The sequence below is a fragment of the Salinimonas sediminis genome (assembly GCF_003429285.1).
GTDB lineage: Bacteria > Pseudomonadota > Gammaproteobacteria > Enterobacterales > Alteromonadaceae > Alteromonas > Alteromonas indica.
Genome location: NZ_CP031769.1, coordinates 2,927,672 through 3,158,357 on the forward strand (window position 1 = coordinate 2,927,672; position 230,686 = coordinate 3,158,357).

The following is a 230,686-nucleotide window of genomic DNA, read 5'->3' on the forward strand; positions in this document are numbered from 1 at the left end:
AACAATGACATCAGGTCAGCAAAGGTGCCCATCCAGGCGGGTAGCCCTTCGGGAGGACATTTAGGGCATTCTTCTTGCTGTGCCATATCGCTTACTCCTCGTCGGTGCCGCCACGTTTACTGGCCGCCAGGTAATTTTTCAATATACCTTCGATAACCCGCGGGTTCTGCCCATCAGCAATGCCTACTATGCCATCTAAAATCAGCTTTTGGTTAAGCTTTTCTTCTTCTACCCGGTTGGTTAGCTTTGAAGCAATTGGCAGACAGATAACATTCGCTAAGAAGGCTCCGTAAAGTGTGGTGAGCAAGGCTACTGCCATGGCCGGTCCTATGGCCTTAGGGTCGTCCATGTTGGACAACATAGCCACCAAGCCAATCAGCGTACCTATCATGCCCATAGCTGGCGCAACATCGCCCATGCCTTTAAAGATAGAAGCGCCAAACTCGTGGCGTTCGGTGGTCATAGAAATATCTTTGGCCAGTGTTTCACGCACCACTTCTATATCATGGCCATCCACCAGCATGTCTACCCCTTTTTGCATGAACGGGTTGCTTATTTCGGCCTCTTCCAAAGCCAGAAAGCCGCCTTTTCGTGCGGCATCCGCCATTTCTACAATTTTTTCAATTAAGTCATCTGGGGTATCAATTTTGAACATGAATGCTTTGCCCGCCACTTTCCCGGCCCCAAAAAACTGGCCCAGAGTATATTGGGATAGCACCACGAACAGTGTTCCACCGAATACAATCAGTACTGATGGGACGTCGAAGAACATGCCAAGTTCACCACCCAGTATCATGGCCATGACTATGAACCCGATACCACCTAACATGCCTATGACGGTTGCTAAATCCACACGTAAATCCTCGTTATACGAAATCGTTGCTGGCGTTCAGTCTTTGATTATTATGCTTTGAAAAAGAACTGCTTAACTCGCAGCTTATTGGACGCCATCTATACTATCGGCTTCGTATTAAAATTCTATAACCAATTAGGCTATTCGCCAGTTTGTTTTTCTATAGTCAGGTATTTATGCACAAACGTTTGCATATTGCCGGCACCAGGTAGAATTGACTGGACAAACCATTTGACCGGCCCAGTGCTGTCGGTTAATGTGCGCCTATCTGAAACAACCGTGGAATTACTATCGTGACTGACACCAAAGCAGCCCCTTCATTTGAAGCAAGCCTGTCAGAACTCGAAGCCATTGTCACCCAAATGGAAAGCGGCGACCTGCCTTTGGCTGAAGCCCTGCAGAAATTTGAACGTGGTATTGCGCTGTCCCGGGCCAGTCAGCAGGCACTTGAGCAAGCTGAGCAAAAAGTAAAGATACTGCTGGCAGAGCAAGGTACTGAGAAGCTGACCGATTTACCGGATAATACGGCCTCCTGATACCTTCTACCCTTTCCCTGCCCCCGTGGCAATATAGTATTGACAGGCAACCCTATGAATTTTGATGTGCTCCGTCAGCAGATTAAACAACAGACGGATGAGCAGCTTTTGCGGCTAATTTCACAGTTACCGGATCATGCGCCCCGGTTGAAAGCTGCGATGCAACATGCTCTGCTGGTAGGCGGCAAACGAATGCGCCCGGTGCTTACCCACCTGGTGGGCAATACCCTGGATATCCCACGTCAGGACCAGCTTACTATTAGTATGGCTATAGAGTGTGTGCATGCTTATTCGCTGGTACATGATGATTTGCCGGCAATGGATGATGATGATTTGCGGCGCGGTCAGCCCACCTGTCATGTGGCCTTTGACGAAGCCACTGCTATTTTAGCCGGTGATGCATTGCAAACGCTGGGCTTTAGTATTCTGGCAGACCAACCGATGTCTGACTATGGTAGCTCGCAACGGGCCAAACTGGTATCAATATTAGCCAGTGCCGCAGGTTATCAGGGAATGTGTGGCGGCCAGGCAATTGATCTGCAGAGCACGGGCAACGCTATAGATATTGAGGCGCTAACCCGTTTGCATCGGTTAAAAACCGGCGCCTTGTTATGTGCCTGTGTGAAAATGATCACCCTGACCAGCGCTACCGTCAGCGAGCAAGAGCGCGAGCAATTTGTCCGGTTTGCCGATATCATCGGGCTGGCATTCCAGGTTCAGGATGACATTCTGGACATTGAAGGCGATGCCAGTGAAATAGGTAAGCCTCAGGGTTCTGACGTAGCCCAGGGCAAAAATACCTTTCCGGTCTTACTCGGTATGGCCAACGCTAAGCAGGAATTAACCCGGCTGCATGATGAGGCGCTTCAAGCCATAGCCGGTTTACCCTACAATACACAATATTTAACGGCGTTCACAGACTTAATGGTTAATCGTAATCATTAAGTCTGACGCCCTTATAAAAGACATAGAATAATAACCAATGAGTTTAGAGCTAACCCATTACCCAACACTGGCCAAAGGCCTGACTCCTGATCAGTTGCGTAAGCTGCCGCAGGACAAACTAAAGACACTGTCGGACGAGCTTCGCCAGTATCTGCTGACCTGCGTCAGCCAGACCAGTGGTCACTTTGCCTCGGGTTTGGGGACGGTGGAACTGACGGTGGCCTTACACTATGTGTATAACACCCCATTTGATCGGGTAATTTGGGATGTAGGGCACCAAGCCTATCCACATAAAATTATCACTGGCCGGGCTGATAAAATGCAGACCATTCGCCAGAAGAACGGCTTACACCCCTTTCCCTGGCCGGGCGAAAGTGAATACGACACCTTCGCAGTAGGTCATTCCTCTACCTCTATCAGCGCCGCGCTGGGCATGGCCGTGGCCGCCGAAAAAGAAGGATTGGGTCGTAAAGTTGTCTCGGTTATCGGTGATGGCGCAATGACCGCCGGGATGGCCTTTGAAGCAATGAACCATGCTGGTGATATCAAAAAAGACATGGTCGTGGTGTTAAACGATAATGAAATGTCGATATCTGAAAACGTCGGGGCATTAAACTCGCATCTGGCCCGTTTGCTCACCGGTAATTTCTTCAATAAAATGCGCGACGGCGGTAAAAAGCTATTAAGTAATGTTCCGCCTATAAAAGAATTTGCCAGCCGGGCGGAAGAGCATCTTAAAGGTATGGTGGTCCCGGGTACTATATTTGAGGAACTCGGGTTTAATTATATTGGCCCTATCGACGGTCACGATGTAAATACGGTGGTAGATACCCTGCGCAATATGCGTAACTTCAGTGGCCCACAGTTGTTGCACGTGGTTACCCGAAAAGGTAAAGGCTATCCCCAGGCCGAGAAAGATCCGATAAAATTTCATGCGGTGCCAAAGTTCAATCCGGCTGATGATGCACTGCCTGCCTCTAAAGCTACATCGCCAACCTTTTCCGCTATTTTCGGGCAATGGCTTTGTGATATGGCTGAACAGGATCCTAAGCTGATGGCAATCACGCCTGCAATGCGTGAGGGCTCCGGCATGGTAGCGTTTTCTCAGCAATATCCTGCGCAATATAGCGATGTGGCGATTGCCGAGCAGCACGCGGTTACCTATGCCGCTGGGTTGGCTAAAGAAGGTATCAACGCGGTGGTAGCGATTTATTCGACCTTCTTGCAGCGCGCCTACGACCAGCTGATTCATGATGTAGCCTTACAGGAATTACCCGTCCTGTTTGCGGTTGATCGCGCCGGCATTGTAGGCGCCGATGGCCAAACCCACCAGGGGGCGTTTGACCTGGCCTTCTTACGCTGTATACCCAACATGATTATTATGGCGCCGGCTGATGAGGATGAGTGTCGGCAAATGCTGTACACCGGCCATAAAGCGAAGATGCCGGCAGCGGTGCGCTACCCTCGCGGGGCCGGTAAAGGTATTATACCGACTACCGAGATGCATGAACTGGAATTAGGTAAAGCGCGCAAGTTACGTGATGGCCAGAAAGTCGCTATTTTAAGCTTTGGCACGCTTTTGCCTTATGCAGAACAGGCCGCTGAACAACTTAATGCCACGTTAGTTGATATGCGTTTTGTGAAGCCACTTGATGGCGAAATGATTGATACGCTGTGTACTGACCATGCGCTGTTAGTCACATTGGAAGACGGCTGTATTGCAGGCGGCGCCGGTGCCGGGGTGGTAGAGTATCTGCAGCAGCAGAAGCGACTGGTGCATACATTGCAACTAGGCTTGCCGGACCGATTTATAGAGCAAGGCACACAGGAACAGATGTATACCCAGCTGGAACTTGATGGCAACGGCATTGTGCGTCAAATAGAGGCTTATCTGGCACGCTGAACCTGCCGCCGGTCAATCTTCTGGCCGCGTAAAATCCTGCTAGCGTGAAAACTATCCCCTGGCGCGTTACGCGCCGGGCGTTTCGTAACTCTTAACCGGTGATCTAAGCCGGTACAATATTGTTCCTCTTATATTGTTACAAACCGATGGCTGCAAGCCCCCCTCAGCGATAGTTATCATCGCGCTTAGGCCTGCCTATTTATGTTGATACCCTGTAATACGTTGAACAAGCATAGCGGTGAACACCCGACCAGCGGAAGCTCGACTTACCTGCAAATGGAGCCTGGTTTGACTGCGGATAATGTTTTTATTCTTGTCGTCACCCTGCGCTCTACATCAAAAGCATTCCGTTGAGAATCAATCCATAAGTAGCGCGCAGCGAAAAACGAGAAAGCTTATTGCTGGCATCAGGAACCGGGCAGAAGATTAATTCAATGCCCGGCATGCTTATGCATGAACAATGCGTAGGGCTACATGGCGATGCGCCTTGAAGTAAACCTGCAAAGGTTACGTAACTCCGTAACGGCAAGAGGATCTTTAGAGGGCAGACGTAATAAGTAGTGCACAGTACGAGCCTGACATCGCCCTTTGCTTATGACTGATACGGCAGGCGGCTATGCAATATATAATGGGTATGCGAAATAGGAGAACATGAACCCGCGCCTTCGTCGGCAAAGCGCAGGGTAGTCTTCGCTTAAAACGGCCAGATGAATAAAATGGCGTGCAAGCTAATACAGGCCATAAATCCCGCCAACAGATCATCAAGCATAATCCCGGTGCCGCCATGTAATCGTTTATCAATGATAAAAATAGGCCAGGGCTTCAGAATATCGAAAATACGAAATAACACGAATCCGGCCAGTAAATGTATTGGGGTAAGCGGTACCAGGATGAAAGTACAGAACATTCCTGCTACCTCGTCCCACACAATAGAACCATGATCATGCACTTGCATGTCTGTGGCAGTTTTTCCACACACATAAATACCCAACACCGCTATAACTGCCGTAATCGCGATATACAGCCATACAGGCAGCGAGAGCGTGAGTAGGAGCAATGGAATAGCGGCAAGTGAACCAAAGGTACCGGGCATTACAGGAATCAGCCCGCTGCCAAACCCTAATGCACAAAAGTGAGCCGGGTTTTTCAGCGATACACGCTCACGGTATTGCTTTTGCATCAGAACTGATGCTCATAGCCGGTGCCTTCAACGGTGTAAGGCACATTTTTACATTTTAAATCGAGCTTATCGGTATGGCCGGTCACCTGCCCTACGCAGGTAACTTTTACCCCGGTGCTGGCCAACGCCGTTTCCAGGTTGCCCTTTTGCTCTTCATTTACTGTGAAAATTAATTCATAGTCATCGCCACCGGTCAGGGCATAGCGATATGCCTCATCTTCATCAACCGTATCGTTCAATTGACTGGAGATAGGTAAACGGTCTACCTGTACATTCGCCCCGCATCCGGAATTTCGCAGGATATGCCCCAGATCGGATAAAAAACCATCGGATACATCAATACAGGCGCTCGCCAGTCGGCGTAACGCCGTGCCGGTAGCCACCCGAGGAGTGGGATATAAATGCCGGTCGATCAGATAATCACGGATACCGTCAGCGACATCCAGCTTGCGGGTCAGAATATCCAGCCCCGCGGCTGCATCACCTAACGTGCCGGTAACGAATATCCAGTCGCCAGGCCGGGCCGTAGAGCGTTTCAGTTCATTACCTGGGGGGATAAAACCCTGCGCGGTAATGGTCATCGACAGCGGCCCCTTTACGGTGTCTCCGCCAATCAGTTGTACTGAATAATAGCGCGTAAGATCGTACATACCTTCGGCAAAGTCCGCCAACCAGGCTTCGTCCACTTCAGACATGGCCAGGGATAGGCTTATCCAGGCAGGTTCTGCACCCATGGCAGCAAGATCACTAAGGTTTACCGCGACGGCTTTGTAAGCCACGGAACGGGCGGGCGCATCAGTTAAAAAATGGACGCCGCCCACCAGCGTATCGGTGGTTATCGCCAATTGCTGATTGGGCGATACCGTGGTGACTGCACAGTCATCACCGATACCCACTACAACGTCCTTGCGCTGGTAACCGCCATCGACAAAATAGCGGCCAATTAAATCAAACTCTTTCACAGTATTCTACAATGTTGAGAATGTTGAGCCTGGCAGAGCTAGACGCTCTGCCGCGAGCGCTACCGTTCGTTTTCACGAAACTTACGAACCGCTTTATCGAGCGCGCCATTAATAAACTTATGGCTTTCTTCAGCGCCGAATATTTTCGCCAGTTCGATGGCTTCGTTAATTATCACGCGGTACGGCACATCCATGCGATCAACCAGCTCATAGGTGGCGACCCGCAAAATAGCCTTTTCAATGGGGTCAAGCTCTTCAGGCAAGCGTCCAAGGTAAGGTTTCATTGCGGCGTCCAGCCTGGAAGCATCCTTGGCAACGCCACGCAGTAGCGCCTGGAAATACACCATGTCTACTTTATGCATATTGTTGCTGGTCGCCAATGCAAGCTCGACCTGAGCGATATCATTTTTGCTCATTTGCCAGGAGTAGACTCCTTGCACGGCGAGTTCACGGGCTTTGCGTCTTGCTGAAACTTTCACAAAAAATCCTTACTTAAAGGCTATCCAGAGCACTAACAACATTTACCATTTCCAGCGCACCAAGGGCAGCTTCTGCACCTTTGTTACCGGCTTTAGTACCTGAGCGCTCTATAGCCTGTTCTATAGAATCGGTGGTGATAACACCAAAGGAAACAGGGATACCATATTCAAGCGATACCTGAGCCAGACCTTTATTGCATTCACCAGCGACAAAATCAAAATGCGGCGTACCGCCCCGGATCACAGCGCCCAATGCAATAATTGCGTCGAACTGGCCTTTTTCAGCAATTTTCTTCGCTGCCACAGGTAGCTCATAGGCACCAGGCACACGTACTAAAGTAATATCGCCGTCGCTTACCTCACCATGACGTTCCAACGTGTCTAGCGCGCCTTCCAGCAGGCTTTCGACTACAAAACTGTTAAACCGGGAAACGATAATGGCAAATTTTTTGCCTGTGGCTCTGATATTACCTTCAATAACCTGCATGGACTTTACCCCTGAGAAAAAACGGCGCGCAGTATAGCATAACTACGCACAAACAAAATGGATTGATTATTCTTCACGCCCACGGCAATTTTGCTGCCAGGGTAGAATATTAAGGATGAACGTATTCCACCACTTCCAGGCCATAGCCTGACAGCGCATGATATTTTATCGGCTTGCTGAGCAGACGCATTTTTTGTACCCCCAGCGAGGCCAGAATCTGACTACCCACTCCGATAGTCCGTGAAGAGCCCTGCCATTCTTTACCCGCAGGCTGCTGCCCCTGGTCTTCCGCTTCAAAGCGTTCTACCTGGCTTATCAGATCTTCTTCTTTGCCCAGCACCACCAGCACGCCGCCATGTTCGGCAATTTGCTGCATTCCTTCGGGCAAGGTAAGTGACCGGTTTATCGAGCGTGTCGAACCCAATAAATCACTTAATGTATTATGCAAATGGACCCGTACCAGGGTGGGCGTGTGGGCGTCCACCTCACCCTTTTTAAGCGCAAAGTGCACCTGGTTATCAATGACATCTTTAAAGGTATGTAGTTCAAATTCGCCATATTCGGTAGGCAGTTTGCACTGGGCCACTTTCTTAATAGTCGTTTCGTTTAAGTTACGATACTCAATAAGATCGGCGATGGTACCAATTTTAAGGTTATGTTTTTGGGCGAACGTTTCCAGCTGTGGCCGCCTGGCCATGGTGCCGTCTTCGTTTAAGACTTCCACAATTACAGAGGCCGGTTCGCACCCCGCTAAGCGCGCCAAATCGACGCCGGCTTCGGTGTGGCCAGCACGGTTAAGAACACCGCCATCTTTGGCGATAAGTGGAAATATATGACCAGGTTGAACAATATCTTTGGCCTGCGCCTGCGGGTTAACGGCGGCCAGAATAGTAGTCGCACGGTCGGCCGCAGAGATGCCCGTAGTCACCCCCTGCGCCGCTTCTATAGACACCGTAAAGTTGGTAGTAAACTGCGCGCCGTTTTTATCTACCATTAACGGCAGGTTCAAGCGCTGGCAACGTTCCTGTGTCATAGGTAAGCACACCAGGCCGCGTGCATGGGTTACCATAAAATTGATAGCTTCGGGGGTTACATGTTCGGCGGCCATAATAATGTCGCCTTCATTTTCCCGGTCTTCGTCATCCATCAGGATTACCATTTTACCCTGACGGATATCATCGATGATGTCTTTTATATTATTTAAGGCCATAACTGTTCTTTTATAGGGTAAATTATTTTCGTAGAAAGCCGTTTTCTGCTAAAAACGCCATGTCGATACCAGAGGCTTTGGGCTGGGCTGCTTTATCGCCTAACATCAAGCGTTCCAGATAGCGGGCAACCACGTCAACTTCCAGGTTTATACTGCTACCTGCACGATAAGTACCGATAACGGTTTCCTGTAACGTGTGCGGAATAATCCATAGCATAAAGTCCGCGCCATTAACCTCATTTACCGTCAGGCTAACACCATCTACCGTAATACTGCCTTTATGGGCTATGTATTTGGCCAGTTGCGCAGGCGCAGTTACCCATACTTCGACATAATTAGCGTGCCGGATAATGTTGGCTACCGTACCCACCCCATCCACATGCCCTGAAACGATGTGTCCGCCGAACCTATCGGTTGGCCGCATGGCCTTTTCCAGGTTCACCGTGGAGCCTGCTTTGTAATGCGCAAACCCGGTATACTTAATGGTTTCCGCCGAGACATCCGCGCAATAATATGTGTCGCCAAACTCCACTACGGTAAGGCACACCCCATTAGTCGAGATACTGTCGCCTAACGCCACATCCGACATATCCAACTGGCCGGTATTAACTGTTAAGCGGATGTCTTCGCCGCGTCGGTCCAGCTTACTGATGGTGCCTAATGCCTGCACAATGCCTGTAAACATAGGTGATTTATTTTCCGTTGGTTAGCGTGATTTTACCTGATACGTTTGTTTCAGATCCTGGCCCAGTTGGACCTGTTCTACCGGCATCAGCTCAATCGTCTGCGCCAGATTATCAAATCCCGGTAGCGTCACCATACTTTGTGCCTGATCACCCAACAGCTTGGGCGCCTGGTACACAATAAGCTCATCGACTTCGCCAGCCATAAGTAATGCACCAGCCAGGGTTGGACCCCCTTCAACCCATACTTCGTTCAGGTTTCGCGCTGCCAGCATATGCATTAACTGGGTAAGATCAATGTGTTCACCGCAGGTGGCGACCGGCAATTGGTTTGCCTGTGCCGGCAGATCGTCTGCTACCACCTGAACAGTGGGATAGCCGTCATTAAATAATTGCAGGCCTGCTGAAAGACGCGCTTTGCTATCAATTACTACCCGCAACGGCTGTCTGATATGCGCCTGTGGGTAATGCTCAAATCCCGCCTGTAAGGGCCGCACTAATAAGCTGGGATTATCAATAGCAGCAGTTCCACTGCCGGTCAGTATTGCGCAACTTGCAGCGCGGTGGCGCTGTACATCTTTACGCGCTTGCGGGCCGGTTATCCACTGACTCTGGCCGTTAGCCAGCGCGATTTTGCCATCCAGGCTTATCGCCAGTTTTAACGTCACAAACGGCTTTTGGGTGACCATCCTTTTTATAAAACCGCGATTTAGTGCGCCAGCTTCGGCGGCCATAATATCACAGCTAACCTGGATACCGGCCTGTTGAAGTTTTTCAATACCACGGCCACTCACCTGGGGGTTAGGGTCGGTCATTGCCACAACTACCCGCGCAACGCCTGCTCGAATCAGTGCTTCGGCACACGGCGGGGTTCGCCCAAAGTGGCTACATGGCTCTAGGGTAACATAGGCCGTACCATGGCGAGCCTGCTCTGCAGCTTGCGCTAATGCGTGTACTTCAGCATGCGGCGTGCCGGCGGCGATATGGTAGCCCTCTCCTACTTTATCGCCGTGTTGATTTAGCACAACACAGCCTACGCGAGGGTTAGGAGAAGTCGTATACAGGCCCTGACGAGCCAATTGAATGGCTTGTGCCATCCAGTAGTAATCTTGTGCTACGGCGTGCTTGAGGGCGCTAGAATTGGTCATACTAGTCAATCACCCAACCGGGCAATTTCTTCACCGAATTCGCGAATATCTTCGAACGAGCGATACACAGAGGCAAAGCGCACATAAGCGACTTTATCGAGTTCGCGCAACGCATTCATGATTAAGTTACCCAATAATTCACTGGAAACTTCTCGCTCACCCGTTGCCCGTAACTGTGATTTTAGCGATAAAATACACTGCTCCACTTTTTCGGTGCTAACCGGCCGCTTTTCTAAGGCGCGCTGCAAACCTGCGCGAAGCTTATCTTCGTTAAATGGTTCGCGGGAGCCGTCACGTTTAATAACCCGCGGCATCACCAGTTCTGCACTTTCAAAGGTGGTAAAACGCTCGTGACATACCATACACTCACGGCGTCGACGCACCTGTTGCCCTTCTGTCACCAGCCGAGAATCAATAACCTTGGTTTCCTGCTCGCAGCAAAATGGGCAAAACATGCTAAATCCTTGTGGTCGGGGGCGTTGCCCCGACGATTAAGGAGTACAACGCCAAAATACGGCTTATGCGTAAACCGGAAATTGTTTACATAAGTCAGTGACTTCCTGCTTAACCCGGGCTATAACGCTCTCGTCACCCATGTTATCAAGAATGTCACACATCCAGGTAGCGACCTGCTCGGCCTGTTCCTGTTTAAAGCCGCGCCGCGTAATAGCAGGGCTACCGATACGCAGGCCACTGGTTACAAATGGCGAACGAGGATCTTTTGGTACAGAATTTTTATTCACCGTAATGTTTGCCTGACCCAGCGCGGCGTCCGCATCTTTACCGGTAATATCTTTGTCTATCAGATCCAGTAAAAATAAATGGTTGTCAGTGCCGCCGGATACAATCTTGTAGCCGCGTTCCTGCATCACCGTTACCATGGCCTTGGCGTTAGTCACTACCTGTTGCTGATAGGTTTTAAACTCTGGCTCTAAAGCTTCTTTGAAAGCGACGGCTTTAGCGGCAATAACATGGCACAAAGGGCCGCCCTGGTTGCCCGGGAATACCGAGCTGTTCAGCTTTTTATAAATAGTTTCATCACCGCATGACGACACAATTAAACCACTGCGTGGGCCAGCCAGTGTTTTATGGGTGGTAGTGGTAACCACGTGAGCGTGGGGTAATGGATTAGGATAAACCCCCGCCGCCACCAAACCGGCTACGTGCGCCATATCTACCAGCAGGTAGGCGCCTACTTTGTCGGCGATTTCACGAAAGCGAGCCCAGTCCACAATACCTGAATAAGCAGAAAATCCGCCGATGATCATTTTTGGCTTGTGTTCCAGCGCCAGGGCTTCAACCTGAGCGTAGTCAATCTCGCCGGTTTCATCATTTAACCCATACTGCACGGCATTATAGGTTTTACCGGAAAAGTTAACATGAGAACCATGGGTTAAGTGGCCACCTTCTGACAGGCTCATACCGAGTACCGTATCGCCCGCGTCAAGCAACGCCATGAAAGCGGCTGCATTAGCTTGTGAGCCAGAATGTGGCTGAACGTTGGCATAGTCTGCACCGAACAGCTGTTTAGCCCGATCGATAGCCAATTGCTCTACGACATCTACATGCTCACATCCGCCGTAATAACGTTTGCCAGGATACCCTTCTGCATATTTGTTAGTCAGCTGCGAGCCCTGTGCTTCCATTACGCGGGGACTACAGTAATTTTCAGAAGCAATCAGCTCAATATGATGTTCCTGACGGGTTGTTTCCTTGGCTATGGCATCCGCCAGCTCTGGATCAAAATCCGCAATCGTCATTTCACGAGGTAACATGTAGGCTCCTTAACAGCGTTCGATATGGCAACAAAATGAACGCATATTCTAGTCATTTTAGGCAGCATGTATACTGCTTTATGGCCGATTCACCGGAATCGGCCGTGGTAAGATGTGTTGACAGCAATAAGATCAATCGCGATTGGCTTTTTCCAATGCTTTCACCCGTTCAACTAAACTTCCTATCTGATTCAGGCGAACCGTGTTCTTGCGCCAATCCAGATTCTTCATGGCGGGTTGGCCAGAAGAATACAAGCCAGGTTCCGTAATATCCTGCACGATCATGGTATAGCCGGTTACCTGAACATTATCACAAATGCTGATATGGCCATTAATGCCCACGCCACCACCGATAATAACGTATTTGCCAATATTCACTGACCCGGCAATACCGGTAGCACCGCAAATGCACGAATGGTCATCAATAATACAGTTGTGTCCCACCTGGACCTGATTATCAATAATCACATTCTTACCAATTATAGTATCTTCCATTGCCCCGCGATCGATGCTGCTGGACGCACCAATCTGGCTGTCATCGCCAATTTCCACTGAGCCGGTTTGCGGGATAGGTATCCACGTGCCTTTATCATTGGCATAACCAAACCCAGAGGCTCCGATCACGGTCTGGCTATGAATGGTGACACGTTTGCCAATTTTTACCCCATGATAAAGCGTAACATTCGGGTAAATGGTCGTGTCCTGGCCAATCTGCGCCCCTTTGCCAACCACCGTATTGGCACCTACCACAACGTTGTCGCCCAATACCACGTTATCTTCAATCACTACATTGTGGCCCAGCGCCACATTTGCCCCTAGCGTAGCTGAAGGCGCAATCACTGCATCAGTGGCAATCCCGGAGGCCACCTGTGGTGTGGTATCAAACAACTGGGCGATACGTGCAAACGCAGCATGGGGATTTTCATGAATCAATGCAGGCACAGGACATGCACCACTGGCCTTTTCATGGAGGATAACCGCGCCAGCGCGCGTGCTGGCAAGCTGCGGTTTATATTTTATGTTGGTCAGAAAAGAGACCTGATGCGCATTGGCCCCAGCCAGCGTACCAACGCCACGAATAGAGGTTTGCCCGTCACCTTGCACCTGGGCGCCGACATGCTCGGCCAACTCGGCCAGCGTAAAGCGTTTTTTTCCTGCTGAGGTCATAGATTCCTCTGATTGATAATTCTCGCCAGTAGGCAATATGCTACTGCAAAATGCCCTTGCCGTCCTGTCACCAGAGCACAAAAAATCCGGCAATTAGCCAATCCGGCTAATTTTTATGCAGACGGCGCGTCTTTATACGGACTTAACTGGTGAAACCTGTGCCAAAAGCATTACAATAGTGGCCTTTAATCAGGGCAAGGACCAAGCATGTCACAGTACGTTTATTCCATGCATCGGGTAGGTAAAATTGTTCCGCCTAACCGTCAGATTCTTAAAAATATTTCATTAAGTTTTTTTCCGGGCGCCAAAATTGGTGTGCTGGGTTTAAATGGCGCCGGTAAATCTACCCTGCTGCGTATTATGGCGGGTTTGGATACCGAAATAGAAGGTGAGGCGCGCCCGCAGCCAGGTATCAATATCGGCTATTTGCCTCAAGAACCGCAACTTGATGAATCAAAAGATGTTCGTGGCAATATTGAAGAAGCCGTAGCCGATGTGGCGCACGCCCTGACTCGGCTGGACGAAGTGTATGCTGCCTATGCCGAAGCCGACGCAGACTTTGACGCGTTAGCCAAAGAACAAGGTGAACTGGAAGCCATTATTCAGGCAAAAGACGGCCATAACCTGGAAAATGCATTAGAGCGCGCCGCAGATGCGCTGCGTTTGCCGCCGTGGGATGCCGATGTCAGTACGCTGTCGGGTGGTGAACGTCGCCGGGTTGCCTTATGCCGCCTGCTGCTTGAAAAGCCCGATATGCTATTGCTGGATGAACCTACCAACCATTTGGATGCTGAATCTGTCGCGTGGTTAGAACGCTTCCTGCACGACTATGAAGGCACCGTAGTGGCGATTACCCACGATAGATATTTCCTGGATAACGTGGCGGGTTGGATTCTGGAGCTTGACCGGGGTGAAGGGATCCCCTGGGAAGGTAACTACTCTTCCTGGCTGGAACAAAAAGAACAACGTCTGGAACAGGAAGAGCGTACTGAGAACGCCCGCCAGAAATCTATCAAGCAAGAACTCGAATGGGTACGTTCTAACCCCAAAGGCCGCCACGCCAAATCCAAAGCGCGCATGAACCGGTTTGAAGAAATGTCGACCTCTGACTACCAAAAACGTAATGAAACCAATGAGCTGTTCATCCCACCTGGGGAGCGTTTAGGGGATAAAGTTATTGAGGTGTCCGGACTAAGTAAGTCTTACGGTGAACGGGTATTAATTGACAACCTGGACTTCAAGGTGCCCAAAGGCGCCATTGTAGGCATTATTGGCCCTAACGGGGCGGGTAAGTCTACTTTGTTTAAAATGTTAACCGGCGCAGAACAACCGGATAGCGGCAACATCGATATTGGTGAAACCGTCCAGATTGCCAGTGTTGAACAGTTTCGCGACCACATGAATGAAAACAATACAGTGTGGAAAGAAATCTCGGATGACCAGGATGTTATTCGAATCGGCACATTTGAAATAAATAGTCGCGCCTATTGCAGCCGCTTTAATTTCAAAGGCAATACGCAGCAAAAATTCATCAAAGATTTGTCGGGCGGTGAACGTAACCGTGTGCATTTAGCCAAGCTATTAAAAGCTGGCGGTAATGTGCTGCTGTTAGATGAACCTACAAACGATCTGGATGTGGAAACCCTGCGGGCGCTGGAAAATGCGTTACTTGAGTTTCCAGGCTGCGCCCTGGTGATATCGCATGACCGCTGGTTTTTGGACCGTGTGGCGACGCACATTCTGGATTACCGTGATGAAGGTAGTATCAACTTCTTTGAAGGAAACTATACTGATTACGAAAGCTGGATGAAAGAAACCTATGGTCATGAGGTAGTTGAACCTCATCGACTCAAATATAAGCGCATGACGAAAAAATAAATAGCGCCGCCCGGCGCGTAAAATACCTCCTTCTCAGGGGGTATTTTTTTACCTGCCGAACGCGGCTTCAGTGGTACCGACTTGCTCTGCTATGCAAAAGCTATATAGGGTTTGTCATGGCGCAACAATAGGGAATACCCGGGATTGCGCAGCATCGTGAACGTTTTATAGCAAAATAGGCAATAGCTGATTGACCTTGGCATACACAATAGCTTACAAAGAACCTTACACCAACGGAGGTCCGCAATGAGCGACAAACGACACTTTCAGCGGGTAGTGCTAAATATACCTGGCACCCTGTCACATGGAGACACCAGCATTGCCGTAACAGTAGAAGATGTTTCACTGCAAGGCTTACGGCTGATTGCCGACGAACATGCGCTGGCGTCTTTACCCTTTGATTCCCATGACCCTTACCATATCAGGTTTTTAGATGACACAGGCCCGGCTCGGATTGAAGCTTGGCTGGAACAGCTTTATCGACATACTGACCAGCGCAGGCCCACCGTCGCGATGGGCTGCAAGGTAGATCATATTGCCGTAGAAAGCCTGGCAGCATTACGTCAGTTGATTGAATTAAACAGCGGCGACGCTCAGCTTTCTCAACAGGATCTGGATGCCCTGACGGATGCCATTTACGACAACGCTTCGAGCGCCTCCGAAAGCTGAGAGACCGGCACCACTTCAATTCCTGGTAACGTGTGTTTGGGCGCGTTAGCTTTGGGGACGATGGCCCGTTTAAAACCATGTTTTGCCGCCTCGGTAATGCGCTCCGAACCGTTCGGTACCGGGCGAATCTCCCCTGCCAGGCCGACCTCGCCAAACACAATAAGCTCCCGCGGTAAGGCATTGTTCCGGAAGCTTGAGACAATCGCCAGCAGCAATGCTAAGTCGGCAGCGGTTTCACCCACCTTTACGCCGCCCACCACATTGACAAAGACATCCTGATCGTTCATTTGCACATTACCGTGGCGATGTAATACCGCTAACAACATCGCCAGCCGGTTTTGTTCCAGTCCCACAGCCACCCGCCGCGGATTAGCCATTTGCGAGTAATCTACCAACGCCTGTATTTCTACCAGCAACGGTCGCGTGCCTTCCCATATCACCATTACACTTGAGCCCGGCGCCTGATTGTCGCCCCGGCTTAAAAAAATGGCTGAGGGGTTGTTAACCTCTTTTAGCCCTTTTTCTGTCATACCGAACACGCCAAGCTCATTCACCGCCCCAAACCGGTTTTTATTACTGCGCAGCGTTCGAAAACGGCCATCGCTTTCCCCTTCAAGCATCATTGAGCAATCGATACAGTGCTCAAGTACTTTCGGCCCGGCCAAATTACCGTCTTTGGTGACATGCCCGACAATAAACATCGCAATATGATGCTGTTTAGCAAATCGGGTAAGGTAAGCTGCGCTTTCGCGTACCTGGGAAACACTGCCCGGGGCCGACTGCACATCAGCCACATGCATTACCTGAATTGAGTCAATCACCATAATTTTGGGCGTATGCTGTAAGGCCAACTCGCAAATGGTTTCAACATTGGTTTCGGCCAGCATCATCAGCTTGTCGTCTGGCAAACCCAGCCGGCGGGCCCGCATGGCAACCTGTTGTAACGACTCCTCCCCGGTGACATACAGGGCATTGTGTTGACTGGCCATATTGCACATAACCTGCAACAACAACGTACTTTTACCCGCGCCAGGCGAGCCGCCAATCAGAATCGCTGAGCCGGGTACAATTCCCGAACCCAACACCCGATCGAGTTCTTTAAAACCCGACGAAAAACGAGGCAACGCCTCCAAATCAATAGCATTGAGGGTTTCAATTTTTGCCTGCGTTTGCCCGGCGTAACCACTGGTTGCCTGCCGCGGTGAACTGGTCGCCGGGGCCACCACAAACTCGGTAATGGTATTCCATTCTTTACATTCGCCACACTGACCTTGCCAGCGGGGAAACTGCGCGCCGCAATCTGCGCATACGTAAGCGGTTTTGCGTTTTGCCATAAAGTATTTTCACATCAAACATTTCAGAGTATTCTACACTGTTAACTGTATAGCTGCATGCTGGACTCATGTATCAGATGTACAACTAATTTCAGAGAATGTTCGCACTGCCGATAAAGGTGAATAGCAAGCTCTCTTCATATAATTATAAAGCTGCCTATGAATGACGATTTACGCCAATACGCTGGAATTATTGAACAACTTAAGCCCCATGTGGCAAGCCCGGACTTTTCTAAAAGAATCAGTGACCTGACCCCTGGCCTACCCAATGAGCGACGCTTTTTAATTAAAATGGAAGTCAAACGGCTGGCCCGCCCTTGCGTGCGTTCAATCGATTTGCGTGGCCACGTGCAAGGTGAATGTCGCCTGTACGAATTTGGCGGAATTAAACACTATCTCGACGACATTGCCATAAAAGCATTTGAAAAGCAGGTAGCGTTATACGGTACGTTTACCTTTGGGGTATACGAAGCAGTAATGGAAACCGAAAATAATTATCGGGTAATGCGCGATAAAGCCGGTGAAGCGGCTGCGGCTAAGCCAACTGCAAATCAGGCCATGCCAATTGAAAAATACTCAGTGCCGGTGGTTAACCTACTGTCCTATGCCCGGCGCCAACATGAGCGAATGAATTTTGCCGTCACGGTGGAAGTTATTACTTATCACCAGCAAAGCTGGCGCGGCAATAGTGTGGATATTTCCGCCGAAGGCTTACAGATAAAACTGTCCCCGGATGCCAGAATCAGCACTGGCGAAGTTATTGAAATCTTCTTTCGTGGGCTGGAAGAAGAATTTTCCATGGACAAAAAACAGGGTATTGTTTACGAAGTTCTCAAGACGGTATTTAAAAACGATCATCAGTATTTAATGCTTAAACGCCATAGCGAAAATACTGACACGCCGTTTGATGCGTTTCTGGAAAACTTTATTCACGGTAATAAGCGTCGCTACAAAGTCAATATGAGCAATACCATCGACGCTATTTTTAATAAAACCGTAGAACAGTTTTTATCCCCCCGAAGCCCTTCGGTGCCGGTGTTTATCGGTATTGAAGAAGGTAAGCTAGTCCCCCGTTACGCGATGACCAACGAGGTCAACACCGATATACTCGATTACTGGACTAATGAAGCCGATACCCTGCAACTGGGGTATCTGGTAAATCAACAGCGCTTGAACAAGTTGGTGAAGTTACCAAAAGGTGATCGCGAGCTCTACGTATTTTCCTTTACCCATTTACAAAATGACAAAGTCTACTTTTATTCGGCTTCAACCATAGAGCTGGATGAAAAAGATTTGCTCAAACGAGTATTTCTTGGCTTTGGGTCGCGTAAAGCCAGTTGGCGGGTGTTCAAACTGACTATGACAGACATGTCGCCCGAACAGGCGCATTCGCCCTTATCCATACCCGATAGCGTTAGCAGCAAAATTAAAAAGCAGAACCAAGCCCCTTCAGCCCGCTTAATGGCCAGACTCAAAAGCCTGCGGTTTATTGTTCATATTACCGATATTACTTCTGATAGCGGCCAGCGCCATTACAGTGAATACACCTATGATCGTAGTAACCTGTCGCATCTGAAAATTTTTGGGCATGCGCGTAATCGCCCGCCTGCCAGCATTACAACCTACCGCTATCGTTACCATGATCAGCGTATGGAAAAACGCTATTTATTGCGTAGTCAGTTAGTTATGACGTCGTTAAATGGAGAACACAGTTGGCAAGGGGTAAGTGAAGATATCTCGGTCAGAGGGTTACGTATTGAGCTTACCCGCGAATTCGACCGGGAAACCGACACCATTGTAGAAGTCGGTTTTCCCAAACTTCAGGAGCTCACTGAGCAGTATGATGTAATGAAGCTCCGCTACCGGGTCGTGTACTATAACGAAGACAAAAATATACTCCATTTGAAAGCCTGTGATGGTGAAACCGGTAAGGTCGCCAGACAGTTCTTTGATAACCTGATTAAGCAGAATAAAGACGCCTTAAAAGCCTACCCTGAAGAAGAAGACATCGCCGGTATAGGCCATGCCCTACGTTGCATTAACGCGCGAAATATCCCCTCTCTGGCATTTGTTATGGGTAAGGAAGGCATACGTTATCTGCCGCAGTCAGCTGTTATCAGCCAACGTGACGAAAGTATCAATCAGGTGGCAGCCCATTTTGCGCCGCGCCATCAGCTTAATTTTGAATTCATGTTCCGTGACCGTAATTTAGAAGCGCCATTCATCCAGCATGGCATTAAGCAAATAAAGCTCGAGCAATTGCCTTTGCGACAGGAGCTTTACATTGCGTATGACCCGGCCAAAAAACAAAGCAAAATGGCTGTGATGCCGCGCTTTGATACGCGTTTTAGCACTGATGAAGCCCGCTTGAATTTTATTAATGACGCCATGGGAAGAGGACAGTTTATTGCGCTACATGTATTGCTTACCACTACCGGCAAGCCAGATATGGATATGCTACAGGCAGAAATGAACTATGTAAGCATGTACGCCATCCACCGGGCACGCGAATTGGAAGCGCGGATCTGGAATATTGTAGCATGTGCACATTTAGTGGATATTACAGATGAAGTACTCGGCCGGTATAATATTGAGCCTGCGCAAGTAAAAGCCAACCGAAGGTTTGGCCGCCCCGCGCAACCCGGTAATAACGCCCCTGCATAGGGGCTGTAGAGGCGTACGGTCATATAGCCGATAGATATAGTGCGGCTTACATACTGCCTATTCGTTATATTCTTGGTACTACAACACTACAACGAGGGGCATAACGGCAATAGCGGCAGCACGTCTTTGGCGGCTTAGAGGCCCTGCCACGAGTAAGCGCCCTTTCCCATGCAACTCAGTAAGTTACCGGATAAAGTAAAAAACCACATAGGCGCCGGCAAAGCGAGCTAAGCAACTGACGCTGACCAAGACAATGAATTTATACCTCTAAAAAATACAGTAATGAGTGCAGACCGGTATGCCGGATAGCCACATCGGCTTTGTCATTCACCACTGGCTTGGCATGACAAGCAACGCCCAAGGCGGCGGCGTCCATCATCAGCAAATCATTGGCCCCATCGCCCGCTGCTATAGTTTGGGCCGGCTCAATAGCGTATTGTTCAGCCAACTCTGTTATCGCCTGCGCTTTCACCTGCGCATTGACGATAGCTTCACCGACATGGCCTGTTAGCACACCGTTTTCCACCGCTAGGGTATTTGATATAGCATCATCCAGGCCCAACCGTTGGCACAAATAATCAGCAAAAAAAGTAAATCCGCCGGACGCAATAGCCAAACGCCAATTACGCATTTTCAGCTCTTTTACTAATAGCTGAATGCCCGGTGTAAGCGGTAAACTATCCCGTATCTGCTCGAGCTTGGCGAGTTCCACCCCTTTCAGGCAGGCCACCCGGGTTATCAGGCTTTGATTAAAGTCGAGCTCCCCGCGCATTGCTTTGGCGGTAACCTTGGCTACTTCGTCGCCACGTCCGGCCAACACGGCAATTTCGTCTATACATTCAATTTGAATAACAGTACTGTCCATATCCATTACCAGCAACCCTGGCTCTGCTAACTTGGGCTGATGATGCTGAACGCCTACTTCGATATGAAAAGCCTGACTGACTGCCACCAACCGTTCCTTCAGTCTGTCCGCATCATTTACCTCAACATGGGCGCGAAGCACGGTATCGCCGTAGATGTTACACAATGGATGGCGAGAGAAACTTCCCAACGTTACTGTATCGGCTAAGCCGGTAATCATTCCTTCAAGCTGATGAAAGTTAAGTGACTGGGCAAACACAGTAAGTACTGTCCCAGATTCCTCAACATCTAATGCGGATTGTTTTTCCCACTGCCCGGCTTTAAAGACAAGCGCACTACGGGTTTGAAAACTTTCCAACAGAAACTGATGGGCGAAACGCTGAAACTGGGAAATCGGTAAGGCGGCCACAATGCTTCCTGTAACTGTCAACATAAAGCCACATATCCTACATCAAGCCAGCAGACAGCGAAATATTGGCCGCAAGATAATTTTTACGGATTACCAGATTACTTGCTACTATCACTGTATGAGACTGAATCTTATTTTTGCTATTGTGCAATGAACATTGCTCGCAGCCGTCGTAACTGGACGCCACCGCCCACACGCTATTTCGCCATAAAACGCTTGTTTCATCTGGTGATGTTTTTTGCCGCCTGCGCTATGGCGGGCTTTGCCTGGTACACTTATGAGAAACAACAGGCCGCCTGGCTAACACATGAAGTTAACCAACCTGCAGAGGTGCTCGCCAAGCATTATGCGCGCCTGATGGGCGCTTCATTGGAAAATCAAGATGCGCAGGCTTTGGCCCCTTCTCTGGCGCTGATTGCACAGGAAGCCGGCGTCATCAGTGCTACCGTATACGACGCCCAGGGCACAGTATTACTAACCCAGCCTAACCAACCGACAGCATCCACTGCTAACTGGCCCGCGGTGGTCCATATTGCCGACATAACCAACCAAACAGGCTCGGTAATTGGCTATATTCAAATTAAAAGTGATGCGGCGAGACAACTGGAAATACCCTATGAGTTGGCCGCCATGCGGTTTCAAAGTGCTGGCCTGGTTGCCATTCTGGTGTTTCTTACCGGCGTCTATTCTACGCGCTGGTATTATCGCCTACGGCCGGCCATTAAGCGCCGAATAACGCGCCAAAAGAGCTCAGCAATCGCGCCGGAATAATTGCTGCTTAATATAACGATGAGTCTCCGGTATAAAGCCAGTATATATCGGTGCTGTATAGGTAACACATCACCTACACAAGGTTTTTGGAACAGTCAGTTACGTTGGCCCGAATATCCATTATCAGCCATGCCAAGGTCACAAAGGATGCCCAGCTAAATTACCCGCCTAATATCCTATTGGCGCTGAAAGCGTTGCCGGTAATGGTGACGGATTTGCCCAATCACCTGCGATGGAGCCGCCACGCAACGTGGCAAGTTTATGCGCAATGTGTGGTAATTGTTGGGGGCGTATTTTACTGGCCTCGAAAGAGCGCTATCGATTTTACCGGAGCCATGCTGGGGCTTGGGCCAGAGCCATTCCAGAGCAACGCTTGATGCCCTACTAAATTACCCGCCCAGTATTCTATTGACGCTGAAAGTATTGCCGGTAATGGTGACGGATTTGTCCAATCACCTGCGGTGGAGTCGCCACGCAGCGTGGCAAGTTCATGCGCAATGTGTGGTAATTGTTGGGGGCGTATTTAACTGGCCTCGAAAGAGCGCTATCGGTTTTACCGGAGCCATGCTGGGGCTTGGGCCAGAGCCATTCCAGAGCAACGCCTGATGCCCTGCTAAATTACCTGTCCAATATCCTATTGGCGTTGGAAGAGTTGCCGGTAGTTGCGGCTGGTTTGCTCAATTACCTGTTCGATAGGGCATCCACGCAGCGTGGCAAGTTCATGTGCTATGCGCGGTAATTGTTGCGGCGTATTTCGCTGCCCCTGAAAACCAGCAAGCGGCATATCTGGCGAGTCAGTTTCCAGTAGTAATGCTTCAATAGGCGCTTGGGCCAGCGTAGCGCGGGTCTTGTTAGCTCTATCGTAGGTAATAGTGCCGCCAACACCTAACTTGAACCCCTCGTCAATATACGTATTTGCCACCTGTTTACTGCCAGAAAAAGCGTGAATCACCCCACCCTGGCTAAATCGGGTATGTTTAATCATCTCAATTAACAAGTGATGAGTTTTACGATGATGCAAAATTATGGGTAAATGATATTCAGCAGCCAACGTAAGTTGTTGTTCAAGCCTATCTTGCTGGGTTTTCATTGGCGTCTCGACAGTAGCGTCCAGTCCTGCTTCGCCTATTGCCACTAATTGCCGGTGATGTTTGGCTACATAGTGCGACAGCGTATCGAAAGCTGAAGCTGTCATAGTTTGCGCAAAATAAGGATGCAAACCAAATGCGATATCAACATCAGGCAAGTCTTTGTGAAGTTGTAGCTGGCGCTGCCACCCTTGTTCGGTGGTGCCGGGAATCAGAAAATGTTTTACCCCTTGCTCCCGACTACGCTGTAACACAGAGGCTAGATCGTCAGCAAAGGTGGTGAAGTCTAAATGGCAGTGGCTATCAATCATGTGCATGGTTAGGCGCCAGCGCCATTAGGGCATTAAGCGTTGGGTAGACCAGTTGCCCTGTGCATCCTTATTGTATTCGAACCTGTCATGTAAACGGTCTTCACCGCCCTGCCAAAATTCTATTTGATGCGGCGCGACTAAAAAACCACCCCAAAAGTCCGGAACCGGAAGTGTTCTGTCAGCAAACTTCTGTTTTAATTGAGCGAACTGGGTAAGCAACAATTGACGGCTGGAAATAGGCTGACTTTGCCGCGAGGCAAAAGCTGCCAACTGGCTATCTTTGGGACGGGAAAAAAAATACTCCGCGTTTTGCTTCAGGCTTAGTTTGCTGGCGGTACCGCAAATTCGAACCTGCCGCTCCATAAAAAACCATGGGAAATGCAGCGACACTTTTGGGTTACTGCTAAGCTCTCGGGCTTTGCGACTTCCCAGGTTAGTGTAAAAAACAAACCCCTGCTCGCCAACATCTTTTAATAAAACAATACGTTGCGAAGGCTGCCCAGTGGCATCTACACTGGCTACGGTCATCGCAGTAGGATCCGGGATCCCCGCGGCAATCGCTTCATCTAACCAACGACTAAACAACGTGATCGGGTGAGCGGTAAGAGAGGCCTCTTCCAATGTTCCCATTGCATACTGCCGTCGCATATCAGAAATTGCCATTACCCGAAGCCTCCTACTGTATTGAGATGCTGTGCTTAGTCTTCGCCGTAGCCTAACGAACGCAGTGCTCGCTCGTCATCTGCCCAGCCCTGTTTAACCTTTACCCAAAGCTCTAAAAACACTTTGGTATCAAACAAATGTTCCATATCTATACGAGCCTGCTCACCGATAGTTTTAATATGGCCACCACCTTTACCAATCACCATACGTTTTTGGCTTTCCCGCTCAACCAGAATAAGACCATTGATTCGAAATACGCCATTCTCAGCCATTTTAAATTGCTCTATTTCAACAGTGGTGGAATAGGGCAACTCATCGCCGGTATAACGCATGAGTTTTTCGCGAATAATTTCGGCAGCCATAAACCGACTTGAGCGGTCGGTAATATAATCTTCAGGAAAGAAAAACACGTTTTGCGGCAGACTTTGTTGAACCAACTCACGCAAAGCATCAACCTGTTTACCCTGCTTCGCGCTCACCGGCACAATATGCTCAAACTCAAACTTACCAGACAGCATTTTCAGCTGTTGCATCAGTTCTTCTTTGTCTTGCACTTTATCGACTTTGTTAACCACCAAATACACTGGCAAGCCGGTCTGCCGTACTTTGTGCAAGACCATTTCATCATCGTCGGTCCAGCGGGTGCCTTCAACCACCATCAGCACTAATCCTACTTCAGCCAGTGAGCTGGAGGCCGCACGGTTCATATAGCGGTTAATCGCCCGTTTTTCTTCTTTGTGCAGCCCGGGAGTGTCAACATAAATAGTTTGGCTATCGCCGTCAGTGTCTATGCCTAGAATGCGGTGGCGAGTAGTTTGTGGCTTGCGTGAGGTAATACTGACTTTTTGGCCGAGTAAACGATTAAGCAGCGTCGACTTACCAACATTCGGCCGCCCCACAATAGCTATCAGGCCACAACGTGTTTGTATATCATCCGGCTGCATTTTCGAGTTTCTCCAGCATTAATTTGGCGGCTTGTTGTTCAGCTTTGCGGCGGCTATTGCCGGAAGCAACCACTGGCGTATCTACTTGACTGACGGTACAACTGACATCGAAGGTTTGGGCATGATCTTTACCCGAAATATTAACAACATCGTACACCGGTAAAGGCTGGCGGCGCGACTGTAAAAATTCCTGCAAGCGGGTTTTGTTATCTTTTGGATGCTCATTGGGGTTAAGGGCGTTAATTCGCTCATCCCATAGGTTAAGAATAACCCCCCGGACGGTTTCAAGCCCGGCGTCCAGGTAGATAGCACCTAATACCGCTTCCATTGCATCAGCCAGGATTGAGCTGCGGCGATGGCCTCCGCTTTTAAGCTCGCCCTGCCCCAGTTTTACCAGCTCGCCAACGTTGGCTTCTCTGGCCAGCTCAGCAAGGGTCTCACCCTTAACTAAGGTAGAACGCATACGGGTTAATTTACCTTCCGGTACCTCGGGAAAGGCCTGATAAAGTGCATCCGCCACCACCATGCCCAGTACTGCATCGCCTAAAAATTCTAAACGCTCATTGTGCAGTTTTGCCGCGCTACGGTGGGTTAGTGCCTGCTCTAACAGATCAACATTCTTAAACCGGTAATCCAGCACCCGGGACAGATGCACATATTTATCTATTCCCAGCATTACTCAATGCCACCAATACGGTTAAAGCGCACGCCGGTAGGTATCCATGCCGGAATCAGGTCTTCTGCGCTACGTTCAAACTCAAAGCTAATCCAGATAGCGACGGCCTTACCCACCAGGTTCGCATCGGGCACAAAGCCCCAGTAACGACTATCGCGGCTATTATCGCGGTTGTCGCCCATTACAAAGTATTCCCCTTCTGGTACCAGCCACTCATCAGAGCGCGTGCCTGGCTGAGTATAAAAGCGTGCTGGCATATCTTTGCGGGTAGGATGACGTAAAACATCGTGTTCCACCTCCCCCAATTGTTCGGTGTAGCGCAGCAGCGGAGCCATGTTTTGTACAAATTCGCCCCGGCTTTTAAAGGTAACCGGTACGGGCTGGAGTTTTTTACACTCTGCGCTATTTTCACCGGTACATTTGGGCCGAATGAACACCTGTTTATTTTGGTAAATCACCGTATCACCTGGCATGCCCACTACACGTTTAATATAGTCGATATTCGGATCTTCGGGATATTTGAACACCACAATATCGCCGCGTTCAGGCGTGCCGGTTTCCAGAAACTTATGCCGAACAACCGGGTCTTTAAGGCCATAGGCGTATTTTTCTACGAGGATAAAATCGCCCACCAGCAAAGTGGGCATCATAGAGCCTGAAGGAATCTGAAAGGGTTCATATAAAAACGAACGCAATACCAACACAAAGGCAATAACTGGAAAAATCTGCTGCGAGGTGTCTACCCAATAGGGCAGCTTTTCGCCCTCTGCACTGCCCGCGCTGGCGGCTTTACGTTTTGGCGCCCAAAACAGCGCGTCCACCAACCATACCAAGCCGGTAACTACCGTAAGGATAACCAGTAGAATAGAAAAATAATTGGCCATTATTTACCTACCTTGAGTATGGCAAGGAATGCATCCTGCGGTAATTCAACATTACCCACCTGCTTCATCCGCTTCTTCCCTTCTTTTTGCTTTTGTAGCAGCTTTTTCTTACGACTGACATCCCCGCCGTAACATTTAGCAATAACGTTCTTACGCAGTTGTTTTACCGTACTACGGGCAATAATATGATTGCCAATGGCCGCCTGAATAGCGATATCAAACATTTGTCTGGGGATAAGCTCACGTAATTTATCTACCAGATCGCGGCCTCTCGACTGACTGTTTTCCCGGTGCGTAATCAGTGCCAGAGCATCAACCCGCTCGCTATTGATCATGATATCGACCCGTACCATATCCGAGGCCGAGAACTTAATAAAATTATAGTCCAGGGAAGCAAAGCCACGACTGGTGGATTTTAATCTGTCGAAAAAGTCCAGCACCACTTCAGCCATAGGTATTTCGTAGGTTAAAGCTACCTGATTACCGTGGTAGGTCATATTGGTTTGCATGCCACGCTTTTCTACGCAAAGGGTCATGACATTGCCAAGGTAATCCTGTGGCACCAGAATATTCGCCTCTACGATAGGCTCGCGAATCTCTTCAATATCGTTGACTGCCGGTAACTTCGAAGGACTGTCGACCACCACGGTTTCGCCTTTGGTAGTCAATACTTCATAAATAACCGTAGGTGCGGTGGTAATAAGGTCTAAATCGTACTCACGCTCGAGCCGCTCTTGCACAATCTCCATGTGTAGCATGCCCAAAAAGCCTATCCGAAAACCGAAGCCCAGTGCAGCGGAGCTTTCAGGTTCAAAGAATAATGAGGCATCATTTAGGCTAAGCTTGCTAAGCGCGTCACGAAAGTCTTCGTAATCGTCTGAGCTAACCGGGAACACCCCTGCATACACCTGAGGCTTAACTTTTTTAAAGCCTGGTAACATTTGTTGTGCCGGGTTTTTCGCTACAGTGATGGTATCGCCTACCGGCGCGCCAAGAATCTCCTTGATACCAGCAATCACATAGCCCACTTCACCGGCGCGTAAAATTCCCGTATCTTTCTGCTTAGGGGTAAAGATACCTACTTTATCGGCCTGGTGCACCTGGCCATTCGACATGATCTGAATCTTATCTTTTACGCTCAACTCACCTTCAACAATTTTTACCAGGGATACCACACCTTGATAATTATCGAACCATGAGTCAACGATAAGAGCGCGTAGCGGCTTGTCGCGGTCGCCTACAGGTGGTGGAATACGCTTAACTATTTCCTCAAGCACCTCATCCACGCCGACCCCTGTTTTGGCCGAACAGCGCACGGCGTCCAGCGCATCAATACCGACGATGTCTTCAATTTCTTCGGCTACCCGTTCAGGTTCGGCTTGAGGCAGGTCTATTTTGTTAAGAATAGGCACAACTTCTAAGTCCATTTCCATCGCCGTATAACAGTTCGCCAGCGTTTGAGCTTCAACTCCCTGTCCCGCGTCTACTACCAGCAACGCACCTTCACAGGCCGCCAATGAGCGGGATACTTCATAAGAAAAGTCCACGTGTCCGGGGGTATCGATAAAGTTTAGCTGATACGTTTCACCGTCTTTGGCAGTGTAATTAAGCGTAACGCTTTGTGCTTTGATGGTTATTCCACGCTCGCGCTCAAGGTCCATGGAGTCCAGCACCTGCTCGGCCATTTCGCGTTCGGTTAGCCCGCCACACACCTGTATAAGCCGGTCAGAAAGCGTTGATTTACCATGGTCAATATGAGCGATAATACTAAAGTTACGTATGTGCGAATGTTGCATAATGCTGGAGGTTACCTGCAATAAGTCTAATCGTTATAAATACTTTGCCAATGCAAAGACTGAACAGGCGCTATTAGTGAACAAAGCCATTGTTTGAACTAAGGACAGCGCAGAGCGTGCGGATTTTACCTATTTCTGCGCATAAAAGCGAATAAGTTGGATAGCCTGACGTGAATATACGGCAGGCGGGGACGTAGATAGACTTAAACTGCCGGGTGAGCTTGCGCCGCGGGCGAGAGTACCGCAAGAATAACCGGTTTGAAGCGGCTTTTATCAACTTTTTTCAGATGGCCAGAAATACCCACAAACCCGGCCAGTGTGATAAGCCCCGCCCCCGCCACTACCATAAGTTCATGGCCCCAGCTTAACCACTGCACCGCCTCGGTTAACAGTCCCGCTGACACAACAAATAATATAAGCGGCGCTAAATATAACCACATTGAGGCGCTAAGCAATCCGGCTTCGGGTATTCCCACAGAAACGGTATCACCGACTTTTACAGACATTGGTGTAGCGATATCTAATTGCTGCACTTTTGGCGCTATCGCCCTGGAGATTACCCCAGAGCCGCAATCCTGCTGGGCCTGACAGGTTGAGCAGGTCGATTTTATAGCAGCTTCAACCGTTACAATATCGTTGTTAACGGCTATCACTGTTGCAGTTTCCGTAATCATTAACGTGCTTCTTTCATAGATAACGAATGGGCCATAGCATTGGCTGTTTGCAGGGGAATCTCGCCTACCACAGTAACCTGCGCGGATCCGTTGGTAAAGGTCAGGAAAGTGTTAAGTTCATGCCGCAGCGCTAAATCAGCGCCAATAGCCTGTTTGGCAGGCTGCACATAGACCGACACATCCACCAACCCATCACTGAACATCTTATACTCTACCATTTGCCCGGTGAGCGATAGGCGCCGTACATCCTGGCTTACCTCCACCATGCCTTTAGGTAAATAAGTGACCTGCCAGCTATGCGGAGCCGGCGTACTCTGGCCGCTCGCCATAGGTTGAGGTAACGATGCCTGATTGACTTTTGAAAAATATGGATGGGGCTGTGCGGTCATCGCCATTGAGGTGACCTGAATTTGTTCCAATACATTACCCTGTAAATCCAGGGTATTAAATTTAAGCAACATGCCGGATATTTCATCTAGCCACAACTGATAAGAAAACCGACTGTTATCGCGGCTGATAATACGTAATTGCTGCGCGGTTCTGCCCGATACCCGAGCGCGCCCCACCAACACAAACTCATAGGCTTCACGCAATTGCGTGGGCTGATGCAACAGCTGAGCTGGAATAGGACCATGTATAACGCCTGAACGAACACTATAAGGTGGTACATCCGGTTCAAACACGCTAACGATATTGCCCACTCTGATTTGCTCCTGGCCGGGCCCATTTTGCAAATTTAGCTGCTCCATACTCGTACCGTCCGCCATCACGCCATGGCGCCACAAATAAGGGACAGTTTCCTGGCCGGTACGGGCCTGAACAAACGATACCTGAAAATTCTTGCTGCTTACTACGGTGGCCAGTTTATTCAACCAGTCATTAGCGCTTAGCGCGCTATAATTAGCGACATCAGCTTCATCGGTGCCCGCATCATCAGCATTAGCGGCTGCTGGCCGGTCAGAGGGCGAAATAGTACCAGCTGTGGCATCTTTCTCTACGTTTGTTTGGGTTTGGGTTTGGGTTTGGGTTTGGGTTTGGGTGGATAGTGGTGAAACTGAAGATATTTCGGTAGCAGATGCCACCATAATCGAAGAGGAAAAAACAACACTAAGACACAGGTAAGCCGGTTTCAAAAGGCATAAATCAGACGTCCGGGTTACCCGCCCGGACCTCTTGTTATTATATGATACTTTCATTCAGTCTCTATTGCGCTTCAGGCTGACTGCCCTGCTCCTGTTCAGCTTCGACCGCCGACTGCTTAAGTTTAACCTGCTGCTCATGATCTGAAATCAACGCATTAATTTTGCGCTTTTTCTCCATCATCGTCGCCATATCATTTCTTGATACCGGCCGGGTTTGCTCAAGACTAACCGGCGCAAGCCCTCCTGGGGTACCAATTAACGGGGTTGCTGAACCCATCGGGGCATCTACCGGCGCAGGCGGATTAAATTGTTGCACACCCAAAATAACCGCTACCGCTACAGACGCAGCGACAGCAAGTTGACCTGTTTGCCGGGCAAACGGGGCAACATCGCCAATCACGGGTAAATGTTTCCGGCGTGATTTTTTCGGTGCCATTATCGTCGGCTCGTCAGCCAGTGCCGCGGCTACTTGCGCTGTTATGTCCAGCTCAGGCGACACACTGGCTTCTTGACGAAGGCCACTACGAATAACATGGTACCGGCGCCATTTAGCCTGCAACTCAGGATCCTGCTTAATTGATTGCAGGATGTCATTGCTATTTAGTTCGCCATCCATAAAGGCTGACAATTTTTCTTGCTGTTGCGTCATATAAACAAATCCTGATCAATTCTGATCGAACACCACCTTATCACAGCAGGTTAGTCCGACACATTACAGAAAAGTTCAATTTTCTAACAAGGGTTGCAGAACTTTATCTATTGCTTCCCTGGCCCGAAAAATTCGTGAACGTACCGTCCCTACCGGACAGCCCATCACGTTCGCTATTTCTTCATAACTTAACCCTTCTATTTCACGCAGGGTTATCGCCATGCGCAAATCATCGGGCAGTTTTTCAACAACCCGGAATAAGGTAGTTTCAATCTCACTGGATAACAGACTGCGTTCCGGTGTGGATTGCTCTTTGAGCGCATCACTGCCTTCGTAGTAGTCAGCCTCCTCTGCATCAACATCGCTGGCAGGTGGCTTGCGGCCTTGAGCAACCAAATAATTTTTGGCACTGTTTACCGCGATCCGATAAAGCCAGGTATAAAACGCGCTGTCGCCACGAAAATTGGGCAACGCACGATAGGCTTTAATAAATGCTTCCTGGGTTACATCCGCTACATCGCCAGAATTTTTGACGTAACGTGATACCAAATGCATAACCTTGTGCTGATAACGAGTAACTAGCAGATTGAACGCGTTTTTATCGCCGCTTTGTACTTTTTCAACAATCTGTTGATCGGTCATCTGCTCGCTCATCCGAGCCATATCTCCTGTACTTCCACTTCTCAATAGCTCACATAAGCATTGAAGTAGACTGTGCTTAATTCAAAAAGTTCGGATTATTTCTCGATAAATAACAGTATTCATCGGTTCAATACACACAAGCCCATTGAGTTTTACTGCTCATCCATTAGACTTGCCGAACCTTAGCTTAATGATTATCCGCTAAAATACATGAATTCAGTGTCATCTTCACTATCTTCTGCGCACACCCAGTCTATTGAACATAGCTGTGATGTACTTATTATAGGCAGCGGCGCTGCAGGTTTGAGTCTGGCGCTGAAGCTGGCCGACCATTGTAAAGTTATTGTCCTGAGCAAAAGCGATCGCAACGAAGGCTCTACCCGCTATGCCCAGGGCGGTATTGCCGCTGTTTTTGACGAAACCGACTCGGTCGATGCACACGTCGAAGATACGTTGCAGGCCGGCGCCGGTTTATGCGATGAAGCAGCGGTGCGATTTACCGCCCAGCAAGCTAAATCAGCCCTGACCTGGCTTATTGGGTATGGCGTGCCTTTTGACAAAGAACAAAATGCCCAGGGCGAAGAACGCTATCATCTTACCCGCGAAGGCGGCCATAGCCATCGCCGCATTTTACATGCAGCAGATGCTACCGGCGAAGCGCTACAAATAACGTTGAATGATGCGGTGGCCAACCATCCCAACATTCATTTTTTTGAGCGCTACAACGCCATTGACCTGATACAGTCGCGCCAACGGCCGGGCAGCTGTACGGGGGTTTACGTGTGGAACCGCCAGCGTGAACACGTTGAGGTCATTCGTTCTCGTTTTATCACGCTGGCCACCGGCGGCGGCAGTAAAGTCTATCAGTATACTTCAAACCCGGATGTGTCGAGTGGCGATGGTATTGCCATGGCCTGGCGGGCCGGCTGCCGGGTAGCCAATATGGAATTTAATCAGTTCCACCCTACCTGTTTATACCATCCCGAAGCGCGAAACTTTCTGATTACAGAGGCATTGCGGGGCGAAGGCGCACAATTGTGCCACGCCGATGGTACCCGTTTTATGACAAACTTTGACCCTCGCGGCGATTTAGCCCCGCGGGATATCGTGGCCCGGGCGATTGACTACGAAATGAAGCGGTTGGGGGCAGATTGTATGTATCTGGATATCAGCCACAAACCTGCTGATTTCATCGTTAAGCATTTTCCTAATATTTACCGGCGGTGCCGGGCGTTGGGTATAGATATTACCCGCCAGCCCATTCCGGTGGTGCCCGCCGCGCACTATAGTTGCGGCGGGGTCATGACCGATACCCATGCGCGCACCGACTTAGACAATGTTTACGCCATAGGCGAGGTCGCCTACACAGGCTTACATGGCGCTAACCGTATGGCTTCAAATTCACTGCTGGAATGTGTGGTGTATGCCGCTAGTGCCGCAGAACATATTTTAAGACGGTTAGATATTCATCACGAGATAGAAGATATCGCACCATGGGATGAAAGCCAGGTAACCAATTCTGATGAAGAAGTCATTATTCAACACAATTGGCATGAACTTCGTTTATTCATGTGGGATTACGTGGGAATTGTACGCACCAATAAGCGTTTAGAGCGGGCCTTGCGGCGAATTAATCTGCTAGAACAAGAGATTCAGGAATATTATGCACATTTCAGAGTTTCCAATAACTTACTTGAATTGCGTAACCTGGTGACGGTGGCTGAATTAATTGTGCGTTGTGCAATGGATCGTAAAGAAAGTCGCGGGCTCCACTTTAATCTTGATTATCCAGAAGCAATGGACAACCCGCTGCCCACCATATTAAAACCCTCAGCCAGCCGGACGCAAAACACCCCCGGCGTACTAGGCACCTAGAACGTTACGCTCCAGTTTGAATGACGCCGCTGATATGCGGCGCACTTAGCTTGTTATCAGTAAGCCAGAATTGCTGCTGGCCTGCTTGAGCCTGCGAAAAGCAGCGCGCCGTGCCCGGCAACCGGAGGGGTTTGATAAACTCACACTGTATAGCCGTGCCAGCGGCATGCTGCCAATCTGGCAGATGGCTTAACATGCTGGCAAGCGACCACATTCCATGCGCAATCGCCCGTGAAAAGCCAAACGCAGAAGCGCTAACCCGGCTAAGGTGAATGGGGTTATAGTCGCCCGATACTCGCGCATACTGGCGTCCAATATTGCGCGTAGCGACGATAGCGGCATGCTCGGTGGCTTGCGCTGGAAGCGCCCATTGATACGTCTGCTTAGGCGGTTTTGCCGGGGCGACATGGGGCGCCTTTACCCGTACCAAATAGCGTGAAACCGCTTCATATACCACTCGCTTATCCTGTTTAGCTTTAACTTTTAAATCCACTTCCCAGCCTCTTTTATGCGGCCTTACATCAGCATAGCTGGCTAACAGCTGAATCTCAGCATGATTATCGATGGTATCAACAAGGGTTATCTGATTGGCTCGATGCACCAGGCCCAGTACCGGAAACGGGCTGGTCGCTGTGGTCAGGCATTTAAGTTGTAGCGGCAAACTTACCATTTGCAGATAACACGGATGTAATGCCTGTTCTGCTGGCCAGTTAATTAATCGACAATAACGCTGGTAATGCTGCGGTGCTATCAATAGGGTTCGGTGATACTCACAGCTAGGTAATGCGGGTGACTTAAACTGGCTTAACCGGGCCTTATCCGCTTTTTGGGTCAAGGCAGAAAAATAAAGAGGGAGTAAGTTCATAATGGGTTATTCAAATTGAAGAATTGAGAGAACAAGGCTTGCTGCTAAGGTGAATGATAGTGCGGGCCAAACGCCGATAATTCGTTTGGGTGCATTCACCACGTAATATCCAGCAGTAGTGACTGCGGCCAGCAACCACCTCGTCAGCGCCCGTAGAAAAGTGCAAATACATGCCTATAGGGGTTAAACGCGAAGCGGGAGTAAGCAACCAGACCGGCGCGTCGCTCAGGTGATCTACCTGTCGCGCTTGTTGCCAGTGGCCCCTATCGTCCGCCAATACAAAAGTCTGAATAGGACAAGGTTGGGCTCGATGCCACCGAGTATATAACCCTGCCCCGATCAATAATATTACCAGCGTATGCCAGGTTTGCAGGTAACTCCACACCGCCTCGTGTAGCGCCAGTATACACAGTACCAGCGCACCGGCAGGCAGCAGCCAACACCAGCGGCGCAGCGGGTGCGGGGTAAGAATAAACCTAAACTTTGACACGGCCCAGGATGTGCTGAACCATTGCCGCCAGCTCAGGATCTTCACACTTTTGATGGCCCATAAACCACGCAAACAAGTCAGGATCATCGCTGGTTAACAAACGTTCAAAGGTCTCCTGTTCGGCAAAACTCAGCTGGTCAAAGCCGGTTTCCACGAAAGGCAGAAATAACACATCAAGTTCAAGCATGCCACGTCGGCACGCCCATTTTAACCGCGCACGTCTTTTGGGTGAAAACATAAACCACAACACCTTGCATAAATTATGACGGCTACTATAACACGTTGAAACAAACCGAATCACTGACCTTTTTACCGATTTTTGCGCGCTTTCCCTTGGTTCTTGCAGGTTCACCCCAACACTTAGCATATCGAAAAAGTTAAAGGTGGTTTTGTATATGAATTTGCCAGCCAGACTCAGCGAACTTGCTGATAGTTTTGTTATTCCTTTGGAACACTATGGGTTAATTAGTGTGACCGGGGAGGAAAAGGAAAGCTATTTGCATGGCCAGCTCACCGTAGACATTAATAAATTGTCTGCCGGGCAGGCACGCCGTTCTGCGCATTGTGATTTCAAAGGCAAAACCTGGTCTTTACAGAATGTGGTGCGGTATGACCAGCAAATATTGTTGAGTCTGCCGAAAGAGGTGTTGGATATCAGCCTGGCCCAGTTGAATAAGTACGGGGTGTTTTCTAAAGTTGATATTGTCGATGCCAGCGACTCGTTACATCAAGTAGCGTTTCGTGGTACATCCGCCTGCCAGTGGTTCACTGACGCCGGTATTGCTATGCCGGCAGAGCCACTGGGGGTAACCGCTTATGACAACGGCGTGGTTATCCGGCTGGATCGCCCAGATGATGTATTTATGGCTATCTTACCTGCCAAAGATGCAGCGGCGCTGGCAACCTTTGCCCAACAACATGATGCTATCGCTGTGTATGCTGCAGGTGTATTTGAGGCGCTGTCGATTGAGCAAGGCATACCGCAATTTGGCGCGGCTCACAGCAATGAATATGTGCCGCAAATGATGAACGTGCAGGCGTTGCAGGGTATTGATTTTAGTAAAGGGTGTTACATGGGCCAGGAGGTTGTAGCCCGCACCCGCTATTTAGGCAGAAACAAACGTGCAGCTTATGTATTTAAGCTGGAGGCTGGTGTTTCAATTAAGCCAGATGCTATCGTAGAAAAACAGCTCGGGGAAAACTGGCGCCGGGGTGGAGCCATTATACGTCAGGCAACACTGGGCCAAGAGACCTGGTTACTGGCGGTACTTAATAATGATACCACCCAGGACGATGTGTTCCGTTTGGCTGATGCTCCGGAGCATCTGTTTAGTGTGCAACCACTACCCTATTCTATCGATGAACCAAAAGGTAACGAGCGTGTTCGGCCGGGTTAGCGGCCGTATCGCAAAATTCACGGCAGGAAGACTGCCAGTAAAAATTCAGGAATCATTATGACTATAACTTCAGACAGTGTAGTAACGCTTCATTATACCGTATCTGCTCAAGACGGTACCCAACTGGACTCATCCGTCGGCAAAGAGCCACTCACTGTTCTGCTGGGTAAGCGTTTTTTGATTGAAGGTCTTGAAGACGCGCTTGAAGGTAAAGATAAAGGCGACCAGTTCAAGGTTTCAGTAGAGCCCGATAAAGCCTACGGCCAACGGGTAGACGAACTGGTACAGCAGGTACCACGTAGTATGTTCGATGGTATGGACGTTGAAGTTGGTATGTCGTTCAGAGCAACGACTGACCAGGGCGAGCAATCTGTGATGGTTATCGATACCTCAGAAGAACATGTGGTTATTGATGGCAACCATCCATTAGCGGGTGTTCCTCTTTCATTTGAAGTGGAAGTTGTAGATGTACGCGAACCCACCCAGGAAGAGCTGGACCATGGTCATGCCCACGGTCCGGGTTCTGGTCATGACCACGGCCATGACCAAGGTCAGGAACAGCAGCAATAAAAAAAGAAGGGCCGTAAACGGCCCTTTTTCTTGTTAATATATTAGCCTTCGCGTTAATTTACAGCGCTTCTTCGTTGGTCTCGCCTGTACGAATACGCAGTGCGCTTTCGACGTTATAGACAAACACCTTGCCGTCACCTATCTTGCCGGTGTTCGCAGCCTGTTGAATCGCTTCTACAGCCTGTTCCACCAGTTCATCGCCAATAATAATTTCCAGCTTAATTTTGGGCAGAAAGTCCACCTGATATTCGGCGCCCCGGTATAATTCCGTGTGGCCTTTTTGCCGACCAAATCCCTTAACCTCAGTTACGGTCATACCCGCTATACCGACATCGGCTAGCGCTTCACGCACATCGTCCATTTTGAACGGTTTAATTATTGCTTCTATCTTTTTCATCTGGCCATCACTCTTCATCATAAATTGTGGGTATCGGCACACGTTTATGTTGCGTACGCTGATATATTGTCAGTAACTTCTCGGCAACGTGGTCTGCCACATCCTTACCCTCAAGAAAATCGTCTATCTGGTCGTAGCTCAGTCCTAAAGCGTCTTCATCGGCCTTTTGTGGGCTAAGGGTTTCCAGGTCAGCTGTAGGCGCTTTACTCACTACGCCTGGGGGCGCCCCTAGATAGCTGGCTAACTGGCGAACCTGACGCTTATTCAGGCCGAACAAAGGAGCTAAGTCGCAAGCGCCATCCCCAAATTTTGTATAAAAACCGGTGATATTTTCCGCTGAGTGGTCGGTCCCTAACACTAACCCGTTCGTCATACCTGCAATTTCATATTGAATGATCATACGGGTACGGGCTTTTACATTACCTTTCACAAAATCCTGGGTAGCAGGATCCTCAGGCAGCAAGTCTGCGCTGGATAATGCCGCGGCGGTAGCCTCATGAATACTATCAGTGCCGGGCTGGACATTCACACTAACGTGCTTGGTTGGCTGAATAAAATCAATCGATAACATCGCATCAGCTTCGTCGGCCTGGGTATTGTATGGCAAGCGTACTGCAATAAACTGATACCGTTGATCAGTCTGTTCTGCATTGAGCTCATCCACAGCCAGTTGGGCTAAACGGCCCAGAGTACAAGAATCGATACCACCTGAAATACCCAGTACTAAGGAGGACAGGCCAGCCTGAGTGAGCTGTTGTTTAATGAAGCCCACGCGCCGCGCTACCTCGTGTGCGCAATCAATCTGCGGCAGTACTTTCATTTCATCAATAACGGCTTGTTTTTGCATTTTTTATCCAATTTGTCTAACGACGTCCTGAAGGTGAGTTTACTGTATAGGAAAAGCGCTGTCAGCTTGGCTCAGCGCGTCTTCGCAGCTGACTATCCGCATTGCCTGTACTGTTGTTTATTGTGTTGGTTATTAATTACTAGATTGGGGCAAATAAAAACATACCCAAGCCTATCTGAAATTTGTTTACGCTAACAGTATGATAAACGATGAATATAAGCTTCTGTTATGGCCAAAACAATAAATAAACAACGTGGCTTGACGCTGGTGGAACTAATGATAACCATCGCTATTGCAGCGATTCTTATGACTATAGGCGCCCCGGGTATTTCATCTATGCTACAACAAAACAGAATTATCGCTGATATAAATAATTTAAGTGCTGTAGCCAGAGCAGCGCGCTTTTCCGCGGTAGACGAAGGCTCTAATGTTGTACTGTGTCCAACCAAAGATTACAACAGCTGTACCGGTAGCTGGCAGGAAGGAAAAATGGCCTTTATTGATAGCAATAGCAACGGTAACCGAGAAAACGGGGAAGCTATGATAGCCGCGGTAGATCAAGTCAGTGGCACTAGTACAGTAAGCGGCATCAGTGGCACTTTAACGTTTCGGCCAGATGGCTCTATCAGCAACCAGGCTGCCATTGTTGTGTGTCCCACCAGCGGCGATGCAAAACAGGCCTCGGCGTTAATTCTTTCTTTATTCGGCCGGATTGCGGTGGCGGTTGATAGTAACGATGATGGTATCAAGGAAAACGCAGCAGGGGCGAATATCAGCTGTAGTTAGCCGCGTTTCGTCAGAAGCTGGGAGGAGCTAGCATTAACCATTACTGTCATTTGTGGCACGCTACTATTCCCAACATTCCAGGGGATGGCGGGCAAAGGTATGGTCAATACTTACCTGCGCGCACGCCGCGTCTGCTTGTTTATTACTAGCCACCAGTTTATAGCTTTGGGGCCCGACATTTTCAAAGCTGATACGGTAATGGGCTGAGGCCGGAACGCTTAGGGCGGTTAACTTGGCATAAGTATTATGACTTAGCCGGTATTTTTCCTGTTCGCTTTGTAATGCCAGCAATTCAAGCTGAATATTCTGTAACCTGCTTTTATTAATAAAATACTGATAACTGGGAATAGCCAGCGCTGCCAGTATTCCCGCAATAGCTAATGCAATCACCATATCCAGTAACGTAAAGCCTGAATGCCTTTGCATGTAAATTCCTACCTTCTGTACAGCTTTTTATACTGCTTTTATTCCTTACCATACCAACAGATTAACAACATTTTAAGGGCGAGTTCGCTGTGCTTAAGAACAGATTATTCACCAGTACCGGAGCCGGCTTACTGGAGTTACTGATTGTAATGGCGCTTATTATACTGCTTATTTTCACAGCCTTACCCCGCTATAGCAACTGGCATTTACAGAACAAGGTAAAACAACAGGCCAATCAATTAGTACTGCTATTGCGCCATGCACAGATGCTGGCAGTCACGCAGGCCTCGCCGGTATTTGTTCAGTTTTCCATGGCCGGGCACGGTTGTGCCATTGTCAGCTATTTACCAGACTGTTCTTGTATCCGCGACACAGCTTGCGCGGTGTATTCCAGTCGTGAACGCGGCGTTTTTTCGGCCAATAGCTCCCTGATGTTCAGTAGTTATGGCGTGGCAAAGGCATTGGTGTTTCAGCCCCTTCACGCCTTGAGTATGGGCCACGCAGGCACTCTGTTAATCGGCCATGGCGCGGTGCAGATTAAGGTCATTATTAATAACCTGGGGCGAATCAGGTTATGCGCCCCGGCCGAACATATCAATGGTATTGCGTCATGCTAGCCGCACGAGGCTATACCCTGGTAAGTATAATGGTAGGTTTAACGCTAAGCGCTCTGCTATTGACCGGCGCGCTGCAATGGGCGCGCCACACGCTGCTATTGCATCAACACTTACTGCTGACCATGCGCATGGAAAATGAACTAGCGCGGTTGCTTCAACTGATAACTACTGAGTTGCGGCGCGCCGGCTACGATGCGCAGGCTGCGGCGCGCCTGCTGAACCAACAACCGCGCAGCGACAGCCCGTTTGTACCGGCATTGGCGGTAAACAGTTATCCAGGAGAAGTTGCGCACAGCTGCATTTTATTTCACTACGACAAAAACCAAAACGGGCGGCTTGATGGTCACGCGCCGGCTGAACAATTAGGTTTCAGGCTACACGATGGCACCGTGGAATACCGCGTAGATGGTCGCCTGTGTCACCACAGCGGCTGGCACGATTTAACCTCAAAAAGTGTGCTTACTATTACTGACTTGCAGTTTTCAGCTACCGCATCCCAACCCGGAGCGGGTGCCATGAACATAGTTATTTCTGCCCACGCTGCCGGATTACCTGAGAACACCCGAACTCACCAGCGTAATGTGATGATAAGGAATTATTGATGAGGCACGATCAACACGGTTTTATGTTGCTGGTCCCAGTAGTCATTTTGCTCATTATGGTGACCGGCAGTGCGGCGCTTATTGTCGAATCTACCAGCCTGCAAACCCGGCTTAGCCGCCAATTAAGAGAGCTTGAACAACAGCAGGTAGAACTAGACAACGCATTAAACAGAGCGATTTTACTGACTGAACATATTGATCCGGAGGCTGCGATAACCGAATACCAGATTACCGGCGGCACGGTAAGGCTGGTTGAACAAGTCATCACCCGCGATGCGCGCCTATTACACTATGCGCTGGCAGCTAACAGCAGCCTTCCGGCTAACCTTGCGGCCCGGTTGTCGGTGGTCCGCTATAGCCTGCTCACGTCTGTACCAGCTGCCGCCCTGATGCTTAATTCAAGTTGGCCGGCAACGGCCCATTTACACCTACAGTATACGCGCGCCGACGCCACCCCGCTGGCCTCAGTATGGAGCTCAAGTGACTTCGAGTTACCTGCCATCGGCACGATTTGCCAAACAGCTTCGGTCGCCGCAACCTCGTGTGACAGTATACCATCAAGCCATGTTGGCGAGGTAACAAGCGATATTGAAGACAGCGGTATCTACGCTAATGCCACCGATTACCCCAAAGCCGTCCTGGCCGCGTTATTTTACCCCGCCATGAGCGGGCTTACACAATTACAGCAAGCCAGTACATTACATCGTAATTGTCATGGCTTAAACGCCCACAGTGCCGGCATATATTATATCCAGGGAGACTGTACCCTGCGGGCCGGCCAGGTTGTTGGCACAGTCGAGGCACCGATAGTATTACTGGTAGCGGGAGAAACATTAGTACTGGAAGAAAACAGCCTGATCAACGGCTTGGTGATCGGTGTTCATGCCGAGGCAGAGCGGGCGTTAACCATAACTTCAGCCTCTACCGCGTGGCTGGATGGCGCATTGGTGTTAACCCGCCCGCTCGCGCCGACCTCGTCGGTCAGGCTTCGGTATCACCCCGCTATGCTACTTAGCTTACAGCGCAGTCAGTCAATGCAACGCAGTCAACCGGTGGCGGGTAGTTGGAGAGATTTTGAATGAAACATCAGGCAGGCCTGGGGCTGGTGGAATGTCTTATTGCCAGTACTTTACTTATCAGCGGCGCGATGATGATAATGACGCTACAACTGCAATCGCGTGAACAGTTAGCGGTACAGGAAACCCAACGCTTTCTTACCCACCAGCAAGACCAACTACAAACCCGGTTACAGCAGGTTTTACAAGTGCTACCGCGACTCTCAGGGTCTACCGATCTTGCAGACGAGCTGGCCGAGCAAATAGCCCCCCTCAACCGGGAGGTGGTGCGAAATGCCGTGGCTATTACCGCCAACGTCACGTTTAGTATTGAATACTGGGCATTTTCTATCGAGGCCGATAACGCCGCCCAACGCCCTGCCCTGGCGGCCACGGGTAACGGTATTAGCCTACACTGTACGTACAGTGCTACGACAGCATCGACCTACCAGACTAGCCGCGTAAGTTTTGTGCAAAGTCACCACGGCTCGCCCCCTTATGCGGATCAATTAAAATTAAATACCCTGCGGGTTGATACCTGGTAAGCGGTCAATTAGAAAGCGCTAACACGACCAGCACCATTCGTTTGCATCAATATTACCGCTATTGTTCTCATCCCAGGCTTTGCGCCCGTCACTGAAATAAAACAAATTGCCGTTGCCCGCTTGAGGGGTTCCCGCTACCGGCGTGGCGCGTATAGTAAAGCTCTGGCCGTCTGCACTGTCTATAGTAAGGTTATAGCGGCGCTTGGCAAGCGGTTCGGAGGCCGGGGAATGGGTAGCAAAAATGGCCGGAGCACCGGTATCTGCGCTTCCTGTGGCGGCGCCCTGATACGAAAAACCGCCGCTGTGATGGCGTTCCATCGCTGAGGCTAACGCCATAAGATCAGCCTGACCGGTACTGCGATAGCTACTGACCATAACCGATTGGTATGACGGGTAAGCTATTGCCGCGATGATGCTGACTATAGCCACCACAATCATTAATTCTATTAGGGTAAAACCCTGGTGTAAAAAAGGTTTTTTCACCGTCTAGGCTCCATTTTACTCGCGTTCAATTTCAGACTGCCAACTTTCGTGTATCACCCGTTCAAAGCGCCCGTAGATATTTTGCATCAGGCAGGAAAATGTCGAGCCACAGTCTTTTTCGCTTCCATCTGCATTGGTTTCGATAACCGCTGAGGCGCACTCGGTGCCCAGACACACGACGGGGGTGGTTATTTCTTCAATCAACACCCGGGTTTCCGGAGCAATACCACTTTGACTCAAATCGGCATAGCGATCGTGGTGATCCAGTTCATTGTTTTGGTTAAGATCGTCCACCGCATTCGCATTGATCAGATTTACCAGGTAAGCACGGCTGTTTCCCGAAGGCGGTGCACAGGCACTGGCAGAGCTTGCGGCGGGTATGTAGCTGGTAAACAGCACGTTGTAATCGATAATCAGCGGCGATGCCAAGATCTTTTCGCCCCCCGTAGTCATCTGTAAGTACCAGCCCTGTTTGCTGGCAAACTGGGATGTTGCCAGCGAACGGGTAGCATCATCAGTACTGGCCAGCGCATGGGAGGTGGCATCGAACATATCAGCTTCGGTAATACCCGTTGTAAAGGTATATAATCCTTCGGTGTCGCGTTTGAACACACCTTTATCTTTGAGCATGTAGAAACGATCGTTAACCTGCGTATTCAACGGGGCCGCGCGCCAGCCGCTACCTAGCGCTACCGCATAGTAAAGTTCATCACCTAAAGCAATTTCAGACACATCCGGACCGTAATAAAAATGCCGGTTATCGGCTTCACTACTGCCACCAAAATCGGCCAGCCGCGCCCCTTTAATTAGATCACTACCGGTCTTTCCATTGTAAATGTCGAAGCGGAACAACTGTCCCCCCATATCCGCTACATACATATGATCAGCTAATGAATCCTGATCGCGGTCAATAACCGATATACGGCCAGGAATGCTATATTGCATAGCGCTTAGATTAAGGTCAGCCTCGCTATTGCTGGCTCGCCATAACAAGTCGCCATTGTCTGCATCGAAAATGAATACCGCATTGCCTTGTGTATCTGCGGTGCGGGCGGGTTTACTGTCATTTTCTTCGCTATAGCCCCCACCCACAATCATCACATTTTTAACCGTGCTGCCAATCTTAATTTTTGTCAGCGTAGGGCGCGACCAGGTCTGTCCCAGCTTTTCCAGCTTGGTATCGCCACCGTTAATGCTATATACCAATTTCGGTGAGGTTTTACTCGTAACATCAAATACGTAGTAATTTCTGCCGCCTCGGCGCATCCCTACATACAGATATAACTTGCTGTCTACTTCGCGCAGTACAATATCGCCATCCAGCCCGTATACGTGGCTGAATGTAGAGTTGTCCTCATAAAAGCTATAAAGATTGGCTAACAGCTCCTTGGGAATAATTGCAAAATTTTCCTCACCGGTTTCGGCATCAAAAGAGTGTAAGAAACCCTGATTAGTGGCTACAAAAATGGCAGAATCAGTGGCTGAGTAATTTACAATTACCGGTTGCGAATGAATAGGATCGCCCATTTGTAAGCGCACATCAGTGGTACTGCCGTCGCCATCGGCATCTTTGATATCAACGCCACGGGTCCATTTGAGCACAGTATCCCGAAGTAATACTGAATCGGTTTTTCCGCCCAGCCCCATATCGTTGACAATAATATTGGTATTGGTTTCCGTTACCTGGTTTGCCGTTTTAACGATGCTCCCCTGGCTGTCAAAAAAGTACATATTGCGGCTGTAGTCAAATAAACTGGCGGCGCCGCCTTCTCTGACATCATTACCGTCAGCCAGTAACGACCAGTAACTATGGGAAGTATCATTGAAATAACCCGAGACGCTGTCAACGGCGTTAAGTCCGTTCTTATCTACAATATTGTTACCATCGAGCCGATATTTTTTCAGGTTTCCGGGCCATAACGTTCCTTCGGCAGGCTTAAACAAGGCAAAATATAGCTCATCGCGGTGGGTAAGCCGGTTTAACTGGTTCACCGCCACCCCGGGCGAAACAAAGGTGGTATTAACATCTTTCACCGAGCGTAAAATAGTGTCAAAAGCATCCAGAAGTTCGCTGCTGTTGTCGGCTTTATAAAAACCACCCCCACCTTGCAGAGCCAGTTTATTTAAAAAGTTATTAGCGGTTGAATTTGCCGCAAAGCCAATGGTGTGGGTCATTACCCGACGATCAATAGCCGAGGCGTCTTTATCGAACAGGTTTTTAACCAAATCCAGCCCGCATTGTTCCCCGCCGCCGCCGGTACAACTGTTAGTGCCTAACAAAGACTGTATTTTAGATACACTGTGGTTATAGTTCGCCTCACCATCTGATAGCAGCACAATATGGTTGTTGGTCTGACACTGTAAATCTGATACTGGAGAAATATAGGTCGCCCCATCCGGGATATACTCAGTGACGCAGTTGTTGCTACTAAGATTATCCTCCGTACACCCGCTATTGCGCACTGGGTCACTACCTACATAGGACGCCCGATGACTTACCCGGGTGCTGCGGCGAACGCTGCTATTGGTGCCACTGCTTCCTCTGGCAAGACCATAGTCTACTGCCCGCCCCCCGTAGTAATTAGTCGCTTCGTATAAAGTATCCACGATGGGGGTAAAACCATTGGCACTTAGCTCATCTATTTTACCCAGTAAGTGTTCACGTACCGTTGATACTTCCCCGGGTACGGCATCGCCTCTGTATTTAATGGTCAGCGTTGGCGCATAGCCTGAACTGCCCTGATAAGATATAGCGCCTTTGTACCCTTTAAAATCATCCAGCACAAAGCCCAGGTCATTGCCGGGCTGCCATCCTCCGCGGCTGGTAACTTCTTCTATAATTTCGCTAAGATCAGGACTTTGGAATGCCTCATACCCGCGAGTCGGAGACATAATCCAATCCACTTTATTGGATGTTTTACTTATTTTTTTCAGTTCATTACGACTATTGCTAAAGGCGGAGACGTCGTTTTGAGCAATCCCGCTGATGCGTGCTGATGCATAATAGTTATAGCTGCTATAGGAGTAGAATGTCAGATAAGCACTTTCAATATCGGCGTCTTTGGCGATATTGACGTTTGTAAAACGCAAGCCTATATAATTGTTGGTATCATCATAGATATCCAACCGAGCGCCAGTACTGTTATTGCCAGAAGTGGTTTCTTCACGATTACTACTGTTACTGTTTATCTGATACTTCATTTGAGAAGCAATACATCCACTCGCCGTGGATTGGTCGTAAGACACCACTAACTGGGCTGACTGATCGGTACCGCTGTCATACGCGTGGGCTTGGCGCGCGCTAGCTGCATCGATACTTGTGGCGTCGAAAATAATGCTAAGTGCCTGGCCACCACACCAGTTATTGCCGTCCACAATTTCCTGAATAATGCTGCTGATATCGGGCGTGGTAGTGATCTCATCACTTACCGGAAACTGGTTTTCGGTTTGCCACTGGATAGCGGTTGCCGTGCGTTGTCGGTCAGATAAGTTATCTCGTTCAGCCGTAAACGATTCACTGTTGTCAGCTAACTCACCCTGGATAATGATATCAGTAGGCGCGGTGTTTAGCTGCGCCGAGGTAAACCGAATATACGCGCTGGTAATGACCGCGCCCTGGGGAATGGCTAAGGATGCAAAGCGTACCGCAGAGACTACGTTGGCAGTGCCCTGGCTAATAACCAGTTTATTATTCGCGATGGTAACGGTGCCGTTTATCTCGCTGGCATCACTATCACCGTCTTTCACTGAGGTAATAATTTCGGGATTTACACTGGTATCAATCCCACGTACCGGGTAAAGCACCGGCCCGCCGAAATCGGAAAAGCGCATTAGCCCTGCGTTGATATCGGTGGCTGAGCCCAAAGCCGTGGATAGCGCTTCTTTTACCCGTAGCATACGCGACTTACCGGTACCGTCCTGCGCTGTCATACTGCCTGATGTATCCATTATAAACAGCACATTAGGCTTATACGTTACCGCTGAGTCAGCGGTGCCCAGATAGATATCCAAATCGTCAGCCAGCGCGGCTGCGCCTATACATAACCATAATGTAAAAAAGCTTATAAACCTTGCCAGCGCCTTCATGGTTTGCCCTATCTCCTTAATTCGATGCCGGTGCCAATACGGCAGCAGAAACGCTATTTGCGATAATTGTGCTGCGGCCATCAACCTGCCCACAGCCCCTCACCACAAACACGTGGCAATTGATATTGCTGCCGCCGATAACATTGCTGGACCCCCGGCATGCTTGCTCTCTGACAAATGCCGTGCGCGACCAGCTGCGGGTTTTTACTTCGCTTTGATAATCACCTGCTGCCACATGGATGGTGTTGGTATTAAGGCCGGCACTGGTCATTTGCCGATTAGTCCATCTGACATTTTCGCGGCAACTGAGTTGCTCAGTCTGCGGATCGTATATATCCCCTTGGCGTGCTTGGGATAAGGGGTCCAGTAGCGCTGCATTGGTTAACAGCACCTCGTCTTCCGATTCGAAAAACACCCCGGCCAAGCCGGCTTCTGCAGCATCAAACGCCAGGCCTGACTGTTGCATCGAGGTCGCCATTTTGCTTTGGTTAAGGCTGCTTGATACAGCACTTACCCCAACAATAGTCAGTGACAATAAAATCAATAGTGCAAATACCAGCACTACGCCTTGTTGGCGTTTCATTGGGCGCTCCTTACAAAGTTTTTCATGTTTCGAAGGGTCAGGGTTTGGCTGAATACCTGACTGTACACATTATCTGGGGTAGTGATGGCCGGTTCGTTCAATACCACCACTTGCGAGCCGGCGATACCGCTGATCTGGCCAGCATCTGAACGAAGCAACACACCAATACGTAAGGCGACGACTTGTTGTGTACCGGCACGGGCTAAGGGGAGCTCGCTGGCGGTAACGTAGCGTACTGCCTGGCCCTGAGATGACGCGCGAATGGCCGTAATGCCATACTGCACCTGAAAGCTCTCCACGTTATCCATTAACGTTACCGCGGCCGCGCTCACGCTGCCTGGGGCCACACCTCGCAGTATGCGTCCATCATAGCCGGTGCAGGTCAAGGCGTTGTTGTTAACCTGATACACATTGACCACATGAAACTCAGTATTGTTGAGATGATCGTGCGTGGCACCGCTACAGTCTGCGGCAGCCAGCAGGTTGACAACCAAGGTATCGTTTGCACCATCGGCGGCCTGGATGCTGCCCAAAGCGGGTAACGCGGGATAATCGCCTACCAGGCCAATTGGACGGTTTTGAATAAAAGCAGATTCGACATGGGTGTCCACTGACTCGTCAATACGTGCCCCAATCTGGTCGTAGCGTCCGGTTTCATGCAGGTCACGGCTAAGCCGGGTAATAATAAAGCGCCCCGACTCCTGTACTTGGGCAATAGCCTGGTTCAAGCCATTAGTGACGCGGCTACTGACCATAATTTGAATAATTCCGCCGGTAATGACCAGCCCCAGCACCAGGGCGATCATCAGCTCAACTAAAGAAAAGCCGGCAGCGCGCTTCATAAGGTAATGTCCTTAAACACACATTCATTAGTTTGCGAGGCTTCGGCATTGCAGCGGGAGATAAGCTGATACTGGCGCTTGTCAGACACCGCCACCGGCCAGGTAAGCGTGACCTGAATGCGCGAACCTGCGCTACAGGTATCTGCATCCGCCGAGTTATTGTCTTCACAACCCACCACGATGCGGGTAGCCGGGTTGGTTTGCACCGCAGCGCACGATAATGCCCACCCTTCATAGCGGGCCATCTGCGCTTCGGTACACTGCGCACCCTCACAATTGGGAATACTGGCAGGACGCGCTAAGCAATGGCATTCATAGGGATCGTTGGCGTCGCAGGAAAGACCGGAAAAGTTATAGGTAGAAGATGCAAAGTAGGTATTGTCAGCCACCATACCGTCGCCGACCACGGCGGGCCGGGCAGCGGTACGTAAGGTTTCGGCCACCTGCTCTGCAACAAATTCAGCTTGTGTACGGCTGATAGCATCGCGGTTTTGGAAAGAGCCAACAAATTGTAAAGAGGCCACGCCCAGCAGCCCGACTGCCAGGACGAATAGGGTGACCAGAATTTCAATCAACCCTACGCCATGTTGTTTAAAGTGCGCGAACTTGCGCATACCCTGCTACTACCTTGTTAAACTTTATCCAACTTATGCTATATCAGCTAAAGATAAAGTTAAGTATTGGCACAAAGCGTAGCGTATTGAAATTAATTCGCGAGGGGAATTTAGCTAACTTGCTTTACCCGCAACTCTTTGGGCACGGCAAATTCTACGTTTTCTTCGCGGCCGGAACGTTCCGAAGCGGTTACTGCGCCCCACTCCATTAAGCGTTCAATAACCCCTTTTACCAGTACTTCGGGCGCTGATGCCCCCGCCGTTACACCAATGTGTTCCACACCTTCAAGCCACTCTTGCTGAATACATTGAGCATCTGCAATCAAGTAAGCCCGGGCACCTACCTTTTCTGCCAGTTCGCGTAAACGATTAGAGTTAGAACTATTCTGCGCGCCTACCACTAACAGTACTTCACAGTCACTGGCCAAGTCGCGCACCGCATCCTGTCGATTTTGTGTGGCGTAGCAAATGTCATCTTTGCGGGGCCCTTGAATGGCCGGAAAGCGCGCCCGCAATGCATCAATGACATCGGCAGTATCGTCTACCGACAGTGTGGTTTGACTGCAGTAGTACAGATGCTGGGTGTCTTTCACCGTCAGGCGGGCAACATCGGCACTCGACTCAACCAGGTAAATGCCGCCCTGTGGGTTATTGTACTGGCCCATCGTACCTTCTACTTCCGGGTGTCCCGCGTGCCCGATAAGAATACACTCGGTACCGGTTTTACTGGCTCGGGTAACTTCCATATGGACTTTGGTAACCAACGGACAGGTGGCATCAAATACCTTCAGGCCACGCTCATCGGCTTTAGTACGCACTGCTTTGGATACGCCATGGGCCGAAAAAATAACAATACTATCGTCAGGCACTTCGGTTAGTTCATCCACGAATACCGCACCGCGCTCGCGCAGGCCATCCACCACAAATTTGTTATGCACCACCTCATGACGAACATAAATAGGCGGCTTGAACATTTCCAAGGCCCGCTCGACAATAGTAATTGCCCGGTCAACGCCGGCACAAAAGCCGCGTGGATTGGCTAAATGAATTTGCATGCGAAGCTCCTTTAAGCCGACGGCTTGCTTACCGATAAAATTTCGACATCAAAAATGACCGTCTGGCCGGCGAGAGGATGATTAAAATCAACGGTAACAGAGTCGCCTGCGACACTGCGAATAATACCGGGAATTTCCCGTCCATCGGGCTGGCCGAAGCCCATAATCATACCTTCAGAGATTGCCATATCAGAGGAAAACCGGGTGCGGTCCATATGGTGAATATTATCCGGGTTCGGCTGCCCGAATGCATCTTCTGGCGCCAGCGTGAACGATTTTTTATCGCCTTCAGCCAGCCCCAGTAAACACGCTTCAAAATTCGGTGTCAGGCTACCATCCCCCATAACCAGTTTCGCCGGCTTTTTATTTACCCGGGTGCTATCGGCTGCTGAGCCGTCTTCCAGTTTCAGGTCAAAATGCATCAGCACTTCGCTGTTCGCATCAATTACCGTATCAGACATGTCGCCCCCTTGTTTAAGACTGCTTTGGCGAAGAGTTTGATTTGTCGTCAGCCGGCTTATCGGCCGACAACATATCAATAATTAATAATGCCGCGCCGATAAAAATCGCGCTGTCGGCAAGGTTAAAGGCTGGCCAGTGCCACTGCCCAACATAAAAGTCGAGAAAGTCGATAACATAGCCATGCACTAAACGATCGTACACATTTCCTAACGCGCCACCTAATACCAGGCAAAAGGCCACAGGTAACATAACCTGGTGCCGTGGCGTGTTGCGCAACCACCATAATATCAGCACGCTGACCACCGCAGCAATGCCGGTAAAGAACCAGCGTTGCCAGCCATCGGCGTCATGTAAAAAGCTAAATGCCGCACCATAATTGTGTACATAGGTCACATTAAAGAACGGCATTACCTCAATTGACTGATACAGACGCATAGCGCCCAGCACTGTATATTTTGTCCACTGGTCCAGTACAAATACCACTACACTGAGCCATAAAAACCGTAACCCGGTGGTGCGCAACAAATTAAGCATACTGGCGCGTTTCCCCGTCACCTTCAACGTTCGTTACGCAGCGCTGGCATAACTGCGGGTGCGCTGAGTCAGCTCCCACATCCGGACGGTGATGCCAACACCGGGCGCATTTTTCACTATCGCTTTTTATAACTTCGATAGATAGCCCTGCCACTTCACTGGCCGTCGCGCTGGCAGGCGCTTCACTGAGATCATGCAAAACGACTTTAGAGGTGATTAGTACAAAGCGTAGTTCATCATCAAGCTGGCTGAGTAACTGGTGCACTGCCGTATCGGTATATAAATGAATTTCAGCTTCTAACGATCCGCCTAACTTGCCATCTTTACGGGCTTGTTCCATTGCCTGGTTAACAGCATCTTTAACCTGCATGATTTGCTGCCAGTATGCATCGTTCATCGCGCCCTCACCGGCGAAAGCGCTCAGGCCCTCGTACCAGGTTTGGGTAAAGACAAACTCTTCTCGCTGGCCTGGTAAGGTTTCCCACAGTTCCTGGGCGGTGAAACTGGTAATGGGCGCCATCCAACGAACCAGGGCTTCAACAATATGATACAACGCGGTTTGACAGGAACGACGAGCATTGCTGTCGGCTTTCGCGGTGTATTGACGGTCTTTAATAATATCCAGGTAAAAACTGCCTAACTCAATAGAGCAGAAGTGCATCAGCTTTTGGCTTACCACCAATAGATCGTATTTATTGTAAGCCTCAATCAATTCTGCCTGCAGGGCATGGGTACGGCTGACAATCCAACGGTCTAACGCCACCATATCTTGCGGGGCCACAGTGTGGCTGGCAGGATCAAACCCATTCAGGTTCGCCAGCAGGAAGCGCGCAGTATTACGTAACCGACGATAGCCATCGGCAGCGCGTTTTAAAATTTCGTCCGATACCGCAATTTCTCCGCGATAATCGGTAGAAGCCACCCATAACCGTAAGATGTCCGCACCCAGTTTATTCGTCACTTCCTGCGGCGCAACCACATTACCAATGGACTTAGACATTTTGCGGCCGTGAGCATCTACGGTAAAACCATGGGTAAGCACTTGCTTATAGGGTGCATGGTTATGCATCGCGGTAGAGGTCATCAGCGAGGACATAAACCAACCACGATGCTGGTCTGACCCTTCCAAATATAAATCTGCACTGGCTGGAATATCGTCACGGCGGTCTACCACAAAATAATGGGTAACCCCCGAATCAAACCACACATCCAGGGTATCCGTGACCTTATCATACTGGTCGACATCATCACCCAGTAAGTCAGCATCGTTAAGATCCCACCATGCCTGAATGCCTTTCTGTTCAACCTGCAAAGCCACTTGTTCCATCAACGCGTGGCTTTGTGGATGAAGATCACCGGTTGTTTTGTGCACGTACAGCGGAATAGGTACACCCCAGGTACGCTGACGGGAAATACACCAATCAGGGCGCCCCTCCACCATTTTCTGTATACGGTTTTCGCCCCATTCCGGAATCCATTGGGTTTGCTTGATTTGGGCTAATGACGCGTCGCGCAAACCGTGTTTGTCCATACTGATGAACCACTGCGGAGTGGCCCGAAAGATAATAGGTGTTTTATGGCGCCAGCAATGTGGGTAGCTGTGCTCGTACTTCACGCTTAACACCAGATTGCCGCGGGCTTCCACTGTCTCAATAATTGCTTCGTTGGCTTTAAACACAAACTGGTTAGCAAAAAGTGGCGTGTTGCCTAAGAACACCCCATTACTGCCTACTGGATTGTATACTTCAATGCCGTATTGTTTACCGACATTAAAGTCATCCACCCCATGGGCAGGCGCGGTATGCACACAGCCGGTACCGGAGTCCGTTGTTACATGCAGGCCCAAAATCAATGGTACGGTCAGATCTTCAATAAACGGGTGATGAACCTGCGCGTTTTCCAGCGCTTCACCGATACAGGTTGCTTTTTCCTGGTAGTTCTCAATGCCATAACGCTGCATACAGCTGGCCAGCAAGTCGTGCGCCACTACCAACCATTCGCCGGTATCAGTCACTTCAACCAAAGAATACGTCAATTCAGGATGTAAGGTGATCGCCCGGTTAGCCGGCAGGGTCCACGGCGTGGTAGTCCAGATAACCACACCCGCATTATGGGCGGTCAAATCATCGCTGGTTACGCCAAAGGCCTCGGCAATATGCGCTAAATCGGCTACCGGAAATTTCACATCAATGGCCGGTGAAATCTTATCTTTGTATTCCACTTCTGCTTCGGCCAGTGCAGAACCACAGTCGGTGCACCAGTGTACCGGCTTAAAACCTTTTTCCAGATGACCTGAATCTACCACTTTGCTCAAGGCGCGGATAATGTCGGCCTCTGAGGTGAATTCCATCGTTTTATACGGATTGTCCCACTCGCCGAAAATGCCTAGCCGGATAAAGTCGGCTTTTTGCCCGTCAATTTGTTTTTCGGCGTACTGGCGACATTTGTCGCGAAACTCCGCAGCGGATACTTTTTTGCCCGGTTTGCCAACTTTCTTCTCTACCATAAGCTCTATCGGTAAGCCGTGGCAGTCCCAACCAGGAACATAGGGGGCGTCAAAATCTGACAGCGTTTTTGACTTAACAATAATGTCTTTGAGGATCTTATTTACCGCATGCCCAATGTGTATGTCGCCATTAGCATAAGGGGGGCCATCGTGCAGCACAAACGGTGTTTTGCCTGCTTTAGCTTCGCGAATTTTTTTGTAAATACTCTTTTCCTGCCAGGCTTTGAGCATTTTGGGTTCGCGCTGCGCAAGGTTTCCGCGCATCGGAAACGGTGTTTCCGGGAGGTTTAATGTGGCCTTATAATCACTCATAAACTTGTTTTTTCCATCCACCTGAATAGTACGCTTAACGGGCATACCGGAAGTTTTACTGTCAAATGACAGCTTACGAATCAGTCTTTTTAAAATAGTGCCGCGCCTGTATGGCATCGGCCTGAATTTGGTTTTTGAGCGCCTCGAAAGAATCGAATTTGTGCTCGTCCCGAAGCTTCGTTCGGGGAATAACATCAATGGTTTGACCGTACAGATCGCCTGTGAAGTCAAAAATATGTACTTCTAACTGGGTGCGCTGGCCGTTTAATGTAGGCCGCTTCCCTACATTCGCTACACCGGTGTAATACTGCTCTGCTATTTTCACGGTAACGGCGAACACACCGCGCAAGGGCGTACGAAACCGTTTTAACAGGACGTTGGCCGTAGGAAAACCAATGGTCCGGCCTTTCTTTTCGCCGTGTACTACCCTGCCCTGAATACTGTAAGGGCGGCCCAGCATTGATGCGGTTCTGGCAAAATCCCCTTGTTCCAGGGCGTGGCGTACCGCGGTAGAGCTAATCCGGCAATCATCCACCCGAAAGCTTTGGGTACTGACCACTTCAAAACCGTATTTCTGGCCGGCCTGTTGCAACATTTCAAAGTCGCCTTCGCGGCCTTGTCCGAAGCGGAAATCGTCACCTACCACCAAGAAGCGTACGCCCAACTTATCGACCAGCAAATCATGAATAAAGGTGTCTGCTCGCTGCCTGGCAAAGGCCTGATTGAACCGGACGCATAGCAGGCGGTCTACTCCGGCCGCTTTCAATAAGCGGTACTTTTCAGATAACGTACTAAGACGGGCTGGTGCCGTAGCAGGGGCGAATACTTCTTCAGGTTGCGGCTCAAATACCATTACCGTAGCGGGCAACCCAAGTTGTTCAGCGCGCTTTAGAACGTTGGCCAGTACTGCCTTATGGCCATTATGGACCCCATCAAACTTACCAATAGTCAGCACACACCCCTGGTGCCGGGGACGCAGGTTATGCAACCCTCTGATTAATTCCACAACTCGCCTGTACCTTCACTAGCCATTCATTAAACACAAAAGTCGCGATTATAAACGACCCAACACGTAATACCAATCGTTGTTCCGCCCTTTAACCACCAGATGCTTTAAAATGCGACGGTCTTGTACCTAACACCAGCAGTACGGCGACAAAAACACCCACAGCTGCGCCGATGGTTTTGCTGACATGAAGAATCTGTTCACTCAATGACAACAAATAAAAAGCATTGTGTAAGTCAAAATAATGAATTACCCCCGCCATAGCAATACACGCAATAGCGACCCGCAATAAAAATAACAGGGTTAGCCTGGACAACCGGTACACCCCTACCTGATGCAATTTGCCATACAGCAAGCCAGCATTTAGTGCTGCCGATAAACTCGTGGCTATAGCCAGCCCAACATAACCATAAGGCACTGCAAAAATCAGGTTAAACACCATGTTTGAGATCATGCAATAAATCCCAAATTTCACTGGCGTTTTGGTGTCTTGCCGGGAATAAAAGCCGGGCGCCAGCACCTTCACCAGCATAAAGAACCACAAACCAAAGGCATAGGCGGTTAATGAATAAGAGGCCATTCTGGCGGTGTCCGCGGTAAACGCCCCGCGTTGGAAAATAACGGTTAAAATGGGCTCTGCCATCAATGCCAGGCCGACGGCTGCAGGCAAGCCTAATGCTGAAACCATGCGCACAGACCAGTCCATATTCCCAGCAAAGGCTTGCGGATTTTTAGCCACATGATTACGCGATAATGTAGGCAAAATAACGGTGGCAATAGCAATCCCAAACAGCCCCAGGGGAAATTCCAGCAGGCGATCTGAGTAATACAGCCAGCTAATAGAGCCCGTCATTAAGAAACTGGCAATAAAGGTATCGAACAATAAGTTAAGCTGCCCGACTGACACCCCAAATAAGGCCGGGATCATCAGCTTGCGCACTTTTACTACGTGCGGGTCGTGCCAGCCCCATTGCGGCTTAACCAGTAACCCGGCGCGGTATAAAAACGGTAACTGAAATGCCAGTTGTACAATACCGCCAACGAACACCCCCCAGGCCAGCGCAAAGGCTGGTTGTGCCATTTGTGGCGCCGCATATACCGCAAAACCTATAATACATACGTTAAGCAACACCGGGGTAAATGCCGCTACGGCGAATTTATTTAAGGTATTCAGAATAGCGCCCGACAAACCGGTAAGTGAGATAAACGCCAAATAAGGAAAGGTTATTTTTAGCATGGCTGAGGCCAGCGTAAACTTATCCCCGCCGGGCTCATTGTTTAGGTATTCAATAAACCAACCGGTGCCAAACAAGGCGGCTAATACCGGCGATGCAATCACCCCTACCAGCGATACCACAAACACAATTGCCCCCAGCGTGCCCGATACCTTGGCCACAAACGCTTTTAGGCGCGCTTTATCTTCATCATGATGCACTTCGGTAAGCACCGGGATAAATGCCTGAGCAAATGCGCCTTCAGCAAATAAGCGTCGTAAAAAGTTCGGTATTTTGTTGGCAAAGAAAAACACATCAGCGGCGGCGCCATCACCCATCAACCGGGCCACAACAACATCACGGGCCAATCCCAGTACACGGGAGATTAGCGTCATGACGCTTACAATAATTCCCGACTTCAATAATTTACCTGACACACGGCCTCAATATGTTTCAACGAGCAAAAAAGGGGTGACACTATAGCCGATTGGCTGCGGCGAAAAAATGGTTCACCGCGCATTGGCGGTAGCAAAACACAAAAATAACCGTTTTTTTCTGCTTTTTTTGTACAAACCGGCTTTTGTAGGATGAACTTTATTTTACGGGCTGCTATACTCCGCGCCCTAACTGGGTCGGACCCGGGTTTGTTAATTATTATTGTCATTAAAATAGTTTGACAATTAGTCGATTGATAGGCACAATCCGCACCCTCGTTTTTGACATGAATTTATTTGGGAGTTACACCTTGGCTAACATTAAGTCTGCTAAGAAACGTGCAATTCAAGCCGAAAAGCGTCGTCAGCATAATGCCAGCCGTCGCTCCATGACTCGTACAAGCATCAAGAAAGTTGTAGCGGCTATCGCTAATGGCGATAAAGAAGGTGCTCAAGCAGCACTAGCCTCTGCAACTCCTGTTCTTGACAGAATGGCTACCAAAGGTTTGATTCACAAAAATAAAGCTGCTCGCCATAAGAGCCGCCTTGCAGCGCAAATTAAAGCGCTATAAGGTTTCTATTGGTACAGTAGTTAAAAAAGCGCCCTCGGGCGCTTTTTTTGTATCTGCTCATCTAGCTGTACCGTCACTACTGTGCACAGGCTGGAGGGTTAGCATGAGCCCACCCGCTTAGCCGCTTTGACTTCCCCCCTTATATAAGCCCATAACTACAGCCCATAACCACGTTCGCCCCTCGTTTCGTCGCTACCCGATGGCGTAATGCGATTTATCGCTTCCTCAAACTTCTTTCTCAAGCTTCTCTTTTAAGCTTCTCTTTTAAGCTTCTCTTTTAAACTATTATGGGTGCCTGACAAGCTGGGGCTGGCTAAAACAGCGTAGTGCTCTGCCCATTAGCCGTTACAGCCGCAGTATGCTTATCGATAAGACCGATGTAGACGCGGGGCTTTGCCCTGCCCGTGTGGGCAACTACCGATGTGGTATTTTTTGTGCTGGGGCAAAGCGCGGCGTGTAAGCTGTTGGCGCGGTCAGGCATTTGCCGGTAGCGCCCAAGCTGACCACATAACCGATAATACGCAGATACTAGCCCACAATGCTGCTTTGTGATGCTTTACTCAGGCACTCACTTTATCCCGGTTTATCCACCCAAACTATCACCAGGGCAGCAATAGCCCCTGCTATTGCCTGTGTAGGTATAGCCTCGATACCCTGACGGTGTAATACGCGGGGCATAACCCGTTATAAAACCTGCGTGGTAACTGACGCTACCTGGCTCGATAGCCACCACACTAGCGTGTGTATAACCCCCGTAGCGGTCTTTATTGGCCGGTTTTAACCGCTTTACCTGTGGCTGCTGGCCTATGCCGGCCGTATAAAGGGCCACGCTGCATTGTCATCTATCCGTCAACCAAGCGTCACTAAGCTGTCAACTAACCTTTCTACTATGTCGTTCCAAAGTCGTTATTTTGGAAGCTGTGATGCAAAACACCCACTATAAAACCCTTTGGCTGTCTGATCTTCACCTTGGCAACCGAGACTGCAAAGCCGATTATCTCCTGCATTTTTTAAATAATGTTTCAGTCGATACGCTGTATCTGGTGGGCGATATTGTCGATATGTGGGAAATGTCCCGCCAGTTTCGCTGGCCGGCGTCCCACAATCAGGTATTGCACAAGATAATGGCAATGAGCCATCAGGGCATCCGGGTGGTGTATCTGCCCGGTAATCACGATGCCCCACTCCAGTCTTATTCGGGAATGGCATTTGGGGACATCGAGATCGAACGTGAAGTGGTGCATATCACCGCCCAGGGAAAACAATACCTGGTGCTCCATGGCGACCAATTCGATGCCAATGTCACATTGGGCCGATTACACGCCTGGATGGGCGACAAAGCCTACGACTTACTGCTGTTCTTAAACCGTTGGTACAACACCTTTCGAACGTGGCGGCGCCGGGAATACTGGTCGCTAGCCGGTTATATCAAACAGCATATAAAGGGCGCGAATGCCGCCATCGCACGTTACCGTCAGGCGTGCTGCAAACGCGCGGCGGATTTGGGCTTAGATGGGGTGATATGCGGTCATATCCATCACCCCGAAAGCGCTTATGAAAATGGTATCCACTACATAAACGATGGTGATTGGATAGAAAACTGCTCTGCATTGGCTGAAGATCAGCAAGGTAACCTTACCCTGATTCGTTATGTTGATCAGTTGGATAAAGCCACTTCGGTAGCCATTTTACGGCCTGACAGCCGTGACTCCCGTGCAGCCTGATAGCGCTACGGTGTAAACGAACTGACATCAAACTACGTCAAAAGCGTCACACTAACCTGCTAATGTGCGCAAAAACCAAGGGTTGCATATGTTTACAGTCAACGAAGTATTAAATAAACACTATCCTCAGGTGGCTAACCGCCCGTGGTTGCATAAGTCGGTCTCTTTTGTTCTGCGCCACCTGTTGCACGAGCGCGAAATTATTGAGTTCGGTGAAACCTATCCGCATTATGAAGATATCGACTTTGTCGAGCAGGTGCTGGAATACTTTAATATCAGCTATTCCACCCGGGACGTTGAAAAAGAGCGTATCCCCAGTGAAGGTCGTGTGGTTATTATTGCTAACCATCCCATAGGCTCGCTGGACGGCCTGGCACTGATTAAATTACTTAGCGAAGTACGCCGCGACGTTAAAGTTGTGGCCAACCAGATGTTAATGGCGATAGAGCCCCTGCACAGTATGTTGTTGCCGGTTAACAATATGCACGGGGGCACGCCCAAACAGCATTTATCGGCTTTGAGTAAACATTTGAACGACGAAGGGGCATTATTGATTTTTCCCGCGGGCGAGGTATCCCGGTTACGCCCTCAGGGGGTAAGAGACACACTTTGGCACAATGGTTTTTTGCGGATTGCCCGCCAAACAAAGTCGCCTGTACTGCCGGTGTATATCGACGCTAAGAATTCCCCGTTATTTTACAGTGTCTCCATGGTGTACAAACCCTTGGCCACTGCGCTGCTGGTAAAAGAAATGTTTAAACAAAAACGTAAGCATTTACCGATGCGTATTGGCGAGGTCATTCCCTATGAGTCTTATCAGGCATTAACTTTGTCGCTAAAAGACCAAGTCAGGTTGTTTAAACGCCACCTTTATCGGATTGGCAGCAATAAAAAAGGCGTACTGCCTACGCAGGCTTCGGTAGCGATGCCCGAAGACCGTAAAGAGCTGTGTCGGGCCATCAAGCACTGCGAGCATTTAGGCCAGACAGCAGATGGTAAGCATATTTATTTATACCAGCACAGTGGCTGTTCGCCGATAATGCGCGAAATCGGACGCTTACGGGAAATCGCCTTTCGCGCGGTGGGTGAAGGAACCAATGCTCGACGTGATATCGATCAGTACGATTCTCATTACTATCATCTGATTCTATGGGATGACGCTGATTTGGAGATTGTAGGGGCATATCGGTTCGGCGATGCGCAAACTCTGTCCCAGCCGGGTCACCCTACAGGTTTGTATTCGGCCACCTTGTTTAGTTACTCAGGCGATAACAGCCAGCTGTTTAACTATGGCCTGGAGTTGGGTCGAAGTTTTGTGCAGCCTCGTTATTGGGGCAAGCGAAGCCTGGATTATTTATGGTTTGGTATTGGCGCATTTTTGAGCCGCTACCCCAGATATCAATATTTGTTCGGGGCCGTGAGTATCAGTAATGGTTACCCCAAACCCGCCAAAGATTTATTGGTCGCCTTTTATCGGGCGAACTTTCCACAGCAGTTTGGCCAGGCCACGGCAAAACTGCCCTTCCGGCTTTCTGGTGATGTGGTGCCGCCATTTACCGGCAGTGACTATAAAAAAGAATTTACTGAACTCAAACATTTGCTGGCTAATATGGGGGTTAATGTCCCTACCCTGTATAAACAGTACACCGAAATTTGTGAACCAGGCGGCGTAGCGTTTCTGGACTTTAACATAGACCCGGACTTTGCTGATTGTATTGATGGGTTGGTAGTCGCTGATTTAAATACCCTTGTTCCCAAAAAGCGTAAACGGTATATGCCTGCTCCCATACTGGATAAAACCGCCTAATCTTACGCGCGATGTGTGCCCGGTGGCCGTCGGGCACACTGGTCAGCTATATTCAGCTGCCACCATGACGATTTGCATATAAACGCCCGTAGTGCAGAGCCGCACCCGCACCTCAAGATAATAACGCGGCGAGCTATACCCTCATGCTATACCGTCACGTGGCCTGTAGGGATAACTCTGTCAATATTGTGCAGTATATATCTTCCAGCGTAAGTAAATCTGATAGATGCACGTGCTCATCGACTTGATGAATTGACCGATTTGGAACCCCAAGCTCTACCACCTGCGTCTTATCGCTCGCTAAAAAGCGGCCATCCCAGGTGCCCCCGGCAGTACTGAGTATAGGATAACGTCCGGTCGCCTGATAAATGGCTTTTTCACATAGCTTAATCAGGCACCACTTGGTGCGAGCCTGACTGTGGTAGGCGTGACACGGGCGGCTCCAACTGAGGCGGACATCGGCATCTATGGGATAAATGTGCTGTTCTATCAGTGCCGCTACACTAGTGTGAGTATACGGGGGCGTGTAGCGGATATTAAACTCAATACGCGCTCCTGCCGGTAGCATATTATCGGTAAAGCAACCTGTATCAATATGCGTTATCTGCAAGCTGGTACCGGGTAAGTCCGCTGTACCGGGGTCCCATGGTATTCCCCGCAACGTCTGACAGATATCGGTGGCCACATGTATGGCATTTTTACTGTACTGTGGGTATGCCACATGGCCTTGTTGCCCGGTGATAACAAGCGTACCTGACAACGAGCCCCGCCGGCCTACTTTAAGCGTATCGCCGGTATAGTCGTTAGCTGTAGGTTCACCTACCAGACACATATCAAGAGAAATATTCTGCGCATCAAGATAGTGCTTAATCCATTTCGTGCCATCTTCCGCCTTGCCTTCTGCATCGCTGGTAATTAGCCACCAAAAGGTAAGCTTATCCGGGTGCATACCGGCTATAGCGCGTTGCGTAGCCGCCAGCATCGCCGCTATACCGGTTTTCATATCGGCCGCGCCACGACCATATAAAATATTATTTTTAATAGTGGCAGCAAAGGGCGGATGAGACCAAACCTGCGCGGGGCCAGGTGGCACAACATCAGTGTGGCCTGAAAAGGCAAAGTGACGCGCGCCATTGCCCCAGCGGGCTATCAGATTCGTCACCCCGTTGCGTGGTAACCATTGACAGCAAAACCCCAACTGTTCCAGGTGTTCGGCAATAAAAGACTGGCAACCTGCATCGCAAGGCGTTACTGAAGGTAAGGTTATTAACTGTTGAGCAAAATAAATGCTATTTATGTGTAACTGTTCGGTAACACTTGAGGCAACCATCACTATCTCCAATATGGATAGAATGGCGGTTAGTTAACCCCAGGAAGGTGACGGGCAGATAACAATTTTACGACAAGGGGATGACAGCTGTAATAACATTAAGCGAAGCACTAAACTGCATAAGGGGTCAGCGGCTGGCCTGCTCGAATATCCGTCCTAAGCCAGAAATCCCAGCTATGCCGGCGTTTTGCAAAGGGGCTAAGCGGCGCCTGTGTAATAGCAGTGATTAGATAGAGTTAAGGACGTCAACGATTTCGCGGGTTTGCTCGACCATACGTACCAGTTTGTTTTCAAGACGTAGTGCGACCAAGCCGTTAGAAGCATCACGATAGACGACTCTACCCTGTCTGAATAGCTCAACATCAAGTACCTCACCTTTGGCCAGCTGAGCCTGCCAGTTGGAGGGAAGTTCAGATTGCAACGCAATTTTATCGTCCATACCGTGTGGCATATAATGACCACGATCAGCTGCCTGAGCGGTGAAAGAAAGCATCGCTGAAAAAAACACTGCACAAAATACAAGATGGCGATAACACATGACTACACATTTCCGAAAAGGCTAATACTAATAGTGTAGTGAGAGCAATTCTCATTCCTTTTATTATACTAAAGGCTAAGTTAAAGACTACAGCTCTGTTTTAACTAGCTATTTTTTATTACATCGAAAAAGTAAAGCCATATTTATGGGTTAATTTCAAACATAGATGGGTTATTTGCGTGTAGATTGTACCCATATGGGAACACTTTTCAGGGTAGTGTAAGATTTACATTCGCGGCGCCATACGCGACTGGACGTTTAGTACAAAATTACGCATTATGCAGTTATCTGATAACCCTGACTAAAGTGATAACTGTGCTAAAAATTATTGTCCTCATTCCGCTTATTTTAAGTACGTTATGGTTTGCCTATTTACGGGTTAATGGCTTCTCCATGGCCCAAGGCAAGCAAGGTTTTGCCTATATATTGGTAGCCTCAGCCACTATTGCATTGTTCTATAGCCTGATGATGTTTCTAACGCATTAGCCAGGCTCACTGCGTTGCCTGAACCGACGCGTTGTAGCGAAGTACGCCCAATAAAAAACCCGGTATTAAACCGGGTTTTAAACAATACAGGGGCTTAGGGCAATAAGATTTCTACGTCAGCTTCATCCCGTAAGGCTTTAATGTAGCTTTGATACAAGCTTTGGCCATACGCCGCTCCCAAACGTTGACGAAGTGTTGCAGCCAACTCTTCATCCGGCGCCTGCGGACTGTGAATACGTTCAAGGGTGATGACACCAACATCGCCCGAGGCCAGGTTGGCCAAATCGGTTTGCTGCCCTTGTTGCTGTGACAAAGTAAACAGCGTATCAACCAGCGCCCGAGGCAAATCACCCGGCCCGCGGTTAACATCACTTGCCTGCTTCCAGCTTAACGACTGCGAAGCGAGCATCTCATCCACGCTCTCTCCTGCGGTTACCTTGGTTACCACTTCCTGGGCCCACTCTGCGGCGGCCTGCTGTGCTTTTTGCGCCTTAAGTTGCTCAGTGATACCTGCACTCACTTCTTCAAGCGGTTGCGTACGTTGCGGTTCATGGGCTTTAACGCGCATCACCATGACAGTATTATCATCCAATTCGATAACTTCACTGTTCATACGATCTTCAACTAACTCTGGCGAAAATGCAGTATTCAGTACCGTAGGATTAGTCATCGCTTCAGCAGGCTGATCCTGCGTGAATAAGCCGGTTTCCTGAATCGGTTGGTCTGCCACACCGGCCACGTCCTGTAATGACTCTGGCACTTCAAACGCCACTTCTTCCATCCGACTGCGAATGGCGTAGAACTCATCCATGGCCTTATCTTGTTGCAAGGCAGTACGGATTTCATCGCTTACTTCAGATAATGGTGTAACCTGCTCTGGTTTGATATCGGTAAGCTTGATAAGGTGAAAACCAAACTCTGTTTCTACCACATCCGATACCGTGCCCGGCTCTGCCAAAGAAAACGCGACTTCGTCAAACGCCGGATCCATCATATCGCGGTTAATAAATTCTAAGTCCCCACCATTTTCAGCTGAAAAGGTATCGTCTGAGTATTGTGCCGCTAATTCAGCAAAATCGGCCCCGTCATTAAGTTGCGATTTAATCTCTTCGGCTTCTTTGCGCGCGGCGTCTTTGTCCTCACCAAACTCTATGAGAATGTGAGCTACCCGACGTTCTTCTTCTTCCCGATAGGAGGCTTCATTCTCTTGATAATACGCAGCAATATCGTCCTCAGTAACATCGATATCACCTGATAAATCATCAACTGATAATGTTACATAGGCAATATTGACTTTTTCTTGCGTATCAAAGGCGGTGATATTGGCTTCGTAGTAATTTTTAATATCCTGCTCACTAACCTCAACAGTATCAGCATACTTATCCGCAGGGACTATAAAGTAACGTCCATCACGGGTTTGTGACTGTAGTTGCCACGCCCGCTCTACTTCGCCAGGCAATGCAAAAGAAGAGGCGCCCAGCGCTTGAGCTAATTGGCCCCGGGTAAGTTCGGTACGAAGATAATCGCGAAAATCAGCCGGTTGAAAACCACTTTGACGCAAAATAGCTAAATAACGGTCGTTATCAAACTGCCCTGCCGTTTGAAATTCCGTCATTTGCATAATGGTGTCACGAATTTGTTTATCGCCTACACGTAAGCCTAATTCTTCGGCCTGCTGCTCTATCAACATGTCATTGATTAGCTGGTCCAAAACGTTACGACGAAAGTCCTGTAGATAACCTTCGTTGGCAAACATTGCTGCCACACTTTCACCGTACTCGGATTCCATTCTGGCACGCTGGTTCTGATAAGCGCGCTCAAGGGTTGTCTGATCAATTTCTGTTCCGTTAACCGTTGCCACTGTAGTAGTGCCTGATGAATTCAGGTAGCTTCCTACACCGGCAAAGACGAAACTCAGTACCACCAGGCCGATGATGATCATGGCCCAAGGGCCCTGAGAACCTTCTCTGATTCTTTCTAGCATGATTCTTCTTTCAACTCCGTTGCTTACTTCTTAATCCCGCCAATAATGTCCGCACGTGCTGTGCATTTATGACATTAGCCGGCCGGTTCACTGGCACAAAATTAGGCAGGATTATAACGCGATTGCCGCCCTAAACGCGATGGTTTTATGGGCCTTTAGATACTGGTGGCAGTACCAAGCGATACTGGCTAAATATGTGGCGAGTGAGAGACATTCATTCCTGCTTTACCCGCTACCCTGGCGCAAGACAGGGAGGCACTGCATTGAATACTATTTTTCCTGCACATATAAAAAAGGCGATGGGGTTGCCATCGCCTTTTTATAAAACTTTATTCTTAGTTGCACGCGTCTTTCAGAGCTTTACCCGCTTTGAAAGATGGAACTTTTGCTGCTGCAATCTGAATAGTCTCACCAGTCTGAGGGTTACGGCCGCTGCGAGCAGAGCGCTCACGAACTGCGAAAGTACCAAAACCTACCAGTGCCACTTGGTCACCGTCTTTAAGCGCTGCTGTAACTGCATCAGTGAATGCGTCAAGAGCTCGGCCTGCAGCCGCTTTAGAGATGTCCGCACCAGCAGCGATTTGGTCGATGAGTTGAGACTTGTTCACAATTATGATCCCCTTCGTTTGTTATTATACTGTTTGTCCGAAACAATTATCGAATTAGTGACGGAACGTTATAACAAGCTTAATTAGTAACATCAAGCTATCTGTTACAAAATAGTTAAGAATTAATGAATCGCTGCAATCCCTTTATGGACAAGGCTTCAAGCGAGTACTCAGTAAAGGTAACACAACTTATGCGACTTGAAAGCCCTATTTTTAAAAAAAGTGAGCAATTCCGGCCCTTAGTGGTCGTTTTTTAAGCTATTTTGACAAAAAAAAGGCTGCGTCCCTTGTATGACAAGCGTTGCAGCCTTTCGTTACCGGTTATTTTGCGTTCACTACCTCAAACGATTCAACCGGTTCTTGTAGTGCGATATCAAGTACATCATCAATCCATTTCACCGGATGGATAGATATAGCCTCTTTGACATTATCGGGTATCTCTTCCAAGTCGCGTTCGTTCTCTTTTGGAATAATCACCGTTTTTATGCCACCACGATGTGCTGCCAGTAACTTTTCTTTCAGGCCACCGATAGCCAGTACCTCACCGCGCAAGGTGATTTCACCGGTCATCGCGACATCACAGCGAACCGGGTTGCCGGTCAGTGACGACACCAAAGCAGTACACATTGCAATACCGGCACTGGGACCATCTTTAGGCGTCGCGCCTTCTGGTACGTGAACATGGATGTCACGTTTTTCGTAGAAGTCATTATTAATACGCAGCTTTTCCGCGCGACTTCTCACCACCGTCATAGCAGCCTTAATAGATTCCTGCATAACATCGCCCAGCGAGCCGGTAGTGGTCATTTTGCCCTTACCCGGAACGGTGCTGGTTTCGATGGTTAGCAGGTCGCCCCCTACCTGGGTCCACGCTAAACCGGTGACCTGGCCAATTTGATTATCGTTGTCCGCCTTGCCGTAGTCATGGCGCTGTACACCCAAATAGTCTTTGAGGTTATCTTGAGTAACCACCACTTTCTCTTTACTGTTAGACAGTAAAATATCTTTCACCGCCTTGCGGCAAATCTTAGAGATTTCGCGCTCCAGATTCCGCACGCCGGCTTCGCGGGTGTAGTAACGGATAATCCCAATAATCGCCGAGTCGGTGATTTCCAGTTCATCTTTTTTCAGGCCATTACGTTCTATTTGCTTAGATAGTAAATGACGCATAGCGATATTGAGCTTTTCATCTTCGGTATACCCGGACAGACGAATTACTTCCATTCTATCCAGTAATGGACCTGGAATATTCATGCTGTTAGAGGTAGCGACAAACATCACATCTGATAAGTCGTAATCGACTTCAAGATAGTGGTCACTGAACCGGTTATTCTGCTCCGGATCCAATACTTCTAACAGCGCCGACGCAGGGTCTCCACGCATATCTGCCGACATTTTATCAATCTCGTCGAGCAGAAACAGCGGGTTTTTCACGCCAACTTTGGTCATATTCTGAATCAGTTTGCCCGGCAACGATCCGATATAAGTACGGCGATGGCCTCGGATTTCCGCCTCATCCCGTACGCCACCAAGTGCCATACGAACGTATTTACGCCCGGTAGCTTTAGCAATGGATTGCCCCAGTGAAGTCTTACCTACCCCAGGCGGACCAACCAAACAAAGAATCGGGCCTTTAAGTTTTTTAACCCGTTGCTGAACCGCTAAGTATTCAACAATCCGCTCTTTTACCTTTTCAAGGCCATAATGGTCGGCATCAAGTACTGTTTCGGCTTTGCCCAGGTCTTTTTTAACCGGGCTGCGTTTTTGCCAAGGCACCCCTGTCAGCCAATCAATATAGCTACGAACCACTGTCGCTTCGGCCGACATAGGAGACATCATCTTAAGCTTTTGCAGTTCAGCGCGAGCCTTATCTTCAGCCTCTTTTGGCATCTTCGCATCAGCAATTTTCTTGCTCAGCGCTTCAAATTCGTCCGGGGCATCGTCCATCTCCCCTAACTCTTTTTGAATCGCTTTCATCTGTTCATTCAGATAATACTCGCGCTGACTTTTTTCCATTTGCTTTTTCACACGGGTACGAATTTTCTTTTCGACCTGAAGCAAATCAATCTCACCTTCCATCAGTGCCATCAGGTATTCAAGGCGCTCATTAACGCCTTTCATTTCCAGCACTTTCTGTTTTTCAGTGAGTTTCAGCGGCATATGCGCGGCCATGGTATCAGCCAGACGCGCAGCATCATCTATCCCGTTTAATGACGTTAACACTTCCGGGGGAATCTTTTTGTTCAGCTTAACGTAACCTTCAAACTGCGATACCGCTGAACGAATCAATACTTCCTGTTCGTTTTCTGCAATATCAACATCGGCAATTTTATCGATGTTTGCGCAATAAAAAGGTTCGGACTGGGTATAGTCATTTATTTCGCCGCGTACATTACCTTCCACCAATACCTTAACGGTACCGTCAGGCAATTTAAGCAACTGCAAAATAGTGGCAATAGTGCCAACGCTGTATATGTCATCCGTTTCAGGTTCATCGACGCTGGCATCTTTTTGGGCTACCAAAAAAATCTGCTTATCATTTTCCATCGCTGCTTCCAGGCAACGAATCGATTTTTCACGGCCGACAAACAAAGGTATGACCATATGGGGGTATACCACCACATCCCGCAATGCTAATACGGGAATTTCTATGCGATTTTCACGCTCTGTTGTCATACTTGCACTCTATTGTTTACTGATGTCGTTTGATATGGGGATAATTGGGCAAAGTTCAAATAGTTAGTCTGCCCGTCGGGTTAAATAAAGCTAATGTTCAATCCAAATCTAGCCTTAACGCCAACTCCATTACACCTTAACCATCAGCTATTTAAAAAAATATGGCAACTATTTTTTATCTGCTTGTTCACTTATTGTACTGCAGCTATAAACACACCCGCCGTCACCAACAAAAAAGGCCTCTAAACAGAGGCCTTTTTTACTTTGCTATCCAATTATTCGGATGCTGCTTTTTTATCAGTGTTGGCGTAAATAAGAATAGGTTTTGATTCACCACGGATTACCGTTTCATCAATCACTACTTTCTTCACTTCATTTACTGACGGTAGGTCATACATCGTATCAAGCAAAATTGCTTCAACGATAGATCGTAAGCCCCGTGCACCTGTTTTTCTATGCATTGCCTTTTTGGCAATAGCATGCAGCGCATCTTCACGGAATTCCAGCTCTACATCTTCAATCGCAAACAAGGCTGAATACTGTTTAGTAATCGCGTTTTTAGGTTCACGAAGAATTTGTATCAGTGCTTCTTCATCAAGCTCTTCTAAACTGGTTACCACAGGTAACCGTCCAATAAACTCAGGAATCAGACCGTATTTAACTAAGTCTTCAGGCTCAACCTGTTTAAATAATTCACTGACATGCTGCAGGCTTTCCTTCGATTTGACCTTCGCGCCAAAGCCAATACCACTGCCGGTTTGCGCGCGCTGCTCGATAACCTTATCCAAGCCAGCAAATGCGCCGCCACATATAAACAGAATTTTTGATGTATCGACCTGCAAAAATTCTTGCTGTGGATGCTTGCGTCCCCCTTGGGGAGGTACAGAAGCAACAGTGCCTTCAATCAGTTTTAACAACGCTTGCTGCACGCCTTCGCCGGACACGTCACGGGTAATTGAAGGGTTATCCGACTTACGCGAAATTTTATCAATTTCGTCAATGTAGACAATGCCACGCTGGGCCTTTTCCACATCGTAATCGCATTTTTGCAACAGCTTTTGAATAATGTTCTCGACGTCTTCACCCACATAGCCCGCTTCAGTAAGCGTAGTGGCGTCTGCCATGGTAAAGGGCACATCAAGCAATCTGGCTAATGTTTCAGCCAACAGTGTTTTACCACTGCCCGTAGGACCGATAAGCAGAATGTTACTTTTACCTAGTTCCACCCCTTCGTGAACATCACCATGGCGAAGGCGCTTATAGTGGTTATATACCGCTACCGACAACACTTTCTTGGCATGCTCCTGCCCGATTACATAATCATTAAGATGTTCATGTATTTCGTGGGGCTTAGGTAATGCGTCCTGCTTTTGCTTGGGTGCAATTTCCTTAATCTCTTCGCGAATAATGTCGTTGCATAATTCGACACACTCGTCACAGATAAAAACGGACGGCCCAGCAATTAACTTTCTCACTTCATGCTGGCTTTTGCCACAGAAGGAGCAATACAGTAGTTTGTTGTCGCCGTCTGAGTTCTGTTTATCACTCATTACGTAATGCCTCTGCCTTAGCCGGACCCAAATTCAACACAGGATGTCCGGTCTGTCTATAACTATACTACTTAGTAGCGGCTGCGTCAGATCGATTTGTTAAAACCTGATCTATCAGACCGTACTCTTTGGCTTCGGTTGCACTTAGGAAGTTATCACGATCGGTATCATGAGCAACTTTTTCATAATCCTGGCCAGTGTGCTGCGCCATTAATCTGTTCAGCTTTTCTTTTATTGACAGAATTTCCTTGGCATGGATTTCAAAATCCGAGGCCTGGCCCTGAAAACCGCCAAGCGGTTGGTGAATCATCACCCGGGAATTAGGCAGACAGTACCGCTTACCTTTGGTACCACCTGATAATAAAAATGCGCCCATACTGGCAGCCTGACCCACACATACAGTGCTTACATCCGGCTTTATAAAGTTCATGGTGTCGTAAATCGCCATGCCCGCAGTGACCGAACCACCCGGCGAATTGATATACAGGTAAATGTCTTTTTCCGGATTTTCTGCTTCCAGAAAGAGCATTTGTGCCACAATCAGGTTCGCCATATGATCTTCAACCTGACCAACCAGAAAAATGACGTTTTCTTTTAATAAACGAGAGTAAATGTCGTAGGAACGTTCGCCCTTGGCGGTCTGTTCGACAACCATAGGCACGAGTGCATTTTGCGGTTCTAATGGGTTAATCATATCTACCTTGATTTGTTAGCGTTAAAAACAAAAATGCTCGGAAGGCTCCGAGCATTTAAGCAGTTGCTGACAGGCTAAGTCAAACAAGCGATAAAAAATTACGCCTGTTTGTTCATAACCTCATCAAAAGCTTTGGTTACTTCCTGGGTTTTTGCTTTTTCAAGCACCCATTCAATCGCCTGCTCTTCCAATGCAACATTCTTCATTTGCTGCATCAGTTCTTCGTTGTTCTGATAATACTCGATCACTTCTTGTGGATCTTCGTAAGCAGACGCAGAAGTTTCAATTAATGCATTTACTTTATCTTCATCAGCTTTTAGTTCGTTAACCTTGATGATTTCACCAAGCAACAAGCCAATAGAAACCCGACGTTTTGCATTATCTGTGAACAGTTCAGCTGGCAGTTCTGGCATGTTTTGACCGCCGCCCTGTTGACTGAAACGTTGTTTAGCCTGTTCACGTAGTGCTTCGATTTCCTGATCAATCAGTGCTTGTGGCACATCAAGTTCATTTTTCTCCAGCAATTTCGCAATAACATCTTCTTTTACTTTTGCTTTAAGCGTTTGGTCTAGCTCACGCTGCATGTTTTTACGCACTTCGTCTTTAAGCGCGTCAATGCCGCCTTCTTCAATACCAAACAGTTTAGCAAATTCTTCGTTAACTTCTGGTAATTCCTGACCTTCCACTTTTTTCACGTGAACGTCAAATACCGCGTCTTTACCTTTCAGGGCTTCAGCGTGGTAATCTTCCGGGAAAGCAACTTCTACCGTTACATCGTCACCGGCTTTAGCACCTACCAGTGGCTCTTCAAAGCCTGGAATCATCCGGCCTTTGCCAAGCTCAAGCGAAAAGTCTTCCGCTTTGCCGCCGTCAAACTCTTCACCGTCAATTTTACCAACAAAATCGATAACTACACGATCCTGGTCTTGCGCGGCGCGGTCAACTTCCTGCCAGCTAGCGTGTTGCTTTTGCAGCGTCTCCATCATGTTATCGAGGTCAGCATCGGTAATTTCAACCTTTGGCTGTTCAACTTCGATCTCATCAACGCCCTCCACTTCCACTTCTGGGTAAACTTCAAAAGATGCAACGAATTCCAAATCCTGGCCGTGCTCGTCTTTGGTCAGTTCAAATTTAGGCATGCCAGCAGGCGTAATTTTTTCTTGTACAATTGCCTGATAGAAGTTTTGCTGCATAACATCGCCAGCAACTTCCTGACGTACAGCTTGACCATAGCGCTTTTGAATAACACTAACTGGTACCTTACCTGGACGAAAGCCATTGATACGCTGAGTTTTCGCTAATTGCTGAAGACGTGACTTTACAGCAGAATCAATAGAATCTGCAGGAACTGTAATAGTAAGACGGCGTTCTAAACCCTGGGTCGTCTCGACTGAAACTTGCATTATGTTACCTCAACTTGACGTCTGGTGACGTGTTGTTTTCATGCCCGCGTCCTGCAAACCCCAGCAAACTTTTGACCGGGAAATGAAGGTCGTTGACTCACGATTATGTAAACCGCTGATTAAACACATTGGTTAAAAAAAGACGCGGTAGTATACAGTCACAGAATTTAAGAGTCGAGAGGCAAACAGGAACAAATGCGCATTATTGAAGACATTGTCAACAAATTTGCAACAAAAATAGAAATTATGGGGGATAAATCGAGATAATGATTGATGCAAAGATGGTCGGTGAGACAGGATTTGAACCTGCGACCCCTTGGACCCAAACCAAGTGCGCTACCAAACTGCGCCACTCACCGACAATGCATACTGATATAACAAGATATGGTGCGGAAGGAGAGACTTGAACTCTCACGCCGTGAAGCACTGGAACCTAAATCCAGCGTGTCTACCAATTCCACCACTTCCGCAAAAAAGTGGGGTGGACGATGGGACTTGAACCCACGACAACCGGAATCACAATCCGGGGCTCTACCAACTGAGCTACGCCCACCATAGATGATGCTTTTTACTACGCGAAAATGACGCTGCAAGTTTATCATTAATTAACTCACTATGTCAGTGAAAAAATTAACTTTTCTTGCGTCACTACCTGACCCGCAAATATTGGCGCGCCCGGCAGGATTCGAACCTGCGACCCACGGCTTAGAAGGCCGTTGCTCTATCCAACTGAGCTACGGGCGCCCGGCGAATCTTCGCTAGCAAAAGTGGTCGGTGAGACAGGATTTGAACCTGCGACCCCTTGGACCCAAACCAAGTGCGCTACCAAACTGCGCCACTCACCGAACCTGTGTAACAACGCGTTTTATTTCCTCGTCGTTACGGGAAGCGCATATTACTGACTTGCCCCTACCTCGTCAAACACTTTTTCAAAGAAAAATACCAACTGCTTACAAAGCAAACGGTGACGCTGGATATTTCAGCATTATGTTGACTTTTTAACCCTTTTGTCCTGAATTCTTTCGTTTTCTTCAAAAACTATGCGTTATCACCAGGCAGGAAAAGCAGCTATAGCATTCTTAGTAAATAAAAAATTAGCTTTATTAGTAAAAAAGGCCCTGAAACCTTTCCACCAACGCGTGTTTTTTAACCTCACCTGATGTTTTTGCCCGATAGGTGTAATCTTATTAGGTAAACCACGCTGCCATCGGATACATAAATACATGACAACACACTGAGTTATATGAATCGCTGGCAGGGGCACCGGCTTTTGTGGAACAATAAAGGCGTCCTATATTTTCATCAAACAAGAGTCCCGTTATTTATGACCGCGCATCTTATTGATGGCAAGTTAATTGCCAAACAAGTCCGTCAGCATGTTGCTGCTTATGTTGAATCGTTGCAGGCCTCCAACAAGCGTGCCCCGGGGCTTGCTGTTGTTCTGGTAGGTAGCGATGCCGCTTCACAGGTGTATGTAGCTAATAAGCGCAAAGCCTGCGAAGAGGTAGGTTTTGTATCGCGTTCATACGATTTACCTGCTGACACCGAGCAGGCCGAATTAATGTCATTGATTGACGAATTAAACAATGATGCCGAAATTGACGGCATACTGGTGCAACTACCGCTACCAGCCGGTCTGGATGCTGAAGCCGTATTAGAGCGTATTCACCCGCATAAAGATGTAGACGGCTTTCACCCCTATAATATAGGGCGATTAGCCCAACGTATCCCGGCGCTTCGGCCGTGTACACCAAAAGGTATCATGACCATGATCGAGTCAACCAAAAGACCGGTTAAAGGGTTAGATGCCGTTATTGTAGGCGCTTCAAATATCGTAGGGCGACCGATGTCGCTAGAATTACTGTTGGCAGGCTGCACAGTCACCACCTGTCATAAATTCACCAAAGATTTGCGCGCTCATGTCAGCCGAGCCGATTTGCTTGTGGTAGCGGTAGGTAAGTCTAACTTTATACCCGGCGACTGGGTTAAACCAAACGCTATCGTGATTGATGTGGGTATTAACCGTATGGCTGATGGCTCGCTGGTGGGCGACGTAGACTTTGCCGGTGCTAAGCAGCGGGCGGGCTGGATTACTCCGGTGCCCGGCGGGGTTGGTCCCATGACGGTGGCCAGCCTGATTGAAAACACGCTGGAAGCTTATGTGAAATACCACTCATGAAGCGGCCAGTTCTTGGCGGCGCGGCGCAGCCAGCAGAAGAAACGATTATAAAGGCCACCCGCCAGTGGATAGATGAGGTGGTAATTGGCCACAATTTTTGCCCTTTTGCGCGCTTCGTGCGCCATCCTGAGACTATCCGTTATACCGTGGATACGCAGAGCAAAGCCGAAGATATTATGCTAACGCTTCACCGTGAATGTCAGCTGCTTGACGAGCAGAGGGACATTGCCACCACCTTGCTTATGCTGCCGGCGTTAACCCGCTTTGACCGCTACCTGGACATCTTAGAGCTGGCGCAGGTTATGCTGGAACAATGGCATTATACGGGAGTCTATCAGTTGGCCAGCTTTCATCCTCACTATGTATTCGATGGCGAACCCGCTGAGGCTGCCTCCCATTATACTAATCGCTCGCCCTACCCGGTGTTACATTTGTTGCGTGAAGCTGATATCACCCGGGTAATGCAAGACCACCCCGACCCTGACGCGATTTACCAACACAATATGGCGGAAACCGCCAAGCTTGGCTGTGCTCATTTCGAGCAACTCCTGGATAAGTGTAAACAGCCCTAGCCACAGGGCATTCCAGCCTCCAAGCCCGGTTTACTGCGCTAGCAGAGCCGGGCGATCTACCAGGTAGGCACGTCCCTGATAGCCCGATACCACAAAGATCCAGTCAGACAGCCACGCGCCCGGCTGGTCTGTATCAAACCAGATTCGATATTGTCCAAGTTCGTCCACTTCGCTGATGTGCGCAAAAACCTGCGTGTTGTCTGTCAGGGTAAAGGTTACCGTACCCGCCTGAGTTAATGCATCAAAGCGCGTCCGGTTGTATGGCTCTACGGCCAGGTAGCGAAACGCTGTAAGCTCTGCTACCGTTTGACCTACTACGCCAGGATAAACCAACTGATCACGGCGTATGGGCGGCTGGTTGCCTGCACTGGTATCAATTTGCCAACTGCCTTCCCCCGCAGAAACCCGCGCTAATACGAGCGGGGCTGCCGCATTACGCATTAATTCAACTTGCTGTAAGCCATCTGCAGCAAACGGCAGTACTTTTTCAGTTAACCAATCGGCTGATGCCGCCGGTGGACGCAACACCTGGTCAATCAACAAGCTGGCCTGATTACCTGGCAGCCTGACAAAAGTCCCGCGCTGACTTTTTGCTATATTACCCACCAGTGCTTGCCAGCTTTGGTTGCCCTGCGTCACCGTAACCAGAGTAGATTGCGCATTTTCTTCGGCCAGGTTCTCCACCCCCAGTTTGGGATAATTTTTTGCCTTACTGGTTTTACGCTCAATAATATTGGCTTGAGCCAGTTTACTGATCAACGTAGATAATGCTTTGGTATCCACCGGGAAGCCTTGCTCCGCAGCCAAATGGCGGGCCAGCCATTTGCCGCTTTTGCGGTCAGCTTTAAAGACAATACCTTCGCTGTTTTCAATGGTAACGCCATCTACCTGATCGGCCGAGGAAGCCAGTTCAGCAAACAGAATTACCGGCCCGGTTTGCACCACTTCGGCGTTATCGTGGCTTAACAACCAGGCTGCGCCCCCCGCTACGGCCACCAACACCGTCAGCAGAACTATCCTAACATTCATCATTTATTCCTTTGTGTACGCTTTACCCGGCCGTAACCGTAATGCCAGCGCCAGTAAATAAAGCATTAATACCAGCACTAACGGCGCAGCAGCGATATTAACAAACTTCAACCAGTTGCCGAGCTGATCAATGTCACGGTCAAGCTCATAACGTACATCTCTAAGTTCACGGCGAATTTTTAAACGCTTTTCTACATAGCGGTCAATAGTCCGCTGTTGTTCATCTGTAATAACAATCGTGCCGCCCTGGCCCTGGTGGTTTTTGAGCTGGGCCAGTTGCTCTTCTGTGCTAGCCAACTCATCCTGAAGCTGTAGTTCATGCTCACGAAAACGCTTTTGCGCTTTGTTTTGTAGCGTAGCGACCCGGGTGAATGGCCGGGCAGACTGACCCCGACTGCGGATACTGATCAGGGCATTACTGCCCGACAGGTTTTCGACGATATTAGTGATAAAGTCGCCATTGTTAGCAAAGGGGGTGTGCAGGGTCTCACCAAAAAACTGGCTTTGTTGCACCCAGAAACGGTCAGCCAGCATATCGGCATCCGCCACCACCAATACATTTAAATTGTCTGTGGTGGCCTTAAAGGTGGCAGGATCAGCGCCTGCGATTGCCTGTCCAAAAGCAGAAATAGTCGTGCCGGTAATATGGCCGGCAATAGTATATTGTAGCGGTGTGCCGGTTAGCCCCCGTTTCAGGGCGGTGGTACCTGCCTGCGCGATGTAATCCTGCGCATCATACAGGTAGCCTTGCGCCGAGGATTGAATGAGTGGGGTAATATCCAGGGTAGAGGAAGGCAGCAAAGCCAGCGTACCTGTCGAGGCCAGATTAATCGTGTCCAGGTTGGCGGTAATCACGTCTGAACGGCTAAGCTGCTGGGTACTTAAACCCAAAATACCAGGATGCTTTATCACCTCCCCTTTTGGGCCACGTATATCCAAGCCCATTGCACCATCCAGTAAGATAGTATCGGCCGCTATGTCAATGCCCCAGTCGCGTAACAAGCTGGTGTCAGAGCCATTGGGTTGCTGACTTCCCATCATAGCCAGCATATCGGATTCATAATGCGGATCAACAAATGCCACCACCCGGCCCTGCTTCATGGCGAACTGATCTATGGCATATTTAAGCGCCTCACTCATTTGTTTGGGGTGGGCCAACATCACCACATCGGTGCCCTCTGGTAAGCGGTCGGCATCACTGGGAACCCGGCGTACGTCAAACAATTGGGTCAGTTGTTCGTAAAACACCATTGGCGGGTCGAAGCGCGCAGTCATCGGATTTTGTCCCCCCGCCACCGGCAGGTCCGAGATCAGGGCCACCACAGGCTGACGTGCATCACTCAACTGATGCAGAACCTTACTGATATCGTATTCCAAAAACTGTTCTTTCTGCGGGTCAAAAAAACCGATGGTAAGCTGGTCATCAAGCATATTGGTCGCCGCCAGGCCAAAATAAACCACCTCGTCGTTGTTGCCCAGGGTGGCCCCGGTCAGACCAAACTGTGTGGCTTTGTCTTCGGCTTCTGAAAACGGCTCAGGATCAATAACCTTCAGACGTATGCTGCCGCCAGAGGCTTTTTCGTATTCGCGCAACAGGCTTTCAACCCGTTCAGCATAATTACGCAGGGCCGTCATGCCTTTGGTTGCTTCCTGTGAAAAGAAAAAGTACAACGTGACGGGCTCATCCATTCCGTCAATTACCTGTTGGCTACCGGATGACAGCGTAAATATTTTCGATTCCGTAAGATCCAGTCTGACACTATCAAATACTTCGTTGTTTACAATTACCAGCCCGATATAAAGCAGGGCCAGCATCAATAGCGTGTATAAGGCTGTAAGTTTGCGCATAACCTCAGGCCGCCTTTTTCTGTTCAACAATAATTTGGCAGGCATACAGCCATAAACCAATCACCAACATAAAGTAGATAAAATCGTTCAGCGCCAGTACACCTTTCGCCATGGCAGAAAAACGTTCTAAAAAACTAAATGAGGCAATAGTATCTACCGTGGCATTTCCCGCCCACTGGGTAAACGCATCCAATACAATGTCAGACCCCGATACCACAAACAGAAAACACACCACTATTGCCAACACAAACGCAATGACCTGATTCTTAGTTAGTGCAGACATACATAAACTGATCGCCAGGAATGCCCCCGCCATCAGCCAGCTACCAATATAGGCTGCTAATACAATGCCGTTATCTGGGTGGCCAAGATAATTTACCGTCAGCCATATGGGGAAGGTTAGCGCCAGCGCCAGTAACAATACCAGCCAGGCGGCAAAGAACTTACCCAGCACCGTTTGGGTTACGGTTACCGGCAGGGTCATGAGTAGCTCGATGGTGCCTGAGCGGCGCTCCTCGGCCCAGCCGCGCATGGCGATAGCCGGGACCAAAAACAAATACAGCCAGGGGTGAAAGTTAAAAAAGGGTTGTAAATCGGCTTGTCCACGTTCGTACAGCTCACCCATAAAGAAAGTAAATATACCGCTTAACATTAAAAATATAGCAATAAATACGTAGGCTATGGGGGTAGCAAAAAATGCCGCGAATTCACGGCGGGTAATCAAAAATACCGCGTTCATTTATGACTCCCATGAGACGTTATATGTACAAACACATCGTCAAGACGACCCTCGTCAACGTGGAGTCTGTCGATAGGCAGCCGATAGTGATGCACATGTTCGGTAATTGGGCCCAATATATATTTTCCCTGTTCAGGGAACAACGTAACCTCGCCGGTCTCTTTATCTACCTGCATATCTTTAACCCCAGGAATTTCCAGCAACCCGGTAATGTCGGCGGCATAGCTAAGCTTTAACGTCACCGCCTGATAATAGCGTGACTGCTGTTGGAGTTGTAACGGAGTACCGTCAAACTGCATGGCGCCATCAGCTATAATAATGACCCGATTACATACCGCGCTAACCTCTTCAAGAATATGCGTGGAGATAATCACAATTTTATCTTTCGACAGGTTTTTTATCAGCTTACGAACATGTTGCTTTTGATTCGGGTCCAGCCCATCAGTAGGTTCATCCAGAATCAGAATCTGGGGATTGTGGATAATCGCCTGGGCTAATCCAACCCTGCGGCGAAATCCTTTAGACAAGGTATCGATGGTTTTGTCGAGCACATCATATAATTCAACCTGCTCGATAACCTCTTTCAGTCGCTCGCGTTTTTCGCGTTTGTTCAAACCGCGTATGTCGGCAATAAAATTGAGAAACTGAAACGTCGTCATTTCGGCATAGGCCGGAGCGCCCTCTGGTAAGTACCCTATATCACGTTGTAACACCGTAGCATTTTTGCTCATGCGCCGACCATTCACCCGAACATGACCAGAGGTCGGGGTAAGAAAGCCGGTCAGCATTTTCATGGTGGTCGATTTCCCCGCGCCATTGGGCCCGAGAAAACCCACAATATCGCCGGGTTTAACTTCAAACGATAAATCATCCACGGCGGTGAAATCGCCGAAGGATTTACAGAGGTTCTTAACTGAGATCATGGTTTTCCTGCTACCATCGCGTATAGGTTATAGCGGTTTTCGGTCGATATGCTAACCGTTATCCTTTGCTAAAGCGTCACTTAAATAGGGACTTAGCGAAAAATATCAACTGTAACATTGATAAGCGCGCACGCCTATCGGCAAGCAGTAAGGGTATAAGCAGGTTGTGGCAAAAGTATGGCGATATTGAGAAGAATCGGCAGGATGAAAAAAATCAGGCCGTATTGTGCGGCCTGACAAAATAAGGTTGGGCTCAGACGCGCCAGCCAGCCCAGGGAAACTGACTGCCTTACCGTCTAAGGACACGTAAACTACCTGACATTTGTGAGATTATTATTACAATAGCAGGCCTTTTTACAGCTTAGTGATATTACCTATGCCCTCGTCAGCATTTTCGATTAAGCCAATTGGTCACATTATTACCCCGTTCAGACAAAAATTTGCGATTCCAAGGCAACCCAATCTGGCGCAGGCACAAGGCGAAATACATTTTACTGAGGGATTAGATGAAACGGCGTTCAAAGGAATTGACGGCTTTAGCCATCTTTGGTTGTTATTTGTATTCCATGAAACCTTATCGCGGGGCTGGAAGCCCTTGGTAAAAGCTCCACGGCTGGGCGGTAATGCTACCCTGGGGGTGCTAGCCAGTCGCAGTACGCACCGGCCCAATGGTATTGGCATGTCAGTGGTGGCCAACAAAGGGCTGACATTACACCAGCGCAAACCGGTATTGCGGGTGGCAGGGGTGGATTTACTCTGTGATACCCCGATTATTGATATTAAACCTTATATCCCTTATGCCGACTGTGTGCCGCAGGCGCAGGACAGCCTCGATAAGTACCATCCAATTCCCCATCGGGAGGTTGTTTTCAGCGCACTGGCGGCGCAGCAGCTTAGCCAGGCCAGCCCGGCTTACCCTGCCGACTTTGCTACGTTGACCCAGTCTATTTTAGCGCAAGATCCAAGACCCGCGTATCGCCACGCACTGGAAGATGACCCCAAAGTTTATAAAGTGCGCCTGTACGATGCGGATGTAAGCTGGCAGGTGCAGCGTGGTATCGTGCAAATCTCCAACATTAGCCGGTGGGCCGAATAACTGCTGACATTTTACTTTTTTGACCATTTTTATACTGCTAAACTACGCCCGATTTTATTTTCCCAAAGGATGAGACGCTCGTAATGCGCACAAGCCAATATTTACTTTCCACTCAGAAAGAAACCCCAGCTGACGCCGAAGTTATCAGCCATCAGCTAATGCTGCGTGCTGGTATGATTAGAAAACTGGCCTCAGGCCTGTACACCTGGTTGCCGTCAGGGCTTCGGGTACTCAATAAAGTGGCCAGCATTGTGCGCGAGGAAATGGATAAAGCGGGCGCCATAGAGATGTTGATGCCGGTAGTGCAACCCGCTGACTTATGGGAAGAGTCTGGCCGCTGGGAAGAATACGGTCCGGAGCTACTGCGTATCAAAGACCGCCATCAGCGAGATTTTGTGCTGGGCCCCACCCACGAAGAAGTGATTACAGCGCTGGTACGTAATGAAATTAACAGCTACAAGCAGCTGCCTTTAAACCTGTACCAGATTCAAACCAAATTTCGTGATGAAGTCCGCCCGCGCTTTGGGATTATGCGAGGCCGCGAATTTACCATGAAAGATGCCTACAGCTTTCATTTAGACGACGCGTGTCTGGACCAGACTTACCAAAAAATGTATCAGGCTTACTGCAATATTTTCAGCCGGTTAGGGCTGGATTTCCGGGCAGTTATTGCAGACTCTGGGGCCATTGGGGGTAGCGTATCTCACGAGTTCCATGTATTAGCCGCATCGGGTGAAGACGCTATCGCATTTTCCAATAGCTCGGATTACGCCGCCAACGTAGAGATGGCACCTGCCCCAAAACCTGAATCCCAGCAGTCTAACGGCGAAGCCGCGCAGCAAGTTGAAAAACCAGCCGCCCAAAGTATGGATGATTTCTATCAAAGTCAGGGCGCAGATGCCGCGCGTGCACTGAGTGTGACAGTGGTTAAGGCTGCTGGCGATGACGACGCGCCTGACCAGTGGGTGGCTTTGGTGCTGCGGGCTGATCACCAGCTGAACGCAATAAAAGCCGAAAAACACCCTCAGGTCGCCGTTCCGCTGGTTATTGCCAGCGAAGAAAAAGCGACCCAGGTTCTGGGCTGTAGTCCATTGTTTGCCGACGCCAGGCAGTTACCTGTCCCGACGATTATCGACCACAGCGCAGCCGTGCTGGTCGACTTTATCGTCGGTGCAAACCAGAGCAACCTGCTGAACGTGAATGCCAATTGGCTGCAAGCCGCCGAGTCAGTCGATATCCGTAATGTAACAGCCGGCGATAGTGCGCCTGACGGTAACGGCAATATCGAAATCAAACGTGGCATTGAAGTCGGGCATATATTTCAGCTGGGTGACAAATACTCCAAAGCAATGAACTGTGGTGTATTGAGCGAGTCGGGTAAGCACCAAACGCTGACAATGGGATGCTATGGGATTGGCGTATCGCGAATTGTCGCCGCCGCGATCGAGCAAAACCACGATAAGTTTGGCATTACCTGGCCGGATCCTATTGCGCCGTTTAAACTGGCCCTGATTCCCATGAATATGCATAAGTCACAGCGCATCAAAGATACCGCAGAAGCCTTGTATGAAAAGCTGACAGCTATGGGTGTAGAAGTATTATTTGACGATCGTAAAGAGCGCCCAGGTGTGATGTTTAATGACATGGAATTGATTGGCATACCTCATAGCATTGTCATCGGCGAGAGAAATCTGGACAATCAACAGGTTGAATATAAACATCGCCGGACAGGCGAAAAACAGTTATTGGCTATTGATGCGGTCAGCGACTTCATCAGCGCGCTGTAATAAGTACTGTTTTAGGCTGTCAATTTAGCTAGCAGGAGGAAACATGCAGCTAACCTTTTTCGGTGTACGCGGATCGATCCCGACGCCGGGAAAAGATTTTGTGCGCTATGGTGGGAATACGGCTTGCGTACATGTTGCCTTGAACGACGGTACTGACATCATATTTGATGCCGGTACCGGGATTCGTCCATTAGGCAATGTGTTGATTAAAAAAACCACGCCGATACACTTGTTGCTTACGCATAATCATTGGGATCATATCCAGGGATTTCCTTTTTTCGCGCCGATTTATCAAAAAGACCGCGAAATTAATATCACTCCCGGACTGACCACCCTGCCCGAGCACGACCAGATCATTAGGCAAATGCAGGGCTCGGTCTTTCCGGTTCCTTCCAGTGCCCTGCTATCGAATATTCAGATAAAACCGGTACCGGAGCATATTGATAACTGGAACATCGGCAATGCTACTGTGACACGGCTGCCTATGAATCATCCTGGTAAAGGCAGCGCTTATGCACTTTGTGCAGATGGTGCTAAAGTGGTTTATATGACGGATAACGAACTTTATCCGCCGTACCGTAAAGAAACCGACTTTTTGTCGTTCGTCGACTTTGCCCGCAATGCCGACTTAATCATTCATGATGCGCAATATATGCTATCAGATATGCCGGCGAAATCGGGTTGGGGTCATTCGGTAGCAGAAGAAGCGGTGAAACTCGCAATGGCGTGTAATGCCAAACGACTGGCCCTATACAGCCATGACCCTGAGCGAACGGATGATGATATTGATGCAGTGGTGCTACATTGTCAGCGTTTTATTGAAGCGGCAGAATCACCGCTGGATATGATGGCGGCATCTGAAGGGTTAACCATCAACTTTTAAATTGTGGGAGCACCACCTTGTTAAAACACGTTGTTTGGACCGCCACTACACTCTGTTTGCTGGCCCCCTGCGTAACGGCAGCGCCATTTACAGCGTCATCAGCCTGGCAGGCTGATGCTATTCGCCCTTCTGCTGTAGCGCGCCCTGCCCCTCCGCCTGCTGAGCAAAATGAACCATCGGCGCAAGACCCGCGTGCGCAACAAGCTGAAAACCTGAAACAGGCTCCCAGCATTCTTAGTTCACGCTTTAAAGCTGACCGGCAGGCATTAAATAACTTATTTGTTATTTCACAGCACCATCCTAATTTTGTGCTGCCGGTTACCTATGTTACCAATCCCAATTCGGTGGGTAACGAGGACCTGACAGCCGACAATGTTGATAATACCGAGGCGAAATTTCAATTAAGTGTCAAACTGCCGCTGTACTTGCAAAATGATACCACTGATGGCGTGTACTTTGGCTTTACGCTTACCTCCTTTTGGCAGCTGTATAATTCCCAGGTTTCCAAACCCTTTCGAGAAACCAACTACGAGCCCGAAATTTTCTACATGAAAGAAGCGGACATCAGTGTACTGGGCTACGACTTTAATGCGTTTCAGGTTGGCTTTAATCACATGTCTAACGGCCAGTCGGGTTTGCGTTCGCGTAGTTGGAACCGCTTATATGCCAGCGTGTTGTTCTCTGATTACGATGATATTTACTATTTTAAAACCTGGTACCGTATTCCCGAAGATGAAAAGATCAACGAGGACGATCCTACCGGCGATGATAATCCCAATATCCAGGATTATTATGGGCGGGTGGAAATTGGCTATGGAACCCGTATTGGGAAAGTGAAGTTACTTGCCCGCTTGCGTAATAATGTTAATTTTAGCACTAACCGCGGTAGCATAGAGATGAACCTGACCTATCCACTTTCAGATCGCTACGAATTATTACTCCAGTACTTCAATGGCTATGGCGACTCACTGATAGACTACGACCGGTCTCAGGAACGCATCGGAATTGGTTTTCAGCTGATGTTTTTGTAACTATCGGGGGCCAGAACACCCGCGGCGTGAAACAGTTGCAGATGCACCGTCACCAAAGCATCAATATCGCGCTGATAGCCGCCACCGATCACACAAGCTACTGGTAAACCGCGGCGCTGACACCATTGAATGACCATCTCGTCCCGGGCGCGAATGCCCGCTGTGCTGATATCCAGCAAACCTAAATCGTCGTTAACATGAATATCGACGCCAGCATCATACAGCACTGCGTCTGCGCTGAAGTGACGTGCCACTACATGAAGCGCAGTATCCAACGTATCCAGATATTCTGCATCAGTGCAGTGTTTGGGCAAACCTAAATCAATATCAGATTGCTGCTTTTGGTGCGGAAAGTTTTTTTCCCCATGCAGCGATACAGTGTAAATACTGCTATCGTCCTGAGCCAGGTGGGCCGTGCCGTCGCCTTGATGCACATCGCAATCAATAATGAGCACATTGTCAATACCGGGCCGTTGCTGCAGGGTTTTGGCGGCCAGGTATAAGTCGTTAAATAAGCAAAAGCCGGAACCAACATCAGCAAAGGCATGGTGATATCCGCCGGTCAGGTTAAGTGCTATACCATGCTCAAGCGCGTTAGCTGCAGTCAGGCACGTCCCACCAATAGCAGTCAGGGAGCGGGTTATAAGCTGGGCAGACCAGGGAAAACCAATACGCCGCATTGCTTTGGTATCCAGCTGCCCATTGACCAGCGCATTGACATAAGCTGGCTGGTAAACTGCACAAAGGGCTTCGACGGTAACCGGAGTGGGACGAACAAAAGCAGTATCAGGCACCCCGGCTTGGCACAATGCATCATAAATACCCTGATATTTTTCAATTGGAAAACGGTGGCGTACCGGTAAAGACAGTTGACTATACACAGGGTGAAAAGTAAGCGGGATCATAAGTCAGGGCTGTCCGGCAAAAACAAAGTACAAACGCCAACGCTGCCAGAAAGCGACTAGCGGGTCAAGCAAGCCACCACTTTCTCAACATTTTCTGCCATGCTGCCCAGCGCCCCTGAAATATCGTCACGTTGCGATAATCTATGATAACGCTCGGCTGAACCTACCACGTGCCGTATTACTTTTTCCACATCCTGTAGTACCCGTTCCTGCTCGTCAGCAGCAGAATTTAGCGCGTCTACTACACTCGCTGTTTGCTGAATATTCACCACCACCTGATTAAGCGTTTGCAGCGCGACCGAGGCTGATTCGGCATTACTCTCAGACAGTGTTTTGCCTTTATTCATTGCTGCTACTGCGCTTCCCGCCTGGGTTTCAAAAGCCGTAAGAATATCGTTTATCTCGCGGGTAGACTGCTGGGTTTTGGCGGCCAGCGCCCTGACTTCATCAGCCACCACCGCAAAACCGCGCCCATGTTCCCCCGCCCTGGCCGCTTCAATAGCTGCGTTTAGCGCCAGTAAATTTGTTTGGTCGGCAATTTCATTGATGACATTGACGACTTTAAGAATATTCGCACTTCGGCTTTGCAGATCATTTACTGTGACAGCAGTAGCACTGACCGTCGCCGCCAGCTGGTGAAACCCATCATTAGCAGTTTCAAAGGTGGCGTAACAGCTGGCAACCTGGGTTTGTGAGCGATGAGTAGCAGTGGCCACCTGTTGGGTTATCGCCACCAGACTTTCGACAATCTGGTTCAACTTATCGGTACTGTTTGCCAGTGACTGGCTGGACGAACGCTGCTCCACAGCGCCGCTTTGTATTTCCCCACTAACCTCACCTAACGTACTTACCGCCAAAGCCATCTGACTCTCAGCTTGCTGTAACATGGATACCGACTGGTTAAGTTTGGTTTGCAAGGCCCGGGCAGAGTCGGCCAGTATTCCTAATTCGTGCTTGCTGCGATAGTTCAACGTATAGCGGTAATCGCTGTTGGCCAGCGCTGCCAGACATTGCGCAATATGTTTTACCGGCTGGATAACCTGAGCCCGCAAACGCTGCACCACATAAAACACGCAGCTTAACGAGAGCAACACCGCCCCGGCGAGAATAAGCCACAACATGCGTGCGGTGTTGGTGCGCAGTGCGTTAAAGGCAGTTAGCGATTGTCGGGCAATTTCCTCTTCTACCCGCCCCAGTAACTGCGCAGGTTCGCGGTCGATCCCCCGTACAAAATTATCGCCTGCGGCGGGGTCAAAACCCGCGGCGATAAACGCCTGGTAGCCCTGGCGGTACGCGGTGGCCATACGTTGATGCGCTGCCGTGAACTTTTTTATATCTGCGCGAGCCTGCTCACTAATGTGAGTATTATCCAGAATGTGGGCAAACAACTGAGTAATATCAGCTTCACGCTGGACAAACCGCTGCCAGTATTTTTCCCGGTCCTGGGCATTCTGGCCTCGCAGCAAGACATTTTTCCATTCCTGTACCTGGGTCTTAAACATTACCTGTGCCTGGTTCACATCGCGCTCAGCCTGAACCAGGGTTTTCTCCAGATTATCAAAATGGCGTAGCAGTGAAAAAGATTGGTAGATGGACGATGCGTTCAGCGCAACTAACACAATCAGCGCGATAAGCACGGGGGTTATAACCAGACGGCTAATACTGGTATAATTCACGGCACAGGCTCCCTATCACCTTGAAAAAGATGACATTAAACGTGTGCATTGTGTCAGTTGGATGACACCCTGGGGGCTAAGTCAGTACATGGTTATAAATATACATACCTTGAGATTAGCCCCTTGAAAAGCACCTGCATTTTGGTTACCCGTCAGGCATCAGGTTTCATCATAATGGCTTTTATCCAGCATAAACCCTTCCAGCACCAGCTTACCTTTAGCCTGGCCGGACTCTAAAATACCATGTGCTTTCAATAGGTTTTCAGCAGTGATCTTGCCTAAGTGCTCGCCAACGGTAGTCCGCAGAGTTTGGTTATCAATTAATTCCGCTACCCGGTTTAAAATGCGATGCTGTTCTTGCATATCATCTGTATTGAACATTGAGCGCGTGTACATGAATTCCCAGTGCAGCGAAATGCTTTTTCGTTTTAACAGACTGACATCAAGCGGGCCAGGATCGTCAATCAGGCCATAACGTCCTTGCGCCTTCAAGGCATTTATACAGGCTTCAAAATGCACATCACTGTGAGTCAGGCTGGCAACATAATCGATATCTTTTATCCCTATACGAGCTAACTCTTCGTCCAACGGATGATTATGATCAATGACTTTATCTGCGCCAAGGCTCAGCGCCCAGTCTCGCGTTTCGGGGCGCGAGGCTGTGGCAATAACCGTTAACGAGGTTAATTGCTTAGCCAGTTGAATCATGATTGAGCCTACCCCGCCTGCCGCGCCGACTATCAAAATGGTTTGGCCGGTCGCCTCAGTGGTGGTGGGAACCTGTAACCGACTGAACAGTAATTCCCACGCTGTCAGCGAGGTAAGCGGCAAAGCCGCTGCTTCGGCGCTGCTTATCGAGGTTGGCGCAAGGCCCACGATGCGTTCATCAACCAGTTGAAACTGGGCATTGCTGCCGGCTCGGGTGATATCACCTGCGTAAAATACCTTATCGCCCACCTTGAACAAACTACACTGTGACCCGGTTTCCACCACCGTACCAACAGCATCCCAGCCGAGAACTTTAAAGCCGCTGGCGTCCGGCTCGGCGGTACGCCTAATTTTGGTATCTACCGGATTTACCGATATGGCTTCAATCGCCACAAGAATATCCCGCCCGGCCGGCACGGGCCGCGCCATATTGATGCTGGTGAGCGCCCCTTCAGTAGGCGTTTCACTGGTTTGTTTGTAGCCAAATGCAAGCATAAAAGGATCCTGTACAAAAAACGGTAAAGCTGAGGTTACCAGAAAGCTGCTCGTCTGTAATACCCATGTTAGTTAAGCTTCATATCAATATGCCAGGGCGCTTCACGCCAGCTCTGCCAGCTAGCATCGCGAGCGGGCCACGCTATATGCATTTTGGCTAAATTATGAAGAATCATAAGGATGCGACTAATAGCCTATCGCTTTTTACGGCCGTATAGCGTTTAATTGTTATTTGAGCGCAGCAGAGGTTGGCGCCAATACGTTTACGCAAAAACAGAAATACAGAGATAAGTATTAACAATGGGCATACTGCGACAATTGTCAGGTCAGCTGTTTAACGTAAGCGTATGCAGTATTATAGGGTGTGGCACAGTAGCAGCGCAAAGTACGCCATCCGAATTTGCCGAGTTGAGTTTTCAGGCTTTATTAGACACGGAAATTGATGAGGGTCTCTCTGGTAAGCCCTCGATGCGGCGCTGGAGTGTAGCAGTTCAGTTCAAAGCAGTGGAGTTTGACGGCTACCGGCAAAACGAAACAGACTTACCGCTCAAAACGGTACTGTATACGGGCGGAGATACGCCGCGTACAAACCGTAACTTTCCGATTGTACCCACTGTTATTAACCAGTACGCGCAAATTGTGCAGTTAGGCTATCAGTACGCCGACAATGTGAAGCTAGCCTTGCAACTGCCGCTGATCAAACAAACCACTGACCATATCAGTACGGTACCAGGTTATAATGAATTTGAAATAGCGTCGCAGGGGATGGGAGATATGGTGATCACCGCCGGTTATATGCTTAATGACTCGGCCTCTGCCCGTGTTTGGCTAAACGCTGGGGTGAGTTTGCCCACCGGCTCAATTGATGAAGCCGGCGATACCCCCCGAGCACCAGGCGATCAACAACTTCCTTATACTATGCAGCTTGGGTCGGGCACATACGACTTTCCGCTGGAGCTCAGTTATCAGACCAAAGGCCAACATAGTATAGCCCTGGCCCTTTCGGCAATGCTGCGTACTGGCGCCAATGATCGGCATTATCGGTTGGGAAATAACTATGAATTGAGCGCTAAATACAGTTATCGGGCCAGCCCCCGGATTACCGTGTTTGGCGGCGCCGAGCTTAGCCATGCTGATGCCATTCACGGCCAGGACAATGATATCGTGTTAGATGCGCCCTTCCCTTACCCGGCCAGTATTACTAACCCAGCCTTATACGGCGGGCAAAAAATCACTGTAATGGCAGGCTTAACCTACAAAGCACTGGACTGGCTCAATATATCCCTGGATGGGGGTAAGCCGTTATATCAGAATCTCAATGGTCCGCAGCCTAAAGAAGTATGGCGCACCAGCCTGCAGCTTTCGGCTTCTTTTTAAGCCTGCTGATGCGCGCCTTATTCGTTTTCGCAGTGGCCAGTGTTTGCTTGTTCCAAACGGCGGAAGCGAGTTTACCGAAGGTCGATAAATTAAAGGCGGCCTATATGTATAATTTTACCCGCTTTATTAGCTGGCCTGCGGACCACCCCCAACCCTTAGTATTTTGTGTACAACAGCCCACTGACTTTGTGGCTTTTTTTCATGCTCTGATTAACAGCAAACCCGGCCGGGACAAACGCAATGACTTACGTATTATTGAACTTAGCGCCGCTGCGCGATGCGATTTGGCTTATTTACCTGGCCCGCAGATAGATTTTCCCGCACTGACGCCCGCCACCCTGATTATTACCGATGCTCCGGCACCGCCGGGGCTAGCTGCGGTGTTTACATTTTATCAGGAACATAACCGGCTGCGTTTTGAAATTGATACAGCCCAGTCCGAGCGTTTGAACCTGACGATCAGCTCTGAATTATTAAAAGTGGCAAAAATCAAATGACCCGGCGCTCTTCGTTTTTTACCAAACAGTTACTGGCGGTATTGTCGGTTAACTTTATGGCCCTGACGTTAGTTGCTTTTCTACTTTATTCCAGTTTTGTTGATGATTATAAAAAAAATCTGGTAGATACCCTGAGCAGTCAGTCTGCATTGTTGGCCTCGGCCAGCCGTTCATCGCTACTGTTTAACGATGCGCAGACCACCGATGATTTATTGCAGGCAGCAGCGCAGCTACCAGGTACCCGTTTTGCCCGGGTCTACACACCCACGCATGCGTTATTTGCAGGCTATTCCCGAGCGGGCGTTATTGACGCTACAACGCCCCAGGATTTGCCAATAGGGCCGACATTTCGCAACCACAAACTTTACTTTGTAGAGCCCATTGAGTTTGAACAGGAATTAATTGGATATTTAATCCTTTCTGCCACCACCGATTCACTGGATGCCCAGCAGCAGCATGCACTAATGGTGGTGCTGGGGGTGTTGATTGTAAGTATGCTGGTATCTTATTTATTTAACTGGCGTTTACAGCGCATGCTAACCAACCCGGTGAACAAACTGATTCAGTTAGTTACCCAGGTGGCGCATACCCGCAAGTATGATGCCCGCTTATCGGTAGCCCGACAGGACGAACTAGGCGAATTGTTTACCGGGGTAAATGATATTCTGGCTACCGTGCAGGACCACCAGCGCCAGTTGGAAACGCATAATACCGAGTTGGAAAGCTTGGTAAAACTGCGCACCGAACAGCTTTTCCAGCGCGCCAACTACGATGCGCTGACCCAGTTGCCCAACCGACATTTATTCGTGGAGTTGCTGGAACAGGGATTACAAAATGCAGAACAGCGCCAGACACAACTGGCCGCCTTATTCCTTGACCTTGATCGGTTTAAAATTATAAATGACAGCCTTGGCCATGATGCGGGCGATAAAGTGCTTATTCAGGTTGCCCATCGTTTAACCGAAATCGTCCACCAGGCGGATGCTGTATGCCGCTGGGGTGGCGATGAGTTTGTTATTATGGTGGAAAATTTTAAGCTTCAGGATGAGCTCATCCACTTAGCTGAGCGCATTATCGCCAGTTTGAATGAGCCTATGCTGATTCAAACCAATAAGCTGCATATTTCTACCAGTATCGGCATGGTGACCTTTCCGGATCAGCAAACTAATGGCATTACCTTATTAAAGCATGCCGACACCAGCATGTATCATGCTAAACAAAGTGGCCCCGGGCATTGGCGCTTTTTTGATGACTCTATGCTGGTTGATTCCATCAATCGTTTATCGCTGGAAAGCAAACTGCGTCAGGCAATCACTGATGATGCTTTTACCATGGTTTATCAGCCGCAATATTACACTGGTACCAATAAGTTGCACGGCCTTGAAGCACTTATTCGCTGGTACGATGCTAAAGGGACTATTGCCCCAGGTGAATTTATTCCGGTAGCCGAGGAAGCGGGGCTGATCAATCCGTTAAGTGTTTGGATCCTTAATCAGGTTTGCGCGCAAATTCACACCTGGCTTGCGCTCGGATTACCGGTAGTCCCGGTGGCCGTTAATTTACCTGCCTGCTTTATTACCCAAACTGATAGCGCCGCTCAGATTGAAGATATTTTAGAGCGCCATAACGTACCGCCCGCCTTGCTGGAAGTTGAGTTAACCGAAAATACATTTATCAGTGCCACTGACCAGGCGCTGGCATCGTTGTATGAGCTAAAGCAACTGGGTATCAGTGTGTCGATTGATGATTTTGGTACCGGCTATTCCTGCCTTAGTTATTTAAGTACGTTACCAGTAGACAAACTGAAAATTGATGGCAGCTTTGTGAGTAATCTGGGTCATTCACAATCAAACGACGGGATTGTCAGTGCGATTGTCATGCTAGCCAAAAGCCTGAAGCTGACCACCGTAGGCGAATGCGTAGAAGACGCATCGCAGATGGCAATATTACAGCAGATGGGCTGTGAAGTGATTCAGGGTTACTATTATAACCCACCGTTGCCCCCAGGCGAGGTACAAACAATTTTGGCGGACCAGAGCGCAGCAGCGCCGGTAATATAACGTGTACCTATAATGCGGGTACAGCTGGATTACGTAACCCCGCTATTACAGCGCTTAGACCGTAATTTGGGTGGGTTGAATGTGCTGCAACCTGTAACAACATATAAAAACCCGAGCCGGACACGAGTGGCCAATAAAAAACCCCGTGCTCAGCACGAGGTTTGGTCTACAACCGGCCTAAAGCCTAATTATTTATCGCAGAAAATCCACGTAGGGTTATTCCCACTCTATTGTAAACAAGACATTTTTATCTTTTATATTCAATGGCTTATTTTCCTGCTAATTGGTAATACCATGAAAAATACCATGCTCAGAAAAGGCTTAACAATATTTTGAAAAATTGCCTACTGAGCGCTGCCGCACAGCTCCATAGGCCGCTTTCCTGGCTTTGCTTCCAGATGTATGCTCTTCTGCTCCTGCAGCTAATGGATCACCGCAAACAGGTTACTCGCTTGGGGATTCCCTTTCGACCCGAGCATCCGTATGAGACTCATGCTCGATTAGCGGGCTTTAATACTACATCAAGTCTACAGGCGTGCCCAAAAACTGCTTTTACGCCCATGCGCTGACTGCAATTGTTGCACGAAGGCGTGATGCTCCAGCAGAGGGTCGAACACCTTGATTCGCCCGGCCAGCGCTTCCAGCTTTTTAAAATAGAGCGCGCCATGGCCGTAAGCCTTGCTACGCGCCTGCATTTGCCACCGGACAAATGTAATCTTCCTGCCCATGCACAATATCAAGGGGAATATCCTTTAATGTGTCCTGCCCGGATAAAAGATGAATTTTATTATCGGCCGAATACTCATTCACGACAAAATGGAAAAACAAACGGGATATGGCCAGATTGTCTTCACGATTATTGGCAATCTCTGTCAGGCCCTGCTGATCAATGTTATAATTAGCGATCGCCTTATCCCACAAATGGAAACGCGTCGCCGCTTCGAGGGCCTGTTCTTCCGTGCCTTGTGTAAGAAGCCTGTAATAAGGTCGCACCAAACCTTGCTGCCGTTCGTCTTCCGGGACTAAGTCACGGTATTGTGCGAAATAATCATCGCGGTATCTGTTCGCCCCGCCATCTTCGATAATATGTAAGGATCCCTCTAAATCGGCCAGAAATATGCCACGCAGCAACATACGCTTTACGAACTGCGGATGTTCAAGCGCATAGAATAAGGACAGCGCGGAGCCCCAAGACCCGCCGACGAGATTCCACCGTGCAATATCGAGGTGATGTCTCAGCATTTCCAGGTCATTGACCAGATGCCGGATGGAATTATGATCTGTGCAGGCATAGGGCTTGCTTTTCCCCGCTCCGCGTTGATCAAACAAAATCACGCGAAAATAATGAGGGTCAAAATAGCGCTGTTCGTTATAGCTACAGCCGCCCCCCGGCCCGCCATGGACATAGACAGCCGCTTCCCCATTCGGATTGCCATACTGCGCATAATATAATTCATGCCCGTCTCCGACATCCAAATATCCACTGTCATAGGGATCTGTTTGGGGGTACATCGCTATCCTACAGTAATTGTCCTAAGCAAGAATATTTTATACAGCGTAAACTATTGGCGATTATATCCATTCGTTCTGATCTGTTGTGCAAGATAAAATGAAGCAATCCTCAAACCTTCATACGCTTCAAGCAAGCCTGCTGCCATTAGATCGTCTTGCTTGCGAATCTCTTGAAAACAATTTGAGACAAAAGATTGCGCCCCGGCATATTCGCGGCCGCTCCACTGACTAAATGCCATCCCGAATAACGCCTGTGTATCAGCATCAGTGAACAGCATGGCCTGACGGTTTGCCACAGATATGCTTTTTTCCTTGGTACCCGCTTTGCTTGCCCAGTTATTCATTCGCTCACAACCGGGATCCGTCAACGCGGATGACTTATCTTTCTGTTTATACGCCGGCAGCTTGTCCCCTACCGTGCCGGAAAATCTATTACTTTTACCCGCCAGCAAATTCAAACGCCTACGTTCATTTTCGTCCGGCCATGAGGATGAACAAGATCCAATTTTCATCACGACTGTTTTTTTATCGCCCCTACCCCATTCACTTAGCGGCGCACCAAAAACAGAAGTCATCACATCATCACTTAACGCGCGTCGTGCGACTTCATTCGCTTTTTTATCAAAAGCCTCATATTCTTCATTTTGTTTTATACGCTCGGCTGGGCTTAACTGCCTGAGGGACTTGCTTTGCCTGACAGGCATCTCTTTGGCCCAATCAATAAGAGCATCACATTCGGGCACAACGACCTCGGCCTTGGCATCATTGACGCCAGATACAATTATAGTGAAAACCAATGCGAATAAAATACGGAAAAACATATAGAAACCTTATGGTTGGTGGGGTTACGTATAGGAAGAATAAACGCCCTTTTCACCCAAGTCCAACAGCTTTGGACCGCAGTTGACTCTTTCGACACCCCTGCGATGCAACCCAATCCGGCTGACGGGGAGCCAGCAACGCTGAAAATTTACCCTCCTCTTTCCCACTAGCGGCTCCTTTTCCGACAACCAGCACGGCGGATCCCTGCCGCGGCGCTGTGAACGCAGCATTTTGATTGGTATCGTTGGCCTTCAGGCTCGTCAGTCAAACAGACCCAGGAGCAGCTCAGCCGGTGGCGCCCGGCTTTCGGGTAACGCCCTGGTCCCGCTGGTTTCGGCTTTGTGCTTCAGGTGATCAAGGATCTGCTTGATCACTATAGGGTCTTCAATGCAGGCGATGACTTTCATGGCGCCGCCGCAGCCGCTGCAGGTCTCGATGTCGATATTGAAAACACGCTTGAGCCGTTGCGCCCATGTCATCGACGCTCGCCGTTGTGCTGGTGTTGCCGGTTCATCAGCCACCCTGACCTTGTTGCCCCTGCCCCGTTTTGCCGGCGTGACCAACGCCCGGTGCCGACTGTTGGGTGCGAACACCCCGTGGAAGCGGGTTAGGTTGACTCTGGGCTTCGGTACCAGGGCGGCCAGCCTTGCAATGAAATCCAATGGTTCGAAAATGACGTGCGTGGTGCCGTCCCGGTACGGCGTCTTGAGCTGGTAGCGCACGTTGCCGCCTCGTGTTAACGACAGCCGCTTCTCGGATACCGCCGGGCGGCTGATGTACCGGCACAGCCGTTCGAGCTTCTTGCGTTCATCGGCCCTGGCCGCCACGCCGGCGTGCAGGCTGAACCCGGCTACCTTGCCAATCCCGTCACCGAACGGATCACCACTGGTCGGCAGAGTTTGCAAAGTGAACACCTTTCGCCCCGCCTGTGAACCGACAGCGATACGGTAAGTGATCGAGTGCCCCAGCAGGGGTGTCATCGGGTCGTCATCCACCGCATCCGAGGCCAGATAGCTGTTTTCGACATCCCGTTCCAGCAGGCCTTGCCGTTCCAGATAGCGACCCACCCGGTGGGCGATGGTGTGCGTCAGCTGGGTGAGCTCTGGGCTGGTCGGCGCCTTGACCCAGCGGAAACGCGCTGAGCCGTGGGATTGCTCGACATACACACCGTCGAGAAACAGCATGTGGAAGTGAACATTCAGATTGAGCGCCGATCCAAAACGCTGGATCAGGGTGACCGCGCCCGTCTTGGCCACTTGGTGGGTATGGCCCGCTTTCTTGACCAGGTGCGTGGCAATGACGCGGTAAACGATGCCCAGCACCCGCCCCATGATCTCGGGCCGGCTGGCAAACAGGAAACGCAGCTGAAACGGGAAACTCAACACCCACTGACGCATGGGTTGTTCAGGCAGTACTTCATCAACCAGCAAGGCGGCACTTTCGGCCATCCGCCGCGCCCCACAGCCCGGGCAGAAACCGCGACGCTTACAGCTGAAAGCGACCAGGTGCTCGGCGTGGCAAGACTCGCAGCGAACCCGTAGAAAGCCATGCTCCAGCCGCCCGCATTGGAGAAATTCTTCAAATTCCCGTTGCACATAGCCCGGCAATTCCTTTCCCTGCTCTGCCATAAGCGCAGCGAATGCCGGGTAATACTCGTCAACGATCTGATAGAGAAGGGTTTGCTCGGGTCGGTGGCTCTGGTAACGACCAGTATCCCGATCCCGGCTGGCCGTCCTGGCCGCCACATGAGGCATGTTCCGCGTCCTTGCAATACTGTGTTTACATACAGTCTATCGCTTAGCGGAAAGTTCTTTTACCCTCAGCCGAAATGCCTGCCGTATCTAAACATTTTTATTCACCGCTAGATAATTTTCTTGAACATAAGTTGCTATTCGGTTTCTATCGATATCGGCTTTTTTACTCTGCCTGAGTTGCGACTAGTGTGAGGTTGTTTATTGCCATATCGAGTCGTGAAAAGGCAGTTGACTTCGTTGCGCCGCAGCCTGACTATACTGGGTCTGCTGCCATTCAAACCAAAGGCTTTTGTTGTGTCTACCGTATTATTTCGTTTGTTATCGCTGGTTTTGTTGCTATCGCTGCTGCCAATGGCTGGGGCGGAAGCGCAGACTGGTGCGTTTTCGTTGCCGAATATTGGCGACCTGCAAAAGAAGTTGTCTGGGGCAGGCCCTGAGCAAGGTGACAGTCAGAGTGAGAGCAAAAGTGACAAGCCTGGGGGAAATGCGCCCGAACGAGAACAGCTTGAGCAAACCCTGGCACTGCGCCAAGAGATTGAGGCTAATCGAGAGCAAATAGAATCACTGAATGCACGCAAACAGCAGGCGCCGATGGAGCGTAACCGCTTGCAGAAGCAATTGAATCAAGCGCGTCAGGATCGGGAGCGGGACTGGCAATCTAGATATCAGGGGCTGTCACTGGAGGCGCTGGGCGAGGAGCTGGGCCAGCAATTGGATACTTTGGAAGAGAACCAGCAAACACTGGCCAAGGTGAGTGGTGAGCTGACTCGTGCGCAGACCTTGCCTGAACGTGCCCAAAGCACGATCAGCGATAGCCTTGCGCGTACTGACGACATACGCCGACGCCTGAACCAGGAAAATGAAGCACTAGCCGACGTTGAAGAGACGCAGTTGCGCACTGAATTGATTGCATTGGAGGTTCGCATCGAGCTGCGCAACCAAGAGCTGTCTGTTGCCAGCACACTGGAAGAGCTGGCACGCCTGCGCAAACGGATACTGGAAGCCCAAACTCAAGTGATACAAGCGAGACTGGATACGTTGCAGTCGATGATCCACGAGCGCCGGGACGAATCACTCAGCGCGGAGATCGGCAGCGATCAACTTGATCTGTCTGAGTCGTTGGCTGGCAACCCAAAGCTGAAAGCGGCGCGGTCAGCTAATGACGAGCTGCGTGAGCAACTTAAAAATACGGCCAATGATGTCAGTACTTTGATCCGAGAAGTGATTGATGCAGAGACGTTGCTGGATCGAACCCGAGCGCTATCCAGTACCGTCAATGACCAGATTCAGATGCTCGATGGCAGCTTACTGTTGTCGCGTATTCTCTATGAGCAACAGAAAAGTCTGCCTCAGTTTAAAGCCCGGGAAGGTCTAGAAAAACAAATCACCGAGGCGCGGTTAATACGGTTCGATATTAGACAAAAGCTTCAGGAGCTAGAGAGCCAGAACACTACCTTGGCCGATAACCTCGATCTTGACGAGGAGCAGCAACAGCAGTTGCGAAACGGGCTGCAACGCTTGGCAGACAACCGGGTGGATTTGCTCAACCAGCTGGATCAAGAGCTGGGCCGAAAATTGAATATCCTGGTGCGGCTCAATCTCTCTCAGGAACAGTTAAGCAAGTTGACCAACAGCTTGCATAACGCCATCTCCGAGCAGACATTTTGGATGCCCAGCACGCAACCACTGTCCTTGACTTGGTTTGTGGCGTTTCCCGGTCAAGTGGTGAAGCAAGTCGAATCAGTGCCCTGGCAACGCATGAAGGAAAATGGGATAGAGATAGTCCAAGAAAAATGGCATTGGCTGTTTTTGCCGATCATTCTAGCCAGTGGCTTGTTATTATTGCGGCCGCGTTTGCACAGGCAAATAAAAGCACTCAACGGTGACATTGGCTATTTAAGACGAGACAGCCAGCGCCACACTCCCTTGGCTATTTTCTACACCGTAATACTGTGCGCTCCCGGTCCACTATTGTTGAGCCTGCTGGGCTGGGAGCTGTGGGTACAATCTGGCACCCTGAGTACGGTACTGGGCGCGGCACTGGTGAAAATTGCCTTGCTCTGGCTGGTGTTTGAATTGTGCTATCGACTGCTGGCGGGCGATGGTATAGCTCAACGTCATTTTAGTTGGAGCGTCGATAGCAATCGACAATTACGCCGACGGTTGTTGGCGGTTGGCTTGACCATGGTGCCGATGACGCTGGTGATTGCTTTTGGTCAAGAATGGCCTGCCCAATTAAGCAATGATCGTATTGGCCTGGTAACCATTGTGGCAGGGTTGGTGGTGATTGGCGTGATGCTGACGCGTGCCGTGCTTGCCTATCCGGTCCAGAATCACTCCCGTACTTTGCGTTCTGGCGCAATCTGTTTAAGCGCAGGGATTCCGCTGGTGCTGGTGGGCTTGATTGTGGTGGGTTATTACTTTACATCGGTACGTCTTTCTGGCCGGATGATCGATACCTTTTACTTTGCCTTGTTGTGGCTGTTGGTTGACGCCACTGCAGTGCGGGGTTTGGCTGTGGCAGCGCAGCGTCTGGCCTATAAGCGCGCTGTAGCAGAACGCAAAGCAGAGCCTAAAGATACCGTTGAGGGTGTCGAGGTTGAGGAGCCTCAGCTGGACTTGCATCAAGTTAACCAGCAATCGCTGCGACTGCTGCGCTTAGGGTTGTTGGTATTGTTTGGTGTGTTGCTTTACTGGGTGTGGGCAGATGTCATTAACGCCTTTTCTTACACCAACACCATTGTGTTGTGGGAAAGCACCGAAGGCAGCGGAATCAATGCTACTACCTCCCCGATTAGTTTGGGCGACGTAATGACGGCGCTGGCGATTGGTGTCGGTACCGTTATTCTGGTTGGTAACCTGCCAGGCTTGCTGGAGGTATTGCTGTTATCGAGGCTCAGTCTTAAGCAGGGCGCTAACTACGCGATTACCACGTTGCTTTCTTATACGATTGTGGTGATTGGGGTGATCATCACCTTGGGTGCGCTGGGCTTGTCTTGGAGCAAACTGCAGTGGTTGGTGGCGGCGCTTGGCGTGGGCCTTGGTTTTGGTCTGCAGGAAATTTTCGCTAATTTTATTTCGGGCATTATCATTCTGTTCGAGCGGCCTGTGCGCATCGGTGATGTGATCACTATTGGTGAATTGTCTGGCACCGTTAGCCGCATCCGTATTCGCGCCACTACCATTATCGATTTTGACCGCAAAGAAATTATTATTCCCAATAAAGTTTTTGTTACCGAGCGCCTGGTAAATTGGTCGCTGAGCGACACGGTAACCCGGGCAACGCTCAAAGTGGGTTTTGCCTATGGCTCCAATCTACAAGATTGTCACGATGTGTTGGCTAAGGCTGCGGCAGATAACGCTCGTGTTTTACGGGATCCAGAACCGCTTATTCTCTTTATGGCTTTTGGTGCCAGCACCTTAGACCATGAGCTTCGCGTCTATATTGGCGAAATTGGCGATATCTTATTTGCTATCAATGAGCTGAACCGGGCGATTGATGCCAACGCCCGGGAGCTTGGCGTCGAAATTGCCTTTAATCAGCTCGATATCCATTTGCGCTCCACCGCCGAGGGCGTTTCCCTCAATGGCGTCACGGCAGAAGCTGAAAGCCAATCTACGGCTCATTACCACGATGAGCAAAAGGCGTCATCACGCTCTGCGCCAGGCGAGGGCGATGACTAGAGGGCTCGAATCCCTAGCTTGGCCCTCATCTGTCATGGTTCTCAGTGAAACCTGGTTTGCCTGCTTTTCTTAAATAGAGCCGCTATCTGAATTCTGCGTCTGGGGAGTGAGCTGGCTTTGTAAGGCCTGAATACAGTATTCGAAAATATTTATCGTGGCATTGCTCATCAGCGTCTGCTTATTTTTTGTGATGACTGAGATCATCTTGGCAGGAAATTTGTAGCGGCTGGTATTGTTCTGATATCAAGCAGGTTTTTATACCCTATCCCTATCCCTATCCCTATCTTTGTCTCGCCTTTTGGGGGTGTACGTATAGGAAGAATAAACGCCCTTTTCACCCAAGTCCAACAGCTTTGGACCGCAGTTGACTCTTTCGACACCCCTGCGATGCAACCCAATCCGGCTGACGGGGAGCCAGCAACGCTGAAAATTTACCCTCCTCTTTCCCACTAGCGGCTCCTTTTCCGACAACCAGCACGGCGGATCCCTGCCGCGGCGCTGTGAACGCAGCATTTTGATTGGTATCGTTGGCCTTCAGGCTCGTCAGTCAAACAGACCCAGGAGCAGCTCAGCCGGTGGCGCCCGGCTTTCGGGTAACGCCCTGGTCCCGCTGGTTTCGGCTTTGTGCTTCAGGTGATCAAGGATCTGCTTGATCACTATAGGGTCTTCAATGCAGGCGATGACTTTCATGGCGCCGCCGCAGCCGCTGCAGGTCTCGATGTCGATATTGAAAACACGCTTGAGCCGTTGCCCCATGTCATCGACGCTCGCCGTTGTGCTGGTGTTGCCGGTTCATCAGCCACCCTGACCTTGTTGCCCCTGCCCCGTTTTGCCGGCGTGACCAACGCCCGGTGCCGACTGTTGGGTGCGAACACCCCGTGGAAGCGGGTTAGGTTGACTCTGGGCTTCGGTACCAGGGCGGCCAGCCTTGCAATGAAATCCAATGGTTCGAAAATGACGTGCGTGGTGCCGTCCCGGTACGGCGTCTTGAGCTGGTAGCGCACGTTGCCGCCTCGTGTTAACGACAGCCGCTTCTCGGATACCGCCGGGCGGCTGATGTACCGGCACAGCCGTTCGAGCTTCTTGCGTTCATCGGCCCTGGCCGCCACGCCGGCGTGCAGGCTGAACCCGGCTACCTTGCCAATCCCGTCACCGAACGGATCACCACTGGTCGGCAGAGTTTGCAAAGTGAACACCTTTCGCCCCGCCTGTGAACCGACAGCGATACGGTAAGTGATCGAGTGCCCCAGCAGGGGTGTCATCGGGTCGTCATCCACCGCATCCGAGGCCAGATAGCTGTTTTCGACATCCCGTTCCAGCAGGCCTTGCCGTTCCAGATAGCGACCCACCCGGTGGGCGATGGTGTGCGTCAGCTGGGTGAGCTCTGGGCTGGTCGGCGCCTTGACCCAGCGGAAACGCGCTGAGCCGTGGGATTGCTCGACATACACACCGTCGAGAAACAGCATGTGGAAGTGAACATTCAGATTGAGCGCCGATCCAAAACGCTGGATCAGGGTGACCGCGCCCGTCTTGGCCACTTGGTGGGTATGGCCCGCTTTCTTGACCAGGTGCGTGGCAATGACGCGGTAAACGATGCCCAGCACCCGCCCCATGATCTCGGGCCGGCTGGCAAACAGGAAACGCAGCTGAAACGGGAAACTCAACACCCACTGACGCATGGGTTGTTCAGGCAGTACTTCATCAACCAGCAAGGCGGCACTTTCGGCCATCCGCCGCGCCCCACAGCTCGGGCAGAAACCGCGACGCTTACAGCTGAAAGCGACCAGGTGCTCGGCGTGGCAAGACTCGCAGCGAACCCGTAGAAAGCCATGCTCCAGCCGCCCGCATTGGAGAAATTCTTCAAATTCCCGTTGCACATAGCCCGGCAATTCCTTTCCCTGCTCTGCCATAAGCGCAGCGAATGCCGGGTAATACTCGTCAACGATCTGATAGAGAAGGGTTTGCTCGGGTCGGTGGCTCTGGTAACGACCAGTATCCCGATCCCGGCTGGCCGTCCTGGCCGTCCTGGCCGCCACATGAGGCATGTTCCGCGTCCTTGCAATACTGTGTTTACATACAGTCTATCGCTTAGCGGAAAGTTCTTTTACCCTCAGCCGAAATGCCTGCCGTTGCTAGACATTGCCAGCCAGTGCCCGTCACTCCCACTCAATAGTAGCCGGCGGCTTACCAGAGATATCGTATACCACCCGCGAAATACCGTCTATTTCGTTGATAATGCGGTTAGACACCCGCCCTAAAAAGTCATACGGCAAGTGGGCCCAGTGGGCGGTCATGAAGTCGATAGTTTCTACCGCCCGCAGTGATACCACCCAGTCGTATTTACGCGCATCACCCATCACTCCTACCGAACGTACCGGCAGAAACACCGTAAAGGCCTGACTTACTTTATGGTATAGCTGGGCCGCGTGCAGCTCTTCGATAAAAATGTTATCTGCTTTACGCAGCAAGTCGCAGTATTCTTTTTTGATCTCACCTAGTACCCGTACGCCCAAACCCGGGCCCGGGAACGGATGGCGGTACAGCATGTCATACGGTAAGCCTAGTTCAAGTCCAATTTTGCGTACTTCGTCTTTAAACAACTCCCGCAGCGGTTCGACCAACCCCATTTTCATGTCTTTGGGTAAGCCGCCAACATTATGGTGCGATTTAATAACATGGGCTTTACCGGTTGCAGAACCGGCAGATTCGATAACATCAGGATAAATAGTGCCTTGAGCCAGCCACTTAGCATTAACCAGCTTACTGGCCTGCTCATCAAACACCCGAACAAACTCATTACCGATAATTTTACGCTTGGCTTCAGGATCAGCTTCGCCTTCCAGGGCGGCCAGGAAGCGGTCCTCTGCATCAACCTTAATAATGTTCAGGCCAAAATGGTCGCCAAACATATCCATTACCTGCTGACCTTCGTTCAACCGCAGTAAGCCGTTATCCACAAATACACAGGTAAGCTGGCTACCAATAGCCCGATGGATAAGCATTGCCACTACCGAAGAATCGACCCCGCCAGAAAGGCCAAGTACTACGCGGTCGCTACCCACTTTTTCTTTAATGCGGGCGATAGCGTCTTCAATAATTGCGCCAGGCGTCCATAGCTTTTCGCAGCCACAAATATCCATAACAAAATGTGTCAGTACGCGTAAGCCCTGCCGGGTATGGGTTACCTCAGGGTGAAACTGCACCCCAAAGAATTGCTTTTCCAGGTTATGCATGGCTGCGTGCGGACATGAAGGCGTATAGGCCGTAGTAACAAACCCTGGCGGAATACTTTCCACCTTATCGCCGTGGCTCATCCAGACATCCATCAGCGCGTTGCCGTTATCACTGATATGGTCTTCAATTTTACTCAACAGCGGGCATGGCTCGGCAACTTCTACCTGTGCATAGCCAAACTCGCGCTTATTCGAACCAAAAACGCTGCCGCCCAACTGCTCTGCCATTGTTTGCATGCCGTAACATACACCTAACACCGGCACACCCGCTTCAAATACGTATTGCGGCGCGCGCGGCGAATCCAGCACTGTGACCGACTCGGGCCCACCAGACAAGATAATGCCCTGAGGATTAAATTCGCGAATTTGCTCTTCGGTCACATCCCAGGCCCAAAGCTCACAATAAACGCCTATTTCACGCACCCGGCGTGCAATCAGTTGCGTATACTGCGACCCAAAATCAAGAATCAGAATACGCTGGTCATGAATGTTTGTTGTCATATTTTTGTCCGTATATAAAACCAGTCAGGCTGGTGAAAACCAGCCTGACCTGCAGCAAATGCGTGAATTAACCTAACCGGTAGTTGGGTGCTTCTTTGGTGATGCTCACATCATGCACATGAGACTCTCCCATACCCGCGGACGTCACTTTTACAAATTTTGCTTCGTTACGCAAAATATCGATTGTCGCACAGCCCGTCAGGCCCATGGCGGAGCGTAACCCCCCCATTTGCTGGTGAATGATATTTGAAATAGGCCCTTTGTACGCAACCCGGCCTTCAATACCTTCAGGTACCAGCTTTTCGGCACTGTTAGGATCCTGGAAGTAACGGTCAGAAGAACCATGGCTTTGGTCCATGGCACCCAGCGAACCCATACCCCGATACGATTTGAAGTAACGTCCCTGATACAGCTCAACTTCGCCAGGCGCTTCTTCTGTACCTGCCAGCATGCTGCCTACCATGACACAGCTTGCACCAGCGGCCAACGCTTTAGCAATATCGCCGGAAAAACGGATACCGCCATCAGCAATTATCGGTACACCTGAGCCTTCGATGGCATCGACAGCATCAGACACCGCGCTAATCTGGGGTACGCCACAGCCGGTAACAATCCGGGTAGTGCATATAGAGCCTGGGCCTATACCGACTTTCACCGCATCCACTCCAGCTTCTACCAGTGCTTTAGCGCCTGCTGCGGTCGCCACGTTACCGGCAATAAGTTCCAGCTCCGGATATGTAGCGCGTACCTTTGCTACGCGGTCAATAACGCCTTGCGAGTGGCCATGGGAGGTGTCGATAAGTAATACGTCGACGCCCGCTTCCACTAGTAACTGAATGCGTTCGTCGGTACCTGGCCCTACGCCTACCGCTGCGCCCACCCGTAACCGACCTAGTGAGTCTTTACAGGCATTAGGCTTGCTTTCAGCTTTCTGGAAATCTTTAACCGTGATCAGGCCGGTCAGTTTGAAGTTGTCATCAACGACCAGAATTTTCTCAATTCGGTTGGCATGCATTAACTCTAAAACCTGTTCAGAGCTGGCCCCTTCTTTGACGGTGACCAGCTTATCTTTACCGGTCATTACCTTATGTACAGGTAACTCCAGGCGGTTTTCAAAGCGCATATCCCGACCGGTAACGATACCAATAAGGTTATTGTCTTTGTCGGTTACCGGAAAACCCGAGTAACCCATTTTTTTGCTTAATGACAGCACATCGCCCAGTGGGGTGTCTTTTGATACCGTAACCGGATCAGAAACCACGCCACTTTCGTATTTCTTTACTTCGCGGACGTGACGAGCCTGTTCCTGTGGCTGCATGTTTTTATGGATAAAACCTAACCCGCCTTCCTGGGCAAGCGCAATTGCCAGGCGCGCTTCTGTGACCGTATCCATAGCCGCAGAGACCATTGGAATATTCAGCGTTATATTGCGCGTAAGTTTAGTCTGCAGGTTAGCAGTATGAGGAAGGACAGTAGAGTGGCCGGGAACCAGCAACACATCATCGAAGGTCAGGGCTTCTTGGACGATTCTGAGCATGCAACAACACCTTTTTGGTCGGAGGTTAATTGCGGCGCAATTGTAGTGTTTTTTCAGTTTCAGGTAAACTGTATTTGAATTTTATCAATAAGAATTTTTTTCTATGCTATTTAACAGCCCCTCTGCAAGTCGGCAAATTCTCTCGGTGACCAAGCTAAATCGGTTAGCCCGCACCATTTTAGAAGGTGAGATTGGGCTAATCTGGCTATCTGCCGAAATATCTAACTTTGTGTGTGCTGCGTCAGGCCACTGGTACTTTACGTTAAAAGACAATAAAGCCCAGGTGCGCGCAGCAATGTTTAAAAATACCAATCGCAGCGTGCGGGAGCGCCCCAAAGAAGGCGATAAGGTGCTGGTGCGTGCCTCGGTGGGTCTGTATGAACCACGCGGTGATTATCAGCTGATTGTAGAACATCTTGAAAGCGACGGTGAAGGCCGCCTTAAACAGGAATTTGAAGCGCTAAAACAGCGCCTTCACGGGGCCGGCTTATTTGCCGCAGAACAAAAACAGCCCCTGCCGGATAATATTAACCGGATTGGTGTTATCACCTCGGCCACTGGAGCGGCCCTGCATGATGTATTAACCGTATTAGCCCGGCGCAGTCCGGCGACTGAGGTAATTGTATACCCCAGCATGGTACAGGGTGAGACTGCGCATACGCAGCTTATCAGCGCATTGGAAATAGCCAATAGACGTAATGAGGTAGATGTAATACTGCTGACCCGGGGCGGCGGGTCGTTAGAAGATTTATGGTGTTTTAACCATGAGCAACTTGCTTATGCTATAGCGCAAAGCCAGTTACCGGTAGTCAGTGCTGTAGGGCACGAAGTAGACATTACCATTGCCGATTTTGTGGCAGATTTGCGTGCTCCTACACCCTCGGCTGGCGCGGAATTACTCAGCCAGGACAGTAAAGCCCAACTTGCCCGCGTTACCTCCCAGACCGCTGCGTTAGGCCAGGCGTGGCAACGGCATTGTCGTCAGTATCAACATGCGTTACAGGTATTACAGCAGCGTCTTAAGGCCTGTCACCCCTCCAACCAGTTAAGTACCCAGTCCCAACATGTGGACCGGCTTCAGCTTGCACTGGCGCACTCGATGTCGGGCAAGATTAATCAGCTGCAGCGCCGCCACGCACAATTAACCCACCGCTTGTTTCGTCACGACCCCAGTACCCGCATTGATCGGCATACCGTTCGTAATGACAGCCTAAGTCAGCGGCTTACCCGCGCTATGCAAAAGCAATTGGCCAATGAAGGTAAGCGACTAGCCACCGCTGCTCAACTATTGCAATCCGTGAGCCCCCTGGCGACGCTGGCCCGTGGTTATAGCATTACTTTTGCTGAAAATACCCCGGTGACGACGGTGGAAAATGTACATGAAGGCCAAACACTGACCACCCGGGTTACTGATGGCGAAATCATCAGTACGGTGGTTAGCCTGAACCGCAAGGATTCCGCAGGCTGATAGGGGATAATTTAGGTGATAATTTAGGTGATAGTTTAGGTGATAGTCAGCCCTGCTGGCTTTTGCCGCGTGGCTGCCGGTTGTTTGAATTACCTTCTGATTTACATCCGGCTTCTTTCGGTAGATTTTTGCCCTGGGGCTTTTATTGGCTTTGTCCCTGCGGGCCGCGAGGTTTATTTAGCATTTGCCGCGTTGGCGGCGGCAACCCAAGGGGAACACGTCGTTCCCCTTGGGAATCCCCGGACGCCCCTGCCGTGGGTAAGCATTCCCCTACCCGCTCAGATGCCGGTCAACGACCACGACGGGGCTTCCCTGCCCCGGCCTGGTCTGACTCGGGTTCCTTCCCTCGTCTGTCCGGCATTTTTCCTGACCGGCTTGGGGAATCCCACAACAAGGGGGCATAGGTTATCTGAATTACCTTCTGATTTTACATCCGGCTTCTTTCGGTAGTTTTTTGCTTTGGCGGCTTTTGTTGGTGTTATCCCTGCGGGCCGCAAGGTTTATCTAGCTTTTGCCGCGTTGGCGGCAGCAACCCAAGGGGAACATGGGTTATTTAAATTACCTTTTGATTTTACATCCGACTTCTTTCGGTAGATTTTTACTTTGGCGGCTTTTGTTGGCTTTATCCCTGCGGGCCGCAAGGTTTATTTAGCATTTGCCGCGTTGGCGGCGGCAACCCAAGGGGAACACGTCGTTCCCCTTGGGAATCCCCGGACGCCCCTGCCGTGGGTAAGCATTCCCCTATCCGCTCAGATGCCGGTCACCGACCACGACGGGGCTTCCCTGCCCCGGCCTGGTCTGACTCGGGTTCCTTCCCTCGTCTGCCCGGCATTTTTCCTGACCGGATTGGGGAATCCCACGACAAGGGGGTATGAGTGGATGGAATTACGTTTTAGTTTTACATCCGGCATATTCAGCGGGAAGTTAAACTTCAGTCGCTTTAATTTGCCTTTGTTTTTACATCCGGCTTCTTTGGGCAGTTTTTGCTTTAGCGGCTTTTGTTGGCTTTATCCCTGCGGGCCGCAAGGTTTATTTGGCTGTTGCCGGGTTGCTGCCACAAGTGGGCATAGCTTATTTGAATTACTTTTTGGTTTTACATCCGGCTTCTTTCGTTAGTTTTTTGCTTTGGCGGCTTTTGTTGGTTTTATCCCTGCGGGCCGCAAGGTTTATCTAGCTTTTGCCGCGTTGGCGGCAGCAACCCAAGGGGAACACGTCGTTCCCCTTGGGAATCCCCGGACGCCCCTGACGTGTGACAACATTCCCCTACCCGCTCAGATGCCGGTCACCGCCCACGACGGGGCTTCCCTGCCCCGGCCTGGTCTGACTCGGGCTCCTTCCCTCGTCTGTCCGGCATTTTTCCTGACCGGATTGGGGAATCCCACGACAAGGGGGAAACGAGCAAGAGCTACAGAGATCTCTGCTTTGCCTGCCCATCAAACGTATTGGGCAGCCCGGCAGATAAGCAAACCGAAGCCTAGACAGGGATGTCGCAGGCAAGGCTCGCCGAAACAGGATGTTGCGTCGAGCCTGATTCGGATTGCCTGACGGGGTGAACAATGGCTCACGTTTGCCAGGGCATACATGGGAAGTCCAGAGGGGCCGTGGCGGCCCCTCTGGTTGCCGCCACCAACACGGCGAATGCTCATTACACACGCCGCAGACCGAAAGGGATAAACCTAAAACAACCAGCGGGCCTAAAGGTTAACCCAGCAAAGCCAAGATAGCGCGCTGGCCTAATTGGTAAGATAAGTAAAAAGGGGCATAAAGCCCCTTTCTTAAGTTGTTATTTTTTCTTGTAATGCGACATCATGCGCTTACGTTTTCGCTCCTGACCCAATGTCAGCTTATTTTTCTTACCCTCGAACGGGTTGGCGCCTTCTCTGAACTCAATTTTTATCGGCGTACCCATTACATTGAGTGAACGGCGGAAATAATTCATTAAGAAACGCTTATACGCACCAGAAAGCTTATCAACCTGATTGCCATGAATAATAATTACTGGCGGGTTATAGCCCCCGGCATGGGCGTATTTCATTTTCACCCGGCGGCCCTGAACCAAGGGCGGCTGATGTTCTTCTTGTGCCATTTCCATTATCTGGGTCAACATGGAGGTATTAACCCGGCGGGTGGCGCTATCGTAAGCTTCAACAACCGAATCAAATAAATTACCAACACCAGAACCATGCAGTGCGGAAATAAAGTGCAGACGCGCAAAGTCAATAAAACCTAACCGGCGATCCAATTCGCGTTTAATTTCGTCTTTTATTTCAGTATTCAATCCGTCCCATTTATTCACCGCCAGTACTAATGAGCGGCCTGAATTAAGAACAAAACCTAATAAACTAAGATCCTGGTCCGAAATACCTTCACGGGCATCCACTACCAGAAGAACCACATTTGACTCTTCAATCGCCTGCAGAGTTTTTACAATCGAGAATTTTTCTACCGCTTCTGTTACCCGTCGACGCTTACGCACACCAGCAGTATCAATAAGAATATATTCGCGGTCGTCGCGTTCAAGTGGAATATAAACGCTATCTCGGGTAGTACCGGGTAAGTCATAAACCACCACCCGTTCTTCCCCTAAAATACGGTTGGTTAAGGTAGATTTCCCCACGTTGGGTTTTCCCACAATAGCCAACTTGATAGGTAAGCTTTGCAGACGTGCTAGCTGCTCTTCTGCCGACAACTCTTCGTGCTCTGGCTTGGGCTCAACCAACATGGCCGGGAACTCTTCGGCCAATGGATTTAAACCAGTGTCCAGCAATCGGGATATGCCGCGCCCATGGGCTGCTGCTATTTGATAAACAGTGCCCAGCCCCATGGCGTAAAAATCAGCGCTTTCGCTATCACCATCAATACCATCGACTTTATTGGCAACCACGTACACTTTTTTATTCACTTTGCGCAAGTGTTCTGCAATACCCTGGTCGGCTGGCATTAACCCGGCGCGGGCATCAACCAGAAATAATACAACATCAGCTTCATCTATCGCTAATAAGGATTGCTGCGCCATATGGGCATCAATACCTTCTTCATCGCCGGTAATACCACCGGTGTCAACCACGATAAACTGTTTGCGATCAAAGGTAGCCTGTCCATATTTGCGGTCGCGGGTGAGCCCGGGGAAATCGGCAACCAGTGCGTCCCGGGTATTTGTAAGTCGGTTAAAAAGCGTGGATTTTCCGACATTTGGCCGGCCCACCAGTGCAACTACAGGCAACATTTAATGTATTCCTACATGAGATATAAACAAGAACAAACAGGCCGCGTGTTCACGCGGCCTGTTCTTTTAAAGCCCATTATACCGGTAAACGGCTATGCCGTCAGCCTGTCTGGACTGGCTTTCTATTGAGCGGGCGTTTCATCCTGCGATGATGCCGTAGGTGAAGTAATCGCGGCTACCGTGCCATCACGGGTAATCGCAATAATGTTGTCTCCCACTACAATTGGCGCCACATATACTGACTCATCTTCATCGTCGCCGCCTAAATCATAACGGGCCACTATTTTACCTGAAGACTGTTCAACCCAATGTAAAAAGCCCCATTTATCACCCACTACTAAATAATCGCCTACCGGTTCGGCCTGCGTGAGTGAGCGTTTTTTCAATGAGCTTTGTGACCACAGTTCAACGCCGTTACGGCGGTCAAGCCCGTAAATAACTGAATTGTTGTCTACTACATACAAGGTATTTCCCTGCATAGAGATATCGCGATACGACCCATACTCACGTTTCCAGATAACCCGGCCGCTACGCAATTCAATAGCCGCTAAGGTGCCGTTATACGAAATTGCATAAACAATTCCGCCGTACAGCAACGGCGTTACATCCACATCCACAATACGCTCTAATTCAGTCGCACCGGAAGGCTTGGTAATCGCGGTTTCCCAAGCGACTAAGCCAGAGTCAATAATATTGACCTGAACTTTACCGGTGGGCGTCCCAACAATAGTACCGCCATTCGCGGCGATAGGAGATGATATGCCACGCAAGGTCAGCGGCGGAACGTCACTTTCGTTAATCCAAAGCTGCTCGCCATTATCAACATTTAAACCGAACAAGGTACCGGCACCGGTATTCACTACCAATACGTTTTCTGATACCACGGGCGCTGAGATAATCTCACCTTCCACCGACTGGGACCATTTGGTTTCCCCCGTAGCAGCATCCATAGCAACGATGGCGCCATTTTCCGTACCGATGTACACAGTCTGTTTGTCATAAGCTAAACCGCCAATCCGGGCAGACTCACCAGAGCGCCATAGTTTAGCTACGGCGCTAAGCATGCCTTCTTCGTCAAATACCGCCAGGTTGCGTTCCCACACGGGCTCGCCATCTTGGGGGTCAAGCGCGGCCACATCACCATGTCGGCTGGCAACAAATACCTTGTTATCGCCATACACCGGGCGTAAGCGTGAGAAGTAATCGCTAATGCCATCACCAACATCGGTATCCCATACCATGCTGGGTTCAAACTGGGCATCAATAGGTTTAAGGGTACGAATTTCGATTTCATCGTCATCCGCGAACCAGTTCGAAATAGTTGTACAACCTGAAAGTGACGCTGTCATTAACAGGGAGAGTCCTATTGTGCGTGAAATCCGGCCTTTTCGGCCACACGTTAATCGTGACAAACTAACTACCTCTTGGATGTGGTTATGAGCCAGTGGCTACAGACAGATTATCCAGCTTCATTTGCACCAGCTGATTTCGGGCGTTGCTTTCCAGCGCTTTGGTATACGCCATACGCGCATCATCCATTTTCGCTTGCTTCACAAACGCATCCCCTTTAATTTCAGCGATCAGACCGGTAAAAGCCTCATCTTCTAAACCGTTGAGCGTAGACACGGCCTGGTCCGCTTTATCCTGCTCAATTTGCAGGCGCGCCAAATGTATAGATGCCAGCGTTTTAAGATGCGTATCAGAGGTGCCGGAAATAACGCTTTGCAAGGTTGCAGCGGCTTCATCAAGACTTCCACTTTCCACCAGCTTACGTGCCGTAATCAAACCCGCAATATTGGCATAGCCGGTATCGCTGTGGTTTTGCATAAACTGCTGAACATTGTCCAAACCATCGTCGTTCTGGATAGTTTCAATCGCGCTTTGATATTGCTCAGAGGCTTGCTCTTTAGCTGCTACCTGAGTGTCGCTGTAATATCGCCAGCCCCACAAACCACCTAGGCCTAAAACCGCACCCACGATAATTGCTGTGCCGTTTTCCTTCCAAAATCGCTTTATCGCTTCTACTTGTTGTTCTTCTGTCGCGAACTGTTCCATCACAAACCTCTATGTTGCTGCAAGCCCACCGCCTTGGCGGGCTTGATTACTTATCCAATTAACGGCATTAGCGCGCTGTCTAACGCATCAAGTGCAACCGTGCTTTGTTCCTGACCATCACGCAACGGCTTAATAGTAACTTGCCGTTGCTGAGCTTCTTCACTGCCCAGTAACAATGCCACACCCGCGCCGGTTTTATCGGCCCGTTTCAACTGCTTTTTAAGATTACCGCCGCCACAGTGCATAACCACACGTGCCGCAGGCAAGGTGTCGCGGATATGCTCTGCCACAGTCAAAGCATAAACCGCCGCATCATCGCCCAGCGCAGTGACAAAAATGTCGGCACTACTGGTATCCTGCTCATCCGCTTTTAAGGTTGTTAACAGCAATACCAGGCGTTCTATACCCATGGCAAAACCGACAGCGGGTGTCGCTTTACCACCAAGCTGCTCAACCAAGCCATCGTAGCGGCCACCGGCGCATACGGTACCCTGTGAGCCAAGACTTTCGGTAACCCACTCAAATACGGTGCGATTATAATAATCCAGGCCACGAACCAGACGCGGATTAATCTCATATTCGATACCCGCTTGCGTCAATCGTTCACACAAAAGTGAAAAATGTTGTTTGGACTCATCATCCAAATGATCAAGCAAGGAGGGAGCATCTGCCAGCGCGGCCTGCACTTCGGGGTTTTTGCTATCTAGCACGCGCAGCGGATTTGATTCCATCCGTCGTAACGAGTCTTCATCAAGCTGGTCTGCACGGGATGTAAGAAACGCTATTAACGCCTCGCGATACGCTTGTCTGGCTTCGTTTGATCCCAAAGAGTTGATTTGCAGTTTTACATGATTGGCGATACCAAAGGCTTTCCAGATGCGGGCGCTGAGTAAAATAACCTCGACATCAATGTCCGGCCCTTCCAGGCCATAGGTTTCTACACCAAACTGGTGAAACTGGCGATACCGGCCTTTTTGCGGGCGCTCATGACGAAACATCGGCCCCATGTACCACAAACGTTGCTGTTGATTGTATAGCAGACCATGTTCATTGCCCGCGCGAACGCAACTGGCTGTACCTTCCGGGCGCAGCGTCAGACTGTCGCCGTTTCTGTCCTCGAAGGTATACATTTCTTTTTCAACGATATCGGTGACTTCACCAATAGAGCGTTTGAACAGGTCCGTGCTTTCAACGATTGGCGTACGAATTTCCTGGTAACCATAACTGGCCACCACTTGTCGTAGGGTTGCTTCCACTTGCTGCCAGATACCGGAAACTTCCGGTAGACAGTCGTTCATTCCGCGAATAGCCTGTATTGTTTTAGCCACCTGAATTTCTCATACTGCTGATATATAAAAGCCCCGCATTATAGGGGCTTTAAGGGTAAACAACAATGTTTGCCGTGTCCGGCCACTGTTGCCGCTAGTCTTTTATGGCCACATCAATTTTTCGGCTTTCATCAAGCTGTGATGCTTTGGCCCTGATCCGCTTTTCCAACTGCTCGATCAGCTCATCATTTTTTAGCCGTACTTTCTGGCGTTTGCCGTCTTCATAATAACCGCTCATGTTACGTGCCCCGGTTAAGCCTAAATCTGACACTTCGGCTTCACCCGGACCATTTACCACGCAGCCAATAATCGAGACGTCCATGGGGGTAAGAATATCTTCCACGCGCTGTTCAAGTGCATTCACCGTGGCGATAACATCAAACTCCTGCCGAGAGCAGCTGGGGCAAGCTATAAAATTAATTCCCCGTGAGCGGATGCGCAGCGATTTAAGAATATCAAAGCCAACCTTAATTTCTTCTACCGGGTCGGCGGCTAGTGATACCCGCACCGTATCGCCAATGCCCTCGGCTAATAACATGCCCAGCCCTACTGCACTTTTCACCGCGCCAGCGCGCTGACCGCCCGCTTCAGTAATACCCAGGTGCAGCGGCTGATCAATTTTTTGCGCCAGTAAGCGGTAGGCACCTACCGCTAAAAATACATCCGACGCTTTTACACTTATTTTAAACTGATCAAAGTTTAATTTATCGAGAATATCTACGTGGCGCATCGCCGATTCAACCAGTGCTTCAGGAGTAGGCTCGCCGTATTTTTCCTGTAAGTCACGCTCCAATGAACCACCATTCACCCCAATACGAATGGGAATGCCGTGATCTTTGGCGCAATCGACCACCGAACGGACGCGCTCCATGTTACCGATGTTACCGGGGTTGATGCGCAAACAATCAACACCGTATTCCGCCACTTTTAGGGCGATGCGATAATCAAAATGAATATCAGCCACTAGCGGTACCGTGACCTGCTGGCGAATTTGTTTAAACGCTTCGGCTGCTTCCATCGTGGGAACCGAAACCCGGACAATTTCGCCGCCAACAGCGACAATCCGGTTAATCTGGGCCACCGTGGCCGCCACATCAGTGGTCGGAGTGTTGGTCATCGACTGCACAGCAATAGGCGCGCCGTCACCAATTGGCACACTGCCTACATTGATACGGGTTGATTTTCTGCGTTTAATCGGACTTTCAGCAAACATGTTTATCCCTGCAAAGGTAAGGTGAAGCGCGCTGTACGACCATTCTGGAAGCCGGAAATATCAACTTTATTGCCGGCAAACGTAATGGCTACATCATCTGGTGCGCCTAAGGTAACACTGATAGGCGGCTGACCGGAAATTTGCATTACGCGGCCTGCTCGTTTTATTCCCGTTGCCAGTACATTGCCATTCGCATCAACAATATTAACCCAGCATTCGTTATCAAAAGTAAATTCCATCGCCGTCGTCGGGCCAGCATTTTGCGCAGCCTCCGCCTGATCAGCTACAGCTGGCTGGCGAGTAGCCTGGGCCGGGGCATTAGAAGGTACGGGCGCAGGTTCGTCCGCCGTATCTTCGTCCGCGCTTTCGGCCCGGGCAACCGGCGGTTCGCTATTGGATGCAGCTGGGGTATTATTTTTCGTCCTGGCTACCGGCGTAGGGCTAGCACTACGCTCGGTGGCCGTAACGCTTTGGCTACTTTCAGTAACCGGCTCAAGGGCGTCATCACCAGCGCTATCATCCTGCTGATACCACCAGGCTACCACCCCAGCGACCAATAGAAACAAGATGACCCAGGTTACCATCATCCAACGGTCGTCGTGCGCCTGCTTAGCGACCCGCTGGGAAAAACTCTGTAACTTTGCCGGCGGCTTGGGTGCGGTGTGCACTTTATCAAATTCCCGAATGACCTGTTCGTGGTCCAGGCCCAGAAATTTGGCATAGTTACGTACATACCCTTTGGTAAAAGTAACCGACATTGATTCGTCAATTTTATCCGCTTCAATGTTCTCTATCGTGCCCGGCTTTAAAAATAATTTATTGGCCACGTCCTGCAATGATAAACCCTGTTTAACGCGGGCATCATGAAGCATCTGGCCGGGCGTTTGCTGCGGTGCCTGCGGGATTACCTCAGGGCTTGATTCGGTGACATCTTCTGGATTCATTCAACTACCTGGTTTGTCTGTTGCTCAGGGGGTACCAACCACAACGTGGAGCCTTCTTCTAACGCATCAGCATCACGAAGATTATTCCAGGAACGAAGGGTGGCCATTCTGATATTATACTTAAGCGAAATACGGTACAGGTTCTCATTGCGCTGAACAATATGAACACGTTCATCGTCTACTGTTTGCGTTGAATCAGCAGTCGGCCGGGGGGCGTCATCTGGTTGTTTTGCGGCAGATTCTGATGTTTGTTGCGCAGCGTTTTGCGCCGCTGCCCGGGTTTGCTGGTTAGCCGCAGCGACCCGCGCTGCCACGCTGCTTTGTGTTGAGCTGGCGGCGGCCGCGGACGCATCTTGCTGGGCCGCGGGTACAGTTAACGTTTGATGGGTCTTTTGGGTACGCTTCAGGCGCGGCTGTCCTTCGGCCAGGGTCGCATATTGCTTTGCTCGCGCACTATCAGGATACAATGCCTGTAGCATTTCACCATATGACTGCATAGACTCCAGATCGGCACGCCCTTTCGCCAGGGTAATTGCCAACCAGATTGACTCCGGGGTCACCTGCGCCATTTTTTCGTACCGTTTCAGGCTATCGGCGCCCTTTTCCCACTGCTGGGTATCGATATACTCTTGCGTTAACAACAGCAAGGTTTTACCACGGGATGGCTGATGGTTTAAGGCAGTAATAAAGTACTTGATAGCCTGTTTGTGCAGCCCTTGCTCACGAGCACATAATCCCATATTTTCGTAGGTCAATGCAGTGTTTGCATAACGCTGGCTTTCAACCGCTTTGGTGAAGTACTTGTTAGCGTCGTCGTACTGGCCTTGTTCACATAAAAAGGCACCGTAGCTATTGGCAATATCCGCATTACGCGGTGCTAAATCCATGGCATTATCGTAATACTCAATAGCCCGGGCGTGTTCTTCTACGGTCTGGTAATAATACGCCAGCGAGTAATGCACATCAGCAAGCCGTGGAGCGTACTCCAGGGCCATATCTAGATTCTTTTTCGCCTGGGTATAGTTGCCATTTTTTAAATAGGTTAACCCCAGCGATACCCGCGTTTGCGCGGCTTCAGTTTGGTCAAATTTACTGCTGAGCATGCCAGGTTGAGACTGGCTTACACATCCTGTTAAAACAAAAACGCAAGCAATCAGGCTTTTGCGCATTAGACGGCTACCTCCGTATCCTTCAGATTACTGGGCCATTTTTACCGATATCGCGTCGCCCTTCATCTGTTTTTTCAACATTCTTTTGGTGCGGTCTACCACATCGCCTACTAACTGGCCGCAAGCAGCGTCAATATCATCACCACGGGTCTTACGTACCATTACGGTATAGCCATGTTCCATCAACACCTTAGAAAAACGATCAATGCGGGAGTTAGACGAACAACTGTAGGGCGAACCCGGGTACGGATTAAACGGAATCAGGTTTATCTTACATGGCGTGTCTTTAAGCACTTTTGCCAGTTCATGCGCCTGGTCAGTACTGTCATTTATATGCGATAGCATCACATACTCAATGGTCACCTTGCCCTGATTCGCTTTGGATTTCTCCAGATAACGGCGTACCCCGGCCAAGAACTCTTCAATATTGTATTTTTTATTGATCGGCACTATTTCATTGCGCAGGGTATCATCCGGTGCGTGCAGCGAAATCGCGAGCGCCACATCAATCATATCGCCCAGCTTGTCTAAGGCGGGTACCACACCGGAGGTACTTAATGTTACCCGGCGTTTTGATAAGCCAAAGCCAAAATCGTCCATCATCAGATCCATGGCCGGTACCACATGCTTTAAATTAAGCAATGGCTCACCCATGCCCATCATGACTACGTTGGTAACCGGGCGCTTACCGGTATCGTTAGATAAACCAAGAAACGTTGCCACCCGCCAGACCTGGCCGATAATTTCGCTAACCGACAGATTTCGGTTAAAGCCCTGCTGGGCAGTAGAGCAAAAGGTGCATTCCAGCGCGCAGCCCACCTGTGAAGACACACACAACGTCGCCCGGTCCGTTTCAGGTATCCATACACTTTCCACTTCCTGACCGCCTTCCAGCGTCAGGGCAAATTTAATAGTGCCATCACTGGCTTCCTGGAAATAAGCGATTTCGGGCGCTTTAATTTCGCTGTGTTCTTCGAGCTTGGCGCGCAGATTTTTATTCAGGTTCGACATTTGGGCAAAATCACTCACGCCCTGATGATATATCCATTTCATTACCTGGTCGGCGCGAAAGGGTTTTTCGCCAATCTCCTTGAAGAACGCACGCAGGCCTTCGCGATTGAGATTTAACAAATTTGTTTTTGCCATATGATGACCGACCTTACCTTAACGATATAAATGAATATGTTGCAACTACCCCTCATGCAGGGCAGCGCGTGTACTAAAACACACTACTGTACAAAATTTGGGCGCGAATTTTACCATAGCCAAACGCCAGGTAAAAGCACGTCTGTTTGGTGTTTAGCAATTAACACCATGAACAAAAAAGGAGAGCCGTAGCTCTCCTTTTTATTGCCGTTGCCGTGTTGATTAACGCGTGCGTGGGCAAATTTCCTCTTCAGAGAAGAAGTAAGCAATTTCACGTGACGCTGATTCTGGTGCATCAGAACCATGTACCGCGTTTTCGTCGATAGATGCTGCGTAATCTGCACGTAAAGTACCCGCAGAAGCATCAGCTGGGTTAGTTGCACCCATGATTTCACGGTTTTTCACTACAGCATTTTCGCCTTCAAGTACCTGCACCATTACCGGGCCAGATGTCATGAAGTCTACCAGAGCGCCAAAGAATGGACGTTCTTTGTGTTCTGCATAAAAGCCTTCGGCCTGTTCTTTGCTCAGGTGCACCATTTTAGATGCAACGATGCGCAGACCCGCAGTTTCGAAACGGTTGTAAATTGCACCGATTACGTTTTTAGCAACCGCATCAGGCTTAATGATAGAAAAAGTACGCTCTAGAGCCATTTTCTTGTCTCCGATAAGTCTTAATAAAATTTTGGCCGCGAATTATAGGCAATTCTTGGCGGGATGACCAGCGCAGAGTTACCTGCTCTGGTCTTTATCTGGTTAAGTAAGCTATCACAAGGCTTATGACAGCCTGATGACATCGCTTAGGTCGTGGCTGAACGCGCCAAGGCTTGTATTTTACTGACAATGGCCCGCAAACCGTTGCCCCGGGTCGGGCTGATATGCCGCTCAAGATCCAGTTCGGTAAAATACCCGTCTATATCAAAGGCCAATATCTGCGCTGGCGTTTTGTCATTGTATGCCGCCAGGACTAACGCCAATAGCCCCTGTACAATCACTGCATCGCTGTCCACATCAAACTGAATGCGCCCTTCATGGATACGTGAGGCCATCCACACCGAGCTTTGACAACCTTTTACCAGACGTTCGGGAATTTTTTGATCTTCAGGCAGGCCATCAATGGCTTTACCCAAATCGATAATATACTGGTAACGTTGTTCCCAGTCGTCAAAAAACGCTAAGTCGTCAATAATTTCCTGACTGCTTGGCAAATTCATCAATGCAAGTTCCCTGAATACAGATTAAAAAAACAGCCCGGCCTCAAGCTGAGCTTCTTCGCTCATCATCTCGCGTGACCAGGCGGGGTCAAACACGAGTTCGACCGCGACCGAACCAACATGGGGTACCATAGCCACCCGGTATTCCACATCACCCACCAGTACCGGACCCATTCCGCAGCCCGGTGCAGTCAGCGTCATATCTACGCTGACCTGTTTGGTTTGCTGGTTAATCTCGACTTTATAAATTAGTCCCAACGACACCAGGTTAATGGGGATTTCGGGATCGTAAATAGTTTCTAACGCGTCCCATACCTGTTGCTCGCTGATAAGCCCGTCTTCGGGCGCGGCGAAGTCCAGCACCTGCGCTTTACGCCCAATGGCATCGGCATCAGTTCCGTCGATACGGTACATATTGCCACGCCAGGTGATCGTATAATTGCCACCCAGTTCTTGGGTAATACTAACAAACTCGCCTTCCGGAATAACCGCTTTATCGCCTGCCGGAACGAGCCTTGCTGTGCAGTCACGTTCAGTGACTACCATTTTTTGTGCTGCCATTTTACCGTCTTAGCCTATATTGAAGCTTTCACCACAGCCGCACTCATCCACCACGTTCGGGTTATGATATTTGATGATACCGTTTACCCCTTCCATCACGTAGTCAATTTCAGTACCGCGTAGTAAGGTTACTGCATCGCTGGCCACGGCAACATTCACATTGTCACCGGCATCCAACGTTTCATCACCCGCCTGCGGGCCGTCAGCAAAGTCCAACACATAAGCATAACCAGTACATCCGCTAACCCGGGTAGATACCCGAATCCAGCTTTTATCACTACTGGCCAGCTTTTTGGAAAAATGCTTTCTGGCAGCGTCGGTTAACGACACCACCGTGTTACTGGGAACAAAGGTTTCAACACTCATATCGTCTCCTGTTATGCCAGCATCATCTTTGCTTTGCGTAGCGCAGCAAAGAGGGCATCGACTTCATCCAGCGTGTTATAAATCGAAAAAGAGGCCCGTGCTGTGCCCGGAATGCCTAACTTCTTCATTAGGGGCTGAGCGCAATTATCGCCGGTGCGTATAGCAATCCCCTGTCGATCCAGAATAAATCCCACATCGGCTGGGTGCGCGCCGTCCAACATAAAGCTCAGCACACCAATTTTATTTGTCGCGTTGCCAATTATACGTAAACCATCAAAGGCTTCAGCCTGCTCATGCGCACTGGCCAACAAGGCTTTCTCGTGCTGCTGGACAGCCGCTTTGTCTAACGTATTGAACCAGTCTAGTGCCGCGGCTAACCCCAGCACACCGGCTATATTTGGCGTCCCGGCTTCAAGGCGATTAGGTAACGCCCCCCAGGTGGCATCCTGATAGGTTACATCCTGAATCATTTCGCCGCCTACCAGCCATACCGGCCAGTCAGCTAACACAGACGCTCTACCCCACAAGGCGCCCACCCCGGTAGGAGCAAATACCTTGTGGCCAGAAAATGCGTAAAAATCACAGCCAATATCCTGCACATCAACGTCGCCATGGGCAATACCCTGCGCACCGTCAATCAATACCAGCGCGCCCACGGCTTTCGCCTTGGCAGTTAACGCTTTGATAGGGTTAACCGTGCCCAGTGCATTAGAAACATGCGGCATCGCAACCAGCCGGGTATTGGTGCTAAGTAGCGCGGCAAATGCGGCTTCATCTAACTCACCACGGGCATTAATTGGCACTACCTTTAACGTGGCACCAGCATGTTTACAAGCTTGCTGCCAGGTGACCAGATTGGCGTGGTGTTCCATTTCGGTCACCAGCACCTCATCACCGGCATTAAGCAGTTGCCCTAATCCATTAGCTACCAGGTTAATGGCTTCGGTGGTACCACTGGTCCAGATAACTTCTTCACGCACATTAGCATTGATAAACTTAGCCACAGTATCGCGCGCCTGCTCATAGCGGCGCGTGGCTTCGTCTGCCAATTGATGTGCACCGCGGTGCACATTAGCATTGCACGTAGTGTAATAGTCTACCAGCGCATCAATAACTGCCTGCGGCTTTTGCGTTGTTGCAGCATTGTCCAGGTACACCAGCGGTTTGCCATCCAGCTTACGTGACAAAATAGGAAACTGTTGACGTAGCGCAGCAACATCCAGGCTCATTTTACTTCCATCCGGCTAAAACGATCGCTGAGCAAGGGTAACAACCATTCACGAATGCTGGCATTCGGTATCTGGTTTACCAACTCCTGAATAAAACCAAAATTCAGTATTACCAGCGCTTTACTGCGTGTGATACCCCGGCTTAACAAGTAGTACAGCGCTTCATCATCGATTTCTGCTACGGTACAACCGTGCGCGCATTTCACGTCGTCGGCGTATATTTCAAGCTCTGGCTTGCTGTTGATCAGGCCACGCCGTGATAGCAACAGATTGCGGTTGTTTAACTCTGCCAAGGTTTTTTGCGCATCACGATGAATATGGATACGACCGTTAAACACGGCACGGGCGTTATCACCAATAATCCCCCGGGCATTTTCTTCCGTGGTGCAGTTTGGTGTGCTGTGCTCAATGTTAGTGTGCAGGTCAAATAATTCACCTTCTGCCAACAAATACACTGCATTCATTTTGGCATCGGCATGCTCACCACGATGAATAATATCCACATCCAGGCGCGATAGTTCGCTACCGAAACCCACTACTGTACTGTTTAAGGTCGACCCATCGCCCAGCCCAAAGTGGCTGCCGCCAATCTGTTTAGCCTGCCCGGTCATCAGGGCAAAACGGTAGTGTTCTAAATGCGCATTATGGCCAATCGCATACTCGGCAAAAGCAGTAGACATACTAGCCACATTGCCTTCGGCCTGTTCCAGCACTTTGGCTGATGCGCCCTCGCCTAGCCGCACCGCGACGCGGGTATGAGCATCGACATCCTGCGTTATCAGGTTTGCAATACGAATGGTTTTATCTAATGCTACGCCATCCGCCACATCAATAAACAGGCCTTGCTCACTGGCCACATCATTGACCAGCCCAAATACATGGTGCTGCGGCTTGATTTGGCCAAAAACCTCAGCCGCTTGTTGTTGCTGCTCCTGTGAAAGTTTATCAAATGGCGCAATTGTGACCCCTTCTGGCAGGCTTAACGCACTGCAATCGGTGGTCAACTTGCCATCGACAAAAACTAACTCATATGCTTCCAGGCCGGCAATATCCGAGGCTTGCTGTATTGCTATATCGGTCGCATGCTTAACTTCACGCTGCTCTACTGAGGTTAGCGGAGTAAACCGCCAGCTTTCCGACCGACGCCCAGGCCAGCCGTTTTGTTGCAACGTGCTGAGCGCCTGCTGGCGAACCGGTGCCAGAAAATCTGGCGTGGCAGACGCGTTAGCAATGACCTGTGTTAGCCATTGACTCATGCTTCTGCCTCCTCGTATTTTTTACCTAAAAAGCTATAACCGCTTTTCTCTACTTCGTGCGCCAGTGACGCATCGCCGCTTTTAACGATTTTGCCGTCGGCCAGAATATGGACAAAGTCAGGCTTGATATAATCCAGCAGGCGTTGATAATGCGTGACCACAATAAAGCTACGCTTACCGTCACGCTGACTGTTCACCCCATCGGCAACTACTTGCAGTGCATCAACATCCAAGCCGGAATCAGACTCATCCAGAATAGCCAGCGTGGGTTCTAACAAAATCATTTGCATAATTTCGTTACGCTTTTTCTCACCACCCGAGAAACCTTCGTTAACGCCCCGCTTTAGAAATTCCAGCGGCAGCTGTACCTGTTTGCAGGCTTCTTTGGCTTTTTTCAAAAATTCAGCAGCGGTTAACGGATCAAGATCGCGCTGTTGACGAATCGCGTTCACCGACTCTTTCATAAATTCCATGTTACTCACGCCTGGAATTTCGACCGGATACTGAAATGCCAGAAATAAACCGGCCTGGGCCCGCTCTTCTACTTCCATATCAAGTAGATCTGCACCATTAAAATCAACGGTACCTTCACTTACTTCGTACCCTTCGCGGCCTGATAAAACATATCCCAGCGTGGATTTGCCGGCACCGTTCGGGCCCATGATAGCGTGAACTTCGCCTGGTTTTACTTCCAGGTCCAGACCTTTGATGATGGTCTTATCTTCGACGCTCGCATGTAAATTATTAATCTTAAGCATTATTACCCCACTGAACCTTCAAGACTGATTTCGAGAAGTTTGCCGGCTTCAACCGCAAACTCCATCGGTAATTCTTTAAATACTTCCTTACAAAAGCCATTCACAATCATTGAAACGGCTTTTTCTGGATCCATTCCGCGCTGCTGACATAAAAACAGCTGGTCGTCGCTTACCTTCGACGTAGTCGCTTCGTGCTCAACGATAGCGGTAGGATTACGGCTTTCTATATACGGAAACGTATGCGCCCCACATGTATCGCCGATAAGCAGCGAATCACATTCGGTAAAATTACGGGCGCCATCCGCTTTCGGGCCCATGGATACCAGACCTCGATACGCGTTGTTACTTCTTCCAGCCGAAATACCTTTTGAGATAATCGTGGAACGGGTATTTTTACCCAGGTGAATCATTTTAGTACCGGTATCTGCCTGCTGGCGTCCCCGGGTTAATGCCACTGAGTAAAATTCACCTACGCTGTTATCGCCTTTCAAAATACAGCTGGGATACTTCCAGGTTACTGCTGAACCGGTTTCTACCTGAGTCCAGGATATTTTAGCGCTGGTATGGCAGATGCCCCGTTTGGTCACGAAGTTGTAAATACCACCCTTGCCATTCTCATCGCCTGGATACCAGTTTTGTACCGTTGAATATTTGATTTGCGCGTTATCCATCGCCACCAGCTCGACTACCGCAGCATGAAGTTGGTTTTCGTCGCGCTGGGGAGCTGTACAACCTTCAAGGTAACTTACGTAGCTACCTTCTTCGGCCACAATCAATGTGCGCTCGAACTGACCCGTATTTTGCTGGTTAATCCGAAAATACGTAGACAACTCCATAGGGCAGCGTACGCCTTTTGGAATATACACAAACGAGCCATCAGTAAAGACGGCGCAATTTAGCGCAGCATAAAAATTATCAGTACGCGGAACAACCGAACCAATATACTTTTTCACCAGCTCGGGATACTTTTGTATCGCTTCAGAAATTGGACAGAATATTACGCCCGCTTCTTCTAGCTTTTCACGAAAGGTGGTAACTACAGATACCGAATCAAAAACCGCATCGACGGCAACGCCGGCGAGCATTTCCTGCTCGTGCAATGGAATACCCAGCTTTTCGTAGGTCCGTAGCAATTCCGGATCAACTTCATCCAGCGACTGTGGCTTATCCTTCATGCTTTTCGGGGCAGAATAATAAGATACCGCCTGAAAATCGATTTTTGGATAATCAACATGGGCCCATTCTGGCTCATCCATTTTCAGCCACGCATGGTAGGCCTTCAGACGCCACTCAAGCATCCACTCTGGCTCATTTTTCACAGCCGAGATACGGCGAATAACCGACTCGTCCAAACCATTTTCGAAAGTCTCTGACTCGATCTCAGAGTAGAAACCGGCATCATATTTTCTGGCTAATGCCTGATCGATCTGTTCACTCTGTTCACTCATGATTGGATCTCACTTGTTTGCCTGTCATAGCGGAGCATTTGATCACAAGGCCATGACGGTCTTGCCCTGCACCACTTCCATAAAAAACTGAAAGCTGCTCTACGCCTTTAAAACTGTGCTCTATTGTATAATACCTGAGTAAATTACTCAAGTATTACGCGGATGCCGGTTTACTGCCCGGCCAGTGTATGTCGGCCAGTCTCTGCCTGCGCATAAGCGCGGCGGATCATGCCCGAAAGTGGTGAATTGTTCAACGCGAAAGCGGTCTCTCAGGCCCCAACCTGGCGGCTGGCGAGCAACCGATTGACCACCTCGGTCACTTTGCTGATAACATATTCGATATTTTCTGCGGTGGTATAACGACCTATCGAGAAGCGAATACCACTGTGTGCTGTCTCCGCATCGCAGCCAATGGCACGCAGAACATAAGATGGCTCTAAACTGGCAGAGGTGCAGGCCGAACCTGACGATACCGCAATATCGTTTAACGCCATCATCAGGCTTTCCCCGTCTACCCCAACAAAACTGACATTCAGAATGCCCGCTACGCGCTGGGTAGGATGGCCATTTAACTTCACGTTACTTAACGCTTGCAGGCCTTGCCATAAGCTATCCCGCAACTGGCCAATTCGCTGCGCATCGGCTTCAAGCTGCCCCTGCGCCACTTCACAAGCGGCGCCCAACCCTACAATCTGATGGGTAGCCAAAGTACCTGAGCGCATACCTCGCTCATGCCCGCCGCCATGAATCTGTTCGGCAATGGTGACCTTCGGCCGGCGCCTGACAAATAACGCACCACTGCCTTTAGGGCCGTAAAATTTATGCGCGGATACCGAGTACAGGTCGACCGGTAGGGTGCTTAAATTAACTGGGAATTTGCCAACGCTTTGCGCCCCATCAACATGCAAAGCAATATTGTGCTGGCGGCATAACTCGCCAATAGCCTGGATATCCTGAATTACCCCAATTTCATTATTCACGTGCATCACAGATACTAAAATAGTGTCTTCACGTAATGCGGCTTTCAGCGAATCCAGGTCAATCAGACCCTGCTGGTCGACGTTGAGGTAGGTCACCTCAAAGCCTTGCGTTTGCAAGTACGCACAGGTATCCAGTACAGCTTTATGCTCGGTTTCCACAGTGATAATGTGCCGGCCTTTATTGGCGTAGGCTTGGGCCACACCTTTAATAGCCAGATTGTTCGATTCTGTCGCGCCCGAGGTAAACACAATTTCTCGGGGGTCGCACTGTAGCAAATCGGCCACTTGATTGCGGGCGACATCAACGGCTTCTTCCGCCATCCAGCCAAAACGATACGTTCGGGATGCCGGATTGCCAAAATTACCGTCTAGCGTAAGGCACTGCATCATCTGTTTTGCGACCGCCTCATCCACCGGCGTGGTGGCGGCATAATCAAGATAAATGGGTTGCTGTGGTTGTTTGCTCACAGTTGAAAACTCACCTCGATGTCCTGGGACTTACCCAGTGAATTTTTGTCCTGACGGTCAGCTACCTCCAGGACATCGCGCTGAGCCATTAATTCACCCAGGGTGATGCCATCCAGAAATACGCTGATGCGATCGCTTAAATCCTGCCATAGGCTGTGGGTCAGACATCGCTCGCCGCCCTGGCAGTCCGACTGGCCCTGGCACCGGGTCGCGTCAACCGACTCATCTACTGCGCGAATCACTTCGCCAATAGCAATCTGGGTAGGTTCACGCCCTAACAGATACCCCCCGCCAGGCCCGCGCACACTATCTACCAAACGTTCTTTACGAAGCCGGGAGAACAGTTGCTCAAGATAAGATAACGATATTTCCTGACGTTCAGAAATATCCGCCAGCGGAACTGGCCCACGGGTAGAATGAAGCGCCACATCAAGCATGGCGGTAACGGCGTACCGACCTTTAGACGTTAATTTCATAGGACTCCCCTGCCATTTTCCATGGCCGGAATTGTTCCATACCTGACTAAAATGGTCAACTATATAACCTTAAGGTTTTGTCAGGTATTTGCCGCCTCCAAACACCATAAAAATAGCTATAGCCTATAACCTACCCTACGCAAATAGGGGCTTTAAGCCAAAATACGCGGTGTAGTGCGCTGGTAGTGATGGGCAAAACAGATTGCTGCAATCGCCTAAAACAGGCTATTGAGATAATGTGCGCGCGTAGGTTTCCCCCAGGGTTATCCGCTTGTGGTGCATTGCTAACGGCACTGTAAACGGACGGCACGACTTGCGCTATTACCAGTGACTATTGCCCGGGAATTAAGGATACCTTCCTGCACGCTGGGTGTTTATCTGTAGCAGGTTACTGCTTTTATACACCGTGCTTAGGCAAGGTTATCACCGCTGGCTAGACTGCTTGCCAGTTAACATGCATAAGCGGCATGGCCGCTGGCAGTATAGATGCCTACAGCCCTCGGCGCTAAAGATACGGCATGGTAGCGTAACGGTTTGTTGCTCTGTTACAGCCGAAGCCTAGCTTAGCTGCTGGCCGCCTTACATACCGCTTAACCCGCGGCGCTACCTATGTCATCCCGCGCGGCGCCCTGACGGTAAGCGCGTTCTATAACATACTGCTATATAACTTACTGCTATATCGGGCACTGCTATATCGGGCGTTTCTCGCCATCACTGCTTATTTAACTCAGGGCGGAACATCAGCCCTGCTTATTAAACTCAGGGCGGAACATCAGCCCTTACCTTTGGATATCACTGTACCGAAAAATACCCTGTATGGGCTTTAAGCTGAGTGGCCAGATGGACAAGAGTTTTGGCGACCTGTTGATTTTTGTCATACAAATCCATTGAGGCGTCCCCCATTGATGTCGCGGTCGTTATCACTTCATCCAATCCTTCATTCAACGCATTCAACGTGTTCAATTACTTGGCAGAAGCGCTGACTACCTGGTTAATATTGTCCAACGAGTGTTTAGCCTGTTCTTCTATAATCTGCAGTAGACGACTGGATTGGTCTGATAGTGCAATCCCGCGTTCCACCTGAGGCAGGCTGGAAGACATTATCTCCATCGTTACAGAGGTTTCGGCCTGCACTTCGTTCAGCATGGCGGCTATTTCTGCGGTTGCCTCTCCGGTCCGCGAGGCCAGGCTTCTTACTTCATCCGCCAACTACCGCAAAGCCGCGGCCCGACTCGCCAGCCCGGGCAGCTTCAATGGCAGCATTAAGCGCAAGCAAGTTAGTCTGTTCGGATATGGCACTGATGGTATTGGTGATTCCGCTTATCGCCTGGGTGCGCTTTTCCAGTTTTCGAATATTGTCCACGGCCAGATTAACCGTTTGCGCCAGATTACGAATCTCATTCGATGCTTCACTGACTGCATTTTTCCCATCTTTAGAAGACTCTGCAGCCTGAACTGAAATCTCTTCGGTTTGTAACAGTAAAGATTCGACCAAATCCGCTTCGGTTCTGACCCCTTCCATATGCTTGATGACTGTAGAACTTTGAGTTTTTTGCTGGGCAGCAAGTTTATTCAAGTTAACGCTATTGTTTGATTCAGTACCAGACTGCTGACGAATGTTTTCCGCAGCACTATTAATACCTTCTACCGTATTTTTTAATTGCTTTTGCAGCCGGCCCACTGAATGCAACACGCTGCCGGTGTATTGATTCTCCAACGTCCTGCCAATACGGCCATCAGCCATACTTTGTAATACGGAGGCAATGTGGTGGGGTTCGCCCCCTAACTGGCGTTTGAAGTAAGCAATGAACAGCCAGGTAATAAGTAATGCGACCGCAAATGCGATGGCGGTAGCGGTAATCATTACGCCGGTGAATGCGCCGGTGGCCTGCCGTACCGCCTCGGCTTGATGTTGGTTCTGCTCTTCCTGGTAGTCGATAAATGCATTAATCGCCGCTAACCAGTCGATAAAAGCCGGTTTGGCCTGAGTCAGCAATATGCGTTTCGCATCAGCTAACTCGCCGCGCGTTCTTAACTGAATTATTTGGTCAACCAATGGCAGGGTTCGCGCTTCAATAGTTTTAATGCGTTGTAGCATTTCTTTTTCCAGCGCGGTGCTGTTATTGGTCAGCATATTATCCATTGGGGTGGCTGACGTGCGATAAAATTCTGCTAATTCATTTATCTGTGTAATCACCCCATTAACGTCGTTAAGCGAGTCAAGCAGTACCACATCTCTGATGGCAATTGCCCGGTCGTGAACTGACCCTCTGAAGTTAATAGCATAGCGCTGCTTGACACTATTAATATCATTAATCGTCGTCATCTTTTTATCTATGGTGGTGACTTCACCTATGCCCATAATCGTCACGAATATGAGCATAGCAATGATCAGGGAAAAGCCTGCAAAAAGGCGATGGCTAACCTTTAAAGAACGAAACATTCAAACATCCATATTAGTTGAATTTTTTCGCTAGCATAATGGCAGAAAAACCAGATTTAAATATCCTAAAGCAATATAAAGTAAGTCTCTTTATACCTTTCATCCAGCACAATAGCGGTTTACTTTGCGCTTTCTTTTGTGCCTCAAATATACTGCCTCACCATGCTCCACAGCAGTGATAACGAATCACCATACCGGCCATGATAAGGGACGCAGGGTAAAAAAGGGGGAGGTACTTGATAATGGTATATGACTCTACCTTGAGAATTATCACCAATAAGAGTGGACGGGGCTGACCAATAGGAACTTTATGGCTAGTTGTTGGTCTGACTCATTATATAGTTGGCTTGCCAGAATGAGCCAAAATGAGTTAGTGCAAAGGACTTTTTCAATTGGTGGTACTGTTTACCGGCAGGCTATTGTTATAATGACCATAGCGTTCAGATAAATAGGGCTGCAATTAAGTGAGTATCCCTACGCGTTATGCTGGCAAACTGTGGTGTAAAACAGTAGCTCTGATAATAGAATAAACAATGTAGCAAGAGGCAATTTATGAAGCGGCCCAGACGTTTTTGGAGTGTGGTAGAGAAGTTAGAAGCTCTGATAAATAATGGAACGTACCCGGTAGGTAGTCGTTTACCCGCAGAGCGGGTGCTGGCAGAAACCTATGGTGTAAGCCGGCCGACCATTCGCGAGGCTATCATCGCCTTAGAGGTGAGAGAACGCGTTGAAGTGAAAACCGGCTCCGGGGTATATGTTACGGCAGCACAGCAAGCCGAAAACAAGCATCAGGCTATCAGTGCCTTTGAACTGACCCAGGCGCGAGCGTTAGTGGAAGGGGAAGCTGCGGCGCTGGCAGCTGCCACAATCCGGCAGGACGAACTAACTGCCCTAGCGCAAACATTAACCGACATGGAAAAAGCGGCCACCGCAGATGAAGCCGATCAGCAATTTCATGAAATTATCGCTAAGGCTACCCGCAATAATGCCATGGTATCGTCTATCCAGAATTTATGGAAACTACGACGCAGCGAACCGCAGATTATAGCGGCTTATCAGGACGTGTGTTCACAAAGCATTGATCAGCGTTTGGTTGAACATACCGCTATTTATAACGCCATTGCCAGTCGTGACTCGTCGGCAGCCCGCAAAGCTATGCACAACCATTTTAATCGCTTGATCAACGCATTATTTGCTACCAGCGAAGCCAAAGCCCTGGAAGAGATAAAGCGCAAAACTGACGAAACCCGTGACTTATATTCGCTGTCACATTTAACTCAGTAGCGCTCGCCTCCCAGCGTTTATTTGTACTCTCTGGCGCCAACGCATTTTCAGCGCGGCGCCGGATTGGCCAGGCTGTTATTTAATCCATCGTTAACCGCCTGCCCCAGATATAGCATGCCTGGCCTTATAGCTTTTGCCATCTACTAAGCACGCATAGAACTGGCGAGGGCCTAACCTGATTATAGCGCGGCTTTTTTATCGGCTTTGCTATCGGCTTTGCTATCAGCCTGGCTAACAACGTTGCCAGATGCTTTTTCACCGGTTTTTATGCAAAAAGCGTATTGCTGCCATTGTTTTCTGCCACCACGTATGACTAACCTCACCCGCAAGCCTCGCCGGTTAGCCTGGTATCCATCGTTCTCATCATTTGTTATTGCTGCGCCTAGCAATCCTTCTGCTCCACCACGCTCAGAGGCTAGCTGGTCGGTTTACTACCCTAATAAGGTAGTGGCTGGCTAAGCTGGTGTCAGATGAATAACTACAAATAGGTTGCTCGCGCCAACGGCGCAGTTACTTTGCGGCTCCACGGCCTGTTTAGCCTGAGGTTATATTCCGTCATGCGGCAAAAAGATTATTAGTTTTTTTGCACTAATAAAGATGAAAAAAAAAAGCAAACCCGGATGGGTTTGCTTTTTAACAGGGAGACACCTGAATTAAAGGTTAGTAGGTGTAAGTCACACCAAACGTAATACGGCGGTCAGTTAGGCCTTGGAAGCACAGTAACGCACCTTCGGTAACGCAAGACTGCTCAACTTCTGACTCGGTCAGGTTGACGGCTTCAACCCCTACCGAGAACTGATCGTTCACATCGTAGTTAACACTGGCATTTAGTTGGCCACGGTCTTCCTGTACCACTGGGAACCCCCATGGGAAGCTTGAGGTACTGCCAAAGTCAGTTGAACGATAGGCTTCACGCCAGGTATAACGGGTTCTTACCGATAAACCGTATTTTTCATAGAACAAGGTAATGTTGTACGAGTTTTCCGACAGATCCAGCAAAGACTGCACTGCGGTAACCTGAATATCGTCAATACCCGTAGTAGCGGCAAATACGCTCGCAGCACGGCTCGTAGCGGTATCAATCGCCTCACCCCCGGAGAATTCCTGATAGGTATAGTTGGCTAACAAACCAAAACCGGATGCCCAGCCCAGATCACCTTCAAAATTAGACAGGTCATACTGGAAAGCCATCTCTATACCCTTTTGGGTGGTTTTACCGGAATCATTAGTGGTGGTTTGTGTGGGTACACACAAGCCTACACCTGGATCTGGCCCGAACACATTGATATCTGCAATCGGGTTAAATAAACCGCCATCTTCACAGGTGGGGCCAGTAATATCCCGGTAGCCGGTGGTAGGATCTTCGTACGGGTCTACCTGTTGGGTCACATGTAAGTCTTCACGTTCTTTATGGAAGTAACCGATACTTAGCAGCGCAGCGGGAGCAAAGTACCATTCAGCCGAAATATCAAACGAGGTAACTTCTTCTGGCAGCAAACCCGGATTACCAATTGAAATCGGTGTATTAGGGCTGGTGCTATACGTTACCGAAGTAGAAAGGTCGCTGAAATCTGGGCGACGAATATCTTTTGACCAACCCAGGCGCAGTATCACATCATCATGAACGTTGGCGGTAACGTTGAAGCGGGGCAGTAAAAAGTCATAATCACCTGATGACTGCACCTGGCTTATCACTTCGTTGCCATCATTATCCAGTGTTACAGAATTACCTACTGACTCAACTTCAGTTTCCAAATAACGTAAGCCAAAATTACCGCGGAACATGCCGTATTCAAAGTTACCCTGAGCATACAAAGCATGGGTAACCTCTTCGATATCAAAGAAGGCGTTAACCTGTGAGGTAGGTGAACTAATCGCTTCGCGCTCGGCCCCGGTGATCGCGTTATTGGCGGTAATAGCGTTATTAAGCGAATCTAACACTGCATCAGGATTAGAGCTGGCCAGTTCAGGATTAATCAGTAAAAAGTCGCGAATATATAGCTCGCGGCCGTCTGCATCATTAAAGTTGTCAGGGCCGGCAGTCAGAATATCAGCAAACAAGTCACCCCGTGGGCTCTCATCATAATCACGTAAGCCTACGTTGGCGCGCACCTGGTCCGACATGCTAGTGGTTTTGCTGTATCGATAACCAAAATCCACCGACGTAATAATATCGTCAAAATAATAAACAAAGTCAGTACGGAAGGCGTCTTCTGAGTTTTCGGTGACATCCTGACCAATGTTGACATCGCGCAGCATGACGTTTGCCGGATCGAGTAATTGCTGTGCGGTTGGCGCATTAGCCAGACCATCTGCAATGCCGTACGACAATGCGCCGTTAGATAAATCATACGCTAACGGTGTACCATTCTCGTTCGACGAATTCACCGGCTCGTTCGGGTTAATGAAGTTAAGTGTGGTGTTAAAGCTTGGGGTTGTGGAATCGGCGTTAGACGAAGACGCTTCGACACTGACAAACAACCTTTCGCCTTGCCATTCGCCCCCAATTCTGAATATTTCTGTTTCAGTTAACCGCGAATTAGTATCGCTAGAGAAACGCAGGTTTGGATCGCTACCGCTTTCGGTTACCGGGATGACGCCGCGTAGCGCTGCCTGAATACTGCCAAGGTCCTGGCCATCCAGTACTCCGAAGTTTACTGTTTCAAAAGCATCTGGAATCGACACATCGGTTAAATCACTGATACCTGATGCCTGTACCCGGGAGCTCTCCTGACGACGCTCCTGATCGTTTAGCACGGCATCAAAATAAACTTTGATATTATCGTTCGGGGCCCATTCCAACGTCCCCGCGAAATTTTTTGTTTCGTACTCGTAGTTATCGTAATCCTGGTTTAAAAACTGGATCGGCAGGAAATCAAATTCCTGTGCACTGGGTACACCGCTATCTGCACTGACCAGATTATCGCGGTCAGCGCGGGGCCTAAATGCTGTTACATCCTGTTCACTATAGCCGCCGCTTATGACCACCCCAAACTTACCTGCATCGGTTTCCCAGTTATCGCCCCAGGCACCTGAAATGCGCGGCATAATACCATCAGTAGATAAACTGCTATCTTCACCCTGCACCCGAAGCGAGCCTAAAGTGTCTTCGAGCTGCAAAGGCCGGATAGTACGCAGGTTAATTGTGCCGCCCACCGAGCCTTCAATGGTTTTGGCTTCAGGCGATTTTATGACCTCTACTGCGGAAATAATCGCAGCAGAAACATCTTCAAAATCAATCCCACTACGGCCAGAGCCTGAGCCCACTGTCGATACACCATTAATTTCGGTACGGTTAGCATTGGTGCCCCGAATCTGCACACCCGTACCCACACCTGCCTCACGGGTAATCTGAATACCGGTAACATTTTCCAGTACTTCTGCCAGGTTTTGGTCTGGTAATTTACCAATATCCACGGCTTGGATAACTTCGACCAAACTATCGGCAGAACGCTTTTCAGCAAGCGCATTCGTCAAGGACTGGCGAATACCTGATACTTCAATAACCTCTACATCGTCAACCTCTTCCGTTTCTGCCTCCTGAGCATATGCCATTCCTGTAGCGCCCATAGTTGTAGCAGAAAGTATCACCAAGCTTATTTTCGATAGTTTGTGTCTCATGGCTGTTCCCCGTGAGTTGATCAAAGCCCTTTCGTTTGAATCCTCAAACTGTAAAGGCGTTCTTATTTTACAAATGACTTACATTATAATTACAACAATATTATCAAAGGTCAACCTATTGGTAATAAAAATATGAAAATTTAACAACCAAATGTTATTACCAATTTGGCATGCCGGCTACGTGTTTGGTTTGAAGGTCAAAAATCATAGATAGATGATTGATTTTTATATATAAATTTATTTACTTTGTTTTAGTATCTAATTTGGGAATGGATAAAGTAAGGAAATGATTAAACCCATTTTGGGTGTAATTGTTGATTTGGACGCTGGCAGGGCTGTTATTTACTAAATTTTTTTGGTTAACCAGAACTAAATAGACGGGTGGTTAACAGGTTAACCGCCGCAGTAAATCCTTTTTACCTGACACAATGCGCCACATTAGCGAAGTGACTGGCGGGTTATCTATCGTGAGGACGGTGCTGTCTGTATTACACAACGTGCCCACAACACCTGGTTGTAGCGAAATCTTGTTCGGGGGCTAACGTAGGCCGGTGAAGTGCAAGGCGCCATATAGCACAACGATAACCAGGCTGGGCGCCTTGTCGGTGGTTACCCAGACTTGCGGTAACGGTCCACCTCTGCCTATCAAGCCGAAGAGCAGGTAACGTACATGCTAAATGTTAGCGCTGACGTGAATCGAGGTAGGTTGAATCGAGGTAGGTTGAATCGAGGTAGGTTGAATCGAGGTAGGTTGAATCGAGGTAGGTTGAATCGAGGTAGGTTGAATCGAGGTGGGTTGAATCGAGGTGGGTTGAATCGAGGTAGGTTGAATCGAGGTAGGTTGAATCGAGGTGGGTTGAGTCAAGGTGGGTTGAGTCAAGGTGGGTTGAGTCAAGGTGGGTTGAGTCAAGGTGGGTTGAGTCAAGGTGGGTTGAGTCAAGGTGAGTTGAGTCGAGGTGAATTGACGTAGTGAAGATGAGCTATACCAAGGCCTTGTACCATAAAAAATACCATGCCCAGCCCCGGCAACTCAGCGTTGCCAGGTCAGGTATAGGGGCTGCCTCTGCGACCAGCGAACCTGGCCCCTGCTATTAGCTGGCCCCTGGTTACGCGTGCACGATATTACGGCTTTAAAAAATCTTCGCGGGCCGGGCTAAAGGTGTCGATAAGAATGCCACCGGTATGGCAAATAGCACCATGGTCTACGTGCGGTGGAATCAAACAGCTATCCCCGGCTTTTAGCACCGTGGTTTCCTCGCCTATGGTGAAATGAAACTCACCTTCCAGGACATACGTTACCTGTGAATGGCGGTGTTTGTGGGTATAGCCCTGGGCGCCTTTATCAAACCAGATTTTTACTGCCATCAATTCATGATTGTAGCCCAGCATCTGTCGTTTAAGACCGTTACCTAAGTCTTCAATTTCTGTTTTGTCGGCAAATAAAAAATGTTCGCTTTGTTTTTCCATTAGTGTTTCTCCTGCTGGCATATCACAAAAAACAGCCTTACGACTGTTCAATGTGTAATTCAATATACTGATCCGGGCAGCCTGATAGTCATGCTAAGCCTACCCGGCTATAGCGACACCTTATGTCGCCCGCTGACTATTTTTTCAAATCGCGGAAATAGTCATAAATCTCAGGTACATTGCCGTCACCTAGGCCAGCATCGAAAGCCGCTTGCAGGTTCGCAGACGAGCCTTCGGCAATCTTTGACTGCGTGCCAAGATCGTCAACCATTTGTAAGAAATAGCCTAAATCTTTGTTCGCATTAGCAATTGAGAAACCCAGGTCGCTTACGTTATCTACCGCGTAATTTTTGCAAAATTGCATAAACGGTGAACTGGAAGGGCCGGTAGACATAATGTCGAATAATTGCTGACGATCTACGCCGGCTTTATCTGCCACCGCAAAAGCCTGGGACATGGCGCATACGGTGGTCATGCCCATAAAGTTATTGATAAGTTTGGTGGTGTGGCCTGCGCCTAGTTCGCCCAGGTGAAACACGTTTTCGCCTTGCTCTTGCAATACTGGCTTCACCTTCTCAAATGTTGCCAGGTCACCAGCAGCCATAATATTTAGTTTGCCTTCTTTAGCATGGGCGGGGGTACGGCCCAGTGGTGCATCAATCATACCTGCGCCCTTTTGCGCCAGGTCTGCACCAATTTTCCGGGTCGATGCCGGTATAGAAGTACCAAAGTCGACAACCACTGAATCTTTTTTGATGCCAGCCAATACGCCTTCGTCGCCATAAATAACTTTTTCTACGATATTAGAAGTGGTCAAACACAACATAACGATATCGCTTGCTTCGGCCAGCGCTTTACCTGAAGTAGCCGCTTTAGCTCCACGGTCAACGCACTTATCTACAGCCTTTTGGTCTAAGTCCATGACAATCAGTTCATAGCCTTTATTCTGTAGATTTTCGGCCATGTTACCGCCCATTAATCCAAGACCGATAAATCCAATAACAGGTTTTGACATAAATAACTCCTAAAATTTGCTGGCAGAAACGTAAAGAAACTTCCCGATTAATATTGTACTGGGTACGTGTTGGTTAAACGTACTATTGGCACTGGCGAAACGGCGATAACGACTTACTCAATAAGGGATAGTACTGCGCCGGGATTCGCTTACTTACCTTGGTTGCGACGTGTTGCCTGCTTCGTCATATAAGTTCAACCAAATGTTATTACCAATAGTCATATCCAAACAGTATACTTGCGCCTCGCCACTGTCAAATATTTGTTAATGGATTTTTGTAAAAAACGCTTATTTTTTCTGTTATCAGGGTTCATTTTTCGCCTCTTATATAGATTAAAAAGCAGGCAGAACAACACTTAAAAATATCCTATCATATTGTTATATATAGATTTTATTAAATTTTATAGCGACTACCCAGAAAGGTAAAAAAGGTCTTTTGAGGCTCAAGGGGATCGATTTCTTTTGGTAAATTATTTTCTTAGTTCGCTTCGACCAATTGGTAATACAGATGCCTCCAACCGGTATTACTTCAGCCTATTTACCGGTGAGTCCCCGGAATCGCTGCCAAGCCAGTCAACTGGCGGTCAATGTATCAGCACGTTCTCTGCACATCCCCCCGCATTGGCCCTCGCTTGCGCCTTGCACATAAAGCGTGCCCGGCAATGCCTGAACTAAGGCAGGGTCATTTGGGAAAGACTGACGCACCCAAGCGATTTTAATTACGTTACTTCACCAAGGGGTCATGTTAATCAGCAATAATACCGTATCGGGCCAGAACGTAACTGAATATATCAATGTATGCTTACTGGATACTGCTGGGGTTAGCCAGTCGAGCGTAAATTATGCGGCAGCGGATCAGGACCTGGCGTATGTTAAAGCTCAGCAGGCCGCGGGCTTAACCGGAATTGTTATCGATACTGATGTAAACGGCGGAAGCGGCAAAATTGCCGGCGTAGAACTGGCGTATCAGCAGCAGTTTACGTTCTTACCGGGTTTGCTGTCTGGCTTAGGGATTAGTACCAACTACACCTATGCTGATAGTGAACAACCGGATGGAAATCCGCTATTGGACATTTCCAACCATACTTTTAACGGCCAGGTATATTGGGAGCATTCAGGCTTTCAGGTTCGTTTAGCCTATAACTGGCGAGATAAGTACCTGGATACCCAGGATGAGAAACGGGTACGTCCTGTGGGGGCGTTGGCTACCGGTATATATAATCGCACCGAAGCCGATGAACCGTTTTACGACCCTACCCTGGGTAATAACTACCGGGATGCCCAAGGCCAGTTAGATGTGTCAGCCAGTTACGATATTAACGACAACATAACGGTCGTGGCCAATGCGGTCAATTTAACCGGCGAGCCCACCATACAACTGTCTGAGCTGGGTAGTATCTGGCAGTACAGTGAATCAGATCGCCGCTATACGGTAGGAGTGCGGGCGCGTTGGTAAGCTAGTCAACCGTCCCAGGTTCTACCATGGCTGGCCGGCACCATCAAAATTATCCCGCCCAGCCTCGACCCTGTTTACGTCAGTGGGTAGCAAAGTGATGGCCTATTGCTCTGTTCCAGCAATAGGCCACCCACCTTTTGTTTCACGCTACCTCGCTGGAAACTGTTATTTACCAATGATGTTGTGATGCTTATATGAAAACTACACCCAAAATAATCTGCCTGACCGCCGTTTTAGCCAGCGCCTCGATCACCAGTGCGTGTTCAGGGCCAGCACCTACAGGTAACAACCACGCTGAGCGGGCGTCAACGCCGCCGGATAACGTGCCGGCCCAGGTCTTCGACCTGTCGCGCTGGAGTATTACCGTGCCATTGCATGGTGACGGCGATAACCGCGCCGACACGATCGGCGCGCACGCGCTACAACACTATCAGCTAGCGCATTTTTTCTATCTGGACGATAACCAGCATATGGTGTTTGCGTCCCCCAATAAGGCTATTACCTCGCCTAACTCCACCAATACCCGCAGCGAACTGCGCCAGGAATTTTTGGATGCGCAGGGCCAGCAGGTGATTTCCGGCGACTCCCGTAAAGGCTATTTCGCCCTCGCCTCCAATCCGCAGCCCGAGGCGTTTGCCGAAATCGGCGGAACGCTATCGGCCACCCTGCGGGTTGACCATGTGTCGCTAAATGTCGGTTATCCACAAAAACCACCGGCCTATTCTGTGGTGGTAGGGCAAATTCATGCAGCGAAAGTTGATGCTTTGCAAACTGACGAAGCCGGGCTTGGCTGGGGTAACGAACCACTTAAAATCTTTTATAAAAAATTTCCAGGCCACGCCACCGGTTCTGTGTTCTGGGCTTATGAACGCAATCTGCCAAAAGATGATCCCCACCGCACGGGCATTGATTATCCAGTCTGGGGTAATGGTTGGGAAAACGCGGCAGATCCTGGCACCCAGGGAATTGCGTTAGGAGAGTCATTCAGTTATACCGTCAAGGTAGACGGAGATGTTATGCATCTTGCGTTCTCCGCTAAAAATCATCCCACGGTAAAGCATCAGATTAATCTGGCGGACAACAAAGATGCTAACGGCCACCCTGATGAACATGACGATCCGCTCGGTTATAAAAACGACTGGCTGTTTTTTAAAGCTGGCGCGTACAACCAGTGCAGTACCAAGGATGCGCCAAGTTTTCGCTATCCGGCGTGCCCAGGCACAGGTAACTGGGAGGAAGACGAAGCTGCTGGTAACTATACCCGTGTAACGTTTTCGCACCTGTCATTACACCCTGGCGAAACAATCTCGGATTAGCAATGGCAGTGCGTATGATACGATACCCGCTTTCTATGGGGAACTGACCGCGATTTATTCATGAGAAAAACGTAGATGCCTAAAAACAAAGTAAGATTGGTTGATGTTGCAGCAAAAGCCGGCGTATCGGTAAGTACTGCATCCCAGTTTTTAAATGGCCGGCTGGATTTCATGTCTATAGACACCCAGTACAAACTGCAAAAGGTAATTAAGGAACTGAATTATGTTCCCAATAACATTGCACGAAGCCTGAAAACAAATAAAACCCGTACCCTTGGCGTGATTGTCCGTGACATTTCCAGCTATTACACCAGCCAGGCTATCCGTGGCATGGACGATTATTGTAAGAAACAAGGTTATGACTTATTTATAATACTGACTTTGACCCCCATACGGAAAAAAATGCGATCAATGCATTAGTACAACTTAACGTGGACGGCATCTTTATCGCTTCATGCGGCAATAATAGTGCGTTGATTGAAGAGACCGCCTAGCACCACGTCCCTGTGGTGCAATTTCAGGTAGAACACAGTAATTGTGATACCGGAATTGTGGTGGCCGACTACAAACGGGCCTCATTTGAAGCGACTGAATACCTGATAGAACTGGGCCACAAGAATATTTGTTTTGTGACCCAGGAGTTCGAAACAGTCACGTCCCGGCTGGAAAAATATCAGGGTTTTGCCGATGCCCATGCTAAGCATCAGCGCAAAGTCGACGAATCCTTAGTTGTACACTGGAGCCGTGCGCAAGGTCTGGGTTTCTCGATTGCGGATCTATTGGCTCGGGACGATCCGCCCACGGCTTTTTTTACCCAGCAAATCGCCATTACCATAGATGTGCTCAATGCGCTGGAACACGCCGGGGCCTGTATACCGCAGGAGGTATCGTTACTGGGCTTTGAAGAGATTCCGATGGCTGAGTATTTTAAGGTCCCGATTAGCGTGATTCGTCAGCAGCCCTATGAAATAGGCAGCGAAGCCGCGCGCTTATTACTAAATAAACTGCTGCATCCAAAATCGACCAATTCACGGATGCTGATACCCTGCTCGCTGGTAAAGCGTAAATCCTGTGCCCCGCCGCCGCTTAACCAGTGCGCCAAACACGCCTAGGGTAACAAATAAGCTGTGGGTGGTTCATGGACAAACGAGCGATAATCGGGTGGGCGATAATCGGGTAGGCGATAACCGGGCGGGCGATAACCACGCAGGGCTAACACCCGGTTAATCCTACTGCTTACTGGCTTTCAGCCCGGGTTATCAGTATTAGCTATCGGCCGGTTTCATAGTTTAACGCGCATCTTGGTATCGCTTGATGGGCGCGGCTATAAAGCAGTTTTGCTGTTTACCCGCTGCTTTACCGATTACACCAAAGGCGCTCCCCACTCCATTATGTTATGCAGTGGGGGCGTGCTGATAAACCGCCCCAGGCTGTATGCGCGCCGGTGATGCTAGCGCCTATGAAAGATAAAACTAAATTTTTGGATCGAATGCTTCGTGGGGGGCATCCGGATTGTGCACTACCGGGTCAATACCGGTATCAGCAAAATCAGCTTTGCTCAGTGAATGCATGTTATCGGTACACACATCTCCGCCCATCGAGCGGATAACACCGCACATTTCTTCTACTTTATGGTCCATCTGGTGCATATGTTCGAGCATAATGCCCATTGCATTCGCCACCGGATCAGGATTGTCAGGTGAGATAGCATATGCATCAAAACCATATTTTTGGGCAATACAGTGGCGTTTGTCGGTTTTGTTATCTGCATCTTGCCGATTCGCTGCCGAAGTCACCACCCGGCCAGGTATACCCACCACAGTTGAGCCTGGCGGCGCACTTTTCACCACCACCGAATTTGAGCCTACTTTAGCACCTTCGCCAATGGTGATAGGCCCCAGCACTTTTGCCCCAGCCCCCACCACTACATTATTTTCCAGTGTCGGATGGCGTTTGCCCGCTTGCCACGAGGTGCCGCCCAAGGTTACACCATGGTATAGCGTAACATCATCACCAATTTCGGCGGTTTCACCAATGACCACCCCCATACCGTGATCAATAAAAAAGCGGCGGCCAAGGGTTGCCCCCGGGTGAATTTCAATACCAGTTAACCAGCGGCTAAAGGTCGACACACTGCGCGCCAGCCATTTAAAGTCAGCTCGCCACAATCGGTGGCTTACCCGATGCATCCAGATGGCATGTAAACCCGGATAGTTGGTTAAAACCTCAAAGGTGTTTCGGGCTGCCGGGTCACGGTGAAACACCGCGGCAATATCTTCTTTCATACGTGAAAACATGGGTGCTCTTAGTCTTTTTTAACAGCCTTATCGATAGACGATAATATGCCGCGCAGGATATTTAGCTCTTGGGATTCAGGCCGTGCTCGGTTGAACAATCGGCGCAACTTGGTCATCACCATACCGGGATGATTTTTTACCACGAAGCTGGTACCCAGCAAGGTGCTTTCCAGGTGTTGGTAAAACCGTTCAAGATCCTCATTTAAGGGATACTCTGCCGGCTCTGTAGGGATTGCATCTTTGGCCAGCCATGCCATGCGAACTTCATAGCTCAGGGTTTGCACAGCCATCGCCAGGTTCAGCGAACTGTATTCAGGATTAGCCGGAATACACACATGATAGTGGCACTGCTGTAACTCTTCGTTGGTCAGGCCATTGTTTTCCCGACCAAATACCAGCGCCACCGGGTAGTTAGCAACTTCCGCGATCATTTTTTCGCCGCAGCCCCGCGGTTCCAGCATGGGCCATGAATGGGTCCGCGAACGGGCTGAGGTGCCTACGACCAACCCACAGTCAGCCACGGCTTCTTCTAAAGTCGCTACGGTAGTTGCATTGGCCAGCACATCGCCCGCTCCGGCTGCCAGCGCACTGGATTTACCGTCTGGCGGGGCTACCGGGTCCACCAGATACAGGTTGCTTAGCCCCATGGTTTTCATAGCCCGGGCTGCCGAGCCTATATTGCCCGTGTGTGACGTGTTGACGAGGACAATTCTGATATTTTCCAGCATGGTTCGTTATGTCTGCGTTGGTTGCATTATGTGGGGCGAATAATATCACAGCAGAGCTCTAGATGGCTATTTTGACCCGACCGTTAAATATTCCGGCATTGCAACAGTCCTGTCATTGCATATTGCGCCCAGGGTAGGTAAACTTCGCGCGTTTTTATCGGGGCGTTCTATGCGCCGCCGACTTCGATCTTTTACAATTGGTGGTGACTATATGCATCCTATGCTGAATATTGCGGTGCGCGCTGCGCGCGTGGCTGGAACAATTATTGTCCGTGGTTTTGAAAACCGCGATGACTTGCAACTGCAGGAAAAAGGCAGTAACGATTATGTAACCCATATCGACAAGGAAGCAGAAAAAGCGATCATCAACAAAATTCGTCAGTCTTTTCCTACCCATGGATTTTTAGGCGAAGAAAGTGGTGAAACGCAGGGTGAAGACCCAGATTTTCAGTGGATAATCGACCCGCTGGATGGCACCACCAATTTTATCAAAGGCATTCCCCATTTTGCCGTTTCCATTGCCCTTTTATACAAAGGCCGTCTTGACCAGGCGGTGGTATTTGACCCTATCCGGGGCGAAATTTTTACCGCAAGCCGAGGTAAAGGTGCCCAGCTGAACGGTTACCGCTTACGGGTGACCAAACCGCGCGACCTGACCAACACTGTACTGGCTACCGGTCTGCCTTTTAAAAATAAAAAGCAATATGGCGAGTTTGCCTTAAGCCTGAACAAAATTTTCCATGAGTGTGGCGACATTCGCCGTGCTGGTAGCGCCGCGCTGGATTTGGCTTATGTCGCTGCAGGCCGCTACGATGGCTACTGGGAACGTGGCATTAACAGCTGGGATATCGCAGCCGGCGAGTTGTTGGTGCGTGAGTCAGGCGGTTTGGTTACCGACTATACCGGCGGCAATGATCCGCTGTTCAAGGGCGAAGTCGTTGCAGGTAGCCCCAAGGTTGTGCAAGGGCTGGTCAAGCACCTTAAATAAGGCTGCCTGGTTAGCGGTTAGCATTGCGCTATTCGGATCTCATCGATCGCCGCTATTTTACCGCGTAGGCTTTGCACTACAGACACCATCAAAGCGCACCTATCGGTGCGCTTTTTTTATGTTCTTTAGCGGCTGCCCTGCCTTTCTGCTGGCCTATTTGCTAACCGCTTTCTGGCATGGCTTGGCAGGCATAGCTTGATAGGTTTAGCTTGATAGGTTTAGCTTGGTAGGTCTAACTTGCTAGGTTTAGCTTTTTAGATTTTAACTCTCCGGGTAAAGCTTCCAGGTTATCGTTTCCTCCATATCGCTTCATAGCGATAGCGCAGAGGAACGGTCTATCAACCCCTTAAAGCGCCATTAATTTACCCCTTAACTTATGCCCGAAGCCTTCTATCCTGCATGGGTATTCTCACCCTGCCCCTTCGAGCTGGTTCAATAAACGGATTAATCCGACCCCGTCCGGGTACGCGCTTTAGTAAAGCCGCGTTATCAGGTTTGTTTACCCGCCCACACATTTAACTACCGTGCGCCACAAACCACCGCGCCAGGGGTATACCTCGCTAAAGCTAGCGGGCCGCCCTGCTTCTGCATCAGTAAATCATATTGGTAGACAGCCACTGGCGAAATCATCCTAAAAAGCCGCAGGGGCGACAGATGGCTTTGGCACATAAAAAAACCGCTCAAAGGAGCGGTTTTTTTATTCAAATACCCGGCTTGTTTAGGGCAGCGGGTCCATATCGGCGCCTTCTTTTTCCACCTGTGGCGGCATCAAATCTTCTTTGCTGATACCCAGCGCTAACGCAACTGAGCTGGCAATATAGATAGATGAGTAGGTTCCAATTACTACACCGAACAGCAATGCTGTGGCAAACCCATGAATCAGGGCGCCGCCTTTATAGAACAAGGCGATGAGTACCAGCGCAGTGGTCAGCGAGGTAATAATGGTTCTGTTCAAGGTTTGCGTGAGTGAGATGTTAACAATCTCAACCGGCTCACCTTTACGAATTTTGCGGAAGTTTTCACGAATCCGGTCACACACTACGATGGTATCGTTAAGTGAGTAACCAATAACCGCAAGCACAGCCGCTAACACCGTCAGGTCAAATTCAATCTGCAACACTGAAAACAGCCCCAGCGTAAGCATTACATCGTGTACCAATGCTGCTACTGAGCCTAAGGCAAAGCGCCATTCAAAACGCATCGCAACATATAGTAGTATACAAATCAGGGCCACCAGCATCGCCAGACCACCCTGCTCGGTAAGTTCCTCGCCCACATTCGGGCCAACGAACTCAATACGACGCATTTCTACTGCCGTCCCTTCAGAGCGCAGAGCGCGTAATACCTGATCGCCAATCACCGCCGATTTCACGCCATCGCGCGGAGCTATGCGAATCAGCACATCTTCACTGGAACCGAAGTTCTGTACTATGGCATCGGCGAAATCAGCATTATTGAGCTGGTTACGAATAGACGACAATTTTGCCGGTTCCTCATACCCCACTTCAATCAGCGTACCGCCGGTGAAGTCCAGGCCCCAGTTAAGGCCATTCACTGCCAGTGAACCGATAGACCCTACAATAAGCAAGGTGGAAAAAATCATCGTAGCCATGCGCAGGCGCATGAAATTGACGGTGCCGGATAAATTGATTAAACGCATTCGCTTTACTCCTTAAATCGCCAATTTCTTAACTTTACGTCCGCCCCACACCGCATTGACGATAATGCGGGTAAGTAGAATGGCCGTAAACATGGATGTTGCTATACCTATCATCAGGGTAATCGAGAAGCCTTTTATCGGCCCGGTACCCACGGCAAACAAAATAAGGCCGGCGATGAAGGTGGTAATGTTGGCATCAAGAATAGTGGAAAATGCGCTGTCGTATCCTGAATTAATGGCCTGCTGCGGGCTGCGCCCGTCGCGTAATTCTTCGCGGATACGTTCAAATATCAGCACGTTGGCATCTACCGCCATACCGACGGTCAGTACGATACCGGCCATACCGGGTAACGTTAATGTCGCACCGGGAATCATCGACATAATACCGACAATCATCACCATGTTAGACACCAGCGCAATATTCGCCACAATACCGAAGGCTTTGTAGTAAATCAGCATAAAGACTAAAACAGCCAGCAGGCCATACACAATTGCCTGCATACCCAGTTCAATATTTTCCTGGCCTAAGCTGGGGCCTACTGTGCGTTCTTCCACAATTTGAATGGGCGCAATTAACGCACCAGCACGCAATAATAATGCAAGGTCACGGGCTTCTTTGGGTGAGTCCAGGCCGGTAATTCTAAAACTACTACCCAATTGCGCCTGAATGGTGGCAACCGAGATGACTTCTTCGTGCTTTTCGAACATTAGCTTACCCTGCGCGTTTTTCTCGCCGGTGGCTTTATATTCAATAAACACGGTGGCCATAGGCTTACCGATATTGCCACGGGTACCCCGGGACATTTTGTTGCCGCCTTCTGAGTCCAGCGAGATATTTACCTGCGCAATACCATATTCATCGACGCTGTTATTCGCATCGATAATATGGTTACCCGTTAGCATGATTTTTTTCTCTAGCAACTGGGGCTGGCCGTTTTTATCTTCAATCAGTTGCGAACCTGGCGGTACCCGACCATTAATGGCATCGCGAACATCGTTATCCTGATCCAGCAAGCGAAATTCCAGCGTAGCAGTAGCATTCAGAATTTCTTTGGCGCGCGCGGTGTCCTGAACACCAGGTAGCTGCACCACAATCCTATCTGCACCTTGTTTTTGAATCAGTGGCTCGGCCACCCCTAGCTGGTTAACCCGGTTACGCAAAATAGTAATGTTTTGCTTCACCGCATAATCGCGAATCTCTTTAAGCTTGTCTTCAGAGAAGGTCGCGCGCAGAACCATATCGCCCGCTTCGGTAAACGCTAGATCGCGGTTACGGTTGCGCAGGAAAAACTGGGCTTTTTCTAAGGTTTCATCATCGCGGAATTTGATATCAACATGATTGTCACGTTTAGTCACCGTACGATAGCGGATTTTTTCTTCACGCAAAGCGGTCCGGAAATCACTTTCCGCGTCTTCCAGCGATTTGGCAATCGCTTCGCTCATGTCTACTTCCATCAGGAAGTGCACGCCACCGCGTAAGTCCAGACCTAGTTTCATCGGCGAGGCCCCCAAATCTTCAAGCCATTGGGGTGTATCAGCGGCCAGGTTCATCGCCACGATGTAATCGCCACCCAACGCTCGCTCTAGCATTTCGCGTGCTTTTAGCTGATCTTCAGACCCGGTCAAACGCACCAGAATTTGTTCATTTTCAAACTCTACACGCTTCGGGCTGATATCATTGGCGGCCAGGGTTTGCTCAACCTGCGAGACCATCTGCTTAGTCACAACGGCGTCGCGGCCAGCAGAAATTTGCACGGCGTTGTCTTCACCGTAAATATTTGGAAGGGCATACAAGGCACAAAGCCCTACAAAAAGGAGCGCCAGTAGCACCTTCCAGACAGAATTCTTATTTAACACAGACAAATTCCTTTTTGCCGAACGCCGGAGATGGTTTATCCGGCTCCGGCGTAGAACTTATTAGATTGCTTTCATTGTGCCTTTAGGCAAAACGGCGGTAACTGACGATTTTTGCACTACGATGTTATTGGTTTCGTTAAGTGCAATTTCGATAAAGTCTTTGTCTTCGGCTACTTTAGTAATACGACCTACCAGGCCACCCTGCGTAAGTACTTCATCACCCTTACCCAATGACGACACCAGGTTTTTATGCTCTTTTACCCGCTTAGCCTGAGGACGATACAGCAGGAAGTAAAAAATCAGACCAAACACACCCAGCATAATTAGCATTTCGAAGCCGCCACCTTCAGGTGAACCACCGGCTGACTGTGCGTAAGCGTTTGAAATGAATAAGCTCATAATATTCCTCTATTTTCGTTGTTGTTATAGTGCCGGTACCGGCATCTCTTTTTGTGCGTAAAATTCGCTGACGAAGTCGTCCAGCGTGCCGGCGTCCAGGGCATCGCGTAACCCTTGCATTACCCGCTGATAATAACGCAGGTTATGAATGGTATTAAGGCGGGCACCCAAAATCTCGTTACACTTATCTAAATGATGTAAGTAAGACCGTGAATAATGCTGACAGGTGTAGCAGTCGCAGTTTTCGTCCAGTGCTGAAGTATCGGTACGATGTTTTGCATTGCGAATTTTTACCACACCTTCGGTGACAAACAAATGACCGTTACGGGCATTTCGGGTCGGCATAACACAATCAAACATATCTACGCCCCGACGTACCGCTTCAACGATATCTTCCGGTTTCCCCACCCCCATCAAATAGCGAGGTTTGTTATCTGGAATCTGATGCGCGGTATGCTCGATAATGCGAATCATGTCTTCTTTAGGCTCACCTACCGACAAGCCGCCGATAGCGTAACCATCAAAACCGATGTCTTCCAGACCCGCTAACGATACATCGCGCAGTTCTTCGTACATACCGCCTTGTATAATACCAAATAGCGCTGCGGGGTTGTCACCGTGCGCGGTTTTGCTACGTTCGGCCCAGCGTAAAGACATTTCCATCGACAAGCGAGCTTCCTGTTCGGTCGCCGGGAACGGGGTACACTCATCGAAAATCATCACGATATCAGAACCAAGGTCACGCTGTACTTCCATCGACTTTTCCGGGGTCAGCAAAATTTTCTCACCATTGATGGGCGAGCGAAAGGTTACCCCTTCTTCGGTAATTTTGCGTAAATCGCCCAGGCTGAAAACCTGAAAACCGCCGGAGTCAGTCAGTATGGGCTTGTCCCAATGCATGAAGTCATGCAGGTCACCATGCTGGCGAATAATGCTGGTACCAGGTCGCAGCATCAAATGAAAGGTGTTACCCAGACAAATGTGCGCGCCGCTGTCTTTCAGCTCTTCAGGCGTCATGCCTTTTACCGTGCCATAAGTGCCTACCGGCATAAACGCCGGGGTTTCTACTTCACCACGGTCAAACTTCAGACGTCCGCGTCTGGCTTTACCTTCTGTTTTTAACAACTCAAATTGCATGAATATGCTATTCCCAATAACAGGCGCCCAGGCGCCGGGGTCAAAAATAATTGGCGGCGATTATACCAGTTCTGCGCTACAGATCATGTCCGGATATGGCCACAGACCACAAATTTTACGCAGGTTACCAGCAATCATGCTTTTTCAATAAACATACTGTCGCCATAACTAAAGAAACGGTAGTCGTTATCTATGGCTTGTTGATAGGCATTCATTACATTATCGCGCCCCGCAAATGCGCTGATCAGCATCATCAGGGTAGACTCAGGCAAATGAAAATTAGTGAACATTGCATCGATCACTTTAAAATTGAAGCCTGGGTAAATAAAAATGTCGGTATCCGCAAAAAACGGCGCAATTAATTCCTGTTCAGCGGCTTTGGCAGCGGACTCAATAGAACGCACCGACGTGGTGCCTACCGCAATGACTCGCTTACCCGCAGCTTTGGTGCGTAATACCGCTTCGACTACCGCTTCGTCAACCTCGGCATATTCAGCATGCATTTGGTGCTCTAGAATATTGTCCACCCGCACCGGCTGGAAGGTACCCGCCCCTACGTGCAGGGTCACAAAACCTAACGTAACCCCTTTATTGCGTAAGGCGGTGAGAATAGCATCATCAAAATGCAAGCCCGCCGTGGGCGCCGCTACCGCACCGGGCTTTTGATTGTACACAGTCTGGTAGCGCTCTTTATCGCTGGTTTCATCTGGCCGGTCGATGTAAGGCGGTAACGGCATGTGGCCGTAGGCTTCCAGCAGGTTAAGCACACTTTGGTCATGCTCAAACTGTAAATGGAACAAGGCATCCTGGCGACCAATCACGGTCACATTGACATGTTCTTCAAGCACCAGCCCGGCCCCAGGCTTCGGGGCTTTGCTGGCACGCACGTGGGCCAGTACCGTATCGTCCGGTAAAATACGCTCTACCAACACTTCTACCTGGCCGCCGGTGGCCTTTTTACCTTTCAACCGGGCCGGAATAACCCGCGTATTGTTGAAAATTAATAGATCGCCTTCGTCTACCAACTCCAGCATATCAGTGAACATACGGTGACTGACGGTCCCCGTCGGGCCGTGCAAATGCATCAGTCGGCTCGCACTGCGCTGCTGTGTGGGGTACTTTGCAATCAGTTTTTCAGGCAAAGAAAAGTTAAATTCACTTAGTTTCATTTACAGTACCAACACCTAACCTGTTGAAGAAAAAAGAACTCCTGCGTACGCAGGTATACATAATAATACGTTTATATTTTACCCGATACGGTTAATAAATATACTTTCGCTCTTAAACGGTTAAGATAGCACCTGAATAGAGATGATGTTCTCCAAGCAAATCCTATTTCTTTTAGCCCGGCACGCTGAGCCGGGCTTTTCTTTATCCCGCTTTTGCAACGCTTGTCCCACGTTACCTTATTTATCTTACCCAAACTCAATGGTTTAAGTTATAGCCTGAGCAATGGCATCTTATCGTAGTTAACGCCAATATCGGCAGACAGTTTACCCGTGTTCGTCTTCAAGATCAGTCAGGATTTCCTGTAATTCCTGCATATCCATCGGGCGGGCGTTTAGTACCATAAGTATTTGCAATAACAAATCTGCCCCCATAATGCCTTTATTGACTTTGTTACGCAGGTTATCTGCGCTCTGTGTCACCCCAATATGGGCCAGGCGTTCGCTAAGCTGCTGGTATTTGACGCCGCGGACGCTCATTTGGGCTTTTACGATGCGTTCTACTACTGAACGCCAGTTTTTCTGCGTTGTCACATAATCACCATTTGTGAGTTATAATTTACAAAGAAACATTTTTTTACACATTGGAATGCTATTTATTATTGACCATTAGACCCAATCTTGTCTACACTGAGCTGGCGAATGTTGGCGGCCCGAAAGATTGTGGTTACAGTAGCTGTCATTATTTTCGCTTCACGACCTAAAGGAGAGACTCTATGAGCTGGGATCTGACACAGCTTGAATCCCTGTTAAAGCAGTACGACGACTATGTTGTTACTAAAGAAGAAGGCTGTTTACTCATTGCCAACCGGGATGGCATTGATGCGTGGCTGGCGATCAGCGGCGAACAGTTATTAGTAGAAAGTCTGTTGTTTGCTGCCAGCCAGGTTAAAGACAAAGCCGCGCTGGATCATGAAATTTTATCGTCCCATATGGTATTCCCCCTCACCACAGTGGGCATTTCTACCATTAATGGCGAAGAATACTACACCGCTTTTGGCGCACTCAGTGCCCAGTCAAAAGCAGAAAGTGTTGTGATTGAAGTTGAAACATTGTTTCAAAATGTCGCATCGTTTTTAGATGCCTACGAAACACATCTTCAATAACGTTATACCCACAGGAGAAGCGAATGTCTGTTTGGAAAAAGCTTATTACCGCAGTAAAAGGCGGAGCAACTGAAGCGGCCGAAGCCGTGGCCGATAGTCAGGCTATCCGTATTCTGGATCAGGAAATACGCGAAGCAAAAGAAGAATTGCGTAAATCTGACCACGCCCGCACGCAAATTTTAGCTAAGTGCAAGTTGTCACAGCAAAAAATTGATAGCTTCAATGCTTCTATCAGTGAATATGAAGCCCATGCGCGTAAAGCCGTCGATACCGACCGTGAGCTGGCGCTTGATTGTGCCCGCAAAGTGTCTGAGCTGAAAGAAGAACGTGCCCAGGAACAGGCTTACCTGGACCAGTTCAAGCAATCTGAAAAACAGCTGGCAGGCAATATTCAGCAAGCCAAAGCAAACCTGCGCCGCTTGGAACAACAAGTGGATATGGTTAAAGCCACTGAAAGTGTGCAGAAGGCGCAGGTGGCGGTATCGTCACGCCATATGGGCGCGAACAGTAAAATGAAAACCGCCACAGAGTCGTTGTCGCGCATTCAGGATAAGCAGAAAACCCGTTCTGCAGAATTGGAAGCTGCCGAAGAGCTGGCCAGCGAAGATTCTAACACCGACCTGGAACAGCGTTTATCGCAAGCAGGTATCAAAGGTGGGCAAACATCTGCCGATGATGAACTCAGTCGTATTCTGGGTAAATAACTCAGACTACATTAACAGGGCGCTTTTTAGCGCCCTGTTTGTTATGGTGCGCCGGTGCATGAGCGGGCGGGCTGACCAACGGTGACCGGGCCGCTGACATTTACACAAGCGCATGTACAGTATTACTATACCTTTTCAGGCAGGTTATCATTGCATAAGGAATAAGGCATCGTGCATCGTTGCCCGGTGGGTTGCATACCGGCCGGCTTATTCATGCTTCCAGCGATAGCCTGATAGAACAAACAGAGCATAACCCGACACACTGAGAAGATATTCATTGAGCAGACAGGACGTTACCCCCCGATAGGTTCATGGGTTTACATCAGAAAACTCATGCTGCGTTACTTTAGCGAGTCGCGTTGGTATACCATTTTAGTGATTACCCTGATTTACGGGGTAACCAGCTATCTTATGCTGTTAGCCGCCGGTGAAACCATCCTGGTAGGCCAGCTTGATTTTATTTACTGGCTGGCGGTGACTGCCTCTACCGTAGGTTATGGCGATTTGTCGCCGCAATCGTCAGTTGGCAAACTTATTGTCGCCTTGTATGTCATTCCGGCGGGTTTGAGTATATTTGCGATGGTCATTGGCCGGGTAGCGGCCTGGGTAAGTAATCAGTGGCAAAAAGGATTAACAGGAATGAAGCCGTTGCACGTGCAAAACCATATTCTGGTGATTGGCTGGAATGAACAAAAAACCATGCTATTGCTCGATTTATTATTAAAAGAGCGAGAAGCGGTACCCGACCGGCCCGACATTGTCTTGTGTGTGAAAGCCGATATCACCAATCCTATGCCCGGACAGGTTGAATTTGTACATGTGGAATCGTTTAACAAAGACAGTGACATGGACCGGGCCTGCGTGGCTAGCGCTGGGGTAATTTTGATTGATAACCCGCAAGATGACGTTACCCTGACCACGGCTTTGTATTGTACTCAGCGTAACCCCAATGCCCATCAGGTAGCATATTTTACCGACGACTCACTGGTTAACCTGCTAAAAACCCATTGCCCAAATGTAGAATGTACGCCCAGTGTGGCGGTAGAAATGCTGGCCAAATCTGTGTTTGATCCCGGCTCGAGTATGCTGCACCACGACTTGTTAAGCGTAGATGCTGGCCAGGCGCAGTTCTCTGTAGGTCTGCCAGCGCATTGCGCCAGCATGACGGTAGGCCAGCTATTTATTGGCCTGAAAAAACATTACGATGCTATTTTCATTGGTTATGCGCCGGGTGGCGTATATCAGAAAATGGTGGTAAACCCAGAGTTCGACGACACTTTGTCGCCCAAAGACACCATTTTTTATATCGCCGGTAATCGCATTCACAATATCGATTGGTCAAAACTGGCTGGCTAATGCCAGTTCGACATTAACAGGAGCCTGCACCATGTTCAGTAAACTATTTGGTGGTAAAAAAGCCCCCCAAAAGCCAACCGCACCCGAGATCATGGGCTTGTATTTAGGCGGTTCGTTTGAACTGGCTGACCTGAAACTACGCCTGATTGAACCTGAATTAACTATTGAAGGCTGCGCCCGCTCGCAGCTTATCCAGGCGGTAGGCCAGGCAGAACTTGATTCAGGCGGTACGTTGCTGCGGTTTTATACCGATGATGAAGCCTTTTTACAGGTAGTGACCGACGGTGGACTGACCGAAAACCACATTACCGACGTAAAACTCTGGCATTTTTATGAAACCCGTACAATTGGCAGCGATGCCCAATGGCGTGATAGTCTGGATAACCTGATTTCACAACCTACTTATAGCCTCAACGGGCATACCTATACACGGGTATGGGACGCAGTGGGGGATACCTCGCCCCCGGTTGCGGTGACCGAGAAAACCTATGAGGAAGATGGCGACACCAGCACAACCGACCAGTTTATGATGCTGTACGAACGGCCCCTGGATAATGACCGCTTTGAGTCATTGCTGGTGGCAGGTGAAGAAAAAATTATTGGCAATAACAAAGACCGTTGCCTGGTGATCAGCACCGGCTTTGATATTCAGCCTTCTGATATAACAATTAACGGCTAAAGGACATTTGTATGGATACCATCATGGCATCACTGGCGGGGTTGGATAACTTTGCCCTGTATTTTGTACTCTCGGTAATATTTTTGTTTATTTTTAAATTCGTCTACGCAATGGTTACCCCGCATGACGAGTGGAAACTGGTTAAAGAAGATAAAAATGTGGCGGCAGCAATAGGTTTTGGCGGCGCAATTATCGGCTTTTCAATTGCTTTATCCGGCGCAGCATCTAATTCGTTGTCGGTGATTGATTTTGCCATCTGGGGCGTGGTGGCGATTATTGCCCAGTCGCTGGCTTTTGCGCTGTTACGCTTTAGCTTTATGCCACGTATTGCCGAACGTATTAATAACAACGAAGTGTCTGCTGGCACCATGCTGGCCGCAATGTCTATTGCGGTAGGTATGTTGAATGCTGCCTGCATGACATATTAATCAAGGGGTTGCTATGAGTACGCAAAAACGCACCAAGCACATAGACCTGTCGCGCATGCGCAAGGCCTTTGCGGTAAAGCCCTTAACACTGGGCATTGCCAGTGTGTTGCTAAGCGCCTGCGCTGATGATCGTCAACAGGCGCAAATTTATACGTCGGTCGATGACTGTAACAACGATTACCCTGATGCCCGGGACCAATGTCAGGCGGCGTATCAACAAGCCGTGGAAGAAGCGGCCCGAACCAGCCCGAAGTTTTCTACGGTAAATGACTGCGAGCATGAATTCGGCACCAATCAATGTCGCCAGGTAACGAACGAATCGGGCAGCTTTTTTATGCCCTTTATGGCCGGTTATATGGTGAGCCAGCTGTTATCTCCGCGTAGTTATTATTCCCAGCCGCTGTTTACCTCCTACTCGCCCTATTCATCGTTCAGGTCGCGCTGGGTGTCTGCCGATGGTCATGTATTTAACGGCGATATACGCAAACGCAACTATAAAGTCAGCCCGTCCCAGTTTAAACCTAAACCTACGGTAACCCGAACGATGAGCCGGGGTGGGTTTGGCAGCTCAGTCAGAGCAAAGTCGAGTTGGGGCAGCAGCTCTCGTTCCAGTGGCTGGGGCGGCTAATTGCTGCGCCGACAACTTGCCCCGCGGCCTGACTGGCAGCAACAGGCCGCGCAATATGGGTTTCACTTTCATACTATGTATGGCGAACCTTACTGGGATGAGTCTGTTTATTATCAGTTTTCGTTAGCGCAAATAGAAAACGATATTGAAAACCCCAGCGCCGAGCTGCATGAAATGTGTTTGGCGGTAGTCGATGCGGTGGTAAACAGCGAACAATTACTGACGAAGTTTCAGATCCCCCGCCCTTTTTGGGAGCTAGTACGTGATGCCTGGCAATCCGGCGCGCCTTCGTTATATTCCCGGTTAGATCTGGTATACGATGGCAATGGTCCGGCGAAATTGCTGGAGAATAATGCAGATACTCCCACCTCGCTGTATGAAACCGGCTTTTGGCAGTGGTTGTGGCTGGAACAGCAGGTGGACCGCCAGCAATTGCCCCGGGCCAGCGACCAGTTTAATTCCTTGCAGGAGAAGCTGGTATACCGGTTTGCAGATATCGCTCAGTGGTATGGGATTAACCAGATGCATTTTGCCTGCTGCAAAGATACCGACGAGGATCGCGGGACGGTGCAGTATCTGCAAGATTGCGCCATTGCCGCCGGGCTCAGTGCGGATTTTGTGTTTATCGAAGATATTGGCCTGGCTGACACCGGGGTATTTACCGATTTGGCGGATGCACCGATAACCGACTGCTTTAAGCTGTATCCGTGGGAGTTTATGCTGCGCGAATCATACGCCACAGAGCTTGCGCAGGCGCAGGTAAACTGGTTGGAACCTTTGTGGAAATCCATCATTTCCAATAAAGCGTTATTGCCCCAATTATGGAAGATGTTCCCCAACCACCCCAACCTGTTACCGGCCTACTTTGCCGACGAAGCGCCCAGTTCACTGGACGGAAAATGGGTTAAAAAGCCACTGTTTTCCCGTGAAGGTGCCAATATTTCGCTGATTGAAAACAACCAGACAAGCACCCTGTCGGACGGTCCTTACGGCGAAGAAGGATTTATTTTACAAGCCTTTCATCCACTTCCCCGATTCGAACGTAACTATACGCTTATTGGCAGCTGGCTGGTGGATAACCTTCCCGCTGGTATTTCTGTAAGAGAAGATACGTCTTTAATTACCCAGGACTTGTCCCGCTACGTGCCGCATATAATTTTATGAATCAACTTCCCAGACTAAAACAGCAGTTGCGTTTTCTGGCCTGCATTGCTGCTGTACTTATTATTCTTGAAATAATTAACTTACTGACCGCCAGCGGGCTTAATGGGCTGGGTATACTGCCCCGCTTCGTGCCAGGGTGGTGGCATATCTTTACCGCTCCCTGGGTGCACGGATCGCCTACCCATTTGGCCACCAATCTGGTACCGCTCATGCTGTTCATGTGGCTAACGCTGCAATGGGGTAATAAAACATTCGGCTGGGTAACAGTCACCATTTTTCTGTTGTCAGGCATAGGCGTATGGCTGTTGGGCCGCTCAGCGGTGCACATCGGGGCCAGCGGCATTGTTTATGGCTACTTTGGCTTTTTGCTATTGGCCGGATTTAAAACCCGTAAGATACCCTATATTATCATCTCCGTACTTGTCGCAATTTTGTATGGCGGTTTACTTATAGGCATATTGCCGGGTAAAGGTTTTGTGTCGTACGAATACCATTTATTCGGGTTCCTTGCTGGCCTGTTAGCGGCCTGGAAGTGGGGCGCAACCAAAACAGTATAGTGGCGCAAATTTCATGTTTGGCGGCTCAGGTCGATGCTACAATCAGTGGTTAGACCTGTCGCAATAGCATGCTATACGTCGCACATTAGCGCATTCACGGGTGAGGTTAAGCGGCTGGGTTGATACACTATCTCCATTGTACCGGCAGTGCTTCGGATACAGATTTTTTATAATGCTCTTAAGACAAGCGAAGTGAAGTAGTCATGGCCTCGGCAGAACAAACGAAACAAAAACAAAATCAGGGATTTTTTGGCAATCTGGCCTTTAATATTGTTATCCCTGTAGTCGTAATGAGTTACACCAGTTCGCCGGAATACCTTGGCCCGGCCTGGAGTATAGTAGCGGCCCTGGCCTTTCCTATTGTGTATGGCATTTGGGATCTCAAACAGTCGGGGAAAGTAAACGGCTTTTCGATACTGGGAATAATCAGCGTATTGCTTACCGGCGGTATCAGCCTGTTAAAGCTTCCTGCTGAGTATATCGCCATTAAAGAGGCCGCCATTCCAGCGCTTATTGGTATTGCGGTGGTCGCCACTCAGTACACGAAAAAACCCTTGGTAAAAATGCTGATCCTGAACGACCAGATTATCAACTGGCCAGCGCTAAACGATGCGCTGGATCGTAAAGGTAAGCAGCCAGAGTTTCGCCGTAAGGTAGCCAATAGTTCGTATATTGTTGCCACTTCGTTCTTTTTATCTTCTGCACTTAATTACATTCTGGCAAAAGTGATTCTGGTCAGTGAGCCCGGCACTACCGCTTATACCGAAGAGTTGGGGCGGATGACAGCGCTAAGTTACCCGGTGATTGTGATCCCCAGTATGATATTACTGGTCACGGCCTTATGGTATTTGTTCAGTCAGATAGCCAAAATTACCGGCGAAGATTTAGATAACTTTTTGAATCACCAGTAGCCAGGAAAACAAGGCGCATACCACGAAAGCCCGCCGGGCCCCCGGGCAGGCTTTGGAAAAACTGTCGCCAATAGAGACATTCAACCTGAAAAAAAGCCCGTTCAGTCATAACTGAACGGGCTTTTACCGCTTAGGGAATAACCCCCTATAGGCGCTGGGTCAATGGCTTACAGGCAGCGCCAATCTTCTTTAAAATCACACGGGCGCTCTGCCTTGCTGTCGGCAGGTTGCGAGACCGGCGCAGGACGGGTGCTGATTGCCTGGGCCTTGCCTTTCACAAAAGCTTTCATCGTATTACCGATATCAATGTTATCCAGTTGGCCGGTAAAGGCATGGCTGCCTGCACCAAAGGCAAACACTTCAACATCAACCCCGGTATGGCCGCCCGAGGTCCAGCCGGTATTTGTTTTACTGTCCAGAAACTGCTTTAAACCGGCTTCCCGTTCAGCCACTTTTTTACTGGCCGCAATTTTTTGCAGTTGTTTGTTATCGTCTTCGCTTAGCGCAAAACCCAGCTGCTGACTCACATAAGCCAGTGGCTGCTGCATATCGGCCATATTCCGGGCAATGGTTGCCACCGACGCTTTCATGCTGCGCAAATATTCTGGTGCCCACTCGTAGACCCCATTGGCACCAATACTTAAGCCGCCGGTACTGTGATCAGCAGTCAGCACTACCAATGTATCAGGGTGGCTACTGACATAACTTTTCAGGTATTCCATCGTGGCCGCCAGGTCGGCCATTTCAGCCATGGCTGAACCAATGTCATTGGCATGGCCGGCCCAGTCTACCTGGCTTGCTTCAACTAACAAAAAGTAGCCTTGCTCGTTTTCCAAATGCTTTATGGCATGTTCGGTCAGGTAGGCTAACCGATGGGCGCGGCTATCATCTAATGCCGGCGGCAGGCCTACCGGGGCGAACAATCCCAATACATTAGCGCCTGCTGGCAGCGTAGCCAGTTTGTTGTAGGTATCAACATAAGCATAGTCAGCATCTATAAACTGGGCCACCAGGTCGCGGTCTTTACGTTCAAAATACTGCGTACCACCACCTAATATAACGTCGGCTACAAAGTGACCTTTTATACGGGCATCGTAATAACTATCAGCAATGGCATTATAGTTCTGACGGCTTTCATTGTGCGCCAAATAGGCGGCTGGGGTGGCGTGGTTGACCTGTGAGGTAACTGCCACACCGGTACGCATACCGCTGGCCTTTGCCAGCTCCAGCACGGTTTCTACCGGAAGTTTGTTTTCATCTACGCTGATAGCGCCGTTATATGATTTTACCCCCGTGGCCAAGGCGGTGGCCGCTGCCGCAGAGTCGGTGACATAGCCCGACACCCTTGCCGGATAGGTAGATGCATTTCCGGTTAAGATATCGTCAAAAACAACATGCTCGATTGCCGGCGTAGCTGGATTATCGGCATAATTACGATAGGCTGTGGTAAATGCCGGCCCCATACCGTCCGCCACTACCATAATAATATTTTTGGGAGTATCAGCTGCAGGTGCTTCACTATGTGCGGGAGTATTAGTCATATTGGTTTGGGCACAGCCTTGTAATACCGCTACGCCTACCAAAGATAAAAAGGTAAGTTTTTGAAACATGAGTGAGTCCGTAAAAAATGATCCGCTCAAGTGTAATGCACCCACGTGTTATGAACAAAACTAATTGGTTAGCCTGATAAATATACGCGTTGAAGCCAACCCCTGAAGCTATCCTATAAAGCTACCCAGCTCCTGGCCGTTGACTGTCAGCAGCGTTAACGTATTACGGGATGTACCTGAGCCCGATAATTTCTAAAATTGAATACCTCAATCTATGTTGTGTCTATTACTTATAGGCAAATATTTTGGCACTATGTTAATTAAGGTTTAACAGCCAACGCTATCTATCACGATTTAATGTGTAAAAGGAGTTCGATGAGCAAGCGGGACAGAATTCAGCGTTTTATAGCCACTGCTGACCAGCGCTAAGATGAGCATTTTACCCATGCGTTCTTATACCCATAGCGCGTTTGCTGCGTCTCTATTTACCGGCATAATACAATTCTTTGCTATTATCAGCGTATTGGGCATGGCCGAAAGGCTATTAAACCCCGCCGCCCTGGTAGCGGTTATTCCACTTAGCAGTACGCTGCTATCCTTCTTTACGGCCGTATTTCTCGCGTTGCTTCGCCGCCCCACCCCGCGCTGGCTATGGGCGTTGTGGCTCGGCGCTGCGCTATTGGTGTTTAGTATTGCCTTATGGCTGTCAGCCGATAACCGAATCGGAGCGCAGGTTTTCGCTGACTTGTACAACCCGTTCGCCCTGACCCTTTATGTTATTGGCACATTGTTACTGTTGCTGGCAATGGTGCTGAAAACCCGGTTTTCGGTGGGCTTTGCCGCCACGCCCTGTACCCCTCAGCTAGTCACCCTGGTGTCGTTATGTATTGGCCTGATTGTATGGCATACCGCCTCCACCAAAGATGTGAAACATGAGCAGCAAAATGCCAACAATAAATCGCTGTTAATTGGCGCACTGCTAAATAAAAGCCTGGAAGATCACACCGATGCATTAAGACGGTTAAAAAACCGCGCTGAGGGTATACCGGAAGACGCTGTGTTGGCGATGTTAGCGGCCGACTTTACCTATTACAGCAAAGACTTTGAAGCGATTGAAGGCATGATATTACTGGATGACGCACTGAACGTGGTGAAAGGCGATGATTTTTCGCTGAATTTTCACCAAGGCGGTTATCTGAGTACCCCCGGGGTTTCAGCATGGCTGAAAAATACCGACCAACACGTCAAGTTTGCCGCCAATGCCAATACTTTGCGCTCCGCCGTACCTGTTTTAATGATCACTACAAAAATAAACAGTGCGGCTGGCTCCTCGTATATAGTGGTGGCATTACTGAATATGAACATGCTTATTGAAAAACGCTATGTGGCACATCTTAGCGCATATGAAACCTATGTAGAGCTTACCCCCGACATGCTTTATGCCACCAATGGTGAGGGCGAGAATATCACCAGCCTGGAAGCGCTACTGGCAACCTACCGGTATTACACCATTGAAAAGGTGCCTATTCAGGACCTGGTAACGCACAATGTATACAGCTTCTTACGGAACCAGAACGCGCTGCAAAAACACGCGGTTATCAATCAGTTCATAATTTGGTTAAGTCTGCTGTTTACCTATATTTTCATTCTTGTGTCTACCAAAACTCAGTTATTAAGCCGGCAAAGTCGACAGCTGCAGACACTTGCCAATGTCGATGAGCTTACTGGCTTATTACGCAGAGACGCGCTACACCGGCAACTGTTATCCCGCGCCGCTCATGTTCACGGCTCTACGGGGATCGTGTTCGTCAATTTAGATGGTTTCAGCGCGGTAAATAACAGCCTGGGCCATGGCCTGGGCGATGCCTTGCTGGCGCAAATAGCCTGGCGTATTGAACAGCACTGTACCAACGCCACATTCATTGCCCGCTACGGTAATGACGAATTTGTGGTGTATTATGAAAACCTGTCCAAGGCCACCATCGAGCAGCAGGCGCAGGGGTTACTAACCCAAATAGCCGAAGTCTATTTATTGGGCGAGATCAATATCCACCTGACTGCCAGCATTGGCATTGCCTTGCAGGACGAGCCGCACCAGAACATTAAGCTGCTTATCCAGCAAGCGCAGATTGCGATGGGCCAAGCCAAACGTCATGGCGCGAACCAACTATGTTTCTACCACAACGCCATGGACGAACAGTACCAGCAAATAGTGTGGATTCGCGGAGAGCTACAAAAAGCGCTTAAGCGACAGGCCCTGCAGGTTTACTACCAACCGGTTTACTGCATCGCCAGCAACACCATAGTCGGGGCCGAAAGTTTGGTGCGCTGGCAACATAACGGGGAGTTTATTTCACCGGCGGTGTTTATTCCGGTGGCCGAGCAAACCGGGCAAATTCTGCAAGTAGGTGACGCTGTATGTGAAAAGGTGTTAAGTGACATTGCGCAGAACCCTGCCCTGCAAGCTATCAGTATCGCGATAAATTTTTCACCCCAGCAATTTCAACAGCAGCGGTTTTTAGAAAAGCTGACCGAACAGGTCACCCGGCGAAATATTCAACCTGCCCAATTAACGGTAGAAGTAACCGAAACCGTAATGACCGAACGTACACGCATTGACCCGATTTTGCGGGCGCTGATTGCCGAAGGTTTCAACGTGGCCATAGACGACTTTGGCACGGGTTACTCGAGTTTGTCCTATCTGTCTAAACAACCGGCCAATATTATCAAGATAGATCGCGCATTCACCCTTGACGCCGAACAGCCCGGACAGGAGCAAGGACTGTTAAGTAGCGTTATTAATATGTGTAGTGAACTGGATAAAACTATCGTGGTGGAAGGCGTTGAAACCCAGGCTATGCTTACCTACCTGCGCCGGTTTAACAATATCAGAGTACAGGGTTATATTTATGCGGCCCCGATGCCGTTAGCAGAGTTACTGGTACTACTCAGGCAACAAGCGGGTTAGTAAACCAACAGCGTAAGCTGCCTATTCGCTGGCGCAGCCTCTACCCCAGAGCCGCTGTGCTGCTGCGCTGAATCACCAAGAATAAGCGGTGCAACGATAGTGTTAACCGCGCCCCGCAAAATTAGATAATATCAACTGTTCAGCGCTCAGTAAGGATGTTATAAAGCCACACCATCTATTACCACCAAGCTGATTTTACGCTCTGAGTGAACGGCTTAGGATGCGACTGATATCGCTTATTATTGAATGATAACTCGCTTTTTTGTTCATCGAAGTTTGGAGGCCATTGTGAGTAACGTTAATGAAATTCAGGTGCTTAACCTGCCACTTGAGCGAGACCTTTTTCTGCGCAATCTGATCCGTCACTTGTCGGGCACCCTGCAAGATGTCATTGGTGTCGAAGAGGCTTCTGGCTTTATCAGTATTGTCGGTCAACAGGTAGGGGATGAAATAAACGGTGAATACAGAAAAGCGCTTAACGTTACCCACATCGATAAATCGCTAATTGGCGCTGTTCTGGTTGATTTAAAGCGAAGAATTGGCGGCGACTTCTATATTGTGTCAGAAGACGACGAAAAAATTGTACTGGGCAACAGGCAATGTCCTTTCGAAGACAAAGTACTTGGCCGACCTGCGATGTGTATGATGACATCCAATGTTTTTGGCACTATTACTGCTGAAAATTTAGGCTATTCCCAGGTTGAATTAACCGAGACTATTGCCAATGGCGCAGCGCAATGTCGGGTGGTGGTGCATCTCCAGCCAAATGACACAGATGCGCCCCGGCCAGGCATTGAGTATTATCGGGTTTAGGTAGTAATGTAGTGCAGTCGATTGATTATTATCACCGCTTAATCTCGCTATTACCCGGCAGCGCACTGGTGCTCGATTTGCAGGGCCAGGTATACGCGTTAAACCACAGTGCGAATGAACTGCTCGAACAGCCCAGCCCCTTGCCCTTTTCATTACTTGACCTCATTGCGCCAGAGTCAGTGGCGGCAGCCCGGGCTTTCTTGCGACGCTGTGCGCAAAGCAACCAGCCTGTAGTGGGTAAAATTGTTCTGGCTGCACGCGTACCAGACGCAACGTATGTGTGCCACGGCGCGCTCCTGGAACCCAGGAACGAGCAATCCGAGCCGCTGATATTCCTACGTTTACAGCCTACTCGTGAATCCAACCTGAAATTTCAGGCGCTCCAAATAAAAATAGAGGCATTGAACAACGAAATCATCCGGCGTAATAAAGCCGAACAGGCGTTGCAAAGTCAAACAAGCTATTTACAAGTGATTTTAAACAGTATCGAAGCTGGCGTTATTGTTACCGATGGTAAAGGAAAAATCACCTTGTTCAATCCAGCAGCGGAACGGCTCACAGGCTGGGATAGTACGGAAGCCTTGGGCCAGGATGTAGAAAAAGTATTTCAAATCGTTGATGAGCGATCAGCCAGCCCGCTGAACAATCCGGTGACCCGCGCCTATTTAACCCAGTCTATTGTCTCTCACACCGTCAATATGGCATTACTGCACAAAGATAATGGCCAATCTACTATTGAATTTACCAGCGCACCCATAGCCGACCCGTCGTCGGTAGAAGGCGTCGTTACCGTATTCCATGACGTCACGAAAAAGTATATTTTGGAACAGGAACTGCAACAACGGGCCGAAAAGCTTGCCCTTATGGACGAGCGTAAGAACCAGTTTTTAACTATGCTGGCACATGAATTACGGGCACCGATAGCGCCTATCAGTTTTGCTAACCAAGTGCTTCAGACGGACACCGTAGATCCCGCCCTCCGAATTCAGTCAGTCCAGGTAATAGAGCGTCAAGTCAGTCATCTGAAACGGCTAATTGATGACATGCTGGATGTGTCCAGAATTACCTCTGGCAAAATGAATATTGTGAAACAGCGCATCGATTTAATTACGGTGATTAAAGGCGTATGTCAGGACTTAACCTCCCAGTGTGATGCAGCGGGCATCGCCTGCCAGTGTAAGCTTCCCACGGAGCCGGTGTGGGTAGACGCCGATGCTGATCGACTTATTCAGGTTTTGTACAATGTTATCTTTAACGCAATAAAATTCACCCCATCGGGAGGAAAAATAACGTTATCGGCAACATTGCTGACCTCCTGTGTAGAGGTAACGATAAAAGATACAGGAACGGGTATTGAACCTGCTGCCCTGGGCGATCTTTTTGAACCTTTTATCCAGGCTGAACAACAGCTTGACCGTAGCGCCGGGGGCTTAGGGCTGGGTTTGTCGTTGGTTAAAGGTATTGTTGAGTTGCATCATGGTACGGTGCAAATCCATAGCGATGGAATAGGCTACGGCACCCAGATTACGTTTAGGCTGCCCCGGGAAAACGCCCACGCCACTGTCGACCAGCCTATCGTGCAAACCAATACGGTACTTTCTCATCGGATATTACTTATAGAAGATGACGAAGATACCGCCCAAATGATGACGCAACTGCTGCAAATGAAAGGGCACGAGGTGCACTACGCATCATCGGGCCCCAGTGGCGTAGCATTAGCTAAAGCGATACAACCCAGTTTCATATTCTGCGATATTGGTTTGCCCGAGATGGACGGCTTCGAGGTAGTCACTACATTACGCCAATATGTAGATACAGCCAAAATACCTATTGTGGCCCTATCTGGTTACGGTGATACCGACTTTGTTAACCGTGCCTTCGCAGTCGGCTTCAACCTGCATATTACCAAGCCAGCCAGTTTGCATGACCTGGAGCAGGCACTGCGTTCACTGCCGGCCAATAGCTAACCCATTGCATCAAGCACTTCACGCATTCGCTGTTGTACTACATCCACCAGCATATCGGGCTGAAATTTCGAGATAAACCGGTTACAGCCCACTTTCTCAACCATGGCGTCATTGAAACTGCCGCTTAAGGAGGTATTTAATGCGATATATAAATGTTGCAGCTCGCTGTCGTTACGAATTTCCGCTGTAAGCCGGTAGCCATCCATTTCCGGCATTTCGGCGTCGGTAAACATCATCAGTATTTCATCGTCAACATTGCGCCCCTGGGCCACCCACTGCTTAAGTAACGCCAGTGCCTGCGCCCCATTTTGCCGCTCGATAATATTGATCCCCAACTGGCATAGCGTGTCTTTTATCTGGCGGCGCGCGGTGGCCGAGTCGTCTACCACCAATACGGTTTTACCGTGCAAATGGCCGGTGATGTCATCTTCCAACAGGGCTTTAGAAATATTCGCATCGTAATGAATAATTTCAGCCAGCACCTTTTCGACATCAATAATTTCCACCAACGTATTTTCGCCACGAATTTCGCGCTGGGTAATAGCGGTGAGATAATTAGCTTTGCCAATGCTTTTAGGCGGCGGCACAATTTGTTCCCAGGAAGTGTTCACAATACTAAGCACCTCGCCAATTAAAAAACCCTGCACGCTGCGATTGTACTCAGTAATGATCACATTCTGAGGATAGCGGTCGCCAGCATTGCCGCGTATTTTAATTGCCTGGCGTAAATCGATAACGGGTATAGTTACCCCCCGATAGACCGTCACGCCCGATAAATTACTGTGCGCCCCTGGCATGGTACGAAGCGCAGGTACACTGATAACTTCTTTTACTTTAAATACATTAATCGCAAATGCGCTGCGGCTACCCAACCTGAACATTAACAATTCCAGGCGGTTTTCACCTACCAACCGGGTGCGCTGGTCTACCGCGTTGAGAATACTACTCATCAACAGCCTCGTAGCAAATAAATTCCAATAGTAGGTTATAGATAATCGCCTTAAGGTTGGCAATATGCCATTAGTCGAATATAGGCGTGGTTACCACGGCGCTCCCAGTGCGTTTTGCCCCTTTCTTGATTGCCCAACCATTTAACCCGGCATGTTCTGTTCGTTCTGGTAGGGCAGCCGCCGCCGCGTCTGCCGCCGTTGTTAACACGCCATTCACAATAGTTATGACGATGATACGAATTATATATTTCTTTTATTTTTGTGGGCGGCCTAGGATGAAATGGACCTTACGAATTGTGCCAACGGCAACCGTCACCGCCTTGGCAACGCCACAACAAGAAATGATTAGGGAGCTACACCATGTCGCAATTTCAACAAGATATTGATGCTATCGCTACGCTAAAGGCTACTCAGAAAGGAGCGTGGGAAGGAATAAACCCAGACTTTGCTGCCCGCATGAAAGCGCAGAACCGGTTTAAGACCGGGCTGGATATTGCCCGTTATACCGCCGGGATTATGCGCAAGGACATGGCAGAATACGATGCTGATCCTGGCCAGTATACGCAGTCGCTGGGCTGTTGGCATGGTTTTGTAGGCCAGCAAAAAATGCTCTCGGTCAAAAAACATCAGGGCACCACCAGTAAAAGCTATTTGTATTTATCTGGCTGGATGGTGGCGGCCCTACGCTCTGAGTTTGGCCCCCTGCCCGACCAGTCTATGCATGAAAAAACCTCGGTACCGGCACTTATTGAAGAGCTATACACCTTTTTACGCCAAGCCGATGCCCAGGAAATGGGTAAGTTATTTAAACAGCTGGATGCAGCCAGACAACAAGGTGAAGACACCAGTGCTATTCAGGCTCAGATAGACAATTTTGAAACCCACGTAGTGCCAATTATTGCAGACATTGACGCCGGTTTTGGTAATGAAGAAGCCACCTACTTGCTGGCGAAAAAAATGATTGAAGCCGGGGCCTGTTGTATTCAGATAGAAAACCAGGTGTCGGATGCCAAACAATGCGGCCACCAGGACGGTAAAGTCACGGTGCCCCACGAAGACTTCCTGGCCAAAATTAACGCGGTGCGGTACGCCTTTTTGGAGCTGGGTGTAGATGATGGGGTTATTGTGGCACGGACCGACTCGTTGGGTGCAGGCCTGACCCAGAAAATTCCGGTTCCCACTGCGCCGGGCGACTTGGCCGCACAGTACAATGCATTTTTGGCCACCACGGAAGTGAACAGCGCCCAGGACTTAAACGAAGGCGATATGGCCATGAAACTTAACGGCAAGCTGGTTAAACCCACGCGCCTGCCCAATGGTTTGTTTCGCTTTAAAGATGACACCGGCGTAGCCCGGGTAGTACTTGATTGTATTACCTCGCTGCAACATGGCGCCGACCTGCTCTGGATAGAAACAGAAAAGCCCCACGTACGGCAGATTGCCGACATGGTCGATGCAATACGTAAGGTGGTGCCTGATGCCAAGCTGGTTTACAACAACTCGCCGTCGTTCAACTGGACGCTCAACTTCCGTCAGCAGGTATTTGACGAGTGGCAGCAGGAAGGCCGCAATGTAGCAGCGTATGATCGCAGTAAGCTGATGTCAGCAGAGTACGACAGCAGTGAACTGGCCCAACTGGCCGACGATAAAATACAAAGCTTCCAGCGCGACGCGGCCCGCGAAGCAGGTATTTTCCATCATCTGATAACCCTGCCCACCTATCATACCGCAGCCTTGTCGACCGACAACCTGGCAAAAGGCTATTTCGGTGCCGAAGGTATGCTGGCCTATGTTAAAGGGGTCCAGCGCAAAGAAATTCGCGAAGGGCTGGCCTGTGTTAAACATCAGGCTATGGCAGGCTCTGATTTGGGTGACACCCACAAGGAATACTTCTCAGGCGAAGCGGCTTTAAAAGCGTCGGGCAAAGATAACACCATGAATCAATTTGATATGTAGGCGGTCATCGCGCTTATAAACGGGCTCCTACGGGAGCCTTTTTTATTCATGTTATTTATTGAGCTGCATAGGCAAATACCATAGCCATTACGCGCAAAAATCACCCGACATTTTATAATCCTGTTACTATTCAATAATAAGCTTTACTGGCAAGGTGCGTTTTATATGTCAGCATAAGCCATTATAATCCTGCTTCTGAATCTAATAAAAACAAGGCATTACCCTTATGAATATTGCCAAGGTCGATTTGAATTTGCTGGTTTATCTGGATGTCCTGTTACGCGAAGGCAGCGTAACCCGGGCTGCCAATCAGCTAAGTATTACCCAGCCGGCCATGAGCAATGGGCTGAAACGTTTACGTGATTTGTTTAAAGATCCGCTGTTAGTGCGCACCAGCGACGGCATGACCCCAACCAAGCGGGCGCTGGAATTGCAACCGGTGATACGCGATGTGCTAAGCCGACTGGAAAGCTCTATACAACCGGAAACCGACTTTGATCCGGCGAACAGCCGCCGAACCTTTCGTATTATGACCAGCGACTATGCCGAAAGTACCTTGCTGCTGGGCCTGCTTAACGAGCTGGCAGCCCAGGCGCCCAATATCACCCTGGATTTAATTACCCCCAGCGATGTAACCTTCCATGATGTGGAACAGGGTAAAGTGGATATGGCGATTAACCGGTTTGAAGAACTGCCCCTGTCGTTTCACCAAAAAGTTATCTGGTATGACACCTTCAGCTGTGTGCTCAGTGCGCAGCATCCGCTAGTCGATAAATGGGATTTAGACAGTTATCTCAGCTCGCGCCACGTGTGGGTAAGCAAAACCGGCTTCGGTGTGGGCGTGGGTATTGACCCTAACGAAGTACAAAAGCTTGGTTGGGTTGACGCCGAGCTTACCAAACTAGGCAAACAGCGTGATATACGGGTATTTACCCGGCATTATCATGCCGCTTTGCAAATGGCTAAAACCCAGAACCTGATTGCCACCCTGCCAACTAAAGCAGCGCGTTTATTTAGCGATGACAGCCAGGTGGTACTTAAGGCGCCACCTTTCGATATCCCGCCCATTGCATTGAAAATGGCCTGGAGCGCCCTGCTGCACCATGACGCCGGGCATATCTGGTTACGCCGGTTGATTGGCGAGGTTGCAGCTACCATGAATGGCGAACAAACATTCACCAGCTAAATGGCAAGCATAGCAACCATAAATTAAAAATACGTTTCGTTAGGCTCTACACTTAATTGCATACCAAGGTCAGCAAGTGCGTGCTGACCACGGCCCCACTACGTTATTGCGCGCCGCCCCGGTGGCTGTATAGCGTAGTGGAGCAAATGAACGTGGAGAATAATAATGCAAGGTTATACTGCCCTGGGACGCCTACACGTAGCCCCCATCCTACATACGTTTATTAATGAGCAGGTGCTACCCGGAACCGGTTTACAGCCCGCTCGCTTCTGGCAGGCTTTTGAAACCCTCTTAGTAGAGCTGACCCCACAGAATAAACAGTTACTGGCGACCCGCGATACGCTGCAAGCCCGCATCGATGAATACCACCAGCACCAGGGTTCGCTTGAGCCGCAGCAATATCAGGCATTTTTACGCCAAATTGGTTACCTCACCGAGCAACCTGAACAGGTAACGGTTACCACAACGAATGTAGACCCCGAAATAGCCAGCCTGGCGGGCCCTCAGTTGGTTGTACCAATTAACAACGCACGTTATGCCTTAAATGCGGTTAATGCGCGCTGGGGCAGCCTGTATGATGCCTTTTACGGTACTGATGTAATCAGCCAACAGGGTAGCTTGGCGCCGGGGGCACAGTATAACCGCGAACGTGGTGAGGCGGTGATTACCAAAGCCAAACAGTGGCTGGATGAAGTATTCCCTCTCACCGCCAGCCGCCATGACCAGGTCACAGCCTACGCTATTCGCGGTGGCGCGCTAATTGTAAAATTAGCTGACAGTCGTATTGATAGCCTGCGCAATCCTGCTGCTTTAAAAGGGTTTACCGGCGATGCGGCCCAGCCAGATACATTGGTTTTCTCACATAACGGGTTACACGCGGAACTGCAGTTTGACCGCCGCTCGGCAACTGGTAAAGCTGACCAGGCCGGGCTTAGCGATATTTTACTGGAATCGGCGCTGACCACGATTATGGATTGCGAAGACTCGGTGGCGGCGGTAGATGCGGCCGACAAAACCCGGGTATACCAGAACTGGCTGGGGTTAATGCAAGGCACGTTACAGGTGGAGCTGACCAAACAAGGCCGTCGCCATGTGCGTAAAATGAATCCGGACCGGGTGTATACCTTAGCTTCGGGCGAGGGTGAGCTGACCTTGCCAGGCCGCAGTTTGATGTTTGTGCGTAACGTGGGTCATTTAATGCAAAACGATGCCATGCTATTGGATGGCGAGCCGGTATACGAAGGGCTGATGGACGGTATGATTACCGCCACCATTGCCTTACACGATATCAAAGGCAACGGCGCCTTGGGTAACTCGCGTACCGGCAGCGTGTATATTGTAAAGCCAAAAATGCACGGCCCAGAGGAAGTGGCGTTTGCCAATACCCTGTTCAATCGCATAGAAACGCTTATCGGGTTACCTGCCAATACGCTGAAAATGGGCGTAATGGATGAAGAGCGCCGCACCAGTGTTAACCTGAAAGCCTGTATTGCTAATGCTGCCAGCCGTGTCGCGTTTATTAATACCGGCTTTTTGGATCGCACTGGCGATGAAATTCATACCTCTATGCTGGCTGGTGCGTTTGCCCCCAAAGCAGAGCTTAAAAACCGCCCGTGGATTACCGCTTATGAAAAAGCCAATGTGGTAACCGGCCTGCAATGTGGATTGTCGGGCAAAGCCCAGATTGGCAAAGGCATGTGGCCCATTCCTGATCAAATGCAAGCGATGATGGAGGCCAAAATTGGCCACCTGCAGGCCGGGGCGAATACCGCCTGGGTACCGTCACCTACGGCGGCTACGCTGCATGCTTTGCACTACCACCAGACCGATGTATTTAGCTTACACCCGGCACTGCGCAGCCAGGCTTATGACGGCCTTACCGATATCCTTACCCCGCCCCTGTTGGGCAATGCCCCCATGCCGGATGCCCAGGCCATAAGCCGCGAACTGGACAACAATGTTCAGGGTATTTTGGGCTACGTAGTAAGGTGGGTGCACCAGGGCATCGGCTGTTCTAAAGTACCGGATATCAACAATGTCGGGCTAATGGAGGACCGGGCCACCCTGCGTATATCATCTCAGCATATCGCTAACTGGTTAGTCCATGAGGTGGTTACCCGCGACCAGGTAGAGCAGAGCCTGGCAGCCATGGCAGCACTGGTAGATAAACAAAATGCCCACGACCCGGACTACCTTGCCATGACGCCTGACCTGGCCAACTCCATCGGTTTTAATGCTGCCTGTGATTTGATTTTTGAAGGCACCACCCAGCCCAATGGCTACACTGAGCCGCTGCTACATGCACGGCGTCGGCAAATGAAGGCTAAGTTGAACGCTTAATACTGCCTTGCATGCAAAAAAACGCACTTTATTGTGCGTTTTTTATTAGTGCTAACTCCTTATTTTACCTACGTTATAGTCTTTTGTTTGGTATTACAAAATACACCTTTAGAGGCGGCAGTATATTTATACCTGCGGAAAAACTGGCACATTATGAGGTGTTCTGCTTAGCTTTATACAAAGAGTCAGGATGTCAGGCCCGCATTGACCGTAGCACTATGGGTATAAACTGGAATACGTTTTATAGCCCTTAGTGTAATGAATACCGCTGTTAATTTAAGCATACTGGAGTAAGACTTAATGCACAGCGTTATCCCGGGAAAAAAGCATGTAAGCCTGATTAGTACCGCGTGAGCGTAGCGTGGATGTGGTGTGACTTTACTTCAGTAGTATTCTTATGGCTAATAAACAAACGATGATGAGCAACCTGACACGTCGGGTTGGTAAAACCAAGCTGGGAAAGCTGGTTAAAGGCTACCAACAGCTGCGCGAAGCGAATTACATTTCGACTCACTTTGGCAGTTACCTGTCGCCGGTGATGGCCAGCTCGCAGGAGCTGCGCGAAGCGGTTTTTCAAATACGCCACAAAGTGTATTGTGACGAGCTTAAATTTGAGCCTAAAAAACCTGACGGCCTCGAGGTAGACGAGTTTGACGACTTTTCCCGGCACTGCCTGATACGCCATTTAAACAGCGACGAGCTGGCAGGTACAGTGCGCATTGTGCGCCCGTTACAAGACAACCAGTTACTGCCAATTGAAAAATACTGTTTGAATTCGATTACCCGGCACGACCTGAACCCGCAGAATTTCGACCGCAAAGATATTTGCGAAATTTCGCGGCTGGCAGTGCCCGCGCAGTTCCGTCGGCGTCAAATGGACCGGTTTGCCGGTGCCGCTACCGGTGTTATTAACCAGCAGGCTTATTCTGAAACCGAACTACGCTGTTTTCCGTTTATTGCCATTGGCCTGTACTTTGCCGCGGCTGCCACTGCCATTGAAAGCAATATTGCCCACGCGTTCGTTATGATGGAGCCGCGTCTGGCACGTAGTATGAGCTTTGTGGGTATTAAGTTTGAGCAAATTGGCCCGGTGGTGGATTACCACGGCAAACGCGCGCCCTATTACATTAACCGGGAACTGTTAATGGATAGCCTGAAACCAGGCTTTGCGGTCATGCTTAATTCAATCAGAGACAGTATTCGCGGCCAGTTGCCCGCGGTAGAAACCTTTTTTGATGAAGAGTTACGCCACCTGGCCAAGCCAATGCCCTTAAGTGCCCTGTAGCCTGGCCAGCTGCCCCCTATTTACGGTCTCGTTCACCTTTAACCACACTACGCCAGCCATACGTCACCCATAAAAAAAGCGCATTATACAATGCGCTTTTTGATATTGGCGGGCCAAACACATTCAGCCTATCAGGCATTACACCTTGTAATAGTCTTTGTACCAGGCCACAAAGTTATTAATGCCGGTTTCGATGGTAGTCGTCGGACGATAGCCGGTATCGTTAACCAGTGCTTCTACATCGGCGTAGGTATCTGGTACATCGCCCGGTTGTAGTGGTAACAGCTCTTTTTCAGCTTCTTTACCCAGCGCTTTTTCCAACGTTTCAATGTAGGTAAGCAAATGCACCGGCGTCTGGGCGCCAATGTTATACACCTTCCAGGGTACCTTGCTGCTGCCCGGATTAGGTTTTTCACCTGTCCAGTTAGGATCAGCTTCTGCGGTATTGTCCAGCGTGCGGATAATGCCTTCTACAATGTCATCAATATACGTGAAATCCCGACGGTGGTTACCGTGGTTAAACACTTTAATTGGCTTGTCTTCCATAATGGCTTTGGCAAACAGGAACAGCGCCATATCAGGACGACCCCACGGCCCGTAAACGGTAAAGAAGCGCAGGCCAGTGGTAGGCAGGTTGTACAGGTTGCTATAGGTATGGGCCATCAGCTCATTGGCTTTCTTACTGGCGGCATACAACGACATGGGGTGATCCACGTTGTCTTCTACGGCAAAAGGCATGCTTTCGTTAGCCCCGTATACGGAACTGGACGACGCATAAACCAGGTGTTTAACCTGATTGTGTCGGCACCCTTCCAGAATATTCATAAAACCGACAATATTCGAGTCGATATACGCATGGGGGTTTTCAATAGAATACCGCACCCCGGCCTGGGCAGCTAAGTGCACCACTTTGTCGAACTTTTCTTCGGCAAACAGGGTTTCCATACCGTCACGATCTTCTACCGCCAGCTTAACAAAACGGAATTTGTCAGCACTGGGTAGCGCGTTAATTCGCTCCAGCCGCGCTTCTTTAAGCGTAGGGTCGTAATAGTCGTTCAGGTTATCCAGGCCAACTACTTCGTCGCCACGCTCAAGCAAATACATTGAGACATGCGAACCAATAAAACCCGCCGCTCCGGTAACAAGCACTTTCATTATTTACAAATCCTTATAAGCGAATATCTACGCTTGCTTTATCAAACATATATTTCAAATCAAAAATAACCGAGTCAGGTTTGCACAGGGCCCGTAACTCATCTTTTGACAGTGTTTTAAACTGATGATGCGCTACTGCGCCAATAACCGCGTCGTACTTACCTTCCACCGGCGCGTTCACCAGGTTCAGGCCATACTCATGCAAAACTTCGTCCGGTTCGGCCCATGGGTCGTAAATATCCAGGTTAACGTTGTAATCGCGCAGCTCGGTAGCAATATCGACTACTTTAGTATTCCGGATATCCGGGCAGTTTTCCTTAAATGTGATACCCAACAGCAACACATTTGCCCCATTCACCATAATTTGCTTTTTAAGCATGGTTTTAACTAACCGCGACACCACGTACTCGCCCATTCTGTCGTTAATTCGGCGTCCCGCCAGAATAACATCAGGGTGATGGCCCAACTCTTCTGCTTTATGGGTCAGGTAATAGGGGTCTACGCCAATACAGTGGCCGCCAACCAGACCTGGTCTGAACGGTAAAAAGTTCCACTTGCTGCCAGCCGCTTCCAACACTTCTTCGGTATCAATACCGGCTTTATCAAAAATCATTGCCAATTCGTTGATCAGGGCAATGTTAAGGTCGCGCTGGGTGTTTTCAATCACTTTCGCCGCTTCTGCTACTTTGATAGACGACGCCTTATGCGTACCGGCTTTAATTATTTCCTGGTACAGCGCATCGACCTTGTCGGCAATCTCTGGCGTACTGCCCGAGGTAACTTTTACAATCGACTCAAGCCGGTGCGTTTTATCGCCCGGGTTAATCCGCTCGGGGCTATAGCCGGCGAAGAAATCCTGGTTAAAGGTTAAGCCTGACTGCTGCTCAATCAGAGGGATACAGTATTCTTCGGTCGCCCCTGGATACACCGTAGACTCGTAAATAACCACGGTGTTAGGGCTGATCACCTGACCAATCATTTCGCTGGCTTTGTGCAGCGGCGTCATGTCAGGTTGCTTGTTTTTATCAATTGGCGTCGGCACCGTAACAATAATTACGTCGCAATCTGCCAGGGCCGCTTTGTCGGCCGTAAAGCTCAGATGCTGAGCGCCTGTTAGTTCTTCTGAGGACACTTCCAGGGTGTGGTCTTTGCCACTTTGCAGTTCCTGCACGCGGCGGGTATTAATATCAAACCCTACCGTAGCCCGGTACTTACCAAACGCCACGGCCAGCGGTAGCCCCACATAACCTAAACCGATAACGGCAATTTTTTTAAATTCTACTGACATACAAATACAACGCTCATTATTTTTAATGATGTTTGCACATTTTATTATGCAAGGAAACGATCTTATACACGCTAAGGGTATTTCATTTAGTGCATAGGAATATTATGTTGGCGAGCCAGCGCATAGACATGCTCTACAGGTATAGCATAGGTTATGCCACTAGGCTGGGTGATTGCCGATTCTTTGGTCTGTTGTACAAATACTTTATTTATAACCGCAAATACTTCGCCAGTTTCGGGCAAATACACCGGGCTGCCACTGCTGCCGGGGTACGCCACAATATCCAGCTGATAAACCATGAACGGATTACGCAGGCCCTGCATGAAACGTTCAGAAATTTGCTGACTATTTTTGGCCGCGATAATGGTAGGTGTGTAGGCCGCCACAATCCCTTTATGGGTGGCCGGGTACAGCCCTAACACGCCGCCAATCGGAAAGCCCGTAGCCGCAATATCACTGCCATCAGGTATAATTGCCGCGGGTTGCTGTAAGGCCAGTGTCGGAAGTTTTTCAGCCAACTTTAAAATTGCCAGATCATGGGTAGTATCGGCATAGATTTTTTCGACCGGAATCACTTTACCCTGACGGCCATGGCCGGCAAATACCGCGCGCTGATATTTTATATTGTCGGGCACCGGGGTCGCAATAACATGTTCGTTGGTGACCACATAATGGCCATCGCCAATAACAAACCCGGTGCCTTTAAGCTGATGGCTGACCGTGGCCAGCGGGGCCACCAGGCCCACGCCTACCACAGCAGGTTTGAGTTTTTCGACTTGCGCTACCAGCCCGCTCGCCTGCACCGGGCATACCAGGCTGATACACCACAGCCATAACCCTGCCAGTTTTCCCACTTTCACCCGTTCGCTCCTGCCTGACTATGCTAATTAGCTACTGCTGTACAACCATTATTTAGTTGCCTCATGTGCGATAGTATGCATGAATAGCGGCCTAATACATACCTAACCGTACTGGTGAAATTCGCCATGCTGGCGATAAATTATCTATACTATCGCCATCGGTTTATTTTAAAGAGATTCAGACGTGTTTGATTACGATGTAGCATTCTCACGCAATATAGGCTGGGTCACCCAACAGGAACAGGCTCAGCTGCGCACCAAACGGGTTGCCATTGCGGGCTGTGGCGGCGTTGGTAGCCTGCATGCCCTGACCTTGGCACGGCTTGGGGTAGGCAATATTAATTTATCGGACTTTGATGAATTTGATGTGCACAATTTTAACCGTCAGGCCGGCGCGTTTATGTCGACGGTGGGAAAAAATAAAATGGACGTGATGAGGACCATGGTGCACGACATTAACCCTGAAATAGACATTAGGGAATTCGGTGAAGGGGTAACAGAAGACAATGTGGATGCCTTTTTAGCCGACGTCGACCTTTATATAGACAGCCTGGACTTTTTTGCGCTGGCAGCGCGCAAACTGGTTTTTCAGAAATGTTACGACAAAGGCATTCCGGTAGTTACCGCAGCGCCGCTGGGGATGGGCAGCGCCCTGCTATGCTTTATGCCCGGTAAAATGACGTTTGAAGAATATTTTCGGTTTGAGGACAAAGCCACCGTGGAAGGCCAGTTAATTCAGTTTTTAATTGGCTTGTCGCCAGCCATGTTACAACGTGGTTACTTAATGGATGAAAGCGCGGTGAGCTTTAAAGAACGCCGTGGGCCGTCGACGCCGATGGCGGTAAACCTGTGCGCGGGAATGGCCGAAACCTATGCGCTTAAAATTTTGCTCAACCGTGGCGCGGTAGAATGCGCCCCCTACGGGCTGCATTTTGATGCGTATCGCAATAAATTTTCGCGCACGCACCTGCCCCGGGGTAACCGCGGCTTAGTGCAACGCCTGAAATTTAAGATAGCGGAACGCATAGTGAGTGATGATTAACCAATTTGGTGTCGAGAAAATTTACACCCGGGTTAAACAAAAGTATAAGAAAACAGAAAAAGCATTCTAAAACATCAAGATAAAAAGTTGGCACCATAACTGCACTATCTCTAGCGTGGCTTAGTTGAGCCCCTCTTATTGGAATATGGAGATGGTTATGAAAATCAAAACATTGGTAAAATCTTTAGCGCTAACTGCAGGTATCGCTGCTTCTTTCTCTAGCTATGCTGACTTCGTAGAATTCACTGTAGACGAAGGAACTGCTTTCGCAGGTGGCTCTACAATCAACGCTGACAAAATCAACGGTGGTTATGTTGAAAACCTGACTTTCGACGGTTCAGGCGGTTTCACTGCTGACGCTTTCGCTACATTCGGTCAGTTCTTCAACAACGGTAGTTCAGTTAAAGGCTCTGGCCTTAACAACTTCTACACTCTGTATGCAACGTTCTCTGCTGAAGGTTCAGTAACTGAAACTGCTCAAGGCTTCAACTTTGTTGGCGACCAAGGCGGCTTCCAGTTCTATCTTGATGCGAGCAACGACACAGACGTAGCAGATTTCTCTGACCTGTCTCTGATGAACACTGCTGATGACATCCTGTTAGGTACTTCAGCTTCTCTGGGTGCTAACCTGGGTTCTTCTACTACAGTTGGCGGCGTAACAACTACATCATTCAACTTCGATTTCTTTGATTTCGAACTGACTGCTGAAGGCGACCAGTACTTCGTAATGCCTCAGCCATTCTCTATGATGGTTAACGTAAACGGCGACTTCGACACATTCGATCCAAGTGGTTCTCAGTCAACTACTGGTGACGTAAGTGCACAGTTCTACGAAGTTCCAGAGCCATCTACTCTAGCTGTACTTGCTCTTGGTCTGTTAGGCCTGGGTGCAACCAGCCGTCGTAAAGCATAATTACTGCTTAGACACAGATTTTGAAAAGGCGACGTAAGTCGCCTTTTTTTATGCCTGCTATATTATTGTCAGCTATTTTTACACCTTCTCTAACCTGCTGTAATTGCTAATAATAAACCACCCATGAGCTTGCCGTTTGGGTTGTTTCACGCTCAAAGCCTATATTCACTCCCCGCATAGCCTATGAATCTACTTGCCTGAGACATGCGTAGTCTTTCTTTTCTTAAACTTTAGGCTTACAGTAAGCCATAAATTTTAAAAAGGTAAAGTAGTTCAGTATGGATAGAATGCTAGTTAAGTCCACCCTCGCAGGTATTGTTTCATTAAGCTTGCTTGCAGGTTGTGGCCAGCCCTCATTAGAGCAGCAAATTCAAAATGCCGAAGATGCCTATAAATCAGAAAATTATCATGAAGCTGCGTTAACTCTTAGAAACGCAGTGCAAGAAGCCCCCAACGACGCCAACGCACGGGTGCTGCTGGCCCAGACATACTATGCATTAGGCGATATGGAAGGCGCGGTTAGCTCATTCGAACGCGCCAGCTCAATGGGTAGCGATATTTCAGATTACGCTGGCGAATATTTTTCTGCGTTGTACTCAAGCTCTGATGTTGACCAGTTCGATACCATTTTAGCTGATCTTGAAGACGATCTTAGCGCTACGGCCAAAGCTAAAGGCCAGGCCATTTCAGCCTTACTGGCAGCGCGCAGCGGAAACTCGCCGAAGGCACGCGCGACGTTAAAAGAAGCGCTACAGGCTGATGACAAAGACATTGCCATGCTTGGCCAAATTATTGAAACTTACCTGATCAAACAGGATACCGCGAACAAAGAAGTATTAGCTGACGCCGCGCAAAACTTCAAAGAGAACTGGTTAATTAGTTCGCTGGTAGCTGAAATTGCTTACCGCATGAAAGACTACGACCTGTCGATTGACACCTATAAACGTATGCTGGACGAAAAACCTGCGTATTTGCGGCTTAATTTAAATATCGCTGAAGCATACATTCAAAAGAACGAATTTGAAGAAGCCAAGCCCCACGTTAACGCTATTTTGAAACGGTTTAACGACCAGCCGTTGGCTAATCAGCAAAAAGCGCTGATTGCCGTGTCTGAAGAAGACTTTGCCAAAGCCAACAGTTTAATTGAACGGGCAATTGGTGGCGGGTTAAATTCGCCGCTTACCTCGTATATTGCAGGGTTAACTAACTTTCGCGTAGGCAATTACGAACAGGCTATTCAGCATCTGGCAAAAATTATTAACGATGTGCCAGCCACCCACCCCGCCAAGCAAATGTACGTGGCGGCGAAATTGCAGGTTGGAGCGTCACGCGATGCCTTTAATGTACTGGCCAGCAACCCCGAACTGGTGAAGCAAAACGAAACCCTGGCCGCAGCAACCAGCGTAAAATTGTTGGGTAATGGCGACCGGCGCCAGGCCAGCAGCTTGCTTCGGGATATTGATGAAAGCAAAATTGATGATGATCGAACCCGCCAGCAGTTAGGTGTACTGAAGGTGTTATCTGGCGATACGTCCGGTATGCAACTTATCGAAACCGCCAGTAATGCAATTGTGTCTGAAGCCGGTTCTGGTGATACTTCGCAGTCTAAATTGCTGCTGTTATCGCTAAAAACCTCATCGGGAGAAATTGACGAAGCTCGTTCATTACTTAAGCAATGGATTAACGACGAGCCGGACAATGTACAAAACTACCTTATTTCTGCTGAACTTGAAAAGTATGTGGAAAACTACGACGCCCTGCCCGGCATCTACGACAAAGTATTAAAACTGGACCCGGAAAATAAAGCCGCTTTGAACAATAAAGCGTTACGGGCTTATAACCTGAAAGATTTTGATATGGCGTTGTCGCTGTTCAATAAGGTACTGGAGCTTGCGCCAAATAACAAAAATGCCATTTTGGGTGCATTCAGAAGTATTCAGGCTAAAGGCAATAACCCACAGCAATTAATTGACTCGTTAAGTAAGCGCGAGAACACCACAGCGTTTTCACGGTTGTATGCTAATTACCTGGCAGCCCAATATACCCAGGTAGTAGAAATTGGCGAGAAAAGCGCCTTTAACGACATTGATACGCCCATGGCGGTTTACCTGATGGGTGATGCCTACCTGAAAACTAACCAGCCACAAAAAGCGGTAGATTTGCTTCGCAAACTGGTTATTCAGGACCGCACTAACGACACCATGATGATCACGTTAGCCAAAGCTCAGGCAATGACTAACCGCCCTAACGATGCGTTAAAAACTTTGCAGGCAATATCGCAAAACGACCCGGCGATTAAAGATGAAGGGGCGTTTATAAAGGCGCGTATTCAGCTAAGTAAAAATGCCGCGGCCAAAGCACAAAGTGCCCTGGACGAAGCCAGCGAACAAGCCAAAGGCTCTGCTGAAGGTTTAATGCTGGCAGGCCGGGCTAACCTGGCGCTGGGGAATGCGTCGGCGGCGGTAACCCAATTGGCGTCTTCTTACGAGAAAAACGCTAACGGTGTTACGGCGCAGTATTACTATCAAGCATTGAAAGAAACTGATCAGCAAGAAGAAGCGATTAGTATGCTTAAAAAATACGTGGACTCTACCGGCGGTAACGCTAATGCGCAGATGATGCTGGCCAGCGAACTGGCTAAAGATAGCCCGCAAGAGGCAATTAATTACTACCAGCAAATTCTGCAAAAACAACCTGAGAACTGGGTAGCCATGAACAATATGGCCTGGTTAATGAGCGAGCAAAACCAGCTTGATGAAGCGCACCAATGGATACGTAAAGCCCTTAAAATCAAGCCGGCAAACCAGACGTTATTGTCTACCAAAAGCCAGATAGAAGCCAAAATGTAAAATGGCTTAGGGCCCCCCAATGCCATCAGATAGGTGTTAAACACTTATCTGATGGCTTATCGCGTGCCTAACTAGCAGCATGTTGTACTATCTCCACTTATCACCTTCCTGTGGCTTATAACGCCTTGCTGTGATACGCCCTCTCCTACCCACGCTTTTTTCATATCAGCCCCCACATAACCAGATTACTCCTGTCTCGAGCCTTTTTCCTCTTTCCTCTTTGCTCTTTGCTTTGCCCTAAACCCGTATCCTGTTAGCCGAACCCAAAAGAAGGATAGGTCAGGTTTATTTTTAACCAAACCTAGTCAATAAACTTTACACTGACATCAAGATCGCGGGCTTAATAAAGTAAATAAACCTTAACAATCATTAAGTTAAAAAGTTGGCACTGTATATGCTTTATCTATAGCGTGGCTCATTTGGCCATTTCCCTTTTGGATAAATAATAAGTTTATGAAAATCAAGGCCCTGGTTAAATCTTTAGCACTGACTGCTGGTATCGCTGCTTCTTTCTCTAGCTACGCTGATTTCGTAGAATTTAAAGTGGATGAAGGCTCTGCTTTCGCTGGTGGTTCAGTTATCACAGCTAACAAACTTAACGGTGGTTACGTTGAAAACCTGACGTTTGACGGTGCAGGTAACTTCAACGCAGACGCGTTCGCAACATTCGGTCAGTTCTTCAATGCTGGTCGTTCTGTTAAAGGCTCTGGCCTGAACTCGTTCTATACGCTTTATGCAACATTTGATGCCCAAGGCACAGTAACTGAAACCGCGAATGGTTTTAACTTTGTGGGTACACAAGGTGGCTTCCAGTTCTATCTGGATGCTGACAACAACACCGACATCGCGAATTTCTCTGACTTGTCTTTGATGAACACGGCTGATGATATCCTGTTAGGTGGTTCTAGCTCGCTAGGCGCTAACCTGGGCTCTTCAGTTACATCAAATGGTGTAACAACTACGTCGTTCAACTTTGACTTCTTCAACTTTGAACTGACTGCTGCTGGCGACCAGTACTTCGTATCACCACAGCCGTTCTCTATGATGGTTAATGTAAACGGTGACTTCGATACGTTCGACCCAACCGGCAAGCAATCGACTACTGGTGACGTTAGCGCCCAGTTTTACGAAGTGCCAGAACCTTCTACACTGGCAGTGTTAGCCCTTGGCTTGCTTGGCCTGGGTGCAACCAGCCGCCGCAAAGCATAATAACCATTGCTTTAGCGCACACAGTTTTGATGTGAAAAAGGCGACGTAAGTCGCCTTTTTTGTGCCTGTTAGTTTGTATCAACCGAAACAGCCTCTTTCTAACACAAACGTATCTGGCTAGTTCGCTAAATTAATTTCGCCCCTCTTACGGGGAAGCTATGTTACTGCGTTAGCCAGGTCATCTTAGTGAGCCTTACCTAAATCTTACTTTTATGCTGGAGATTACACCTAAGCGCGCGGCTTTAAATGCGAGCCCCTTCCCCGCTTTTCATCGTATAAATACGATCCCCTGCGTTAGCTTGCTGATCTGTACCAAAGGCTTGCGAAAGATAATCACAGCATTTGGCCTCCTTGCGGCCTACCGCCTGAGGATTGCAGTAATCAATACGACTGAAAATATGGCTAGCAAAAACGCAAACACAACAGCTTAATGTTGTGAGAAACGCTTTATACATGGGCTTGAGCTGTTTAACGCCTGCCCGTTTAAAGCGCCATATGCAGTCAATTATTTTTACAACCATTAACGCAAAATCCTCTTAAAAACGATAATATTCCATATAAAACATAGAGATAAAAAGTTGGCACTGTATATGCTTTGTCTATAGCGTGGCTCATTTGGCCATTTCCCTTTTGGATAAATAATAAGTTTATGAAAATCAAGGCCCTGGTTAAATCTTTAGCATTGACTGCTGGTATCGCTGCTTCTTTCTCTAGCTACGCTGACTTCGTAGAATTTAAAGTGGATGAAGGCTCTGCTTTCGCTGGTGGTTCAGTTATCACAGCTAACAAACTTAACGGTGGTTACGTTGAAAACCTGACGTTTGACGGTGCAGGTAACTTCAACGCAGACGCGTTCGCAACATTCGGTCAGTTCTTCAATGCTGGTCGTTCTGTTAAAGGCTCTGGCCTGAACTCGTTCTATACGCTTTATGCAACATTTGATGCCCAAGGCACAGTAACTGAAACCGCGAATGGTTTTAACTTTGTGGGTACACAAGGTGGCTTCCAGTTCTATCTGGATGCTGACAACAACACCGACATCGCGAATTTCTCTGACTTGTCTTTGATGAACACGGCTGATGATATCCTGTTAGGTGGTTCTAGCTCGCTAGGCGCTAACCTGGGCTCTTCAGTTACATCAAATGGTGTAACAACTACGTCGTTCAACTTTGACTTCTTCAACTTTGAACTGACTGCTGCTGGCGACCAGTACTTCGTATCACCACAGCCATTCTCTATGATGGTTAATGTAAACGGTGACTTCGATACGTTCGACCCAACCGGCAAGCAATCGACTACTGGTGACGTTAGCGCCCAGTTTTACGAAGTGCCAGAACCTTCTACACTGGCAGTGTTAGCCCTTGGCTTGCTTGGCCTGGGTGCAACCAGCCGCCGCAAAGCATAATAACCATTGCTTTAGCGCACACAGTTTTGATTTGAAAAAGGCGACGTAAGTCGCCTTTTTTGTGCCTGTTAGTGTGTAAGCAGGGCAATAAATTTTTTGCCACCTACCCAATAACCTACCTGCTGAACCTATGTTTAGGCGGCGGGTCAATATGCCTAAAAGTGCGCCCGGGCAATTGCCGCTAAAACCAGCGTTTATCACGTATAATACGGTCGGGCTGGTGACTGTAAATTATTCTGACACCGTTTAATTGATTGATGCCGATTGCCCCTCGCCTTTTCATTGCATACAAATGTGCTTAAAAAGCCGCGAAGCTTTGGCGCCTCATCCCTTTTCGTGATATTAAAGGGGGTATTATTTTGTACTGACGTTAGTAGTTATCAAGGACTCCGTCTTGCCTACCATTAGTATTATTATTGCTGCGTATAATGCGGCAGCTTTCATTGATCGGGCTATTCAAAGCGCACTAAACCAGTCGGTATTGCCCCACGAAATTATTGTGGTGAACGACGCATCAACCGACCATACTGCCACCGTATTAGACGCCATCGCCGCTGAGCACAGCAGAGTGAAAGTACATCATTTAGCAACTAATGGCGGGCCTTCCGCAGCGCGTAACAAAGGTTTACAGGTGGCGAGTGGCGAATGGGTGGCGGTGCTGGATGCCGACGATGCTATCGCCGAGACATTTGTGGCCACGGTTACCGAAGCTATTACTACCCATCAGCCTGATATTGTGGCAACCAACTTTTACTGGTTTGATGTGGCGCGCAATACTCATCTTGAAAAAGGGCTTAACCAAACTGAAAACGCCACCACAGTAAGCAAATATCAGTTTGTGAACGGTGCCCGACCATACTCTCAGGAAGCGGATTACGGCTTACTAAAACCGGTGTTCAGACTGACATTGTTACGCGAACATAATTTGCAGTATTCCACCACCATACGCCACGGTGAAGATTTTATGTTGTTGGCCCAGGTATTATTTTTTGATGCACGCTTTGTGGTGCTTAATGCCCCGCTGTATTTATATACCACCCGTGACTCAGGATTGAGCCAAACTATACCTAATTACCCCAAAATGGCGCAAGATACCCTGGGCCTGCTGGCGTTGCCCTCGGTTAAAAATGATCAAAAACTTATAGCATTGCTTAAACTCAGGGCTAAATCGCTACGCCGTTTGAACGCCCAGATATTGTTTAATCGCCACATAGGACGTCGCGAGCTGGGGACCATCGGGCACCATCTGCTACGCGATGGCGAATATCGCCAATACGCCTTTAAATATGCGGCTAAAAAATTACTCAGGCGCTAACGCTTCAGCAGGCGCCCATTTATAAAAAGCTTCCTCAGCATTACCCAGGAACACACCTTTATGTATACCAGACTAACAAAACTAATTTTATGGCTATTAACTAAATACGTGCATAGCTTCTTTAAGGGCAAAACCGTATATGTGTTTTCTGGCGTAAGACGCAGCGGTAACCATGCTTGCATTAACTGGATGGCCAATGCCGTTATGCAACAAAAAACGGATATGGAACGCCAGGGCTATATGGTATTTCAGTCGCCCTGCGAAACCCTGTTGCACCTTAACGAAGTGAACATTTTCTCGCCCTTCGAGTATGCTGGCTATTTACGTAAAAACCGTCGGCTGATTGAAAAAGCAAGTGTGATTTTTGTATCTGTTGAAGACCTGGTGCCTAACGAACACACCTGCCTGTATTATCCGAAAGGGTCAAAGGTGATTTATATTACCCGCGATATATTATCTACGCTTGCCTCACGTTTAGCCTACAATATTAAGCGCGCCAAAGACGGCATCGACCGGGGCGATATGCATATAGATCAAAACACGTTTAACCTGACCAAGCGTATTCGCACTAAAACCCACGTGTGGGAGTTTGATAAATGGTTAAGCGATAGCCAATGGCGCAGCCAGTTTTTAGCCAGGTTTAATCTGCAATATGACATTGAGCCGGCCATGAGTACGCAGGGGGGCGGTAGCACCTTTCATGGGCAAGACAAACAAGCCGCCACCAGTATGACCGACGCCCAGCGATGGTCGAAGGTGGAATGGTCGCCGCGTATCAAAGAGTTGGTAAAAGCGAACCCTGGCCTGCTGTCAGAAAATGAAAAAGCCTTTACCCAAAGCTGGTGAATAACTAAGCCCCCAAAGGGCGCAATTTATATCAATGCGGCCCGCCGGGTTTAACCACGGGGTTAAGCGGCGGGCAACAAATAAACAGAGACAAACATTGTAATGAATAACCACAAACCTGCCTTTTTGGTCATCGCTAATTTTTCGAATAACACCGGCTATGCCTGGCACAATATCTATAAATTGATAAAGCACCTGTCGATTAAGGTTGCACAAAGCGGCCTGAAACCGATTATCAGCTTTGCTGAGATAGAACCGACTAACGTAGACTACTTCGACCATTTTGAAGAGCAGCTGCAATTAGACGCTGACCTAAGCCAAACGGCGAACCTGGACCGGTTACTGGCCATAGTCAAACAGCACAACGTGAAAACCTTGTATTTAACTGACCAGCGCTCTACCAGTAGCGCGTACGCCAAACTGCGTAAAGCAGGCGTAGAGCATATTATTTCTCATTGCCGTGTTTCGGTAGCAAACCCCTACCGCCCTGCCCCGGAAAACCCGCTTAAGCAAACGGTAAAATGGCTATATAGCCGCATACCCGGCATGACCGTGGATAAAGTTATTTGTGTAAGCGACTTTGTAAAATACCGGCTGCAACACAAAGCAAAAATTCCGGCCAGCAAGTTAATCACGGTGCACAATGGGGTAGATACTAAAAAGTTTTATAGCGAACCGCTGCCTTTCAGCCCGGGCGAACCGGTAACCCTGTTCACCAGCGGCCGCGCCACGTCGCACAAAGGCATTAAAGAGCTGATAGAAGCGGTGGCCATAGTAAACGAAACCACTGATATTGCGTTTAATGTTCGCTACGCTGGCGATGGTCCAGAGAAAGAACAGTACCAACGGCTAGCACAGAGCCTGGGCGTAGCCAATTTTGCCTTTTTAGGTCAGCTACCCTCAGTGGAAAAGGAAATACACAACGCGCACATTTTAATTATGCCTTCAGCCTGGGGCGATGCATTTCCCAGTGCTGTAACCGAATCGCTAGCCTCGGGCCGACCGTTAATCACCACCGAAGCTGGCGGCATACCAGAAATTGTTGGCAAGAAAGGCAATGCAGTACTGGTACCACCTGGCAATGCACAGGCCCTAGCCGAAGCAATTAAGCAGTTATTAGAACAACCAGAGCGGTGGAATACGATAGCCGAATCGGCACGGGCGCACGTCACAAACACCTACACCACCGAAAATTATTACAATAATGTATGGCAGGTTATTGCTAAAGAAATAGGGGTATAACACAGGTTGCCATAGGCAACCTGCCGGTTAATTTACTTCATCACTCTTACTTTGCGTGCTACCCATGGCGCGCTGAGTAAGTGCCGCAGACCTTTAGTATTGGTCATCCATTTCCCTACCCAGTAACATGTCACCACTACCGTTAATACGGTAAGCACAGTAAGACCCACAAATTCAATATCTAGCTTTTTCAATACACCTTCCAGATAATACAAAGCCGGTCTGTGCATTAAATAAATATAAACCGTAGCCCCACCAATAGCAGACAAAAATGCCGCGAAGGAAAAACGACTAATAAACATGGATAAGCCTGCAACAGAAACAATACCGATTAGCGCAGTAATAAAATAGTAAAAGCCAAATAGGCTATCGGGAATGTTTTTTCCATACCAGGCAAGGGCAAAGTAAGCAGCAAATGTAACGGGAAACAACACCTTGCCCACCTCTACCGCTTTACCTACTGCCTTAGGTGCTTTTAATCCTATCCAGAAAAACGGAAAGAGCTTAATAACTTTATCGATAAAACCGACGTTACCGGAAATATTGATCTCGACTACCAGAAACAACAATAGCGAAACCACAAGAACTGGTACAAAGGGTAAACTACGTAATAAACGGCAAATCACAAAAGCGACAGCCAAGGCATAGATAAACCACATTGTAGGTAACGGCTGCCATAAAATATGCAGCCAGTTTTCCAGGTGGTAAGCCACCCTGCCCCTATCGGCAAAGATATAAAGCGCGACAGTAACAATTAATGACCACACAACATACAGGTACATCATGTTGCCGACTTTATCGCGAAAGAATTTCTTCGCATCGGCATTATGAATAGCGTTGTAGGCAAAGTAGCCAGATACTAGGAAAAACAGTGGCATACGCAGATAGCTGAATAGCCAGTGGAAACCATCTGCATGCCAACTTACAAGCAGGATAATACTAAAGGCTTTTGCTATATCAGCCCAATTCTGTCTCTTACTAATTACTTTTTCCATTTAGCGCGCAATCTTCATAACAACTATAAAACTATATTTCTATAGTTCTATCCTTCTACTCCAAAAGATATCCAATCAATAGGATCACAGGCACTCCAGTTAGGTAGTTCTAGGCACCACTCATCATTATTCTTTTTAAAACCTAACTTTTTGTAAATATCTCTGCACGGTAAGTTCCTATTGGTCGGGATTATTTTACCGCTGACCGTTTCGACGCCTAATGAGCGTAATTCAAGAAGTACCTCTCTCATAAAAGAAACTTCAACCTCATAGCCCATTGCTCTACAACTCATGACAAAGTTTGATATAGTGCAATGAAGTCCTAATTTTTCGATTATTATAACCGAAACCAAACCTAAATCCCCGAACTTATCAGATAAATTCGCTGTGTAGAATAGGAAAGCAGGATCCGCTAGCATAGTCTTAAGATCAGCTCTAGAATACCGGGTAGTAGTTGTATTGAATTGATTAGTTCTATTTATTAATTCTTCAATTCTATTCAAATTCGACTTTTTAGCTTTTGAAAAGAATATTGATAGACCAAGCAATTGATAAGCATCATCAGAATCGACAGCTTCAATTTCTACTGAACGTTCGATTTGTTCTTGATACATTACAGTTCTTCTTTTAGCTTCATAAGTAGACGCAGTGCATTCTGCTTTCTTCATTATTTTCAATGTAGCCCAAGTTTCTTCATCATTAGCGTCGAGACATAGTAATTCAGGAATTTTTTTCGAAACTAATTCTAGCTCCATTTTATTATCATCCACGAATATAAAATTTCTTAAGCTTAAGTTCATCCGCTTCGCCACTAGAATAATATTTAAATATTTTTTATTCCAATTTATATGAATATCAGAGAAAACGTCTTTACAGATACTAAGTTCTTCCCACCTAATATTTTCAGCGTGATTTTTACTTACAGCAACTATAAGAATACCTAATTCTTTAAGTTCCTTCAGTAGCAGTTGCTTATGGTGATAGTGCAAAACTTCACCATCCGCCATCACCCCAGACCAAAGCGTATTATCAAAATCGACACAAATTACCTTTTTTCCTTTTACTTTTGAGAGCTGATCTAAATAATAAGCATGTTCAGTTGCTAAGTGCATGCCAAAGTATGACGTGTGTACAAACTTTTTCATGCTTTTAGGAATGGGGCTTCTACTCAATGATTTTTCGCCGTACTTAAGCGCAATTCGTCGTTCATCCAGCAAAATTATATTCTCTATACCTAATAAGTCTTTCTCAATTCTAGAATTTAGTACCTTTAAAAATAACTTCATTTTTTTAGAGAGCGAAGATGCAAGTGGGTTTAGCCGCCTTTTCGCTCCAATCGGAAGACCACTTACATTGTGAAACAATATAGGCGATGAAGTAAAAGATCGGACACCTAATATATATTTTCTAGCTTCCAATATAAGGTTATCAATAGCTACATTCATTTCTAATTCAGAAATAGAGTCTATCGACCGGATTGCTTTAGAGAACAAATTAGATGCAGTAAAGCTAAATATACTAACAATAATAACAGCATATTTCTTACTATCAAACATAACCTTGGTTTTCTCGATCTCTACTGAAAGATCACCGCCTGAAAAATATTGACAGTCCAAATTACTAAAAACGCTACGTTTATATAACGCATCAGGTAGAAAAACTCTGACTTCATTCATCAAGCAGTCCCCTACCAACAAAATACTATCAGCTTCCTCATTATTATAAATTAGCTTTTCATTTATTCTCGAAATATTCTTTCTACAAGTAACGTCTAAATAGGAAAGCGCTTCGCTTTCTATTTTAAATATATCAATAAAGTATTGGCACTGTGTTTCTTTAGACTTGGAAAAAGGTGAGAACCTTAACCTTTCATCAAGGTAGATTTGTTTGTATATCTCATTTCCTTTTATAGCTTTCAGCAATAGCGTTGCTAGGGTGTTAGAGAAATCCAAACGGCTCGACATGGAAATACTACTACTTACGTAATCCAAATCGTATTTGTTAAGTATTTCCGGAGAGAAAGTACTTTTAGCAATAGCCCCAGCCAACAATTTCTGTGACGCAACCATACAATTTTCCATTTGCAAAGATTGAAAGTATTTACCTTACACCTTAAGTGTTACATTTGATACTTAAAATGCCCAAAAATGAGGTATTAATTTTAAATTCTTGCTACTATTGTAACTGGTAAGGAATATCGAGGGAGTTCTACCTTGTTTAGTAATAAGTTCAGTTTATTTAGTTATATTACATTGCCAGCTTTACTGATTAGTTTTTCCGCTTTAGGTGGATACGATGAAGTCTGTGAAGTACCTCGTCAATCTAGCCCTATCGCTTTCTGGGATTTTAATAAAGATAACGACTTTTCCTTGACTGATGGTAAAGTTCGTCTGGGCAGTAGACATGGTGGTGTGAGGAATATACCTGGAACTGATTTGAGAGGTCTAAGATTCAGATTTGAAGGTAAATGGCCTGATGGTGATTCATCAAGTGAACTAAGGTATAAGTTCTTAGAGCCTCAATCTCACGTCTGGGAATATATGAGAATATATCAACCGCCGAATTTTTATCATAGGTTGATTATTGAAATTGAGACGAGTAGCCCCCTGAATGTGGCTAACTGGAATTTTAACGATCGTGTCGTTTCAGATAACGGACATTACGCTAAAGTAGCCAAAGCATTTAAAAATAAGTTGTTTATAGAAGCACCTGACTCTATTTATGATAAGGCATGGGGGAAAGGTAGAACTATTACTAACGTAAGCACAGGAAATAGTTTTGACAGTAATGAGAGTAAGTATATAGGTGCAAACAATAAATTATCGGCTATGTGGCAAGGTGAATATTCAAATGCCGCTATGATAGTAGGTACTACCTCAGTAGCTGCTAACTCAGGTGGCCAACCCGGTAATGGATATTGCGAAGCATTGGGGAGCAAATCTACTGCTCACGCCACTTTTGGTACAAAAGGCAATATGGCTCGCATGCAAGGTCCACCTTTGTGCTTCGATATGACTGACAATGGGACTATAGTGGAATTTGCTATAGAACGAAAAAGGTCATCTAGTCTGAAAAATCCAGACGGAATCTATACTATTTGGAAACGGACGAATTCATCTGATTGGACTATCGTTTACCACAACAATAAGATACCTGCTTATCAAGATACTAATAACTACTTTGATAAGGGCTATATATTCGGATGGTCAAATAGTGGATTCAAAGAGGACACTGACTTTTATCTATTAAGTTGGGGCTTGTGGACTGAAAGACCTAATTTTCTATAAAATTAAAGGCTGCGTATATTTACGCAGCCTTCTTCGTAAAAAAACCTTTTAAAAAACCTATAGATCTACCAGAAAAATATAAAAAATCCACAAAAGCAACTTTTAAGAAGCTTTTATAATTTTTATTATTTTTTGTCTTACGAATTCTATCTATAGTTCTAATAAAGACTACAACAAGTAATATTAATATAGAAATATATCCTATACCTAAGTATGCAGTAATTGGTAAGGAAATAATTGATAACATAAATGCTACAGTGAAAATAAATATAGGCTCCCTGCAAGCTTTTCTGAGACGGGAACTATATCCTTCGGAATGCCATATTTGTCGTTTGATGAAAGATTTTATCGTTCTCGCGTTGCCTAAATGTACCACCGACATAAACCTCACCATTTTTACATTTACACCTTGGGCTACAAGATCTTGATGAAGTTTGGAGTCTTCGCCTGCGGTTAAAGTAGTTGAGAAACCACCGACCTTCAAAAATATAGATTTACGAAGAACAATACTAGCTCCTAAAAGCTCTTTAGGAAGCGTTTCCCCATCTCTTCCTTCTAGAAGCCAAAATCGCTCCACAAATGAAGCATGCTCGCGGAGTTTTATTCCTCCCCCAAAGACCGTATCTGGGTTATCTAAAATAGATTTAACCCCAACTTCTATCCAGTTAGAAGGTGCCACACAGTCAGCATCTAAAAAAAATACAATTTCCCCGTTGCAATTGTCGACACCATAATTTCTAACTTTACCAACTGGCTTTTCAGTATAGCTTAGTACCTTGTCAGCGTGCTCCTGAGCTACTATTACGGTATCATCTGCACTTCCATTATCTACGACGATTACTTCAACATTCTCTTTTCCATAACTCTGTGTATGTAAAGCTTGTAAAGTGTCAGCAATATATAACTCTTCGTTAAAAGCCGGAATTATTATTGAAACTAACGGGTGGGCTATTTCACTCATTACAAATTACTTTCAAAAGATTGCGTTTTTTTCTTCTCAGCTGAGAAGTGCGATAAAAAAGTGTAGTGAAAAATTACATCATCCTTAAAATAGGAAGACCTTTGCTCTTCAATCATTTCTCTAACTTTTTCATCTTCTTCAGGGAGCTCGATAAACATTTCAACAGTACCTTTTACATTCTGAACCGCTTTGTAATTAAGCTTAGTGTTGTATTTTACGAGGATATTCTTAAAGATATAATAAAAAGTAAAGCCTGGGTACTCTTCAGATTTACCTACAATATTTTTCCCTTTTCTTCCTATCAACTCAGATATTAGGACGTGCTCTTTTCCACACTTACATATATCAAAACTCAATGTAGCCATATCGCCAATATTGTATTTAACTATGGGAAAGGTGTCCGAAGCAAAGTTGGTTACAACTACATCACTGTTTTCATTAACTTCTAAGTATATATTTTCCATATTTACGTGAAGACTTCCCTCTTCACATTCGAAAGCAATAAGACCGGTTTCAGTTGCCCCGTACTCGCTTATCATTTTACGACCAAATGCCTTTTTAACTTCATCTTGATAATACGGTAAAATAGTTTCTGATGTCCCCTTAACCATCTTTATATTTTTAAAGTTTATACCTAATTCATTAGATGTTTTCGCAACTTGATAAATCATTGATGAATAACCACCAACGTAGGAAGCCTTTTTAATAGTATGAGAGAAATCTTGTATATCTTTTTTATTAAATCTAAATAGTCGTTTTCTATTTTGTAAAAAATCTAATAGCCATATTTTCTTAGCATCTGAGGACTGAAGGTTATAGCCCCAGAAGTAACCATTCCGCTCCCAAACGTTTACGTCATGCCATGAATACCCTCTCATGACGCTAGCTCTGTTGATAGAATCCCAGCTTTCGCTTCTATCAAACTTTAAAGCTTGCCCAGACGTACCTGAGGTAACCGCCGGTTTTGTATTCACCCCGATTCTTGTATGAATAGCTTCATTATTAGCTAATAAGTCTGATTTATATAATTCTGGCAACTTATTGTAGCTTTCAATAAAGTTACTGTCGTATGGTGAAAAATCATGTTTATCGAAGTAATTTTTATAGAAATCGGATTTTTCATAGCAAAATTGAAGAAATAATTTTAGCTGTTCTTCTTGATATTTAAGCAGCTCTTCACGCGATAACTTTTCCTGAGCTTTTAGTTCTTCATATTTACTAAATAGAGACGGGTTTCTTTTTCTCGCAGCTATTTTAAATAGAATTTCAGAAATTTTGTTGTTCATAAAAAACCTATATAAGGCCCTAATGCGAATTTACTATTTTCGCAAGACTAGATTGAAGTGCTATTGATATCCATAAAAAAGGATAATAACCTATGGTCACAAATTGACCGGCGACTAAAAAACCCACTATGCCTATCTTTAGTCCTACCCATAATGCGTGTAGATATGCAGTGTCACCTTCAGAACTTTGTATTCTTTTCGGATACCTTCGTAGCAAGATATAAAAGATTAGTAAAAGGTATATCGCTAGTCCTGAGAAACCGGCATCAGTACCTACCTGAATAAATATGTTATGAGGTAATTCGGCACGCTTATAGAGCGTATACTGAGAGTAGTAAGTAGCGTAGTACGGTTGAAAATTATAATAGCCCACTCCCAATAGCGGGTTTGCTTTCATCATTTCCCATCCGTGCTCCCAATATAGTTGTCGCTGCATTGAGGATTTATCTTCGCCAATGGTTGTAAAACGTTCTTTTTGTTCACTGGGTAAAACCTGCCACCCTATAACAGCTATTAGCCCTATTGATATCATAAATTTAGGGCTAAATATTTTTTTGTAAAACATCAATATTAGCTGAACAAGTAACGCTAACTGAGCGCCACGGCTACTGCTACCCAATACAGTTAATATAGGAGCCACAACAGCTGCAATTAATAAATACCGCTCCCATTTCCTCACATCATTCTTAAAATGGATGTATAAATAGTAAGAAAGAGGAAATAAAATCAACATTAGAACTGCGAGCTCACCAGAATTTTGGAAATATCCCTGGGGGCCCATTAATCCCCACGTTGTAAAACTAAAACCTCTCATGGCCCAGTTTTTTGCCGTGCCTAACGCTATTTTTAAACAGCACATAAAAAAGACGGTAAAAAATATGTAGAACCGTTCTCTACTGGAAACAATAGAGCTAATTAAAAATATAATTACTACCCACTGCGCCATATTAATGTAGTTTTCAAGTGCCCAACTTCTATTAAACGCTGTTATTATTGATAGATTTACAACAATAAAATATAGAAAAACAAGAAAGTATGAGGTATCTATCTTTATTTTAGACTTACTATCAAAGAACAAACCTACCAGGCTAAATATCAAAAAAAGCTGGGCCCAGGGTAAAAAGTCAATAATAGGAAATATTGCTTGGGGCCTGAAATACTCTATAAATATGTAAATACAAATACACTTAAACGCAAATGATTCGGTTTTAAAGTGCGTCCATAAATTTTTGACTTTAAGAAATATAAAGTCCGTGTCCTTTAGGGGTTGCGTTTGCGTTTTCATTTTACTTCTGAATAGCCTGAATTAATGAAAGGGTGGCATGTTCAATTTGCTGCATGCATTTATCAAAAAATACTTGGTTGGTATTAAATGGGTCGTGCAGATATACCGTTGGTGGCTTAGCGAACAGGCCTAGCAATACTTTCTTCTGTTGAGGGTACAGTGCATTGAGCTCCTGCAAATGGGCAGGCTCCATAACAATCAACAAGTCATTTGGCTGGGGCACATAGTCGCTCATTTTTGCCGAGCGGTGTTCAGTTAAGGGATAATTGTGGCGTTTTGCATAATCCAGTGTTTTCGCAAAAGCCTCGTCGTTCCCCCGGCAATGTAAGCCAAAGGAGATGGCCGGAAAGCCCGCTTTAATAGCTACGGCTTCGCCAAAGGGGCTTCGGCAAATATTTCCACTGCATATATAAATAAGCCGCTGTGCGCCCTTTACCTGCTTTTTATTGGCACTAGCGTAAACACCTAGCTTATTTTGCATATTAAATTTTATATAACGCGCCAAGCCTCTTTTCGAGCCATACGTGTCTGCTATGTACTGGTTGTAATTCAAGCGCCGGGCTCCCTGTTTGTATCGTGTCCTGGGTAATGACTGTCGGCAGATTTATACAGTGCGGCATAGGCTGCTACCATTGCCTGTTGCGAAAACGCACTACTAACCCGCTCAATGGCCTGCTGATTGACGGCCCCGGGCTGATAGCTTTCAATATTATGGATAATAGCGTGTGCCAGCGCACTGGCGTCTATCTCTACCAGCGTGGCCTGTGCCTGGTTTTGAATTATTTCCTGCGGGCCGCCGCATTTAGTAGCAATTACCGGTAGGCCGCTGGCCATGGCCTCGATAGTGCTAATAGAAAAGCCTTCTGCATCCGACGACAATATAAAACCGTCGAGGTTTTGCAAATACTCTGCCGTGTCGTCAATAAACCCGATAAAATGTATATTGGTTACGCCCAATTTTTGCATTTGTTCGTCTAAATGCACTTTTAGCGAGGCTTTCGGGTCGCCGGCTATAACCACCGCCAGCTTCGCGCCTTGGGCAGGTAGTGCGGCGTTGGCTTGCGCAACAGCCGCTACCAGTAAGTCGTAACGTTTAGACTTGCGCACATTACCCAGCGCCCCTAATAGGTAGGTATCCGGGTCAAGGTTTAATGCCTGTTTTAACCGGTTCACCCGCTGCGGCTTATAACTGGCCACATCAATACCGTTATAAATGACACTGGTGCGCTCAGGCACCAGTAGTTTGTGTTCCTGAATTTTATGCTGTAACGAGCGACTTACCGCAACAAAACGGGCAATCCCATTACGCATAAACCACAGTTTTAAGCCTTTAAAGCGCTCATTGGGCGATACATCTACCATGCCATGGTAAGTTGCTATCACGGGCGTGCGGGTAATTAACCCCACAATGCTGGCATATACATTAGACCCCAATAAATGTGACTGTATCAGCCCGATATTATGCTTTTTAATCAGCTGGCATAACTGGCGAATAAACCCCACGTTAAAACTGCCTTTAGAGTCGATGATTACCGGCTCTATGCCGCGTTTACGTAAGGTATTTGCGACATAGCCTTCACCGCGTATAACAGCGATAGAGTCGGTAGTCTGGCTGCGTATTTTGTCGGCAAGGGTAATAAACACGTCTTCAGCCCCTCCCGGGCCGGTCGTGTCTATCAGGTGCAATATTTTATAAGTCATAATGGCGTGAAAGGCCTAAGCCAGCAACTTCCTAATGTTTTACTACTAACGCTAAGGATAACAAGCAATATCCTTGCTGCATACTGAACATTTCATTCGTAATGGGTTAATTACAAACCCTATCGGCGGCAGTATTGTACCCCGGCGAATTACCGGTATAGCGGCGCGTAAACAGGTTCGCCTGTGCGCGGCTAGCGGTAACCGCGAATGATACGGGCTTAACCGGCTAACGGCTTACAAAAAATCATATAAAAGTGTTAAAAAATACCGTCGCCGGGCCCGGTGATGTAAAATGCGCAGATTACACGTTACTCTATTCACATTGTGGTACAACAAGGAACTGTGCACGTATGTCAAAACGCCGATTGCTGTTACATATAGGCGCCCCCAAAACGGGAACAACATCGCTGCAATCCATATTGCTAAAGCACCAGCAGGCTATCCGAAAACAGGGCATTAACCCGTTGTTTTTAAATACCGCTGCCAGCCAGGAATTTGCCGAGTTGTTTGGCAGTTTCGAGGCGAATCATTTTACCCGGGCTCAACATTTACACTCGCTGCATCAGGCAATTAAATATTACCTGCCGTTTGTGTTTAAGCTTAATGCCAAGCTTTTTTATAATGCGCGGCGTTACAACACCACGGTGATCTCCAGCGAACACTTGTTTTTGCGCCTTACTTCGCAGCGTGAAATAAACCACTTTGTGCAGTTTATGCAGCGCTTCTTTAGCCATATTGAGGTGGTTATTTACCATCGCAGTGTGGATAGTCTGAAAAAAAGCCTGTATTGGGAATATTTAAAAGTAGGCGGGCGGGCAAAGTTTGACCGCTTTACCGAAAAAAACCATAAACCGCAGCATGACTGTGATTGGGCCGTAAATGCATGGGGCAACGCGGTGGGCCAGCAGGCTGTTATGGTGCGCCAGTACGAGCAAACCCCCGATGTAGTTGACGACTTTTTAACACAGGTATTAGGGCTACCGCCCAATGCGTTTTATACCCCGGCGGCGCCGGGTAAAAAGCGTGAAAATACCTCGCCGTCGTTTGATAAGTTTGAAGAGTTACGCCAGTACAATCTTGAGCATCGGGATGTGGCTGCGGATGGCACAATGTGCCAGCAAGCGCGTCAGGCACGCCGGGATTTTGTAAAAACACTATAAGCGCATAACCCCGGGGCGGTTCAGGCGTTACATTACGCGCCGGGGCTTAGCCAAACATTTGCCCCGCCCGCAGGTTAATGAGCTTAACCAGCGGGCCATGTGCGTGTAATAATAGCGTTTAAAGATTGTGGGCCGCAGCCAAAGCAACATGCCGCAACGCCCCTACAGGCAGGCGTATACTTTAAGGCCACCAACCACGTAGGCGGTTAGCATTATGCTGGCTTCCTTATTTTAATTTGTATACCGGGTAAACTAGCTACCTGACGACTGACCGGAAAATGTAGTAAAGCCATGGAAAAAACAGCGGTTTTGATTTTTGATGCAGCCCAGCGTAGCGCGCTGGCCGCCACCCGGGCGTTGGGTAAACGCAGTGACATTGTGGTCTTTACCACCGACTGCACCATTCAGGCATTGGCCGGGTGTTCACGTTATAGCAGTCAGTATTTACAGTGCCCTAATCCAAACCAGAACAGTGCAGCGTTTGTGGCCTGGGTGGCTGAAACCATTACCCGGTATAATATCGACTTTTTATTGCCGGTTACCGAAGTAACCAGCCGTACTCTAGTGGAACATAAACAGCAGTTGCCGCCGTGCAAATTACCGTTTGCAGACCATCAAACCCTGCTGGATTTAAGCAATAAAACCGCCCTTACCCAGTTAGCCCACACCTTAAACGTACCGGTACCGGCTTCACAGTACTGTGAAACCCCAGACCAGATAGACTGGGACGCCGTACAGTTTCCGTGTGTGTTAAAACCGGCGTTATCTAAGGTGTTGGTGAACAATGTGTGGTTAGTTACCCAGGTGCATATAGTGCATTCACGTACCGAAATGGCGCACCTGCTAACCGAAAAAGACTACTTCACCGCTCACCCGTTCATGGTGCAACAATACATTGATGGCCAGGGCGCGGGAATATTCTGTTATTACCAGCATGGCCAGGCTAAAGCCTTTTTTGCCCATAAGCGCCTGCGTGAAAAGCCACCTTCGGGCGGGGTAAGCGTGTTAAGCGAAAGCGCGGCGGTAAACCCGTTAATGAAGCAACACGCGCAGGCATTGCTTACTGCGGTGAACTGGCACGGTGCCGCCATGGTAGAGTTTAAAATTGCCAGCGACGGTACCCCGTACCTGATGGAAATTAATACCCGGTTGTGGGGCTCTTTGCAGCTGTCTATTGATGCCGGGGTGAATTTTCCGGCGTTGTTGTTTGATGGTGAGTACCGCACGCTTACCGAACAGCCCGGCTTTACCCACGGGGTACAGCTGCGCTGGTTACTGGGCGATGTAGATAACCTGTATTTACAGCTAAAAGACAAGCAAACCGGTATAGGCGGTAAACTGGCAGCAGTGGGCCATTTCTTGCTCCCTAAATTTAGCGGGCGTCGGCATGAAGTAAACCGGCTGGACGATATGGGCCCGTTTTGGTTTGAATTAAAAAACTATTTTTAAGTGGTAGCGATAATTTATGATTAAGCCGTTGGTAAAATCTGTGTGGCAAACCCTGGCAGGCACCGTGGGCTGGTATAAGGTTAAGCGGGGCGACAAAAAACTGATTGTGCTGATGTACCATCGGGTACTGCCCACCACTGATCCACGCTATCAGTTTGAAGAGCCGGGTATGGTGGTATCAGACACCACGTTTGCCATGCATATGCAGGTGCTCAGCGAAGAAAATATCAATGTGATGACAGTTTCACAGTGGTCTGCCCTGCCCGCTGAGCAGCGCCCGCAGCTAACCGTAGCCATAACCTTTGATGATGGCTGGCTGGATAACTACGAATATGCCTTTCCGGTGCTAAAACGCTATAACTTCGCCAGTACCCTTTATGTGGTAAGCGACTTTATGGATATGCCCGCCCCCTTCTGGCCAAACAAAGTATTACGTTTACTGCTTACCCCCGGGCTTCAGCAAACCGAAGCCTGGCAACCGCTGCTAGCCTTAACCGGCACCTTACCCCCGCTGCCGCTTACCCGCGACCAGGGCGCGGCGGTAATCGACCATTTAAAACAGCACGGTGATGACACAATTTACGCCGCGTTGGCGCCGTTAAGCGATGTTCTGGCCAGCCACACGCAAACCGAAATGATTAACCAGCAACAGTTACACGATGCCCTTACCAATTACGGGGTAGAACTGGGCTGTCATACCCGGCGGCATTATCGGTTGGTCGAAGGGCTATCTGAAACGTTACTACAAGAAGAAATTGTGCAAAGTAAGCAATTACTGGAGGCAGCGAACAATCAGCGGGTAGCATCGTTCTGTTTTCCAAACGGGGATTTTTCGCCCGCAGCGCATAAGTTAGTGAGCGAACACTACGACTGTGCGGTCACTACCAAGCGTGGTATTAACACCGCGGCCAATTTACAAACCAGTAAGTTGCTGCGAATAGGGGTACATAACGATATCAGCAATACCCCCATGAAATTCAGGGCAAAACTATCAGGCGCGCGTTAGCCGCATGGCACCTTTGTAACCTGCCCGGCGGCTTAAATACCGGTCTTCTACCAGGCCGTGTTAACAACCGCCGGCAATACCTCAATGAAATTCGGGGCAAAACTATCAGGCGCGCGGTCGTCACGTGGCGCCCTTGTTAACTTACCCGGCCGCTTAAATAGCGGTCTTCAACCAGGCTGGGTTAACGGCTGCCGGCAATGCGCTGTTTTAACTTTTGATAGTTTTTGCGGCCCAGCAATACCGAAGCGATATCGCCCACATAAAACACCCCATGTTGCAGGCAGTCTTTGTACGCGGTCAGAATATTCTTGCGGTTACCTTCGTGCTCGGCAATATCCAGCAATAAGCGATAGTGGGTTTTATAAAACAGGTTGCGCTGCGCGGCAGATAACCCAGCAATTTCAGGCGCAAACTTTGTAAAATACATTTGTTTTGCTGCACGAAAATTGCGGTAGTCTGGAATGTTACTGGTGGCGTTGCTTTTTTTTATCACCAGCACCTGGTCCAGGTTGCCTATCTGGTATTGGCGCAGTACACACAATACAAACTCCAGGTCCTGGTGGCGCCTAAACGCAGTATCAAAACGCAGCCCCTGGTCAAACACCTTGCGGCTAAAAAACAGGTTGCTGCCAGTGCCTATGCACATTTCATCGGTTAATACCCGCGCTGCGGTAATCGGCTGATGCATAGCCACCGTGGAAATATGGGTGGCAGAATAGTGAACCTCTACCCCTACACATACCCCCGCCAATGCCGGATTGTCGGTTAAATAGCGTACCGACTCAGCAATGCGTTCGGGCAAATACACATCGTCATCGTCCAAAAAGCAAATGTATTGCCCTTTAGCAGCGTCAATGCCGGTGTTTCTGGCTACCGCGCCGTTACTATTGTGCTGATGCGGTACATAGCGTATCCGGCTATCGTTAAGGGCTGCTAAAGCGGCTTGGGTTTGCTGTTGGGCCGGGCTGCCCTGGCCGTTGTCGTCTACTACAATAACCTCAACCTGGGCATGTGTTTGCGTTAGTACACTTTGCGCCGCAATTGCTACGGTATCGGCACCTTTGTAGGTAGTGATTATGGCCGTAACCAGGGCCGAATCAGGAGAGGTGTTTGGGTGCATAATCCAGCTTATTGGTTAAGCGCCGACAAATATACGTCCAGGCGGTTTTCAGCTCAGTTTTGGTCATGGCCCAGCGCTGATGACGCATGCAATAAAACCAGTATTTGGCAGTACGTAAGCGCCGGCCGGGGCTGAAAAACACCCGCTTGGCGTAAAAGGCACCACGGCCTATATCATACGAGTGCATTAAGGAATGATACTCTGCCTGTGTTTTGCGGCCATGATGATGCGATACAACAATTTCCGGGGCGTACTTGCCAGTGGCGCCCAGCCGCTGACATTCGGTAAGCAAGTCGGTATCTTCAGCTGCCTTGAAGGGCGAGCCCGCCCCCAGGTTTGGATCAAACCCATCGGCGCGAATCAACAGTTCACGTTTAAACGCAAAATTAGCCCCGTGTATCACCCCGGCCCGCATATAAGAGGTCGGTGTAAAGAACTCGGTAGTGGTCGAGAACTGGACCGTTAACTCCAGGTCGGTTGGGTCGTGTAACAGTACCCGGCCGCCCACAAAGCCAATGTCGTGCAGCTCAAAGTTGTTTACTATCTGGGTGAGGTAGTCGGCCTGGGGATAGCAGTCATCATCGGTATACGCCACAATAGGATACTGGGTGGCGGCCAGTCCACAGTTACGCGCATAGCCCAGCCCCTGGCGTTTCTCGGTGACCAGCTTAATCGGCAGGCCAGTGGCCTGCTTAACCTCTTGCACTACCTGCTGGGTGTGATCAGAGCTGTTGTTATCTACCAGCACCAGCTCCCAGTCATGCGCAAACTCAATGCGCGTAAAAGACTCTAAGCATAATTTTAAGGCTTGCGCCCGGTTGTACGTACAAATAACCACGGAAATCATATATGCATTATGCCTGCTGTGCGTCTTCTTCTTTGCCGTACACCAGCTCTTTAAAGTATGCCGAACTTTCCAGTAGCTGATTGTAGGTGCCCTGCTCGGTAATGTTACCGTCAGCCAAAATAAATATATTGTCACAGTGTTCTACTGTCGACAGTCTGTGAGCAATCATAATCACTGTCATCGACTTCGATAACTTGCGAATTTCCGCCAGGATGTTCCGTTCGGTAATGTTATCCAAGGCACTGGTGGCTTCGTCCATAATCAATACACTGGGGTTCTTATACAATGCACGGGCTATGGCCAAACGCTGCTTTTGCCCGCCTGATAATAAGTCGCCATTTTCGCCTACCACAGTGTCGTAGCCGTCACTTAAGCCCTCAATAAAGCCGTCAATATTGGCTTTTTGCGCTGCCGACTTCACCCGCTCCAGATCTATCTCGTCATCGGGAATACCAAAGGTAATGTTTTTAGCCACCGACTCGTTTATCAAAAAGACATTTTGCGGCACGTAGCCAATATTGCGTTGCCAGGCTTTTACGTTGTCGTTGGTCAGCGGCTGACCATCGAGCAAAATTTCCCCTTGCTTGTGCGATATCAATCCACACACCAGGTTGGCAATGGTTGATTTACCCGCCCCCGATGCTCCAACAAATGCCACCAGGCTGTTCGCCTCTATGGTCATGGTCAGGTCTTTAATGGCTGGTTGCGCTTCACCCGGATAGGCGTAAACCACATTATTCATTTCAAAACGCTGTTTGAACGGCAAGCGTTCACCGCTCAGGCTACTGTTGAGTTCACTATCTGGTACCGCGTCTTTGGCAGCATCAATAAATTCATCGCGCACACGGTTAACCACTTTGCCGTGGGTACGTAGCATAGTAAGCGACTTATAAATAGTTTGCGCAGCTGGCAGAATTTTATAACCCGCCATGGCATAAAAACTTAAGGTTTGCACAATCGAGGTGTTCGACCCTTCGGTAATCAGCAAAAATAGCGCTAATCCAACAATGGCCAAAAATATAATGGTTTCTACAATAAAGCGCGGTAAATCACCGGCCAGCGCCACATAAGAGTTAGCGCGCAAGCCCATACGGGTGGTATCGTCCAGTTGTTCTTCGTACCACTTTTCAACATGCAGCAATTTAACGTCACGAATACCTTTAATACTTTCTTGCAGTATTTCCAGCTTCTTCTGGTTAACGTAAGTGGTGATTTCGCCCGCTTCCACCGTCTTTTTACGTACGGTAAAGAATATCACCACATACACTGCGCTTACGATAATCGCGGTGATGATAGATAGCACCGGATCAACCACAAACAGCGTTAAAATAATCAGGCTAACAATGAAGAACTGCGAAATAAGCTGCATTAATGGCTGCAACACCATATAGATCATGCGCGGAATCTGGTTGCCAATTTTTGAAATCATATGGCTGCCGCTGTTCTTCATAAAATAGATGAACTGGTTCGACATATATTGATTGAACAAGCGGCGCTGAAGCTGGGCACCGGTATCTACGGTTACCCGGTAGGAAAACCACAGTACCACTGCCGACAACAGGTTACCGAAGAAAATCACCACACACACCAGCGCCGAATAGAAAATCAGAAACTCGTAATAACTTTCCGCCGGCGACAGCGCATATACCGTGGCAAAGGCTTCACTGGTTTCAAGAATTTCGGGGGTGGATATCAGTGCGATAAACGGCGCTATACTGCCTATCGTTGCAATTTGCGCAATCGCTGAAATAAGAAACAGTACCTGCAGAATATAAATTCTGCGTTTCTGTTGCTTATTCAACATGGAAAATAACGCTTTAATATTGTCGAGCATAATCTCTACGTTCTCTTTATTGTAGACTGCCTGGCAAGCCTGGGATAAATGTATTCAAAACCATTAACCACGTGGCTACGCGGTCTTTTTATGTTTTCTATCAAAATGATAAAGCCGCCGGGCCAGGCTGGTAAGTTGTTTGCCAGCACGGATATCTAATCCTGTTGGCTCGGCGCTGTAACCAAACTGGGTAAAGTCAGTGGCATAAAACTGCTGTACCCGTTCAATACTATTGGCGTTCCACTGAAGGTGACGCTTTTTACTGATTTTCGTATTGGGTACCGCTGGCAGTAACTGCCCGGTTAATCCCAACCGTTGAGATATTGCCTGGGACGCCTCGTTAAGGCCGTCTTCAAACTTAAATATGTCCACCTCAGGCGCGACAAAATAACTTTGTGGGCGCAAGTGGTTATCCAGCATATGGGGTGTGCTACGCGCCTTATCCAACGCATAGGCCACCCACTCCGGAAACAGGCTTTCCGGGTTTGCATGGCCTGCCAGCAGGCCCAAATCCAGCCGGTATTTATATTCACTTTCCAACCGTTTAAAAGGATTACGCACTACCGCAAAGCTATAATCTATGGCCATCTGCGGGCCTAGCAGACCCACAATGGTCTGGTAGCAAATGTGTTGCGGTGTAGCGGTCATATCCGGCAATGGCTGCGGGTTGAAAAGCATTCTGGTACACCCGGCAAAATCAAATAACCAGTCGTCTATCGAACTTCCCCCGGTTTTGGGAATGTGCACAAATACCACGTTCTTTTGTTCTAACTGAAAAACCGGCATAGCATCCTCGAAATAATAACAATCACGTCATCACGCTGATTAGCGCAGCGATGATAGCATTTTCTCTATATTCATAATATTGATACCGGCCGTATGGTTGGCCAGTACATGCTTGCGGGCTGCCTGTCCAATCGCAAAGGCTACCGCCGGGTTATCAATAACAAACTGCATTTGCGCGGTCATTTCGTCAATGTCATGCTCGTCGACCATAAAACCGGTTTGCTGATGGGTAATAACATCATTTATGCCAGCATGGCGGGTAGCAATGGTAGGCAAGCCCAATAACATGGCTTCGAGTACCGACACCGGCGTTCCTTCATGGTCACCATTGGGCGCAACCACTGAATGCTGTAAAAAACAGTCGCTTTGCTGGAGCTTTTCAATAACGTAGTCGTGCCCCTGCGCGCCGTGAAATATCACTTGCTGGGCCAAACCGTGTTGTTTCACATACTCTTCGCAAGGTGCCATAAGGGGGCCGTCGCCAATAATATGCAGGCGAGCATCGGCAGTGGTACGTAATATACGATGAAATGCCTCCAAGGAAACCAACGGCGCCTTTTTCGGGGTTAGCCTGCCCACAATAATAAAGTCGCGTACCTGAGTGGTTTGGCCGGTACGTTCCAGCGTATCACTGATATCCGCACCGCACGGGTTTACCGTGATTTTATGGGCCGGGCACCCCAGCGATTCCAACTGCGCCTGCATATGCCGTGACACCGCAATGATATGTGCGGCCTGCTCAAACAAACGGGTATAAGCCTGGCCATATTGGGCGAGCATTTCATCAGCATAAGCGTCCCAGCCATGAAAATGCGCCACCAGTTTCACCTTAGCCAGGCGGCAAGCATCCATTACCTCAACGGCGGTCGAGCCATATTCGGCCAGCACAATATCAATATTGTGTTTGGTTAAATAACGGGCTAATACGCGGCTATCGCTGAAATAATGATTTTCACCCGCCACCATGCGGGTCAGATTTTTCACCACCTTATAGGCCAAGTTCTGCGGCATCAGGCTTGCGCCTGAATAATGAAACCGGCGTTTTCCCGGATTACCAATCAGGCCATCCACCACGCCGGTAACTTTGGTAATGTGCAACCGAAGGAAGGTCTCGGAAGGGCTTAACGCACCTTCATCTTTTTTCACTGCAACCAGCATTTTCATATACGAATGCTTACCTTTGGCCCTGGGTAACATACCCCGACCGTTTTGTTGTTTACCAATGGGCGCGAATATAATGCATCAGACGCCGCTGTGCGACTATTTATCATCACAATGTGCGGCTTTTCAATAACCATAGTGATACATAGTTATACGCCAGCTTAGCCAGCAATTTTATATTGCCGGTATGACGCAAATAATACGGGTAACGCTGCTTAAGCCAGCGGGCATCTTCTGCTGACACTTTTTTCTTTAATAAGCCGCGTGCGCCCAGTAGTGCTTTAATGCGCGCAGTAAGGATCCGCCGCGCGGCCGTACCTGCATGGTCGGCTGGCAGCAGTTGCTGTTGGCGATGCAAAATTTTTAATACCAGCAATGTATGGTTAGTGCTGTTCTTACTGGCATTAGCATCGTGTACCCGCAGTTTAAGCAGAGGCTCGGTAATAAATACGGCCGGTCCTCGGGCCCAAAGCCGGACAAAAAAGTCCAGGTCTTCGCCCAGCTTCATGCTTTCATCAAAGCCCTGCTCAGGGCAGGCCGCGCGCAATACAACATTGGCAGACGGATACCAGGGCATCTCCAGCGTTTCGGTGAACACGGCCAACGGCGTATCAAAGCTCAACACGCCATCACTGGCGGTGGCAGATAATGCCCGCAGCGGCTGGCAGTAGTCACTGAATTTACCAAAATCTTCACTGGTTGCCGAAAAGCGGCCAAAATCAGATGCGCCAAACCAGGCATTGTGCGCCTCCATTGCCGTGACGACTTTTTCCAGCTTATGCGGTTGCCAGATATCATCGGCATCTAAAAACGCAATATATTTGCCGGTGGCCTGGGCCATACCCCGGTTGCGCGCCGACGACACCCCGCCGTTAGGTTTATCGATAACGATAATGTTTGGCTGGTTTTGGTATGCCTCCAACACCTCCATGGTATTGTCGGTAGAGCCGTCGTTCACCACAATCAGCTGCCAGTTTGTGAGGGTTTGCTGCTCTACGCTAGCAATGGCCTGGGCCAGGTAAGGCGCATAGTTGTAGCACGGCATTACAATGCTCACCAGAATGTCCGAACCTGCCATTTAGCGTAACTCCGCCAGCATCTGGCTTATTTCGCGATGTGTTTGGGCATAGCTGGGTAATTCTGATTCATATTCATCCAGGTTGTCGTCGCTGCGATATACATGCTCAATAGCAGCTACCATTTGGGCTACGTTTTCTGGGTCTACCGGAATAATATTGGGGTAGTCCAGACAGTTATTTTCAACAAACGGGGTATTACTGACAATCGATGGTTTTTTTAATACCAGGCTTTCCATAATGGCCCGAATACCCGACGCATACGACAGCCCTTTTTTAAGCGGCACCACCACCCCACGGGCGCCTTTGTACAAAGTAAATAAGGCTTCGTAGCTGATATTCTGCAGTATTTCGACATTGTCTGGCAGGGTAATCCCGTTCAGCAAATACGGTAAGGTAACTATTTTTACCTTAACCCCGGTTTGCTCGCTGGCCTTTACCAGTGTTGCGAAGTCGCGCCCTACGTCGCGGCCGATACTTAACAGGTAATCATGCTCGGTCGGTTCGGGGGCGTTGTCGAATACCGAGTTATAGAACTCTTCATCAAGCAAAAATTCCAGATGCTTGTATTTGGGCAGCAAGCTAAGCCCCAGCTTTTGCTCGTAATCTTCTACCTGTTGATGGTTATAGCCCACAATGCGCGTACAAGACGCCAAACAACGCTTAAGAAAGAACTGTTTTATTTTCATTTGCGGAATGGGAAACAGTGAGTCGTAATAAACCACTGGCTTACCGAATAGCGCGGCCGCAGCGCTAACCATGGAAGAGACATTATCTTTAACTACCACCACATCGACTTTGGCAATTTTGAATACCGTTTTAAGGTCGACCAGATTAATGCCATAACCGCGTAAAAAAGGAATAACCTTATTGCTAAGGCCTTCAAAGCGGGAGTCTGAGTCCAGTATGGTGTAGTCAGGATTTTTCATCAGCTCATAAAAGCCGTATAGCCTTTCTTTGGGTGCAATACCCGCTTCTATGTCTTTAAAATTACGCTGAACGCGGTTTGGAAAAACCAATAAAACCTTCATCTAAAGGCACATCCCTTAATTACTGCATGGTGTTGTGTGCGCCACGGCTGCACACAAATAAATATGGCCCTTTGGGGCCCGGCGATTACACGCATTTAACGGCGTAACCGGCGCATAATAGTGACGCGTTATTACCCGGCGTACAAGGTACAATAATGCTGTGCACTGGTGGCGGCACTATAGGCCGCAGGTAAACTAACCGACCAGGGTTTATCCAGCACCTGCTGCATTTGCGCAGTGTAGCCCTGCACACTGTGATCGCTTACCAGGCCGGCGGCAAAGGCCTCGCTTAGCAAAGGTTTCAGCCCGCCGGTGGCATGCGCTACCAGCGGCACACCTAATGCCAGGCTTTCCAGCGCCGTCATGGGCAAACCTTCATGGTCGGAGGGCATCAGCAAAAAGTTCATCTGGCTAATCCAGCTACGTACCACATCAGTATGGCCGTGAAACACGATATTGTCGCTGATACCTGCCTGCTGCGCTTGTTGCACCAGAGTAGCGTGTAGCGAACCGTCACCAAATATATGAAAACGCAATGGTTTACCGTCTTCGGGCTTCCGCTGCTCGCACAGTTTGGCCGCAGTGCCAATAAACAAGTCTACCCGCTTTACCGGCTCCAGCCTGCCTACAAACCCTATGTGTACGTAATTTTCGTCTACCGGTTCAACTTTATTGTTAGCAGCATCGCTTTGTACGTCTTTAGTGCTAATTCCATTAGCTATGGTATGTATACGGGAGGCCGAAAAACGCCCAGCCAGCTTTTGGGTTAGCTCGTCAGACACACTGATCACGCCATGTTGCAAATATCGGCCACAGTAGGTGTCCAGGGCAATTTGAATACGCTGTTTGGCGCTGGGGGTAAATTCTGGCGCACCATGGACGGTACGAAAGCATCGGGCGCGTACGGTTAAACGGTTGGCCACGGAACCCAGAATATTTTCTTTCTGGCGGTGGGTATGCACCACGTCGGGCTGAACCCGGCGCAGCTCCAGCTTAATTTTGTTCAATAAGGTTTTAAAACCAAAGCGGGTTTCATCAAGTACGGTTACCGTCACTCCGGCTGCCATCAGCTGCTCGGCTAATCGGCCGGGGTTCAATACCACCGCATTCACCTGATGGCCCTGACGTACCAGCTGCGCACATAATGTCCATACCTGTACTTCCGCGCCGGCCCATTTATCGCCCGACACTATTTGCATTATTTTCATTAGCGCACCTCTATACGTTCTAATGCGCTAAGTTCTGACGCTAAATCTTTAGTGATTTGCGCAGTCGCCGGGCAGGTTCTCGGGCAGCTCACCTGTAGCGCAAATACGCTAACCACCGGCGTGTTCAGCAAGCCGGTAAGCTGGGCAAGCTTGGTATCCATGTCGGTCAAGGTAGTACGCTGGCCTACCCGATAAAGCCAAAACACTTTTTGCGCCGAAGAAGACTGCGCCACATTTAGTGGTACGTTGTCTACTTCGATAGTAGTGCGTTGCCTAAGTTTCACGGCAGGTTTGTTCGCATAGTAAATCAGCTCTTTGCCTTGTTTCTGGCTGCGGTACGATGCCACAATCAAGTTTAGTCGGTAGCCGTTTTGCCGTGCACTGTACAACTGGCTCTCATCGCTGCCCTGGTATACCGCGCCCGCTGAATCTATTGTTCGGCCTGTAAGTTTAAACTTCGCCAGGCCTTGCGGCAGGGTTACACTTATCGGATCGGCCGAAATACCGCTACGCAGTACCTGCCAGCTCAAAGGCACCACCACAAAGGCGCCAAGTGTTAAGCCCACCGCGGCGAGCATTTTGCCGTTAAGCGGTAGTGAGGGTTTACTACCCACACTGGTAAATTCACCATCTTTGGCTTCTAACCGTTTAGCATAAAAGAAGAAAAACACCGCCAGTACGGCAAATATTATCCAGCCAAAGAAGCCGTGGTCGTGTACCAGCTCACTTTGCATTTTAGACTCGTAGCCAATAAGAATTAGCAAAAATACCCGAATCCAGTTGCCTACCAAAGATAGCACCACAATCAGCGCCACCGCTTTCAGCTGTAGCGAAACCCGTTGCAGGTTCAAATAAGCGTAAAACACACCTAAACACATGCCCGCCAATAAGTAATTCAAGCCCGCACAGCCATGGGCAATGCGCATAATGCCGTAGGGCATATGAATATCGTAGTTTTCAATAAAGGCGGTAATACCGGTAGCCAGAATCATTCGGGTATTCACCCAGGTGGTAAGGTTTTGCAGCGGCGTTACCAATATATCCATAATAGGCAACGCTAAATACAACGCCATCACCGGCACCAGCGTTTTCAGGCTGTTGCGAAACCCCACCATGGCCGCCAGCACACACCATAAAACGCCGGGTAGTACCAGGGTTTGGAACAGCATAATTTGCACAGCTTCGGCCGCCAGCCAAACCAGCCCGGCCGCAAAGGCTAAAGGCACAAATGCAAAAGACGGCGAAAACTGCTGCCAGCGAAAATCGGTTACCAGTACATAAATAGCGAAGCCCAGCAAAATATAACCATGAGAATAGGTTTCGTTATTTTTGGTCCATAGTTCGTGGAGGGTGTGGTAGGTGTCGGGTACGGCCAGGCCGGTAATGACCAGTGCCGCCACAATAACAGCCAGCACTTTCCAGCTGACTGACGATACTAAACCTGATGTGTCCATATGATGCTTAAGATTCCTGTTACTTCTGCGGCGCTATATTTATGCTTCCACACGTGTTCCACGCCCTGTTTTCACAGGCTGTCGGCGGCTTAAGAAGGCCCCTTTGACCGCTAGCACAAAGGCATGAGGCATAACGCAAATAGTAGTAAAAAATTATCTGTAATTTTGATGAGCCTTATCTTACTCTTTACGTATATTAGTGCAACTTAACCATCTGTATCGGCGCCAGTTAACATAAGGCATTAACCGGTGCAGATGTTTGTACTTCAGTCGCAATACTCTGTAAAGTATTACCTACCTGGGCAGTCACTAAAACAAATGGATATGACGTTTTTATTCTGGTTATTCTTACTACTTTCTGTATTTAGTTATTTTATTTACCCGTTTACCCTGCTTTTACTGAACAAGTTTAAAGCGCGTAACCGATCTTATGGCACAGTGGAGGACGCTCAGGAGTACCCTGATGTTACGCTAATCGTTACCGCGTATAACGAAGAAAAGCGAATTACCGACAAAATAGAAAATTCCCTGGCGCTGGAGTATCCCGAGGGCAAACTTGCCCTGGTGGTGGCGTCGGACAGTTCTACCGATGCAACTGACACTATTGTGCAGTCATACGCTGACCGCAATATCCGGCTAGTGCGGGCAGAAGAGCGTTTGGGCAAAGAAAACGCACAGCTTACTGCCATTAAAACAGTGGATAACGGCATTATTGTGTTTTCAGATGTTGCCACGCGCATTGAACCTGACGGTATTTTAAAACTGGTACGTTATTTTGATGACCCTGAAGTGGGCGCAATATCCAGTGAAGACCGCTTTGTAAGCAAAGATGGCAGCGTGGCGGGCGAAGGCGCTTATGTGAAATATGAGATGTGGTTGCGCAAGCAGGAGTCGCGATTAGCGGGCCTGGTTGGGCTGAGCGGCTCCTTTTTCGCGGCGCGGGTAGAAGTATGCGAGCAGTGGGACATTCACTCGCCCAGCGATTTTAATACCGCCCTTAACTGCGTACAGGCTGGTTACAAAGCCGTGACCGCCCCTGATGTATTGGGTTTTTACACTGATTTGGCGGATCCCAGTAAAGAATACGCCCGCAAAATTCGTACGGTAATCCGGGGCATGACTGCACTGGAACGTCATACCGAAGTACTTAACCCGGCAAAATTCGGGTTGTTTGCGTACCAGGTATTTGCACATAAATTACTGCGCTGGACGGTGCCATGGACCCTGCTGGGGCTGTTTATCGTTACCCCTTTTTGCATGATGGATGAAGGCGGCTTTTATGTGCTGGCTTATCTGGGCCAACTGGCGTTTTATGGTATTGCTATTGCGGCGCATTGGTCGGCGTCGTTACGGGATAAATCCTGGGCCAAAATTATTTACTTCTTTACCCAGGTCAATATTGCCTTATTAGATGCCGGTATTCAGTTTTTATCCGGTAAACGCATGACGGTATGGCAGCCGTCGGACCGATGAGCTGGAATCAATTACCGCCGGTGGGTACCAAGGCGCTACCCTGGTCGCAGGACTACGCCCCCAGCCCTTTAAGCTTTGCCGGGTTTGACTATAAACTAGTGAACTCCGGCACGGCGGCGCTTGGCGCTATTTTGCGCTGGGACGTGGCCCAACGAACCAGCGACCAGCCCTATAAAGTGGTGATTCCCGGTTATGCCTGCCCGGATCTGGTGGCGGCCTGCGTGTATGCCGGGGCGGTGCCGGTGATTCTTGACCTTACCGATACCCGCTACCAGTATAATAACGAACAACTGGCAGCGGTAGCCGATAGCATTAGCGCCGTTATTTGCCCTGCATTATTTGGTATTAGTATGCCAATAGCTGAATTGCGGGCCACCCTGGGCGACGATGTTCTGATTATTGAAGACAACGCCCAGTGGTTTCCTGAAACCGCTATTAACCGACAGCGCGCCAGTTTAAAAAACTATCCGCTTCCCGCCGATACCCACCAGGCCGACTTTTTTATTACCTCGTTTGGCCGGGGTAAACCGGTAAATTTACTTGGTGGCGGTTTGCTGGCTTGGAACACCTCGCGGGTGCCCTCTTTTACCCTTAGCCTGGAGGCGGTAAACGAACATCCAGGTAAATTAAAAATGCAGGCCCGGGCCTTTAACCTATTGTGCCAACCCTTTTTTTACGGAGCCCTTAGCCGGGTGCCGGGCTTGCATTTGGGCGCTACGCGCTATCATGCACTGGACAGCGTAACGGCTTTGTCTACCGCCAGACAGCATAGTTTACCCGCCGCCGTGCTGGCCTATTTACGGGGGCACCGGGCCGCTCAGCAAACCCTGCAAGATGCCTTGCCTTTGCTGTGGGCCGAGCAAGCCGGTGACAAACGCTTATTACGGTTTCCACTGATAACCCAGTCGGCTCAAAGCCGGGACACCCTGTTACATAAATTAAATCACGCAGGGCTTGGCGCATCGGCAATGTATGCAAAGCCGCTACGCGACATAGACGGGATGGACAAACTGGTAGAGGCCCCTTTTGCCACGCCGGTTTGTCAGCAGCTGGCAGACTGTATGCTCACGCTTCCTTTACACAAAGGGGTTAAACCGAAACATGTACAGCGCATGATTCACATTATTGATGAACAGCGCCAGTGGCTAAGTAATAAACCGGCTGCATGATTGAATGAGTAAGCAGGACAACATGGATATAGATTCGGTAAAAGCTGAATTAAAGCAACTAAAAGCAAGTAAAGGCAAAATTGCCCGCCAGTTTAAAACAGTAGAATCTGGCAGCGCTGAGCACACGGCGCTGATTGAACAAATGCAGCAGGTTAGCAGCCGGGTAAAAGAGCTGGAAGCCGAGCAAAAAAGGCTGCTCAATGCCGAAACTGAAACTACCCAGGCCGCCCCGCCCCGGGTCTTACCGGCCCAGTTTAGCGCGATTAAAAAACAATTCGGGCAAAGCTTTGAGGTTACCCGGATAGCTGCTGCGAAGGTACCTGACGAGTGGTGGCAGTTTGCCGCCCAGCACCCGCGTAGCTCAGTTTACCATAGTCGGGAAATCTGGGAGTTTATCAGTAGCCAGCCGCATACTACCGCAGAATTGTTGTTAGCCCGGGACGGCAAAAATCGTATTATTGGTGGCTTACCGCTGATCATTATGACCACCCCGCTACTGGGCAACTTCGCCGTATCTATGCCATTTTTCAATTATGGCGGCCCGGTAACTGAGTATACCGATGTGTTTGAAGCCCTATTGGGGGTGTGTAAACAGGAAGGGGAAAGCGGCGAGCTCAAATACGTTGAAATACGTACTTTGCAGGCAAGTGCGTATCCCTCATCCACCAAGAAAGTGTCGATGCTGCGGGCGTTACCTGATACCCCTGCGTTATTCGACGAAGAAGTAGGGGCTAAAGTGCGCGCCCAGGCTAAAAAAGCCGAAGAATATCGGCCTCGCTTTAAAATTGGTGGTAAAGAATTACTGGACGATTTTTACACCGTGTTTGCCCGCAATATGCGCGACCTTGGCACGCCGGTAAACGCTAAAGCTTTCTTTGCGTTATTGTTAGATAAGCTGCCAGAGCAAACCCATATTGCCGTGGCATATGTAGATAACCGGCCTGTTGCCACCGGATTCTTGCTGAGCCATCGTAATATGATGGAAATTCCCTGGGCCTCCACGGTTCGTGAAGCCAATAAAATGAACATGAATATGTGGCTTTACGACAATATTTTGAAGTTTGCCATTAACAAAGGGATGCACTGGTTCGATTTTGGTCGCTCTACACAAGATGCTGGCACCTATCGATTTAAAAAACAATGGGGCGCAGAGCCGTATCAGCATCACTGGTATCAGTTTAGCCAACACCCGTCAGGCGACTCGCTAAACCCTGACAATCCAAAATTTAAGCTGGCTATTGGTGTATGGCAACGCATGCCCGTGTGGCTTACCCGAAAAATTGGCCCCTACGTATCAAGCCAACTACCCTGATATGGATATCAAATTTCACAGTGGGCTGGCCGCCATGTCGGCCCTGCAAGCTGACTGGCAAAATTTAGCTGATACCTGCCAGGCACCGGTCTTTATTGACTACAACTGGTGTATGTATCAGGCCCGGTTGAATAGCGAAGCGCCATTAATTATTAGTGCCTGGCAGAACAATACCTGCGTAGGCATTTTACCGCTGACCTTAAAATCGCTGTCTCGCCGGTTTAATACCCGGGTGCTAAGTCACTTGTGCCAGCGTTTTACAGACTATCATCATGTATTGTGTGCCCCTGAGCAGCTGGAAACGGTTGTATCAGCGATGCTTAATAGCCTGACCGCGAGCCGGTTTAAGCGCTATTCTTTGCTGATAAACTATCCGGACAGCGCCTTGCGTGATGCGCTTTTAGCCCACAGCGATGCGGTGACCTGCCAGAGTTGGCAACACACCATGTACCGTATAGACGGCGCGCCGATTAAAGCAAAAGTAGCCCGCGAAGCACGCCGCCGTATGCGTAAGTTACAACAAACCGGTGACATCGAGTTGCATACCGATATGCCATTTGATGACGCATTGCTTAACTGGGTGCTGGATAAAAGCGCCCAACGCCACGGTAGCAACAGCTTAACAGCGGCTACGCAGCGGGAGTCGGTTATAGCATTGCTACGCGACTACCGCGCCCACCTGCATATAGCCTGCCTTATAAAAGACGGCAATTATCTGGCAGCCCACATAGGGTTTAAGCAGCAGAATATGCTGTATTACTACGTGCCGGTAACCAGTGACGAAGAGCGCGGGTTATCCCCCGGCATAATTTTACTGCATGAAATTATTCAGCAATTACCTGATATGCAGCTTTCTGCCATTGATTTTTTGCGCGGTGAGGAAAGTTATAAGGATGACTGGGGAAATGTTCAGCGCACCGAGACTGCGGTTTTAGTGAAAGCGAGTGTCGGAATGAATATCAAAGATGCGTTGTTCACTCGCTTGTGGTTAAAGCGGAATGCTTAGGGGCTTTGCCGCGTTCCGGTCTGCAACCCAAGGGGCTCTGTGGTTTGAGTCACCTTTTGGTTTTACATCCGGCATATCCAGGTGGCAGCCAAATCTTCCGAAGCTTTAATTTGTCTTTAATTTTAACATCCGGCTACTTTCGGTAGTTTTTTACTTTGCGGCTTTTGTTAGCGTTATCCCTGCGGGCTGCAAGGTTTATTAAGCATTTGCCGCGTTGGCGGCGGCAACCCAAGGGGAACACGTCGTTCCCCTTGGGAATCCCCGGACGCCCCTGCCGTGGAACTACATTCCCCACTCCGTTCAGATGCCAGTCACCGACCACGACGGGGCTTCCTTGCCCCGGCCTGGTCTGACTCGGGTTCCTTCCCTCGTCTGCCCGGCATTTTTACTGACCGGATTGGGGAATCCCACGACAAGGGGGGCATGAGTGGATGGAGTTACGTTTTAGTTTTACATCCGGCTACTTTGGGCAGTTTTTTGCTTTGGCGGCTTTTGTTGGCTTTATCCCTGCGGGCCGCAAGGTTTATTTAGCATTTGCCGCGTTGGCGGCAGCAACCCAAGGGGAACACGTCGTTCCCCTTGGGAATCCCCGGACGCCCCTGCCGTGTGACAACATTCCCCTACCCGCTCAGATGCCGGTCACCGACCACGACGGGGCTTCCCTGCCCCGGCCTGGTCTGACTCGGGTTCCTTCCCTCGTCTGTCCGGCATTTTTCCTGACCGGATTGGGGAATCCCACGACAAGGGGACATAAGTGGATGGACTTACTTTTTAGTTTTACATCCGGCTTCTTTCGGTAGATTTTAGCCCTGGGGCTTTTGTTGGTGTTATCCCTGCGGGCCGCAAGGTTTATTTAGCATTTGCCGCGTTGGCGGCAGCAACCCAAGGGGAACACGTCGTTCCCCTTGGGAATCCCCGGACGCCCCTGCCGTGGGTAAGCATTCCCCTATCCGCTCAGATACCGGTCAACGACCACGACGGGGCTTCCCTGTCCCGGCCTGGTCTGACTCGAGCTCCTTCCCTCGTCTGCCCTGCATCTTTCTGACCGGCACGGGGAATCCCACGACAAGGGGGCATGAATGGATGGAATTACGTTTTAGTTTTACATCCGGCTTCTTTGGGTAGTTTTTTGATTTGGTCTCTTTTATTGGTGTTATCCCTGCGGGCCGCAAGGTTTATTTGGCATTTGCCGCGTTGGCGGCAGCAACCCAAGGGGAACACGTCGTTCCCCTTGGGAATCCCCGGACGCCCCTACCGTGTGACAACATTCCCCTACCCGCTCAGATGCCGGTCACCGACCACGACGGGGCTTCCCTGCCCCGGCCTGGTCTGACTCGGGTTCCTTCCCTCGTCTGCCCAGCATTTTTCCTGACCGGATTGGGGAATCCCACGACAAGGGGGAAACGAGCAAGAGCTACAGAGATCTCTGCTTTGCCTGCCCATCAAACGTATTGGGCAGCCCGGCAGATAAGCAAACCGAAGCCTAGACAGGGATGTCGCAGGCGGAATGTTATAGGTGAGTCACGCCGAAACAGGATGTTGCGTCGAGCCTGGTTCGGATTGCCTGACGGGGTGAACAATGGCTTACGTTTGTCAGGGCATACATGGGGAGTCCAGAGGGGCCGTGGCGGCCCCTCTGGTTGCCGCCGCCAACGCGGCTAATGCTTACTACAAAAACCGCAGCCCGCAGGGATAAGTCTAAAATAACCAGCAGGCCTACAGAGTTACCAGGAAAAGCAGAATAGCGCCCCAGCCTGCCCATCAAACGTATTGGGCAGCCCGGCAGATAAGCAAACCGAAGCCTAGACAGGGATGTCGCAGGCAAGGCTCGCCGAAACAGGATGTTGCGTCGAGCCTGATTCGGATTGCCTGACGGGGTGAACAATGGCTTACGTTTGTCAGGGCATACATGGGGAGTCCAGAGGGGCTGTGGCGGCCCCTCTGGTTGCCGCCGCCAACGCGGCTAATGCTTACTATAAACACCGCAGCCCGCAGGGATAAGTCTAAAATAACCAGCAGGCCTACAGGGTTATCGGGAAAAGCAGAATAGCGCCCCAGCCTGCCCATCAAACGTATTGGGCAGCCCGGCAGATAAGCAAACCGAAGCCTAGACAAGGATGTCGCAGGCAAGGCTCGCCGAAACAGGATGTTGCGTCGAGCCTGGTTCGGATTGCCTGACGGGGGGAACAATGGCTTACGTTTGTCAGGGCATACATGGGGAGTCCAGAGGGGCCGTGGCGGCCCCTCTGGTTGCCGCCGCCAACGCGGCTAATGCTTACTACAAACATCGCAGCCCGCAGGGATAAATCCACAATGAAAAACTGGCCTAAAGGGTAGCTCACAGGAACCCGCAGGGATAAATCCAAAATAAAAAACAGACCTGGTGGGTAGTCTGCTAAACCCAGATAGCAAAAAAGGGGCATAAGCCCCCTTTTATTATACTTGTGCGACTAGCCGCTTTACACTGCAGGCGCCATATACTGGCCACTTGCTACACTTGGCCAATCACCTAACACCGGATGATCCTGCGTTAAATATGCCTGCTCCATACTCGTCCAATTATAACTGGCACATAACTTTGCCAGCTTCTTCATCGCCGTTTTTTGGTTAACATGATGGCGGAAACGGGACTTAAAGTTGGTTTCTATACGCGGCTGTTCGGGGTCAAACTCCCACGGATGCGTATAAAAGTTAGCAATACGTCCTTGCTGTCCTTTATTAAACAAATAATTAAACAACCAAAAAGGCAGTAAGCGGAAGTACCCGCCACCACCGGCTGGGAAGATTTTATCGCCCAGTACAGCGGTGGTTACCGGAATTTCCAATAACCCGTTAGACAGCCGGTAAGCATCTCGTGGTGCTTTCGGCACACCGTACAAGTCATGGTTAATAGGGTAGCTGCTAGAGCTGTACTGATAACCTGCTTTAGCTATCAGGTCGTGCGCCCAGTCGTTATCCGCGCTAATCGAAAAACACGGGGCGCGATAACCTTTAACTTCCGTGCCGGTGATATCTTCAAGCAGCTTTTTTGCTTTGGTAATATCTTCAAAAAACACGTCGGCATTCTGCTTAGATAAATGCTGGTGCATAAAACCATGGCTGGCTACTTCGTGTCCTTCACTAACCAGCTTTTTTAGTAATTGTGGATGCGCCTGCGCAATCCAGCCCAACGTAAAGAACGTAGCTTTTACATTATTGTCGGCAAACGTCGTTAGCAACTTGTCCATTTGGAGTTCAAGCCGCGATTCATAATTGGACCAGTCGTTTACTGAAATATCCTGGGCGAAGGCTTCGACCTGGAAATATTCTTCCACATCGACGGTCATCGCATTTACATTTGCCATACAAAAATCAAACCTGTTCATGCAGCCAGCAGGGGCGCGTTATATAAACTGCTATTTATAGTGCCGGTAACGATATTGAGATCTAACCAACACAGCGTATTTGTTTGTGCCGACGTATTCTATGCTGATCACAGCAAAAAAGGAAATGTAGGCTTACGTGCTCTAATATGGTAGCTTATTTAACGAAAAGTAACGATACAAATACCCGCTTTTTGGGCTGGGTAGCAATGTATTCGGATTCGACAAATCCATCGATACGCTTGTTGCTGCACGGATGCGCTAACCTGCGCTGGAAATTAGCAAATATCCTTTTCGATAGCTAACGAAAAAGTCTGATTTGTTCGATTTGAACAATAGATTAACCAATAGTGCCACTTTTTTTGTATTGTAACGTAAAGAGTTGACGCCTCAGGACCCAAGGCGGTGCTGTCAGTTAAGACAGCATAACGTTAATTAAGAAGTTGGAATATTAACTTGATACACTCGCTTTATTTAAACCGCGGGCTGAACTGGATGCTAAATAAAGCGCTAAGTCAGCATGTGTGCATATTTACCCTGCACCGCCCCGCCGGCCCTCACGGACTGAACGGCGTTGACTTGGACATGCTTGAGTCTTTACTTAAGCTACTTACCCTGCATGGGTGTGAGTTCATTAGTGTTGATTCACTACTTACCACTTACTCCTCTCTAAACCCGGCCCGCAATTATGTGTGCTTTACGGTAGATGATGGCTACGAAGATCAGGCCGAGCTGCTTATTCCGTTATTATTGAAATACGACGCCAAGCCTACTTTATTTGTTATCACTGACCTGGTGGATGGTTATGCCTTACCCTGGGATGCGCAAATTACCACCACCGTGCTGTCGTGTGAACAAACCAGGTTGGATGCTGGTGCATTAGGCGTACCGGGCGAAAAATGGCTGTCGTTAAAAGACCGCCGCTTTGCCCGGCGCTATTTATCGCTGCATGCAAAACGGTTGGAAAAAAACGCCCGTATTCATTTTGTGGCAGCGCTTAAAGATACCTTATGTGCCAGTACCCCTATTGATGATCGTCATTTTACCCCGACGTCCTGGGAGCGCTTAGCGCAGTTGGAACAGCAAGGGTTGACCGTAGGCTCGCATACCTGCTCACATAGCCCGCTATCGACCCTAACCCGGGAAGATATTGCCAGCGAACTGGCGCAAAGTAAGGCAATATTAAATAGCCACCTAAGTGCCCCTTCTGCGGTTTTTTGTTACCCGGTAGGTATGCGCGAAGATTTTGATGAACGGGGCGTAGAGGCCGTGCAGGAAGCAGGCTTTGTTGGCGCGCTTACCTCCGAGCCAGGGTATTTTGTGAGTAAAGCGATTAAAAGCGCAGCATTTACCGTACCCAGATTAAGCTTACCTGCTAGCTTGAATACCGCAGTACGTTATACCTCCTGGCTAGAGAAGCTGCGCGCCGGCTAACTGAAAGATTGCAGCTGGACTCTTTTAGCACGCATAAAAAAGCAGAGCTTACGCTCTGCTTTTTTTATACCAGCCTTGGGGCAGGTAACCTTTCAGTGGCTTAACTTAGTAGCGGAATACCACACCCAAGGTTAAACGCTGATCGGTGTAGTTGTTACCCAACACACTACCCGATACGGTACCTTCCCGGTCAATGTAGCTATAGCCCAAATTAGCCGAGAAGTAACGCGATAGCTTATGGTTAACCGATAAGGTCAAGCGAGTGTTGTCGCTTTCACCGGTACCACCATCATCATCGTCACGCTCTATGTTGGCAAAGCTTAAATCACCGTTCAAAGAGGTATATACCCCCAAGTCGTAAGTGAAATTAGTGCCGTAGGTCTTTGTTTTACGTCGGGTTTCTGCTGCCAGGTAGTCATCATCAGCAAACTGGGCATAAACCCCAACTCGTAATCGCCGAGACTGATAAGACACTTGCAACAAACCGTTTTTACGCAATATGACGTTGTCTTCCAGCGCGTTATTATCGTCTACTAACTGAATTAACTGTTCGCCGGTTTCCAATTGATAGTCCAGCGAAGTAGGCTGGTAACAAAATTGCGACAGAAAGCTGCCTGGACATACAAATATTCCCAGGCTTTCAGGGGTAGATAACAACTGCGAGAAGTTGCTCACATCTTCAGAATAGCTAAACGTGGTTCTGATTTTACGGGTGGCATGCTTAAACTCAACGCTCGCAGCATCACCATAGAAGCTTTTTCCAAATTCAGCATTCAGACTGGTACGGTCTGTAAATGCCCAGTTTACCCGTACATCAGGATAGACGTCGCCGTCGTTTTCCTGGTTAGACGAGCTGGCTTTATTGGCGGTTAGGGATATCGAACGGTTCTGGCCTTGACGGTAGGTAATACCCGCCCCGACACTGTCAAACTCCCGATCATTGGAAAATAACGCATCATCTGTACTAAATGTGTGTGCTTCACTTTGCCCTCTTACTCTGAAGGCCCAGTTCCGAAACACCATTTTATCTACAAAGGCATCGGTGTTGTAACTTTCAAACGAGCCTAATGCAGCATTTTCACGGTCGGTGTCACTATAATCACCGTTGAATTTCCATATATAGCTACGGGCAGAATGGCCATTTTCTAATGACGTAAACGCCGAAATAGTATCGTTGTTCAGTCTGGCATTGGTGGTAAATTCGTTATCTTCGGTTTTAACCGTTGAATACGACAAACTCGCGGTACCCGCCACCCACGGCCCTCGGGTAAATTCAGACCGGGCGCTGATGGTATTGGTGTCAGTACGCGCCAAGTCACCGCTATTATTCAAAAAGTCAGATACCAGATAGTTATCGGTATTGGCGTTTCGATAGCTAGAGCCGCCACTGGCAGACAGGGTCAGCAGCCGATCAATTGCTTCGTAATCCGCGCTATAAGAATATTCGAAATAGTCGTCGTCGTTCGAAAAATTATCGGTGTCTCGTTCTAAATGAGTGCCAGTACCGTTAAACGTTGCCCGCAACTTTCCACTTTCATAAAGCGCTTTTAAGGAAGGCTCTATCCTTAGGGTGTTAATGTCCCGATCGCCTTGCGTATCTGAGTCAATTTGCTGAAAAATGGTTTCTGCAGATACGGTCGGTTGCAACGTCAAATTGCCAGCGTGAGTGCTTAAAGCACCCAGCGCTGACGTGGTGAAAATAGCTAATTTGGAAAACGCGAAATTACGCTTCATTAGCCTTTTCTTCATCTTTTGCATAGTAATATCCATAGTAGCCGGGGTCGTTTTCGTCCTTATTCACTACTTTGTTTACCACAAACCCAATTGCCATATTCGGGTTAAGACGCTCTACACTCAAGCGGATATCAGACAGCTTAGAGCGTCCTTCTTCCACAACAACGACGGCCTGCCCTGCAAAGTTTGCCAGTACAGCACTTTCGGTTATGCCGATAAGCGGTGGTGTGTCGATAATAACGATACGATCCCGATAACGATTAGCAAACTCGTCAATCGTTTCATGCATTTTTTCGCTGGCTAACAATTCGGTACTAAGATGATGGGTACGGCCGGCCGGAATCAATTTCAGTTTGTCTACATTGGTGGGGTATAACACCTCAGCAATATCGTCCACTTCCCCGGTAAGGTATTCCATCAGGCCCTGCCGACGGTCTAAACCCAGTGTATTTAATACATTGGGTTTTAACACATCAGCATCGACCAGCAGCACAGTTTTATCCTGCTCAGACGCAATACTTAAGGCCAGGTTTGTTGCCGTAAAGGTTTTGCCTTCCGACGGACGCCCACTGGTTACCATAATAATATTGCTGTTTTTCAGCGTAGAAGCCAGTGGCCCAAACGCATTGGCCAGAAGCTTACGTTTGATTTCACGGTATTCTTCATTAATGCCTTTACGCACCCCAGACAACGACACATGCCCGTTTTCCTCTAACCGCTCAATATCAATATTGAACGGTTCGACCTGCGATTGCGGGCCGCGAGGCGTAACTGGCTTGCGCTTATTGGAGCCAGCAGCCGGCGCCATTCCAGAGACGTCTTGTTTATTCTCATTTTTGGCTTTTTCTGCTTCCATCGCTTCGCGGCGACGTTGCAGTGCTTTTTCAATGGTACTACTCATGACAACATACCCTGGAAATTAACATTCAACAGTTCAGCGGTCACCAGGGCGCCATACAGCACCACAATAGCCAACGAACTAATTGCAAAGGCGATTATACGGCCTTTATTCACTTTGCTGATACGCTCAACATCAAGGTGCGTTACCGTTCCCCAGATAGGGTAGTCGGTAAGTTCTTTGAGCTGTCGCGCTCTTACCAGCACTGGCGCAAGCTGATTCAAGATAAAGGCAATACCAATACCTACACCAAAGCCAATCAGTAACACAGCGGTATACAGCATAAGACGCTGCGGGCCTGCCGGCTTGTTCGGTACCATGGGTGGTTCGATAATTCTAAACTGGAACTCTTCGGCAGATACATCAGCGCGACGGGTCAAATCAGCCGACTCACGTCTGGCTAACAGTTCTTCATAGCGCTTTTTAGTAATGCCGTAGTCACGGTTCAGTGACGCCTGCTCTGCTTCAATTTGCGGAACCAGATCAATCTTAGACTCCAGGTCAGCAATCTTCTTGCGTAGGTCTTCCTCTTTGACGGTCAGCGAAGCAATACCGCTTTGCAACCGGCTCACGTCTAAAGATAGCTGACTGTTGTATTCACCAACAGGTTGGCCGTCTTCATCGCCCTGCTCAGAGAAAAACGCATCGATTTCTTCCTGGCGTGATTTTTCCAGGCTCTCTAAGAGGGCCTTGGTTTCAATCACGTCCGGGTGTTCGTCGGTGTAACGCAAGGTAAGGCTGTCGAGTTGATCTTCAAGGCCTTTAATACGTTCGTCGTAACGGGTTTTAAGTGCCGCTTCGCCTTCATTTCTTACGCCAAAACTGTCTGACATTTTGCCGCTGGAAATCTGGGTCTTCATCGCATCGATTTGTTGCTGGGTTTGACGAATTTGCAGCTGAGTTGCTTCAAGCTCGTTTTTCTGGCCCTGTAACGCCCCGTAATACGTACCCGACAAAGGCAGTATTTCGCTATACTTACGCTTAAATGCAGCCAACCGCTGCTCGGCTTCTGCCAGGCGGTTTTCATAGTCGGCAATTTGTTCGTCTAAGAAGCGGCCTGCGGTATCTGTATCCCGTCGGTTGTTTCCTAAAGAACCTTCAACAAACAGCTCCAGCGTTTCCTGCACTACGCGTTGCGCCATGGCTGGCACTTCACTGTTATAGGAAATAGTGTAGATGTTGTCCTTACCGGTAAATCCCAGTTCAATGTCATCGCTAAGCCGGGAAATCAGAGCATTAAACTCTGCATCGCTAGAGGTAGTGATGTCTAAGTCACTTTCCCGGGCGATGGTTTCCAGGTTTGAACGGCTTAATAGCGTACGGGCCATCATCCGAATTTCTTCTTTAGGATCCGACTGAATCGCAATCCCGGTAAGAATCGGCTGAAGTGGAGACCCGGTGTCTACGTATACTCTGGCTGAAGATTCGTATTCGTTAGGTAAGGTTGCGACATAGAAAAACCCGATAGGACAGATTATCCATGAGCAAATGATGATGATGCGCTTTTTTATCCATATTCCTTTGACGAAGTCAAAGAACTGCGCAATCGATGGCTGTAAATCCTGCATTTAATTCTGTTCCGTTACTACTAGAACCAAGCCTCTGGGATGATAACAATATCACCTGGAAGGATATCAATATTTTTAGAGATGTCGCCGTCGCGGATCAAATCATCAATATTGATGTTGTACGTATGCTGCTCACCATTTTTAACACGAACCAGTTTAGCACTGTTGCCGTCGGCAAACTCGGTTAACCCACCAACCGCAATCATCAGATCCAGCAGGGTCATATTCTGCGAATAGCTGATAGCGCGAGGGTTAGATGCTTCACCAATAACCCGTACCTGTTCAGATAGAGGGCCTTGGAAATTATTTACGCTAACCGTTACCCGAGGGTTATTGATAAACGTAGACAGTTTTTCTTCCATTTCGCGGGCAAGTGTTGAAGGAGTACGACCGGCAACGTCAATATCTTCTACTAAAGAAGTTGTAACTTTACCATCTGGACGAACCGTGTACTTGCCGGAAATTTCCGGGTTACGCCAGACAAAAATATTCAGAGAATCACCAGGGCCAATTAAGTACTGGTAATTATCAACATTGGTGGTCATGGATGCGCGAGTCTTTGCTGGAGGCAAATCGGATGTTGTAGTACACCCGCACAATAAAGTAACTGCTGTTCCGAAAACAACAGGAATAATGCTTTTTGAGTTAGACATAAGAGATCTTTCCTAAACTCGTTATGATGAAATTTTTTTGTTTATGCAATTTACCCTACGGTAAATAACACTATAATGCCAACATCATTTGTAGTCTATTACAATAAATAGCTTTATGATGTACTTCGACGTTGCAGTATCAGGGGGCCAGGAGTGGCTTTAAACAGGCACAATCAAAATAAACGTTCCAACATCTTGGTTGTAACGGAAGCATTACTAATAGCGTATATGGGTTACATAACCCATTTCATTTTGGTTCAGTTAGATCTGACAAATTCAGCCCCAATTGAAAAGTTGGCAGTTAATGTAGGTTTATTAACCGTTTGCATACTGTTGTGCTCATTGTCAGTGGGATTATACGAAGCCAAACTAAGGGAAACCTTCCGCGGCATTATTCGCCGTATTTTCGTTAGTGTGGGGTTAAGTTACTTTTTAGTAGAAGTCATTAGCAGGGCGTTTTTTGATGACCTGGCGATGCATTCTTACTATCTACCCGCCTCTGTGGCCGGGATTATTATTACTCTGGTTATCTTTCGCTACTTTACCAACCGCTTAGGTTTACTGGGCTTAGGTAAGGTACGCATTGTGGTTCTGGGCGCAGGTGAACGGGCTTCTATTATCGAGAAGCGTATGCGCCGGGATGTAGACCGCATCGCTTTTGACCTGGTTGGCTTTGTACCTATCCCGGGCGATAACCGTGAAGAAGGAATCAAGAAAGAAGAAATTATCCATGTCAAAGTGGATGAAAACTTCCAGCAGTTCATTACCGACAATGACATTGAAGAGATAGTCATAGCCTGCGACCAACGCCGTGGCACCTTGCCCATAGAGGTCTTGTTTGAGTGTCGCCTACGCGGTATAGAAGTTACTGATCTGCTTGATTTTATGGAACGGGAAACCGGCCAGATTGTGGTAAACCTGATGTACCCCAGCTGGGTTATTTACTCGAACGGTTTCCATAGTCAAAACTACCTGCGCGACGCATTGGATTACTTTATAAACGCCGTGTTAGCAGCCTTTATCTTCACTTTCACTTGGCCGTTTATGTTGCTTACCGCCAGCATTATCTGGCTTGATGATGGTCGCAGAACAGGCACATCAGTATTTTATAAGCAAGAACGGGTGGGTTTAAACGGTAAACTGTTTAAAATCATCAAGTTCAGAAGTATGCGGCCCGACGCTGAGAAAGATGGCGCTAAATGGGCGAGCAAAAATGACGACAGGGTTACTCGTATTGGTCATTTTATCCGTAAGTACCGGATAGACGAGCTGCCGCAGCTATTCAATGTGTTCAAAGGTGAGATGTCATTTATTGGCCCCCGCCCTGAACGTCCTGAATTTGTTGAAAAACTGGTTCGTGAAGTGCCTTATTACAACCAGCGTCACAACGTTAAACCCGGTCTGGCCGGATGGGCACAGCTTAACTATCCCTACGGCGCCAGCGTTGAAGACTCAATGGAAAAGCTCAAGTTTGACCTTTACTATGTAAAGCATCAAAGCATGCTACTGGATATTCTTATTCTTATCCGTACCGTTGAGATTGTATTGTTTGGTAAAGGCCGCTAGGCCCTACCAGTAAAGGCTACTGGCTATTTCATAAGGCTTCCTGAGGGAAGCCTTTTTTATATCTGATTACCGGCACCGTCAGCCTCCCCGGCCCGCTGTTTACATCTGCGTTTGCGCGACTCGCCCTGCCCTTACTTTTCTGCATAAGAGTGTTCTCCATGAGACTTTTCTGCATAGGACTTTTCTGCATAGGACTCATCCGCATAGCACTAATCTGCATAGCACTGAGCTGGCAAGCTCTGTGCTGCCAACTGAACGGCCTGCGCCAGGCTTATAGGCTTTACTCCTGCCACCCCTGCCCGACGTCTGCGTAAACGCACCGCACCCAGCCCTCGCCGCTATAGGGCCCTTAGGAGTAGTTGCAGGCACCCGCCGTCCTCTTATTAGCGTGGCCTGCAATTAGCGCGGGCGCTAATATAGAAGGTAACTGTCGGATATCTATCAACTACATAACCCTGTGATGCATGCGCTATTGGTGGTTGTGCCTCTTTGCGGTGGCCTTTTATAAACGTCCATTTCCAGACCAATTGACGGCCATACACCGGCCACGGCCCGCCCGGTATAAGGTGCCTACTTTGCCAGCTGATGCCAAACAAGGGTTTTCCCTACGCCAGCGGCCTGGGGCCTTATAAGCCAGGGGGTTAGAGGCGATATAATAGAATAAGGCGGGTGGCCTGCAACCAGCAGCAGAAAGCTACCTGCGTACTCAGGGGAATAAGGCTAAACGCTTTATGGGAGCGTGCTCAGCACCTTACGACTATTCGCCGGCCGTGTTTTTTGGGTATGGAAGTGGGTATGGAAGAACGGGCGCAACAGGGAGAATAAAGCAGTCCAGGTGTAGGCTAACGGCTACATAGGTGAACAATAATCAATCACCTGTTTTACAACAATAAATGGACTAGGCAGAAGCCATCTAGCACTTTGTAATTATTACAGTGTGGCTCTGTAATTACTTCGTCTTTTAATTAAGCAATTGCCGCCTGAATTACACCATTTTAATTAACAATTGTCCCTTTACCTTTTTAACACCCGCATAATTACTGGCCTAATCCGGGGTTAAAATGTTTTATTTATCTATACCCATGTATGGCATTCGAATTGCAATATCTTTAGTGCAAATAGAAATGTGAATAGGAAATTTACAATTTTTATTTAAATCAATGTGTGGAATACGAGACACCTTTTTGTAATTTGCAAAAGGGTGTTTTTTAAATAAAAAAAGCGAGCATAAGCTCGCCAATGTGTGGAATATGGAATTTTATTATTGTTTTTAGAAGACGCATCCGTGTGCCCTCATGTCTTTTTTATTATGCCACTAACTAAACGCAAATTACCAGCAATAATACTTAGTTTGTAGGTTTACGCGAAACTGTAGCATTTGGCGGCATAATTGTACCAAAATCGCTCAGTATCAGCATCTTATCAAAATATGACTATGGTTATTAGTCTTACCCTGTCCCGCTAGCGGTGCCAATCCCTTACGATATTAGCTTCAACCCTAACATTCCCTATACCGACAACGGCATGTAGCAATATTGCTTCAGGGCATCAGCGAATCAAGCAAGCATAAAAAAGGCCAATTTTTAACCAGTTGATTTACTGGGACTATTAAAAACCGGCCTTTCAACAGTGTAAAAATTTTTGACGTTTAATCGTCTTCTTTAAGTCTGACGTACGTGCGGTACTTCTTTTTCAACAACTTATCAATGTACTGGGTTAACTTAATCTTATGACTGATGGCATCATCCAGGGCGTCCACCAGCTCGCTTAGCATCGCCTTGTAATACTCGGCATCCTGAATTTCGTTACCGTTTGGCGTCATCAGCTTTTTGCGGGGCTTGTGTTGCGCGTTAGCGCCTACCGCTGGCTCATACTCATCGTCATCTTCACTATCTGGTTCAACTGCGTTCGTTTCAGGCAGGAACATTTCCTCTCTGACTTCACTGATCACCGAATCTACGGCTTCTTCGGTCAGGGTTTCCAGTTCTTCCAGGTAGCCGAACAACAAAATCCGGTCCATCAGGGTATTGATTTTGCGCGGTACACCACGGGTAAACTGATAGATTCTTGCAAACGCTTCATCAGCAAATAACGTACTGCCGTTCCAACCCGCATGATGCAGACGAAATTCGATATACTCTTTTGTTTCTTCCTGAGTCAGCGGCGCCAGGTGGCAAGATGCCACAATACGCTGGCGGAACTGTTCCATATTGGGCGCCCGCAAAATGGGCTGTAATTCTTCCTGCCCCAACAAAAAGCTTTGTAGTAATGGCTTACCAAACTCCTGAAAGTTAGACAGCATCCGCAGCTCTTCTATGGTTTCAAGTGGCAGATTCTGCGCTTCATCCACCAGCAGTAGCGCACGGCGACCTGTGGCACTCAGGTCATATAAGTACACTTCCAGCATTTTCAGGATGTCTGCTTTGGTTTTACCCGCCACATCCAGACCAAATTTAGAGGACACCATTTTAACCAGCTCATCAGGGCTGAGCTTGGGAGTGACAATGTGCGCCACCATGATGTCGTCTTCAATTTCAGCTACCAGACTATTTGCAATCGTGGTTTTACCTGTGCCTATATCACCGGTAATCACAATAAACCCTTCGGCCTGCGATAACCCATATTGCAAATAGGACATTGCCCGTTTATGCCAGCGACTGGCAAAGAAAAAATCCGGGTCGGGCGTTAGCTGGAAAGGCTTAGAGTCCAGCCCATAATAACTTTCGTACATGAAATTACCGCTTCAACTTCTGACTAACTGACTAAAAGATACCCAGCTTAGCGCAAAGCGCTACATTCGGCTATCTTTGGTCAGTGAAGATTTTATTGGTTTATGATGTCGGCTTTTCGCGGTCTTTATTGACAATTTTTTCAATAATACCGGTGGTCGACACCCCCTGCTCAAAATGCAACACTTTTACCTGACCGCCATTGGCGATCACTTCCTGGCCACCCGCAATTTGCTCTACGGTATAGTCGCCCCCTTTAACCAACACATCTGGCAACAGCTCACTTATCAGGCGTTGCGGTGTATCTTCGCTAAACGGCACTACCCAGTCGACGGCGCTAAGGCCGGCCAGTACTGCCATTCTGCGTTGTTCGTTGTTGACCGGTCGCCCCGGCCCTTTCAGGCGCGTAACCGAAGCATCATCGTTAACCGCTACAATTAACCTATCCCCTAGCTGGGCCGCGGCCTCAAGGTAGGACACATGCCCGGCATGCAAAATATCAAAGCAGCCATTGGTCATAACCACTGTTTCGCCGCGACGTTTCGCCTGGGCCAACGCTACGCTCAGTTTGTCTTGCGACAATACGCCGGTATCGTTATTGCGGTGCTGCTCGTTCTGGGCAATCGCCAGTTCAGTAGCGGTCACCGTCGAGGTACCCAGTTTGCCCACCACAATACTGGCGGCCATATTCGCCAGTACGCAGGCATCAGGTAAGCTACAGCCTGCGCCATACGCCAGTGATAGTGTTGATACCACTGTATCGCCGGCGCCGGTAACATCGAATACTTCTTTGGCCCGCGCTGGCATATGAAAACTATCAGACTGCCCACTATAAAGCGTCATACCTTCTTCAGAGCGGGTAAGTAATAGGGCATCCAGCGCCAGTGTCTGCTTTAGCTGATGCGCTTGTTCAGATAACGCACTTTCGCTTTTTGCAGGGCCGGCGATAGCAGAAAATTCGGCCATATTCGGCGTAATAATACTGGCACCTTTATACTTGGCAAAATCCGTGCCTTTTGGGTCAACAATTACAATTTTTTGTAACGCCCGGGCGGCGGCGATAAGTTGTTGTGGTGCGGCTAAACAGCCTTTTGCGTAATCTGACAAAATCACCACGTCGGCATCGGGTAATAACGCTTCGTAACTGGCCTGCATTGCCGACTTATCAACCTCAGCAAAAGACTGTTCAAAGTCCAGCCGTAAGAGCTGCTGGTTTCGACTCATTACCCGCAGTTTGGTGATGGTATCTTTGCCACTCACTGCCGTGAAATAGCAGTTAACCCCAAATGAGGTCAGGCGCTGTTCAAGCAGCCCGGCATTCTCGTCATCACCTACCAGACCAAGCAAATTTACCTGCGCGCCCAGCATGGCGGCATTGATAGCGACGTTAGCGGCGCCGCCAGGCCGATCTTCACTGCTATTTACGTTGACCACAGGTACCGGCGCTTCCGGCGAAATCCGGCTGGTGCTGCCGCCCCAATAGCGGTCTAGCATCAGATCGCCAACAATCAATACCCTGGCTTTACTGAAATCTGGTAACATCATGATGTTTATTTTCGACGTAGTATGAATAAATTGGAGCCAAGTATATCAGTCTCAGCTTTAAATGAGGATAACCCGAGTGCCTGCTGGTATGTATATATTATTGAAAACCGTTTAGGCCAGTTATATACCGGGGTTACAGTGGATCCACGCCGCCGTTTACGCCAGCACACCGGGGCCATTAAAGGCGGGGCCAGAGCATTAAAAGGAAAAGGCCCCTTGTATTTTCGCAAGGTGGTGCAAGTAAATGATAAAAGCACCGCGTTAAAGCTGGAGTATGCGATTAAGCGTTACACCAAAGCGCAAAAGCTGGCCTTAATAAACGATACACTTGCGCTGCCTGCGCAGTTCGAGGCCAAACCGATTGGCCTGGCCCGGTTAAGATAAGAACTCAAAGATACCGTTGACGATGGAAGCGATCCCCACTGCCAGGCACAGCTCCAGGCACGCCACGCCGACATTATGCTGTTTATCCACTTCCTGCCGATAGTCCAGCCCCCACAGAATGACTTTTTTACTGATATTCACCAGCAGGTATAACGCCAGCGATAAAACCACGCTGACAATAAGCCAACCGGTGACATTGCTTACATAACCGTCAGGATAATAATTAAGCAGGTGGCGGGCAGAAGCTACAATCAGCGCGGTCCCCAGCAAGTTGCCTGAGTGCTCCACTGCGAGGGCCATCTGGCCTTTTTGTAAAGCCCCCTGGAACGAGTCGTTCTGATTATCGCGGGCATAGCGCACTTCATATATGCGAGTCATAAATATCAGAATGAATAACACCACCGTAAACCCGGTACAGATAGCGATAATAGCGTTCAGGTCGCTACCATCTACCCACAGTACCATGCTACGCAAGATAACCGCACTGGCAATCAGACTCGATGCATCGACCAGCGCGATACTGACACTTCGGTCAGCAATCAGCGCGCGGGTATCCACCCGGTTCAAAACCAGTTTATCGTGGGCAAAACGGCCGAACTGCACCAACACAATACCAATCAGACCAAAGCTCAGCATGCCGGTGGCCGCCGATTCAAGCCCCTCGCCAACATGACGGCCGACCACCGAGCCCAATACAATGCATAGCGATAACATGCCCCCGGCAATACTGATCCCGAAGGCAAAGTTGTCTTTCACCCCGAGCTCGTCAGCCACCGAGCTTTTTCTGAAAATACCGGCCAGCCATTTCATTATGACCAGCAGTAGTAATGCCAGTACCAGGTCGATGACCAGGTATACCCATAAATCCCTGGGTAACGGTACAAGTTTGACCAAAGTCTCCATTGCTCATCCCTCACTATATGCTTGCGTGGTCATAAGACGCTGGAGCCTGGCTGGCGGATATGCCAGACTCACCACTTAAAGAATTTATTAATTTTAACGGTTTACACCGCACACTAATAAGGCGTGTATTATGCCTACGCAAATGCAAATGAACAGGATTATCGAACAAAAGGGATTGGCCCACTGGCAACGCTTAAGCGAGCATGCCGAGGCGCCTGATTTT

General features: G+C 48.8%; 199 protein-coding genes, 5 tRNA genes and 2 pseudogenes (2 of these 206 cut by a window edge). 74 read left to right on the forward strand and 132 right to left on the reverse strand.

The annotated features are described in order from the left end of the window. On the reverse strand, positions 1–86 hold the beginning of the coding sequence (locus D0Y50_RS12965) for a flagellar motor protein MotB (RefSeq protein ID WP_108566077.1). 847 nt of this gene lie to the left of the window's left edge; 86 of the gene's 933 nt are visible here — the first part of the coding sequence; the start codon lies at positions 84–86; the stop codon falls past the left edge of the window. Positions 87–91: 5 nt separating this feature from the next. Then, positions 92–853, reverse strand: a complete 762-nt coding sequence (pomA, locus tag D0Y50_RS12970) for a flagellar motor protein PomA (RefSeq protein ID WP_108566076.1) — start codon at positions 851–853, stop codon at positions 92–94. 293 nt (positions 854–1,146) lie between these two features. Between pomA and xseB the strand changes: the two genes are divergently transcribed. Genes xseB through dxs form a run of 3 tightly spaced genes read left to right on the forward strand, consistent with a single transcriptional unit; the run spans position 1,147 to position 4,237 of the window. Then, on the forward strand, positions 1,147–1,389 hold the full coding sequence (gene xseB / locus D0Y50_RS12975) for an exodeoxyribonuclease VII small subunit (RefSeq protein WP_108566075.1): 243 nt from the start codon (positions 1,147–1,149) through the stop codon (positions 1,387–1,389). A 54-nt stretch (positions 1,390–1,443) separates the two neighbouring features. Beyond that, positions 1,444–2,334, forward strand: a complete 891-nt coding sequence (locus D0Y50_RS12980) for a farnesyl diphosphate synthase (protein ID WP_117317323.1) — start codon at positions 1,444–1,446, stop codon at positions 2,332–2,334. Positions 2,335–2,371: 37 nt separating this feature from the next. After that, a complete protein-coding gene (gene dxs, locus D0Y50_RS12985; RefSeq protein WP_117317324.1) occupies positions 2,372–4,237 on the forward strand; it encodes a 1-deoxy-D-xylulose-5-phosphate synthase in 1,866 nt (621 codons plus the stop codon). 694 nt (positions 4,238–4,931) lie between these two features. Here dxs and D0Y50_RS12990 read toward each other — a convergent pair. From D0Y50_RS12990 to lpxD, 10 genes are all read right to left on the reverse strand, one after another. Next, positions 4,932–5,417 (reverse strand): phosphatidylglycerophosphatase A family protein, encoded by a 486-nt coding sequence (locus D0Y50_RS12990; RefSeq protein ID WP_108566072.1) that lies wholly within the window; start codon positions 5,415–5,417, stop codon positions 4,932–4,934. Beyond that, positions 5,417–6,379: a thiamine-phosphate kinase gene (gene thiL / locus D0Y50_RS12995; RefSeq protein WP_117317326.1), complete on the reverse strand. Its 963-nt coding sequence runs from the start codon at positions 6,377–6,379 to the stop codon at positions 5,417–5,419. Before thiL ends, D0Y50_RS12990 begins: the two co-directional genes overlap by 1 nt. A gap of 59 nt (positions 6,380–6,438) precedes the next feature. After that, positions 6,439–6,858 (reverse strand): transcription antitermination factor NusB, encoded by a 420-nt coding sequence (nusB, locus tag D0Y50_RS13000; protein ID WP_108566070.1) that lies wholly within the window; start codon positions 6,856–6,858, stop codon positions 6,439–6,441. Between the two features lie 13 nt (positions 6,859–6,871). Further along, positions 6,872–7,345: a 6,7-dimethyl-8-ribityllumazine synthase gene (gene ribH / locus D0Y50_RS13005; RefSeq protein ID WP_108566069.1), complete on the reverse strand. Its 474-nt coding sequence runs from the start codon at positions 7,343–7,345 to the stop codon at positions 6,872–6,874. Between the two features lie 109 nt (positions 7,346–7,454). After that, a complete protein-coding gene (gene ribBA / locus D0Y50_RS13010; RefSeq protein ID WP_108566068.1) occupies positions 7,455–8,555 on the reverse strand; it encodes a bifunctional 3,4-dihydroxy-2-butanone-4-phosphate synthase/GTP cyclohydrolase II in 1,101 nt (366 codons plus the stop codon). Between the two features lie 22 nt (positions 8,556–8,577). Further along, positions 8,578–9,240, reverse strand: a complete 663-nt coding sequence (locus D0Y50_RS13015) for a riboflavin synthase (protein ID WP_108566067.1) — start codon at positions 9,238–9,240, stop codon at positions 8,578–8,580. 21 nt (positions 9,241–9,261) lie between these two features. Further along, positions 9,262–10,386, reverse strand: a complete 1,125-nt coding sequence (ribD, locus tag D0Y50_RS13020) for a bifunctional diaminohydroxyphosphoribosylaminopyrimidine deaminase/5-amino-6-(5-phosphoribosylamino)uracil reductase RibD (RefSeq protein ID WP_108566066.1) — start codon at positions 10,384–10,386, stop codon at positions 9,262–9,264. 5 nt (positions 10,387–10,391) lie between these two features. Continuing rightward, a complete protein-coding gene (gene nrdR, locus D0Y50_RS13025) occupies positions 10,392–10,841 on the reverse strand; it encodes a transcriptional regulator NrdR (protein ID WP_108566065.1) in 450 nt (149 codons plus the stop codon). Positions 10,842–10,904: 63 nt separating this feature from the next. Continuing rightward, positions 10,905–12,161 (reverse strand): serine hydroxymethyltransferase, encoded by a 1,257-nt coding sequence (gene glyA, locus D0Y50_RS13030; protein WP_108566064.1) that lies wholly within the window; start codon positions 12,159–12,161, stop codon positions 10,905–10,907. A gap of 132 nt (positions 12,162–12,293) precedes the next feature. After that, entirely contained in the window at positions 12,294–13,328 is a 1,035-nt protein-coding gene (gene lpxD / locus D0Y50_RS13035; RefSeq protein ID WP_108566063.1) for a UDP-3-O-(3-hydroxymyristoyl)glucosamine N-acyltransferase, read from the reverse strand. A gap of 207 nt (positions 13,329–13,535) precedes the next feature. On the opposite strand from lpxD, the gene ettA reads away from it, so the two are divergent. After that, complete coding sequence (gene ettA / locus D0Y50_RS13040) at positions 13,536–15,206, forward strand: energy-dependent translational throttle protein EttA (protein ID WP_108566062.1); 1,671 nt, start codon at positions 13,536–13,538, stop codon at positions 15,204–15,206. Between the two features lie 246 nt (positions 15,207–15,452). Continuing rightward, positions 15,453–15,875, forward strand: a complete 423-nt coding sequence (locus D0Y50_RS13045) for a PilZ domain-containing protein (RefSeq protein WP_108566061.1) — start codon at positions 15,453–15,455, stop codon at positions 15,873–15,875. Here D0Y50_RS13045 and radA read toward each other — a convergent pair. Next, positions 15,842–17,209 (reverse strand): DNA repair protein RadA, encoded by a 1,368-nt coding sequence (radA, locus tag D0Y50_RS13050; protein ID WP_108566060.1) that lies wholly within the window; start codon positions 17,207–17,209, stop codon positions 15,842–15,844. The two genes, D0Y50_RS13045 and radA, sit on opposite strands and share 34 nt — an antisense overlap. Before the next feature lie 159 nt (positions 17,210–17,368). Between radA and D0Y50_RS13055 the strand changes: the two genes are divergently transcribed. Beyond that, on the forward strand, positions 17,369–19,873 hold the full coding sequence (locus D0Y50_RS13055; RefSeq protein ID WP_117317328.1) for a PilZ domain-containing protein: 2,505 nt from the start codon (positions 17,369–17,371) through the stop codon (positions 19,871–19,873). Between the two features lie 259 nt (positions 19,874–20,132). On the opposite strand, the gene serB is transcribed toward D0Y50_RS13055, so the two are convergent. Beyond that, complete coding sequence (gene serB, locus D0Y50_RS13060; RefSeq protein WP_108566058.1) at positions 20,133–21,170, reverse strand: phosphoserine phosphatase SerB; 1,038 nt, start codon at positions 21,168–21,170, stop codon at positions 20,133–20,135. A 126-nt stretch (positions 21,171–21,296) separates the two neighbouring features. On the opposite strand from serB, the gene D0Y50_RS13065 reads away from it, so the two are divergent. Together D0Y50_RS13065 and D0Y50_RS13070 are read left to right on the forward strand one after the other, a co-directional pair. After that, entirely contained in the window at positions 21,297–21,917 is a 621-nt protein-coding gene (locus tag D0Y50_RS13065) for a hypothetical protein (RefSeq protein WP_117317330.1), read from the forward strand. An 86-nt stretch (positions 21,918–22,003) separates the two neighbouring features. Then, entirely contained in the window at positions 22,004–22,294 is a 291-nt protein-coding gene (locus D0Y50_RS13070; protein ID WP_117317332.1) for a hypothetical protein, read from the forward strand. Between the two features lie 257 nt (positions 22,295–22,551). On the opposite strand, the gene D0Y50_RS13075 is transcribed toward D0Y50_RS13070, so the two are convergent. The 10 genes from D0Y50_RS13075 to rpoE all read right to left on the reverse strand — a co-directional run bounded on the left by D0Y50_RS13075 (position 22,552) and on the right by rpoE (position 31,398). Further along, on the reverse strand, positions 22,552–23,322 hold the full coding sequence (locus D0Y50_RS13075) for a TatD family hydrolase (RefSeq protein ID WP_232366258.1): 771 nt from the start codon (positions 23,320–23,322) through the stop codon (positions 22,552–22,554). 18 nt (positions 23,323–23,340) lie between these two features. Further along, positions 23,341–23,979 (reverse strand): pyridoxamine 5'-phosphate oxidase, encoded by a 639-nt coding sequence (pdxH, locus tag D0Y50_RS13080; protein ID WP_108566055.1) that lies wholly within the window; start codon positions 23,977–23,979, stop codon positions 23,341–23,343. Between the two features lie 35 nt (positions 23,980–24,014). Further along, on the reverse strand, positions 24,015–24,923 hold the full coding sequence (gene era / locus D0Y50_RS13085; RefSeq protein ID WP_108566054.1) for a GTPase Era: 909 nt from the start codon (positions 24,921–24,923) through the stop codon (positions 24,015–24,017). Further along, positions 24,910–25,599, reverse strand: a complete 690-nt coding sequence (gene rnc / locus D0Y50_RS13090; RefSeq protein WP_108566053.1) for a ribonuclease III — start codon at positions 25,597–25,599, stop codon at positions 24,910–24,912. The genes era and rnc overlap by 14 nt, the downstream gene beginning before the upstream one ends. After that, positions 25,599–26,483 carry a signal peptidase I gene (lepB, locus tag D0Y50_RS13095; RefSeq protein WP_108566052.1) on the reverse strand — a complete coding sequence of 295 codons (885 nt, stop codon included), beginning with the start codon at positions 26,481–26,483 and terminating at the stop codon, positions 25,599–25,601. Before lepB ends, rnc begins: the two co-directional genes overlap by 1 nt. After that, a complete protein-coding gene (gene lepA / locus D0Y50_RS13100; RefSeq protein ID WP_117317334.1) occupies positions 26,483–28,279 on the reverse strand; it encodes a translation elongation factor 4 in 1,797 nt (598 codons plus the stop codon). Before lepA ends, lepB begins: the two co-directional genes overlap by 1 nt. Positions 28,280–28,482: 203 nt before the next feature. Continuing rightward, entirely contained in the window at positions 28,483–28,953 is a 471-nt protein-coding gene (locus D0Y50_RS13105) for a SoxR reducing system RseC family protein (RefSeq protein ID WP_108566050.1), read from the reverse strand. After that, the gene (locus D0Y50_RS13110; RefSeq protein WP_232366259.1) at positions 28,953–30,149 is read right to left on the reverse strand and encodes a MucB/RseB C-terminal domain-containing protein; all 1,197 of its coding nucleotides are present in this window, start codon (positions 30,147–30,149) and stop codon (positions 28,953–28,955) included. Before D0Y50_RS13110 ends, D0Y50_RS13105 begins: the two co-directional genes overlap by 1 nt. A 7-nt stretch (positions 30,150–30,156) precedes the next feature. Then, positions 30,157–30,744, reverse strand: a complete 588-nt coding sequence (locus tag D0Y50_RS13115) for a sigma-E factor negative regulatory protein (protein WP_117317336.1) — start codon at positions 30,742–30,744, stop codon at positions 30,157–30,159. Between the two features lie 75 nt (positions 30,745–30,819). Then, positions 30,820–31,398, reverse strand: a complete 579-nt coding sequence (gene rpoE, locus D0Y50_RS13120; RefSeq protein ID WP_108566048.1) for an RNA polymerase sigma factor RpoE — start codon at positions 31,396–31,398, stop codon at positions 30,820–30,822. A 198-nt stretch (positions 31,399–31,596) separates the two neighbouring features. Between rpoE and nadB the strand changes: the two genes are divergently transcribed. Beyond that, complete coding sequence (nadB, locus tag D0Y50_RS13125) at positions 31,597–33,261, forward strand: L-aspartate oxidase (RefSeq protein WP_117317338.1); 1,665 nt, start codon at positions 31,597–31,599, stop codon at positions 33,259–33,261. A 4-nt stretch (positions 33,262–33,265) separates the two neighbouring features. On the opposite strand, the gene D0Y50_RS13130 is transcribed toward nadB, so the two are convergent. The 3 genes from D0Y50_RS13130 to D0Y50_RS13140 are packed head-to-tail and all read right to left on the reverse strand — an operon-like array spanning position 33,266 to position 34,854. Continuing rightward, positions 33,266–34,126, reverse strand: coding sequence for a MaoC/PaaZ C-terminal domain-containing protein (locus D0Y50_RS13130; protein WP_108566046.1), 861 nt, complete (start codon positions 34,124–34,126; stop codon positions 33,266–33,268). Between the two features lie 10 nt (positions 34,127–34,136). Beyond that, positions 34,137–34,616, reverse strand: a complete 480-nt coding sequence (locus D0Y50_RS13135) for a protein YgfX (RefSeq protein ID WP_117317341.1) — start codon at positions 34,614–34,616, stop codon at positions 34,137–34,139. After that, complete coding sequence (locus D0Y50_RS13140; protein WP_108566044.1) at positions 34,603–34,854, reverse strand: FAD assembly factor SdhE; 252 nt, start codon at positions 34,852–34,854, stop codon at positions 34,603–34,605. The genes D0Y50_RS13135 and D0Y50_RS13140 overlap by 14 nt, the downstream gene beginning before the upstream one ends. A 157-nt stretch (positions 34,855–35,011) precedes the next feature. On the opposite strand from D0Y50_RS13140, the gene ygfZ reads away from it, so the two are divergent. Continuing rightward, positions 35,012–36,013 carry a tRNA-modifying protein YgfZ gene (ygfZ, locus tag D0Y50_RS13145; RefSeq protein WP_117317343.1) on the forward strand — a complete coding sequence of 334 codons (1,002 nt, stop codon included), beginning with the start codon at positions 35,012–35,014 and terminating at the stop codon, positions 36,011–36,013. A 57-nt stretch (positions 36,014–36,070) separates the two neighbouring features. After that, complete coding sequence (locus D0Y50_RS13150) at positions 36,071–36,583, forward strand: FKBP-type peptidyl-prolyl cis-trans isomerase (RefSeq protein ID WP_108566042.1); 513 nt, start codon at positions 36,071–36,073, stop codon at positions 36,581–36,583. Between the two features lie 58 nt (positions 36,584–36,641). Here D0Y50_RS13150 and D0Y50_RS13155 read toward each other — a convergent pair whose 3' ends face one another. Together D0Y50_RS13155 and nadE are read right to left on the reverse strand one after the other, a co-directional pair. Beyond that, a complete protein-coding gene (locus D0Y50_RS13155; protein WP_108566135.1) occupies positions 36,642–36,980 on the reverse strand; it encodes a P-II family nitrogen regulator in 339 nt (112 codons plus the stop codon). A gap of 7 nt (positions 36,981–36,987) precedes the next feature. Further along, complete coding sequence (gene nadE / locus D0Y50_RS13160; protein WP_108566041.1) at positions 36,988–37,827, reverse strand: ammonia-dependent NAD(+) synthetase; 840 nt, start codon at positions 37,825–37,827, stop codon at positions 36,988–36,990. Between the two features lie 228 nt (positions 37,828–38,055). Between nadE and D0Y50_RS13165 the strand changes: the two genes are divergently transcribed. Further along, entirely contained in the window at positions 38,056–38,613 is a 558-nt protein-coding gene (locus D0Y50_RS13165; protein WP_108566040.1) for a GspH/FimT family pseudopilin, read from the forward strand. A 63-nt stretch (positions 38,614–38,676) separates the two neighbouring features. Here D0Y50_RS13165 and D0Y50_RS13170 read toward each other — a convergent pair whose 3' ends face one another. Continuing rightward, a complete protein-coding gene (locus tag D0Y50_RS13170) occupies positions 38,677–39,039 on the reverse strand; it encodes a type IV pilin protein (protein ID WP_108566134.1) in 363 nt (120 codons plus the stop codon). A gap of 89 nt (positions 39,040–39,128) precedes the next feature. Between D0Y50_RS13170 and D0Y50_RS13175 the strand changes: the two genes are divergently transcribed. The 4 genes from D0Y50_RS13175 to D0Y50_RS13190 are packed head-to-tail and all read left to right on the forward strand — an operon-like array spanning position 39,129 to position 41,858. Further along, on the forward strand, positions 39,129–39,656 hold the full coding sequence (locus tag D0Y50_RS13175; protein ID WP_117317345.1) for a GspH/FimT family pseudopilin: 528 nt from the start codon (positions 39,129–39,131) through the stop codon (positions 39,654–39,656). Beyond that, the gene (locus D0Y50_RS13180) at positions 39,650–40,258 is read left to right on the forward strand and encodes a hypothetical protein (RefSeq protein WP_108566038.1); all 609 of its coding nucleotides are present in this window, start codon (positions 39,650–39,652) and stop codon (positions 40,256–40,258) included. The genes D0Y50_RS13175 and D0Y50_RS13180 overlap by 7 nt, the downstream gene beginning before the upstream one ends. Further along, positions 40,258–41,340, forward strand: a complete 1,083-nt coding sequence (locus D0Y50_RS13185) for a hypothetical protein (RefSeq protein WP_117317347.1) — start codon at positions 40,258–40,260, stop codon at positions 41,338–41,340. Before D0Y50_RS13180 ends, D0Y50_RS13185 begins: the two co-directional genes overlap by 1 nt. Then, the gene (locus D0Y50_RS13190; RefSeq protein WP_108566036.1) at positions 41,337–41,858 is read left to right on the forward strand and encodes a hypothetical protein; all 522 of its coding nucleotides are present in this window, start codon (positions 41,337–41,339) and stop codon (positions 41,856–41,858) included. Before D0Y50_RS13185 ends, D0Y50_RS13190 begins: the two co-directional genes overlap by 4 nt. Before the next feature lie 18 nt (positions 41,859–41,876). Here the strand turns inward: D0Y50_RS13190 and D0Y50_RS13195 are convergent, their stop codons facing one another. The 11 genes from D0Y50_RS13195 to murJ all read right to left on the reverse strand — a co-directional run bounded on the left by D0Y50_RS13195 (position 41,877) and on the right by murJ (position 55,992). After that, complete coding sequence (locus D0Y50_RS13195) at positions 41,877–42,341, reverse strand: type IV pilin protein (RefSeq protein WP_170145508.1); 465 nt, start codon at positions 42,339–42,341, stop codon at positions 41,877–41,879. A 15-nt stretch (positions 42,342–42,356) separates the two neighbouring features. Beyond that, entirely contained in the window at positions 42,357–46,427 is a 4,071-nt protein-coding gene (locus tag D0Y50_RS13200) for a PilC/PilY family type IV pilus protein (RefSeq protein WP_117317349.1), read from the reverse strand. Between the two features lie 16 nt (positions 46,428–46,443). Then, entirely contained in the window at positions 46,444–47,010 is a 567-nt protein-coding gene (locus D0Y50_RS13205) for a pilus assembly PilX family protein (RefSeq protein ID WP_108566034.1), read from the reverse strand. Beyond that, on the reverse strand, positions 47,007–47,852 hold the full coding sequence (locus D0Y50_RS13210; RefSeq protein WP_108566033.1) for a PilW family protein: 846 nt from the start codon (positions 47,850–47,852) through the stop codon (positions 47,007–47,009). Before D0Y50_RS13210 ends, D0Y50_RS13205 begins: the two co-directional genes overlap by 4 nt. Then, positions 47,849–48,466: a prepilin-type N-terminal cleavage/methylation domain-containing protein gene (locus tag D0Y50_RS13215; RefSeq protein WP_108566032.1), complete on the reverse strand. Its 618-nt coding sequence runs from the start codon at positions 48,464–48,466 to the stop codon at positions 47,849–47,851. Before D0Y50_RS13215 ends, D0Y50_RS13210 begins: the two co-directional genes overlap by 4 nt. Before the next feature lie 110 nt (positions 48,467–48,576). Then, positions 48,577–49,521, reverse strand: coding sequence for a 4-hydroxy-3-methylbut-2-enyl diphosphate reductase (gene ispH, locus D0Y50_RS13220; protein WP_108566031.1), 945 nt, complete (start codon positions 49,519–49,521; stop codon positions 48,577–48,579). Between the two features lie 11 nt (positions 49,522–49,532). Then, positions 49,533–49,982 carry an FKBP-type peptidyl-prolyl cis-trans isomerase gene (gene fkpB / locus D0Y50_RS13225; protein WP_108566030.1) on the reverse strand — a complete coding sequence of 150 codons (450 nt, stop codon included), beginning with the start codon at positions 49,980–49,982 and terminating at the stop codon, positions 49,533–49,535. A gap of 13 nt (positions 49,983–49,995) precedes the next feature. Beyond that, on the reverse strand, positions 49,996–50,517 hold the full coding sequence (gene lspA, locus D0Y50_RS13230) for a signal peptidase II (protein WP_108566029.1): 522 nt from the start codon (positions 50,515–50,517) through the stop codon (positions 49,996–49,998). Beyond that, positions 50,510–53,335, reverse strand: coding sequence for an isoleucine--tRNA ligase (gene ileS, locus D0Y50_RS13235; protein ID WP_117318779.1), 2,826 nt, complete (start codon positions 53,333–53,335; stop codon positions 50,510–50,512). The genes lspA and ileS overlap by 8 nt, the downstream gene beginning before the upstream one ends. Before the next feature lie 73 nt (positions 53,336–53,408). Further along, a complete protein-coding gene (gene ribF / locus D0Y50_RS13240; protein ID WP_108566028.1) occupies positions 53,409–54,341 on the reverse strand; it encodes a bifunctional riboflavin kinase/FAD synthetase in 933 nt (310 codons plus the stop codon). A 91-nt stretch (positions 54,342–54,432) separates the two neighbouring features. After that, the gene (gene murJ, locus D0Y50_RS13245) at positions 54,433–55,992 is read right to left on the reverse strand and encodes a murein biosynthesis integral membrane protein MurJ (protein ID WP_117317351.1); all 1,560 of its coding nucleotides are present in this window, start codon (positions 55,990–55,992) and stop codon (positions 54,433–54,435) included. Between the two features lie 308 nt (positions 55,993–56,300). On the opposite strand from murJ, the gene rpsT reads away from it, so the two are divergent. From rpsT to D0Y50_RS13265, 3 genes are all read left to right on the forward strand, one after another. Then, positions 56,301–56,561, forward strand: a complete 261-nt coding sequence (gene rpsT, locus D0Y50_RS13250) for a 30S ribosomal protein S20 (RefSeq protein WP_108566131.1) — start codon at positions 56,301–56,303, stop codon at positions 56,559–56,561. Positions 56,562–57,484: 923 nt separating this feature from the next. Beyond that, positions 57,485–58,285 (forward strand): UDP-2,3-diacylglucosamine diphosphatase, encoded by an 801-nt coding sequence (locus D0Y50_RS13260; protein ID WP_117317354.1) that lies wholly within the window; start codon positions 57,485–57,487, stop codon positions 58,283–58,285. Between the two features lie 88 nt (positions 58,286–58,373). After that, the gene (locus D0Y50_RS13265) at positions 58,374–60,092 is read left to right on the forward strand and encodes a GNAT family N-acyltransferase (protein WP_108566023.1); all 1,719 of its coding nucleotides are present in this window, start codon (positions 58,374–58,376) and stop codon (positions 60,090–60,092) included. A 154-nt stretch (positions 60,093–60,246) separates the two neighbouring features. Here D0Y50_RS13265 and dapE read toward each other — a convergent pair whose 3' ends face one another. Both dapE and D0Y50_RS13275 read right to left on the reverse strand, forming a co-directional pair. After that, positions 60,247–61,422 (reverse strand): succinyl-diaminopimelate desuccinylase, encoded by a 1,176-nt coding sequence (gene dapE, locus D0Y50_RS13270; protein ID WP_117317356.1) that lies wholly within the window; start codon positions 61,420–61,422, stop codon positions 60,247–60,249. Positions 61,423–61,648: 226 nt separating this feature from the next. Beyond that, complete coding sequence (locus tag D0Y50_RS13275; protein WP_133175102.1) at positions 61,649–61,915, reverse strand: hypothetical protein; 267 nt, start codon at positions 61,913–61,915, stop codon at positions 61,649–61,651. A 360-nt stretch (positions 61,916–62,275) separates the two neighbouring features. Between D0Y50_RS13275 and D0Y50_RS19555 the strand changes: the two genes are divergently transcribed. Continuing rightward, complete coding sequence (locus D0Y50_RS19555) at positions 62,276–62,446, forward strand: hypothetical protein (RefSeq protein ID WP_170145509.1); 171 nt, start codon at positions 62,276–62,278, stop codon at positions 62,444–62,446. Positions 62,447–62,540: 94 nt separating this feature from the next. Here the strand turns inward: D0Y50_RS19555 and D0Y50_RS13280 are convergent, their stop codons facing one another. The 11 genes from D0Y50_RS13280 to D0Y50_RS13330 all read right to left on the reverse strand — a co-directional run bounded on the left by D0Y50_RS13280 (position 62,541) and on the right by D0Y50_RS13330 (position 72,206). Further along, positions 62,541–64,430 (reverse strand): SurA N-terminal domain-containing protein, encoded by a 1,890-nt coding sequence (locus D0Y50_RS13280; protein ID WP_117317359.1) that lies wholly within the window; start codon positions 64,428–64,430, stop codon positions 62,541–62,543. A 335-nt stretch (positions 64,431–64,765) separates the two neighbouring features. Beyond that, entirely contained in the window at positions 64,766–65,038 is a 273-nt protein-coding gene (gene hupB, locus D0Y50_RS13285) for a nucleoid-associated protein HU-beta (RefSeq protein ID WP_018983015.1), read from the reverse strand. Positions 65,039–65,359: 321 nt separating this feature from the next. Further along, complete coding sequence (lon, locus tag D0Y50_RS13290; protein ID WP_108566019.1) at positions 65,360–67,714, reverse strand: endopeptidase La; 2,355 nt, start codon at positions 67,712–67,714, stop codon at positions 65,360–65,362. A gap of 275 nt (positions 67,715–67,989) precedes the next feature. Next, complete coding sequence (clpX, locus tag D0Y50_RS13295) at positions 67,990–69,264, reverse strand: ATP-dependent protease ATP-binding subunit ClpX (RefSeq protein ID WP_108566018.1); 1,275 nt, start codon at positions 69,262–69,264, stop codon at positions 67,990–67,992. A 67-nt stretch (positions 69,265–69,331) separates the two neighbouring features. Next, positions 69,332–69,958 carry an ATP-dependent Clp endopeptidase proteolytic subunit ClpP gene (gene clpP, locus D0Y50_RS13300; protein ID WP_108566017.1) on the reverse strand — a complete coding sequence of 209 codons (627 nt, stop codon included), beginning with the start codon at positions 69,956–69,958 and terminating at the stop codon, positions 69,332–69,334. 98 nt (positions 69,959–70,056) lie between these two features. Continuing rightward, positions 70,057–71,361, reverse strand: a complete 1,305-nt coding sequence (gene tig / locus D0Y50_RS13305; RefSeq protein ID WP_117317362.1) for a trigger factor — start codon at positions 71,359–71,361, stop codon at positions 70,057–70,059. 282 nt (positions 71,362–71,643) lie between these two features. After that, a tRNA-Pro gene (locus D0Y50_RS13310) sits at positions 71,644–71,720 on the reverse strand. Between the two features lie 26 nt (positions 71,721–71,746). Then, a tRNA-Leu gene (locus tag D0Y50_RS13315) sits at positions 71,747–71,831 on the reverse strand. A 7-nt stretch (positions 71,832–71,838) separates the two neighbouring features. Beyond that, positions 71,839–71,914: transfer RNA gene (locus D0Y50_RS13320), tRNA-His, on the reverse strand. A 114-nt stretch (positions 71,915–72,028) separates the two neighbouring features. Next, positions 72,029–72,105 (reverse strand) — tRNA-Arg (locus D0Y50_RS13325). Between the two features lie 24 nt (positions 72,106–72,129). After that, positions 72,130–72,206 (reverse strand) — tRNA-Pro (locus D0Y50_RS13330). A gap of 479 nt (positions 72,207–72,685) precedes the next feature. Here D0Y50_RS13330 and folD point away from each other — a divergent pair. Further along, positions 72,686–73,540, forward strand: a complete 855-nt coding sequence (gene folD, locus D0Y50_RS13335) for a bifunctional methylenetetrahydrofolate dehydrogenase/methenyltetrahydrofolate cyclohydrolase FolD (RefSeq protein WP_108566015.1) — start codon at positions 72,686–72,688, stop codon at positions 73,538–73,540. Then, a complete protein-coding gene (locus D0Y50_RS13340; RefSeq protein WP_108566014.1) occupies positions 73,537–74,112 on the forward strand; it encodes a DUF1415 domain-containing protein in 576 nt (191 codons plus the stop codon). Before folD ends, D0Y50_RS13340 begins: the two co-directional genes overlap by 4 nt. A 30-nt stretch (positions 74,113–74,142) precedes the next feature. On the opposite strand, the gene D0Y50_RS13345 is transcribed toward D0Y50_RS13340, so the two are convergent. The 4 genes from D0Y50_RS13345 to D0Y50_RS13360 are packed head-to-tail and all read right to left on the reverse strand — an operon-like array spanning position 74,143 to position 78,651. Next, complete coding sequence (locus D0Y50_RS13345; protein WP_117317364.1) at positions 74,143–75,144, reverse strand: DUF4340 domain-containing protein; 1,002 nt, start codon at positions 75,142–75,144, stop codon at positions 74,143–74,145. Next, positions 75,145–76,989 (reverse strand): Gldg family protein, encoded by a 1,845-nt coding sequence (locus D0Y50_RS13350; protein ID WP_108566012.1) that lies wholly within the window; start codon positions 76,987–76,989, stop codon positions 75,145–75,147. It lies immediately after the preceding gene. Positions 76,990–76,993: 4 nt separating this feature from the next. Further along, positions 76,994–77,728, reverse strand: coding sequence for an ABC transporter permease subunit (locus D0Y50_RS13355; RefSeq protein ID WP_108566011.1), 735 nt, complete (start codon positions 77,726–77,728; stop codon positions 76,994–76,996). Continuing rightward, on the reverse strand, positions 77,725–78,651 hold the full coding sequence (locus D0Y50_RS13360) for an ABC transporter ATP-binding protein (RefSeq protein WP_108566010.1): 927 nt from the start codon (positions 78,649–78,651) through the stop codon (positions 77,725–77,727). The genes D0Y50_RS13355 and D0Y50_RS13360 overlap by 4 nt, the downstream gene beginning before the upstream one ends. 376 nt (positions 78,652–79,027) lie before the next feature. Here D0Y50_RS13360 and tsaA point away from each other — a divergent pair, with 376 nt between their 5' ends. The 4 genes from tsaA to D0Y50_RS13380 all read left to right on the forward strand — a co-directional run bounded on the left by tsaA (position 79,028) and on the right by D0Y50_RS13380 (position 83,448). Continuing rightward, positions 79,028–79,747 (forward strand): tRNA (N6-threonylcarbamoyladenosine(37)-N6)-methyltransferase TrmO, encoded by a 720-nt coding sequence (tsaA, locus tag D0Y50_RS13365; RefSeq protein ID WP_108566009.1) that lies wholly within the window; start codon positions 79,028–79,030, stop codon positions 79,745–79,747. A gap of 83 nt (positions 79,748–79,830) precedes the next feature. Next, a complete protein-coding gene (locus D0Y50_RS13370; RefSeq protein WP_117317366.1) occupies positions 79,831–81,534 on the forward strand; it encodes a proline--tRNA ligase in 1,704 nt (567 codons plus the stop codon). A 43-nt stretch (positions 81,535–81,577) separates the two neighbouring features. Next, positions 81,578–82,417 carry an MBL fold metallo-hydrolase gene (locus D0Y50_RS13375; RefSeq protein WP_108566007.1) on the forward strand — a complete coding sequence of 280 codons (840 nt, stop codon included), beginning with the start codon at positions 81,578–81,580 and terminating at the stop codon, positions 82,415–82,417. A gap of 17 nt (positions 82,418–82,434) precedes the next feature. After that, positions 82,435–83,448 (forward strand): phospholipase A, encoded by a 1,014-nt coding sequence (locus D0Y50_RS13380; protein ID WP_232366260.1) that lies wholly within the window; start codon positions 82,435–82,437, stop codon positions 83,446–83,448. Here D0Y50_RS13380 and D0Y50_RS13385 read toward each other — a convergent pair. The 3 genes from D0Y50_RS13385 to D0Y50_RS13395 form a co-directional block, all read right to left on the reverse strand. Beyond that, positions 83,430–84,353, reverse strand: coding sequence for a histone deacetylase family protein (locus tag D0Y50_RS13385; RefSeq protein WP_117317368.1), 924 nt, complete (start codon positions 84,351–84,353; stop codon positions 83,430–83,432). The two genes, D0Y50_RS13380 and D0Y50_RS13385, sit on opposite strands and share 19 nt — an antisense overlap. 56 nt (positions 84,354–84,409) lie before the next feature. Next, entirely contained in the window at positions 84,410–86,029 is a 1,620-nt protein-coding gene (locus tag D0Y50_RS13390; protein WP_117317370.1) for a methyl-accepting chemotaxis protein, read from the reverse strand. Between the two features lie 159 nt (positions 86,030–86,188). Beyond that, a complete protein-coding gene (locus D0Y50_RS13395; protein WP_117317372.1) occupies positions 86,189–87,232 on the reverse strand; it encodes a zinc-binding alcohol dehydrogenase family protein in 1,044 nt (347 codons plus the stop codon). Between the two features lie 300 nt (positions 87,233–87,532). On the opposite strand from D0Y50_RS13395, the gene D0Y50_RS13400 reads away from it, so the two are divergent. From D0Y50_RS13400 to D0Y50_RS13410, 3 genes are all read left to right on the forward strand, one after another. Then, the gene (locus D0Y50_RS13400) at positions 87,533–88,609 is read left to right on the forward strand and encodes a transporter (RefSeq protein WP_232366261.1); all 1,077 of its coding nucleotides are present in this window, start codon (positions 87,533–87,535) and stop codon (positions 88,607–88,609) included. A 104-nt stretch (positions 88,610–88,713) separates the two neighbouring features. Next, entirely contained in the window at positions 88,714–89,106 is a 393-nt protein-coding gene (locus D0Y50_RS13405) for a YfiR family protein (RefSeq protein WP_170145511.1), read from the forward strand. Further along, a complete protein-coding gene (locus tag D0Y50_RS13410) occupies positions 89,103–91,166 on the forward strand; it encodes a putative bifunctional diguanylate cyclase/phosphodiesterase (protein ID WP_117317376.1) in 2,064 nt (687 codons plus the stop codon). Before D0Y50_RS13405 ends, D0Y50_RS13410 begins: the two co-directional genes overlap by 4 nt. 527 nt (positions 91,167–91,693) lie before the next feature. Here the strand turns inward: D0Y50_RS13410 and D0Y50_RS19560 are convergent. From D0Y50_RS19560 to D0Y50_RS13445, 4 genes are all read right to left on the reverse strand, one after another. Beyond that, on the reverse strand, positions 91,694–91,861 hold the full coding sequence (locus tag D0Y50_RS19560) for a DUF6880 family protein (protein ID WP_170145512.1): 168 nt from the start codon (positions 91,859–91,861) through the stop codon (positions 91,694–91,696). After that, positions 91,848–92,678, reverse strand: coding sequence for a prolyl aminopeptidase (gene pip / locus D0Y50_RS13430; protein ID WP_108566000.1), 831 nt, complete (start codon positions 92,676–92,678; stop codon positions 91,848–91,850). The genes D0Y50_RS19560 and pip overlap by 14 nt, the downstream gene beginning before the upstream one ends. A 50-nt stretch (positions 92,679–92,728) precedes the next feature. Next, positions 92,729–93,499: a hypothetical protein gene (locus tag D0Y50_RS13435; RefSeq protein ID WP_108565999.1), complete on the reverse strand. Its 771-nt coding sequence runs from the start codon at positions 93,497–93,499 to the stop codon at positions 92,729–92,731. Positions 93,500–93,760: 261 nt separating this feature from the next. Beyond that, entirely contained in the window at positions 93,761–95,254 is a 1,494-nt protein-coding gene (locus D0Y50_RS13445; protein WP_117317380.1) for an IS91-like element ISCR2 family transposase, read from the reverse strand. A 294-nt stretch (positions 95,255–95,548) separates the two neighbouring features. Here D0Y50_RS13445 and mscK point away from each other — a divergent pair, with 294 nt between their 5' ends. Next, positions 95,549–98,938: a mechanosensitive channel MscK gene (gene mscK / locus D0Y50_RS13450; protein WP_218023540.1), complete on the forward strand. Its 3,390-nt coding sequence runs from the start codon at positions 95,549–95,551 to the stop codon at positions 98,936–98,938. Positions 98,939–99,481: 543 nt separating this feature from the next. On the opposite strand, the pseudogene D0Y50_RS13460 reads toward mscK, so the two are convergent. The 3 genes and pseudogenes from D0Y50_RS13460 to guaB all read right to left on the reverse strand — a co-directional run bounded on the left by D0Y50_RS13460 (position 99,482) and on the right by guaB (position 104,209). Further along, positions 99,482–100,983 (reverse strand): annotated as a pseudogene (locus D0Y50_RS13460) (IS91-like element ISCR2 family transposase). Positions 100,984–101,094: 111 nt separating this feature from the next. Further along, positions 101,095–102,672 carry a glutamine-hydrolyzing GMP synthase gene (gene guaA, locus D0Y50_RS13465; protein WP_108565997.1) on the reverse strand — a complete coding sequence of 526 codons (1,578 nt, stop codon included), beginning with the start codon at positions 102,670–102,672 and terminating at the stop codon, positions 101,095–101,097. 67 nt (positions 102,673–102,739) lie between these two features. Beyond that, positions 102,740–104,209 carry an IMP dehydrogenase gene (guaB, locus tag D0Y50_RS13470; RefSeq protein ID WP_108565996.1) on the reverse strand — a complete coding sequence of 490 codons (1,470 nt, stop codon included), beginning with the start codon at positions 104,207–104,209 and terminating at the stop codon, positions 102,740–102,742. Positions 104,210–104,312: 103 nt separating this feature from the next. Here guaB and xseA point away from each other — a divergent pair, with 103 nt between their 5' ends. Beyond that, entirely contained in the window at positions 104,313–105,677 is a 1,365-nt protein-coding gene (gene xseA, locus D0Y50_RS13475; RefSeq protein ID WP_117317385.1) for an exodeoxyribonuclease VII large subunit, read from the forward strand. 603 nt (positions 105,678–106,280) lie between these two features. Continuing rightward, complete coding sequence (locus D0Y50_RS19420) at positions 106,281–106,793, forward strand: hypothetical protein (protein WP_147318245.1); 513 nt, start codon at positions 106,281–106,283, stop codon at positions 106,791–106,793. A 667-nt stretch (positions 106,794–107,460) separates the two neighbouring features. Here D0Y50_RS19420 and der read toward each other — a convergent pair. The 21 genes from der to D0Y50_RS13580 all read right to left on the reverse strand — a co-directional run bounded on the left by der (position 107,461) and on the right by D0Y50_RS13580 (position 127,957). Next, positions 107,461–108,903 (reverse strand): ribosome biogenesis GTPase Der, encoded by a 1,443-nt coding sequence (gene der / locus D0Y50_RS13485; protein WP_108565993.1) that lies wholly within the window; start codon positions 108,901–108,903, stop codon positions 107,461–107,463. Positions 108,904–109,025: 122 nt separating this feature from the next. Further along, the gene (bamB, locus tag D0Y50_RS13490) at positions 109,026–110,252 is read right to left on the reverse strand and encodes an outer membrane protein assembly factor BamB (protein ID WP_408640659.1); all 1,227 of its coding nucleotides are present in this window, start codon (positions 110,250–110,252) and stop codon (positions 109,026–109,028) included. An 85-nt stretch (positions 110,253–110,337) separates the two neighbouring features. Beyond that, entirely contained in the window at positions 110,338–110,958 is a 621-nt protein-coding gene (locus D0Y50_RS13495; protein WP_117317389.1) for a YfgM family protein, read from the reverse strand. Positions 110,959–111,008: 50 nt separating this feature from the next. After that, positions 111,009–112,286, reverse strand: coding sequence for a histidine--tRNA ligase (hisS, locus tag D0Y50_RS13500; RefSeq protein WP_108565990.1), 1,278 nt, complete (start codon positions 112,284–112,286; stop codon positions 111,009–111,011). A gap of 94 nt (positions 112,287–112,380) precedes the next feature. Further along, a complete protein-coding gene (gene ispG / locus D0Y50_RS13505; RefSeq protein ID WP_117317391.1) occupies positions 112,381–113,499 on the reverse strand; it encodes a flavodoxin-dependent (E)-4-hydroxy-3-methylbut-2-enyl-diphosphate synthase in 1,119 nt (372 codons plus the stop codon). 2 nt (positions 113,500–113,501) lie between these two features. Then, a complete protein-coding gene (locus D0Y50_RS13510; protein WP_108565988.1) occupies positions 113,502–114,443 on the reverse strand; it encodes a RodZ domain-containing protein in 942 nt (313 codons plus the stop codon). Next, positions 114,440–115,612, reverse strand: coding sequence for a type IV pilus biogenesis/stability protein PilW (pilW, locus tag D0Y50_RS13515; protein WP_117317393.1), 1,173 nt, complete (start codon positions 115,610–115,612; stop codon positions 114,440–114,442). The genes D0Y50_RS13510 and pilW overlap by 4 nt, the downstream gene beginning before the upstream one ends. A gap of 27 nt (positions 115,613–115,639) precedes the next feature. Beyond that, positions 115,640–116,758, reverse strand: a complete 1,119-nt coding sequence (locus D0Y50_RS13520; protein WP_108565986.1) for a bifunctional tRNA (adenosine(37)-C2)-methyltransferase TrmG/ribosomal RNA large subunit methyltransferase RlmN — start codon at positions 116,756–116,758, stop codon at positions 115,640–115,642. A 222-nt stretch (positions 116,759–116,980) separates the two neighbouring features. Further along, positions 116,981–117,412 carry a nucleoside-diphosphate kinase gene (ndk, locus tag D0Y50_RS13525; protein ID WP_108565985.1) on the reverse strand — a complete coding sequence of 144 codons (432 nt, stop codon included), beginning with the start codon at positions 117,410–117,412 and terminating at the stop codon, positions 116,981–116,983. A 146-nt stretch (positions 117,413–117,558) separates the two neighbouring features. After that, positions 117,559–117,972, reverse strand: a complete 414-nt coding sequence (locus D0Y50_RS13530) for a SufE family protein (protein WP_108565984.1) — start codon at positions 117,970–117,972, stop codon at positions 117,559–117,561. 24 nt (positions 117,973–117,996) lie between these two features. After that, entirely contained in the window at positions 117,997–118,533 is a 537-nt protein-coding gene (gene sufT, locus D0Y50_RS13535; protein ID WP_108565983.1) for a putative Fe-S cluster assembly protein SufT, read from the reverse strand. Positions 118,534–118,542: 9 nt separating this feature from the next. Further along, complete coding sequence (locus D0Y50_RS13540) at positions 118,543–118,899, reverse strand: HesB/IscA family protein (protein WP_108565982.1); 357 nt, start codon at positions 118,897–118,899, stop codon at positions 118,543–118,545. A gap of 11 nt (positions 118,900–118,910) precedes the next feature. Then, complete coding sequence (locus tag D0Y50_RS13545; protein ID WP_108565981.1) at positions 118,911–120,128, reverse strand: aminotransferase class V-fold PLP-dependent enzyme; 1,218 nt, start codon at positions 120,126–120,128, stop codon at positions 118,911–118,913. Further along, positions 120,125–121,384, reverse strand: a complete 1,260-nt coding sequence (gene sufD, locus D0Y50_RS13550; protein ID WP_117317395.1) for a Fe-S cluster assembly protein SufD — start codon at positions 121,382–121,384, stop codon at positions 120,125–120,127. The genes D0Y50_RS13545 and sufD overlap by 4 nt, the downstream gene beginning before the upstream one ends. Continuing rightward, positions 121,381–122,142, reverse strand: coding sequence for a Fe-S cluster assembly ATPase SufC (gene sufC / locus D0Y50_RS13555; RefSeq protein WP_108565979.1), 762 nt, complete (start codon positions 122,140–122,142; stop codon positions 121,381–121,383). Before sufC ends, sufD begins: the two co-directional genes overlap by 4 nt. Before the next feature lie 2 nt (positions 122,143–122,144). Then, positions 122,145–123,590, reverse strand: coding sequence for a Fe-S cluster assembly protein SufB (gene sufB, locus D0Y50_RS13560; protein WP_108565978.1), 1,446 nt, complete (start codon positions 123,588–123,590; stop codon positions 122,145–122,147). Positions 123,591–123,859: 269 nt separating this feature from the next. Further along, the gene (locus tag D0Y50_RS13565) at positions 123,860–125,038 is read right to left on the reverse strand and encodes an IscS subfamily cysteine desulfurase (protein WP_117317397.1); all 1,179 of its coding nucleotides are present in this window, start codon (positions 125,036–125,038) and stop codon (positions 123,860–123,862) included. Further along, positions 125,035–125,514 carry a Fe-S cluster assembly transcriptional regulator IscR gene (gene iscR, locus D0Y50_RS13570; protein ID WP_108565976.1) on the reverse strand — a complete coding sequence of 160 codons (480 nt, stop codon included), beginning with the start codon at positions 125,512–125,514 and terminating at the stop codon, positions 125,035–125,037. Before iscR ends, D0Y50_RS13565 begins: the two co-directional genes overlap by 4 nt. A gap of 792 nt (positions 125,515–126,306) precedes the next feature. Next, entirely contained in the window at positions 126,307–126,477 is a 171-nt protein-coding gene (locus D0Y50_RS19565; RefSeq protein ID WP_170145513.1) for a hypothetical protein, read from the reverse strand. Next, a complete protein-coding gene (locus D0Y50_RS13575; protein ID WP_108565975.1) occupies positions 126,478–126,723 on the reverse strand; it encodes a methyl-accepting chemotaxis protein in 246 nt (81 codons plus the stop codon). Next, positions 126,713–127,957 carry a methyl-accepting chemotaxis protein gene (locus tag D0Y50_RS13580; RefSeq protein WP_108565974.1) on the reverse strand — a complete coding sequence of 415 codons (1,245 nt, stop codon included), beginning with the start codon at positions 127,955–127,957 and terminating at the stop codon, positions 126,713–126,715. Before D0Y50_RS13580 ends, D0Y50_RS13575 begins: the two co-directional genes overlap by 11 nt. Positions 127,958–128,509: 552 nt before the next feature. Between D0Y50_RS13580 and D0Y50_RS13585 the strand changes: the two genes are divergently transcribed. After that, positions 128,510–129,241, forward strand: coding sequence for a FadR/GntR family transcriptional regulator (locus D0Y50_RS13585; protein WP_108565973.1), 732 nt, complete (start codon positions 128,510–128,512; stop codon positions 129,239–129,241). Positions 129,242–129,420: 179 nt separating this feature from the next. Here D0Y50_RS13585 and D0Y50_RS13590 read toward each other — a convergent pair whose 3' ends face one another. The 5 genes from D0Y50_RS13590 to D0Y50_RS13605 form a co-directional block, all read right to left on the reverse strand. Next, positions 129,421–129,630 carry a hypothetical protein gene (locus tag D0Y50_RS13590; RefSeq protein WP_108565972.1) on the reverse strand — a complete coding sequence of 70 codons (210 nt, stop codon included), beginning with the start codon at positions 129,628–129,630 and terminating at the stop codon, positions 129,421–129,423. Positions 129,631–129,901: 271 nt separating this feature from the next. Next, entirely contained in the window at positions 129,902–132,862 is a 2,961-nt protein-coding gene (locus D0Y50_RS13595) for a TonB-dependent receptor (RefSeq protein ID WP_108565971.1), read from the reverse strand. 673 nt (positions 132,863–133,535) lie between these two features. Next, the gene (locus D0Y50_RS19425) at positions 133,536–133,802 is read right to left on the reverse strand and encodes a hypothetical protein (RefSeq protein WP_147318246.1); all 267 of its coding nucleotides are present in this window, start codon (positions 133,800–133,802) and stop codon (positions 133,536–133,538) included. Between the two features lie 182 nt (positions 133,803–133,984). Next, the gene (locus tag D0Y50_RS13600; protein ID WP_108565970.1) at positions 133,985–134,329 is read right to left on the reverse strand and encodes a cupin domain-containing protein; all 345 of its coding nucleotides are present in this window, start codon (positions 134,327–134,329) and stop codon (positions 133,985–133,987) included. A 136-nt stretch (positions 134,330–134,465) separates the two neighbouring features. Continuing rightward, positions 134,466–135,344, reverse strand: coding sequence for an NAD(P)-dependent oxidoreductase (locus tag D0Y50_RS13605; protein ID WP_108565969.1), 879 nt, complete (start codon positions 135,342–135,344; stop codon positions 134,466–134,468). A gap of 751 nt (positions 135,345–136,095) precedes the next feature. On the opposite strand from D0Y50_RS13605, the pseudogene D0Y50_RS13610 reads away from it, so the two are divergent. The 4 genes and pseudogenes from D0Y50_RS13610 to D0Y50_RS19970 form a co-directional block, all read left to right on the forward strand. Then, positions 136,096–136,800 (forward strand): annotated as a pseudogene (locus tag D0Y50_RS13610) (TonB-dependent receptor domain-containing protein); the annotation flags it as partial. 194 nt (positions 136,801–136,994) lie between these two features. After that, positions 136,995–138,116 carry a polysaccharide lyase family 7 protein gene (locus D0Y50_RS13615; RefSeq protein WP_108565968.1) on the forward strand — a complete coding sequence of 374 codons (1,122 nt, stop codon included), beginning with the start codon at positions 136,995–136,997 and terminating at the stop codon, positions 138,114–138,116. Between the two features lie 75 nt (positions 138,117–138,191). After that, positions 138,192–138,536: a LacI family DNA-binding transcriptional regulator gene (locus D0Y50_RS19965; RefSeq protein WP_332308354.1), complete on the forward strand. Its 345-nt coding sequence runs from the start codon at positions 138,192–138,194 to the stop codon at positions 138,534–138,536. An 86-nt stretch (positions 138,537–138,622) separates the two neighbouring features. Then, positions 138,623–139,228, forward strand: coding sequence for a substrate-binding domain-containing protein (locus D0Y50_RS19970; RefSeq protein ID WP_332308355.1), 606 nt, complete (start codon positions 138,623–138,625; stop codon positions 139,226–139,228). 360 nt (positions 139,229–139,588) lie between these two features. Here D0Y50_RS19970 and cysE read toward each other — a convergent pair whose 3' ends face one another. Together cysE and trmJ are read right to left on the reverse strand one after the other, a co-directional pair. Next, positions 139,589–140,413 (reverse strand): serine O-acetyltransferase, encoded by an 825-nt coding sequence (gene cysE / locus D0Y50_RS13625; RefSeq protein ID WP_108565967.1) that lies wholly within the window; start codon positions 140,411–140,413, stop codon positions 139,589–139,591. 8 nt (positions 140,414–140,421) lie between these two features. Beyond that, positions 140,422–141,141: a tRNA (cytosine(32)/uridine(32)-2'-O)-methyltransferase TrmJ gene (gene trmJ, locus D0Y50_RS13630; RefSeq protein WP_108565966.1), complete on the reverse strand. Its 720-nt coding sequence runs from the start codon at positions 141,139–141,141 to the stop codon at positions 140,422–140,424. Positions 141,142–141,352: 211 nt separating this feature from the next. Between trmJ and suhB the strand changes: the two genes are divergently transcribed. Beyond that, positions 141,353–142,129 (forward strand): inositol-1-monophosphatase, encoded by a 777-nt coding sequence (gene suhB, locus D0Y50_RS13635; protein WP_108566127.1) that lies wholly within the window; start codon positions 141,353–141,355, stop codon positions 142,127–142,129. A 718-nt stretch (positions 142,130–142,847) separates the two neighbouring features. Here the strand turns inward: suhB and secF are convergent. The 6 genes from secF to D0Y50_RS13665 form a co-directional block, all read right to left on the reverse strand. Beyond that, positions 142,848–143,789, reverse strand: a complete 942-nt coding sequence (secF, locus tag D0Y50_RS13640) for a protein translocase subunit SecF (protein ID WP_108565965.1) — start codon at positions 143,787–143,789, stop codon at positions 142,848–142,850. A 12-nt stretch (positions 143,790–143,801) separates the two neighbouring features. After that, positions 143,802–145,646: a protein translocase subunit SecD gene (gene secD, locus D0Y50_RS13645; RefSeq protein WP_117317399.1), complete on the reverse strand. Its 1,845-nt coding sequence runs from the start codon at positions 145,644–145,646 to the stop codon at positions 143,802–143,804. 60 nt (positions 145,647–145,706) lie between these two features. Continuing rightward, a complete protein-coding gene (yajC, locus tag D0Y50_RS13650; RefSeq protein ID WP_108565963.1) occupies positions 145,707–146,045 on the reverse strand; it encodes a preprotein translocase subunit YajC in 339 nt (112 codons plus the stop codon). Positions 146,046–146,069: 24 nt separating this feature from the next. Continuing rightward, on the reverse strand, positions 146,070–147,182 hold the full coding sequence (gene tgt, locus D0Y50_RS13655; RefSeq protein ID WP_108565962.1) for a tRNA guanosine(34) transglycosylase Tgt: 1,113 nt from the start codon (positions 147,180–147,182) through the stop codon (positions 146,070–146,072). Between the two features lie 134 nt (positions 147,183–147,316). Then, on the reverse strand, positions 147,317–148,351 hold the full coding sequence (gene queA, locus D0Y50_RS13660; RefSeq protein WP_117317402.1) for a tRNA preQ1(34) S-adenosylmethionine ribosyltransferase-isomerase QueA: 1,035 nt from the start codon (positions 148,349–148,351) through the stop codon (positions 147,317–147,319). 324 nt (positions 148,352–148,675) lie between these two features. After that, positions 148,676–148,888, reverse strand: a complete 213-nt coding sequence (locus tag D0Y50_RS13665) for a DUF6471 domain-containing protein (RefSeq protein ID WP_232366522.1) — start codon at positions 148,886–148,888, stop codon at positions 148,676–148,678. A gap of 236 nt (positions 148,889–149,124) precedes the next feature. On the opposite strand from D0Y50_RS13665, the gene D0Y50_RS13670 reads away from it, so the two are divergent. The 9 genes from D0Y50_RS13670 to D0Y50_RS13710 all read left to right on the forward strand — a co-directional run bounded on the left by D0Y50_RS13670 (position 149,125) and on the right by D0Y50_RS13710 (position 155,941). Then, on the forward strand, positions 149,125–149,514 hold the full coding sequence (locus D0Y50_RS13670) for a DUF2170 family protein (RefSeq protein WP_108565959.1): 390 nt from the start codon (positions 149,125–149,127) through the stop codon (positions 149,512–149,514). 23 nt (positions 149,515–149,537) lie between these two features. After that, a complete protein-coding gene (locus D0Y50_RS13675) occupies positions 149,538–150,218 on the forward strand; it encodes a PspA/IM30 family protein (RefSeq protein ID WP_117317404.1) in 681 nt (226 codons plus the stop codon). Between the two features lie 333 nt (positions 150,219–150,551). Next, entirely contained in the window at positions 150,552–151,574 is a 1,023-nt protein-coding gene (locus D0Y50_RS13680; protein WP_108565957.1) for a potassium channel protein, read from the forward strand. Positions 151,575–151,605: 31 nt separating this feature from the next. Further along, positions 151,606–152,253 carry a YjfK family protein gene (locus D0Y50_RS13685; protein ID WP_108565956.1) on the forward strand — a complete coding sequence of 216 codons (648 nt, stop codon included), beginning with the start codon at positions 151,606–151,608 and terminating at the stop codon, positions 152,251–152,253. An 11-nt stretch (positions 152,254–152,264) separates the two neighbouring features. Next, on the forward strand, positions 152,265–152,681 hold the full coding sequence (locus D0Y50_RS13690; RefSeq protein WP_108565955.1) for a DUF350 domain-containing protein: 417 nt from the start codon (positions 152,265–152,267) through the stop codon (positions 152,679–152,681). A 13-nt stretch (positions 152,682–152,694) separates the two neighbouring features. After that, positions 152,695–153,309 (forward strand): DUF1190 family protein, encoded by a 615-nt coding sequence (locus D0Y50_RS13695; RefSeq protein ID WP_108565954.1) that lies wholly within the window; start codon positions 152,695–152,697, stop codon positions 153,307–153,309. Then, entirely contained in the window at positions 153,310–154,473 is a 1,164-nt protein-coding gene (locus D0Y50_RS13700) for a glutathionylspermidine synthase family protein (RefSeq protein ID WP_108565953.1), read from the forward strand. Then, positions 154,470–155,030, forward strand: a complete 561-nt coding sequence (locus D0Y50_RS13705) for a rhomboid family intramembrane serine protease (protein ID WP_108565952.1) — start codon at positions 154,470–154,472, stop codon at positions 155,028–155,030. Before D0Y50_RS13700 ends, D0Y50_RS13705 begins: the two co-directional genes overlap by 4 nt. Positions 155,031–155,233: 203 nt before the next feature. Beyond that, positions 155,234–155,941, forward strand: coding sequence for a VC0807 family protein (locus D0Y50_RS13710; protein WP_108565951.1), 708 nt, complete (start codon positions 155,234–155,236; stop codon positions 155,939–155,941). Positions 155,942–156,108: 167 nt separating this feature from the next. Here the strand turns inward: D0Y50_RS13710 and D0Y50_RS13715 are convergent, their stop codons facing one another. Then, positions 156,109–157,551, reverse strand: coding sequence for an alkaline phosphatase (locus D0Y50_RS13715; RefSeq protein ID WP_108565950.1), 1,443 nt, complete (start codon positions 157,549–157,551; stop codon positions 156,109–156,111). A 385-nt stretch (positions 157,552–157,936) separates the two neighbouring features. On the opposite strand from D0Y50_RS13715, the gene D0Y50_RS13720 reads away from it, so the two are divergent. The 3 genes from D0Y50_RS13720 to D0Y50_RS13730 all read left to right on the forward strand — a co-directional run bounded on the left by D0Y50_RS13720 (position 157,937) and on the right by D0Y50_RS13730 (position 163,239). Next, positions 157,937–160,459, forward strand: coding sequence for a putative bifunctional diguanylate cyclase/phosphodiesterase (locus D0Y50_RS13720; RefSeq protein WP_218023541.1), 2,523 nt, complete (start codon positions 157,937–157,939; stop codon positions 160,457–160,459). 288 nt (positions 160,460–160,747) lie between these two features. Beyond that, positions 160,748–161,272: a methanogen output domain 1-containing protein gene (locus D0Y50_RS13725; RefSeq protein ID WP_232366263.1), complete on the forward strand. Its 525-nt coding sequence runs from the start codon at positions 160,748–160,750 to the stop codon at positions 161,270–161,272. A gap of 11 nt (positions 161,273–161,283) precedes the next feature. Beyond that, positions 161,284–163,239, forward strand: coding sequence for a PAS domain-containing hybrid sensor histidine kinase/response regulator (locus D0Y50_RS13730; protein ID WP_117317407.1), 1,956 nt, complete (start codon positions 161,284–161,286; stop codon positions 163,237–163,239). Here the strand turns inward: D0Y50_RS13730 and D0Y50_RS13735 are convergent. Then, the gene (locus D0Y50_RS13735; protein WP_176582457.1) at positions 163,236–164,189 is read right to left on the reverse strand and encodes a chemotaxis protein CheV; all 954 of its coding nucleotides are present in this window, start codon (positions 164,187–164,189) and stop codon (positions 163,236–163,238) included. The genes D0Y50_RS13730 and D0Y50_RS13735 overlap by 4 nt on opposite strands. A 360-nt stretch (positions 164,190–164,549) precedes the next feature. On the opposite strand from D0Y50_RS13735, the gene D0Y50_RS13740 reads away from it, so the two are divergent. From D0Y50_RS13740 to D0Y50_RS13760, 4 genes are all read left to right on the forward strand, one after another. Then, positions 164,550–166,145, forward strand: coding sequence for an isocitrate lyase (locus D0Y50_RS13740; RefSeq protein WP_117317411.1), 1,596 nt, complete (start codon positions 164,550–164,552; stop codon positions 166,143–166,145). Positions 166,146–166,371: 226 nt separating this feature from the next. Next, positions 166,372–167,331, forward strand: coding sequence for a LysR family transcriptional regulator (locus D0Y50_RS13745; protein ID WP_108565946.1), 960 nt, complete (start codon positions 166,372–166,374; stop codon positions 167,329–167,331). A gap of 165 nt (positions 167,332–167,496) precedes the next feature. Then, positions 167,497–169,671, forward strand: coding sequence for a malate synthase G (locus D0Y50_RS13750; RefSeq protein ID WP_117317413.1), 2,175 nt, complete (start codon positions 167,497–167,499; stop codon positions 169,669–169,671). 397 nt (positions 169,672–170,068) lie between these two features. Continuing rightward, positions 170,069–170,956, forward strand: a complete 888-nt coding sequence (locus D0Y50_RS13760) for a PEP-CTERM/exosortase system-associated acyltransferase (RefSeq protein ID WP_232366264.1) — start codon at positions 170,069–170,071, stop codon at positions 170,954–170,956. A gap of 138 nt (positions 170,957–171,094) precedes the next feature. Here D0Y50_RS13760 and D0Y50_RS13765 read toward each other — a convergent pair whose 3' ends face one another. The 3 genes from D0Y50_RS13765 to D0Y50_RS13775 form a co-directional block, all read right to left on the reverse strand. Beyond that, positions 171,095–172,111 (reverse strand): NAD-dependent epimerase, encoded by a 1,017-nt coding sequence (locus D0Y50_RS13765; protein ID WP_108565942.1) that lies wholly within the window; start codon positions 172,109–172,111, stop codon positions 171,095–171,097. A gap of 13 nt (positions 172,112–172,124) precedes the next feature. Further along, positions 172,125–173,399 (reverse strand): Vi polysaccharide biosynthesis UDP-N-acetylglucosamine C-6 dehydrogenase TviB, encoded by a 1,275-nt coding sequence (tviB, locus tag D0Y50_RS13770; RefSeq protein ID WP_108565941.1) that lies wholly within the window; start codon positions 173,397–173,399, stop codon positions 172,125–172,127. An 86-nt stretch (positions 173,400–173,485) separates the two neighbouring features. Further along, entirely contained in the window at positions 173,486–174,259 is a 774-nt protein-coding gene (locus D0Y50_RS13775; protein ID WP_232366265.1) for a S1 family peptidase, read from the reverse strand. Between the two features lie 184 nt (positions 174,260–174,443). On the opposite strand from D0Y50_RS13775, the gene D0Y50_RS13780 reads away from it, so the two are divergent. The 4 genes from D0Y50_RS13780 (at position 174,444) to pepA (D0Y50_RS13795) (ending at position 180,272) form a co-directional block, all read left to right on the forward strand. After that, positions 174,444–175,301: a ThiF family adenylyltransferase gene (locus D0Y50_RS13780; RefSeq protein WP_117317415.1), complete on the forward strand. Its 858-nt coding sequence runs from the start codon at positions 174,444–174,446 to the stop codon at positions 175,299–175,301. A 157-nt stretch (positions 175,302–175,458) separates the two neighbouring features. Further along, positions 175,459–176,214 carry a flocculation-associated PEP-CTERM protein PepA gene (gene pepA / locus D0Y50_RS13785; protein WP_108565939.1) on the forward strand — a complete coding sequence of 252 codons (756 nt, stop codon included), beginning with the start codon at positions 175,459–175,461 and terminating at the stop codon, positions 176,212–176,214. Between the two features lie 278 nt (positions 176,215–176,492). Beyond that, entirely contained in the window at positions 176,493–179,063 is a 2,571-nt protein-coding gene (gene prsT / locus D0Y50_RS13790; RefSeq protein ID WP_117317417.1) for an XrtA/PEP-CTERM system TPR-repeat protein PrsT, read from the forward strand. A gap of 453 nt (positions 179,064–179,516) precedes the next feature. After that, on the forward strand, positions 179,517–180,272 hold the full coding sequence (gene pepA, locus D0Y50_RS13795; RefSeq protein WP_117317419.1) for a flocculation-associated PEP-CTERM protein PepA: 756 nt from the start codon (positions 179,517–179,519) through the stop codon (positions 180,270–180,272). 242 nt (positions 180,273–180,514) lie between these two features. Here the strand turns inward: pepA (D0Y50_RS13795) and D0Y50_RS13800 are convergent, their stop codons facing one another. Then, on the reverse strand, positions 180,515–180,793 hold the full coding sequence (locus D0Y50_RS13800) for a hypothetical protein (RefSeq protein WP_117317421.1): 279 nt from the start codon (positions 180,791–180,793) through the stop codon (positions 180,515–180,517). A gap of 128 nt (positions 180,794–180,921) precedes the next feature. On the opposite strand from D0Y50_RS13800, the gene pepA (D0Y50_RS13805) reads away from it, so the two are divergent. The 4 genes from pepA (D0Y50_RS13805) (at position 180,922) to D0Y50_RS13820 (ending at position 185,080) form a co-directional block, all read left to right on the forward strand. After that, entirely contained in the window at positions 180,922–181,677 is a 756-nt protein-coding gene (pepA, locus tag D0Y50_RS13805) for a flocculation-associated PEP-CTERM protein PepA (RefSeq protein WP_117317419.1), read from the forward strand. A 394-nt stretch (positions 181,678–182,071) separates the two neighbouring features. Continuing rightward, positions 182,072–182,992 carry a glycosyltransferase gene (locus tag D0Y50_RS13810; protein ID WP_170145514.1) on the forward strand — a complete coding sequence of 307 codons (921 nt, stop codon included), beginning with the start codon at positions 182,072–182,074 and terminating at the stop codon, positions 182,990–182,992. Positions 182,993–183,052: 60 nt separating this feature from the next. After that, positions 183,053–183,838, forward strand: a complete 786-nt coding sequence (locus D0Y50_RS13815; protein WP_117317425.1) for a hypothetical protein — start codon at positions 183,053–183,055, stop codon at positions 183,836–183,838. A 102-nt stretch (positions 183,839–183,940) separates the two neighbouring features. Next, entirely contained in the window at positions 183,941–185,080 is a 1,140-nt protein-coding gene (locus D0Y50_RS13820) for a glycosyltransferase family 4 protein (protein ID WP_117317427.1), read from the forward strand. Between the two features lie 32 nt (positions 185,081–185,112). Here the strand turns inward: D0Y50_RS13820 and D0Y50_RS13825 are convergent, their stop codons facing one another. Then, complete coding sequence (locus D0Y50_RS13825; RefSeq protein ID WP_117317429.1) at positions 185,113–186,075, reverse strand: acyltransferase family protein; 963 nt, start codon at positions 186,073–186,075, stop codon at positions 185,113–185,115. Between the two features lie 47 nt (positions 186,076–186,122). Beyond that, on the reverse strand, positions 186,123–188,144 hold the full coding sequence (locus D0Y50_RS13830) for an HAD-IIIC family phosphatase (RefSeq protein WP_170145515.1): 2,022 nt from the start codon (positions 188,142–188,144) through the stop codon (positions 186,123–186,125). Between the two features lie 144 nt (positions 188,145–188,288). On the opposite strand from D0Y50_RS13830, the gene D0Y50_RS13835 reads away from it, so the two are divergent. Beyond that, complete coding sequence (locus D0Y50_RS13835; protein WP_117317433.1) at positions 188,289–189,362, forward strand: hypothetical protein; 1,074 nt, start codon at positions 188,289–188,291, stop codon at positions 189,360–189,362. Positions 189,363–189,381: 19 nt separating this feature from the next. Here the strand turns inward: D0Y50_RS13835 and D0Y50_RS13840 are convergent, their stop codons facing one another. The 5 genes from D0Y50_RS13840 to D0Y50_RS13860 form a co-directional block, all read right to left on the reverse strand. Further along, on the reverse strand, positions 189,382–190,323 hold the full coding sequence (locus D0Y50_RS13840) for a glycosyltransferase (protein ID WP_117317436.1): 942 nt from the start codon (positions 190,321–190,323) through the stop codon (positions 189,382–189,384). After that, positions 190,323–191,609, reverse strand: a complete 1,287-nt coding sequence (locus tag D0Y50_RS13845) for a phenylacetate--CoA ligase family protein (RefSeq protein ID WP_117317438.1) — start codon at positions 191,607–191,609, stop codon at positions 190,323–190,325. The genes D0Y50_RS13840 and D0Y50_RS13845 overlap by 1 nt, the downstream gene beginning before the upstream one ends. Before the next feature lie 19 nt (positions 191,610–191,628). Further along, positions 191,629–192,894: an O-antigen ligase family protein gene (locus tag D0Y50_RS13850; protein WP_117317440.1), complete on the reverse strand. Its 1,266-nt coding sequence runs from the start codon at positions 192,892–192,894 to the stop codon at positions 191,629–191,631. A 1-nt stretch (position 192,895) separates the two neighbouring features. After that, positions 192,896–193,375, reverse strand: coding sequence for an arsenate-mycothiol transferase ArsC (locus D0Y50_RS13855; protein WP_147318248.1), 480 nt, complete (start codon positions 193,373–193,375; stop codon positions 192,896–192,898). A 68-nt stretch (positions 193,376–193,443) separates the two neighbouring features. Next, positions 193,444–194,595: a glycosyltransferase gene (locus D0Y50_RS13860; RefSeq protein WP_108565927.1), complete on the reverse strand. Its 1,152-nt coding sequence runs from the start codon at positions 194,593–194,595 to the stop codon at positions 193,444–193,446. A 350-nt stretch (positions 194,596–194,945) separates the two neighbouring features. Here D0Y50_RS13860 and D0Y50_RS13865 point away from each other — a divergent pair, with 350 nt between their 5' ends. The 3 genes from D0Y50_RS13865 (at position 194,946) to D0Y50_RS13875 (ending at position 198,210) form a co-directional block, all read left to right on the forward strand. After that, positions 194,946–195,755 carry a hypothetical protein gene (locus D0Y50_RS13865; RefSeq protein WP_117317442.1) on the forward strand — a complete coding sequence of 270 codons (810 nt, stop codon included), beginning with the start codon at positions 194,946–194,948 and terminating at the stop codon, positions 195,753–195,755. A 291-nt stretch (positions 195,756–196,046) separates the two neighbouring features. Next, the gene (locus D0Y50_RS13870) at positions 196,047–197,204 is read left to right on the forward strand and encodes a carboxylate--amine ligase (protein WP_108565925.1); all 1,158 of its coding nucleotides are present in this window, start codon (positions 196,047–196,049) and stop codon (positions 197,202–197,204) included. Between the two features lie 16 nt (positions 197,205–197,220). Beyond that, on the forward strand, positions 197,221–198,210 hold the full coding sequence (locus tag D0Y50_RS13875) for a polysaccharide deacetylase family protein (RefSeq protein ID WP_117317444.1): 990 nt from the start codon (positions 197,221–197,223) through the stop codon (positions 198,208–198,210). Between the two features lie 181 nt (positions 198,211–198,391). Here the strand turns inward: D0Y50_RS13875 and D0Y50_RS13880 are convergent, their stop codons facing one another. The 9 genes from D0Y50_RS13880 to xrt form a co-directional block, all read right to left on the reverse strand. Then, on the reverse strand, positions 198,392–199,330 hold the full coding sequence (locus D0Y50_RS13880; RefSeq protein WP_117317446.1) for a glycosyltransferase family 2 protein: 939 nt from the start codon (positions 199,328–199,330) through the stop codon (positions 198,392–198,394). Then, the gene (locus D0Y50_RS13885) at positions 199,308–200,177 is read right to left on the reverse strand and encodes a glycosyltransferase (protein WP_117317447.1); all 870 of its coding nucleotides are present in this window, start codon (positions 200,175–200,177) and stop codon (positions 199,308–199,310) included. Before D0Y50_RS13885 ends, D0Y50_RS13880 begins: the two co-directional genes overlap by 23 nt. Positions 200,178–200,184: 7 nt before the next feature. Next, complete coding sequence (locus tag D0Y50_RS13890; RefSeq protein WP_108565921.1) at positions 200,185–202,011, reverse strand: ABC transporter ATP-binding protein; 1,827 nt, start codon at positions 202,009–202,011, stop codon at positions 200,185–200,187. A 75-nt stretch (positions 202,012–202,086) separates the two neighbouring features. Beyond that, positions 202,087–202,797, reverse strand: a complete 711-nt coding sequence (locus tag D0Y50_RS13895; RefSeq protein WP_117317449.1) for a sulfotransferase family 2 domain-containing protein — start codon at positions 202,795–202,797, stop codon at positions 202,087–202,089. A gap of 39 nt (positions 202,798–202,836) precedes the next feature. Next, complete coding sequence (locus tag D0Y50_RS13900; RefSeq protein WP_170145516.1) at positions 202,837–203,961, reverse strand: glycosyltransferase family 4 protein; 1,125 nt, start codon at positions 203,959–203,961, stop codon at positions 202,837–202,839. Positions 203,962–204,067: 106 nt separating this feature from the next. After that, positions 204,068–205,036 (reverse strand): glycosyltransferase family 2 protein, encoded by a 969-nt coding sequence (locus tag D0Y50_RS13905; RefSeq protein WP_117317454.1) that lies wholly within the window; start codon positions 205,034–205,036, stop codon positions 204,068–204,070. After that, complete coding sequence (locus D0Y50_RS13910; RefSeq protein ID WP_117317456.1) at positions 205,037–206,065, reverse strand: glycosyltransferase; 1,029 nt, start codon at positions 206,063–206,065, stop codon at positions 205,037–205,039. A gap of 131 nt (positions 206,066–206,196) precedes the next feature. Then, positions 206,197–207,273 carry a glycosyltransferase gene (locus D0Y50_RS13915; protein ID WP_108565916.1) on the reverse strand — a complete coding sequence of 359 codons (1,077 nt, stop codon included), beginning with the start codon at positions 207,271–207,273 and terminating at the stop codon, positions 206,197–206,199. Further along, positions 207,273–208,727 carry an exosortase gene (xrt, locus tag D0Y50_RS13920; RefSeq protein ID WP_117317458.1) on the reverse strand — a complete coding sequence of 485 codons (1,455 nt, stop codon included), beginning with the start codon at positions 208,725–208,727 and terminating at the stop codon, positions 207,273–207,275. Before xrt ends, D0Y50_RS13915 begins: the two co-directional genes overlap by 1 nt. A 255-nt stretch (positions 208,728–208,982) precedes the next feature. On the opposite strand from xrt, the gene D0Y50_RS13925 reads away from it, so the two are divergent. The 4 genes from D0Y50_RS13925 to D0Y50_RS13940 are packed head-to-tail and all read left to right on the forward strand — an operon-like array spanning position 208,983 to position 213,687. Beyond that, the gene (locus D0Y50_RS13925) at positions 208,983–210,200 is read left to right on the forward strand and encodes a glycosyltransferase family 2 protein (protein ID WP_232366266.1); all 1,218 of its coding nucleotides are present in this window, start codon (positions 208,983–208,985) and stop codon (positions 210,198–210,200) included. Then, entirely contained in the window at positions 210,179–211,369 is a 1,191-nt protein-coding gene (locus D0Y50_RS13930; protein ID WP_117317460.1) for a DegT/DnrJ/EryC1/StrS family aminotransferase, read from the forward strand. Before D0Y50_RS13925 ends, D0Y50_RS13930 begins: the two co-directional genes overlap by 22 nt. A gap of 22 nt (positions 211,370–211,391) precedes the next feature. After that, positions 211,392–212,681 carry a FemAB family XrtA/PEP-CTERM system-associated protein gene (locus D0Y50_RS13935; protein ID WP_170145517.1) on the forward strand — a complete coding sequence of 430 codons (1,290 nt, stop codon included), beginning with the start codon at positions 211,392–211,394 and terminating at the stop codon, positions 212,679–212,681. A gap of 1 nt (position 212,682) precedes the next feature. Beyond that, on the forward strand, positions 212,683–213,687 hold the full coding sequence (locus D0Y50_RS13940) for a GNAT family N-acetyltransferase (RefSeq protein WP_117317464.1): 1,005 nt from the start codon (positions 212,683–212,685) through the stop codon (positions 213,685–213,687). A 2,459-nt stretch (positions 213,688–216,146) separates the two neighbouring features. Here the strand turns inward: D0Y50_RS13940 and D0Y50_RS13950 are convergent. Then, on the reverse strand, positions 216,147–217,031 hold the full coding sequence (locus tag D0Y50_RS13950) for an XrtA system polysaccharide deacetylase (RefSeq protein ID WP_108565910.1): 885 nt from the start codon (positions 217,029–217,031) through the stop codon (positions 216,147–216,149). A gap of 474 nt (positions 217,032–217,505) precedes the next feature. On the opposite strand from D0Y50_RS13950, the gene D0Y50_RS13955 reads away from it, so the two are divergent. Beyond that, the gene (locus D0Y50_RS13955; RefSeq protein ID WP_117317469.1) at positions 217,506–218,483 is read left to right on the forward strand and encodes a polysaccharide deacetylase family protein; all 978 of its coding nucleotides are present in this window, start codon (positions 217,506–217,508) and stop codon (positions 218,481–218,483) included. 105 nt (positions 218,484–218,588) lie between these two features. Here D0Y50_RS13955 and D0Y50_RS13960 read toward each other — a convergent pair whose 3' ends face one another. The 4 genes from D0Y50_RS13960 to D0Y50_RS13975 are packed head-to-tail and all read right to left on the reverse strand — an operon-like array spanning position 218,589 to position 223,336. Continuing rightward, positions 218,589–220,217, reverse strand: coding sequence for a porin family protein (locus D0Y50_RS13960; RefSeq protein WP_108565908.1), 1,629 nt, complete (start codon positions 220,215–220,217; stop codon positions 218,589–218,591). Further along, positions 220,207–221,118 carry an XrtA-associated tyrosine autokinase gene (locus tag D0Y50_RS13965; protein ID WP_108565907.1) on the reverse strand — a complete coding sequence of 304 codons (912 nt, stop codon included), beginning with the start codon at positions 221,116–221,118 and terminating at the stop codon, positions 220,207–220,209. Before D0Y50_RS13965 ends, D0Y50_RS13960 begins: the two co-directional genes overlap by 11 nt. Continuing rightward, the gene (locus tag D0Y50_RS13970; protein WP_117317471.1) at positions 221,115–222,683 is read right to left on the reverse strand and encodes an XrtA system polysaccharide chain length determinant; all 1,569 of its coding nucleotides are present in this window, start codon (positions 222,681–222,683) and stop codon (positions 221,115–221,117) included. Before D0Y50_RS13970 ends, D0Y50_RS13965 begins: the two co-directional genes overlap by 4 nt. A 20-nt stretch (positions 222,684–222,703) precedes the next feature. Next, on the reverse strand, positions 222,704–223,336 hold the full coding sequence (locus D0Y50_RS13975; RefSeq protein ID WP_108565905.1) for an XrtA/PEP-CTERM system exopolysaccharide export protein: 633 nt from the start codon (positions 223,334–223,336) through the stop codon (positions 222,704–222,706). A 153-nt stretch (positions 223,337–223,489) separates the two neighbouring features. Here D0Y50_RS13975 and D0Y50_RS13980 point away from each other — a divergent pair, with 153 nt between their 5' ends. After that, complete coding sequence (locus tag D0Y50_RS13980; RefSeq protein WP_108565904.1) at positions 223,490–224,902, forward strand: TIGR03013 family XrtA/PEP-CTERM system glycosyltransferase; 1,413 nt, start codon at positions 223,490–223,492, stop codon at positions 224,900–224,902. Positions 224,903–226,550: 1,648 nt separating this feature from the next. Here the strand turns inward: D0Y50_RS13980 and D0Y50_RS13990 are convergent. Together D0Y50_RS13990 and hldE are read right to left on the reverse strand one after the other, a co-directional pair. Next, positions 226,551–227,633, reverse strand: coding sequence for an XrtA/PEP-CTERM system-associated ATPase (locus D0Y50_RS13990; RefSeq protein WP_108565903.1), 1,083 nt, complete (start codon positions 227,631–227,633; stop codon positions 226,551–226,553). Between the two features lie 100 nt (positions 227,634–227,733). Then, the gene (hldE, locus tag D0Y50_RS13995) at positions 227,734–229,176 is read right to left on the reverse strand and encodes a bifunctional D-glycero-beta-D-manno-heptose-7-phosphate kinase/D-glycero-beta-D-manno-heptose 1-phosphate adenylyltransferase HldE (protein WP_108565902.1); all 1,443 of its coding nucleotides are present in this window, start codon (positions 229,174–229,176) and stop codon (positions 227,734–227,736) included. 21 nt (positions 229,177–229,197) lie between these two features. On the opposite strand from hldE, the gene D0Y50_RS14000 reads away from it, so the two are divergent. After that, on the forward strand, positions 229,198–229,560 hold the full coding sequence (locus tag D0Y50_RS14000; protein ID WP_108565901.1) for a GIY-YIG nuclease family protein: 363 nt from the start codon (positions 229,198–229,200) through the stop codon (positions 229,558–229,560). Here D0Y50_RS14000 and D0Y50_RS14005 read toward each other — a convergent pair. Further along, positions 229,552–230,463 (reverse strand): DUF350 domain-containing protein, encoded by a 912-nt coding sequence (locus tag D0Y50_RS14005; protein ID WP_108565900.1) that lies wholly within the window; start codon positions 230,461–230,463, stop codon positions 229,552–229,554. The genes D0Y50_RS14000 and D0Y50_RS14005 overlap by 9 nt on opposite strands. A 130-nt stretch (positions 230,464–230,593) precedes the next feature. On the opposite strand from D0Y50_RS14005, the gene glnE reads away from it, so the two are divergent. Continuing rightward, a protein-coding gene (glnE, locus tag D0Y50_RS14010; protein WP_117317475.1) for a bifunctional [glutamate--ammonia ligase]-adenylyl-L-tyrosine phosphorylase/[glutamate--ammonia-ligase] adenylyltransferase crosses the window boundary here: on the forward strand, positions 230,594–230,686 show its beginning. 2,811 nt of this gene lie beyond the right edge of the window; the window shows 93 of its 2,904 coding nt (coding positions 1–93); the start codon lies at positions 230,594–230,596; its stop codon lies off the right edge, out of view.

Coding starts and splice junctions, on each gene's coding strand:
- dapE (WP_117317356.1), bottom strand. CDS start 61,422: ATGGTTGCCTCAAGTGTTACCGAACAGTTACACATAAATAGCATTTAT.
- D0Y50_RS13075 (WP_232366258.1), bottom strand. CDS start 23,322: ATGCACATGATTGATAGCCACTGCCATTTAGACTTCACCACCTTTGCT.
- pepA (WP_108565939.1), top strand. CDS start 175,459: ATGAAAATCAAAACATTGGTAAAATCTTTAGCGCTAACTGCAGGTATC.
- D0Y50_RS13345 (WP_117317364.1), bottom strand. CDS start 75,144: ATGATGAATGTTAGGATAGTTCTGCTGACGGTGTTGGTGGCCGTAGCG.
- D0Y50_RS13905 (WP_117317454.1), bottom strand. CDS start 205,036: ATGGCAGGTTCGGACATTCTGGTGAGCATTGTAATGCCGTGCTACAAC.
- yajC (WP_108565963.1), bottom strand. CDS start 146,045: ATGAGCTTATTCATTTCAAACGCTTACGCACAGTCAGCCGGTGGTTCA.
- folD (WP_108566015.1), top strand. CDS start 72,686: ATGACCGCGCATCTTATTGATGGCAAGTTAATTGCCAAACAAGTCCGT.
- D0Y50_RS13370 (WP_117317366.1), top strand. CDS start 79,831: ATGCGCACAAGCCAATATTTACTTTCCACTCAGAAAGAAACCCCAGCT.
- D0Y50_RS13830 (WP_170145515.1), bottom strand. CDS start 188,144: ATGGTTGCGTCACAGAAATTGTTGGCTGGGGCTATTGCTAAAAGTACT.
- D0Y50_RS13750 (WP_117317413.1), top strand. CDS start 167,497: ATGCAAGGTTATACTGCCCTGGGACGCCTACACGTAGCCCCCATCCTA.
- D0Y50_RS13360 (WP_108566010.1), bottom strand. CDS start 78,651: ATGATCTCAGTTAAGAACCTCTGTAAATCCTTCGGCGATTTCACCGCC.
- D0Y50_RS13885 (WP_117317447.1), bottom strand. CDS start 200,177: ATGATTTCCGTGGTTATTTGTACGTACAACCGGGCGCAAGCCTTAAAA.
- D0Y50_RS13265 (WP_108566023.1), top strand. CDS start 58,374: ATGTTTACAGTCAACGAAGTATTAAATAAACACTATCCTCAGGTGGCT.
- sufC (WP_108565979.1), bottom strand. CDS start 122,142: ATGCTTAAGATTAATAATTTACATGCGAGCGTCGAAGATAAGACCATC.
- tviB (WP_108565941.1), bottom strand. CDS start 173,399: ATGTCAGTAGAATTTAAAAAAATTGCCGTTATCGGTTTAGGTTATGTG.
- sufD (WP_117317395.1), bottom strand. CDS start 121,384: ATGAGTCAATGGCTAACACAGGTCATTGCTAACGCGTCTGCCACGCCA.
- era (WP_108566054.1), bottom strand. CDS start 24,923: ATGCAGCCGGATGATATACAAACACGTTGTGGCCTGATAGCTATTGTG.
- sufT (WP_108565983.1), bottom strand. CDS start 118,533: ATGGCAGCACAAAAAATGGTAGTCACTGAACGTGACTGCACAGCAAGG.
- glyA (WP_108566064.1), bottom strand. CDS start 12,161: ATGTTACCTCGTGAAATGACGATTGCGGATTTTGATCCAGAGCTGGCG.
- pepA (WP_117317419.1), top strand. CDS start 179,517: ATGAAAATCAAGGCCCTGGTTAAATCTTTAGCACTGACTGCTGGTATC.
- D0Y50_RS13105 (WP_108566050.1), bottom strand. CDS start 28,953: ATGATTACGGAAACTGCAACAGTGATAGCCGTTAACAACGATATTGTA.
- D0Y50_RS13815 (WP_117317425.1), top strand. CDS start 183,053: ATGTATACCAGACTAACAAAACTAATTTTATGGCTATTAACTAAATAC.
- D0Y50_RS13870 (WP_108565925.1), top strand. CDS start 196,047: ATGGAAAAAACAGCGGTTTTGATTTTTGATGCAGCCCAGCGTAGCGCG.
- D0Y50_RS13845 (WP_117317438.1), bottom strand. CDS start 191,609: ATGAACAACAAAATTTCTGAAATTCTATTTAAAATAGCTGCGAGAAAA.
- D0Y50_RS12980 (WP_117317323.1), top strand. CDS start 1,444: ATGAATTTTGATGTGCTCCGTCAGCAGATTAAACAACAGACGGATGAG.
- hldE (WP_108565902.1), bottom strand. CDS start 229,176: ATGATGTTACCAGATTTCAGTAAAGCCAGGGTATTGATTGTTGGCGAT.
- D0Y50_RS13680 (WP_108565957.1), top strand. CDS start 150,552: ATGCTGCGTTACTTTAGCGAGTCGCGTTGGTATACCATTTTAGTGATT.
- D0Y50_RS13615 (WP_108565968.1), top strand. CDS start 136,995: ATGAAAACTACACCCAAAATAATCTGCCTGACCGCCGTTTTAGCCAGC.
- D0Y50_RS13960 (WP_108565908.1), bottom strand. CDS start 220,217: ATGAAGCGTAATTTCGCGTTTTCCAAATTAGCTATTTTCACCACGTCA.
- clpP (WP_108566017.1), bottom strand. CDS start 69,958: ATGATTAACCCATTAGAACCGCAAAATGCACTCGTGCCTATGGTTGTC.
- D0Y50_RS13405 (WP_170145511.1), top strand. CDS start 88,714: ATGTATAATTTTACCCGCTTTATTAGCTGGCCTGCGGACCACCCCCAA.
- D0Y50_RS13860 (WP_108565927.1), bottom strand. CDS start 194,595: ATGACTTATAAAATATTGCACCTGATAGACACGACCGGCCCGGGAGGG.
- D0Y50_RS13355 (WP_108566011.1), bottom strand. CDS start 77,728: ATGAACGCGGTATTTTTGATTACCCGCCGTGAATTCGCGGCATTTTTT.
- D0Y50_RS13800 (WP_117317421.1), bottom strand. CDS start 180,793: ATGGTTGTAAAAATAATTGACTGCATATGGCGCTTTAAACGGGCAGGC.
- rpoE (WP_108566048.1), bottom strand. CDS start 31,398: ATGAGCGAGCAGATGACCGATCAACAGATTGTTGAAAAAGTACAAAGC.
- tgt (WP_108565962.1), bottom strand. CDS start 147,182: ATGCAATTTGAGTTGTTAAAAACAGAAGGTAAAGCCAGACGCGGACGT.
- secF (WP_108565965.1), bottom strand. CDS start 143,789: ATGCGTTTAATCAATTTATCCGGCACCGTCAATTTCATGCGCCTGCGC.
- D0Y50_RS13875 (WP_117317444.1), top strand. CDS start 197,221: ATGATTAAGCCGTTGGTAAAATCTGTGTGGCAAACCCTGGCAGGCACC.
- sufB (WP_108565978.1), bottom strand. CDS start 123,590: ATGAGTGAACAGAGTGAACAGATCGATCAGGCATTAGCCAGAAAATAT.
- D0Y50_RS13740 (WP_117317411.1), top strand. CDS start 164,550: ATGTCGCAATTTCAACAAGATATTGATGCTATCGCTACGCTAAAGGCT.
- xseA (WP_117317385.1), top strand. CDS start 104,313: ATGCTATTTAACAGCCCCTCTGCAAGTCGGCAAATTCTCTCGGTGACC.
- D0Y50_RS13820 (WP_117317427.1), top strand. CDS start 183,941: ATGAATAACCACAAACCTGCCTTTTTGGTCATCGCTAATTTTTCGAAT.
- D0Y50_RS13965 (WP_108565907.1), bottom strand. CDS start 221,118: ATGAGTAGTACCATTGAAAAAGCACTGCAACGTCGCCGCGAAGCGATG.
- bamB (WP_408640659.1), bottom strand. CDS start 110,252: ATGACAGCGTCACTTTCAGGTTGTACAACTATTTCGAACTGGTTCGCG.
- D0Y50_RS14005 (WP_108565900.1), bottom strand. CDS start 230,463: ATGGAGACTTTGGTCAAACTTGTACCGTTACCCAGGGATTTATGGGTA.
- D0Y50_RS13695 (WP_108565954.1), top strand. CDS start 152,695: ATGAGTACGCAAAAACGCACCAAGCACATAGACCTGTCGCGCATGCGC.
- D0Y50_RS13015 (WP_108566067.1), bottom strand. CDS start 9,240: ATGTTTACAGGCATTGTGCAGGCATTAGGCACCATCAGTAAGCTGGAC.
- D0Y50_RS13375 (WP_108566007.1), top strand. CDS start 81,578: ATGCAGCTAACCTTTTTCGGTGTACGCGGATCGATCCCGACGCCGGGA.
- D0Y50_RS13900 (WP_170145516.1), bottom strand. CDS start 203,961: ATGAAAATGCTGGTTGCAGTGAAAAAAGATGAAGGTGCGTTAAGCCCT.
- D0Y50_RS13850 (WP_117317440.1), bottom strand. CDS start 192,894: ATGAAAACGCAAACGCAACCCCTAAAGGACACGGACTTTATATTTCTT.
- D0Y50_RS13155 (WP_108566135.1), bottom strand. CDS start 36,980: ATGAAAAAGATAGAAGCAATAATTAAACCGTTCAAAATGGACGATGTG.
- queA (WP_117317402.1), bottom strand. CDS start 148,351: ATGAAACTAAGTGAATTTAACTTTTCTTTGCCTGAAAAACTGATTGCA.
- D0Y50_RS13210 (WP_108566033.1), bottom strand. CDS start 47,852: ATGAAGCGCGCTGCCGGCTTTTCTTTAGTTGAGCTGATGATCGCCCTG.
- D0Y50_RS13825 (WP_117317429.1), bottom strand. CDS start 186,075: ATGGAAAAAGTAATTAGTAAGAGACAGAATTGGGCTGATATAGCAAAA.
- D0Y50_RS13760 (WP_232366264.1), top strand. CDS start 170,069: ATGGCTAATAAACAAACGATGATGAGCAACCTGACACGTCGGGTTGGT.
- D0Y50_RS13925 (WP_232366266.1), top strand. CDS start 208,983: ATGTTTGTACTTCAGTCGCAATACTCTGTAAAGTATTACCTACCTGGG.
- pdxH (WP_108566055.1), bottom strand. CDS start 23,979: ATGGCAATTTCTGATATGCGACGGCAGTATGCAATGGGAACATTGGAA.
- D0Y50_RS13970 (WP_117317471.1), bottom strand. CDS start 222,683: ATGCAGGATTTACAGCCATCGATTGCGCAGTTCTTTGACTTCGTCAAA.
- lspA (WP_108566029.1), bottom strand. CDS start 50,517: ATGCTTAATTTGTTGCGCACCACCGGGTTACGGTTTTTATGGCTCAGT.
- D0Y50_RS13200 (WP_117317349.1), bottom strand. CDS start 46,427: ATGAAGGCGCTGGCAAGGTTTATAAGCTTTTTTACATTATGGTTATGT.
- ribD (WP_108566066.1), bottom strand. CDS start 10,386: ATGACCAATTCTAGCGCCCTCAAGCACGCCGTAGCACAAGATTACTAC.
- D0Y50_RS13130 (WP_108566046.1), bottom strand. CDS start 34,126: ATGAACTTACTCCCTCTTTATTTTTCTGCCTTGACCCAAAAAGCGGAT.
- D0Y50_RS13710 (WP_108565951.1), top strand. CDS start 155,234: ATGGCCTCGGCAGAACAAACGAAACAAAAACAAAATCAGGGATTTTTT.
- ribH (WP_108566069.1), bottom strand. CDS start 7,345: ATGCAGGTTATTGAAGGTAATATCAGAGCCACAGGCAAAAAATTTGCC.
- D0Y50_RS13895 (WP_117317449.1), bottom strand. CDS start 202,797: ATGCCGGTTTTTCAGTTAGAACAAAAGAACGTGGTATTTGTGCACATT.
- D0Y50_RS13540 (WP_108565982.1), bottom strand. CDS start 118,899: ATGAGTGTTGAAACCTTTGTTCCCAGTAACACGGTGGTGTCGTTAACC.
- D0Y50_RS13215 (WP_108566032.1), bottom strand. CDS start 48,466: ATGCGCAAGTTCGCGCACTTTAAACAACATGGCGTAGGGTTGATTGAA.
- D0Y50_RS13585 (WP_108565973.1), top strand. CDS start 128,510: ATGAAGCGGCCCAGACGTTTTTGGAGTGTGGTAGAGAAGTTAGAAGCT.
- D0Y50_RS13150 (WP_108566042.1), top strand. CDS start 36,071: ATGACTATAACTTCAGACAGTGTAGTAACGCTTCATTATACCGTATCT.
- D0Y50_RS13510 (WP_108565988.1), bottom strand. CDS start 114,443: ATGAATCCAGAAGATGTCACCGAATCAAGCCCTGAGGTAATCCCGCAG.
- D0Y50_RS13435 (WP_108565999.1), bottom strand. CDS start 93,499: ATGTTTTTCCGTATTTTATTCGCATTGGTTTTCACTATAATTGTATCT.
- lon (WP_108566019.1), bottom strand. CDS start 67,714: ATGACAACAGAGCGTGAAAATCGCATAGAAATTCCCGTATTAGCATTG.
- iscR (WP_108565976.1), bottom strand. CDS start 125,514: ATGAAATTAACGTCTAAAGGTCGGTACGCCGTTACCGCCATGCTTGAT.
- der (WP_108565993.1), bottom strand. CDS start 108,903: ATGTTGCCTGTAGTTGCACTGGTGGGCCGGCCAAATGTCGGAAAATCC.
- D0Y50_RS13445 (WP_117317380.1), bottom strand. CDS start 95,254: ATGCCTCATGTGGCGGCCAGGACGGCCAGCCGGGATCGGGATACTGGT.
- suhB (WP_108566127.1), top strand. CDS start 141,353: ATGCATCCTATGCTGAATATTGCGGTGCGCGCTGCGCGCGTGGCTGGA.
- tig (WP_117317362.1), bottom strand. CDS start 71,361: ATGCAAGTTTCAGTCGAGACGACCCAGGGTTTAGAACGCCGTCTTACT.
- D0Y50_RS13350 (WP_108566012.1), bottom strand. CDS start 76,989: ATGCGCAAACTTACAGCCTTATACACGCTATTGATGCTGGCCCTGCTT.
- D0Y50_RS13385 (WP_117317368.1), bottom strand. CDS start 84,353: ATGATCCCGCTTACTTTTCACCCTGTGTATAGTCAACTGTCTTTACCG.
- ispH (WP_108566031.1), bottom strand. CDS start 49,521: ATGCAAATTCATTTAGCCAATCCACGCGGCTTTTGTGCCGGCGTTGAC.
- ispG (WP_117317391.1), bottom strand. CDS start 113,499: ATGTTTGCTGAAAGTCCGATTAAACGCAGAAAATCAACCCGTATCAAT.
- nrdR (WP_108566065.1), bottom strand. CDS start 10,841: ATGTTTTGCCCATTTTGCTGCGAGCAGGAAACCAAGGTTATTGATTCT.
- xrt (WP_117317458.1), bottom strand. CDS start 208,727: ATGGACACATCAGGTTTAGTATCGTCAGTCAGCTGGAAAGTGCTGGCT.
- D0Y50_RS13115 (WP_117317336.1), bottom strand. CDS start 30,744: ATGACGCAACAGCAAGAAAAATTGTCAGCCTTTATGGATGGCGAACTA.
- D0Y50_RS13890 (WP_108565921.1), bottom strand. CDS start 202,011: ATGCTCGACAATATTAAAGCGTTATTTTCCATGTTGAATAAGCAACAG.
- ribBA (WP_108566068.1), bottom strand. CDS start 8,555: ATGGCCTTAAATAATATAAAAGACATCATCGATGATATCCGTCAGGGT.
- D0Y50_RS13165 (WP_108566040.1), top strand. CDS start 38,056: ATGGCCAAAACAATAAATAAACAACGTGGCTTGACGCTGGTGGAACTA.
- trmJ (WP_108565966.1), bottom strand. CDS start 141,141: ATGCTGGAAAATATCAGAATTGTCCTCGTCAACACGTCACACACGGGC.
- D0Y50_RS13395 (WP_117317372.1), bottom strand. CDS start 87,232: ATGCTTGCATTTGGCTACAAACAAACCAGTGAAACGCCTACTGAAGGG.
- D0Y50_RS13495 (WP_117317389.1), bottom strand. CDS start 110,958: ATGGAACAGTTCGCGACAGAAGAACAACAAGTAGAAGCGATAAAGCGA.
- D0Y50_RS13765 (WP_108565942.1), bottom strand. CDS start 172,111: ATGAAAGTGCTTGTTACCGGAGCGGCGGGTTTTATTGGTTCGCATGTC.
- lpxD (WP_108566063.1), bottom strand. CDS start 13,328: ATGACCTCAGCAGGAAAAAAACGCTTTACGCTGGCCGAGTTGGCCGAG.
- D0Y50_RS13275 (WP_133175102.1), bottom strand. CDS start 61,915: ATGCTTTCTTTCACCGCTCAGGCAGCTGATCGTGGTCATTATATGCCA.
- ettA (WP_108566062.1), top strand. CDS start 13,536: ATGTCACAGTACGTTTATTCCATGCATCGGGTAGGTAAAATTGTTCCG.
- nadE (WP_108566041.1), bottom strand. CDS start 37,827: ATGCAAAAACAAGCCGTTATTGATGAAATGAAAGTACTGCCGCAGATT.
- D0Y50_RS13065 (WP_117317330.1), top strand. CDS start 21,297: ATGAACATTGCTCGCAGCCGTCGTAACTGGACGCCACCGCCCACACGC.
- D0Y50_RS13950 (WP_108565910.1), bottom strand. CDS start 217,031: ATGGCAAATGTAAATGCGATGACCGTCGATGTGGAAGAATATTTCCAG.
- D0Y50_RS13520 (WP_108565986.1), bottom strand. CDS start 116,758: ATGGCAAAAACAAATTTGTTAAATCTCAATCGCGAAGGCCTGCGTGCG.
- D0Y50_RS13605 (WP_108565969.1), bottom strand. CDS start 135,344: ATGTCAAAACCTGTTATTGGATTTATCGGTCTTGGATTAATGGGCGGT.
- D0Y50_RS12990 (WP_108566072.1), bottom strand. CDS start 5,417: ATGCAAAAGCAATACCGTGAGCGTGTATCGCTGAAAAACCCGGCTCAC.
- D0Y50_RS13205 (WP_108566034.1), bottom strand. CDS start 47,010: ATGAAACGCCAACAAGGCGTAGTGCTGGTATTTGCACTATTGATTTTA.
- D0Y50_RS13580 (WP_108565974.1), bottom strand. CDS start 127,957: ATGTTTCGTTCTTTAAAGGTTAGCCATCGCCTTTTTGCAGGCTTTTCC.
- D0Y50_RS13110 (WP_232366259.1), bottom strand. CDS start 30,149: ATGAAAGTATCATATAATAACAAGAGGTCCGGGCGGGTAACCCGGACG.
- nadB (WP_117317338.1), top strand. CDS start 31,597: ATGAATTCAGTGTCATCTTCACTATCTTCTGCGCACACCCAGTCTATT.
- D0Y50_RS19965 (WP_332308354.1), top strand. CDS start 138,192: ATGCCTAAAAACAAAGTAAGATTGGTTGATGTTGCAGCAAAAGCCGGC.
- radA (WP_108566060.1), bottom strand. CDS start 17,209: ATGGCAAAACGCAAAACCGCTTACGTATGCGCAGATTGCGGCGCGCAG.
- lepB (WP_108566052.1), bottom strand. CDS start 26,483: ATGGCCAATTATTTTTCTATTCTACTGGTTATCCTTACGGTAGTTACC.
- prsT (WP_117317417.1), top strand. CDS start 176,493: ATGGATAGAATGCTAGTTAAGTCCACCCTCGCAGGTATTGTTTCATTA.
- D0Y50_RS13340 (WP_108566014.1), top strand. CDS start 73,537: ATGAAGCGGCCAGTTCTTGGCGGCGCGGCGCAGCCAGCAGAAGAAACG.
- lepA (WP_117317334.1), bottom strand. CDS start 28,279: ATGCAACATTCGCACATACGTAACTTTAGTATTATCGCTCATATTGAC.
- D0Y50_RS13180 (WP_108566038.1), top strand. CDS start 39,650: ATGCTAGCCGCACGAGGCTATACCCTGGTAAGTATAATGGTAGGTTTA.
- D0Y50_RS13910 (WP_117317456.1), bottom strand. CDS start 206,065: ATGAAGGTTTTATTGGTTTTTCCAAACCGCGTTCAGCGTAATTTTAAA.
- D0Y50_RS13930 (WP_117317460.1), top strand. CDS start 210,179: ATGGCAGCCGTCGGACCGATGAGCTGGAATCAATTACCGCCGGTGGGT.
- pip (WP_108566000.1), bottom strand. CDS start 92,678: ATGTACCCCCAAACAGATCCCTATGACAGTGGATATTTGGATGTCGGA.
- D0Y50_RS13545 (WP_108565981.1), bottom strand. CDS start 120,128: ATGAGCCTGGATGTTGCTGCGCTACGTCAACAGTTTCCTATTTTGTCA.
- clpX (WP_108566018.1), bottom strand. CDS start 69,264: ATGAGTGATAAACAGAACTCAGACGGCGACAACAAACTACTGTATTGC.
- D0Y50_RS13705 (WP_108565952.1), top strand. CDS start 154,470: ATGAATCAACTTCCCAGACTAAAACAGCAGTTGCGTTTTCTGGCCTGC.
- cysE (WP_108565967.1), bottom strand. CDS start 140,413: ATGTTTTCACGTATGAAAGAAGATATTGCCGCGGTGTTTCACCGTGAC.
- D0Y50_RS13665 (WP_232366522.1), bottom strand. CDS start 148,888: ATGAGCGTCCGCGGCGTCAAATACCAGCAGCTTAGCGAACGCCTGGCC.
- D0Y50_RS13670 (WP_108565959.1), top strand. CDS start 149,125: ATGAGCTGGGATCTGACACAGCTTGAATCCCTGTTAAAGCAGTACGAC.
- D0Y50_RS13260 (WP_117317354.1), top strand. CDS start 57,485: ATGCAAAACACCCACTATAAAACCCTTTGGCTGTCTGATCTTCACCTT.
- D0Y50_RS13140 (WP_108566044.1), bottom strand. CDS start 34,854: ATGTTTTCACCCAAAAGACGTGCGCGGTTAAAATGGGCGTGCCGACGT.
- dxs (WP_117317324.1), top strand. CDS start 2,372: ATGAGTTTAGAGCTAACCCATTACCCAACACTGGCCAAAGGCCTGACT.
- D0Y50_RS13600 (WP_108565970.1), bottom strand. CDS start 134,329: ATGGAAAAACAAAGCGAACATTTTTTATTTGCCGACAAAACAGAAATT.
- rnc (WP_108566053.1), bottom strand. CDS start 25,599: ATGCTGGGAATAGATAAATATGTGCATCTGTCCCGGGTGCTGGATTAC.
- D0Y50_RS13530 (WP_108565984.1), bottom strand. CDS start 117,972: ATGAATTTGCCAAGCAGTCAGGAAATTATTGACGACTTAGCGTTTTTT.
- D0Y50_RS13990 (WP_108565903.1), bottom strand. CDS start 227,633: ATGTACGAAAGTTATTATGGGCTGGACTCTAAGCCTTTCCAGCTAACG.
- D0Y50_RS13675 (WP_117317404.1), top strand. CDS start 149,538: ATGTCTGTTTGGAAAAAGCTTATTACCGCAGTAAAAGGCGGAGCAACT.
- D0Y50_RS14000 (WP_108565901.1), top strand. CDS start 229,198: ATGAATAAATTGGAGCCAAGTATATCAGTCTCAGCTTTAAATGAGGAT.
- fkpB (WP_108566030.1), bottom strand. CDS start 49,982: ATGTCTGATACGGTAATTGATGCGAACAGCGAAGTGCTGATGCATTTT.
- D0Y50_RS13915 (WP_108565916.1), bottom strand. CDS start 207,273: ATGAAAATAATGCAAATAGTGTCGGGCGATAAATGGGCCGGCGCGGAA.
- D0Y50_RS13055 (WP_117317328.1), top strand. CDS start 17,369: ATGAATGACGATTTACGCCAATACGCTGGAATTATTGAACAACTTAAG.
- D0Y50_RS13400 (WP_232366261.1), top strand. CDS start 87,533: ATGGGCATACTGCGACAATTGTCAGGTCAGCTGTTTAACGTAAGCGTA.
- tsaA (WP_108566009.1), top strand. CDS start 79,028: ATGCCCTCGTCAGCATTTTCGATTAAGCCAATTGGTCACATTATTACC.
- D0Y50_RS13170 (WP_108566134.1), bottom strand. CDS start 39,039: ATGCAAAGGCATTCAGGCTTTACGTTACTGGATATGGTGATTGCATTA.
- D0Y50_RS13185 (WP_117317347.1), top strand. CDS start 40,258: ATGAGGCACGATCAACACGGTTTTATGTTGCTGGTCCCAGTAGTCATT.
- D0Y50_RS13735 (WP_176582457.1), bottom strand. CDS start 164,189: ATGAGTAGTATTCTCAACGCGGTAGACCAGCGCACCCGGTTGGTAGGT.
- D0Y50_RS13935 (WP_170145517.1), top strand. CDS start 211,392: ATGGATATAGATTCGGTAAAAGCTGAATTAAAGCAACTAAAAGCAAGT.
- guaA (WP_108565997.1), bottom strand. CDS start 102,672: ATGACAACAAACATTCATGACCAGCGTATTCTGATTCTTGATTTTGGG.
- D0Y50_RS13410 (WP_117317376.1), top strand. CDS start 89,103: ATGACCCGGCGCTCTTCGTTTTTTACCAAACAGTTACTGGCGGTATTG.
- ygfZ (WP_117317343.1), top strand. CDS start 35,012: ATGAATTTGCCAGCCAGACTCAGCGAACTTGCTGATAGTTTTGTTATT.
- D0Y50_RS13685 (WP_108565956.1), top strand. CDS start 151,606: ATGTTCAGTAAACTATTTGGTGGTAAAAAAGCCCCCCAAAAGCCAACC.
- D0Y50_RS13190 (WP_108566036.1), top strand. CDS start 41,337: ATGAAACATCAGGCAGGCCTGGGGCTGGTGGAATGTCTTATTGCCAGT.
- D0Y50_RS13840 (WP_117317436.1), bottom strand. CDS start 190,323: ATGAGTGAAATAGCCCACCCGTTAGTTTCAATAATAATTCCGGCTTTT.
- D0Y50_RS19560 (WP_170145512.1), bottom strand. CDS start 91,861: ATGCAGGCGCGTAGCAAGGCTTACGGCCATGGCGCGCTCTATTTTAAA.
- guaB (WP_108565996.1), bottom strand. CDS start 104,209: ATGCTCAGAATCGTCCAAGAAGCCCTGACCTTCGATGATGTGTTGCTG.
- pepA (WP_117317419.1), top strand. CDS start 180,922: ATGAAAATCAAGGCCCTGGTTAAATCTTTAGCATTGACTGCTGGTATC.
- D0Y50_RS13880 (WP_117317446.1), bottom strand. CDS start 199,330: ATGCACCCAAACACCTCTCCTGATTCGGCCCTGGTTACGGCCATAATC.
- ileS (WP_117318779.1), bottom strand. CDS start 53,335: ATGAGTGATTATAAGGCCACATTAAACCTCCCGGAAACACCGTTTCCG.
- D0Y50_RS13975 (WP_108565905.1), bottom strand. CDS start 223,336: ATGTCTAACTCAAAAAGCATTATTCCTGTTGTTTTCGGAACAGCAGTT.
- D0Y50_RS13940 (WP_117317464.1), top strand. CDS start 212,683: ATGGATATCAAATTTCACAGTGGGCTGGCCGCCATGTCGGCCCTGCAA.
- D0Y50_RS13715 (WP_108565950.1), bottom strand. CDS start 157,551: ATGTTTCAAAAACTTACCTTTTTATCTTTGGTAGGCGTAGCGGTATTA.
- D0Y50_RS13595 (WP_108565971.1), bottom strand. CDS start 132,862: ATGAGACACAAACTATCGAAAATAAGCTTGGTGATACTTTCTGCTACA.
- D0Y50_RS13045 (WP_108566061.1), top strand. CDS start 15,453: ATGAGCGACAAACGACACTTTCAGCGGGTAGTGCTAAATATACCTGGC.
- D0Y50_RS13865 (WP_117317442.1), top strand. CDS start 194,946: ATGTCAAAACGCCGATTGCTGTTACATATAGGCGCCCCCAAAACGGGA.
- D0Y50_RS13280 (WP_117317359.1), bottom strand. CDS start 64,430: ATGCTAGAAAGAATCAGAGAAGGTTCTCAGGGCCCTTGGGCCATGATC.
- D0Y50_RS13720 (WP_218023541.1), top strand. CDS start 157,937: ATGCGTTCTTATACCCATAGCGCGTTTGCTGCGTCTCTATTTACCGGC.
- D0Y50_RS13690 (WP_108565955.1), top strand. CDS start 152,265: ATGGATACCATCATGGCATCACTGGCGGGGTTGGATAACTTTGCCCTG.
- pilW (WP_117317393.1), bottom strand. CDS start 115,612: ATGCGCAAAAGCCTGATTGCTTGCGTTTTTGTTTTAACAGGATGTGTA.
- D0Y50_RS13745 (WP_108565946.1), top strand. CDS start 166,372: ATGAATATTGCCAAGGTCGATTTGAATTTGCTGGTTTATCTGGATGTC.
- serB (WP_108566058.1), bottom strand. CDS start 21,170: ATGTTGACAGTTACAGGAAGCATTGTGGCCGCCTTACCGATTTCCCAG.
- ndk (WP_108565985.1), bottom strand. CDS start 117,412: ATGGCTCTAGAGCGTACTTTTTCTATCATTAAGCCTGATGCGGTTGCT.
- D0Y50_RS13855 (WP_147318248.1), bottom strand. CDS start 193,375: ATGCAAAATAAGCTAGGTGTTTACGCTAGTGCCAATAAAAAGCAGGTA.